Raw genomic sequence first — 227,442 nt, 5'->3', positions numbered from 1 at the left:
TGCTTCCCGCTGCGCATACGCGGCCTGGCGCAGTGGTGCCGGCGTATCCGTGGTCCAGATGGCCGCGCCATTGCCGACCGCATCGGCCAGGTCGACGCGGCCCGCCTGTTCGCCCTCGGCCAGCGCCAGCGCAAAGTAGGCTTCCAGCATCGCCAGCCGCGCCACTTCGTCCTCGCCGCACGCCACCGTGACCGTGCGGTAGAACGGGTCGCCGACCAGGGCGGCGGCCAAGCTGCGGGCGGTGCGGGAGGCTTCGATGTTGGATGGACTGGACATGGGGACTCTTTCTTCTCATTGAAACGCCCGGCATCTTAACGCAAGCGCGCAGGCCTTGCGCCCAGTCAATACTTGCAAGGCTCCACAGGTCTACGCTGAGGTTTTCAGGTGGAATACCCCATGGCCAGGCACCATGTCATCAGCACCACCGCGTGCGACGTGTTCTTCAAGCTCGTGGCGCACCAGAAGAGCAGCCTGGGCGCGCGCTTCGACAGCATGATCGTCACCTTCAGCGCCGGTGGCCAGCCCGTGCTGGGCGCCACCCTGCGCAACGCGACAAGCGGCTGCGAACTGCACCGCCTGGCCGGCCAGCCCGACGAATGCTGGTGCTGCGGTTATGACGAGCAGCTGGAATTCGTCTCGCAAGCCGACGTGCCGCTGGCGCACGCCGACTACCGGCTCACCTTGAGCAATGGCGAAACGTGGACGGGGACGACGGATGCCAGGGGACGCACGGGGCGCGTGGCCAGCAAGCAGGAAGCGCAAATCACCCAGGCCGAATTCCTGCCGCACGCGGATAAATCGCCATGCTGCGCCGCCGCGCAAAAACACGCTGCGCCAACCGTCAAGGTCGTCCAGTTGGAAGGCATCAAGACGACCGACAAGGATGTCGGTTCGTCCGTGAAACAGGTCAAAGTGAAGGACAAGGTTCGCCCGCTGACCAAGGGCGAGATCGACATGGCGTGGATGCTGTTCCAGGATGCGATCGACTACGACAAGGTCAAGGTGCATGGGGAGCCGTATCTATGGTTTGGCTTGCAGCCCAAAAATGTGGCCATGACACCGGATGGGGAGATGTATTTTCATGAGTCGGAATTCCGAAAGGACTTCTCAAAGGAGAAACCAAGGCCAAAAAAACTGGTTCATGCATGAAATGGTGCATGTTTGGCAGCATCAATTGAATTATCCAGTAGCGATACGGGGACTTGTCAGGCTAGGTTTGGATTACAAGTATGTGCTACTTCCGAAGAAAAAATTATCAGACTACAACATGGAAGCCCAGGGTGATCTGCTCGCCGACTATCACACATTGAAGTACTTAAAAGATCCAGACGCAATGCGTCAACCTAAATATCAACACTCACTAAAACTTTATGAAGAGGTACTACATGAGTTTTTTAAAGATAGGAAAAGCAAGGCAAATCTGCCTGGCCGTAATGCTGAGCATGAGCCTTTGTTTGACATACCATGACGCTTTCGGCATGTCCCGCATGGCATACGCGGAAGTACAGCTAAAAAATGGCACTCCCTGTTTCTCTATTTCTGAAAAGGAAGAAGCGCGTAACGGGGTTCCGCAGATTAGTGCGGTCGTACTGACAGATGTATCCGTCAAGCCAGCAGTCAAAGTATGGTCTTTTCTTTTACCGGGCGCAGCGACTATTCCTGTGCATGCCAAGTTCTGTCTTCTGTATGGAGTTGCACCAGCAACAGCAGAGGTCAAACCACCCAAAGCCCCGCCACTGAAAACGGGGCGCATGTATGACGTCTTTCTGAACGGTGGGCCAGCCGATCCATCGGACCCTACTCGCGGTTACGTGGGGAAATTTTGCTTAATCACCAGCATCTCCGGGGAGCGAAAAATTCTCCGTATCGACAGCGATAGCCAAGCCTGGATAGATGAAATCTGTCCAGAACATTCGCTCATCAGATAGTGCGAGGGTCGCCATGCCATATCGTCACACGCTGCTATTCCTGCTTGCCACCCTGACGGCTATCGATGCCTCGGCGTGGTCGCGCATCGCTGATGCCCTCATTCACTCTGTCAACGGCATGCCCTGCTTCTCCATTACAAAAAAAGAAGAGGCACGCAATGGCCTGCCATTTCTTGGCGCACTCATGGTTTCTGACATGTCCGTGCAACCGGTAAAGGAAGTATGGGGGTTCTCCCTACCGCCAGACATGCCCTTATCCATCCGTGCCAGCACATGCATCCGCTACGGAAACGTGCCTACCGGTGCGACGGGCATACGCGCTGGAAAGCTGATACCCGGACATTTCTATAGCGTATTCCTGAATGGCCGCCCCAAAGATCCATCCGATCCAACCTATGGCTATCAAGGAAAATTCTGCGTGAAAGCTACGGCTGCTGGCGGTCAGCAAGTCATTCCTATTAGCAGCGACATGCAGGAGTGGCGCACTGAAATCTGTCCATCCCATCTATCACACCCATAATTCGACGTTATTTATCTTCCTCCCCCCGCTTCGCCGGCGCCCTGAACCACTGCTCCGGCGGTACCACATGCGACTCTTTCGGGTCATCGATGTAGTGCGGCGAGGTGATCTGCACGTCGAATTCGTTGAAGACGTCGATGATGTTCTGGTGCAAGCGGTTCAGTACTTCGGCACGCTGGCGGGGGACTTCGGCGCTGGCGTAGGCGACGAGGCGGTATTGCACATAATAATCCTGCAGGGCCAGCTGCATCACGTACGGTTTTGGCGTGGTCGACAGTTCCGGCGTGCGCGAGGCGGCCAGTTCCAGCATGGCGTGCACTTGCCGCCATGGCGTGGCGTAGCCGATGGTGACGGTGGCGTCGAGCACGAAACCGCCGCCGGGCTGGGCGCGCGAATAGTTCTTTGTCGTTTGCGACATCACCCACGCGTTCGGCAAGGCGACCTCTTCGCCCAGGCCCGTGCGCAGGCGCGTCTCGAACATGCCCACGTCGACCACGGTACCCTCGCTGTCGCCCACGCGCACATATTCGCCCTTGCGCAGGGCGCGCGTGTACATCAGGATCAGGCCGCTGGCGCCCTGGCCCACGATGCTCGACGCGCCGATCGACACCATCAGCCCCACCAGCACGGACAGGCCCTGGAAGGCGGCCGTGTGCGAGCCGGGCAGATACGGGTACGCCATGGCCAGCGCGAACAGCCAGATCACCACGCTGGCGATGCGGCGCGTGGGCAGGGCCGTGTCCTTGTCCAGCCAGCCGATTTGCAATTCTCCGCTTTCCACGCGCTTGAACAGCGAGGCGGCCGTGGCGGCGATCAGGCGCGCGATGGCGAAGATGACGCAGACCAGCACCAGTCCCGGCAAGGCGCCGATGATGGCGTGGAAGACATCGGCGGCCACGTCGAACAGATAACCGCTCAGGCTTTCGCCCCAGGAACGCGTGTAGGGCAGGCGGCCCAGCACGAAGGCGGCCCACAGATAAGTGGCCATCAGACGCAAGCCCCACAGCACGGCGCTCAGCAGTTGATAGGCGAAGGCGATGTAGTGCTCCGCGTCGAGCACGCGCACGTTTTTCAGGCGCACGTCGCGCAGGCGCGAGGCCAGCAGGATGCCGCTGCGGCGCTTGGCCCAGCGGTAAAAGCGCGTCAAGCCCAGCCACACCAACCAGAACACGAGGGTGGCGGCAGCGCACACGGCGGCGGCGATCGCCAGGTAGCGCCAGCTGCTCTGCTCGCGATAGTCGAGTACGGCCTTGCTCAACTCGCCGGCCGCCGTTTTCGCCACGCTTTCTGTCGTGTCCCCGGCCAACTGGTTGACGTCGCCGGGCACGACGACGAACAGTTGCACGCCATCGAGCAGCACTTGCGAGCCTTCGGGAATCATGCGCGTGCTCGTCTGCAGGGGGCCATTCTTCGCCAGCACGCCTTCCAGGCGGCGCTGCGCGCCAACGGCGCGTTCATCGGGCGGCTAGCCGGCCAGCGCGGCGCGGAAGACAAATACCTTGCGGTTGGCAAACATCAGCGGCGCCGTCCTGGCCGCAAGCTGCGACGGCGCCACGGCGGACGCGGCCTCCGCAACGAGCGCGGGCACGCCCTCGTCCGCATGGGCTGCGGGCAGCAAAAACATGGTCAACAGGCATAACAGGCGGAGCAACGCGGACATGGCAGAAAAGAAAGAGTGACAAGGAGCAGCCATCATGCCATGTAATCCTGGAAACTCAAGCGCCGCAACTACCGTTCAGCTCGCATCATGAAAAATGATGCCCAGGGTATGGCGCAAGCCCGAACGCAAACGCGACACGCCGTGGCGCATGTTCACGCGGTAACTGCCGCGCGTGCCGTTGACGGGACGCTGCGCGACGGGAAAGAGGACGGCGTCGCCCTGCGCCAGCGGCACGACCTCGGCGCGCGACTGCATGCGCGGGCGCTGCTCCGTCAGCACGAACTCGCCGCCCGTGAAATCGTCTTGCGGGCGCGACAACAGCACGGCCAGTTGCAGCGGAAACACGTGCTCGCCATACAGGTCCTGATGCAGGCAGTTGTAGTCACCCTCGCGGTAGCGCAACAGCAGGGGCGTGGGCCGGTTTTGCCCGGCAGCATGGCAGCGCGCGAGGAAATCGGCGTGGCTGGACGGAAAGCGGCTAGCGAGGCCCATGGCGGCGTGCCAGCGGTTGGCGATGACCGCCAAGGGGGAATACAAGCCCATGCGCAACGCGGCCACCAGGTCAGGCAGCGGATGGGCGAAATACTGGTATTCGCCCTGTCCAAAGCCATGGCGCTGCATCACCACCTTGCTGCGAAAGCGCGACGCATCGTCATACTGCGCCGCCAGCGCCACGCAGGCGTCCGCATTCAGCAAGCCCGGCACGACGGCGCAGCCGTATTGATTGAGATCATCCTCGATCTGCTGCCAATCCAGCGCCCTCATCGTTCGCCCTCGCGTTCCAGCAGCGCCTGCTTGCGTTCCACGCCCCAGCGGTAGCCGGACAGCGCGCCATCGTTTCGCACTACCCTGTGGCAGGGAATGGCGACGGCCAGCGCGTTCGCCGCGCAGGCGCCGGCCACGGCGCGCGCGCCTTGCGGGGCGCCGATGCGCCGCGCCAGCTCGGCATAGCTGACCGTGCTGCCGGCGGGAATCTCGCGCAAAGCTTGCCACACGCGCTGCTGGAACACCGTGCCACGCACGTCGAGCGGCAAATCCAGGCCGATAGCTGGCGCCTCGACCAGGCCGACGACTTGCGCCACCGTCTGTTCATAGTCTGCTTCCGCACCGCGCAGCTCGGCTTGCGGAAAACGGTCCTGCAAGTCGCGCAGCAGCACTTCCGGGTCGTCATCGATCAGAATCGCGCAAATGCCCTTGTCCGTGCTGGCCACGAGAATGGCGCCCAGCGAGCAGGCGCCGATGGCAAAGCGGATCACGGCGCCGCTGCCGCCGGCGCGAAAGGCGCCCGGCGTCATGCCCAGCAAGCCCGGCGTGGCGGCATACAGGCGGCCGCTGGAATTGAAGCCGGCCGCATATAGCGTTTCCGTGACGTTGCCCGCGCCCTGCAAGCCGGCCTTCAGGCGCTCGCCGCGCCGCGCCGCCGCGTACGCTTTCGGCGTGATGCCCGTGTGCGCCTTGAAGACGCGGTGAAAGTGAAAGCGGCTCATGCCGGCGGCCCTGGCAAGGCTGTCCAGGTCAGGCAGCTCGTCGCTGGCGTCGATCAAACGGCAGATGTCGGCCACGATGGCCGCCTGGCGCTGGGCCAGAGGCGGCAGGTGCGGCTTGCAGCGCAGGCAGGGACGAAAGCCGGCCGCTTCCGCCTGCTCGCAACTGGCGTGGAAAGCCACGTTGCGGCGCAAGGCGGGACGCGCGGCGCAGGATGGCCGGCAATACACGCCCGTCGTGCGCACCGAATAGTAAAAGACGCCGTCAGCGTCGGGCGCGCGCCGCTGCAGGGCATCCCAGCGTTCATCGTCGGTCAGGTAAGCGTGTTCCATGGCGAACTCCGTACAAGTCAATAACAAGTCACCAGCATAGCCAGCGCCCATGCGCACCACACTCCGGCGCTTGCTTTTGAATTCAAAAAGGCTGGCGGCAGGCATCGTGCTCGGTGCTAAAATCGGCCATCGCGCCTCCAGCCGGCGGCGCGCCCTGCCCGTGCCCCGGAGAAACCGCATTGGACGACCACACTACACAAGAAAATACGCCCATTTTCCAGCGCATCAAGGATTTTCTGCTGGCCGGCATCGCCGCCGGACGCTGGAAGGAAGGCGACGTGATTCCCTCCGAGCAAGCATTGGTAAAGCAATTCGGCGTCTCGCGCATGACGGTCAACCGTGCCGTGCGCGAACTGACCAGCGAGCAAGTGTTGACGCGACGCCAGGGTTCCGGCACCTACGTGGCGCAGCAAAAATACCAGGCGACCTTGTTGGAAATCAAGAGTATCGCCGATGAAGTGCGGGCGCGCGGACATATCCACCGCAGCAGCCTGCAATTGCTGGAACGTACCAAGGCCTCCGACTTGCTGGCCAAGCAATTCGGCCTGCCGCCGGAACACCCGCTGTTTCATTCGCTGATCGTGCATTTTGAAAACGGCGTGCCGATCCAGGTGGAAGACCGCTGGGTCAATCCCGAATGCGCGCCCGACTACATGACGCAGGATTTTTCCAGCATCACGCCGAACGAATACCTGATGGCCGCCGCGCCCCTGCAAGGCGCCACCTACAGCATCGAAGCGCTGTCGGCGCCGCGCGACATCGCCGAAATGCTGGCCATCGACACCAAACAGCCTTGCCTGGTGCTGCGCCGCCAGACGCGCTCGGGCGGCAAGATCGCCTCGATCGCCACCATGTGGCATCCCGGACACCGCTATCAGTTCGCCGGCAGCTTTACCTAAGAACACCTGGAAAAACCTACTGCGCGTCGCGCTTTGCGGCCTGTGATGCTCGCTGTGCTTCAGCACAGCTGCGCGTCTCGGCCACAAATCGCTGCCGCTCGCTACGGTTTTATCAGGTGTTCTACAGATCGCTGGATTCCGTAGCACGATTTCGCGCAAACTTTCTCACGAATTCTCACTAAATCGCGAAAAAAACAGCCATTTCGGGGCGAAAAAAATCCCGTTTTGGCCGTTTCTGAACTTAAATACTCCGAGTAAATATTCGATGCTATAGTTGCCGCCAGAAAGCGCCGCAGGCGTTTATTTGAGCGCGCCTCATGTACTGCCAGCCTAGTCCAATCACGCCCCAGAAAGGGATGCATTTGTCGTATTGCAGCCATACGAGTTTCGGCGCACCACGCCCACGGCGCCCTGCGCTGCGCCGGCTCGCGCGTACGATGCTGGCGGCAGGCATGGTGCTTTCGCTACCGGTGCAGGCGGCGGCGCACGGCATGGCGCCGGCATTGCTGTGGCCGTATGCTGCCGCCAGCGCCACCGCCCTGGCGGGACTGGCTTGCTGGCAAGCCTGGCGCTTGCGCCAGCAGTTGCACCGCCAACCCCAACCCGCGCAGGCCCAGGCCGAACAGGATGCCGTGCAAGCCTTGCGCGGCGCCACCATGGCCGGCTGGACCTGGCGGCGCCAGTCCGACCGGCTGCAGTTCGCGCCCCAGTACCAGGACGTCCTGGGCGACAAGCATGCCAGGCTCGACCATGCACTGGCCGACTGGCTGGCCGAAGTCCACCGCGACGACCGCGCGCGCCTGAGCCTTGCATTTCGCCAGCATCTGGAGGGCCAGACACCCGGCACCTTCAATTGCGAATTCCGTTTGCGCCACAGCGACGGCCACTGGCGCTGGCTGCTGGCGCGCGGTGCCGTCCTGTCGCGCGCCTCGGATGGCGCCGCCACGCAGGCCAGCGGCATCGTCTGCGATATCAGCGAACGCAAGCAGGACGAGCAATCGCGCATGCGCTCGATGCTGGAAGCGGCGCCCGAAGCCATGCTGGTGGCCGACGTCGAGGGCAAGGTGCATTACGCCAACCAGATCGGCGCGCGCTGTTTCGGCTATCCGCTGGCCGAATTGACGGGCATGTCGCTGGAGCAATTGGTACCGGAAAGCACGACCAGCCACTCCGTGAGCGATCCGCAAGGGCGGCACAGCCTGCCAGGCCGGGTAATGATGGCGCGCCGCCGCGACGGCACGCACTTCCCCGCCAAGGTCAGCCTGTCGCCGCTGCGCATGGCAGGGCAAGTGTTTTCCATCGTCTCGCTGCGCGACATGACGCAACGGCAACGCGCCGAGGAAGCGCTGCACGCCAGTTCGGAACGCTACCGCCTGATCGTGCAGACGGCCGCCGAAGGCATCTGGATGACGGATGCGAACGGCAAGACCACCTTCGTCAACCCGAAGATGGCGCACATGCTCGGTTACACGGTGCAGGAAATGCTGGGCCGTCCCCTGCTCGATTTCATGGACCGCGACAGCCAGTTGCTGATGCAGCGCCGCCTGGCCAGCCACGGCAGCTTCGCCAGCCAGCCGGACCAGGTCGATTTCCGCTTCTTCCGCAAGGATCAGTCCAGCCTGTGGGGCTTGCTGTCGAGCACCAGCATCCAGTCGGACAACGGCGAACCGGGCGGCACCCTGGCGATGATCACCGACATCACCGAACGGCGCCAGGCGTCGATCGCGCTGTCGAACTCAAGCCAGCGCATGGCCTCCGTGTTCGGCGCCGTGACGAATGGCCTGGTGGTGCAGGACAGCCACGGCCACATCCTGGAAAGCAATGCCGCCGCCGAGCGCATGCTGGCGGCCAGTCCGGCCGGCAACAGCCTGTGGCAAGCCATCCGCGAAGACGGCTCCGCCTTCGACCAGCGCAGCCATCCCGTGCACATCACCCTGTCGACGGGCGAAGCCATGCGCGACGTGCTGATGGGGGTGCAGCAGCCCGACGGCAGCCTGTCGTGGCTATCCGTGAATACCGAGGCCATCCGCGATGAATATGGCAAGGTGGGCATGGTGGTGGCCAGCCTGACGGACATCACGTATCACAAGCGCAGCGAGAGCGCCTTGCGCGAGCTCAATGAACATCTGGAAGAGCGCGTGGCGCAGCGCACGGAGCAGCTGGACCAGGCCAAGCAGGTGGCCGAAGAAGCGAGCCTGGCGAAGGGACAATTCCTGGCCAACATGAGCCATGAAATCCGCACGCCGATGAATGGCGTGATCGGCATGGCCTATCTGGCCCTGAAGACGGACCTGGAGCCGCGCCAGCGCGACTACCTGGAAAAAATCCGCTTTGCCGGCGAACACTTGCTGGGCATCATCGACGATATTCTCGACATCTCGAAAATCGAGGCGGGCAAGCTGGAAATCGAGCACGTCAACTTCAGTTTCGACCACGTCGTGCAAACCCTGATGACGGTGGTGGCGCCGCGCGCCGCCGGCAAGAACCTGGAACTGCTGTTCGAGATCGACCCGCAATTGCCCGCCGTGCTGGTGGGCGACCCGCTGCGCCTGGGGCAAGTGCTGATCAACTACGCCAATAACGCCATCAAGTTCAGCGAACAGGGCAGCATTACCGTGAAAGTGCGCAGGGTGGTGGCGGACGCGAAACACTGCCTGGTGCGCTTTGAAGTGTGCGACCACGGCATCGGCCTGTCGCAGGATGAAATGAGCAAACTCTTCCAGTCCTTCCAGCAAGCCGACACCTCCACCACGCGCGAATATGGCGGCACGGGCCTGGGCCTGGCCATCTGCAAGCAGCTGGCGCAGCTGATGGGCGGCGACGTGGGCGTCGACAGCCGTCCCGGCGCCGGCAGCACCTTCTGGTTCACGGCCAACCTGGGCATTTCCGACCAGGCCGCGCCCGCCATGCTCGACAGCATGGTGCAGACGGCGGCCGCCATGCGCGCCAGCGCCGACGCGGCCCTGGTGATGCGCACGCTCAAGCATGCGCGCATCCTGCTGGTGGAAGACAATACGTTCAACCAGCAAGTGGCGCTGGAATTGCTGGAGGAAGCGGGCGCCTCCGTCTGCCTGGCCAACAATGGCGAAGAAGCGCTCGACCTGCTGCGCCAGACCCAGTTCGACTGCGTGCTGATGGACGTGCAGATGCCGCTGATGGATGGCTTGCAGGCGACGCGCCACATCCGCGCCGACCCGCAGCTGGCGCACCTGCGCGTGCTGGCCATGACGGCCACGGCCACCAGCGAAGACCGCGTGCGCTGCCTGGAGGCGGGCATGGACGATTTCATTTCCAAGCCCATCCAGCCAGCCATGATGTACCAGACCATCGCCAGCTGGCTGCCGGCGCACGAAACGCCGCCGCCACCGGCGCGCAGCCGCGCCGCGCCCGCCTTCAAGACCACCTTGGCAGGCGACCCGCAAGTGATCGACCTGTCCATCCTGGCCAAATTGCTGGGCTACAACCCGGAAAAAGTGCGCAAGTTCGCCTTCAAGTTCCTGCAGACCACGCAGGATGGCTTTGGCGACATCGATGCGGCCCTGGCGCGCGGCGACGTGCACCAGGTGCGCGAACTGGGGCACCGCATCAAGTCGTCGGCGCGCACCGTGGGCGCCCTGGGGCTGGCCGAGCTGTGCCACAACCTGGAAACCCTGGCGCCGGGCGAACCGGACGACGAAGCAGAGCGGGCACGGCACATCGTCACGCGCCTGTGGCCCCTGCTGGAACAGATTACCGAACAAATCATGAATAACACCAGCTTTGCCAATGACGATTAGCTATCGCCAAATTGGGTTGCGGCAAGGTATCGGCATCGACAGCGATGCATATCAACAGAAAGACATGACGATGAACACTGTATCAAACCAAGCAAGCCGGGAACACAACGAAGCAGGCCTGGCGCCATTGCGCGTGCTGCTGCTGGACGACGACGTTTTCATGCTCGACGTGCTCAGCGACATGCTCGAGCAGATGGGCCAGTTCGACATCCGCTGCGAATCGCACAGCGAACAGGCGCTGTCGACCCTGAAGCAACACCAGCCCGACCTGCTGATCTGCGACCTGTCCATGCCTGACATCGACGGCATCGAATTTTTGCGCATGGCGGCGGAAAACGGCTTCCGCGGCGGCGTGGTCCTGTTGTCGGGCCTGCATTCGGCCGTGCGCCTGGCGGCCGAACGTCTGGCCATGGCCAACGGCCTGCATATATTGGGCACCTTCCGCAAGCCGATGGAAAGCGCGGAATTGCAGCTGATGGTGAACTTGCAACTGCAGCACACGGCGCGTCAGGCCAGCGTACAAGCCTGAGCGCGCAGGCCGGACGGGAGGGCGGACACGGCGCTGCAGGCCAGCAGGCATGCGGCTTTGCCGCCCTGCCGGCACGCATGGGGACGATATGCCTCAAGTTTTTCTGCAATAATCGCCACGCTTTGAAAAAATGGGTTATTATTTCAGCCATCCCCGCCTGCATACCTCTGGTCGCACCTTCCAAGACATTGAAGTCGTGCCCATTGTCCCCATCTTCTCACTGCATTCCAGGAAGCATGGATGGCGAACCAGCGTATGGTTAATTCCAGGCATTATTGATCCCACCCTCATTTGAGGAAAATATGAGCGAAAATATCAAACACATTAGCGATGCATCTTTTGAAGCAGACGTCCTGAAATCCGAGTTGCCAGTACTGGTCGACTTCTGGGCAGAATGGTGCGGTCCCTGCAAGGCCATCGCCCCGATCCTGGAAGAAGTGGCCAAGGAATACGCCGGCCGCATCCAGATCGCCAAGATGGACGTGGACGCCAACCAGGCAGTGCCTGCCAAGTTCGGCATCCGCGGCATCCCGACCCTGATCCTGTTCAAGGATGGTGTTGCGGCTGCTCAAAAAGTGGGCGCCATGGCCAAGGGCCAGTTGACCGCTTTCGTCGACAGCAACATTTAATGTATGATAGGCAGCGCTGCGCCCGCAGCGCCGCCTGACTGGAACGTCCGGGAAGCGGCTTTGCCTCATTCGTGCACAGCCTTCCCCAATAATTAATCAACGCCACGCAGTCCCCTCCCCTACCTTTACATCCCGTCTCGGGACACTCAACACATATGCATTTATCCGAACTAAAGGCCCTACACGTATCCGCCCTGCTTGAGATGGCGATCGGTCTTGACATTGACAACGCAGCCCGCTTGCGCAAACAGGAGCTGATGTTCGCTATCCTGAAAAAACGCGCCAAGTCCGGCGAACAGATTTTTGGCGACGGCGCCCTGGAAGTGCTGCCTGACGGCTTCGGCTTCCTGCGCTCGCCCGACGCCAGTTACATGGCGTCCACCGACGACATTTACATCTCCCCTTCGCAAATCCGCCGCTTCAATCTGCACACCGGCGATTCGATCGAAGGCGAGGTACGGACCCCGAAAGATGGCGAACGCTATTTCGCATTGGTCAAAGTCGACAAGGTCAACGGCGAATCGCCGGAGATGTCGAAACACCGCATCCTGTTTGAAAACCTGACGCCGCTGCACCCGAACGAGCCGCTGCGCCTGGAACGTGAAATGAATGGCCAGGAAAACATCACCGGCCGCATCATCGACCTGATCGCCCCGATCGGCAAAGGCCAGCGCGGCTTGCTGGTGGCGTCGCCGAAATCCGGTAAATCCGTGATCCTGCAGCACATCGCGCATGCGATCACGGCCAACCACCCGGACATCACCCTGATCGTGCTGCTGATCGACGAACGTCCGGAAGAAGTTACCGAAATGCAACGCTCCGTGCGCGGCGAAGTCGTCGCCTCGACCTTCGACGAACCGGCCACGCGCCACGTGCAAGTGGCCGAGATGGTGCTGGAAAAAGCCAAGCGCCTGGTCGAAATGAAAAAAGACGTGGTCATCCTGCTCGACTCGATCACCCGTCTGGCACGCGCCTACAACACCGTCATCCCTGCCTCGGGCAAGGTCCTGACCGGTGGTGTCGACGCGAACGCGCTGCAACGTCCAAAACGCTTCTTCGGCGCCGCGCGCAATATCGAAGAAGGCGGCTCGCTGACCATCATCGCCACGGCGCTGATCGAAACGGGTTCGCGCATGGATGACGTGATCTTTGAAGAATTCAAGGGTACCGGCAACATGGAAGTGCATCTGGAACGCCGCCTGGCTGAAAAACGTGTCTACCCGGCAATCAACCTGAACAAATCGGGTACCCGCCGCGAAGAACTGCTGATCAAGCCGAACGAACTGCAAAAAATCTGGATTTTGCGCAAGTTGCTGTATTCGATGGACGAGATCGAGGCGATGGAGTTCATTCTGGACAAGATGAAGGCAACGAAGAACAACGCAGAGTTTTTCGATATGATGAGACGCGGCGGCTGATTTTTGGGGTCAGACCCGACGGGTCTAGGCGACCCCGTCTGACCCCAGCCGTCCGCTGATCATCCCGCAAGGCCGCTCATTGAGCGGCTTTTTTATTGCCTGCGGCCCGAAAGCGCTATATAATCGACGGTTGCATTATTTTAAACCCTGGCAAGTGATCGGCAATCGGGTCAAGAAGCAGGACGACCGACGAAGTGCTGTTTGGCTACCAAACTAGAGAGAAGACCATGAAAGTCGATACCCATCCAGAATACCGCGAAGTTGTTTTCCACGATCTGTCGTGCGATTTCAAATTCGTCACCCGCTCGACCATCCAAACCCGCGAAAAAATCACCCACGACGGTAAAGAATACCCACTGGTGAAGATCGAGGTTTCGGCTGAATCGCACCCATTCTTCACGGGCAAGCACAAAATCGTCGATACCGCTGGTCGCGTCGAGAAGTTCCGTCAGAAGTTCGGTTCGGTTGGTTCGAAAACCGCAGTCGCAGCAGGCTGATTTTTGCCGCTTTGCGGCAAAAAAGGGCAGCTTCGGCTACCAGAGAAAAGGCAGCTACGGCTGCCTTTTTTGTCTTTGGCCGCTTTACTTTATACTCGCGCATACCCGACGCCATTCGTCGCGTCTTGCCACTATTCTGATACCGATTATCGATGAAGCCAGTCCGCCTTCCTGCCGCTGCCACACTCGCGCTGCCACGATGGGCCTTGTTTGCGCTTGGCCTGCTGTACATCCTGCCTGGCCTGATCGGCCGCGAACCGTGGAAGAACGATGATGCCGCCAGTTTCGGCATCATGTGGACCATGGCGCATGGCGGCCTGAACGACTGGCTGTGGCCCAACGTGGCCGGCCTGTCGCTGCCCGATGAAGGCCCGCTGGCCTTCTGGCTGGGCGCCATTTTCATCAAGCTGTTCGGCTGGATCGACGGCGACGTCTTTGGCGCGCGCATGTCGACCATCGGCATCTTCGTCGTCAGCACCCTGTCCGTCTGGTACACCGCTTTCAACCTGGGCCGCCGCAACGACGCCCAGCCTTTGCGCCTGGCCTTCGGCGGCCAGCCCGAGCCGGACGACTTCGGCCGCACCCTGGCCGATGCCGCCGTGCTCATCTACCTGGGTTGCCTGGGCCTGCTGCAGCACAGCCACGACATCACGGCCGAAGCGCTGTACGTGTCCCTGATGGCCTATCTGCTGTACCGCGCCGTGCGCTACATGGAAGGCCCGTCCGTGCGCAATGCGGCCCTGCTGGGCCTGGCGATGGGCGGCCTGACCCTGGCGCGCGGCTGGATCACGCCGGCGGCACTGAGCATCGCCTTGCTGCTGTGCACCATCTTCCTGCGCCTGCCCTTGCTGCGCAGCATACGCCACCTGGCGCTGACCATATTGATCGGCGTCGCGCTGACCCTCGTCTGGCTGCTGCCGGGCGAATGGCTGCAGCCGTACGGCCACTCGCCGCTGCAAGCGTGGATGGAATGGAATTGCCGCCAGTTCAGCGCCCCAAGCCTGAAAAGCGTGCAGTATTTCTTGCGTGTCGGCATCTGGTTCTTCTGGCCCGCGTGGCCGTTCGCCGCCTGGGCCGTGTATGCCTGGCGCCGTCAGCACCACGTGCTGCACATCGTCGTGCCGCTGACCTTTGTTGCCATGCTGGCCATCCTGGGCCTGTGCCATCCCGATCCCGACCCGAGCCAGCTGCTGCCGCTGCTGCCGCCGCTGGCCGTGATGGCCGCGTTCGGCCTGCTGACGATGAAACGGGGCGCCATCAACGCCATCGACTGGTTCTCCGTGATGGTGCTGACCATCTGCGCCCTCGCGCTGTGGCTGTTCTGGTTCGCCATCCTGACGGGCTGGCCGCCAAAACTGTCGCACAATGCCCTGAAACTGATGCCAGGCTTCAAGCCCGAGCTGGACTTGCTGGCCTTTTTCGTGGCCGCCTGCGCCAGCGCAGGCTGGGTGGCGCTGGTGCACTGGCGCATCTCGCGCCAGCCGGCCGTGCTGTGGCGCGCCGTGGTGCTGTCGTCCGGCGGCCTGATCCTGATCTGGGTGCTGATCATGACCTTGTTCCTGCCGCCGCTGAACTACAGCAAGAGCTACGCCAGCGTGGCGCACCAGATTTCCATCCACCTGCCGCCAGGCAGCAAGTGCATCAACAGCAACGTCGGCGCCGCTCAGCGCGCCTCGTTCGCCTACTTCGGCCACTTGCCATTTGCCAAGGTGGGGCAGCAGCAATGCGAGGTGTTCCTGTTGCAAGACAGCATCAAGGTGCCTGACAGCAAGGAGCAGCTGCCCGAGCACCACGGGGCGGACTGGATCAAGCTGTGGGAAGGGCGCCGTCCCACGGATGACGTGGAACGCTTCCGCCTGTACCAGCGCGTCAGGTAACACACGAAAAACCGGGCCTGTCCCGGTTTTTTCTTACCCGCAAAGCAAACTTCGAAAGCGGCAAAAGTGTTGCTTTTAAATATAGTTAATTATATAAATTGAACTAGAATTGTTTTTTAGATTATAATGATGGCTTGCGCGATGGCGGTGTCTTGCTTTCCCGCCCTATTCGTCCCCCCATTCACCATGAGATTGTCCATGAAATTATTTACTGCCCGCACCTTGCCGCTCATCAGCGCCGCCCTGTTCGCCTTCTCCTTCAGCGCCTCGGCCCAGGCGACCGTGATTGACCTCGGCGTCGCCAACGGCTACTCGGCCTTTATCTTCGGCAACATCGGCAGCAGCAACGCCAGTGGCTTCACCAGCGTCGGCGGCAGCCTGGCTGCTGGCGGCAATATCTACCTGGACAGCTACAGCGTCGGCTCGAACAAGAAGCCGGGCAGCGCAGTCAACACCTTGGTCGCAGGTAACAACCTGAACATCGGTAGCGGCACCATCAACGGTACGGGCGTGTATGGCGTGAGCAATGCCAACGGCAGCGTAACGGCGCCATCGTGGTACCCAACGGGCACCTTCAGCAAGGGCAATGCTTCCACCCTGGACTTCGCAGCTGCCCAGCAGCAACTGACGACCCTGTCGGGCGATGTGGCCAAGCTGCAATCGAACGGCACCGTGATCTCGCAATACGGCGGCTTCAAGCTGGTCGGCGATGTCAACGCCGACGTCAACGTCTTCACCATCGCGGCGAACGACCTGCATAACCTGACCCTGGACGTATCGTCGCTGAAAAGTACGGCCAGCATCATCATCAATGGCACAGCCACCAACATCACCATGAGCGGCGGCTTCGACAATTTCGGCAGCTTCGCCGACCGTACGCTGCTCAACTTCGCCAATGCCACCACCACCAACCTGAACAACGTCGGCATCAACGGCAGCATCCTGGCACCGAACAGCGCGTTTTCCGGTTCGGGCAGCATGAACGGCACGTTGATCGCCAATTCGGTCAGCTCGGTCAATTATGGCCATGTCTCGATGAACGGCGCAGGCTTCAACACGGTCAGCGTCTCGGCCGTGCCGGAACCAGGTACCTACGCCATGCTGCTGGCCGGCCTGGGCCTGCTCGCCTTCGTGCGCCGCCGCACGCCAGCGCGCGCACCACAAGTCGCGATGGCTTAAGCTTTACGCTGAATCAATGCAAGACACCGGGCCGCGCGAGCGTCCCGGTGTTTTTTTATGCGCTGGCGAAAAATTTATTCCACGCTCAAGCCCAGATCCGTCGCCACCTGCTTGCGCAACAGGTATTTCTGGATCTTGCCCGTCACCGTCATGGGGAATTCCTCGACGAAACGCACATAGCGGGGAATCTTGTAATAGGCGATCTGCCCATCGCAAAAGGCGCGGATGTCGTCGCTGGTGGCCTGCGTGCCAGGACGCAGGATGATACAGGCGCACAACTCTTCGCCATATTTGGCATCGGGCACGCCCACGCATTGCACGTCGAGCACGCTCGGGTGGCGGTACAGGAATTCCTCGACTTCGCGCGGATAGATGTTTTCGCCGCCGCGTATCACCATGTCTTTCGAGCGGCCGACGATGCTGCAAAAACCGTTGGCGTCGATGACGGCCAGGTCGCCAGTGTGCATCCAGCGCGCCGCATCGATGGCTTCGCTGGTCTTTTCCGGATCGCCCCAGTAGCCCTGCATCACGGAATAGCCGCGCGTGAGCAATTCGCCCTTCTCGCCGCGCGGCACGATGCGCTCTTCCGCATCGATGACTTTCACTTCCAGGTGCGGGTGGACACGGCCGATGGACGACACGCGCATTTCGCGCGGATCCTCGATCGCCGTCTGGAAGCTGACAGGCGACGTTTCCGTCATGCCATACGCAATCGTGATTTCCGCCATGTGCATCAATTCGATGACCCGCGTCATGACTTCCATCGGGCATGGCGAACCGGCCATGATACCGGTGCGCAACTGGGACAGATCGTATTGCTTGAAGTCAGGATGGTCGAGGATGGCGATGAACATGGTCGGCACGCCGTGCAGCCCCGTGCAGCGTTCGGCCTGCACGGTTTCCAGCACGGCTTTCGGATCGAAGCCTTCGCCGGGAAACACCATGGCCGCACCATGCGTGACGCAGGCCAGGTTGCCCAGCACCATGCCGAAGCAGTGGTACAGGGGCACGGGGATGCACAAGCGGTCCTGTTCGGTGAGGCGCATGGCTTCGCCGATGAAGAAACCGTTATTCAGGATATTGTGATGCGTCAAGGTGGCGCCTTTCGGCGCGCCCGTGGTGCCTGACGTGAACTGAATGTTGACGGCGTCGTCAAACTGCAAGCCAGCGCTCACTTCGGCCAGATGCGCCAAGTCGGTATCGGCAATGCCATCCATCAGGGCGTCGAAGTTGTGCATGCCTGGCGTGGCGGCCGCACCCAGGCGGATGACGTGGCGCAATTGCGGCAGGCGCGGCGACTGCAGGGCGCCCGCGCGCGAACGGGCGATTTCCGGCACCACGTCTTGCACGATGGCCAGGTAATCGCTGGACTTGAAGCTGGGCGACAGGATCAGCGCGCTGCATTGCACCTTGTCGAGCACGTATTCGAGTTCCGAGCGCCGGTAGGCGGGGTTGATGTTGACCATGATCAAGCCGGCTTTCGCCGTGGCAAACTGCGTCAGCACCCATTCGGCGCAGTTTTGCGACCAGATGCCGACCCGGTCGCCCGGCTGCAAGCCCAGTTTCAGCAAGCCAGCGGCCAGGCGGTGCACGCGTTGATGGAACTCCAGATACGTCCAGCGCACGTTCTGGTGCGCGACGATCAGGGCGTCGTGCTGGCCGTAGCGGGCGGCGATGCCGTCCAGGTAGGCGCCGATGGTAGCACCGATCAACGGCGTCTCGTGGGCGCCGTGTACATAACTCATTGCTTGCATGCTGTCTCCAGGGTGTGTGGCGCGACGCGCTCTTGTTATCGTCTTCGATGCAGAAAATTATAGCCGCAACCGCCCCCGCCCTGGGTCAGCTTGCTGTAATGTGCAGGCCAGTACACCAGACACTCACGGCACCATGACAGGCACCACGCAGCACCCGCTCGAACAGGGCTTCATCCTGACCCGCCACTGGCGCGACACGCGCGACGGCACGGAAGTCGATTTCTGGCTGGCAACGGATGCCGGTCCCCGCCACGTGCGCCTGCCCGTGCAGACGGCCGTCGCCTTCCTTCCCATGGAGCAACAGGAACAGGCGCAACAGCTGCTGCGCGGCGAGCGCCATGCGGAGCTGCGTCCCCTGTCGCTGTGCGATTTCCACCATCGCCCCGTGCTGGGGCTGTACTGCAAGCAATACCGGCACTTGCTGAAGCTGGAAAAGCAGTTGCGCGCCCACGGCGTCGACGTCTACGAAGCCGACATCCGCCCACCCGAGCGCTACCTGATGGAGCGTTTCATCACGGCGCCGGTGACGTTCAGCGGAGAAACACTGCAGGAAGTGCAGCTGAAACCTGCACCCGGCTATCGCCCCACATTACAACTTGTGTCGCTCGATATCGAGACGACGGCGCATGGCGAGCTGTATTCGCTGGCGCTGGAAGGCTGCGGCCAGCGCCAGGTGTACATGCTGGGGCCGCCAAACGGTGGCGATGACGCCTTGGATTTCGACCTCGAATACTGCGACAGCCGCGCACAGATCCTCGAACGCCTGAATACGTGGATGGAGCGCCACGATCCGGATGCCATCATCGGCTGGAACCTGGTGCAGTTCGACTTGCGCGTGCTCAAGGAACATGCCGAACGCTATCAAGTACCGTTGAAGCTGGGACGCGGCGGCGCCGTGATGGAATGGCGCGAACATGGCGGCAAGCAGGAACACTATTTTGCGGCCGCGGCGGGCCGTCTGATCATCGACGGCATCGAAGCCTTGAAGTCGGCGACGTGGAATTTTTCCTCGTTCAGCCTGGAAAACGTGGCGCAAACCTTGCTGGGCGAAGGCAAGTCCATCGACAATCCCTACCAGCGCATGGCCGAGATCGACCGGCGCTTCCGCGAAGACAAACCCGCGCTGGCCCGCTACAACCTCAAGGATTGCGAACTGGTCACGCGCATCTTCGCCAAGACCGAGCTGCTGACCTTCTTGCTGGAACGGGCCAGCGTGACGGGCCTGGCGGCCGACCGCAGCGGCGGCTCCGTGGCCGCCTTCGAGCACCTGTACTTGCCGCTGATGCACCGGCAAGGCTACGTGGCACCCAACCTGGGCGATATTTCCGGCGAAAACAGCCCCGGCGGCTTCGTCATGGATTCGCAGTCGGGCTTGTACGATTCCGTGCTCGTGCTCGACTATAAAAGCCTGTACCCGTCCATCATCCGCACTTTCCTGATCGACCCAGTCGGGCTTGTGGTGGGCACCAGCGGCGATGAAGCCGATACCGTGCCCGGCTACCGGGGTGCGCAGTTTTCGCGTGTGAAACATTGCCTGCCAGCTATCGTGGAACAGGTGTGGCAAGGGCGCGAGATGGCCAAGCGCGAGCGCAATGCACCGCTGTCGCAAGCGTTAAAAATCATCATGAACGCGTTTTATGGCGTGCTCGGGTCCAGCGGCTGCCGCTTTTTCGATCCGCGCCTGGCCTCGTCGATCACCTTGCGCGGCCACGACATCATGCACTGCACGCGCGAACTGATCACCGAACAGGGGTATCAAGTGATCTATGGCGACACGGATTCCACGTTTGTGTGGCTCAAAACGGCGCATACGGATGAAGAGGCGGGCAAGATCGGCCGCGCCCTGGTGGCGCATGTGAATGCCTGGTGGAATACCTATCTGCGCGAGGAGTTCGGCCTGGAAAATGCGCTGGAGCTGGAATTCGAGACGCATTACCGGCGTTTCCTGATGCCCACCATCCGCGGCTCGGAGGAAGGCAGCAAGAAACGCTACGCGGGCCTGGTGAGCAAGCCCGACGGCAGCGAACAGATGGTCTACAAGGGCCTGGAAACCGTGCGCAGTGACTGGACGCCGCTGGCGCAGCAATTCCAGCAAGCCTTGTATCTGCGCATCTTCCAGCGCGCCGCCTACCAGGACTATGTGCGCGACTACGTGGCGCGCACCGTGCGCGGCGAATTCGATGCCTTGTTGGTCTACCGCAAGCGCTTGCGCCGCCCGCTCGGCGATTACCAGCGCAACGTGCCGCCCCATGTGCGCGCGGCGCGCACGGCCGACGCCTACAATCTGGCGCAGGGCCGGCCGCTGCAATACCAGAACGGCGGCTGGATCAGCTATGTCATCACGGTGGCGGGGCCGGAGCCGCTGGAAACGCAGCGCTCGCCCATCGACTACCACCACTACCTGACGCGCCAGCTGCAACCGGTGGCCGACGCGATCCTGCCCTTCCTGGGCGATGATTTTTCACGGCTTGTATCGGGCCAGCAGGATTTGTTTTAGATCAATTTTGCTGACCAGCATGGCCAAGCTGGGGTAATATCGGCGCCTGCCGGGCCAGTCCGCGGGCGCTGTGCGCCGCGGCAGCGTAAAATACGCCATGGCGAAAGAATAAGAGCTGTTCCAAAGAAGAAGATGCCGCTCCAGACGAGAATCGTTCGCAAGATGATTGTCGCCACTGAAAGGGCGCATAATTTATCACTATGTTGAACCAGCAGGCTGTGCGGTATGCGCCTCCCCTGCTATTTTTTGAATGAATTGATACCATGACCGAGATCACGTCCTTAAGAGACATCCCGCAAAAAAATATCTTCCGCAAGGGCGACACCTTTGTGCTGTTCGGCGAGCTGTTCGGCCGCGGCTATGTGAATGGCTTGCTGGACGAAGCGCGCAAGGCGGGCATGAATATCGTCGGCATGACGGTCGGCCGCCGCGATGAAAACATGGCGCTGCGCCCGCTGAACGCGGAAGAGCTGGCCGAAGCCGAAGCCAACCTGGGCGGCCGCATCATCAATGTGCCGCTGATGGCCGGTTTCGACCTCGACGCGCCAGCCGGCGAACCGACGCCGACGGCCCTGCTGGCCGACATGACCCTGAAAAGCTGGCAGGAAGACAAGCTGGACTGGGCGCAGATCGAACGCTGCCGCGAAGCCGGCATTGCCCGCTTCAGCGCTTCCGTGGCGAAAGCCATGGCCGAGCTGGACAGCCTGATTCCTGACGGCAGCAACGTGTATTTCGCCCACACCATGGCTGGCGGCATTCCGAAAGTCAAAGTCTTCCTGGCCATCGCCAACCGCATCTATAAAGGCCGCGGCGAGCGCTTCATGTCCTCGCGCGCCTTGCTCGACAGCGACCTGGGTAAATTGATCCTGATGAACTTCGACGAAGTCACGGCCAACACCCTGCAGCACCTGATCGACGGCAGCGCCGCCATCCGCGCCCGCATCGAACAAACGGGCGGCCAGGTGCGCTACAGCGCCTACGGCTACCACGGCACCGAGATCTTGATCGACGGCAAGTACCAGTGGCAAACCTACAGCAACTACACCCAGGGCCTGGCCAAGATGCGCCTGGAAAACGTGGCCAAGGCCGCGTGGGACAAGGGCATCAAGGCCACCGTCTTCAATTGCCCGGAAATCCGCACGAACTCGTCCGACATTTTCGTTGGCGTGGAACTGTCGCTGTTCCCCCTGCTCGACGCGCTGAAAAAAGAAGGCGGCGCAGCCTGGGCCGAAGAGCAATGGAAAACCTGCCAGGGCTTGCTGGAAGACGGCGTCTCGCTGCAAGACTTGCTCGACCGTATCGCCGCCTACAACGGCGACGCCACCAGCGTGCAGTTCCGCAACTTCGCCGCCTGGCCGATGGACAACACGCCGGAACTGGCCGACGTCATGATCGGCACCTCGGACGACATCACCAAGCTGCACAAGGACCGCAAGGAACTGATCACCGACCACCTGAGCTCGCTGGTCCTGGAAGGCACGGGCCCGCTGATGTTCCACGCCATGTCGGAACCGCAAGCGCCCGTCGTCTGGCTCAACCACGACATCATCGCGCGCCAGCTGAACTCCGTGCATAACTGAATCGCACGACGCCCGGCAAATGCGCTAAACAGTATGTAAAGCGAAAAACTTGCCGGATCACGATAAATCAGTGATAATGCGTCTCGCGTTGCCGGGATGGCGGAATAGGTAGACGCACGGGACTCAAAATCCCGCGCTGGAAACAGCGTGCCGGTTCGATTCCGGCTCCCGGCACCACCAGACAAATCGAAGAAGTACCGATAAAGCCATTAAATCCAATAAAATCAAGGATTTAGTGGCTTTTTTCTTGTCCGAACACTCCATACACATCCCCCTAAAAGCTGAAAAGCGTTACACCACGATTACGCCTAATGGAACGATCATGGCATCGATCAAACGATGTTCAGGTGGCTGGCGCGCGGAAGTCACCATGCTCGACACCTGCAGATCAGAGACATTCAGGATAAAATCCGCCCTTTTTCAATATCATAAAAATTGAACTTTCAACCTTCGCCAGCTTGATTTGAATCATCTTAAAATAGCTACCATAATTGATTTTCCCACAACAGAATTACTGAAAATATCTTGTCAAGACGTAGGTCTCGCTTAAAACAACTCTCTCCGCTTCTCAATCGCAGCGATGGCAGCCGGTGCTTTCCCTACGACCTGAGCTATCTATGTAATCCTCATGAAATTATTGTGAATTTATGATGCAGAGAACCGGTTGCTGCGCAACGCAGCAGAATGCCAATTATGGCAGTCAGAATCATAATAGTTTATTGTGCTCACCTAGGAACACCTTGACAGGATTCTCTCTTCTCTTATACCTATCTCAGAAATTGCTGAGGTATTATGATGGAGCTTACATATCTCAAGGCAAGAAATGAAATTAGTATCATTGGCAGAGTTATTTTCACTCCATAATTTTGAAACACCAGATTATCAGCGCGGGTACGCGTGGCAAGATCAAAACGTGCTTGAGTTCTGGTCGGATCTGGAATGTATTGCGGGGAACAATCCACGCCATTTCATGGGCACCTTAATTCTTGAGGTTGTCGGAAGTGGAAAAAGCGCACTGGTGGTCGATGGCCAGCAGAGATTGACGACGACGATATTGCTGATTTCAGCGCTCGCCGATGCACTTTGTGCCAGCAAGCTTTCTAGAGAAGCACAACAGGTGCGAACCTGCTTCCTCGGATCCGCCGACCGACCGAAATTCAAGTATGGAAGCACGCATGACGCGTGGCCCTACCTGGCCTTTCACGTTTTCAAAGATCCTGCGTATATCGCGCGTGCGGCGAAATTCGACAGCGCCTATACCCAAAATCTGTCAGGTGCCTTGGAATCCCTTAGAGAGAGAGTTAATAGCCTTTCGCCTGCCGGACTCGTACAACTCCGTGACAAGATAGAAAACAAGCTCCTGTTTAACGTTGTCCAGGTCGACCCTGCGCAGTTCAATATTCACGTCGCCTTTGAGTCGATCAATCATCGGGGCCGCAGCCTGACCCGCCTCGAATTACTGAAAAACCGGCTGATTTACCTGACGACCATGATTCGTAGCCCAAACGTTGATGCCGAGGCCGGTGAACTATACCGAGCAGGGCTGAGGAAGGCTGTCAACTCGACTTGGAGCGATATCTACAATTGGCTTGGGCGCTGCGGCAAGACACCGCTAGATGAAGACGGTTTCCTTCGAAACCATAGCCTTGTATATTTCAAAGCTGACACTTCCGAGGGCGCATGGCTCGAAAATCTGCTTTTCAAGATCCAATTCAGTATCGCCAACGCTACTGGTGGCACACTCACTGGTGAAGAATTAACAAGATATCTAAACAGTATGCGGCTCGCTGCGCTCCTTTGGTCACACATTCGTCGCCCCCGCGATATGCCAGCACAACAGTTGCTTTGGCTGGAGCGAATCGAACATGTTCACCGACCTATATTTGACCCGATTATCCTTGCCGCTTACATGCGCATGGTCGAGGGAAAACACACAGCGATTGATTTACGCAAGACCGAGGGCCAGGACAAGCAGCTTGTAGAATTGTTGATCCAGATCGAACGATTTATTGTGTTGATCTATTTGGTCAGTGGCCGACGCGGCCATACCGGCCGCAAAGATTTCTACCGGCTAGCCCATCTGTTATACAAAGGAACTTTGCGTGACGACGGTGTATCAATGGATATTGCAGAGTCCCTTACTTACGCGGCCCGATACGTGAACGCATGTGTGGACAATTTCGGGCCGTTGATGAACGGCGAATGGACTTATGAAGACGCCGAATTCAACTGGCATGGTTGGATCAATATTGAAGCCTTCGCGATACAAATCAAGCGCGAATTGCAAGCGGGTGACGGCTACTACGGACTTCCACTGACCAAAGTGCTCCTATACGAGTACGAGGATCACTTGCGCAGCACGCACAAAGGGGACCGCAAGGTCAAATGGGAATCGGTCGCCAACGAGACCATCGAACATATTTACCCTCAAGACTCGACGCAGTGGGTGACGTTTAATGAAAAGCTGGGCACACGCAACAAGAAGGGGAAACGCAACAGCTATTGTCATTCGCTGGGGAATCTACTGCTTCTGTCAAGAGCCAAAAACTCTTCGCTTCAGAACAACCCGTATAAAGGCAAACAAGATGACAAAGCGAAGCGACCACGCTTTGCGAACGGGAGCTTCTCTGAGACTGAAGTCGCGAGCACGTACTCGGACTGGCTGCCCTTGCATATCGAAAAGCGAGGTCAAAAGCTGTTACGTTTTTTAGAACAACGATGGAATTTTTCGTTTTCGAAATGGGATATTGACAACCTCAAGCAAATCCTCGTGTTTGACAAGGATTGAACCAGTCCAAAATCCGGTGTTAAGCATCCAGTCAGTGAGTCGCCCCGAATCGCATCAAGTTGACTCACGTCAATTATCTTGGCCGGCCAAGATAATTGACGTTTTCCTTCAGGTTACATTAGACACCTTTTCGCAGCACCAGTGTGCTTCAAAGCATGCTAATAGCCAACAAGGCACTTCTGACTTCAATTTCCCGAATGATTTCTGGAAATATCGCAGCATATAACATGATCGGCACAAGAACCGAATCTTATAATTTCCCCTACAACCGAACAGCAGCAAACCGAGTATCAGCACCGTCATCGCCTTCTCCCCCGTCAATACCCGCTATCGAACACACGCGACATCATGGCCGGCGCCTTCCCCGCAAATCAACGCTCCTCGCGATAATAATCGCAGCCTTCGAACGTGGTGCGCAGCGCCTGCTGCAGCTGGGCGTAGCGCTCGGGCGTCAAGTTGAAGCGCACGTCGATCTGGCCGTCGTCATCCATCTGCATGGCGGCCTCGGCATCCATCTGCACGGATAAACGGTTCGGGTGCAGGATCACGGCGTGCATGTGGCCGTACCAGGCAAATTCCTGGCCGCAGTATTCGATGTAGGGTTCGTCCATGCCCATAGCCACGTCCTGCTCGTCGTATTCCTCGGCGCGCTGCAGCATCAGGTAGACGGGCTCGCCTTTTCCTGCTGGCGCGGCCAGGGTGGTGATCAGGGCGTCGTCTTCATTGATGACGGACAACTCGGTGGCGGTAAATCCTGCGGACATGGCGTGCTTTCAACAAATGGATGGATGACGCCACCATAGCGCAAAAGCGGCGCGGACGACATAGCGCGCGGCGAATAAAGCGTGCCGCCCCGCAAGCCCGTCGCCGCCTATAATTACCGCTCCAAACTATTTTTTACAGGAGACCGCCTTGACCGCAGCATCGCCCTACACCACCCGCCTGGCCATCCCTTCCAGCGCCACCTACCAGCACCTGCGCGTGGCCGCCGGCCTGAGCGCGAAAAGCACGGCGGCGGCGGCCAAGGGCTTGCCGAATTCCCTGTTTGCCGTGCAAATCCTGCATGGCGACGAGGTGGTGGGGATCGGGCGCATCATCGGCGATGGCGGCTGCTTCTTCCAGGTGGTCGATATCGCCGTGCTGCCCGCTCACCAGGGCAAGGGCCTGGGCAAGCTGATCATGCGCGAAATCACGCAATTCATCGAGACGGAGGTGCCGGAGAGCGCATATGTCAGCCTGATCGCCGATGGCCAGGCGCAAGCGCTGTACGCGCAATTCGGTTTCAAGCACACGGCGCCCGCCTCCGTCGGCATGGCGCTGAAGCGCTAGGCGCCCGATGCCTGCCTGGCTGGCATGCAGCATGGCATTCGCGCTACTGTTGAGCGCTGCTGCCTGGCGCGCCGAGCGCCTGCTGCAGCGGCGCGGACGCACGACGCGCTGGCTGTGGCTGGCGGTCATCGCCGCATCCGCCATCTTGCCGCTGGCATGGCTGCCCGGCGTGCTGGCCGCCATACCGGCGGAACAGGCGCAGCTGAAGCTGGGCTGGTTTGTCTTATCCAGCGGCATGCTGCTGCTGTTGGCCCTGCGCAGCGTCTGGCTGCTGTCGCACCAGCGCCGCTGGCAGAAAACATCGTTGCTGGGCACGCCCGTGTACTTGAGCGGCGGCATCGGCCCCTGCGTGGCGGGGCTGCTGCGGCCGCGCATCGTGATGCCCGTGTGGCTGCAACTGATTTCGCCCCAGCAACAGGCGCTGCTGCTGGCGCACGCGCAATGCCGGCTGGCCGCGCGCGATCCGCTGCTGCTGGCCCTGGCGTACGCATTGATTATTCTCATGCCGTGGAACCTGCCCCTGTGGTGGCAATTGCACCGTCTGCGCTTTGCCATCGAGGTCGATTGCGACGCGCGCATGCTGGCGCAGGGCCACGCGCCGCGCGACTATGCCATCGTCCTGCGCCAGCACGGCCAGTATTACTCGGGCCTGACGGGCGCCTCGCCCATCGTGCTGAGCGACCCACGCGCACTGCGCCGGCGCCGCCATCTGATGGCCAGATTTACGCGGAACCGGGCGGCGAACTTGCTATAGTAGCGGCAACGCCGCGCGGCAAGCCCGCGCTCCCGGCTCCCCCCTTCGAAATCAGAGAGATACCATGCTTTACCTGCTTGCCATCGTGATCGTCATCGCCCTGCTGTACTACGTCTTCAGCGGCCGCACGCCCGTCAAACCGCTGCACAAGCCGCTCGTCTCGGTGCGCCAGTACGTGCCGGCGATTCCTGCGGGCGCACCCGCGCATCACTGGCGCGACGAGGGACGCTTTGCATCGGAAGTGGAAAACGAAGCGATGTACCAGCCCGCCATCGCCAAGCTGGCCGGCGAGCACGGTCCCGGCAATGCGGAAGAAAAATGCCTGGCCCTGCTCGTCTGCGACGATGCCAATCCATTCCAGGACAAGGCCATCGCCGTCTTCATCGATGGCCAGCTGGTCGGCTACCTGTCGCACAACGACGCCCTGCGCCTGCGCCGCAACCTGGGCCGCATGGACCTGGTAGGCCAGCTGACCTCGTGCGACGCCGTCATCCGCGGCGGCGGACTGTGGAATGGCAAGCGCCTGTCATATGCCGTGTGGCTGGACTTGCAGCCCTACAATTAAGTTGGCCGGCGCGCGCCGATGACACCGCCCGTCTTACATTGCGGACGATGCTCTTTTCAAAAAAACCACACAATTCCTAGCTGCAACTTCTTTCCTGGAATAGCTGTTTCCAGGGGGAAGGCAAGCCTCGCGCAGCATTTCCCGCCCCTCTTGCTCCATGCACGACAGGGAAAATAATTACAATTAAGATATTTGTTTCCGGAAATCTGGTAAGGTAATCCGCATCGATCACCCGCCGTGGCGGCAGGCGCCCACGCCAGCGCCAAACGCGTCACCTGTTTCCTACGATGATACCTGCCAGCGTCCAGCACCTGTTCCATCTTCCCGCCGACCCGGCCCAGTTGCAGCATGGCCAGCATGCGCCGGGACTCGTGCTGCTGTCGCTCGTGATCGCCATTTTCACGTCGTGGATGGCTTTCCAGATGACGGCGTACAGCCGCGCGCAGGCGAGCATCAGCCGCCGCTTGCACTTGCTGTGCCTGCTCGCCGGCAGCCTAGCGCTGGGCTGCGGCGTGTGGGCCATGCATTTCATCGGCATGCTGGCCTTCGAGCTGGGCACCAGCGTCGCCTACGATCCCGGCCTGACCTTGCTGTCCATCGTGCCCAGCGTGGCGGCCTCATTCGTGGCCCTGGCCACCATCAGCCGGCGCGCCGTCACGGCGCCGCTGCTGCTGCGCAGCGGCTTGCTGGTGGGCCTGGGCATTGGCGCCATGCATTACACGGGCATGCACGCCATGCGCATGGGCCTGTCACTGCGCTACGATCCGCTGCTGTTCGCGCTGTCGCTCGTCGTTGCCGTAGCGCTGGCCACCCTGGCCCTGTGGATACGTTTCGGTCTGCGCGGCTGGAGCAGCCGCGTAGCCTCGTCGCAGCGCACGCTGATCAGCGCCTGCGTCATGGGCTCTGCGATTGCCGGGATGCATTACATGGGCATGCAGGCGGCCCGCTTCGTGGGGACGATTCCCCCAGGCAATGATGCCGATGCCAACCGGCCCATGCTGGTGGTCAGCGTGACCCTGCTGACCATCGCCCTGACGATCCTCGTCGCCTCGGCCGTGGGCATCTTGCGCTACCGCGAACTGTTTCGCCACCTGAACCAGAGCGAACACTGGACCCGTTCGCTGCTGACGAGCACGGTCGACGGCGTCATCACCATCGACCGGCACGGCAACATCGTCGACTTCAACGGCGCTGCCGAGCGCATCCTCGGCTGGAGGTCGGCGGAAATTGTCGGCCGCCATGTCAGCGTGCTGGTCAGCGACGTGCGCCAGTCGGAACAGCACGGCCTGCTGCACTACCTGCGCACGGGCGAAGGCGAGGCGGTCCGCACCAGCGAGGAAATCATCTACCTGCGCAAGGATGGCGCCCCGGTCGCCGTGCAGCGCTCGATGGCCAGCGCACGCCTGGCCGACCAGGATTTATATGTGCTGTTCATTACGGACATCAGCGAACGGCGCGCCATGCTGGCCGCCCTGCGCGAAAGCGAGCAGCAGTTGCGCTCGCTGATCGGCAATATTCCCGGCATCGCCTTTCGCTGCACCACGGCGGAAAACCAGCCCATGCTGTTCATCAGCGATGGCGTGGAAGCCGTCACCGGCTATCCGCCCGCCGATTTTCTCGGCGCGGCGCCGCGCCGCAGCATCACGGGCCTGATCGCCAGCGAAGAGCGCGCCTACGTCATCGACGTCTTCAAGCGCAGCGTCGCCAGCGGCGAGCCCTACCTGCTCGAATACCGCTTGCTGCATGCCGACGGCACGGCGCGCTGGCTGTGGGAGCGGGGCACCGTGGTGCACGATGCGGCAGGCGCCGTGCGCTGGGTCGACGGCGTCATCCTCGACATCAGCGAGCGGCGGCAGATGGAGGAAGACTTGCGCATGGCCAAGGAAAAAGCGGAGCTGGCAGCCGCCACGCGGGCCAGCTTTGTCGCCAACATGAGCCATGAAATCCGCACGCCGATGAATTCCATCCTCGGCTTTACCGATGTGCTGCTCGACTCGCCGCTGGCGCCGGAACAGCGGCGCCACCTCGATACCGTGCGCCAGTCCGGCCGCTCGCTATTGCGCCTGCTCAACGAAGTGCTCGACACGGCCAAGCTGGACAAGGGAGCCGTGGCGCTGGAATTGCGCGACTACAGCCTGCTGGCCCTGGTCGATGAGCTGGCCTCCACGTATGGCATCCATGCACGCGCCAAAGGTTTGCGCATGGAGGTGCAGTACGACCCGCAACTGCCGGCCATGCTGCATGGCGACGAATTGCGCATGCGGCAAGTACTGGGCAACCTGCTCGACAACGCCATCAAGTTCACGCCCGGCGGCGCCGTCAGCCTGACGGCGCGCCGCGACGATGGCCAGCTGCACCTGCTGGTGCAGGACAGCGGCATCGGCATCCCCGCGGAACGGCGCGACGCCATTTTTGATCCGTTCGTGCAGGCCGACGCCTCGACCACGCGGCGCTTTGGCGGCACGGGCCTGGGCACCACCATCAGCCGGCAGCTGGTGACCCTGATGCAGGGGCGCATCTGGGCCGACGCCGCCTTGCCGCATGGCAGCGTGTTCCACATCATGCTGCCCTTGTTGCCGGCACGCCAGGCGGCGCTGCCGGCCAGCGAACGCCGCAGCGTGCGCTTGCCGCCCCTGCGCGTGCTGGCCGCCGACGACGTGCCGCAAAACCTGGAACTGCTGAGCTTGTTATTGGGCAAGCGCGGCCACACGGTAATCACGGCCGGCGATGGCGCGCAAGCCTTGCAGCTGGCGCAACAGGACAACTTCGACGTGCTGCTGCTGGACTTGCAAATGCCGCGCATGGATGGCCTGGCCGCCACGCAAGCCATCCGCGCCGCCGCCCTGCGCGATGGCCGCCCGCGCGTGCCCGTGATCGCCATGACGGCCAGCGTGCTCGATGCGCACCGCAAGGCGGCGCGGGCGGCCGGCATGGACGGTTTTGCCACCAAGCCCGTCGAATGGCAGGCGCTGTCGCAGGAAATCGCCCGCGTGCTGGGCCTGGCGGCGGAACCGGCCGACGATAGCCACGCGCCGGCGCCCGCTGGCGGACGGGTGCTGCACCATGCGGGCGCCCTGCAGCGCTGGGCCGGCAACGACAGCGCCTACCGCGCGGCGCTGGCCCGTTTCGGAGGCGAGCATCCCCGCCTGCCGCCTGCCCTGCTGGCCGCCATCGAGGCGCGCGACCATGCAACGCTCTTGCCTCAGAGTCACAAACTGCGCGGCGTGGCGGCCAACCTCGGCCTGGAGCAACTGGCCGCCAGCCTGGCGGCGCTGGAGCAATGCTGCGCCAGCCCCGGTCCCGCCACGGCACAGCAGCTCGACGAGACGCTGGGCGCCCTGCTGACGCAATGGCCGGCGGCCCTGGCCGCCATCGCCCGGCTGGCGCCGCCTGCCTTACCCGCGACGACAGCAGCGGCATCAGCGGCTGCCATCGACGCGCCCGCCGCCCGGCAAGCGGCCAGTGCACTATTAAGCGCCTTGCGGCGCGGCGAACTCGATGACACAGCGCAAGCACAGTTGCAGCATGCCATGGGCGCGCAAGCGAACGACCTGGTACCGCTGCTGCACGCCATCGACGACTTTGATTTCCCCCTGGCACAGTCGCTGCTGCACGACTTGCTGCACACCTACGCCCCGGAGTCCCCATGAATACATCAGCCCGGCCCGTGATTCTCGTCGTCGACGATGAAGCGGCCAATTTGCAGCTGCTGCGCCAGATCTTGCAGAACGACTACGCGCTGCTGTTCGCCAAGGATGGCGCGCGGGCGTTGGCACTGGCGCAACAGGAGCGCCCGGCCCTGATCCTGCTCGACGTGATGATGCCCGGCATGAGCGGCCACGATGCCTGCCGCCAGCTGAAAGCGGCGCCGCTGACGGCCGCCATCCCCGTCATTTTCGTCACGGCCCTGAACGACATGCGCGATGAACTCAGCGGTTTCGAAGCGGGCGCCGTCGATTACATCACCAAACCGCTCAGCCCCGCCATCGTGCGCGCCCGCGTGCGCACGCACCTGTCGCTGGTGCGCATCGACGAGCTGAAGGAAACGCGGCTGCAGATCGTCCAGCGCCTGGGTCTGGCGGCAGAATACAAGGACAATGAAACAGGCTTGCACGTGATCCGCATGAGCCACTACGCGCGCCTGCTGGGCGTGGCCGCCGGCATGGACGAGGCCGCCGCGGACGACCTGCTGCACGCGGCGCCCATGCACGACGTGGGCAAGATCGGCATTCCCGACCGCATCCTGCAAAAGCCGGGCAAGCTCGACGCCGACGAATGGGCCATCATGCAGACGCACGCGCGCATCGGCGGCGACATCATCGGCGAACATGCCGAAGGCGGCATGCTGGCGCTGGCGCGCGCAATCGCCCTGTCGCACCATGAAAAATGGGATGGCAGCGGTTACCCGAACGGCTTGGCGGGCGAAGCGATCCCCCTGGCCGGGCGCATCATCGCCGTGGCCGACGTCTTCGACGCGCTGACCTCGGTGCGCCCGTACAAGCGCGCCTGGTCAGTACTGGACGCCATGGGCTATCTGCAAGCGCAAAAAAACAGCCATTTCGATGCGCGCCTGGTCGACCTGTTTGTCGAGGAACTGCCCGCCATCGACGCCATCCGGCTGCGCTGGGCAGAGAAAGAGGAACACCACGCGCCGGCTTGAAGAGTGAACTCCCACCACAGCCAGCGTTGTTGCGTCACACAAGCAAGTGCCGGACAGATGGCGCCGGCGCCGATGCAGACCACTGGAAGGGCAAGGAGTTCAATGCCATTATGGCTGGCGGCGGGGCAGACATTTTGATGCACATCAAACAGCTCGCAATTTCCGGGCTGTGGCCTTGCAGATGGCCATGCCCGGGATTTTTTTGACCCATATCAAGCCCAGCAAAAGAAAAGCCCTGGCCAGCACGGCAATGCTGGACTTGCCCCTGTTGCCGTTCTAGCCTTGTTGCCATCCTGACTACCGAGCGACACCATGGCTTACAAATCCATCCTCGTCCACGCCGACCTGTCGCGCCATGCGCCGCAGCGCATCGCCATCGCAGCACGGCTGGCACACGCGCACCAGGCGCACCTGATCGGCGCGGCCATGACGGGCCTGTCGCGCTTTTACCTGGAAAACAACCGCGGCATGCGCGGCGGCGCCGTGGCGGCGCAGATTTCAGCCTTGCATGGGCAGGCGGATCAGGCGCTCGACCAGTTTGAAACGCTGGCGCGCCAGGCTGGCGCCGCCTCGCTGGAGCGGCGCCTGATCGAAGACGATGAAGATGGCGGCATGGCCGTCAGCGCCCGCTACAGCGACTTGACGGTGCTCAGCCAGCACGACGACAGCGAAGCCCTGCCCGGCGCCATGAGCGACCTGGTGCCCTACGTGATGCTGAACGCGGCCCGTCCCGTGCTGATCGTGCCGCGCAGCGGCCAATTCACGCAAGTGGACAACACCGTCGTGGTGGCCTGGGATGGCAGCATGGAAGCGACGCGCGCCATCGGCCACGCCCTGCCCCTCTTGCGCGCGGCGCGCCTGGTGGTGCTGGCCCTGCTGCACCCGCCGGCCGGCCACGCGCAACCGGCGCGCCACCCGGGTGCCGACATCGCCGCCTACCTGAGCCGCCATGGCGTGCCCGTCGAAGTGCGTTCGGCCATCACCACGGGCGACATCGGCGCGGCGCTGCTGGCCATGGCCGCCGAAGTGCATGCGGACTTGCTGGTGATGGGCGGCTACGGCCACGCGCGCTTCCGCGAAATTTTATTGGGCGGCGTGACGGAAACGGTGCTGCGCCAGATGACGGTACCGGTGCTGATGGCGCATTGACGTCAAGCGCGCCATGTTTATTTGCTAAATAGCTATAATTGCCTGATTACTTACCTCAAGGCAATGTACATGAAGCAACAACTGCTCAATTGGAGTAGCACCCTGGCGCCGTTCGGCAGCGACCTGCTGTGGACAGTCCTGCCGTGGATGCTGCTGTATGGCGTGATCGGCTTTGTGCTGGCGGTCGGCATCTGCTACCAGCTGGCCAGAAAATGCCTGCTGGTGCGCCGTCCGCCCGCCTGGCATGTGGCCGCCAAGCTCAGCTATGTGTTGATCCTCGTCGCGCTGCCGCTGCTCGGTGGCGGGTTTGGCGCCGTGCACAGCGTGCACCGCGTGGTCAACCAGGCCCTCGAGCGCGACCTGCAGCCGGTGGTCGAAGCGCAAATGCCGGCGCTGCGCGTCTACCTGGAACAGCAGGTCAGGCTGATCACCCCGGGCCAGGCTATCAGCATGCGCAGCCTGATCGAACCCTTCGTGCAAGACATGTATTACCGGCCTACATCAGGCAGTTACTGGGAACGCAGCAAGGCGCGCTGGATCAATGAATTCATCCTGCGCCGCGGCAGCGTGCTGCTGACGCAGGTGCTGCAGGAACAACTGATCGCCAGGGCAACTGTGCTGGGCGAAGCGCTCAAGGGCGCCGGCTTCCGTGGCCAGGCGACGGGTGAACTGGCCAGTCTGGGTACCGACCTGGCCGTGCGCCTGACCACCGATGTGGCGCGCCAGGCCGACTTCAGCAAACTCGACAAATCAGTGCCGATGATTTTCATCGACGCCGTCAAACGCCAGGCCGGCGCCTATTTCAATTCGCTCAAGATCACGCTGGGCCTGTTCGCGCTGGCGGCGCTGCTGCTGGTGTGGGGCGAGATCATGTTGTACCGCCACTATTACCTGCGCCGCCATCCGGCCACGGCCTTGCCCGTGCCCCCCATGTAAAAAAGCCGCCCCTCCTTGCGGACGGGGCGGCTTTTCATGTGCAGCTAAGGCTTAGACTTTACGCTGAGCCACTGCGTCGACCACGCACAGCGCCGTCATGTTGACGATACGGCGCACGGTGGCCGATGGCGTCAGAATGTGCACGGGCTTGGCGCAGCCGAGCAGGATCGGGCCCACGGCGATGCCGTTGCCTGCCGCCGTCTTCACCAGGTTGTAGGCGATGTTGGCCGACTCGATATTCGGCATGACGAGCAGGTTGGCGTCGTTCTTCAGTGCCGAATTGGGCATCAGTTTTTGACGCAGCTTGCTGTCGAGGGCCGTATCGCCGTGCATTTCGCCGTCGATTTCCAGGTCCGGCGCGCGTTCCTTGACGATGGCCAGGGCGGCGCGCATCTTTTGCGCCGAAGCGCTGTCGCTGGAACCGAAGTTCGAGTGCGACAGCAGGGCCGCGCGCGGCGACAGGCCGAAACGGGTCATCTCTTCGGCAGCCATGATGGTGATCTCGGCCAACTGGTCGGCGTCCGGGTTTTCATTGACGTGCGTGTCGACCATCACCAATTGACGCTCCGGCATGATCAGCACGTTCATGGCCGCATACACATTGCTGCCGGCGCGCTTGCCCAGCACCTGGTCGATGTATTTCAGGTGCAGCTGGGTGGTGCCGAAGGTGCCGCAGATCATGCCGTCGGCGTCGCCCTTGTGGATCATCATCGAGCCGATCAGGGTGTGACGGCGGCGCATTTCCAGCTTCGCGTATTCCTCGGTGACGCCCTTGCGGCTGGTCATGGCGTAGTACGTATTCCAGTAATCGCGATAGCGCTCGTCGAAGTCCGGGTTGATGACGTCGAAGTCGACGCCTTGCTTCAGGCGCAGGCCGAACTTCTGGATGCGCGCTTCGAGCACGGGTGGACGGCCGACCAGGATGGGACGCGCCAGTTTTTCATCGACCACCACTTGCACGGCGCGCAGCACGCGCTCTTCTTCGCCTTCGGCATAGACGATGCGTTTGAGTTCGGCCGGCGTGGATTTGGCCATCAGGAACAGCGGCTTCATGAAGGTGCCGCTGCGGTAGACGAATTGCTGCAGGCTGTCCGCGTACGCTTGCAGATCCTTGATCGGACGCGTGGCGACGCCGGAATCCTCGGCCGCCTTGGCCACCGCTGGCGCGATCTTGATCAGCAAGCGCGGATCGAACGGCATAGGGATCAGGTATTCAGGACCGAACGACAGGTTGCTGATGCCATACGTGGTGGCCACGATATCCGACTGCTCGGCATGCGCCAGGTCGGCGATCGCGTGTACGACGGCGATTTCCATTTCGCGCGTGATCGTCGTGGCGCCGCAATCGAGGGCGCCGCGGAAGATGTACGGGAAGCACAGCACGTTGTTGACCTGGTTCGGATAGTCCGAACGGCCCGTGGCGATGATGGCGTCGCTGCGCACGGCCTTGACTTCTTCCGGCAGGATTTCCGGATTCGGATTGGCCAGCGCCAGGATCAATGGGTTCGGCGCCATCTTGCGCACCATGTCCTGTTTCAGCACGCCGCCGGCGGAGACGCCGAGGAAAATGTCGGCGTCCGGGATGATCTCGGCCAGAGTGCGCAGCGGCGTGTCTTGCGCGAAGCGTTCCTTGTCCGGGTCCATCAGTTCCGTGCGGCCCTTGTAGACGACGCCGGCCAGGTCGGTGACGTAGATATTTTTCAGCGGGAAGCCCAGGTCGACGATCAGGTCCAGGCAGGCCAGCGCCGCGGCGCCCGCGCCCGACACGACCAGCTTGCAGTCCTCGATTTTCTTGCCGACGGCTTTCAGGCCGTTCAGGATGGCCGCGCCGACGATGATGGCGGTGCCGTGCTGGTCGTCATGGAAGACGGGAATCTTCATGCGGTCGCGCAGCTGGCGTTCAATGTAGAAGCACTCGGGCGCCTTGATGTCTTCCAGGTTCACGCCGCCGAAGGTCGGTTCCAGCGAAGCGATGATGTCGACCAGCTTGTCCGGGTCCATCTCGTTGATTTCGATGTCGAAGACGTCGATGCCGGCGAATTTCTTGAACAGCACGCCCTTGCCTTCCATCACCGGCTTGGCGGCCAGCGGACCGATATTGCCCAGTCCCAGCACGGCCGTGCCGTTGGTGATGACGGCCACCAAGTTGCCGCGCGCCGTATATTTATAGGCATTCGCCGGATCGATGACGATTTCTTCGCAAGGTGCCGCCACGCCTGGCGAGTAGGCCAGTGCCAGGTCGCGCTGGTTGGTCAGTTGTTTGGTCGGCGTCACGCTGATTTTGCCGGGGCGCGGGCACTCGTGATACTCGAGTGCGGCCAAGCGCAATTGTTGACGCAATTCTTCTTTTTTATCAGATGACGAATCCATGCTGTGCTGCCTTCCTGTTTGGTCGATCGGGTGTTCCGGATTTTATCAGACCGATTCTTTCAATTAGCTAGGTATTTTCCGCTAGCCACAGTCTGATATCACGAAAACGCATAACCTAGCATTGTAAGGCCGTCCGGCGACACAAACGTCCTGAACAGGAAAAACTATCAAATTTTAGATTTCAATTAGTTTTTGTGATGGATCATCGGAGGCGCGCCATAGCGGCAGCGCTTCGACGGCGCGCTCGATATCGTCCATGTCGTCCGCGCCCAGGGTGTCGTCGAACGGTGCGGACAGGATGCTGCGCATCAGCGCCAGACGCGTCGTCGCTTGCTGCGCATCGATGAAGCGCGTCGTCTCCGCGCAATACTGCGCCCGACGCAGGGCATCGGCGCCGTCATCGTCGCCGTCGGGATAATAATGGCGGCCGATGTGATGCAGCGACTGCAGCAGGAATTCGATCTCGCGCAGGATGCGCAGCGCATCCTCGCCGGACAGCACGATGCGGCGGTTGGCGGGCAGCAGGGACGGTGGCGTGGCGGGATGGTCAGCCATGGCGGCATCTTTCTATCAAGGACAAGCCGACAGCCTACGCGATTTTTGCCGCCGGCGACGCCAGCCGCGCTCCCGGCGCGAAGCGCACGGCGATCAGCAATAACAGCACCACGCCGCCCGCCATCACCATCCACGCCTGGGCCAGGCTGGACGAGTGCTGGCGGATCAGGCCGGCGATGAACGGCATGCTGCTGGCGATGATGTAGCCGCCGCCTTGCACAAAGCCCAGCAGCGCGCCGGCGCCGGCCGGGTCACGCACGTGGTCCATGCTGACGATCAGCGACAAGGGGAACAGCGAACCGATACCGCAGCCCAGCAATATCACGGCAGGAATGGCCAGTTGCACGGGCGCCACGATCAGGCAAGCCAAGCCGCCCAGCACGGCCAGCAATACCGACAATAACAGGATGCGGCGGTCGGGAAAGCGGTGGATGACGCTGGAAATCACCAGTCCCGCCAGCACTTCCACCAGCGTCAGGCCACCGAGCAGCAAGCCGCTGTCGGCCGCGCTCCAGCCCAGTTCCGTATAAAACGGCGGTAGCCAGGCCAGCACCAGGGTGTACGCACCCGTGCCGATGCCAAAGAACACCATCAGCAGCCAGGCACGGCCACTGCCCACGGGTAGGCTGGCGCCCGCGCCGCTAGCCACATCCACGCGCGAAGCGGCCGCGCGGCGCCACAGCAGCCCGGCCGCCACGGCGGGCAGCGCCCACAGGGCCAGCAGCGCTTGCCAGCCCCAGCTTTGCGCCAGCGGTGAAGCGGAGGCGGCGGCAATGGCCGCGCCGCCCATGATGCCCGTCGTATAAAAACCCATCAGCTGGCCGGCCCGCGCGGGGAAATGGCGCTTGATGAAGGCAGGCAGCAGCGCCTGCACCAGCGCGATGCCCAGGCCGCCCAGGGCCGCCGTGGCGATCAGGCCGCCGCTGCCATGCAAGGGCCAGCGCAGCGCGCAGGCGGTGGCGATGATGGCGATGCCGATACCGATGCCACGCGCCACGCCCAGCCGGCGCTGCAGCTGCGCGCCCGCCAGCGCGCACACGCCCATGGCAAAGACGGGCACCGTGGTCAGCAAGCCCGCGTCGGCATTGCTGAGGCCCGTGCTGGCCTGGATACTGTCGAGCAAGGGGCCGATGGCGGCCAGGATGGGCCGCAGGTTCAGGCCCAGCAGGATGATGGCGGCCACCAGCAGGGCCGAGGAAGCGGAAGAAGAAGAAGAAGAAGAAGAAGAAGAAGAAGAAGAAGGGGTAGCGGCAGGTCGTGCGGATGGCATGGGATAGTCCTTGCCTCGCTGGGAGGCACATGGTTTAATGCGTCATCAAATATGACTCGATGAAAAGTATCTTAACATAAAGATAGAAATATATTTTGAGGTCAAGATAAATGGAACCCCGATGACAACGACCCCGCAAGAACACACGCGCGCACAATTTGCCGCCGCACAATGGCAGCGCGAACTGCCGCAGATGGATACCCGTGCCATGCAGCTGGTGGGCCAGCTAGGCACGGTGGCGCAGCTGATGGCGCGCGACTGGCTCAACCCGCTGTTTGCCGAACACGGCTTGCAACCGGGCGAATTCGACGTGCTGGCCACCTTGCGCCGCTCGGGCGCGCCCTACAGCTTGACGCCGACGGCCCTGTACGAAGCGGCCATGCTGTCCTCGGGCGGCATGACCAATCGCATCGACCGGCTGGAAGTGGCCGGCCTGATCGAACGCCAGAAGCACCCGACGGACCGGCGCGGCGTGCTGGTGGCCCTGACACCCAGAGGATTGGAACTGATAGAAAAGCTGGTGTTGCTGCACGTGGAGAACGAGCGCGCCATGCTGTCGGCGCTCGGCGCGGACGAGCAGCGCCAGCTCGACCAGTTGCTGGCCAAGCTGCTGCACGGCATGGCGCAGGCGAAGAAAGGCTAGGAAAGCAGGCGCGCCAGCTCGCGCAGCGCCGCATTGCCGCGCCGGGCCAGGCGCTGCAGTTCGGCAGGGTCACGGCTGTCGTACAGGGCCTGGACATGGCGCGCGGCGGCCGCGCGCAAGTCGATATCACTGTCGCGGCGGTCTGGAACATGGGCGTCGGCCACGTTCCCCTCGACCAGGGTCAGATAGTAATGACGGGGCTTGCCGCGCAAGTTGGCGGAAAACTGCAGCACCAGGCCATTCTCGAACAGCAGGGCGCCGCTGCGGCCCCCCTGCTCGAGCAGCACGCGAAACGCCGGCAAAGGCTGCCGCGCCGCGCGCAGGAAGCCGGCCAGGTGCACCTGATCACCGAGGCCCAGGCCATTCGCGACCAGCTGGCCGCGCTGCAGAAACGCCTTGAACAATACGTGCACGGGCCGGCTGGCGCGGCGGAACAGGCGCTCGTCCTCGTACAGGCACAGCTGGTCGACGTCGCTGACGGGATAGAAGCCGTGCGCCACCAGCTCCTGCGCCTCGAAAGTGCTCAGGCCGACGGCTTGCGGGTCGCGCAACCAGCCATGATCGAGCCAGGATTGCAACAGGATGTGAATATCGGAGATGGGCATGGCAAGCGGATCGGCAGTGGCAAAGGCGCCTATTGTAGGCCAGCCTATAATAGCCGGGCCACACCCTCATTCAACGCACAGACTACGCCATGGCCCCACACGACGCGCTTTCCGAATTCGACCTGATCAAACAATATTTCGTGCGCCAGCGCCCCGGCCGCGCCACCCTGGGCATCGGCGACGATTGCGCGCTGCTCACGCCCGGCGCCGGCAAGCAGATCGCCATCTCCTCGGACATGCTGGTCGAGGACCGGCACTTCTTTGCCGGCGCCAACGCCCGCATGCTCGGTCATAAAAGCCTGGCCGTGAATCTGTCCGACCTGGCCGCCATGGGCGCGCGCCCCGTGGCATTCACGTTGGCTCTGGCGCTGCCGCAAGCCGAACGTGCCTGGCTGGCCGGCTTTGCCGACGGCCTGTTTGCGCTGGCCGACGCGTTTAATTGCGAACTCATCGGCGGCGACACCACCAAGGGGCCTTTGAATATCTGCATCACGGTGTTTGGCGAACTGGCGCCGGGCCAGGCCTTGCGCCGCAGCGCGGCCGTGGCAGGCGACGATATCTGGGTCAGCGGCACCCTGGGCGACGCGCGCCTGGCGCTGGCCGGCTACCGCATGGAACAGGAATTGTCGCCAGCCGACCTGGCCACCGCTGGCGCGCGCATGCATATGCCGACGCCGCGCGTGGCGCTCGGTTGCGCATTGGCGGAGCAAGGCCTCGCGCATGCGGCCATCGACATTTCGGACGGCCTGGTGGGCGACCTCGGTCACATATTGAAAGCGTCGCAGGTGGGTGCCACACTCGACGTCGACGCCCTGCCGGCCGGCCCCGTGCTGGCACGGCAAGACACCGCCCTGCGCCGCCGCTACACGGCCGCCGGCGGCGACGACTATGAACTGTGCTTCACGGCGCCAGCGTCCTCGCGCGACGCCATCGCCGCCCTGGCGGCCAGCTGCGGCACGCCCGCCACGCGCGTGGGCCGCATAGAGGCGGAAAGCGGCTTGCGGCTGGTGGATGCAAAGGGGCAACCGCTGGATCTGGCCTTGAGCTCTTTCGACCACTTCAGCGATTGAGCTAGCGCACCGCCACCCGCGCCAGCCCCGGCTGGTTCACCATCCAGTAGTGCTGGAAGGCCAGGCGGATATTGTCGCGCAGCTGGGTATCATCCCACGGCTTCGTATAGAAACGGTAGATGGCGCCCCGGTTGATCGAGTCGAGCACGGCTTCGAGGCCCGTGTAGCCGGACAGGATGATGCGGATGGTTTCCGGGTACAGCTCTTTTACTTTACTGAGAAATTCCGTGCCGCTCATGCTGGGCATGCGCTGGTCGCAGACGATCACGTGCACCCGGTGCAGGGCCAGCATTTCAAACCCTTCGGCCGGCGTGCTGGCCGTGAGGATCTGGTAGCCCTCGGGACGGAACAGCCGGTGCAATGACGACAGCACGTTGACGTCGTCGTCGACGATGAGCAGGGTTTGCGCCGGCTGGGCGGCCGGGTCGTGGCCGGGCGGCAGGCCGGCGCCGGCGACGATCATCTGCCCCAGTTCCAGCGCCGGCAGGGCGCGGCTGAAATAGAAGCCCTGGATCTCGTCGCAGCGGTTGCGCCGCAGGTATTCCAGCTGCGGGCGCGACTCCACGCCCTCGGCCACCACGCTCAGTTTCAGACTGTGCGCCATGCTGACGATGGCCAGCGCGATGGCCGCGTCGTTCGGGTTGCTGGTGATGTTGCGCACGAAGGCGATGTCGATTTTCAGCTTGTCGATGGGGAAGCGCTGCAGATACGCGAGGCTCGAGTAGCCGGTGCCGAAATCGTCGATGGCCACCTTCACGCCGATTTTCTTCAGTTTGCCCAGTACGACAATGGTGCGCTCGGCATTCGACATCAGCGCCGTTTCCGTCAGTTCCAGTTCCAGCAATTCCGGCGCCACGCCATACTGCGCCAGCGCGCGCGTCACTTCGCCTTCCAGGTCGCCTTCGGCAAACTGGCGGCTCGACACGTTCACGGCCACGTGCACTGGTCCCACTTCGCTGTCGCGCCACTCGGCGATCTGGCGGCAGGCAGCCTGGATCACCCAGGCGCCCACGCGCACGATCAGGCCCGTGTCTTCCAGCACGGGCACGAATTCGGCCGGCGCCACCAGGCCGTAGCCGGGACGGCGCCAGCGCAGCAGCGCTTCCACGCCGCTGATACGCCCCGTGCGCAAATCCACCTTCGGCTGGTAGTACAGGATGAACTGATCGTGTTCGAGCGCATGGCGCAGCGCCAGTTCCAGGTCCAGGCGCGCCAGCACCTGCACGTTCATGCCGGCCGTGAAAAAGCGGTAGCCGTCGCGGCCCGCCTGCTTGGCGCCGCCCATGGCCGTATTCGCGTATTTGATCAGGGTTTCCGGGTCGGTGGCGTCGTCCGGATACATGGCGATACCGATGCTGGCCGTCAGGGTGGCCGCATGGCCGCGCAAATCGAACGGCGCGCGCAAGGCTTCGCGCACCTGGTTGGCGACCGCCACGGCTTCCTGCTGGTTGCGGCTCATGGTCAGAATCAACGCGAATTCGTCGTTGCCCAGGCGCCCCACCGTGTCACGCAGGCGCACGCATTCGACCAGGCGGTTGCTGAACTGGCGCAGCAATTCGTCGCCCAGCGCCGCGCCCAGGGTGTCATTGATGCTTTTAAAACGGTCGAGCGCGATGAACAGCACCACGATGCGCCAGCTTTTCTCTTGCGCCAGTTCGACGGCCTGGGCCAGCGTCTGGTAAAACAGGCTGCGGTTCGGCAGCCCTGTCAAACCATCGTAATGGGCCAGGTGCTTGAGGCGCTCCTGCGCCTGGCGCCGTTCGCTGATGTCGCGCGCCACGGCGATCAGCAGCAGGCCGCCCGCGCCAGGGGTGCCAGGATAGCCGCCCGCCACGGGCGCCTGCGCATACCAGTGCCAGCCCAGTTCCACGGGCACCAGGCTCAGGTCGCGCCGCACCAGTTCGCATTCCGTCACTTCCGTGGCCAGGTGGGCCGGGCCGCCTGGCAGCGCGGCCAGGGGCGGGGCCGGCGGTGACGGCAGCAGGGTGCCGGGCGCCAGCGCCAGCAATTCGGCGCGCGCATAGCCGAGCAAACGGCACGCGCCGTCATTGACGTCGACCAGGGTCATGCCCAGCACGTCGACGAGGAAGATGGCGTCGGTGGTGGCGTCCATGGCGCCGCGAAAGCGCTGCAGTTCCGCCGTGCGCTGGCCCACCGTGCGTTCGAGCAAGGTGTTGTAGTGGCGCGCGGCGCGGTGCAGCAACCGCACTTCGAGCATGTTGCGGATGCGCGTGAGCACTTCAAGCGCGTCAAACGGCTTGCTGATGAAGTCGCGCGCGCCCGCTTCCAGCGCCGCCAGCTTGGCGTCCGGGTCGGCGGCGATCACCAGCACGGGCAGATAGCCTTCCAGTTCCAGCGGGCGCAAGGCATCCATCACGTCGTAGCCGCTCATGCCAGGCATCACCAGGTCGAGGATGATCAGGTCGAACTGCTGGCGCTGGTGCAGGCCGGCCACGGCGTGCGCGTCGAGGGTGCTGCTGATGGCCGTGTAGCCGCCGCTTTGCAGCAAATGCTCGAGCAGGCGCAAATTGACTTCCTGGTCGTCGACGATGAGAATTTTCGCCGCATAGATATCGGCCTGGCTGATCATGGCGCGCCTGTTCCCTTCTGCCGGCGCTGCTGCGCCACGTAGGCCAGGGTGCTGTTGATCGCCTCGGTAAATTCATCGAGGTTGATCGGCTTGGTCAGATAGCGGTAGAAGCCCAGCGCCAGGCTGCGCTCGACGTCGCCCGGCATGGCGTTGGCCGTCAGGGCGATGACGGGAATGTGCGCCGTGCGCGGATCGGCACGCAGCAGTTTCAGCGCGTCCGTGCCGTTCACGTGCGGCAGGTTGATGTCCATCAGGATCAGCTGCGGCAAATGTGTACGCGCCATTTCCACGCCCAGGCGGCCATCCGTGGCCGTCAGCAGCTGCAATTGCGGGCAGTAGCGCACGATTTCCTCGACCAGGGTCAGGTTGGCGGGATTGTCTTCCACGTACAGCAAGGTCACGGGCGCGCTGTGCTCGAGCAGCGCGCCGGCCAGGTCCGGCCGCGGCAAGGCCAGCGTGGCGGGTGCGGGCAAGGCATCGACCACGCGCAGCTCGATCCAGAAGGTGCTGCCCTCGCCTGGCGCGCTGGAGACGCCGATGCTGCCATCCATCAGCTCCACCAGGCGCTTGGTGACCACCAGGCCGATGCCGCTGCCTTCTTCCGTGCCGCCTTCCTGCCCCAGCCGGTTGAAAGGCTGGAACAGCAGCGCCACCTGTTCGCCGTCGAGGCCCACGCCCGTGTCGCGCACGCTGATGCGCACCCGCCCGCCCGCTTGCGGCACGCAATCGATGGCCACCTGCCCCCGCTCGCGGTTGTACTTGAGCGCATTCGACAGCAGGTTCAACAGGATTTGCTTGAGGCGCGTGCGGTCGGCCAGTACGTTCAGGGGGCAGGCATCGGGGAAGGCCATGCCGATGCCGCGCTGGCTGGCCAGCGGCGCGATCATGTCGCGGCATTCCTGCAAGATGGCGTCCAGGCCCACGGGTTCCAGCGACAGGCTGACGGTGCCCGATTCCACCTTGGCCAGGTCGAGGATTTCATTGATCAATGTCAACAAATGGCGCCCCGATTTCAGGATATGCCCGGCGAACTCCTTCTTTTGCTCCAGGGTCGACGGCAGGCGGTCGGAACTGAGGATTTGCGCGAAGCCCAGGATGGCGTTGAGCGGCGTGCGCAATTCATGGCTCATCGAAGACAGGAAGGCCGACTTGGCATAGTTGGCGCTGCGCGCCTCTTCCATTGCCATGGCCAGTTCGCCATTCGTCATTTCCAGCTGCACCGTGCGCTCGTGCACGCGCACTTCCAGCTCCTGGTTCAGGCGCATGACTTCCTGCTGCGCCTGGGTGCGCTGCTCGCCTTCGCGCGCCAGTTCGCCGTTCGAGCGCTCCAGCGCCTGCGTGCGCAGCTCGATCTCGGCCAGCATCTTGTTGAAGGAATCGACCAGTTGCGCCACTTCGTCGACGCTGAGCTTGCGCGCGCGGCGCGAATAGTCGCCCGTTTCAATCACTTCGCGCGCCACGTCGGCGATATCGAGGATCGGTTGCGTGATGACGAAATCAAGCCGGCGCAGCAGCAGCAAGGCCACCAGCAGCGCCAGTACCGTCACGCCCAGGGCGATGGCCAGGTAGTCGGCCGTGCGGCCGGCCAGCTCGTAGTCGGCGCGCAAATACACGGTGCCCAGCAGTTCGCCATTGTCGACGATGGGCTTGAACAGCTCCACCGAACTGCCGGCGATGCTTTCGCCTTCCTTGCCCACCTTCGCCGGCAGCTCGCCCACACGCTCATTCGCGCGGTAGCTGGCGAACAGGCTGCCATCGGCCTTGTACAGGGCGCCGGCCGTCACGCGCGGGCGGATGCGCATCAGGTTGAGGTTTTCCAGCGCCAGGCGCTCGTCGTCGAAGGCCAGCGCGGCCGAACTCATGTGCCCCAGCAGCTCGGCCTGGGTACTGATGTCGGCCACCAGGTTGCGGTGGTAGGCGCGCAAGTCGTAGACGACGATGGTGCCCAGCGAAATGACGAGGGCCACCAGGGTCGTCAGCAAGACCACCGACATCAGCTTGTGGCGGATGGAACGCAGTCTGATCATCTAGGCGCCTCCCGTCTGCACGCGGTAGGCGGCCAGCAGCATGCGCGCGCTGATGCGGATATGCGCCTGCGCCACGGGTTTCAAGGCCACGTCGAAGCGGACCTTGTCTTCGGCCATTACAAAATTGATCATGCTGCCCATCGCGTAGACCTCATCCGAATCGGACACCGTCAACAACGCCAGGCCACGGCTGGCGGCCAGCATCTCCTGCAGCGCCGGTTTCTCCAGCGCGCCCAGGTACAGCACGTGCAGCCCGGCCAGCGTTTCGCCGCGGCGCACTTTTTTCACCTGCACGGCGCGGCCGTTGACGCTATGCCCGGCCACGCTCTGTTCGAGCTGCTCGGCCAGCGCATCGGCGCCCGCCACGCCGATCACCAGCGGAGATTCGGGCCGGGCAAAGCTGCCGTCGGGCCATTCGACAAAGCCGGCAAACTTGTACAGATACGCGGCCTTGACCTGGCGTTCCAGCTCCCCCGGCACCTGTGCCCGCGCATCGGCGCACAGCACGCCAAGAAGCAGCAATAACCAGCCCAAGCGGAGAGAGCGGCGGCCAGCGCCGCGCGCGGGGCGGCGCAGGGGGCCAGGATGACGCCACCAGGTCCAGTTCAGAATTACCATGACAACCGAGTAAAGATATTGCAATCCGAAGGCGCGGCACCATGCCGCTTGCCTGTTCGAGCGATGCGCACCTGGGTGGCGCAGCGACAGAGCGCCTGCCGGCCCGAAGTGGTAGCAAATGTATAAAAGAGTGTACGCATTTTCGCTGTGACCGGGGAAAGTTTCTTTTACCGTTGACCATGCTACAGTCTTGCCACCATTTTCACCGCATGCAGGAGTCATCCATGAGCAACGAACTCGCCTCTCTCTCCACCGCCGTCGGCCTGGCCTTGCAGGCGAAGGGCTGGCTGCTGGCCACGGCGGAATCGTGCACGGGCGGCGGCGTGGCGCAAGCCGTCACGGATATTTCAGGCTCGAGCGCCTGGTTCGAACGGGGCTTCGTCACCTATTCCAACGGGGCCAAGACTGGCATGCTGGGCGTGCCCGCCACGCTGATCGCCGCACACGGCGCCGTCAGCGAGGAAGTGGCCGCTGCCATGGCGCAAGGCACCCTGGCCCACAGCGAAGCCCAGGTGGCCGTCTCGACCACGGGCATCGCCGGTCCCACGGGCGGCGTACCGGGCAAGCCCGTCGGCACCGTCTGTTTCGGCTGGGCCATGGACGGGCGCGCGCAGACGCAGCGGCTGGTGTTTGCGGGCGACCGGCAAGCCGTGCGCGAGCAGGCCGTGGCGCACGCCCTGCGCGAACTGCTGCGCTTTATCCAGTAGCATCGGCGATGCAGGCGCGGTCGCGGCCCGCCTGCTTGGCCGCATACAGGGCGCTGTCGGCGCGCATCAGCAATTCGTGGCGGCCGGCGCCGTGGCGCGGGTATTCCGCGATGCCGGCCGAAAAGGTGCAGCCCGTCAAGCTGTGCGGCGCCTGCTGGATCAGCAACTGGCGGTAGCGCGCGGCGATATCGTCGATCTTGTGCGCCGCGATGAGGCTGTCGGCTTCGCGCAACAGCAGGCAGAATTCCTCGCCGCCATAGCGACACAGCATGTCGCTGCCGCGCAACTGGCCTTCCACCAGGCGCGCGAACTGGATCAGCACTTCATCGCCAAAGTTGTGTCCGTAGGTATCGTTGACGCGCTTGAAAAAATCCAGGTCGATGATGGCGATGGCCACGGGCGCATCCGCATCGGCCTCGTGCAGGATGGCATTGAGACACGTTTCAAAATGGCGGCGGTTGTACAGGCCCGTCAGGTGGTCGCGCATGGCCTGTTCCTTCAGGCTGTCCTGCAGGGAATTGACGTGCAGGATCTGGTGCGCCAGCTCTCGGTTCAGGTGCTCGAGCTTGGCGTTTTCCGTCTCGCGCGCCGCCTGCAGTTCCAGCGCCTTGTCGCGCTCGGCCTTCAGGCTGTGCATTTCCTTTTCCAGGTTGCGCATCAGGCTGCGCGAGGCGCGCGCCGACTTGCTGCTGGCCTCGTAGGCGGCCTGGTATTGCTGCAAATAGCCATACGCGGCCTGCCATTCTCCCAGCTGGGCATTGATATCGGACAAGCCGCGCAAAATCTGCTGCTGGTGAAACGGATTGCGCGTCCAGCTCAGCAGGCTGTGCGCCTGCGTCAGCGAGGCCAGCGCCTGCGCCGTCTGGCCCGCGTGCAGGTCCAGCTTGCCGCGCACCAGCCACGCATGCATCTGCTCTTCCAGGTCCTGGCCCCGGCGCGCATATTCTTCGGCCCGCAGCAGCAATTGCAGGGCGCTCTCGGGCTGGCGCAGCAGGATGGCCGCGTGGGCGGCGATGCAGAACAGGAAGGCGCGCACGGCCAGGTCTTCTTCCGGCCACTCGTAAAACGGCTCCACCAGCGCCAGCGCCTCGGCCGGCTTGCCGGTGGCTAATAAACACATGGCCAGGTTGGCCGAGACGATGGTTTGCTGGTATTTGAGTTTTTGCGTGCCGATGATCTCGAGCGCCTCGACCAGCAGGGGAATCGCGTCCTCATCGTTGCCCAGGTCATGCTGCGACGAGGCCAGGTTCGACAGGCTGTTGACCCGGTGCGCGGGGCTGCCGAAACGCTCGGCAATGTCGAGCGCCAGCAAAAAGTTGCGCGGGCCGTCCTGCGTATCGCCACGGTTCAGGGCATCGACGCCCAGGCGCGCGTACAGCATGAATTTGTGCAAGGAATCGGGTATCTGCGCGGCCTGGCTGCGCGCCTGCAGGAAATGCTGCTCGGCATCGGCAAAATCGCCGCGCCGGCTCGCATACGCGCCCTGCAGGGCAGCCACTTCCATGCCCCCTTCCAGGTCGCCGCTGTGCTGGAAATACGCGCCCAGACGTTCGCACGACGGTTCGGCCTCGCCCGCGTAATACGCCAGCCAGCAATGATTGAGTTCCGCATACGCGCCGCCGCGCGCATACTGTTGCCGTTGCGCCGCCGCCAGCGCCATCTGCGCCAGCCGGCGTGCCTGGCGGCGGTTACCGACCAGGCAAGACAGGGCTTGCTGATTCAGACGGTCAATGTCGGCTTTATCGAGACTGGAGATCGGCACTGCGTCCTCGTTCACACTCTGGGGTGGATTTTTCACACAAAACTTGCTCTGTATCAATGGTATCCTGATTAACATCATAACCAGATTCGCTGTTCCGCATGGCATATTTGCAAAGGATTGTGGTAAAAATGCCAGTCGTGGCCTGGCCGGGCGCCTGCGCCGCTGTCACGGATCTTTGATTGTCACTGACGCAACAACTTGGAGTAGTCGCAATGCAAAACACGGTACATTTCATCCTGCAGGGCAAGGGCGGCATCGGCAAGACCCTCGTCTCGACCCTGCTGGCCCAGTGGATAGGCGGCAAGGATGGCGCGCCTTTGCGCTGCTATGACACCGATCAGGAAAACGCCACGTTCTCGCGCTACAAGGCGATGAACGTCAAGCATGTGCCCGTGATGACGGATGCGCGCAACATCGACCCGAAACGCTTCGACGCGCTGATGATCGATATCCTCGAAGAAGACGGCAACTGCGTGGTCGACAATGGCGCGAACACGTTTTCGCCGCTGATGGGCTACCTGCTGGAAAACGACTGCTTCTCGCTGCTGGAAGAATCGGGCCGCAAGGTCTACATCCACACCATCGTCGGCGGCGGCGATACCCTGCACGACACGGCCACGGGTTTTGTGGCGACAGCCCAATCGACGACCGTGCCGCTGGTGCTGTGGCAAAACGAACACTTCGGCCTGCTGCAATCGGCGTCGGGCAAGCAGTTCGTCGAATCGCAGTCGTATGCCGACAACCGCGCGCGCGTCAAAGGCAGCATCACCTTGAGCCAGCGCAATCCCGACACCTTTGGCGCGGACGTCAAGAAAATGAACACGGCGCGCCTGACGATGCAGGAAGTGCTGCAGAACGACAAGTTCAACATCATGGAAAAGCAGCGCATCAAGGTCGTCTACCGCGACATCTTCGAACAGCTCGACAAGGTGCAGTGGTAGATGGACCAGCACAAACTGCGCAGCCACGTGTTCGACAAGACGGGCATCAAGATCGACGTCGATGACCCGATATTCGCCCTCGTGGCGCTGAACGAAGCCGTGCTGGCGGAAACCGTCGAGCGCCAGCTGGCCCTGCTCGATGCTGCCACGCAGGCGCTGGCGGCCCAGGCGCGCGCGGCGGGCGGCTTGCCTGCGGCCATGCCCCTGCCTGCGCCGGAAGCGCCCCTGTCCGCCCCTTGGTTTTCTCCGCGCGAATGGCGCTTGCTGGGCGCCGCGGCCATCGTCTCTGTCGCCTGCGCGCTGCTGGTGCTGGGCGGCGCGGCCCTGCTGTATAAACTGTAGCACCGACCGTAGTATCGTCGCGCTGCGCCAGCCACGAGCGAGCCGCAGCGTCTTCTCCACCTACCCTGGAAGCATGCATGAAACCGATCAAACTGCTGGCCCTCCCCGCCCTGCTGCTGTCGCTGTACGGCGCCCCCTTGAGCCTGAGCCACGCCGCCGATGCGGCAGTCGCGACGGGCGCGACGTCCGTGCCGCATATCGCCTACGAAAAATACACCTTGCCGAACGGCCTCGACGTGATTCTCGTGGAAGACCATAAATTGCCCGTCACGGCCGTCAATATCTGGTACCACGTGGGTCCCGCGAATGAAGCGCCGGGCCTGACGGGCTTTGCGCATTTGTTTGAGCACATGATGTTTGCCGCCACCAAGCACGTGCCGCGCGGCATGGCCGACCAGTTGCTCGAAGGCGCGGGCGCCACGGATTCGAACGGCAGCACGGATTTCGACCGCACCAATTATTTCGACACGGTGCCGTCGAACCAGCTGGAACTGGCCCTGTGGACGCATTCCGACCGCATGGGCTACCTGCTGGACGTGCTCGACCAGACAGCGCTGACGAACCAGCAAGACGTGGTGCGCAACGAGCGCCGCCAGAGCGTGGAAAATGCGCCCTACGGCATCGTGCAGGAAGCGCTGTACCACCAGCTGTTTCCCAAGACCCACCCGTATTACGCCAGCGTCATCGGTTCGCACGCGGATATCCAGAACGCGAAACTGGCCGACATCAAGGAATTCTTCAGCAAATACTATGGCCCCAACAACGCCAGCCTCGTGATCGCGGGCGATATCGACAAGGCGAAAACCAAGGAGCTGGTGAATAAATATTTCGGCAGCTTCAAGAGCGGCCCGGCCGTGCCGAAACCCGATGTCGTGACGCCGCCCATCACGCAGGAACGCCGCATCGTGGTGCAGGACCGGGTCGAATTGCCGCGCGTCTTCATGGCCTGGCTGACGCCGTCCGCCTACACCAGGGATGACGCGGAACTGTCGATGGCCGCGCACATCCTGGCCGGCGGCAAGTCCAGCCGTTTATACAAATCGCTCGTGTACGACAAGCAGATCGCCCAGGACGTGGGCGCCAGCCAGGGATCGAACGCCCTCACCTCCATCTTCACCATCGACGCGACGGCGCGCCCGGGCCGCCAGCCCGAGGAAATCGAGCAAGCCTTGCAGGCGGAGCTGGAACAATTGCGCGCCAAGGGTCCCACCGAGAAGGAACTGGAACGCGCGCGCAACAGCATCGAGACCACCATGCTGAGCCAGGTGGAAAAAATGGGCGGGCGCGGCGTGGCCAACTTGCTCAACGAATACAACCAATACGTGGGCGACCCCGGCTACCTGGCCAAGGATATCGAGCGCTACCGCCAGGTGACGGCAGCCGGCGTGCAGCGCGCCGTGGACACGTACCTGAAAAACCAGTCGCGCGTCGTCGTCTACGGCGTGCCGGGCAAGCCGGACCTGGGCGCGGAAGTGCCGACGCCGACGCCTGGCAAAGTCAAGCCTGCGCCAGGTACGGCCATCAATGCCGACGAGCCATGGCGCAATGCCGTGCCGAAGGCCGGTCCCGCACCGAAGATTGTTTTACCGCAAGGAAAATCGTTCACCCTGGCGAACGGTTTGACCGTGATCCACCACTACAACGGGGCCGTGCCGCTCGTTTCCAGCCAGCTGGTGATCAAGAGCGGCTCGGGCGCCAATCCGCTGGCGCAGCCGGGCTTGTCGAGCTTTACGGCGCAATTGCTGCAGGAAGGCACGGCCACGCGCACGGCGCCGCAGATCGCCGACGATGTGGCGCAGCTGGGTGCCCTGCTGAGCACAGGCTCCGGCACGGATGCCTCGTTCGCCCAGCTGACGTCGCTCAAAGCCACCTTCCCGCAAGCGCTGGACGTGCTGGCCGACGTGGTGCTGCACCCACAATTCCCGCAAGAAGAAGTCGAGCGCCAGCGTGCCAGCCGCATCGGACAGCTGGCACAGCAGCGCGAAAACGCGGGCGCGGTGGCGGCCCGCGTAGAAGCGGCGGCCCTGTATGGCCCGCAGCATCCGTATGGCTACATCCAGCTGGGCACGGAAGCGGCGCTGAAAGCGGCCAGCCGCGCCGATCTGCAAGGTTTCTGGCAGCAGCATTATCTGCCGAATAATGCGGCGCTGATCGTCTCGGGCGATATCGGCGAAGCGGAACTGAAGGCGCTGGCCGAAGCGAAGTTCGGCAGCTGGAAGCCAGGCACGGTGGCGCCGGCCGTGGCCGCCGCGCCGCAGACGACGAAAGCAAAATTGATCCTGGTCGACAAGCCGGGCGCGCCGCAAACGGCCGTGCGCCTGTCGACCATCGCCGTGCCGCGCGCCACACCCGACTACGCGCCGCTGCAAGTGATGAACGCGGCGCTGGGCGGCTTGTTTACCAGCCGCCTGAACACCAACTTGCGCGAAGAAAAGGGGTATACGTATGGCGTGCGCTCGCAATTCCAGTACCGCAACCAGCCTGGACCGTTCTCGATTGCCGCCAGCGTGCGCACCGATGTGACAGGCCCGGCCGTGTCGGAAACCGTCAGGGAAATCCGCGCCATGATCGCCAAGCCCTTGAGCAACAAGGAATTGGCGAATGCGCGCAACTCGCAAGTGCTGTCCTTGCCCGGCCAGTTCGACACGAACGCCAGCATCAGCGCCAGCATGGCGAACGCGTACATCTACGGCCTGGGCCTCGACTATTACACGACCTTGCCGCAGCGCTTTGCCAGCGTGACGGACAAGCAAGTGCAGCAGGTGGCGAAAAAATACTTGCAGCCGGAAAAGCTGATCGTTATCGGCGTGGGCGACAAGGCGAAGATCGCGCCGCAATTGAGCAAGCTCAAACTGGCGCCCGTGGAATTGCGCGATGCTGAAGGCAACGTGAAGTGATCAGGATTAGCGGCGCTTGAACAGCGCCGCTTTATCCACCAGCGCCGCGATCGTCACGCCCGCCGTGTAGGCGAGCAAGTCGACCCAGCCGAAGGCAGAGCCCAGCACCAGGTGCCCCAGCGGATGCGCGCGCAGCGCGACGAGCCACGGCGCCTGGATCAGCTGGCCGAATTCCACGGCAAAGCAGATCAGCAGAGACCACAAGGCCAGTTGCCACGTGCGCATGCGCGTGGCAACGATGCCCAGCGCAAAGACGATCATCATGGCCCACAGGGCGTCGCCCGGATACTTGCCGAGCGCGGCGGGGACGAATTGGGGATAGGCGCGCGAGGCCAGGCCCAGCGCGATGACAGCCACGGTTGCGCCCACCTGCAGCAGGCGGCGGCGTTCAGGTTTTACCAGGAACATATTTCCATTCAAAGGCACAATACGGGCCGAACCATTGCGGCCCGTCCGATATTGTACTGCGCAGCCGTGTCCGCCTGTAGCCTAATGCATCAGTTCAACTTGACGTTCTGCGCCAGGAAATCGAGAAAGACGCGCACGCGCAACGGCACATGCCCGCCTTGGCCCACGAAGACGGCATGCACTTCCTCGCTGTCACCGGGGTTGAACTCTTCCAGCACGGTCTGCAAACGGCCGGCCGCGATATCGGCGCGCACCTGGAAGGCGGCCAGGCGCGCCAGCCCCAGTCCCGCCAGCGCCAGTTGCCGCAAGGCTTCGCCATCGCTGGCCTGCGCATTGCCAATAACCGGCACGACAACGTCGCCGTCAGGCAGGCGCAGCGGCCAGCCCGAGCGGGCGCGCGCGTAATTGGCGTCGAGCAGATTGTGCGATGCCAGCTCGGCGGGCGTCAGCGGCGTGCCGCGCCGCGCCAGGTAGGCTGGCGCCGCCACGATCGCCATGCGCGTCTGGCCCAGCTTGCGCGCCAGCAGGCTGGAGCTTTTCAGGGGACCGGCCCGCACGGCCACGTCCGTGCGCTGCTCGAGGATATCGACCACTTCATCCGTGAGCACGATGTCGAGCGTCACCTCGGGATAGCGTTCCAGGAACAGGGGCGCCAGCGGCAGCAAAAAATGCTGGCCGAACGGCACGTTCGCATTGACCCGTATTTTGCCGCGCGACACATCCTGCATGCCGGCGCAGCGCTCGGCCTCGTCCAGCGCCGCCAGCACATGCCTGCCCCGTTCGTACAGGCCGCAGCCTTCGGCCGTCAGCTGCAGCTGGCGCGTGGAACGGTTCAGCAGGCGTGCGCCCAGGCGCTCTTCCAGCCGCGCAACGAGCTTGCTGACGGCCGATGGCGTCATGCCGCAGGCGCGCGCGGCGGCGGAAAAACCTCCCAGCTCGACCACGCGCACAAACACTTCCAGCTCGCCGGAACGGTTCACTTCCAGTCTGGCCATTGTGAATTCAACTCATAAATGTTCTTCGATGAGATAGTCTAGTACATAAATGGCTTTGCTTTCATCATGCACACATTCCCCTTGATGAAGCGAGCCGCCATGCAACGATTTCCCCTCCTCCCCGCCGCCCTGCTGAGCCTGGCACTGAGTGTTTCCTCCGCCCATGCGGCCGAACCTCCTCAAGCCTGGCTGGCCAGCTGGACGGCCAGCCCCCAAACCGTGTGGGGCAGCGATTTCCTCTTCCCACCCAACGTGCCCGCCGTGCTGCACGGGCACACCGTGCGCCAGGTGGCGCGCCTCAGCGTGGGCGGCCCGCGCGTGCGCATCGTGCTGTCGAACGCGTATGGCAAGGTGCCGCTGCACATCGGCGCGGCCAGCGTGGCCCTGGCCGCGTCCGGTTCAACCATCAAACCCGGCAGCCTGCGCACGCTGACCTTTGCCGGCCAGCCCTCGGCCAGCGTCGCGCCGGGCGCGCCGCTCGTCAGCGACCCCGTCGAGCTGTCCGTGCCGGACCTGGCGCGGCTGACGGTGAGCATCCATTTGCCACAGGCCAGTCCAACTTCCACGTTTCACTGGGATGGCCGCGAGACGGCGTGGATCGCGCCGCATGACCAGACGCGGGCCGCGCGCATTGATAACGCGCCCGGCGTGCAGACCACCACGGCGCGCCTTTTACTGACGGCCATCCAGGTGGAGGCGACGGCGGCGGGGCAAGCTGTGGCCATCCTCGGCGACTCGATCACCGATGGCGCCAGCGCCAGCCTGGGGATGGATGCGCGCTGGCCCGATTTCCTGGCAGAACGCCTGGCGCCGCACGGCGTGGCCGTGATCAATGCGGGCATTTCCGGTGGGCGACTGTTGTCCGACGGCATGGGAGACAACGCCCTGGCGCGTTTCGAGCGCGACGTGCTGGCGCAGCCTGGCGTGCGCACGGTGATCGTCTTGTTGGGGATCAATGACATCAGCTGGCCCGGCACGGCGTTTGCGCCACGGGAAAAACGGCCAACATTGGAGGAGTTAACGGCCGGCTACGCCCAGCTGGTGGCCCAGGCCCGCAGCCGCGGCGTGCGCGTGATCGCGGCCACCCTGACGCCGTTCGAAGACGCCCTGCCCGGCACGCCCCTGAGCGACTATTATCAGCTTGATAAAGATGCGCTGCGCCAGCAGCTGAACGCGTGGATACGCGCCAGCAGCCTGTTTGACGCCGTACTCGACTTCGACGCCTGGGCGCGCGACCCGGCCCACCCGCTGCGCCTGCTGCCCGCCTACGACTCGGGCGACCACCTGCATCCGGGCGACGCGGGCAACCGCTCGCTGGCGGAAGGGATAGACCTGTCGCTACTGTTTAACAGTAAAGATCAGTCGCCCAGGCCCGCGTACAAAGCCGTGCTCAAGTAGCGTTCGCCAAACGACGGGATGATGGTGACGATGGTCTTGCCCGCGTTTTCCGGACGGCGCGCCACTTGCAGGGCGGCCCACAGGGCGGCACCCGACGAGATGCCGACCAACAAGCCTTCGTCGCTGGCGGCCAGGCGCGCCGTGGCGAACGCATCGTCATTCTTGACGCAGATGATTTCGTCGTAGATGGTCGTGTTGAGGATCTGCGGCACGAAACCGGCGCCGATGCCCTGGATCGGGTGCGGTCCCTTGGTGCCTTTCGACAGCATCGGCGACGCTTCCGGTTCCACGGCAATCACTTGCACGCCGGGCTTGCGCTCCTTCAGCACTTCGCCGATGCCGGTAATCGTGCCCCCCGTGCCCACGCCGGCGACGACGATGTCCACTTGCCCATCCGTATCGCGCCAGATTTCCTCGGCCGTCGTGGCGCGGTGGATGGCGGGATTGGCGGGATTATTGAATTGCTGCAGCATCAGGTAGCGCGGGTCGGCCGCCACCAGTTCCTCGGCCTTGCGGATGGCGCCCAGCATGCCTTCGCTGCCCGGCGTGAGCACCAGCTCGGCGCCATAGGCGCGCAGCAGGATGCGCCGCTCGCGGCTCATGGTGTCGGGCATGACGAGGGTGCAGCGGTAGCCGCGCGCGGCGCACACCATGGCCAGCGCGATGCCCGTGTTGCCGCTGGTGGGCTCGACGATGACGGTATCGGGATGGATTTTGCCGGCGGCCTCGGCCGCAACGATCATGGACAGGCCGATGCGGTCCTTGACGCTGTGCGCGGGATTGTAGAATTCGAGTTTGGCCAGGATGGTGGCCACACTGCCGGCGGCGATGCGGTTGATGCGCACCAGGGGCGTGTTGCCGATCAGTTCAGTGACGTCGTTGGCGATGTTCATGGGAGTCTCCACAGCTATATCAGAAAATCCCAGTCTACCGCTTTTTCACGGCAGCGCACGTGGTGCGCTGCCGAAACTGAACAATTACTTAACGTCCAGCAATTCCACGTCGAAGATCAATGCCGAGTTCGGCGGAATGTCGCCATTGCCTGCGCCGCGCGGACCGTAAGCCAGTTCGCCTGGAATGATCAGGGTGCGCTTGCCGCCCACTTTCATGCCGGCCACGCCCTGATCCCAGCCCTTGATGACCATGCCCTTGCCGAGCGGGAAATCAAACGGGCCACGGCCCACGGAGCTGTCGAATTTCTTGCCGCGCGAATCTTTCGCCAGCGGACGGTACAGCCAGCCCGTGTAGTGCACGGTGACGGCATTGCCGGCGGACGCTTCCTTGCCCGTGCCGACCTTGTTGTCGATCAGGATCAGTTTATCGGCGACAGGGCCGGGGCTCAGCGAGACGGCGGAGGCGGGAACAGGCGCTGGCGCCTGTGCCTGCGCCAGCGACGCGGCGACGGAGCAGATCAGGGCAAACAAAACGGAGCTACGCGTCATGATGTATTCTTTCAGTGAGTTTCGGTGAGATCCCTGCGCCAGCAAACCGGCAGGGAACGCCAATAATAGCAAACCGCCGCAACGATAGGAAAAACTTGTCGCCCGATACCCATTGCCCCCGCCTGTTTTACGCGCTGTGGCCCGATGCGGCCACGCGCGCGGCCCTGGCCGCCTGGCAGGCGCGTCTGGACGGCAAACCTGTGTGCGCGGACAAGCTGCACCTGACCCTGGCCTTCCTGGGCCAGCGCCGGGCCAGCGATCTGCCGGCCCTGCTGGGTATCCTGGAACACATGCCGGCGCGCGCCATGCCCCTGCTGTTCGATCACGCCAGCCATTTTGCGCAGCTGGCGCTGGCCTGGGCCGCCCTGGCGCAGCCGTCGCCCGCCCTGCTGGACTTGCGCGCGGCCTGCATGCAGCGCCTGGCGGAACAGGGACTGGCGCCGCGCTTCGAACACGACCGCTTCACGCCGCACATCACCCTGGCACGCCAGGCGCCGCCACCGGCCATCGGGGACTTCGCGCCCATCGCCTGGCAGGCGGACGAGCTGGTGCTGGTGGAATCGATCAAAAGCAGCGGTGACTACCGCATCTTGGCCAGTAGGAAATTAAGCTAGGCGGCGTCCGGCACGGCGGCTAATTTGTCCTGGCGCAAGCTTTTCAGCGCATGGGCGGCCGCCACCATGCCGAAACTGGCCGTCACCACCACGCTGGAACCGAAGCCGGCGCAGTTCAAGCCCGTGACGCCGGCGGCGGGCGTGCCATCGATGGCGCACGCTTCCGCGCTTTCTGGCGTGCTCAAAGGTTCCATGGAAAACACGGCATCGACGTTGAATTTGTTTTTCACGCCACGCGGGAAACCATATTCAGTACGCAACAGTTTTCGTACCCGCTTGAGCAGCGGTTCCTGTTCCGTTTTCGACAGGTCGCGCACGGCGATCAGGGTCGGGTCCGTCTGGCCGCCCGCGCTGCCGATGGTCAGCATGGGAATGTTGCGCGCGCGGCAATATGCGATCACGGCCGCTTTCGCCTTGGCATTGTCGATGGCGTCGACCAGGTAGTCGAAATCGCGTCCGCCCAGCAACTGCTCCAGATTATCGGGAGTAATAAAATCCTCGATCTGCGTGACCTGGCAAAACGGGTTGATCAGTTCGATGCGTTCGGCCAGGGCCGTGATCTTCGCCTGGCCGATGGTGTCGCTCATGGCCTGGATCTGGCGATTGATGTTCGATTCGGCAACATTATCGAGGTCGATCAGGGTCAGGCGGCCGATGGCGCTGCGCGCCAGCGCTTCGACGATCCAGGAACCGACGCCGCCCACGCCGATCACACACACATGCGCGGCGCGGAAGCGTGCCAACGCGGGGGCGCCGTACAGGCGGGCAATGCCGCCAAAACGCCGCTCAAAATCGATCTCGGTCAAGTCCATGGAAATTTGTTCATTGGTGAAGGTATGCATGGCGCCATTTTAACGGACACTGCGCTGGCGGATATTCTAAAATAGCCGAATTGACACAGCGACAAGCCGCACTGTCGCCACGCCCCCACACCGCCCACCACGAGAACTCGCCATGACCTCTCCCCTGTTCGACTCCGTTCCCGGCTTTGACCAGCCCATCGCCGTGCTCAAGCATTGCCACGACAAGATCCGCAAGCAGCTGACGACCTTGCAAAACCTGCTGGGCCACCTGGCGCAGCACGGCAACACGGCGGACGCGCAGCAGGCGGCCAAGGCGGTGTTGCAATATTTCAATAAAGCCGCCCATTTGCACCATGACGATGAAGAGCAGGACTTGATGCCCATGCTGCAGGCGACCGCCACGGGCGACGATGCCGCTCTGCTGTCCACGCTGGTGCCGGAAATTCTGGCCGACCACCAGCGCATGGACCAGGCCTGGCTGACCCTGCGCCCGGAACTGGACGCCATCGCGGCAGGCACGGGCACGCAACTGGCCGCCGAGGGCGTGGCCTCCTATGTCGCCGCCTACCAGGCCCACATGAGCAAGGAAGAGGGGCACTTGGCGCCGATGGCCAAGCGCCTGTTCAGCGCGCAACAGATGGAGCGGCTGGGCACGGCCATGCAGCGCCGCCGCGGCATCGCGCCCGATGCACCGGAAGTGCCCGCAGCACCGGACGCGGCCGCCGTGCTGGCGGCCATGCGCACCGACTACGTGCAATCGAGCCTGAACGAGACGGACGTGCTGGCCGATCCCATCGCCCAGTTCCAGAAATGGTTTGCCGAGGCCGTCAACGCGCAGGTGATGGAGCCGAACGCCATGGACCTGTCCACCGTCAGCGTCGAAGGCAAACCCAGCTCGCGCATCGTGCTGATCAAGCAGTTCGATGAACGGGGTTTTACCTGGTACACGAATTACCATAGCGACAAGGGCCAGCAGCTCGAACACAATCCAAACGCCGCCCTGCTGTTCTTCTGGCGCGAGCTGGAACGTCAAGTGCGCATCGAGGGCACGGTGGTGAAAACCACGGCGGCCGAGAGCGACGAGTATTTCAATGTGCGCCCTGTGCAAAGCCGCCTGTCGGCGATTGCCTCGCAGCAAAGTGCGCCCATCGACAGCCGGGCCGCACTGGAAAGCAATTACGCGGCCGTGGCCGCCGCCGTCGGCGACGCGCAGCCACCGCGCCCGGACCACTGGGGCGGCTACCGCTTGCAAGCGGAACGCATCGAGTTCTGGCAGGGACGCCGTTCGCGTTTCCACGACCGCATCGTGTTTACCCGCGATGCTGACGGGCAATGGAGCATGCAACGCTTGCAACCCTGAGCAAGCCAGTCAAGGCGGCGCAAAGCAAGCTGGTCAATATAGGTGTAGGCTATGAGGGTAGAAGTTACTAAATGACATTGTTTCTCAATTTGCGGTTGCTACGGCAATCGCTGCATTGGAGGCCATTTTGTTTGTACAAAACCAACTCAAGTCGTGGATCGCCAGCATTCGCAGCAAGACCGCCTTGCCGCTACGCATAGAATTGTGGAACGGCCAGCATGTCGACCTGTCCAGCGAAGCGCCCAGAGTCACCATCCGCCTGCCGACCGTCGCCTCGGCCCGCTATCTGCTGAACCCGTCGCTGGCCAATCTGGGCTCGGCCTATGTGGAAGGCAATATCGAGGTCAAGGGCACGGCGATGGACATGATTGCCATCTGCAATGCCCTGGCCCGCAATACCTTGAAGCCGGAAGGCAAGCTGGCCCGCATCGTGCGCAGCTTTACGCACGACAAGAGCAAGGATGCCGAAGCCATCCGCTACCACTACGACGTGTCGAACGCGTTCTATGAACAGTTTCTCGACCCCGCCCTCGTGTATTCCTGCGCCTATTTCGAACACGGCGATGAAACCCTGGCGCAGGCGCAAGTCAAGAAGATCGACCATATCCTGAAGAAAATCCAGCTGCAACCGGGCCAGACCCTGCTCGACATCGGTTGCGGCTGGGGTGCGCTCGTCATCCGTGCCGCGCAGCAATATGGCGCCCGCTGCGTGGGCGTGACCTTGTCGGAAAACCAGTATGCGCTGGCGCGCGAGCGCGTGGCGGCGGCCGGCCTGTCACACTTGATCGATATTCGCCTGCAAGATTACCGCGACGTCACGGGCCAGTTCGACCGCATCACCAGCGTGGGCATGTTCGAGCACGTGGGCCTGAAACACTTGCCCGACTACTTTTCCATCATCCACAAGCTGCTGGCGCCGGACGGCATGGCGATGAACCACGGCATCACCTCGACCGACCCGGAGAATGGCGAAACGCCGTATGGCGGCGGCGAATTCATCGAAAAATATGTGTTTCCGCACGGCGAGCTGGCGCACATCGGCAATGTCCTGAAAACCATGCAGCAGGGGGGACTGGAAGTGCTGGACGTGGAAAACCTGCGCCGCCACTATGCGCGCACCTGCGCCCTGTGGACGGAAAATTTCGAAGCCAATGCCGAGCAGATCCGTCCACTGGCGGGCGAACGGCGCTTCCGCATCTGGCACGTCTACCTGGCCGGCTGCGCCTATGCCTTCGAGCAAGATTTGATCAGCCTGTACCAGATCGTCTGCGTGAAGGCGGGCCGGCGCTCTTCCACGCTGCCCTGGTCGCGCAACTACATGTATGCGCAGGAGAATACGCAGGAGACAAGGCCGGCGCCCGTGCTTACGCCCTGACAGGCGCGCGGGGCGTTCACTTCAGGCGTCCCGCGTACATGGCGCGGAATTTCTCCACCTTGGGCGCGACGACCAGCGCGCAATAGCCCTGCAAGGGATGCTGCTCGGCATAATTCTGATGGTAATCCTCGGCCGGATAAAAGGTGGCGGCCGGCGCCAGCTGCGTGACGATGGGCGCATCCCACACGCCGGCCATCTCGGCCACGACCTTGCGCGCCACGCTTTCCTGCGCGGCCGACTGGTAATAGATGACGGAACGGTATTGCGTGCCAACATCGTTGCCCTGGCGATTCAAGGTGGTGGGGTCATGCAGCGTAAAAAAGATTTCCAGCAAGTCGTGGTAAGCGATGACGGCGGGATCGAATTCCAGGCGCACCACTTCCGCGTGGCCCGTGTCGCCCGTGCAAACCTGTTCATAGGTGGGGGCGGGCACCTTGCCGCCCGTGTAGCCGGACTCGACGCGCGTCACGCCGCGCACTTCCGCGTACACGGCAGCGAGGCACCAGAAACAGCCACCGCCCAGTACCGCCACTTCCGTCTGTTGATTCATGATGTCCTCCCGCAACGCCTCTGCGACGTATCATTTCACCACTGTAACGTAAAGCGCAACGGCCTGCAGCGCCGCTTGAAACGGCGCGTTAGGCACCGCACATAGGGGCATGCCGGCCACGATTGCACTGGTGCGGCCGATTTTTGGCATAATGTCAGCAAATAGACAGGTCACCCATGAACACACGCTCTCCCCGCGCGCCAGCGCAAGAATTCGATACGACACATTTCCGCCAGGCACTATCACAGTTTGCCACCGGCGTGACGGTCATCACGACGCGCCTGGCCGACGGCAGTTTCCGTGGCTTGACGGCCAGTTCCTTCAATTCCGTCTCGCTGTCGCCGCCCCTGGTGCTGTGGAGCCTCGGTTCCGTGGCGAACAGCATGCCCATTTTCAGCGGCAACTCGCATTACGTCATCAATGTGCTGGGCGCCGACCAGGCGGAACTGGCGACGCGTTTTTCACGCCGCACGCCGAATCCCTTCGACGATGTCGAGTACGAACTGTCGCGCACGGGCCAGCCCATCCTGAAAGGCGCATCGGCCTGGTTCGAATGCCACAACCGCAGCCGCTATCCGGAAGGTGACCACGTCATTTTCGTGGGCGAAGTGGAACAATGCGCGTTTGCCGCGCAGCCGCCCTTGATCTTCCACAATGGGAAGTTCAATACCCCGCCAGCCTGAGCGTGAACGGGACAAAAAAAATCCGCCGAAGCGGATTTTTTGTTTTACAGGGTAAAGTTATACCCGATGCTGATACTCACGGCAACCGGGTCGAGCTTGATGTCCTGCGTCTGCCCCGTCGAGAATTTCGCCTTGGTTTTCAGGTAGGTCTTGACCACGGCCACATCGGCAAACCAGCGCTCGTTGAAGGCCAGGGTGCTGCCGACCACCAGGCTGCCGGTCAGCTTGTTGTCCATGCGGTAGGTCACTGGTTTTCCACCCGGATCCAGCAAGGCCGTCATCTGGCCCGAACCTTTTTCCTTTTGGAAATAAGCATACGTCAAGCCCGCGCCCACGTAGGGGCGGATCATCGCATTGGGCTGGAAGAAACGGTATTGGATGAAGGCCGTCGGCGGCAAGGCTTCCGCCGTCCCCAGCTTGCCCGTGCCCTTGATGGAACCGTCGCCGATCAGGTCATGCTTGTACGGCACGCCCAGGATCATTTCAGCGGAAACATTGTCCGTGATCATGTAGGCAAAGGTAAGGATGGGCTTGGTATCCGACTTGACGTCGGCTTTCGTGCCCGGCAGTGCCGGCGCGGAAATGTCGCCACTGTCCACGTGCGGCGTGATCTTGTTGAGGCCGGCTTTGACCATCCAAGTGCCAGCGCTTTGCGCCGAAGCGCCCGTCGCCATGGCCATCGCGGCGGCTGCAGCCAGCACGCGTACAGCGGTATTCAAACGATTCTTCATCTTGTCTCCTGATTCAGTATGTGCGGAGTGTTCCGCTTTCGAGTCTTGTCGCTACCGGCACCGGCCGCGCCTCCCAGGCACAGCAGGTACGGCCCTCCCTTACAGCCAGCCCCGCACGACCATGTCCTTGGCCACGTAGCGGGCCAGCAACAGGTTATTGAACGGCGTAGGGTGCACATCGTCGGCATACGAGTAATGGCTGACGTCGCCCGCTTTCAGGTTCGTGCCATTGCACACGAGCGAGCTGCTCAGGAAATTCTTCGCCGTGCTCAGGTCGCACGCCGTCTCGCTGACGTTGGTCAAGCCATACGGACCAGGATTGACGCCCTGGTCATGGCTGACGGCAAACACGTCGACCAGCAAGACTTTCGCATTACCGTTCAAGCCGGCGCTCAGTTCGCCGTTGAAGGCGCTGACCATGGCATTGATGAGTGCCTTGGTATTGGCATCCTTGCTCAAGCCCGATGGCGTACCGGCCACGTCCGGCAGGTTGTTGACCACCACATAATTGGCACCCTTGGCGATGATCTGGTCCTTGATCAGCACTACCAGCTCTTTGCCGGCTTGTCCCATGGCGGTGACCAGCAGCGGCCCTTGGGCCGCAGCGAAATCGGCACCGGCCTTGGCGCCGGCGGCATTGCCTGTCACCGTCGCGTCGGCTTGTGCCTTGGCGGCCAGGGCCGGGGCCTGCGTCTGGGCATTCGCATTACCGGCAATCATGGCAGCTTGCACGGCGGCACCGACGATGGTCGTCGACGTGGCGCCAGGCGCCGCACTGGCTGTCTTGATGGCGGCGCCAATGGCAACCACTGCCGTGTTGGGATTGGTGGCGCCGGCCGCCAGGGCCACCGCCAGGTTGGTCGCGAAAGCTTGCGCACCCGCAGCAGCGCCCGCCTTCTTGCCGGCATCCGTCGCGCCCGTTTGCAATTGGCCCAGCAGGAACAGCACGTCGTTACCGCCTGCCATCACGAAAACGGCTTCCGTGCCGCTGAACTTGCCACCTGACACTGCCAGGTGGTTCGCGATCTGCGTCACCACGGGCACGGTCAGGGCGCCCAGCACACCGCCCGCCAATTTGTTGTTCGGACCGACGGGGTTGGTGACGCGCGAACCGCCCATGGCGTAGCCGAAACAGCCGGCATGCTTGACGCGCGGGGCAACCAGGCTCGGTATGCTGCCTTCCAGGCCCGTTTCGGCGGCGCATGGCGCCGGCAAGCCGAATTGCGCGGCCAGGTGCTCGGTCCAGTTCTTGCCCGTCAGTTCAGGATTGATCTTGGTATTGTCACCATTGATGGTGAATTTGCCGCCACCGCTCGCCGCCACGCCGGCGACGGCATACGAACCGACATCGGACAGGCTGTCGCCGAACGACACCTGCGCCGTGTATTTGACTTTCAAGGCTTGATCACCGCCACTGGCGCCGCCGCAACCTGCCAGGACAGCCGCTGCCAGCACGGCCAGCGCGAATTTGGTTTGATGCATTTTGTCTCCTCGGTCTTTTTTCTGGTTTCTAAACGAACGGGCGTGCTATTCGCTACCCAACTAATATGCCATCGTTCCTCAGGCTTGTATAGAAAATATGTTTTAAAAATCAACGAAATAACAACACTGCCAGCGCCCTGTCACGACCGGGCGATCAGCTGAATTATGGAGGATATAAGATGTTTCGTGGCAAGCATCTCTATTGCGCTGCATCAAGAAAAAGCCCCTTGCGGGGCTTTTTATGATGCGGACAGAAACTGCTGCAAGATACCACTTGAGCCGAAGGCGGCGCGCCGCAAACGGTCGTTGACGCCCAGCCACGCGGGGCCGGTGGGCGGTGCTTCGACGAGTATCAGCTCGGCGCCGACCTGGTCCATCGTGCGCAGCGAGGCATACAGCGCATGTGCGTAATTTTCCGGAGTCGCCGCCAGGCGCACGCTGGCGCTGGCCGGTGGCAGGTCCGAGTAATGGATCAGGGCCACGCGGCGCCCGTCATTGAGCAGGCGGTTCAAGGTGGCGCTCACGTCGTCGCTGTGCTGCATCGCAACAGGCGTGTGCGGTGCGTAATGCGATTCCAGGGTGCCCGAGGCGCGCGGCGCGGCCGCATCCGCCACGGCTGGCGCGCGACCGATGACGGCGGCGATCTGTTCGCTGCTGATATGGCCGGGGCGCAAGAGTACTGGACCGTGTGTGGCCAGGCGCGACAGGTCGACGATGGTCGACTCGATACCCACGTCGCTCTGCCCGCCATCGAGGACCTGGCCCAGCAAGCCGCTGGCGAGTTCCGCCGCGAATTCATCGCGCACGTGCTGCGCCGTGGTAGGGCTGACGTTACCAAATTTGTTCGCCGACGGCGCCGCCAGGCCGCCCTTGCCGCCTTTGAAGGTGCGTAGCAATGCGATAGCCACCGGATGCGATGGGCAGCGCAAGCCCACCGTATCCTGGCCGCCGGAGACGGCGTCGGGAATATGCGCGGCGCGCTTGACGATCAGGGTCAGCGGACCGGGCCAGAAGGAGGCCACCAGCTGTTCGGCCTCGACTGGAATGTCGTCGGACCAGTGTGCCAGATCGGCGCCGGGCGCCACATGCACGATCACGGGATGGTCGGAAGGGCGGCCCTTGGCTTCATAGATGCGCGCCACGGCAGCCGGGTTTTCCGCATCGGCGCCCAGGCCATACACCGTTTCCGTCGGGAAAGCGACGAGGCCGCCCGCTTCCAGCACGGCAGCGGCCGCTGCCAGATCTTGTGCAAGTACGCTCACGGCGCGATTCCCAGGATCAGGCAAGCGTCGCGCAGGCGCTGCTGCGCCTGCGGCAAGGTGGCCGCGATGAAGGTCAGGTGGCCCATCTTGCGGCCACGGCGCGGATCATCCTTGCCATACAGATGCAGGCAGGCGCCCGGCAGTGCCAGCACCTGGTCCCACGCCGGTTCGCAGGCCACGTCGCTGTCGTCGGCAAACCAGGCGTCGCCGAGGATATTGAGCATCACGGCCGGCGAATGCTGGCGCACGTCGCCCAACGGCAAGCGCGCCATGGCCCGCACCTGCTGCGCGAACTGGCTGGTGACGCAGGCATCCATCGTGTAATGGCCGCTGTTGTGCGGACGCGGCGCCATTTCATTGACCACCAGGCTGCCATCTTCCAGCACGAAAAATTCGATGCACAGCACGCCGACGTAACCAAGCTCGGCGACCATGGCTTGCGCCGCCCGCTGCGCCTTGGCGGCGCAGTCGTCCGACACGTTCGGACCCGGCACGGTGGTGGTAAACAGCACGCCGTCGCGGTGCACGTTTTCGGCGATCGGATACACGACGGATTCGCCATCCACGCCGCGCGCCGTCAGCACGGACACTTCATACGCCAGCGGCAGCATTTTTTCCAGCAGGCAAGTTACTTCGCCCATTTCCGCGAAAGCGGCGCGCACGTCGTCGCGCGTACGCACGCGGAACTGGCCCTTGCCGTCATAGCCCATGCGCACCGTTTTCAGTATGCCCGGCAGCAAGTCGTCGACTATGGCGTCAATATCGGCCTGCGTGGCGATCACCATGTGCGGCGCCGGCAGCACGCCGGATTTGCTTGCACAGTCGACAAAGAACCGTTTTTCCGCGATGCGGTCCTGCGCCACCGACACGCCGTGGGCGTTGGGGGCAACAAACACGCGTTCGGCCAGGCGCGACAGGCTGTCGGCCGGCACGTTTTCGAATTCCGTGGTGACGGCCAGGCATTGCGCCGCCAGGGCGTCGAGGCCGGCCACATCGCTGTAACCGGCATTGACCAGGCGCTGCGCCACCTGCCCCGCAGGGCAGGCATCGGAAGGTTCCAGTACAGCCACCTGATAACCCATGCCCTGAGCGGCCTGGGCAAACATGCGGCCGAGCTGGCCGCCACCCATCACGCCCAGCCACGCCGGTGGATTGGCGGCGGGCAGCAATGGGGAAGTCAATTTACTATTCATTATTTTTCAAACACATTAGTCAGGCAAGACCATGGCCTTGGCGGCGGCCGTTTGCGTGGTACGGAAGGCTTCCAGGCGGTCGGCCAGCGCGTCGTCATTGGCGGCCAGCAGCGCCACCGCCGTCAGCGCCGCATTCGCCGCGCCCGCTTCACCGATGGCGAAGGTGGCTACCGGCACGCCCTTGGGCATTTGCAGGATGGACAGCATGGAATCTTCGCCACGCAAGTATTTCGACGGCACGGGCACGCCCAGCACGGGCACGATGGTCATCGCCGCCACCATGCCAGGCAGGTGGGCCGCGCCGCCAGCGCCGGCGATGATGGCGCGCAAGCCGCGCGCGCGCGCGCTTTTCGCGTACGCATACATCTCGTCGGGCATGCGGTGCGCGGAAATGACTTGCGCTTCGTATGGCACGCCAAACTGTTTCAGGATGGCAACCGCATTCTGCATCACGTCCCAGTCCGAGGACGAACCCATGATGACGCCGACCAGCGGCTTATTCTGCTCGCTCATCTCAGGCCTTCAGCTTCTCGCCCGTCAGGCGTTCGATGGCTTCAAAGTACTTGGCCTGGGTTTTTTCGATGACATCGGCTGGCAGCGCTGGCGCCGGTGCGGTCTTGCCCCAGGTCAATGTTTCCAGGTAGTCGCGCACGAATTGCTTGTCGAACGATGGCGGCGAGATGCCTGGCTGGTAGGAATCGGCAGGCCAGAAGCGCGACGAGTCGGCCGTCAGCACTTCATCCATCAGATGCATGACGCCATTGTCGTCCAGGCCGAATTCGAACTTGGTGTCGGCGATGATGATGCCGCGCGTGGCCGCGTATTCGGCTGCCGTCTTGTAGAGTTGAATGGCCACGTCGCGCATCTTGGCGGCCAGGTCGGCACCGATGCGTTCTTCCATTTCAGCAAAGCTGATGTTTTCGTCATGCTCGCCCAACTCGGCCTTGGCGGCCGGGGTGAAGATCGGTTGCGGCAATTTTTCCGCCTGTTGCAAGCCCGCTGGCAGCGCGATGCCGCAGATGCTGCCCGTGTCCTGGTAATCTTTCCAGCCCGAACCGATGATGTAGCCGCGCACGACCGCCTCGACCATGATCGGTTTCAAACGCTTGGCCACGACGGCGCGGCCCTTGACTTGCTCCACTTCCTCGGGCGCCACCACGGATTCCGGCGCCACGCCGGTCAGGTGGTTCGGCACGATATGGCCCAGTTTCTCGAACCAGAAGTCACTCATCTGGTTGAGGACCTTGCCCTTGCCGGGGATAGGCTCGTTCATGACGACATCGAAGGCCGACAGGCGGTCCGTGGTGACGATCAAAATCTTGTCGTCGCCAACGGCGTAGTTGTCGCGGACCTTGCCGTGGCCCAGCAATGGCAGGGAGTGGATGGAAGTCTGATAGAGGCTGTTCATAGCGGGGGAATAGTTGGATGAAACGAAACCGGCAGGCAGGGGGTGCCCGCCGGTCGAGAAAATCGGGCACGGAGCATTGCTTCCGGCCCGTTCCAGACAGAATTTTACTTCACAATTTGCGACAGCTCGCCGGCCTTGTAGCGCTCGGCCATCTTTTCCATCGTGATGACCTTGATTTTCGACGCCTGGCCTTCGCAGCCGAAAGCCTGCATGCGCGCGCGCACGATTTGCTCGGCGGCGGTGCGGGCTGGCTTCAGGAAGTCGCGCGGGTCGAATTTCGACGGGTTCTCGAACAGGTATTTGCGGATCGCGGCCGTCATCGCCAGGCGGATGTCGGTGTCGATGTTGATCTTGCGCACGCCGTGACGGATGCCTTCCTGGATTTCCTCGACTGGCACGCCGTAGGTTTCCTTCATGTCGCCGCCGAATTCGCGGATAATGGCCAGCAATTCCTGCGGCACCGACGAAGAACCGTGCATCACCAGATGGGTGTTCGGGATGCGCGCGTGGATTTCCTTGATGCGGTCGATGGCCAGGATGTCGCCCGTTGGCTTGCGCGTGAATTTATACGCGCCGTGCGAGGTGCCGATGGCGATCGCCAGGGCGTCGCACTGGGTGCGCTGCACGAAATCGGCCGCTTGCGCCACGTCCGTCAGCAGTTGCTCGCGGGTCATGGTGCCGTCGGCGCCGTGGCCGTCTTCCTTGTCGCCCTTCATGGTTTCCAGCGAACCGAGCACGCCCAGTTCCGCTTCCACCGTCACGCCGATGGCGTGCGAGAATTTCACCACTTCACGCGACACTTCCACGTTGTATTCGTACGATGCGACCGACTTACCGTCCGCTTCCAGCGAACCGTCCATCATCACGGAAGTAAAACCCGAGCGGATGGCGGCCATGCAGACGGCCGGCGACTGGCCGTGATCCTGGTGCATGACGACAGGAATGTGCGGATACGCTTCGACGGCCGCGTCGATCAGGTGGCGCAGGAATGCTTCACCGGCGTACTTGCGCGCGCCAGCGGACGCTTGCATGATCACCGGCGAGTTCAGCGCATCGGCGGCGGCCATGATGGCTTGCACTTGCTCCAGGTTGTTGACGTTGAAAGCAGGAATGCCATAACCGTTTTCGGCAGCATGGTCCAGCAGTTGACGCATGGATACGAGAGACATGGTAATACTCCAGATAACAATAGAAACCGTTGCGGCGCTTCGCGGTCAATAACCGCGGCGGCGCCTGAATTCTTTACATCAGATCAGCACTGCTTCGAGGTCGCCTACCTTGACAATTTTCAGGGCATTCGTGCCGCCCACCTGACCCATCGGTTCACCCCAGGTAACGACGATCATGTCGCCCTTGCGGACGATACCTTGTTCCACCAGCAAGTCTTCCGCCTGCTTCAGCACTTGCGCGCTGGGGGCGTTCTGCATCAGATGATACGCCCGAACATTGCGGTACAGCGCGGCTTTGCGCAAAGTCGTCACGCTGGGCGTGAGCGCGTAGATCGGCGTGTCGATACTGTGGCGGCTCATCCACAAGGCGGTGGAACCGGATTCCGTCAGCGCCACGATGGCTTTGACGCGCAGGTGATGGGCGGTAAACAGCGCGCCGTAGGCGATCGACTGGTCGATGCGGGTAAACGTGACGTTGAGGAAATCGGCATCGAGCTTGTTGTATTCGGACTGTTCCGCTTCGACGCAGATGGCGGCCATCATTTCCACCGTCTCGATCGGGTACTTGCCCGAGGCCGTCTCGGCCGACGTCATGACGGCATCCGTGCCATCGAGCACGGCATTGGCCACGTCGGACACTTCCGCGCGGGTCGGCACGGCGTTGACAATCATCGATTCCATCATCTGAGTTGCCGTAATGGCAAGCTTGTTCGACGCGCGCGCCATCTTGATCATGCGTTTCTGCAAGGCCGGCACGGCCGCATTACCCACTTCCACGGCCAGGTCGCCGCGCGCCACCATGATGCCGTCGGAGGCGTCGAGAATTTCCTGCAGCGCAGGAATGGCTTCCGCGCGCTCGATCTTGGCGATCATCATCGGCTTGTGGTGGTACGGTTCGCCGGCGATATTGGCCAGCTGGCGCGCCATTTCCATGTCGGTCGCGCATTTCGGGAAGGAAATGGCCAGATAGTCGGCCTGGAAACTCATGGCCGTCTTGATATCTTCCATATCCTTGGCCGTCAGCGCGGGCGCGGACAGGCCGCCGCCCTGGCGGTTGATGCCCTTGTTGTTCGACAACTCGCCGCCGATCTTGACGGTGGTGTGGATTTCGCTGCCGTGGATGCGCTCGACGATCAGCACGATGAGGCCGTCATTCAGCAGCAGCACGTCGCCCTTGTGCAAATCGCGCGGCAAGGCCTTGTAGTCGAGGCCGACGCGCTCCTGGTTGCCCAGTTCGCCGTTTTCGCCCCACTTGGCGTCGAGAATGAAGTGCTCGCCCGCTTCCAGCTCGATGCGCGTGTTTTCAAACTTGCCGACACGAATCTTCGGCCCTTGCATGTCGGCCATGATGGCCACTTCGCGCCCGCACTCGGCGGCCGCCAGGCGCACCAGCGCCGCGCGGTCGATATGGTCTTGCGCCTTGCCGTGGGAAAAATTCAAGCGCACCACGTCGACACCCGCACGTATCATTTTCACCAGGATATCGAAGTCGGTGGAAGCGGGGCCGATTGTTGCTACGATTTTTGTACCGCGTGGCATAGGAGTCCTTGTGCGCGAGCGAAGGTGAGCAAGACCTGGCGGCTGAACCGCCCGGCAAGGTAAAAGCGCAGCGATCAGGCTGCGCTTGGTACTAAACTGCTGACTGCAGCGCCTTAAGCGGCGCGTTGCATCAGGATTTCCACTGCCGGCAGGGTCTTGCCTTCCAGGAATTCCAGGAAAGCGCCGCCACCGGTCGAGATATAGCTGATTTTATCGGTAATGTCGTATTTGGCAATCGCCGCCAGGGTGTCGCCACCGCCGGCAATCGAGAAGGCTTTCGACTCGGCAATGGCCAGCGCCAGGGTCTTGGTGCCGTTGCCGAACTGGTCGAATTCGAACACGCCAACCGGACCGTTCCACACGATGGTGCCGGCGGCGGCGATCTGCTGCGCCAGCAGGGCAGCCGTTTTCGGGCCGATATCGAGGATCATGTCGTCGTCCGCCACGTCGGCCACGTCCTTGACGGTGGCGGCGGCCGTCGGCGAAAACTCCTTGGCGCACACGACGTCAACGGGAATCGGCACTTGCGCGCCGCGCTTGGCCATGATCTCGATGATGGCCTTGGCTTCCTCGACGAGTTCCGCTTCCACCAGCGACTTGCCGACGTTCAAGCCGACGGCCTTCATGAAGGTGTTGGCGATGCCGCCGCCGACGATCAGGTTATCGACCTTGTCGGACAGGGCTTTCAAAATGGTCAGCTTGCTCGATACTTTCGAACCGGCAACGATTGCCAGCAATGGGCGGGCTGGGGCGTGCAAAGCTTTGCCCAGTGCATCGAGTTCGGCAGCCAGCAGCGGGCCGGCGCAGGCGACGGGGGCGAACTTGGCGATGCCGTGCGTGGACGCTTCCGCGCGGTGGGCCGTGCCGAACGCGTCATTGACGTAGATATCGCACAATTTGGCCATTTTTTGCGCCAGCTCATCGCTGTTTTTCTTTTCGCCCTTGTTCACGCGCACGTTTTCCAGCAGGACGACCTGGCCGGCAGCCAGGGATTCCAGGCCGGCGCCATCGACCCAATTTTGTTTCAATGCAACTTCCTGGCCCAGCAGCTCGGACAAACGGGCGGCCACGGGCGCCAGGCTGTCGGCAGGCTTGAACTCGCCTTCCGTCGGACGGCCCAGGTGCGACGTCACCATGACGGCGGCGCCAGCGTCGAGGGCGGCGCGGATGGCCGGCACCGAGGCGCGGATGCGCGTATCTTCGGTGATCTTGCCACTGTCATCTTGCGGGACATTCAGGTCGGCGCGGATAAACACGCGCTTGCCCTGCAGTGCATTTTGGGCGATCAAATCTTGCAGACGGATGAAGTTGAGAACAGCTGACATGGCGATCCAGATGACGAGTGGAAGGAAGTGCGCTATTTTACCGCAATGACCAGACCAAATCCCCGATTTGTCCTGCTTTACTGAAAAACGTGCAACAGTCGCAAGCCCGTGAAAACCAGCATGCCAAACACGATGGTTTGCAGCATATTGCGGCGGATTACAAAAAAGAGCGTGGCGGCAATACCGGATAACAGTTTCAAATTGGATAATTCCAAGTGCACTTGCTGGCCCTCCATCAGCATGTCGGGCGCGATGATGGCGGCCAGCGCGCAGGCCGGCGCATAGCGCAGCATCTCGCCCACGCGGCGCGGAATGGTGATGTGATGGCCGATCAGCCAGAAGGTGCTGCGCGTGGCGGCTGTCGCCACCACCAGCACGGCGATGGCGATCCACACATCGGCCCTGCCCCAGTCTATGCCGTCAAACATGGCGTTTTGTCCATTTTTCTGTCAATTCTTCCACGGCCATGGCGCTGATCATGCCCACTACGACGGCCACCAGCAAACCCAGCTTATACGGCAGGCTGAAGGCCAGCACGGCCACCGTACCGGCCACCAGCACACCGCACAGGGCGGCGCGGCTGAGGATCAGCGGCACCGTCACGCACAGGATCGCCAGGGTACCCGCAAAACCCAGTCCCCACTCGGCCGGCACGACGGCGCCCAGCACGATGCCGATGAAGGAACCGATTTGCCAGGCCAGCCAGTTGGGGTAAATCAAGCCTTTCAGGAAAGGCAGCTTGGCCGGATCCGGCGTTTCGTGCGGGTAGCGCTGCAGGAACAGGCCCACCGTGATGTCGCCGGCTACATAACCGAGCGCAAAGCGCTGGCGCCAGGGCAGATGGGAAAAATGCGGGGCCAGCAGTACGGAAAAGATAACAAAACGCAAATTGACGACGAGGGCCGTGGCAAAGATCACCCACACGGGCGCCTGCGCGGCCAGCAGGGGCAAGGACGCGAGCTGGGCCGAGCCGGCAAAGACAAACAGGGTCATGGCGCCTGCCTGCGCGACCGTCAGGCCGCTTTTCACCATGGCCACGCCCACCACCATGCCCCAGGCGGCGATGCCCAGCAGGGTGGGCGCACCCAGGTTCAGGCCGGCGCGCCAGGCGTCTTTCAGCAGGGCGTCGTCCTTGGCGGCCTGGACGGCGTTCACGCGGCGCTCCGGCCGAGGTAGTGTGGTAACTGCACAACAATGGTGCGCGGGGCGCAAGGGCGCAACGGTAATACCGGCAAGGCAAATCCAGTCAGTGTGGCGCTGCAGCCGCCATATTTCCGCAAAAAACCGCGCCGCAGTCAAAGATGATCGAGCCGACATTTTAGCCATGATTTTTGCTGTCTGCCTGAATCCGTTAAAATCGTGCTTTTGGCAGCAGCCGACTTCCTTCCATACAGCCTCACGGAGCATGACAAGATGACAAAAACCACCCAGCCAGCGGTCGAACTCGACAGTAAAGACTTGCCAGCCCACTGCCCTAACCCGGCCATGCCGCTGTGGTCGTCGCATCCGCGCGTGTTCCTGGAATTCAACAAGGACGGTATCGCCAAGTGCCCGTACTGCGGCACGGCCTACACCCTGAAGGAAGGCGCCAGCGCCGGCCACCATTAACTGCCCAGCGGCGCGCCACCAGCGCGCCGTTTTTATTTGTATCAAGTTATACCGACCAGCCCGGAGTCGTCATGAAACGTCTGAAAGAACTCAATGGCAGCGCCGCGGAAGTCGAAGCGGCGTTCTACGATGCCTTGCACCGCGCCGACCTCGAAGCGCTGATGGCGCTGTGGGCCGACGATGAAGAGATCGTCTGCATCCACCCGGGCGGCGCGCGCCTGATCGGCCACGCCGCCATCCGCGCCTCGTGGGAAACCATCCTGGCGGGCGGCGGCCTGCATATCGTGCCGGCGCAGCTGCACGAAACGCACAATCTGATGAGTTCAGTGCACACGGTCATCGAAGGCGTGACCCAGGAAGAAGGCGGCCCGGCGCACCTGCTGGCCACGAACGTGTACGTGAAAACGCCGCGCGGCTGGCGCATCGTGCTGCACCACGCCTCCATCGCGCCGGGCGGCGCACCGGCCGATGCCACCGGGGCGCAGATCCTGCACTGATGTCTTTGCCTCTTATCTACAACGCCCCCTATACCGCCCCGCTCTGGCTGCCTGGCGGCCACGCGCAGACGATTTATCCGGCCGTGTGCCTTGCCAAGCCGGCCGTGGCCTTCCGCCGCGAACGCTGGCAAGCGCCCGATGGCGACTTCGTCGACGTCGACCTGGTCGATGGCCAACCGGGCCAGCCCTTCGTGGTGCTGTTCCACGGCCTGGAAGGATCGTCGAACAGCCATTACGCGCGCGCCCTGATGGCCGAGGTGGCCGCGCGCGGCTGGTCGGGCGCCGTGCCGCATTTTCGCGGCTGCTCGGGCGAGACCAACCTGGCGCCCCGCTTTTACCATTCGGGCGATGCGCAGGAAGTGGACTGGGTGATGCGCACACTGCGCCCGCGCGCCACGGGCAAGTTTTACGCGGCCGGCGTCTCGCTGGGCGGCAATGCCCTGCTGTGCTGGCTGGGCCAGTCGCAGCACCAGGCCGATTTCGTCGATGCGGCAGCGGCCGTGTCCGCGCCGCTGGACCTGGCACAGGGAGGCAAGGCCCTGTCTTCCGGCGCCAACCGGCTCTACACGCGCATGTTCCTGAACACCTTGAAACCGAAGTGCCTGGCCAAGCTCGAGCAATTTCCCGGCCTGTTCGCGCGCGACGCCATGCTGGCCGCGCGCGACTTGCACGCCTTCGACAATGTTGTCACGGCGCCGCTGCACGGCTACCGCGACGCCGACGATTACTGGCACCGCGCCAGCGCCAAGCACGTCTTGCACGACATCACCGTGCCGACCCTGGTACTGAATGCGCAAAATGATCCTTTCCTGCCCGGGCGCTTCCTGCCGTCCAGCGCCGCGCCGACGGTCACGCTCGAGTATCCGCGCCACGGCGGCCACGTCGGCTTTGCCACCGGCAAGTTGCCGGGAAGCACACGCTGGCTGCCGCAAAGGCTGCTCTCTTTTTTTGAAAACGGCAACATGGCGCCATCGGCACTGCAAAACTGTCACGCTGGCGATGCGCGCACTCACACGGAAAACGCTACACATGGATGAACTCGTCAAACAGGCCCTGGCCAAATGGCCGAACGTGCCCCACTGCTACGGTTGGCTGGGCCTGGACGCGCGCGGCCACTGGCGCATGCGCGACCAGCATGCGCAACAGCAACAACTGCCGGGCGACAAGATCGCCCATGTGGCCCTGTTGAGCTTTATCAACCGCAATTACGACCATGACGAACAGGGCTGCTGGTTTTTCCAGAATGGCCCGCAACGCGTCTACCTGAATCTGGAAGCGACGCCGTATATCGCCCGCAGCGACCCGCAGCACGGTTTTGTCTTGCAGACGGGCGCGCCGCTTGCGATCATCGAAGCAGCGTATCTGTGCGACAACGGCACGCTGATCCTGCGCCATGGCGACATCGTGGCGCAGGTGGATGACCGCGACATGGCCCAGGTGCTGGCGTCGCTGCGCCTCGATGGGCTAGCCTTGAGCGACGAGGCCCTGCTGGCGTGGCTGGAACATGCTCAAGGCAACTTGATGTTATTGCATGCCGGCAAAGAGATTGCCGTGCAACCGCTGGCCTATGCCAGCGTAGCGCAGACCTTCGGCTTCCAGCAGGCGCCGCAAGCCGAATAAAAGTCAGCCCTTCTGGTCCTTGATCTGTTCGCGGCGCTTTTCCTGCAATTCTCGCTCGCGCGCATCGATCACGGCCTGGTCATAAAAGGTCGCGTCCGTCGATTTGCGGGCGATCGTCAGCTGGTCCAGCGCGGCCATGGTGGCGCCCTGCAACACATAGGATTCGGCCAGCGCCATGTGCTGCAAGGTCATCTTGCCCTGGTCCGCATAGGCTTTCGCCAGTAAATCGTAGAGTTCCGGCTCTTCCTTGTAGAGCTGCACCTGCTCGCGCAAATACAGGGTCGATTGCTCCAGCTTGCCGGCAGCCATCAGCGCTTCCGCATACTGGTGGGCAATGCCGCGCGAGAGGGGAAACTGCTGGCGCGCAGCGTCCGCCGCCTTCAGGGCCTGTTGCGCCACTTCCGGCTTCTGCCCCGGCATCAACAGCACTTCCAGCCCCATCGCCGCCAGCAGGGAATTGGGTCCCTGCGTGCCACCCGACGTCAACACATTCGGCCCGACCGGCTGGTGCAGGGCCGCATTGGCCGCATCGAGTTCCTTTTGCGCCTCCGCCGGCTTGCCCTGCTTGACGGCGACAAAGGACAAGCCATAGTGGGCGGCCGTCACCTGGAAACGGCTTTGCTGTTCCAGCTGCGTCTTGAAGATGGCCTTGGCATTCAACAGGCCTTGCACGCTTTCATCCTGCAGCACGCGGGCACGGGCACGGGCCAGGTGGAAACTCAGGCTGTCCGCACGCTGCTTGTAGGGCTGCTCGCGGATGCGCGCCTGGATGTCGGCGATGCGTTCCGTCGTCAGCGGGTGGGTCTGCAGGTAGGCGGGCATCAGGTCGCTGTACGAACGGCTGGCCGCCTGCATGCGGCCGAAGAAGGCCACCATGCCGGTGGTATCAAAACCGGCTTCGCCCATGATCTGGAAACCGATGCGGTCGGCCTCGCGTTCGGCGTCGCGGCCGAAATTGAGCTGACGCTGGATGGCCAGGCCCTGGCCGGCGGCAAACACGCCCATGGCCACGTCACCACCCGCCCGGGAAGCGAGCGCCGCCAGCAGCATGGCGGCCAGCGGCATCAGGGCATCCTGGCGCTGCTGGCCCAGCATGCGGGCGATATGGCGCTGCGCCACGTGGCCGATCTCGTGCGACAGCACGGAAGCCAGTTCCGCCTCCGTTTGCGCTGCCAGCACCAGGGCCGAGTGCACGCCGATGAAGCCGCCAGGCAAGGCAAACGCGTTCAACTGGGGATCGCGCACGGCAAAGAAGAAATAGTCGTAATTCGTTTCTCCGCGCACGCTGGGACGCGCGGCCACGAGGGCGTTGCCGAAGGTATTCAGGTATTCGAGCAAGGGCGCGTCGTCGAGATAATCGCGGTCGCCACGGATGCCGCGCATGATTTCCTCGCCGATCTTGCGCTCCATCGCCGGCGACAGGTCTTCGCGCGACGTATCGCCCAGGTTCGGCAGGTTGGGTGCCGGCGGCACGGCCAGCGGCGTCCAGCCGCCGGCCGGCTTGGCCACCACGCTGGCGGCCGGCGCCGCTGGCGCGGAGGTATAGGTTTGCGCCAGCGCAGAAGGGGCAGCGCAGCACAGCGCGGCCAGCAGGGATGCACGCCATGGCTGGCGCAGCCATGCGGCAGCGGCGTTTTCAAGTACGGTCTGGAGGGGAGTTTTTGAATTCACGGGTGCTATCATACCTTGTTAGCGGCCCCCATTCCCACGCGTGCCGCGCCCCACTCCTCACCTATTTTTGACGCCATGACAACAGCAGACAAGCAAGCCCCCGCCGGGGAACTGACCCATTTCGACGCGACGGGCCAGGCCCATATGGTGGACGTAGGCAGCAAGGAAGACACGCGCCGCAGCGCCGTGGCCGCCGGCACCATCCGCATGCAGCCCGCCACCCTGGCATTGATCATTTCGGGCAATGCAAAAAAAGGCGACGTGCTGGGCATCGCCCGCATCGCCGCCATCATGGGCGCCAAGCGCACCAGCGACCTGATTCCCCTGTGCCACCCGCTGGCCCTCACGCGCGTCACCGTCGATTTTGAAGTGGACGAGGCGGCCAACAGCGTGCACTGCCGCGCCCAAGTCGACACGACGGGCAAGACGGGCGTGGAAATGGAAGCGCTCACCTCCGTGCAGATCGGCTTGCTGACGATCTACGACATGTGCAAGGCCGTCGACCGGGGCATGGTCATGACCAACGTGCGCGTGCTGGAAAAGCATGGCGGCAAATCGGGCGATTGGCACGCCGAGGTGTAATTATTGTGCCTGGCGCGCCAGCCGCTCCTGGAAGCGGCGCAAATCGTACACTAGCCAGGCGCCGCCGGACAGGCACAGCGCGATGATGGCCTTGGACAGCGGCAAGTGGAATTGCTCCTGTCCTGCCAGCGCAAAGCCGGTATGGATCAGGAAGGTGGCCACGCCCAGGCCAGCGCAGCAGCTCGCATAAAAAGGTGCCCGCGCGCTGGACAGCAACACGTGCTTGTAGCCCACCAGCACCAGGGCAATGGCCGCCAGGTTAAACACCAGGAAACCCTGGACGCCGCCCGGCAGATGGAACATCTCCCACTCTTTCCAGTAGGCAGCATCGATTTGATGCAGGATCAGGAACAACATGGTCCAGAAGTAGCTGCGCGGCATAGGATTTACATTCGTCAATATTGATGCAATTTTAAAGCCTGCACCGCGCGGCGCCACGTGCACCTGGCATTTTTCGACGCCAATATGAATTTCATTGATATAAATGCTTTTTCATCAAGAAATCATGCATACTGCGAGTCGACCATATCCAGATGAGCATCGCATGACAAGCAACCAGCCCGCCGCGGAAAACAAGCTCCAGGACTTCGACTTCGAGGCCATGAATCTGCAGGTGGGTGGACGCATCCAGTTCATCACGCATCGCACCATCAAACCCATCCAGCATTTCTCGACCCTGATCGGCTATGTCAAACACGAGTATTTGATCGTCAAGATTCCCATGGAAAACGGCGCGTCCATCGTGCTCAACGAGGGCGATAAGCTGACCATCCGCGTGTTTTCCGGCGTCACCGTCTGCTCGTTTTCCTGCAGCGTGCTGCGTATCTTCAGCCGCCCGCTCAATTATGCCCACCTGAGCTTTCCCGACGCCATCCAGGGCACCAGCCTGCGCACGGCCATGCGCGTGAAAGTGGACATTCCGGCGCAGCTGAGCTACCGCGACGTGGCAGCCGTGCCCGTGTTCATCGTCAACCTCAGCGTTTCGGGCGCGCTGATCGAAGCGCCCAGCATGCTCACGCCGGACGACGAAGGCGTGGCCCTGAGCTTTACCCTGCTGGTGCAGCCGAACAAGCATCAGATGCGCGTCAATACGCGCGCCCGCATCCAGAACGTCAGCGTGGGCAAGCCGTCGAATGGCAATGCCGCCGAGGTGGCGGAAATCTATACGTATGGCGTGCAATTCATCGACCTGGAACCGACCCACTACACCCTGCTGCAAAACCTCACCTATGAAGCGCTGATCGCGGACCGGCAAAAAATCGTCTGACACTGGCGCGGCAGGCGCCGCTCACTGCGTCGCCACCACCTTCGGAATATTGTTCCTGGTAATGGCTTCCTTGGCTGCAGCATTCGTCACGCTGGTGCTGTTAAACCAGCTCAGGCTGCTGGTGCCAATCTGCAACTCCATGTTCACCGTCTGGCCGCCCATGCCGCTGCCCATATCGCCCGCCAGGGTCAGCTCGATATTGCCTTTATCGACCTTGGCACTGGCCACTTCGCGCGTGGCACTGAACACGGGGATGGCGCTGGGTACGGCCTGGGTGGGCGTGCTGCAGGCAGTAGCCAGCCCGCCGTTTTCCTGCACGCACAGGGCCACGGCCGTTTTCAAGGGGGCAGCGGCCGCCAGCACATTGCTGACCTTGGCCCGCATCGTGTAGTCGCCATACTGGGGAATGGCCACGGCCGCCAGGATGCCGGCGATAGCCACCACGATCATCAGTTCTATCAGGGTAAATCCGCTTTGCGCGCGCATCGTATCCTCCCATGGTGCATTGCTCACGCCAGATACGTTGCAAGCGCCATGCCAGCGGCGCGCCCGGGCAGCGGCAGTACACATGGAAAGAAAAGCGACACTTTTGGGCAGGTTCGGACCAGCGCCGTCGCCCCAGGCCGGGAATCGGCCTGTCTTGCGGATAAAAAAAAGGAGCCGAAGCTCCTTTTTTGTACTGCGGTGACCAGGCTGAAATTACAGCATGGCTTTCAGCAGACGCGCCATTTCCGACGGGTTTTTGGTCACGGTGATGCCGCAAGCTTCCATGATTTCCAGCTTGGCTTGTGCCGTATCGGCACCGCCCGAGATCAGCGCGCCGGCGTGGCCCATGCGCTTGCCTGGAGGGGCCGTCACGCCAGCGATGAAGCCAACGACCGGTTTTTTCATGTTGTCTTTGATCCAATAAGCCGCGTTGGCTTCGTCTGGACCACCGATTTCGCCGATCATGATGACCGCGTCGGTATCTGGATCATCATTGAACATCTTCATGATGTCGATGTGCTTCAGACCGTTGATCGGGTCGCCGCCGATGCCGACTGCCGACGATTGGCCCAGGCCCAGTGCGGTCAGCTGACCCACTGCTTCATAGGTCAGGGTACCCGAACGCGACACCACGCCGATACGGCCCTTCTTGTGGATGTGACCTGGCATGATGCCGATCTTGATTTCGTCTGGCGTGATCAGGCCTGGGCAGTTAGGGCCCAGCAGCAAGGTTTTGCTGTTGGCTTTAGCCATGCGGTCTTTCAGAGCCATCATGTCACGCACAGGAATGCCTTCGGTGATGCAAATGGCCAGATCCATTTCAGCTTCGACAGCTTCCCAGATCGCCGCAGCCGCGCCTGCTGGCGGTACGTAGATCACGGAAACGTTGGCGCCGGTTTCTTTTTTCGCTTCGGTCACGTTAGCGAAAATTGGAATGCCTTCGAAATCTTCGCCGGCTTTCTTCGGGTTCACGCCTGCCACGAAGGCAGCTTTGCCGTTCGCGTAGTCGCGGCAACCGCGGGTGTGGAACTGGCCGGTCTTGCCGGTGATCCCTTGGGTAACGACTTTGGTATCTTTATTGATCAGAATGGACATGTTGATTCCTTAATTAAGCTTGACCGGCAGCAGCGGCAACGACGCTCTTGGCTGCATCTTCCATGGTGTCGGCTGCGATGATAGGCAGACCGGAATCGGCCAGCATCTTTTTGCCCAGGTCTTCGTTGGTGCCCTTCATGCGCACGACCAGTGGCACGTTCAGCGAGACGGCTTTCACTGCGGCGATCACGCCTTCAGCGATCACGTCGCAACGCATGATGCCGCCGAAAATGTTCACCAGGATAGCTTTCAGGCCTGGGTTTTTCAGCATGATCTTGAACGCTTCGGTCACTTTTTCTGCCGTGGCGCCGCCGCCGACGTCCAGGAAGTTGGCTGGCTCGCCGCCGAACAGTTTAATCGTGTCCATGGTAGCCATGGCCAGGCCGGCGCCGTTCACCAGGCAACCGATGTTGCCGTCGAGCGAGATGTAGGCCAGGTCGAATTTCGACGCTTCGATTTCAGCTGGATCTTCTTCGTCCAGATCGCGCAGGGCGACGATTTCCGGATGACGGAACAGGGCGTTCGGGTCAAAGTTGAACTTGGCGTCCAGGGCGATGACTTTGCCGCTGCCGGTAACGATCAGCGGGTTGATCTCGGCCAGCGAGCAGTCGGTTTCCCAGTACGCTTTGTACAGGCCTTGCAGGTTGACGCGCGCGTCGGCGATGGAGCCGGCAGGCACGCCGATTTTGGCGGCGATGTCGTCTGCCTGGGCATCGGTCAGGCCTGTGCCCGGATCGATGGTGACGTGGTGGATCTTCTCTGGGTGGCTCTCGGCCACTTCTTCGATGTCCATGCCACCTTCGGACGACGCCATCAGGACGATTTTCTGGGTAACGCGGTCGGTGACCAGCGAAACGTACAGTTCCTGTTTGATGTCGGCGCCTTCTTCCACCAGCAGGCGGTTGACTTTCTGGCCTTCGGCGCTGGTCTGATGCGTGATCAGCTGCATGCCCATGATCTGGTCAGCGTATTCCTTGACCTGTTCGATCGATTTTGCCACTTTCACGCCGCCGCCCTTGCCGCGGCCACCTGCGTGGATCTGTGCCTTGACGACCCACACCGGGCCGCCCAGGGTTTCCGCAGCCTTGACTGCCTCTTCGACGGACATGCACGGGATACCGCGTGGTACCGTCACTCCGTGCTGCCGGAGGATTTCTTTGGCTTGATACTCATGGATTTTCATGCTGGCTTCCCTTCTGATACTGATGTGTAAAAATACGGTTAGTGGTGCAAAAAAAACAGGAAAGCGCCGGGGTCACGCCTTGGCTACCCAGCGCGGGTAATACTGTGCCACCGCCCCGCCATCGGTGCGCAGGGCGTGGCATTTGTCGAGTTGAAACGGCTTTTCATGCGATAAGTCAGCATTCGCACCGTCGCGGGTCGACCAGACATCGCCGGCAAATGCCTGAACCGTCGCAGTCGGCAAGACTTGCGCCAGTTCGGTCAAATGGGTACAGCCAGCGATTCCCGCCAGGCGCTGTTTCAAGTCGCGGCGGAAATTCTTCAATAGATTCAGACCGATCAGCGCCCTGTAAGCGGGGCCGATGGTATCGCAAAAACCGGGATACGGCACGGCATCGGAGGCAGCTTCGGCCTCGACAATGGTCAGTTCGCGATCGACGGTAATGCGTAAATGGAGGTCATGCAGAGGGGCGCCGGCGGGACGGAGGCCGGAAGCCAGGGTCGCGTCATAGCTTTTGATATCGGTGATACGGGCGTCAATATCCCACAGGCCGTCGTCGCGCACATACGCTTGGACGTCGATAACGCGGGAGTGCCGTAGGGCGCGCCGGGATACGGGAGTTGACAGGGGCATAAGACCGATGCCGCTTGCGCGGCCATAATTAGTAAGCAGCCATGTGCCTAAAGCACTCTGTTCGCAGCTTCTACGAACAGCAACCGCACCTGCGGCGCCGCAAAAACCCTAAAAGTGTAGCACACAGGGCGCTAGTTGCGCCGCAACATAATTATTTATTGGTCTGGCCGCCCGCCGCAAATTATCAATGAAAATCGCAAAATGAATGACAAACATTCACAATGCAAATAACCCGGAAGCAGGTAGGCAGGCACCGGCAACCTGGCCGGCGCCGCGCCTCAGTCTGTCACGCCCAGTATGCGCAAAATGGGCAAGTTCCGCGCAGAGAAATGCTGTGCGTGCGCCAGCAGTTCGGCCAGGTTTTCCTCTTCCGTCAACAAGGGCTGCCCGTCCTTCGTCACCAACTGGTTCAAGCGCAGCAACACCGGCCATGTCGCGCGCACCCATTCTTGCGGCGTTGAACAACCTTGCAGTTTCGCCCACAGGAATAGCTGTTGTAAATGCGGTACAGCCACGCCGCTGCCCGTCAGGGGACTGGCGAGAATGTTCAAATCGGTTCTTGCCAGCGCCTGTTCCAGCAGGTGCGCATTCAGGCGCGCCGACTGCGGCCGCGCCACGGCGATGTCAGCCTCGTCCTGGACAGCCAGCACGCTACCCTTGCTGACCAGCACCAGCATGATCTGCAGCAAGGCGGCCAGGTTGGCTTCGCTGCCCGCCAGTTGCTGCTCCAGCTCGCCTATCGTGTAGACGCGATGGTCGGCCATGGCATCGAGCACGGGCGCATACACGCGCTCATCCATATCGGCGTCGCCCAGCACGCCATGCACGCTCAACACCACTTCGTCGCGCGGCACGGCCAGCATCACGCGCACGGCCCGCAAGGCGCTGGCCTGGGCGAGCGGCGTCAGCCTGCGCGCGCCCTTGACCCAGTAATCCTTGCGGAACTGCTCGTTGACGAGGAAGGCGCGTGTCGTCTCGCGGAAGATGGGATCGGGTATCTCGGCCAGGAATTGCTGGTGCTCGGCCGTCAAGTTCAGCATGTCGACCAGAGCGGTATAGGTGGCGGACGCGGCAAACTCGAGCTTGGCCTCACCCAGCATGGCCGCGACGCTGGAAAAGGCCATCGGCTGCCAGTCGGCATTGAAATACTCATGGGCAAGATAATGTCCATCCATCGCCTTGAGCTTGTCGATGCGGTCCGCCAGGAGCGGGTTGGCCTCCAGGAAGCGCGGTTGCGCGGCGATCATCCTGTCGACGAAATCGATGGCGCCAGCGACTCTGGCCAGCACGCCCTGGCCCGGCGCACTCATGACGCGGCTATGTTCGGCCATCAGGTCGCGCATCGGCATCATGGCGGCCCAGCCTGGCTGCGTGTTGTAACTGATGAAGACGACGCCGCCGACTTTCAGCTTGCGCCGCAGGAAGTCGACGATCAGCGCGCGATTGTCCGCCGAGACCCAGCTCCAGATCCCGTGCAGGCAGATAAAGTCGAAATCGGGCAAGTCGTCGCGGCGGCAAAACTGCGCGAACGATTCGTCCGTGAACTGCGCTCCGGCGCCGGCCGCGCTGGCCAGCTCCTGCGCAAAGGCGGCCTGGGAAGGATTGAAATCATTGCCATGCCAGCGCGTGGCGGACGCCGCCGCATGGATGTTGGCGCTGATGCCCTGGCCAAAGCCCAACTCGCAAGCCGTGCCGCTGGCCGGCAAGGCAAGGCCGGCGGCCAGCAGGGGCAACCGCAGGCGCAACGGATTCAATTCTTCGTAATAGCCATAGGTATAGGCGATTTCGGCCATATAGCCGGCATTCCAGTTGCTCATCTTGCATCCTGTCACGATCAGTGGTGCCGCGCGCATCGCACAGCGTTCGAGCGCCAGCATACCCGATCGCGCGGCGTCGCCATACGGGAAACAGATGGCGTTTGAGAGCGCAGTTCATGGCGGCACGACGGGGCCGCCATGGCCAGCCTTATTCCTCGTCGGGGTCCAGCCCCTTCAAGGCCACCTGCACGGCGCGCTGCGAAAAGCCGCGCTGCATCAAAAAACGCATCTGCTTGTTGCGTTGCTCGGCATCTTGCGCTACTTCACCAAATTTGCGGCGCCACACTTCGCAGGCGCGCGCGGTCTCGCCTTCGGCCAGGCCCGCCTTGAGTTCCTGCAGCGCCTCGCCGGCTATGCCATGGCTTTGCAATTCGGCCATGATGCGACTATTCCCGAAGCGGGCCGAGCGGCGGTGGATCAGCGACTCGGAAAAGCGCTCCTGCGACAGCCAGTTGGCTTGCTCCAGGCTGTCGAGCAAGGCTTCCACGTCATCGCCCTCCTGCGCATGGCGCTGCAGCTTGCGCCGCAATTCCATGCGGCTGTGTTCACGCATCGACAGAAAGCGGAGCGCCCTGCCCTTCAGGCTTAGTTGTACTGCGGCCATACACCCACCTTGTCTTTCATTCCACGATCACAGCACCCAAACACAATCGCCGCCCGGCGCAACAGCGCGGGACGGCGATCATGGTCACACCTTGCCAGACACCATCCGCCAGTGCGAATGGTGGCTGACGGCAGCTTACTCGGCAGCCTTGGCTTCTGCCTTGGCAGCCTTGTCGGCGGCTTTATCGGCTTTTTCCGGCTTTTCAGCAGCCAGCGGCGGCAGTTCGCGCACGCCCAGCGAAGCGCGGACCTTGTTTTCGATTTCGCGGGCCAGCGCCGGACGCTCTTGCAGGAAGGCGCGGGCGTTGTCCTTGCCCTGGCCGATGCGTTCGCCGTTGTAGCTATACCACGAACCGGATTTTTCCACGATCTTGGCATCCGAGCCCAGGTCCAGGATTTCGCCTTCGCGCGAGGTGCCGGCGCCATACAGGATGTCGAAGTGCGCTTCCTTGAACGGTGGCGCGATCTTGTTCTTGACGACCTTGACCTTGGTTTCATTGCCGATCACTTCATCGCCGGACTTGATCGAGCCGGTGCGGCGGATATCCAGGCGCACGGAGGCGTAGAATTTCAGCGCATTGCCGCCGGTGGTCGTTTCCGGGCTGCCGAACATCACGCCGATCTTCATGCGGATCTGGTTGATGAAGATGACCAGGGTATTCGTGCGGTTGATCGAACCGGTCAGCTTGCGCAGGGCTTGCGACATCAGGCGTGCTTGCAGGCCTGGCAGGGAGTCGCCCATATCGCCTTCGATCTCGGCGCGTGGCGTCAGTGCGGCCACGGAGTCGATGACGACGAGGTCGACGCTGCCCGAACGCACGAGGGCGTCGCAGATTTCCAGCGCCTGCTCGCCCGTGTCCGGTTGCGAGATCAGCAATTCATGCAGGTTCACGCCCAGCTTTTGCGCGTAACCGACGTCCAGCGCGTGCTCGGCATCGATAAAGGCGCAAGTGCCGCCCAGTTTTTGCATTTCAGCAATGGTTTGCAGGGTCAGGGTGGTTTTACCCGACGATTCCGGACCGTAGATCTCCACCACGCGGCCGCGCGGCAAGCCGCCCACGCCCAGCGCGATATCGAGGCCGAGCGAACCGGTCGACACGACTTGCACTTCTTCGATCGCTGCGCTGGCATCCATGCGCATGACCGAACCTTTGCCAAACTGCTTCTCGATCTGCGCCAGTGCGGCGGCGAGCGCCTTGGCTTTTTCCGATGCGGGTACTACAGCTTTTTTATCGTCCATATGTTCTTTCAGCCGTTCTACAGGTGCGGATTCACGTGACGCATCTACGTGAACCGTGCAGCCTGCGATAGCGCCAGTGGGTTAAATTCTTTACACAGACAGTACTGTATAAAAAAACAGTGATCAATGCAAGCGGAACGTGGATTTGTTTTGAAACAGATCAATACAAGCCTGGTTTCTCACAAAAACTCGCCACCTTGCGGAAAATGAAACACAATACAAACTTCTACCGCCGCAAGCATAGGAAGTGCACCATGCGTATTTTACTTGCCGAAGATGACAGCGTGCTGGCCGATGGCCTGACCCGCTCGCTGCGCCAGTCCGGTTATGCGATCGACTACGTCAAGACGGGCCAGGAGGCCGATACGGCCCTGTCCACCCAGGAATTCGACTTGCTGATCCTCGACCTGGGCCTGCCGAAGATGTCCGGCCTGGAAGTGCTGCGCCGCCTGCGCGCGCGCGCCTCGCTGTTGCCCGTGCTGATACTGACGGCCGCCGATTCCATCGAGCAACGCGTGAATGGCCTCGACCTCGGTGCCGATGATTATATGGCCAAGCCGTTCGCCCTGTCGGAACTGGAGGCAAGAGTGCGCGCCCTGACGCGCCGCGGCGCCGGCGGCGGCGCCGCCATCATCAAGCATGGCCCCCTCAGCTACGACCAGGTGGGGCGCAGCGCCTACATCAACGACCAGATGCTCGACCTGTCGGCGCGCGAACTGGGCTTGCTGGAAATCTTGCTGGGCCGTACCGGCCGCCTCGTCTCGAAAGAGCAGCTGGTCGACCACCTGTGCGAATGGGGCGAAGAAGTGTCGAACAACGCCATCGAAGTGTATGTCCACCGCTTGCGCAAGAAGATCGAAGTGGGCGGCGTGCGCATCGCCACCGTGCGCGGCCTCGGCTATTGCCTGGAAAAATACTCGGAAACGGCGCGCCTGAACGCTGAAGCGGGCGAGTCGGCAAGCCCGGCCAGCGGACCCGCCAGCAAGTGAAGGCGCGCGAGGCGCCAGCGGACGAGCCAGAAGACGACGACTGGTTCGAGCCGCCCACCACGGAACAGGATGACACCATCGAGCATTCGCTGTTCGGCGAAATCCTCGACTGGATGCTGGCGCCCTTGCTGCTGCTGTGGCCGATGAGCATTGCCATTACCTATCTGGTGGCCAAGGGCATCGCCAATCAGCCGTTCGACCATGCGCTGGAAGACAGCGTGACGGTGCTGACGCAGCAGGTCAAGCAGGCCGACGGCGCCATGCTGCGCCGCGTGCCGGAAAAGAACAGCAGTAATAGCGGCCGCGACTTCCTGCGCGGCGACGATATCGACACCCTGTATTACCTGGTAGTGGGTCCGCGCGGCGAATATCTGGACGGCGACCGCGATTTGCCGCCGCCACAGGACGCCGACAAATACCGCAGCGGCATGGTGCTGTTTCGCAACGACACCATCCATGGCACGCCCGTGCGCGTGGCGTTCAGCTATCTCGACATTCCTTCCGGCAATGACGATGAGCCCAGCCGCGCGCTGGTGCAAGTGGCGGAAACCCTGGAAAAACGCGCCCAGCTGGCCAATGAAATCATCAAGGGCGTGATTTTGCCGCAGTTCATCATCCTGCCCGTGATCCTGGCCCTGGTCTGGTTTGCCCTGGCGCGCGGCCTGTCGCCGCTGGCGCAATTGCAGGAACGCATACGCGCCCGGCCGCCCGACGATTTATCGCCCATCGAATCGGGCCAGGTGCCCGAGGAAATCACGCCGCTGGTCGGATCGCTCAACGAGATGCTGGCGCGGCTGTCGCTGTCGATCGACATGCAGAAACGCTTCATCGCCGATGCCGCGCACCAGATGAAGACGCCGCTGGCCGGCATGCGCATGCAATCCGAACTGGCCCTGCGCCAGACCGACCACGACGAGATTCACCGCTCGCTGCTGCAACTGGCGAAAAGTTCGGAAGCGGCCACGCGCCTGGTCAACCAGCTGCTGGCCTTGGCGCGCGCGGAAAACCAGCCGCAGGCGGGCACGGCGTTCGAGCCGATCGAGCTGAGCGAGCTGGCGCGCGGCGTGGTGCAGGACTGGGTGCAAGCCTCGTTTGCCCAGCATATCGACCTGGGTTTCGAGCAGCCCGCGTATTCGATCATGATTTCCGGCAATGCCATGATGCTGCGCGAGCTGCTGAGCAACCTGATCGACAATGCCCTGCGCTACACGCCGGCCGGCGGCAGCGTCACGGTGCGCGTGCGCAGCACCCTGGAACTGGCCATCCTGGAAGTGGAAGATACGGGCCCCGGCATTGCGCCGGCCGAGCGGGCGCACGTGTTCGAACGCTTTTACCGCATTCTCGGCAGCAATGTCGACGGTAGCGGCCTGGGCCTGGCCATCGTGCGCGAAATTGCCCAGCAGCATGGCGCCGAAGTCGATATTTTTAACAATCCGCGCGCGCAGTCGCCAAAGCTGCCGGGCACCCTGCTGCGCCTGAGCATCGCCCTGCTGTTGCCGGACGCGCCAGAAGAGGATGAGGTCACGTATGGATAAGCCGAGCCCAAGCGCTCCCCCGGCGCGGCCGGCGCGCACGCCCGGCCCCGAGCTGCAGGCGCGCCGCGATGTGCACTGGCGCAAGACGCGGCGCCTGACGGCCATCCTGCTGCTGGTCTGGCTGCTGACGGGCTTCCTGACCGTGTTTTATGCGCGCGAACTGTTGCATCTGAATCTGTTCGGCTGGCCGCTGCCCTTTTATATGGCGGCTCAGGGCGCCTCGCTGGTGTACCTGGCCATCATCGCCTTCTATGCCTGGCGCATGCGGCGCCTCGACCAGGCTTTTCATGCCGAGGAGCAGGCATGAGCACCCAGCGCAGCTTCTTTGCCCGCCTGTGCCGCTACTACCTGCTGTTTACGGCCGGTTTCGCCGCCTTCCTGCTGGCTTTGTCGGTGCTGGAACAGGAAGGCATGCCGCGCGCGTGGATCGGCTACCTGTTCATGCTCGTCACCATCACCCTGTACGCCACCATCGGCGTCATCAGCCGCACCTCGAACGTCACCGAATACTATGTGGCGGGGCGCAGGGTACCGGCCATGTTCAACGGCATGGCCACGGCCGCCGACTGGATTTCGGCAGCCAGCTTCATCAGCCTCGCCGGCGGCCTGTATCTGAACGGCTTCGACGGCCTGGCCTTCATCATGGGCTGGACGGGTGGCTATTGCCTGGTCGCACTGCTGATCGCGCCCTATCTGCGCAAGTTCAGCCAGTACACGATTCCCGATTTCCTCGCCGCCCGCTATGGCAGCGGCACCGACAAACGGGGCGCCAGCGTGCGCGTGGTGGCCGTGGCCGCCACCATCATCGTGTCGTTTACGTATGTGGTGGCGCAGATCTACGCCGTCGGCCTGATCGCCTCGCGCTTCACGGGCGTGGATTTTTCCGTCGGCATCTTCCTGGGCCTGGCCAGCATCCTCGTCTGCTCCTTTCTGGGCGGCATGCGCGCCATCACCTGGACGCAGGTGGCGCAGTACATCATCATCCTCGTCGCCTTCCTGATTCCCGCCATATGGCTATCGGTCAAGCATGCGGACAATCCCGTGCCGCAGATCGCCTACGGCAAGGTGCTGCCGCAATTGAGCGCGCGCGAACACGTGCTGGAAACGGATCCGAAAGAAAACGAGGTGCGCGCCATCTTCCACCAGCGCGCCATCAGCTACCAGGCGCGCATAGCCGGCTTGCCCACTTCCTGGGAACAAGGCCATCTGACGGCCCAGCGCCAGCTCGATAGTTTGCGCCAGCGCAATGCCTCGCTGTTCGACATCCGTAACGCGGAGCGCTACCTGATCGCCTATCCGAAGAGTCCGGACGAGGCACGCGTGCTGTGGCAGGCGGCGCAGGCGCAAAATCAGAAACGCGCAGAACCCATCATTCCGCACGCGCAGCCGTTTCCCGCCGCCGACCGGGAGCAGTCCGACATCAAGCGCAACAATTTCCTGGCTCTCGTGTTCTGCATGATGCTGGGCACGGCCGCCCTGCCGCATATCCTCATGCGATCGTACACCACGCCGTCCGTGCACGAAACGCGCGTCTCCGTCTTCTGGACCCTGTTCTTCATCTTGTTGATCTACCTCACGATTCCCGCGCTGGCCGTGCTGGTCAAATACGACATTTACTCGGCGCTCGTGGGCACGCAATATGCGAACCTGCCCACCTGGGTGTCGTACTGGGCCAATGTGGACAAGCTCAGCCCCCTGATCAGCATCGTCGACGTCAACCGCGACGGCATCGTGCAACTGGCGGAAATTTCCATCGATGCCGACGTGCTGGTGCTGGCCACGCCCGAGATCGCCGGCCTGCCCTACGTGATTTCCGGCCTGGTGGCGGCCGGCGGCCTGGCAGCCGCCCTGTCGACGGCGGACGGCTTGCTGCTGGCCATCTCCAACGCCCTGTCGCACGACGTGTATTACAAGGTGGTCGACCCGACCGCCTCGACGCAAAAGCGCGTGACGATTTCAAAATTGCTGCTGCTGGCCGTGGCCTTCATCGCCGCCTATGCGGCCTCGCAAAAGCCGGCGGACATTTTGTCGCTGGTGGGCGTGGCCTTTTCCCTGGCCGCCTCGACCCTGTTCCCGCCGCTGGTGCTGGGCGTGTTCTGGAAACGCGCCAACTACCAGGGCGCGCTGGCCGGCATGCTGACGGGCTTTGGCGTATGCCTGTATTACATGCTGCACACGAGCACCATGCTGGGAGGTAATGCCAGTGGTCAATGGTTTCATATCGCGCCCATCTCCGCCGGCATCTTCGGCGTGCCGGCCGGCCTGGCCGCCGCCATCCTGGTCAGCTGGCTGACGCCGGCGCCGGGACGCCGCAGCACGGGGCTGGTCGAGCATATCCGGGCGCCGGAATAACAACGCAGCAAAGACTGGGTGACGTGCAACAATTCTTCGACAGAACGATCGGAAAAGTCAGCGCCCCGGCAAAAAAGGAGTAGGCTGGAGGGCCGTTCCACTTACGAGGAAATCCTATGCCGTCTGGAAAAATTCTTGTTGCCCAAGGGGGCGGCCCGACCGCCGTCATCAACCAGTCGCTGGTGGGCGTGGTGCTCGAATCGCGGCGCTTTCAACATGTCACGCGCGTGTATGGCGCGCTGCATGGCGTGCGCGGCATCGTCAATGAAGAATTTGTTGATCTGACGCAGGAAACCAGCCACAACCTGGAACTGGTGGCCGCCACGCCGTCCTCGGCCCTCGGTTCCACGCGCGACAAGCCCGACATCGCCTACTGCCAGCAAATCTTCGAAGTGCTGCGCGCACACGAGATCGAACATTTCTTTTATATCGGCGGCAACGACTCGTCCGACACGGTGCGCATCGTCAGCGAGGAAGCACACAAGGCCGGCTATCCGCTGCGCTGCATCCACATCCCGAAAACCATCGACAACGATCTGGTGGGCAGCGACCACACGCCCGGCTTTCCCTCTGCCGCGCGTTTCGTCGCGCAAGCATTCGCCGGCGCCAACCTCGATAACGCGGCCTTGCCCGGCGTCTACGTGGGCGTCGTAATGGGCCGCCACGCGGGCTTTTTGACGGCGGCCTCGGCGCTGGGCAAGAAGTTCCCCGACGATGGCCCGCACCTGATCTACCTGCCCGAGCGCGTCTTCGTGCTGGAGAATTTTCTTGCCGACGTGAAGGCAACCTATGAAAAATACGGTCGCTGCGTGATCGCCGTCTCGGAAGGCATCCACGACGCTTCGGGCGAACCGATCGCCAGCTTGTTGGCCAAACAGGTGGGCAACGAAGTGGAGCGCGATGCACACGGTAACGTGCAATTGTCCGGCACGGGCGCGCTGGCCGACCTGCTGTGCGACGAAATCAAGGCCAAGCTGGGCATCAAGCGCGTGCGCGGCGATACCTTTGGCTATCTGCAGCGCTCCTTCATCGGTTGCGTCTCTGATGTAGATCAACGCGAGGCGCGCGAAGTGGGAGAGAAGGCGGTGCAGTTCGCCATGTGGGGCGAGCGCGACGGTTCCGTCGCCATCAAGCGCACGGGCTTTTATTCCGTCGATTACGAGTTGCTGCCGCTGACCGAGGTGGCGGGCAAGACGCGCACCATGGAAGACGAATTCATCAGCGCCAGCGGCACGGACGTGACCGATGCTTTCAGGTTATATCTGCGCCCGCTGCTGGGTTCGGGCATGCCCGATGCGTTCCGCCTGCGCGCCGCAAAAGTAGCGAAGGTCTTGAAACCTTAGCTGTTTTCCGCCAGCAATAGCGGCCGCAGCTTGACGGCCGCTTCTTTTAACTGCGGCACGTGCTGCAGCAGTTGCTCCACGGACTTGCGCGCCACAGGCGCGTGGCAGGCCACGGCCGCCACGATGCGCCCGTCCGCCGCGCAGATGGGCACGGCCACGGCCACCATGCCGTGCACGAATTCCTCGTCATCGATGCCGATGCCCAGCCGGGCGATGCGCACGATCTCGCGCTCCAGCAGCGCGGGATCCGTGATGCTTTTCGGCGTGCGCGCTTCCAGGCCCAGCATGGCCAGCAATTCGCGCCGCTCCAGCAGGGTCATGTGCGCCAGAAATAATTTTCCGCTCGCCGTGCAATGCATGGGCGCGCGCGAACCCAGCACCAGGTGCAGGCGCAGCGGTTCCTGCGTTTCCACGCGGTCCACGTAGACGATCGCATTGCCCTCGGGAATGGCCAGATTGCAGGTCTCGCCCGTGACGGCCACCAGGCTGCCCAGGATGCTGCGGCTCACGCGGATCAGGGCATTGTTGCGCAGGGTCGCCAGCGCCAGGTTGGTGGACGCCGCGCCGGGCACATAGCCGCGTCCCACGGGCGTGCGCAGCACATAACCATGCTGTTCCAGGGTATCGAGCAGGCGCATCATGCTGGCCTTGGGTACCTGCATGCGCGCGGCCAGCTGCGACAGGGTCAAGGGCTGGCTGGCGCTGGCCAGGTGCTCGATCAGCCGCAGCACGCGCAAGCCCCGCGCCTCGTCGCCATGGCTGGCCGCCGTGCCCCCACCCGCTTGGCTGCCTTCTTCGGCCTCGGCCGGCCGTTTTTGAAACGCATCATGCATGTTCTGTTTCACCTCTCGCGTATGCGGCTGTTTCCGCTTGTCCCGGTGCTGCACGTCTTTTATAAATGGAACCAGACGTTCCAAAAATAACCAATAAAGACCAGTGTATCGCAAAAAATGCCCGTCGAGGCAGCTAGATACCGCAACGCAGGAGACAAGAGCAATGTTGCAAACACACTACGATTACATCGTTGTCGGCGCCGGTTCCGCCGGCTGCGTGCTGGCCAACCGCCTGTCGCATGACAGCAACAACCAGGTATTGCTGCTGGAAGCGGGCGGCAAGGACAACAATCCGTGGATACACGTGCCGGTCGGCTATTTCAAGACCATGCACGACCCCAAGCTGGACTGGTGCTACCGCACGGAAGCGGACGCCGGCATCGCGGGGCGCCAGCTGCAATGGCCACGCGGCAAGGTGCTGGGCGGCTCCAGCTCGCTCAACGGCTTGCTGTACGTGCGGGGCCAGAAGGAAGATTACGACCGCTGGGCCGAGCTGGGCAATGCAGGCTGGAGCTATGCCGAAGTGCTGCCCTATTTCAAGAAATCGGAAGACCAGGAACGGGGCGCCAGCGATTACCACGGCGTCGGCGGTCCATTGAAAGTGTCGGACCTGCGCCTGCGCCGTCCCATCGCGGAACACTTTATTGCCGGCGCCACGGAAAGCGGCATCCCCTTCAATGCCGATTACAACGGCGCCACGCAGGAGGGCGTCGGCTACTTCCAGCAGACAGCCAGCAAGGGCTTGCGCTGGAGCACGGCGAAAGCCTTCCTTCGGCCCGCCCGCAAGCGCGCCAACCTGCGCGTGGAAGTGCGCGCGCAAATCACTCGCGTGCTGTTCGAGGGCAAGCGCGCCGTCGGCATCGAATTCCGGCAGGATGGCCAGCTGCGCCAGGCGCGCGCCAGCGGTGAAGTGATACTCTGCGCGGGCGCCATCGGCTCGCCGCAAATCCTGCAATGTTCGGGCGTGGGCCCGCGCGCCCTGCTCGATGAAGTGGGCGTGCCGCTGGTGCACGACTTGCCCGGCGTGGGACAGAACCTGCAAGACCATCTGCAAATCCGCCTCGTCTTCAAGACGCGATTGAAAACCCTGAACGATGAAGTCAACAGCCTGTGGGGCAAGCTGTGGGTGGCCATGCAATATGTGTTTTCCCGCTCGGGGCCACTCACCCTGGCGGCCAGCCAGGTGACGGTGTTTACCAGGTCGTCGCCCGAGGTGGAGCGGCCCGACATCCAGTTCCACATGCAGCCGCTGAGCGCCGACAAGCCGGGCGAAGGCGCGCATCCGTTTTCCGCGTTTACATCGTCCGTGTGCCAGCTGCGCCCGCACAGCCGCGGCCACGTATCGATCAAGTCCGCCGATCCCTTTGCGTATCCGGGCATCTACCCGAACTACCTGTCCGACCCGCGCGACCAGCAAACGGCGATTGCCGCCCTGCGCGTGGCGAGAAAAATCGCCGCCGCCCCCTCGCTGGCGCCGCACATCATTGCCGAGTTCGTGCCCGGCCCGCAGTTCGAGACGGATGCGCAGCTGCTGGACGCGGCGCGCCGCTTCAGCCAGTCGATCTACCACCCGAGCGGCACCTGCAAGATGGGGCATGACGCCATGGCGGTCGTCGACGACCGCCTGCGCGTGCACGGCCTGCAGCACCTGCGCGTGGTCGACGCGTCGATCATGCCGGAAATCGTCTCGGGCAATACGAACGCGCCCACCATCATGATCGCCGAAAAAGCGGCCGACATGATCCTGGCGGACGCCGTGCGCCTGCCCAAGGCAGCCTGACCCGCCCCTTTTCATCCCATTCCCTGCAAGGAGGATGCCAGCGGCGGGCAGACGGCCCCGCCTCCAATGACTCGGCGACAAGCCAAGCATCAGAAAAAAACACATAATCGATATCGATTGGAGACTAGATATTATGGATAACAATACGAACAATCCGAAAAAGGCCAAAGAGCTACGGAAAGTCGTGATGGCCAGCGTGATCGGCGCCACCATCGAGTGGTATGACTTCTTCCTGTACGGCGTGGTGGCCGGCATCGTGTTCAGCAAGCTGTATTTCCCGGGCGGCGATCCACTCGTCTCGACCATGCTGGCCTACGGTACCTTTGCCGTGGGTTTTCTGTCGCGCCCCATCGGCGGCGTGATCTTCGGCCACTTCGGCGACAAGATCGGCCGCAAGAGCATGCTGGTGATGACCCTGATGATCATGGGCGTCTCCACCTTCCTGATCGGCGTGCTGCCGACGTATGAGCACATCGGCTACTGGGCGCCTGGCCTGCTGCTGTTTCTGCGCGTGCTGCAAGGTATCGGCCTCGGTGGCGAATGGGGCGGCGCCGTGCTGATGGCGTATGAATATGCACCGCCGAAGGAGCGCGGTTTCTACGCCAGCCTGCCGCAGATCGGCCTGGCCATCGGCCTGTGCCTCGCTTCCGGCGTGGTGGCCATCCTCTCCTATAGCTTGAGCGATGCGCAGTTCCTGTCCTGGGGCTGGCGCGTCGCCTTCATCCTGTCGGCCGCCCTCGTCTTCATCGGCATGTGGATACGCTTGAACGTGATGGAAACGCCCGAATTCCAGGCCGTCAAGGAGAAGAACGCGGAGACGCAAATCCCGTTCTTCGACCTGCTGAAACGCTATCCGGGCAACGTCTTGAAGGGCATGGGCGCGCGCTATATCGACGGCGTGTTCTTCAATATCTTCGGCGTGTTTTCCATCACCTATCTGACCAACACCATCAAGATCGACCGCACGGAAGCGCTGATGGGCGTGATGGCGTCGGCCGTCGTGATGTGCTTTTGCATCCCCTTCTTCGGCCGCCTGTCGGACCGCATCGGCCGTACCAAGGTGTTTTTCTGGGGTTCGCTGATCACGGGCGTATCGTCGATTCCCGCCTTCTGGATCATGCTTAACCACGCCGACAATCCCTTGCTGCTGTGGTGTTCCGTGATCATCCCGCTGGGCGTGCTGTATTCGGCCGTGTACGGCCCGGAAGCGGCCCTGTTCTGCGACCTGTTCGACGCCAAGGTACGCTACACGGGCATCTCCTTCGTGTACCAGTTCTCCGGCATCTTCGCCAGCGGCCTGACGCCCATCATCGCCACCTACCTGCTCAAGACTGGCAATGGCGAGCCATGGCACATCGTCGGCTACATCCTGTTCGCCTCCCTCGTCTCGGCCGTCAGCGTGGCCATGATCGGGAAAGGAGGCCCGCAACCGGATGGCCGCATGAAGACGGCGCACGCAAGGTAAGACCTGCGGACGTAAAAAAGGCAGGCCTCTCGCGAGTGCCTGCCTTGTTTGTTCAAGCTACAGCTTAGATAACAACTGTCTGATGCTCATCGCCCACGCGGGCGCGGATGGTGCCGATGCGCGAAACGGTTTCGCCGGCCGCTTGCAGCTGGGCGATGGCGGCGTCCGCGTTTTCCTGCGAGACGATGACGGTCATGCCGATGCCGCAGTTGAAGACGCGGTGCATTTCGGCGTCAGCCACGCCGCCGTGCTGTTGCAGCCACGTGAACAGTGGCGGCATGGTCCATGCCTTCGAGTCCAGCTCGGCCACCAGGCCAGGCTGCAGCACGCGCGGGATGTTTTCCACCAGGCCGCCACCGGTGATGTGCACCATGCCTTTGACTTCCATCGCATCCATCAGCGCCAGCAGCGGCTTGACGTAGATGCGCGTCGGCTGCATCAGCACGTCGGCGAGTTTACGGCCGTGGAAGTCGCCTTCCAGGTCTGGTTTTGCCACTTCGATGATCTTGCGCACCAGCGAGTAACCGTTCGAGTGCACGCCCGACGAGGCCAGGCCCAGCACCACGTCGCCCGGGGCGATCTTGGTGCCGTCGATGATTTTCGATTTTTCCACGGCGCCGACGGCAAAACCTGCCAGGTCGTATTCGCCGGCCGGGTACATGCTCGGCATTTCCGCCGTTTCGCCGCCGATCAGCGCGCAACCGGCTTGTTCGCAACCCTGGGCGATGCCCTTGATGACGTCGGTGGCGATGGCCACGTCCAGCTTGCCGCAAGCGAAGTAGTCGAGGAAGAACAGGGGCTCGGCGCCTTGCACCAGGATGTCGTTGACGCTCATGGCGACCAGGTCGATGCCGACCGTGTCATGGCGGTTCAGTTCGAACGCCAGGCGCAATTTGGTGCCGACGCCATCGGTACCCGAGACCAGCACCGGTTCCTTGTACTTCTTGCTGATTTCAAACATGGCGCCAAAACCGCCCAGGCCGCCCATCACGCCTTCGCGCAGGGTGCGCTTGGCAAACGGCTTGATTGCTTCGACTAAAGCGTCGCCTGCGTCGATATCGACGCCAGCGTCACGGTAGGAAAGGGAAACATTAGAAGTCTGGTTCATGGTGTGGTGGCAGCGGAGGCGGTAAAATAGAAGGCGGATACCCGCCGGCACGCGCGCGCAAGCATGTTTTTCAACATCGTGCGGCAGGACGCCAGCGGGTGAATTCGGTCGATCAAGTCGCTATTTTATCAAACTGCCCCGCCATTTCGTAATTAACTGCCTTTTTTTAACGCAACAGCACAAACTACATGCCATTCGCCATCACCGCCGAACAGAAGCAAACAGCATTTTGGATCGCGGTCTGGCTGGCATTCTTGCTGCTGCTCGTCAGCCTCGGTCCCATCCTGACGCCCTTCCTGGCCGCCGCCATCCTCGCCTACGTGCTCAATCCCGGCGTGGACCGATTGCAGCGCCTGCATTACAAGCGTTTTTATGTACCCCGTCCGCTGGCCGTGCTGGTCGTCGTAGTGTTGTTTTTCCTCGCCATTACGGCGCTCGTGCTAATCGTCGTGCCCGTGTTGCAGAAGGAAATCCCCTTGTTGCAGGCGCAAATCCCCCAATTTCTCAGCAAGGCGAACGAGTTCCTGGCGCCGAAACTGCGCGATCTGGGCATCCGCGTGCGCCTCGATGGCACGGGCATCAAACGCATGTTGAGCCAGCAGATGGCCACCAGCGGCGATGAAATCTGGAGCACGGTACTCGCCTCGGCCCGCATCGGCGGCACGGCCGTGCTGGGCTGGCTGGCCACCGTGGTGCTGATTCCCGTGGTGCTGTTCTATCTGTTGCTGGACTGGCATCCGATGCTGGCGCGCATCGCCGGCGCCGTACCGCGCCGCTGGGTCGGCCGCACGGTGGGCATGGCGCAGGAAGTCGACACCCTGCTGGCGCAATACCTGCGCGGCCAGTTGCTCGTCATGCTGGTGCTGGCCACCTATTACTCGGCGGCGCTGGCCATCGCCGGTTTTGAAGTCGCATTGCCTGTGGGCATCATCACGGGCTTGCTGGTGTTCATTCCCTACCTGGGCTTCGGCCTGGGGCTGATGCTGGCGCTGATCGCCGCCCTGCTGCAGTTTGCCGACTGGAGCGGCGTGATCGCCGTGGCCGTCATCTACGGCTGCGGCCAGGTCATCGAAGGCTTTTTCCTCACGCCCCGCCTGGTGGGCGAGCGCATCGGCCTGAACCCGCTGGCCGTGATCTTCGCCTTATTGGCTTTCGGACAATTGTTCGGTTTCGTCGGCGTTTTGCTCGCTTTACCCGCTTCTGCCGTGCTGATGGTCGCTTTTAAGCATCTAAGACGCCACTACCTCTCCAGCAGCTTCTATAATACCTAGTAAAAGCGGATATCATATCAACCTAGCAATACCACGATGCACATGCAGTAATGAAAAACAGGACAAGGCGTACGCCATGAAACAACTGGTGCTCGATTTAGGCACAGACCAGGCGCACAGCCTCGATACCTTCGAGGTGGGACAGAATGCCGAAGTGGCGCAGCTGATGCGCCAGTTCGCCGCGCGCACGTCGCGCGAACATTTCGCCTACTTGTGGGGCGAACTGGCCGCCGGCAAGAGCCACCTGCTCAAGGCCCTGGCCAGCACCGAGCGCGCGCGCTATATTTCGCCATTCTCGATCGAGTCCGAATTCGTGTATTCGCCCGACGTCGACCTGTACCTGCTCGACGACTGCGAAAAACTGTCGCCGCTGGCGCAGATCGACGCCTTTGCCCTGTTCAATGAAATCCGCGCCAACAAGGCCTATATGGTGTGCAGCGGCGCCGTGCCGCCCGCCGTGCTGCCCGTGCGCGAAGACTTGCGCACGCGCATGGGCTGGGGCCTGATCTATCAGATCCACGGCTTGACCGACGATGAAAAAATCGCCGCCCTGACCCAGGCGGCCACCACCCGCGGCTTGACCTTGTCGCCCGGCGTGTTACCCTATCTGCTGTCCCATTTCCGGCGCGACATGCGTTCGCTGTCGACGATGCTGGACTCTCTCGACCTCTACTCCCTTGAAACCCAACGCCCGATCACCTTGCCATTGTTGCGCGAGTTGTTGCAGGCGGAAGCGAAAGAATGATGAATCTGGCCCTGTTTGACCTCGACCACACCCTGCTGCCCATCGACTCGGATCATGAGTGGGGCGAATTCCTGGTACGCATCGGTGCCGTGGACGCCGCCGAATTCACCCGCCGCAACGACGAATTTTTCGCGCAATACCAGGCCGGCACGCTCGATCCGGTGGAATACCTGGAATTTTCCCTCGGCACCCTGGCGCAATTCCCGCGCGAACGCCTGGAAGCGCTGCACAAGCAATTCATGGCCGAAGTGGTCTTGCCGGCCATCCGCCCCGAAGTCGTAGCCCTGCTGAAACAGCACCAGGACGCGGGCGACCTGCTGGCCATCGTCACGGCGACCAACCATTTCATCACCAAACCCATCGCCGATGCGCTGGGCGTCGAGCACTTGCTGGCCGCCATGCCCGAGTATGACGACGCAGGCAATGTCACGGGCAAGCTGGTCGGTACGCCTACCCTGGGCGCGGGCAAGCTGACCCACACCCATGCCTGGCTGGAAAAGATGGGCAAGGAACTGGGGCAGTTCGAGCGCAGCTATTTTTACAGCGATTCGCATAACGACATTCCCTTGCTGTCGGTCGTGACCCACCCTGTCGCGACCAATCCCAACACCGCTTTGAGCGCACACGCATCCCTCCACGGCTGGCCATCACTCCACTTATTCAATGATTAAAAAATTCATCCGCAAGATCCTCGGCGTTAAAAAAGAGGCAGCGCGCGACACCACGGCACCCATCGTGCTCGGTCCTGCGCAACACGGAATCGACCCGAAACTGGTGTCGTCGAATGCCATCCGCGTCACCAGCAGCCTGCAGGAAGCGGGCTTCGAGGCCTTTGTCGTCGGCGGCGCCGTGCGCGACCTGCTGCTAGGCGTGAAACCGAAAGACTTCGACATCGCCACCAACGCCACGCCGGAACAGGTCAAGCGCTTGTTCCGCCGCGCCTTCATCATCGGCAAGCGCTTCCAGATCGTGCACGTGATGTTCGGCCAGGATTTGCTGGAAGTGACGACCTTCCGCGGCGCCGGCGCCGACTCCGCGCCCAAGGATGAACATGGCCGCGTCCTGCGCGACAACACCTTCGGCTTGCAGCACGAAGACGCGCTGCGCCGCGACTTCACCATCAACGCCATGTACTACAACCCGGCCACGCAGGAAGTGCTCGATTACCACGGCGGTGTGGAAGACATCCGCGCCAAGACCTTGCGCATGATCGGCAAACCGGAAGAGCGCTACCGCGAAGACCCCGTGCGCATGCTGCGCGTGGTGCGCTTCGCCGCCAAGCTGAAATTCACCATCGAGCCGCACACGGCCGCGCCGATTCCCATCATGGCCCCGCTGATCAACAACGTGCCGGCGCCGCGCGTGTTCGACGAGATGCTGAAACTGCTGATGAGCGGCCACGCGCTGGCTTGCCTGCAGCAGTTGCGCAAGGAAGGCTTGCATCACGGCCTGCTGCCGCTGCTCGACGTGGTGCTGGAGCAGCCACTGGGCGCGAAATTCGTCACCCTGGCGCTGGACGCCACGGACCAGCGCATCGCCGCCGGCAAGACCGTCTCGCCGGGCTTCCTGTTTGCCTCGCTGCTGTGGCACCAGGTGCTGGAAAAATGGACGGCCTACCGCGCCGCCGGCGAATCGACGATTCCCGCGCTGCACCTGGCGGCCGACGACGTGCTCGATTCGCAGACGGAAAAACTGGCCTTGCAGCGCAAGATCGGTTCCGACATGCGCGACATCTGGTCGATGCAGCCGCGCTTCGAGCGCCGGGTCGGCAAGGCACCGTACAAACTGCTCGAGCACCTGCGCTTCCGCGCCGGCTACGACTTCCTGCTGCTGCGCTGCGCCTCGGGCGAGATCGACATGGACATCGGCGAATGGTGGACGGCCTTTTATGAAGGCGACGAGGAAACGCGCGAAGCGCTGCTCGTCAGCGCGAATGCCGCACCGGGCGCCGTCAAGAAGAAGCGCCCGCCACGCCGCAGCACGCGCAGCAAGACGGGCACGGGCGGTTCGACCACCGGCAGCAGCAGCGAGGAATGATGGACGCACCTGCGCTGGTCACCGCTTACATCGGCATCGGGGCCAACCTGGGCGACGCGCGCGCGAATGTGCACGATGCGCTGGCGCGCCTGGCGCGCCTGCCCGGCGCGTCCCTGGTGGACGCCTCGGCCAGCTACCGCACGGCGCCCATCGATTCCAGCGGTGACGACTACATCAACGCCGTGGCGCGCATCAGCACCACCCTGCCGGCAGAGGAATTGCTGCAGGCCCTGCACGCCATCGAGGCGGCGCACGGGCGCGAACGGCCCTACCGCAACGCCCCGCGCACCCTGGACCTGGACTTGCTGCTGTACGGCGAGGAACGGATCGCCAGCGCCACCCTGACGGTGCCGCATCCGCGCATCACCGAGCGCGCCTTCGTGCTGGTGCCGCTGCTGGCCCTGGCGCCCGCCATCGTCGTGCCCGGACTCGGGCCGGCGCAGGACTACCTGCCGGGCGTGGCCGACCAGGCCATCAGCAAGCTCTGAGCCACGGCGCCAGACATACACTACAATGCCGTCCCTGCAGCACGCCGCATAAAGTACTACACTAGCGGCGTCGCAATCGCATCACCCCCTTTCACTCTAGAGAATACCTATGTCCGCTTATTTGCAAGGAACAGATCTGGCCGCAAAAGACAAGGCCGCCACACCGGCGCCGGCGCCATCCAAGCCTGTCGCCAACAAGGCCGTGACCATCCACACGCTGGCCACGCTGCGCGCCGCCGGCGAAAAAATCACCATGCTGACCTGCTATGACGCCAGCTTCGCGTCCCTGATGGACCGTTGCGGCGTGGAGATCCTGCTGATCGGCGATTCGCTCGGCATGGTCTGCAATGGCCACAATTCCACCCTGCCCGTCACCGTGGCCGAACTGGCTTATCACACGGCTTCCGTGGCGCGCGGCAGCAAGTCGGCCATGATCGTTGCCGACCTGCCGTTTGGCGCGTACGGCACGCCCGAGACAGCCTATGCCAACGCCGTCATCCTGATGCAGGCTGGCGCGCACATGATCAAGATCGAAGGCGGCGCCTGGCTGGCCGAGACGGTCCGTTTCCTTTCCGAGCGCGGCATTCCCATCTGCGCCCACATCGGCCTGACGCCGCAATTCGTGCACCAGCTGGGCGGCTATAAAGTGCAGGGCAAGAGCACGGAAAGCGCGGCGGAGCTGAAGAACGACGCGCTGGTGCTGCAAAACGCGGGCGCCGCCATCGTGTTGATGGAAGCCATGCCGACGCAACTGGGCAAGGAAGTGACCGACATGCTGACGATCCCCACCATCGGCATCGGCGCAGGTCCCGACTGCTCGGGCCAGGTGCTCGTCATGCACGACATGCTGGGCGTCTTCCCAGGCCGCAAGGCGCGTTTCGTGCGCAACTTCATGGAAGGCGCGGCCAGCATCGACGACGCCGTCACCGGCTACGTCAAAGCAGTCAAGGATGGCAGCTTCCCGGCGCTGGAACACTGCTTCTGACACACGGCTTCTGATTGCTGCTATTCAGATGATATCGCCTCGGTAACTGCCGGGGCGATTTTCTTGGCGCGTAGCGTTTCTGTCCGTACAAACGCCACCTCCAGTCCAAAAAACTGCCCTATCCGGTTCAGTGACTGGATGGTCGGATTACCCTTGCCGCTCTCGATTTCCTTGATGGTTTTCAGGCTGACCCCTCGGTGTTCCGCAAATTGCGCCTGCGTCAGGCGCGAGATGGCGCGCATCTCCTTCACCGCATGCTGGAGCGTGACTTCACCGCGCGCGATGGCGTCGTAGAGCACCGCCCTGCGCTGCCTGAGCTGTTCCTTGTCGATATGGGTGCGCGCCATCTCAGTGCTCCCCCAGCGCGCTCAATTGTTCGATCTGTGTGGCGATGTGAGGCCTGAGAAAGGCGACGATATCGTCATCCACGCCTGCTTGCAGCATGTGCCGCTCCAGCTCGACGAGTCGTTGGCCGAAGCGGTAAAGTTCAAGCTGGATGTGATTGCGCTCCACGTCGGCAATATCCATGGCGGCCAGAATGGCAGGCCATGCATGCAGCTCTTTTTTACCGATCGGATGGTACCAGCGCGCTGCCCGCGCAATGCCTGCCGGGTCCAGATACATGGGCGCGAAATCAAACAAGGGCGTGAGACGCACGTTGGCACCGATCTTTTGAACGGCGGTATTGCGTGCGTGGTTATCGGTATTGCGCATGGCCAGGTTCAATATGTCGCGCTTGAGGAATTCAACGGTCTCGGTGGTCTTGTCGCTGACGACGGCGCGCAATGCCTGCAACAGCTCGAACTGGCTGGGCGAAGCTTCAAATCCCACGATGCCGGCTAACGAAGCCGCACTTTCCTGATGCAGGCGAAGTACCTTGCCATCCCGGACTATCCGGTCAAAGCGTGGAATGAACAGGGTATCTTCCTGGTAGCGAAGCTCGCCAGCCGTGCGCAAGCCCATCGCGCTCGCCACGCGCATGTAGGCCGCTTCATTTCTCAGCACCTTGTCATCGCTCGGGGTCTTGCCCCGCGCCCGCTTGACGATAAAATGCGCTGCCGCGAGCTCGTCGGCCAATGCGCCATCCGCATGCCACATTCCGTCATGGTCCGTCGTCAGCAAATATTTCGGCGCCGCGCCCTGGACACCGAGGCTACCTGCTGCCAGCATGCTGTGTACCAGCATGCGTTCGTGAAATACCTCGCCGCGGCCAATGATGTCTTCCAATGACAACCCGTGCATGGGTGTGTCGGTCTCGTGGCGGGCAAGATGCTGTTCATAGTATTGCACTGCCTCGGCAACGCGGACACACCCGATGGGATTGAAGGCGCCGGCGCACATCAACGGAAAATCGGCGGCAGGACCATCCGCCAGTTGCAGCTGCCCCAGCAGATACGCACGCCCGCTCCCCTGGGGGATCAGGTCAAACACAAAGGCTGGCCATTGCGCCAGCTTCTGCATATCTGCCGTGACGGGAAAGCGCAGCGATACGGGTTCGACTTTTTTCTCGAAGGCATAATCGAGGTCGTATTCAAACAGCGTGGCAGTACGGGGGTTGCCGCCGGCGGGTTTGAGCAGGGTAAGCAATGCACAATCTTTCCATACTTCCTCATGAAAGATTTGAAAATGACACTCCATACCGCCCCCAAAATAGTCCCTATAACGCCTAATTTAGCATATTTTTGCCAATAATTAGATCATATAGGAGCTAATTATCGCGATAATCGACGCACACTAGCCCACCTGTATCCACGTCGTCTTCAGCTCCGTGTACTTGTCCAGTGCGTGCAGCGACTTGTCACGCCCGTTGCCCGACTGCTTGTAGCCGCCGAACGGCACGGTGATGTCGTCGCCGTCGTACTGGTTGACGTGCACGGTGCCGGCACGCAGGGCGCGCGCCGTCTGGATGGCCTTGGTGATGTCGGATGTCCATACGGCCGCCTGCAAGCCGTACGGCGTGGCGTTGGCCTGTTGCACCGCTTCGGCGATATCCGTAAAGCCCAGCACGGACAAGACAGGCCCGAATATCTCTTCGCGGGCGATCGTCATGCTCGCATCCACGCCGAAGATGGTCGGCTGCACATAGTAGCCACCCGTCTCCGCGCGCACGGCCTCGCCGCCACCGAGCAACTGGGCGCCTTCGCTCTTGCCGGCCGCGATATAGCCCATCACCGTTTGCATCTGCGTGGCGTCGACGATGGCGCCCATGACGGTGGCTTCGTCGAGCGGGTCGCCAGGCTGGAAACGGGGCAGCATGGCCAACGCCTTGGCCAGGAATTCTTCCTTGATCGATGCTTCCACGAACAGGCGCGAAGGCGCGTTGCAGCTTTCGCCCTGGTTGAAAAAGATGGAGCCGACGGCGGCGGCCACGGCCTTGTCCAGGTCCAGGCAATCGGCGCAGACGATGTTGGCGGATTTGCCGCCCAGTTCCGTCCACGCCCGTTTCAAATTCGACTGGCCCGCCATCTGCACGATCAACTTGCCCGTGCGCGTGGAACCCGTAAAGCCGATGCAATCGATATCCATGTGCAGCGCCAGCGCGGCGCCCGCCTCGTTGCCGTAACCGGGCAGCACGTTGAAGACGCCCGCCGGCACACCCGCTTCCAGCGCGATATCGGCCAGCCGCAAGGCCGTCAGCGGGGATTTTTCGGAGGGTTTGAGGATCACGCTGTTGCCGGCCGCGAGGGCCGGCGCGATCTTCCAGGCGGCCATGATCATCGGGTAGTTCCACGGCACGATGGCGGCGACGACGCCCACCGGTTCGCGCGTGATCAGGGCCAGGCTGTTGGCGGGCGTCGGTGCGATTTCATCGTAGATTTTATCGATCGCCTCGCCATACCAGCGCAGGCAGTTGGCCGTGGCGCCCACGTCCACGCTCTGGCTGTACTTGATCGGCTTGCCCATGTCCAGGGTTTCCAGCAGGGCCAGTTCGGGACCGTATTTCTGTACCAGGTCGGCAAACTTGATCAATATCCGCTTGCGCTGCGCGGGCGACTTGCCTGCCCAGCGGCGGTCGTCAAAGGCGGCGCGGGCGGCTTGCACGGCCGCATCCACGTCGGCGCCATCGCAGCGCGCCACTTGCCCCAGCAAGCGCCCGTCGATGGGCGACAGATTGTCGAAGGTCTGGCCTGACCTGGCCCCTACCCGTTCGCCATTGATGAAGGCGCGTCCATCGATCGTGAGCGCTGCGGCCCGTGCATGCCAGCTGGTGTTTTCCGTCATGGTCGTCTCCTGTGTCAGTGTAAGAGCAGCTTACTCCTGGTCCGCCAAATACGCCGCAGACAGTTGCTTGCGGCGTCTGCGGTCAGCGCGCGCCAGCATCACGGCATACGCGATCACGGCGAGCGTCACGACGAGGATCGTCAGCGCGGCAATCGCATTGACGCGCGGGTCGAGCCCCAGGCGCGCGCGCGAAAAGATCACCAGCGGCATCGTCGTCGATCCGGGGCCGGACAGGAAAGCCGAGAGCACCACGTCATCGAGCGACAAAGTAAATGTCAGCAGCCAGGCCGAGGCCAGCGCCTGCGTGATGTTCGGCAGGGTCACGAGGAAGAACACCTGGTGCGCGCGGCAGCCCAGGTCCATCGCCGCTTCGGCCAGGGACTTGCTCATTTCCTGCAGGCGCGATTGCACCACCACGGCCGCATACGCCATGCCCAGCAAGGTGTGGCCGAGCCAGATCGTCAGCACGCCACGCTCGGGAAAACCGAAGACCTTTTGCATGGACACGAGCATCAGCAGCAGAGACAGGCCGATGATCACTTCCGGCATCACCAAAGGCGCGCTGACCATGGCGGAAAACACGGTGCGGCCACGGAAGCGCTGGTAGCTGGTCAAGGCAAAGGCAGCGAACGTGCCGAGGATGACGGACGAGGTGGCCGACAGGAAGGCGATCTTCAGCGACAGGCCGAAGCCCGAGATGATCTCCGTATCGCTCATCAACTCGCTGTACCAGCGCAGCGAGAAGCCGCTCCACACCATATCCTGGCGCGAGCTGTTGAACGAGAAGACGATCAGCACGATGATAGGCAGATAGAGGAACAGATAGCCGAGCGACAGCCAGCCGCGGCCGAACCAGCGCTGCAGGAAATTACGTCCGTTCATGTGCGCTCCTCCGCGTCCTGGTCCGTTTTGTATTTGTTAAAAATCGCCATCGGCACGAGGATCAGCAAGACCACCAGCACCGTCACCGACGAAGCCATGGCCCAGTCGTTATTGGTGAAATATTCATCCCACAGCACGCGGCCGATCATCAGGGTTTCCGGGCCGCCCAGCAGCTCGGGAATCACATATTCGCCCACGGACGGAATGAAGACCAGCATGGCGCCGGCGATGATGCCCGATTTCGACAGGGGCACCGTGATGCGCCAGAACGCCTGCAAAGGCGTGGCGCCCAGGTCGGCCGCCGCTTCCAGGAAACGCATGTCCATTTTCACCAGGTTCGCATACAGGGGCAAAATCATGAACGGCAGGTAGGCGTACACCATGCCAACCACCAGCGAAAACGAAGTGTTCATCATGTGCAGCGGCTCGCTCACGATGCCCAGCGCGATCAGCAGGTCGTTGAGCAAGCCGTGGTTGGCCAGGATGCCCTTCCACGCATACACGCGCAGCAGGAACGAGGTCCAGAACGGCAGCATCACCAGCATCATCAGCACGGGACGGATGGACGGTTTGGCACGCGCCATGAAGTAGGCGAACGGATAGCCGATGAACAGACAGATGGCCGTGGTGATGGCCGCGTATTTGAGTGAGCTCAGGTAGGTGAGCAGATACAGTTCATCGGCGGCGATGAACAGGTAATTGGCGATTTTCACCTTCAGCACGACGATGCCGTCGACATACGACAGCAAGCCGCCGAACGGGCTGCCCGCCGTGTCCATGTCGGACAGGCTGATACGCAGCACGATCAGAAACGGTACCAAAAAGGCGGCAGTGAGGAACAGCGACGGCACGGCGATGACGGCGTTGCGGCCAGTGAGCCAGCGTAAGGTCACCAGGTTGCGCAGCATTTGCAGAATGGACGTCATGGTGGCCTCAGCTGGTCAGCACGACGATGTCGGCGCCATCCCACCACAGCCACACGCGCTGCTCGCGTTCGAGGCGCGCGGCGTCGTGGCGGGCCGCGTTGGTGCGCGAGACTTTCACCACCGTGCCGCTGTCGAGGCGCACGTGATAGCTGGTTTCATTGCCAAAATACGCCATGGCGACGATCACGCCCTGGGCGCAGTTGTAGCCGTGTTCCTTTGGTGACGCGCGCTCGTCCAGGGCAGGTGGCGCGATCTGGATGCCGATTTTTTCGGGGCGCACGGCCACCGAGACATCCATGCCCAGGTTGCCCGTGATGCCGTGCGAAACATAGTGCTCGCCGTCGGGCGTGGCGATCACCACGTGATCGGCTTCGTCCTGCGTGATGCGGCCATCGAACAGGTTGACGCTGCCGATGAAGTCGGCCACGAAACGGCAGTTCGGCGTTTCGTAGATTTCACCGGGCGCGCCCACCTGCAGGATGCGCCCTTCGCTCATGACGGCGATACGCGTGGCCATGCTCATGGCTTCATCCTGGTCGTGCGTGACCATCACGCAGGTGACGCCCACCTGCTCGATGATATTCACCAGTTCCATCTGCGTGCGCTCGCGCAGTTTCTTGTCCAGCGCGCCCAGCGGCTCGTCGAGCAGCAGCAATTGCGGCCGCTTGGCCAGGCTGCGCGCCAGCGCCACGCGCTGCTGCTGCCCGCCCGACAGCTGATGCGGCTTGCGCTTCGCGTACTGGCCCAGCTGCACCAGCGCCAGCATCTGCTCGACCCGTGCCGCCACTTCCGCCTTCGGCAAGCCATCACGGCGCAGGCCGAAGGCGATGTTGTCCCACACGGACAGGTGCGGGAACAGCGCGTACGACTGGAACATCATGTTGATGGGGCGCTGGTGTGGCGGCACATCGACGATGCTGTTGCCCGCCAGAGCGATGCGCCCCGACGTCGGCGTCTCGAAACCGGCCAGCATGCGCAGCAGGGTCGACTTGCCGCAACCTGAACTGCCCAGCAGCGCGAATATCTCGCCCTTGTTGATCGTCACGGAAATATCATTGACGGCGCGCACGCCATCGAATTCCTTGACCAGTTGATCAATCAGCAAGAAAGGCGCTGGGGCGTCGCTGGCCGACGCGGCTGGTGTTGCTATCGTCATGTGGGTGCTTTGGGTAAGTGGGTGTCAAAATGAAAAACTGGCCGCTACAATGAGCGGCCAGGATGGAAGTTTAGCGGAACTGCCGCCATTGCGGTCCAAAAAATGCGCGGATGGCGGCAAAATGGGGAAAAAACCTACACCCAGCCCTTCGCTTTCACGTCCGCGTACGTCTTGTCCAGGCACAGGCGTATCAAGCCCACCATTTCATCGATCTGCGCGCGCGTCATGACCAGCGGCGGGGCGACGATCATGCGCTCGCCCACGGCGCGCATGATGACGCCATTGTCGAACATGTGGCCGCGGCAGATCATGCCCACGCCCTGGTCCTCGTCGAACAGCTCATTCTCGTGCACGGTGGCGCCCTTCCTGCGCACCAGGTTCAGGCCCGCGACCAGGCCGCAGCTGTCCGCATAGCCGACCAGCGGATGTTCAGCCAGGCTGGCGAAGCACTGATGCAGGTAAGGCCCCGTATCCTCGGCCACCTTGGCCACCAGTTGCTCGTCCTCGATGATGCGGATGTTTTCCAGCGCCGCCGCGCAGGCCACGGGGTGGCCCGAATACGTGAAGCCGTGCGTGAATTCGCCACCCTGCTCGATCAGCACTTTGGCCACCCTGTCGCCCACCAGCACGCCGCCCAGCGGCACATAGCCGGACGTGACACCCTTGGCAAAGGTGATCAGGTCGGGCTTGATGCCGAACAGTTCGGAACCGAACCAGCGCCCCAGGCGGCCGAAGCCGCAGATGACTTCATCGGCGATGAGCAAAATGCCGTACTTGTCGCAGATGCGCTGGATTTCGGGCCAATACGTCGATGGCGGGATGATGACGCCACCGGCGCCCTGCACCGGTTCGCCGATGAAGGCAGCCACCTTGTCGGCGCCGATTTCCAGGATTTTCTCTTCCAGCCAGCCAGCCGCCTTCAAGCCGAAGGCATCGGGTGTCAAGCCATGGCCCGACTCCAGGTAATTGGGCTGGCCGATATGCGCGATGCCCGGTATCGGCATGCCGCCCTGCGCATGCATGCCATCCATGCCGCCCAAGGACGCTCCCGCTACCGTGCTGCCGTGATAGGCATTGTGGCGGCTGATGATGGTGTGGCGCTCCTTGTAGCCAAGGATGTCCCAGTAGCGACGCACCATGCGCAAATTCGTGTCGTTGCCTTCGGAGCCGGAACTGGTGAAGAAGACGTGCTGGAACTGCGGCGGCGAGATTTTCGCCAGCTTGGCGGCCAGCTGCGCGGCCGGCACGTTCGTCGTGCCAAAGAAGCTGTTATAGAAGGGCAGCGTCTCCATCTGCCGGTACACGGCTTGCGAGATCGACGTGCGGCCATAGCCCACGTTGACGCACCACAGGCCGGACATGCCATCGACGATTTTCTTGCCCTGGCTATCCCACAGGTAGACGCCATCACCGCGCACGATCACGCGCGCGCCCTTGCTTGCCAGATCCTTAAAATCGGTGAATGGATGCAGGTAGTGGGCCGAGTCCATCTGCTGGATGGCGGCCGTGTCATACACCTGCGGCGCCGCGTTTTTCTGCGCGACGGAAGAGACAAAAGCGGCGCTTGGCACCAGCGGATTGTTTGTTGTACTCATGCTGTTCCTTTCCTAGACATGCAACAGTAAATGTTCGCGCTCCCACGGACTGATGACGGTCATGAACTCCTGATGTTCCAGATCCTTGATGGCCGCATACACGTCGATGAAGCGCTCGCCCAGCACCGTGCGCAGCTTGTCTTCCGCGCGCAGCAGCTGCAGGGCCTCCGGCAAGCCTTGCGGCAGTTCGAACTTCATGTCATAGGCACTGCCCACCATCATCGGCGTCGCTTCCAGCTGCTCCGTCATGCCCAGGTAGCCGCAGGCCAGGGTGACGGCCAGGGCCAGGTAGGGATTGGCGTCGGCGCCGATAATGCGGTTTTCCACGCGCCGATCCTGCACGCCCGATTCGGGCACGCGGAATCCCACCGTGCGGTTGTCCAGGCCCCACTGGATATTGATGGGCGCCGCCGTGTGGCGCACGATGCGGCGGTAGGAATTCACGTACGGCGCGACGATGGCCATGGCCGACGGCATGTAGCGCTGCAAGCCCGCGATGTAATGCTTGAAGATGGGCGCGGCCGAACCGTCCTCGTTGCTGAAGATGTTCAGGCCCGTCTTCGCATCGACGACGCTCTGGTGCACGTGCATGGCGGAACCCGGTTCGCCCGCCATCGGCTTGGCCATGAAGGTGGCGTACATATCGTGTTTCAGGGCCGCTTCGCGCAGGGTGCGCTTGAAGAAAAACACCTTGTCGGCCAGGCCCAATGGGTCGCCGTGCAGGAAGTTGATTTCCATCTGCCCTGCGCCGATTTCATGGATCAGCGTGTCGACGTCAAGGTTCATCAATTCGCAGTAATCGTAGATATCCTCGAACAGGGGATCGAACTCGTTGACGGCGTCGATACTGTACACCTGGCGGCTCGTCTCGGCCCGGCCGCTGCGGCCGATGGGCGGCTTCAAGGGCAAGTCCGGGTCCGTGTTTTTCGCCGTCAGGTAGAACTCCAGTTCCGGCGCCACCACGGGTTTCCAGCCCTTGTCCGCATACAGTTTCAGCACGCGCCGCAGCACGGATCTTGGAGCGAAATCGACCAGCGCGCCGTCGGAAAAATAACAGTCGTGGATGACTTGCGCGGTGGGGTCCGTGGCCCACGGCACCATGGTGATGGTGGTGGGATCGGCCTTCAAGATCATGTCGCGGTCGGTACTGGAAATGGCGCGGTCGTAGCCGCCATCGTCGACCGGGTAATTGCCCGTCACCGTCATGCCCAGTACCGCTTCCGGGATGCGCATGCCGCGTTCCTGGGTGAATTTCCCGCGCGGCAGGATCTTCCCGCGCGCCACGCCCGTCAAGTCGGGGACCAGGCATTCGATTTCCGTGACGCGCTTTTCATTGAGCCACAAATCCATATCCGTATAGGTGAAATTTTCGCGTATTGCCATGTTTCCCTCTCGCTGGTCTTGATCAAACGCCATGTACTGCGGGCGGCGCGCCTGTCATTTATTCTTTCTTTTTGTGCTGCTGTTCCTGGTAATCGCGGCAAGCCTGGCCAAAGGCATCGAACAGCCGCATCGACTGCGGATTGTCTTCCACCTGCCATTCCGGGTGCCATTGAACGGCCAGCGTAAAACCGGCGGCGCTGGCTACTGTGTACGCTTCCACCAGGCCGTCGTCGGCCAGGGCTTCCACCAGCAAGCCATCGGCCAGCCGCGCCACGCCCTGGCCATGCAGGGAATTGACCATCATCTCGCTCTCGCCGCCCAGCAATCGTGAAAGCCGGCCATCGGGCATCAGCTTGATACGGTGCGCTGGTGCATACTGGCGCGCCAGCGGGTCGAGCACATTCTCCCGGTGATCCTGCATCTCCGGCACCGCGTGCACGGCCTGGTGCAGGCTGCCGCCCAGCGCCACATTGACTTCCTGGAAGCCGCGGCAGATGGCCAGCAAGGGCAGTTGGCGTGCCAGCGCGGCGCGGATCAGGGGTAAGGTGGTGGCGTCGCGCGCGGGGTCTTGCGGCAGATCGGGATGCAGGATGTCTTCGCCATACAGGCGCGCGTCGACGTTCGAGGCGGAACCGGTCAGCATGACGCCATCGGCGACGTGCAGTGCCGCTTCCAGGTCCGCATCCGCGCCCAGTGCGGGCAGCAGCAGCGGCATGCAGCCGGCGCCGCGCAGCACGGCATGCAGGTATTTGTCCTGCGCCATGTGCCAGGCGTGGCTGCCAAGCTGGCGCTGGCAGGCGGGAACGAGAACGATGGGACGGCGCATGGAGCTACCTCGCTGGCGTGACGATCCAATGACAGCGCCATGACAGCGCTGCCGCTCGCTTCACTGTACAGCAGAGCCGGCAGGGGCGGCCACACCGATGGACGTGGCCAGCGGCGGTACACATCGCCTACACTACGGCTTTGCAATATTGCCTCTATTAAAATCATCATATGCCGGTCCGCCGCCAAACACCAGCGCCACCGGCAAAGTCTCCTTACTTTCCCATGCATCCACACCGCTTTACAGCCTTTTCAAGTACCTTTTTCACTCTGCGGGGGCAGCCATGAAGCACATGCCGTGGCGCGACTTCTTCGCCCTCGTGGTGAGCATCGGCGTGGTCGGCCTGGGTCTGGGTGCCACCATGCCGCTCACCGCATTGACCTTGCACCAGCGCGGGGTGGGCACGGACATCATCGGCATGATCACGGCCGTCAGCGCCCTCGGCATCCTGGCCGCCTCGCCGTTCGTCTCGCGCTGGGTGGGGCGCTTCGGCGCGCGCGCCACCATGCTGGGCGCCGTGTGGGTAGCCTCGCTGGCGACGATTGCCATGCAGTTCACCGACCACCTGCTGGCGTGGAGCGTGCTGCGTTTCCTGTTCGGCGGCGCCATGGGCGTGCTGTTTACCATCGGCGAAGCGTGGGTGAACCGCCTGGCGCCCGATAATTCGCGGGGACGCGTGGTGGCCATGTACACCACCAGTTTTACGTTTTTCCAGCTGATCGGCCCCGCCCTCGTGGCGCTGTTCAATGACAAGATCAGCTGGAGCTTCGCCGCCTGCGGCCTGCTGTTCTTGCTGGCCGTGCCGGGATTGATGCTGATCTCGAACAGCGGCCCGGAAAAGGAACCGGAAGAACATGGCGTGAAGTGGACCTTGATCCTGCCGCGCATGCCGATGATACTGCTCGGTGCCGCCTTCTTCGCCCTGTTCGACACCCTGGCATTGAGCTTGCTGCCCCTGTACGCGATGGAGCACGGCATCGGCACGGACCTGGCCCTGCTGTCGGCCACCGTGGTGCTGGTGGGCGACACGGGCCTGCAATTCGCGCTGGGATGGATGGCCGACCGCTTCGGCCGCGCCAAAGTCCACGCGGCATGCGGCGTGGCCGTCTGCCTGCTGCTGCCGCTGCTGCCGTTTGCCGTCGGCACGCCGTGGCTGTGGTGGACCTTGCTGCTGTTGCTGGGCGCGGCGGCGGGCGGCATCTACATGCTGGCGCTGGTGGCCTGCGGCGAACGTTTCACGGGGCTGTCGCTGACCAGCGCCAGCGCCATCGTCAACGCCACCTGGGGCGTCACCAGCGGCGGCGGACCACTGCTGACGGGCGTTCTGATGCAATCGGTGGGCGTGAACGCCCTGCCGGCCGTGATGTGGGTATGCGCCGCCATTTTCGTGGGCAGCGCCGTGTGGGAACGCAGGAAGGGGATCGTCTAGCGTTTTTTACTTACTCTCCAGCCGCAGCCGCAGTTCCTCGGCCACCGGGTAATCTGGATACGCCTGCCGGAACGCCGTCCACTCCTCGTGCGCCAAGCTGCCTTCGCCGGCCTTCAGCAACGCGTCGATCTTCACCAGCCACACGGAAGCGTCGAGCCTGGCCGGCGGCGGCAACGGGGCGGAACGGGCCGCGACGGGCGCGGGCATGGCCAGCGCGCGCTGCACCGGTGCCTGGCGCTTCATGCTGGCCTCGGCCTGCATGGCAGCTTGCTGCTCCATCGCCTCCCGCATTGCCGGAGGCGGTGGCGGGGCCGGTGGCGCTGGCGCAGGTACGGGTACTGACACGGGTGCTGGCGCCGGCTCGGCTGGCGCCGGCGGCCTCGGTGCCGCCTTGGCCATGGCACGCGGTGCCGGCGGTGGCGGCACAGACACAGTCCCGGATGCAGCGGCCGGTGCGGCTTCCTGCATCACCTCCTGCGTGACCGGCTCCCCTACCACGGGAAATTGCGCCGGCTTCGAGCCGAACCAGTCCACGCCGATCAGGTTCACCGTCAACAGCACGGCCGCCGCCAGTCCCAGCGGAACGCGCCAGCGCTGCAGGTAGTCCGGTGATTTTTTGGTCGGCAAGGTGCGCAGCACGCCATCGGCGCTGTCGTTGGCGGCAACGGGTTTTGCCAAGACCTTTTCGGCGTCGGCCAGAATGGCCGCATCGAGCACACTGGATGGCGCCGGCTGCGGCAGGCTGGCCAGCAGCGCGTTCAATTCCTCGTCATTCGGTGCGTCGTTCGGTTCCTCATTATCTTGATCGTGCGTATTCATGCCTGTCCTCCCGCGCCAGCGGCGCTGTCCAAGCCCGCGCGCAATTTCTTCATGGCGTAGCGCAGCCGGCTCTTGACGGTTTCCGCTTCCGCCCCCGTCACCACGGCGATCTCGAGGATGCTCATGCCACTGAACTGCTGCAGCACCAGCGCTTCCTTTTGCTCGGCCGGCAGCGCGGCGATAGCCGCATGCAGCAGCGCATGCTGCTGCTTCTGCTCCAGCGATTGCGGCGGCGATGCGCCCCCGTCCGCCAGTTCGCCCACGTCATCGTGTTCCTGTCCTTCGCGCTGACGCAGTAGGTCGATCAGGCGGTTGCGCGCGATCTGGTACAGATAGGTGCGGAACGCCGCCTGCGGCTGGTAACCGGCACGCGCCACATGCAGGCTGGCCCACGCATCCTGCACGATCTCGTCGACCCACGCGCGGCGCGGCGCACGCCAGGCCACGAAGCGGTACAGGCCCTGGCTATGGCGCCGGTACAATTCGCGAAACGACGGCAGGTCGCCGGCGCTGTAGCGCAGCATCAGGTCTTCATCCGTCGCGGTCAGTAAAGTGTCGGGCATACGGACCAGTGTAGCCGAACTACGCGGCAGCGACAATTTCCCTGCCCCTTCAGCGTGCGGCAGGCGCATAACTGACGCGGCGTACTTCGCGGATCTGTCCATCCCTGAGCGCCCCTTCCACCAATTCATAGCCAAGCAGGGCGAAGACCCGGCCCTGCAGGAACAGGGGCCGCGCATTGCCATACCAGTCCACGCAGGAAGCGCGGCAGCCGTCGTCCGGCGCTTGGCCCGGCCGCGCCGCCAGCGCGCCCAGCTCCGTCAACTGCAAACCGCTGTTGCGCAGATACAGGACGGAGGCGGCTGACTTGTTGAGGCCAGGCCGCTCGTCCGCGCCCAGAATGGGCAGGCCGATCATGCCCTCACCCGCCGCTTGCGGCTTGTAGAAAAAGCCGTGGCTGCGCGACTCTCCCTGCGCCGCGTCGGCGCGGATATAGCGCGTGGCGATCGTCGCCTGCGCGCCCAGGCGGATGCTACTGAAGTGCAGATCCTTGCCTTGCGCGCCGATCACCACAGCGTCATCGCCCAGCGCTTCGATGCGCTCCACGCCATGCGGCAGGGACAAGGCTTGCACGCTGCCCGCATCGGCCCAGCGCATGGCATACAGCGGCTGGCGTGGCCAGGCCTGGTCGGCCTTGCGACGTCCGGCATTTCCCGGATTGCCGTACAACAGGTACGCACCCACATAGCGGTTCTGCAAGCCGTAGCCGCCACCACCGGGCAGCGCCTTGTAGCTGCTGGCCGGCGCACTGTCGCGGCCATCGGAAAATGTGGCCAATGGCACGCGCAGCAAGGCCATGTCGCCCCGCCCACGCGCGCCATCCCACATGGCGTCGCCCTGGCCTTCGGCGCGCAGCAGCACGTTCAGGTGGCCGTCAGGGCTTTCGAGGAATGAGAACTGATCGACGGGCGCGCCGGCCACCTTCAGTGCGCTGGGCGCGCTGCCGTCGAGGGGAATGCGGAACACGCCCGAGTCGCTGCCGCGGCGCGTCGTCCACACGAAAACGGATTCGCCCGACACATAAAACACGCGGCCTTGGGGCCCCATCACGGCGGTCGCTTCGCAGCGCATGTCGCGCTGCGCCAGGTCGCACACGGTGACCGTGTGCAGGGTCAGGCCGAAGCCCGTTTCCGGTTCTTCATCGGTGCGGTAGATGCGCGTGGCAGGGGCAATGCGCTTGAAGTCGGATGGTACGGCGTCAGGACGCCAGCGGCGCAGCGCGGGAAAGCCGCCGAACGGGTCGCCCCGGCGCAAGTTCAGCGACAGGGGCGAATAGAACACCAGTTTGCTGCCGACCAGGCGGCTCGCGTAATTGCGCGACGAATAATAATCGTTGGAGCGCAAGTGATACGTGGAGCGGTAGGCCAGCTTGCCGTCGGCGTTGACGTCGAACAGGCCGATCTCCGTGCCGCCGCGGCTGTAACTGTAGCCGATCACCACGACCGTGTCGCCATCGATCAGCATTTCGTCATACCAGCTGCCCGACGGGTCGCTGCCCGGCGCGAACGCGTCGAGCGAGGACACGGGCTGCAGGGCATTGCCCCCCACCTGCACGGTAAACAGCTTGCCGCGCCGGAGCATCACCAGGTGCTTGCCATGCAGCTTGACGATGCCGCCTTCGTCCACGCCCGCCGTCTGCACATTGGTGACGGATTCCGCCGCTTCTGCCGATGCTGCCGGCGCGGCCTTCGCCACCATCGGCGCGGGAGGTGCCGGCGGCGCCGACATGGACTGCGCCGTGGCGCGCTGCAGTTTCTGCTGTTCCCTTTGCAGTACCGCCTGGCGCGCCTGCAACTGCTGCAGATAGCTGCTCAAGGCCTGCTCGCTGGCGAACGGCGCCAGGGTCTTGCGCGGTGCCGTGCCGGCGGCGTGGCTGCCTGCCGACAGCAGCAGGGACAGTATCAATGTGATCTTAAGGGCGCTGGACATCGCTTCTTCTCCGGTTTGGCTGGGTTGTCCAACATGAAACGCAGCGGCGCGGAGAAAGGGGTTAAATGCGCATAAAAATATTCAGGAAGCTGCCGTCTTACTCGAACCCGCGTATGCGGTCGCCATTGAAATTCGGCAGGCGCCACTCGAAGTGCAAAGCCAGGAAACGGAACAGGAAGCCGGCGCCGATGGATGCCAGCTGCGCCACCGAGCTGTCGACCTTGAAGTACAGCAGGCCCACGTACAGGCTGCCCGTAAACAGGGCCACGGTGGCATATACTTCACGCTGCAGCACGAGCGGAATCTGATTGCACAGGATATCGCGCAGCAGGCCGCCGAAGACGCCCGTGATCATCCCCGCCAGCACGACGATGGCCGGATGCATCTTGGCCGACATGGCGATGTCGCAGCCGATCACGCAAAACGCCACCAGGCCCAGACCATCGACCAGCAGGAAGACGGCGCGCAGATGGTGCAGATAGCGCGCGACAAAAGCCGTGACGACGGCCGCGCCGATAGTAAACAGCAGGTACTCGGGATGCGCGATCCAGCCCAGCGGGTAGTGCCCCAGCAGCACGTCGCGCACGGTGCCGCCGCCGAGCGCCGTGACGGTGCCGATCATGCAAATGCCGAACAAGTCCATGCCGCGCCGCATGCCCATGATGGCGCCGGACATCGCTTCGGCGACAATCGCCACCAGGTAAATCGTATATAACAGCATGCTCTTACTCTTCCGAAAATGATTTGAGAATTTGTTCGCGTTCGCGCGCTTCGTTCAAGGTGCGCGCTTCGTTCGTGCCCGTGCTGGAGCCGCCATCGCCAGCGTCACCGTGCGCCATGCGCGTGTCCGCACCGCCGCTGCCGCAACTGACGCTGCTGTGGATAAAGGCAAAGTTATCCTGCAGGCAGTCGCCGGCCAGGTATTCGGCATACACGTAGTCGCCATCGAGCAGGGCCAGGCCAGGCGGTTCCGCCAGCACCTGTTCGCGCCGGCCCTGCACGGCCACCTGCATGTAGTCGCGCCAGACGGGCAGCGCCAACGTCCCCCCGGTGGCGTTACCCAGGCTTTTCGGCTGGTCGTAGCCGAGCCACACGACGGAGACGAGGCCCGAGGAATAGCCAGCGAACCAGGCGTCATATGCATTGTTCGAGGTGCCCGTCTTGCCGGCCGCGTCGCCGCGCCCCAGCGCCAGCGCGCCGCGGCCCGTGCCGCTCTTGACGACGTCGCGCAGCATGCTGTCCATGACATAGGCGTTGCGCGTGGAGATAACTTGCGTGCCCCGTGCCGGCTCGCCCTTGGCGTGTGGCGCCGCATCGCTGAACAGCACTTCTCCGCTGCGGCTGCGCACTTCCTTGATCAGTTTTGGCGGCATCTGCATGCCGCCATTGGCAAACACGGCATACGATTGCGCCAGCTGCAGCGGCGTGACGGCGCCCGCGCCCAGCGCCAGCGGCAGGGAGACAGGATTGCGCGCACCCTCGAAGCCGAAGCGCGTGGCGTAGTGCTGCACGTAGCCAGGGCCGGCCGCCTGCATCAGACTGACGGCCACGAGGTTTTTCGAGCGCACGAGGCCGCGCCGCACGCTGATGAAGCCTTCATAATTGTTGCCGTAATTGCGCGGACGCCACGGCTGCGCACCCGTTTCCTGCGGCAGCAGCAAGCGCTGCGTGTCGTCCACGGCCGTGCCGGGAAAATATCCCTTTTCCAGCGCCGCCGAATACACGAAAGGCTTGAAGCTGGAACCGGGCTGGCGGTAGGCCTGCATGGCATGGTTGTAGTGGTTGCGGTAAAAATCGAAGCCGCCCGCCATGGCGACGATTTCGCCGCTGTGCGCCTCGACGGAGATAAGCGCGCCTTCCATCTCGGGCAGCTGGCTGACCAGCCAGCCCTTTTTCGCCGCGTCGCGCACCACGCGGATCACGCTGCCCGCGACGATGGCGCGCTTGCCATCCCACTGCAGCTTGCCGCCCAGGCGCGCATCCGAGGCCGTCAGCACGATCTCGTCGCCATTGCGCAGCTGCGCCGTCAGCTGGCGCTTGCCGGCGGTATCGACCTTGCGCACCAGCGCGGCGCGCAATTCTCCGCTATCCGGATAGGGGGCCAGCTGGCGCGCCACGCTGTCTTCGGAGGCGGCCAGGCGCGCTTCCGGGCCACGGTAGCCGCGCCGTGCCTGCGCATTCAAGAGCCCATCGCGCAGCGACTTGTCGGCCGCGATTTGCGGCGCCATGCGGATGGTCGTCGTCACGTCCAGGCCCATGCTGTAAGCGCCTTCGGGATAGCTTTGCAGGATCAGTTGACGCGCTTCCTCGACCGCATACGCGGCCGCGTGCACGGAGCTGTTGCGGTCCTTGTTCAGCGCCAGTTTTTCCGCCACGGCGGCCGTGTATTCGGCCGGCGTGATGTAGCCGAGTTCGCGCATGCGCTGCAGGATGTAATGCTGGCGCACGGTGGCGCGCTGCGGATTGGCGACCGGGTTGTAGGCCGACGGCGCCTTCGGCAAGCCGGCCAGCATGGCCGCTTCCGCGATGCTGACGTCCGCCAGCGGCTTGTCGAAATAAATGTTCGAGGCAGCGGAAAAACCGTAGGAGCGCTCGCCCAGGTAAATCTGGTTCATGTACAGTTCCAGCAGCTTGTCCTTGCCGTAGTGCTGTTCCAGCTTGTAGGCGAGCAGCATCTCCGTCAGCTTGCGCTGCACGGTTTTTTCGCGCGACAGGAAAAAGTCGCGCGCCACCTGCATGGTGATGGTGCTGGCGCCCTGCGCATGGTGGCCCGTGACGACGTTGGCCAGTGTGGCCCGCGTCAGACCATAAAAATCGACGGCGCCGTGTTCGTAGAAACGCGCATCCTCGATGGCCAGCAAGGCCTGGCGCATGCGCAGCGGGATGTCTTTCAAAGGCAGGAATTCGCGGCGCTCTTCGCCGTATTCGGCCAGCAGCTCGCCTTCGCTGGAGAAAATGCGCAGCGGCAGCGCGGGCTTGTACTGGGCCAGGTGCTCGACGGCGGGCAAATCCTGCCACGCCTGGCGCAGCCACCAGCCGCCCGCCAGGGCGGCGGCCATGCCCAGGCCTAGGGTCAATCCCAGGCCGAATTTCACATTGCGCGCCAGCTTGGACTGGGGCTTGCGGGTGGTGCTGTCGTTCGCTTGTGCTTCCATGGTGGTATTCCTTGCTGCCAGGAGGCCGCGCGCTGGCGCACGGCACTCCATCAAAGAGGCATTGTGCACTGCAACACACCCATCCTTATGAAAAGTAAGTATTATTTAGTATTGATAAATTTTTCTTATGTTAGGCAGTGGCCATGGATTTCAATCCCAAGCATACGGAAGCGTTTCGCGCCGTCGTCGAAACGGGCAGCTTCGAGCAGGCGGCGCTGCGGCTGCACCTGACGTCGCCCGCCATTTCACAGCGGGTGCGGGCGCTGGAAAGCCAGCTGGGCAATGCGCTGATCGTGCGCAGCCGTCCCGCGCGCGCCACGCGCATGGGCCAGCGGCTGATGCAGTACCTGAAACGCGCCAAGCTGCTGGAAGCGGACTTGCAGGCGGAACTGGCGGTGCAGCAGGATGCCCCGCTGACCCTGGTGCTCGCGCTGAATGCGGACTCGATGGGAACCTGGTTCTTCCCGGCCCTGTCGGAAGTGCTGATACGCGAGCGCGTGCTGCTGGACCTGACCGTGGAAGACCAGGACCACACGTATACCTTGCTGGAGACGGGCATGGCCATCGGCTGCATCAGCACGGAAGCCAAGCCCATGCGCGGCTGCACGGCCGAACCGCTGGGCGTGATGCGCTACTGGCTGGTGGCCACGCCCGCGTTCCGCCAGCAGTGGTTTGCGCACGGCCTGACGCGCAAGGCGGCGCGCACGGCGCCCGTCGTCGCCTACACGCGCAAGGACACCTTGCAATCGTCGTTCCTGCAGGAAGCACTGGGGCTGCCCGAAGGGGCTTACCCCTGCCATTACGTGCCGGGCGCCACCTCGCACTTCAATGCCATCCGCTATGGCCTCGGCTACGGCATGGTGCCCGAACTGTTATTGAAGGCGAACACGGATGGTGAACTGGTGGAAATGCTCACACCCAAGACCCCGGCCGACGTGGCCCTGTACTGGCACACGTGGAAAGTGCAATCGCCGCGCATGGAGCAGCTGTCGCGGCAAATCATCGCGGCGGCACGCAGCATGCTGAAATAGTTGTCGTGAGAACTAGCGCTGCATGCCCCAGCGTTTCAGCGTGACGCGCTCCAGGCTGCGAAAGCCAAGGTTTTCCACGATTAAACCGATGACGATGACGGCCGCCAGGCCGGCGAACACCTTGTCCGTGTACAGCTCGTTACGGTTCTGGAAGATGTACCAGCCCAGGCCGCCCTGCCCCGACGTCGTGCCAAACACCAGCTCGGCCGCGATCAGGGTGCGCCAGGCGAATGCCCAGCCTATCTTCAAGCCGGAGACGATGGAGGGCAAGGCGCCCGGCACGAGAATGTGCAGCACCAGGCGCAAGCCGTTCAAGCCGTAATTGCGGCCCGCCATGCGCAGGGTCTCGGGCACGCCCTGGAAGCCCGCATACGTGTTCAGGGCCAGCGGCCACATCACGGAATGGACGATGACGAAGATCAGGCTGGCGCTTCCCAGGCCGAACCACAGCAGGGCCAGCGGCAGCAAGGCGATGGCCGGCAAGGGATTCAACATGGCCGTCAGGGTTTCCAGCAGGTCGCGCCCGATGCGGCTGGACACGGCCAGCAGGGTCAGCACGAAGGCGGCCAGCACGCCCACCGCATAGCCTTGCAGCAACACCACCAGGGACGCAGCCGTGCGCGTGAGCAATTCCCCGCTGGCGATGCCGCCGATAAATGCCTGCGCCGTCTGCAGAAAACTGGGCAACAATAAATCGTTCTGCGTCCAGCGCGCCGCCCCTTCCCACAGCAAGGCCAGGCTGAGCAAAATGAAAGCCTTGCGCCACAGCGCGTGCTGGCTCAGACGCTGCCAGCGCGACAGCGGCTGCTCGACGGTGACGCCGGCCGGCGGCGGCGCCGCGTAGACGAATTCCTGGCGGATAGGCGGCTCCAGCAGCGCGCTCATACGGCCTCCCGGTGGACAGGCTCTGCTTGCGCGACGGGAGCGACTTCCTCATCGAACAGCAAACCATGGATGCGGCTGCTGGCGGCCTGGAATTCCGCGCTGCCCGCGCTGTGCAAGCCGAATTGATGACTGTTGAGTTCGGCCCGTACCCGGCCCGGATGGGGCGACAGCAGCAGGATGCGGTTGCCCACGACCAAAGCTTCCTCGATCGAATGCGTAACGAACACAAGGGTAAAGCGCAGCTCTTCCCACAGACGGCTCAGCTCTTCCTGCATCTTGCGCCGCGTCAGTGCATCGAGGGCGGCAAACGGCTCGTCCATCAGCAGCACTTCCGGCTGCATGGCCAAGGCACGGGCGATGGCTACCCGCTGCTTCATGCCGCCCGACAAGGTATGCGGATGGGCATCTTCAAAGCCGGCCAGGCCCACCTTGGCGATCCAGTGATGGGCGCGCTCGCGAGCCGCCTGCTTGTCCAGCCGCTTGCTGGCCAGCAAGGGGAACATGACGTTTTCCAGAACAGTCTTCCATGGCGGCAACTGATCGAATTCCTGGAACACGACGACACGGTCCGGCCCCGGTTTATGGATGGGCTGGCCCTGCATGGCGATGCTGCCCGCGCGCGGCGCGATGAAACCGGCCACGGCCTTCAGCAAGGACGACTTGCCGCAGCCGGATGGCCCCAGCAGCACGAAACGGTCGCCCCGGAACACGTCGAAACTGACGTCGTGCGTGGCGCGCACGGTACGCTGCTCGGTGCGGTATTCCAGGCTGACATGTTTGACGCTGAGCAAGGGCTGCAAGGCAACCGGAGGACGTACCAGGTGAAAAGCGGGTGCGTTCATGTCAGCCTCCTTGCGTGATGGCAGGATCGTCAAAGAAGTAGTCGCGCCAGCTGTCTGGCAAGTTGCGGATGGCGCTCACGCGGTGCAGGAATTGCGCCAGGCCATAGGTGTTTTGCGGTGCGATCTTGAATTGCACTTGCGGGTTGGCAAAGATTTTCAACAGCAGATTGCGGTCCACCTTGCTTTTATTCACCTTGATGTAGATGTCGGCCGCGCCTTGCGGATTGCTGCTCGCATACTGCGCCGCTTCCGCCAGGGCGGCGATGAAGGCACGGTAGGTTTTCGGATTGTCCTTGCGATACTTTTCCGTCGCATACAGCAGAGTCGACGAGCTGGGTCCGCCCTGCACGTCGTACGAGTTCAGGATGATGTGGGCGTTCGGGTTTTGCGCCAGTTCCTGTTCCTGGAACGGCGAATTGCCGAAGTGGCCTGTCAACTCCGTGCCGCCGGCGATGATGGCGGCCGCCGCGTCCGGGTGCGGCAAGGTTTGCGTGATTTTATCGAGGCGGGCGAATTCCTTGTCGCCCCACTGTTTCGCCACGGCCATTTGCAGGATGCGCGCCTGCACGGAAACGGAAACGGCAGGCAAGGCGATGCGATCCTTGTCCGTCAGGTCCGCCAGGGTTTTCACCTTGGGATTATTGCTGACCAAATAGTAGGGGAAGTTGCCCAGCGAGGCCACGCCGCGCACGTTCTGCCGGCCTTTGGTGCGATCCCAGATGGTCAGCAACGGCCCCAGCCCAGCCCCCGCGATATCGATATTGCCCGATAACAAAGCGTCATTGATGGCCGGCCCGCCGGACAGGGTGATCCACTCGACTTTGACATCGACGCCCTGCTGCTTGCCATGCTTTTCAATCAGCTTTTGTTCCTGCGCAATATTGAGCAGCAAGAAGGTGATGCCATGCTGGCCCGCGATGCGGATCTGACCTTCTGCCCGGGCCATGGGCATGGCCATACACAGCACGGCGATGGCGGCAAGCAGGCGGCGGGAAAAACTAACGATCGGCAACATGGACACTCCTTGGGTCAGGCTTACAGGAAAAAATCAGTAGGGCGCATCGCCTTCGATGGTAGTGCGGTAGAGTTTGCGGCGCTGCTCGGGCGGGCACCCCGTCGCCAGATGCATCAGGGAACGGTTGTCCCAGAACACCAGGTCGTATGGCTGCCAGCGGTGCACATACAGGTGCTCCGGGCGCACGCTGTGGGCAAACAGTTCGTCGAGCAGGGCGCGGCTTTCGTCGTCGGGCAAGCCGACGATACGCGTGGTGAAATGTTCGCTGACAAACAGGGCGCGGCGTCCCGTTTCCGGGTGCACGCGCACCACCGGATGGCTGACGGGTGTGACTTCATCGATCTGCGCCTGCGTCAGGGCAGGACGCCATGGGTTGCGGCGGCGCAATTCCTCATACTGGCTCAGATAGCTGTGCTCGGCACGGGCGCCGCGTACGGCATGGCGCAGCGCGGCCGGCAAGCTTTCCCACGCCAGGTGCATATTCGCAAACACGGTATCGCCACCGTCCTGCGGCAACTCTTGCGCATGCAGCATGGAACCGAGGCTGGGCACTTCCTTGTACGACAGGTCAGAATGCCAGAAATGGCCGGCGTCGCCCAGGCCGATGGGCTGGCCATCCTCGACGATGTTCGAGATGATCAGCACTTCCGGCTGCGTAGGCAGCTGAAACTGGCGCAGCACGTGGATTTGCAGCGGGCCGAAGCGGCGGCTGAAATCAACTTGCTGCCGCGCCGTGATGCGCTGGTCGCGGAACACCAGCACGTGATGGTCGAGGTGGGCATGGTGCAGGCGCTGGAAGTCGCCCAGTGAGAGCGGCTGCGCCAGGTCCAGCCCCAGCACTTGCGCGCCCAGGGGCGCATCGAATGTCTCGATACGGAAATGGCTGGTGGACTGCACGGGTTTCAGGACGGCCGACATGGGAACTCGACTAGAGTCAGGGGAAGTCCACTGTATGTCGGCCAGCCTTGCTTGCAAACGAAGCATTTACTATATGGATATGCGCGGCGCGTTGCGCCAGGTTGCCACACAGGCTGCCACGCAATGGCGCAACTGCGCCGGCTTTGCCGGGGAACGGAGCTGGCACGAAACTTGCTTATCTACCAAGCTTCAACCATCGTCCAGGAAAGCCATGCCCACCTATGCCCTGCTGCTCGCCTTGCTGTTCCCTGCTGTCGTCCACGCGCAAAATAGCGAAGGTGAAAGTGATCTCAGCTACAAAGCCTATGTGCACAGCGACAAGCGCATCAAGTGTTTGTACGGCTACGCGGCCGACAAGACGGGCGACCATGCGGCCGCCGTCGCCATCTTTGAAGATTGCATCCGGCGCTGGAACGATGTGTATTCGATGATTTGGCTGGCCCAGCTGTATGAAACGGGCATCGGCGTGCCTAAAGACCTGGAGCAGGCGACGGCGCTGATGCAGCGCGGTGCGCATACGAATGACGACGCGGCCTATGCGCGGCTGGCGCGCTACCACTATGGTGTGGCGCTGGCCGAAGGCCGGGGCACGCCGCAAGACATTCCCCAAGCCAGAACCTGGCTGCGCCAGGCGGCGCAGGAGGGCGTGCGGGAGGCGGCCGATTACCTGGGCCGCCTGGACAATGCGGCGCCGTAAGCACGGCGCCAGCATCGTTTACGCTATTGCTTCGTAGCGGGCCAGGCGGGTCGCCATGCGCGGCGCCAGCTCGTGGCCAGCCGTGACGGTCACTTCCAGGTCGTTCAGCAAGCCATCTTTCAAGCCATAGACCCAGCCATGGACGCTGAGTTCCTGGCCCCGTTCCCACGCATCTTGCACGACAGTGGTCTGGCACACGTTCAAAACTTGTTCGACGACGTTCAGTTCGCACAGGCGGTCGCCGCGCTGGCGGCTGGTCAGCACGTCGCCCAGGTAGCGTTCGTGCTTCTGGCCCACGTCCTGCACGTGGCGCAGCCAGTTGTCGACCAGGCCGATGCGCGTGCCCGTCATGGCGGCATGCACGCCCTTGCAGCCGTAATGGCCGACGATGATGACATGTTTGACTTTCAGCACGTCCACGGCAAATTGCAGGACGGACAGGCAATTGAGGTCGGAATGCACGACCACATTGGCGATGTTACGGTGCACAAACACGTCGCCAGGCGCCATGCCCAGCAGTTCGTTGGCGGGCACGCGGCTGTCGGAGCAGCCGATCCACAGGTATTCGGGCGACGTTTGCGCTTCCAGGTTCTTGAAGAAGTTCGGGTCTTTCGCCACCATCGAGTCGGCCCAGCGGCGGTTACGCTGCAGCAGTTCCGCCAGGGCCGGGCCATTTTTCTGTTCGGTCATATCGCTCCCATTGTGTACGTACGACTGAATTGGCGGCAGATCGCGCCCATAGGCCGGCGATGCGCGCACATTGTTCAGTCGTGATGAAAAAAACGCCGGGATGTTGAAGCATCCCGGCGCATGGTATTACGTGTGCTTACTCAAAAAAATCCTTGACCTTGTCTTTCCAGGTCTTGCTTTGCGGACTGTGCTTGGCACCGCCCTCGGTCGTCGACTTTTCAAAGTCGCGCAGCAGGTCTTTCTGTTTTTCCGTCAGTTTCACGGGCGTTTCGATGGCCACGTGGCAGAACAGGTCGCCCGCGTAACCGGAGCGCACACCCTTGATGCCCTTGCCTTTCAGGCGGAAGGTTTTACCCGACTGGGTGCCTTCCGGGATCGTGAACGACACTTTGCCGTTCAGGGTAGGTACTTCGATTTCGCCGCCCAGGGCCGCCTTGGTGAACGAGATCGGCATTTCGCAATGCAGGTCGTCGCCTTCGCGCTGGAACACGGCGTGCGGCTTGATGTGGATTTCCACATACAGGTCGCCCGACGGACCGCCATTCGTGCCCGGTTCGCCGTTGCCGGACGAACGGATACGCATGCCGTTGTCGATACCGACTGGAATTTTTACTTCCAGGGTCTTGTTGCGCTTGATGCGACCGGCGCCGCCGCACGGCGTGCACGGGTCGGTGATGACCTTGCCGCTGCCATGGCATTTCGGGCAGGTTTGCTGGATGCTGAAGAAACCTTGCTGCATGCGCACCTGACCGTGACCACCGCAGGTACCGCAGGTGGTTGGCGAGGTGCCTGGCTTGGCGCCGCTGCCGTGGCAAGTGTCGCACTTGTCCCAGCTCGGCACGCGGATGGTCGTGTCGAAGCCGTGAGCAGCTTGCTCCAGTGTAATTTCCAGGTTGTAGCGCAAGTCGGCGCCACGGTACACCTGTGGCCCCGCATTGCGGCTGCGTCCACCGCCACCGCCAAAGATGTCGCCGAAGATATCGCCGAAGCTGTCGGCAAAGCCGCCAGCACCGCCGCCGAAGCCGCCACCGCCGCCCATGTTCGGGTCCACGCCAGCGTGACCATAACGGTCATACGCATCGCGCTTTTCCGGATTGGTCAGCATCTCGTAGGCTTCTTTGACTTCCTTAAACTTTTCTTCCGATTCCTTGCTATCCGGATTACGGTCCGGATGGTATTTCATCGCCAGTTTACGGTAAGACTTTTTGATCTCTTCTTCCGAAGCATTTTTTGCGACACCGAGTGTCTCGTAAAAATCACGCTTTGCCATGTTGTCGGCACCTTGCAGTCTATCTACTGATGTAAAAATTACACGAAAAAGCCGAGTCGAGTGCTGCACTGGGCAACGACTCGGCTCGGCCGGTCTTCGCGGCTAATCCCGCGATGTAGCGTTCAGCCCGGCTGCCCCCAGTTCATGGGAGCGCAAGACATTACTTGCTGTCTTTGACTTCTTTGAAGTCAGCGTCAACAACGTCGTCTTGCTTGGCGCCTGCGTCCGATGCGCCAGCAGCTTGCTGTGCACCTTCCGCGCCGCCGGCAGCTTGCTGCGCTTGCATGTCGGCATACATTTTTTCCCCCAGTTTCTGCGATGCGCTCGACAGTGCTTCCACCTTGGCGTCGATCTCAGCCTTGTCGCCCGCCTTGATGCTTGCTTCCAGGTCGGTGATCGCCGCTTCGATCTTCTCTTTCTCGCCCGCATCCAGCTTGTCGCCGTATTCGGTCAAGGATTTCCGGGTCGAGTGTACCAGAGCATCGGCCTGGTTGCGCGACTCGGCCAATTCTTTGACCTTCTTGTCTTCTTCCGCGTTCAACTCGGCGTCTTTCACCATCTTCTGGATTTCAGCCTCGGTCAAGCCGGAATTGGCCTTGATCGTGATCTTGTTTTCCTTGCCGGTGGCCTTGTCTTTCGCGCCGACATGCAAGATGCCGTTGGCGTCGATGTCGAAGGTCACTTCGATCTGTGGCGTACCGCGCGATGCTGGCGGGATGCCTTCCAGATTGAATTCGCCCAGACCCTTGTTGCCGGCGGCGATTTCGCGCTCACCCTGGAAGACCTTGATGGTCACCGCAGGCTGGTTGTCGTCGGCCGTCGAGAAGACCTGGCTAAACTTGGTCGGAATCGTCGTGTTTTTGTGAATCATCTTGGTCATCACGCCGCCCAGGGTTTCGATACCCAGGGACAGAGGGGTGACGTCCAGCAACAGCAAGTCCTTGCGTTCGCCCGACAGGACCGAACCTTGAATCGCTGCGCCCACGGCGACGGCTTCGTCCGGGTTCACATCCTTGCGTGGATCCTTGCCGAAGAATTCCTTCACTTTTTCCTGCACCTTCGGCATACGCGTCATACCGCCGACCAGGATGATGTCATCGATGTCCGACACTTTCACGCCAGCATCTTTGATAGCGATGCGGCACGGTTCCATCGTGGCCGTGATCAGCTCTTCCACCAGGGATTCCAGCTTGGCGCGGGTCATCTTCAGGTTCAAGTGGACCGGTGCGCCATTCGCCATGGCGATGTACGGCTCGTTGATCTCGGTTTGTTGCGACGACGACAATTCGATCTTCGCGCGCTCGGCCGAAGCCTTGATGCGCTGCAGAGCGATCGGATCTTTTTTCAGGTCGATGCCGTTGATCTTCTTGAACTCGTCGATGATGTAATCGATGACGCGCTGGTCGAAGTCTTCGCCGCCCAGGAAGGTGTCGCCGTTGGTCGACAGCACTTCAAATTGTTTCTCGCCATCAACATCCGCGATTTCGATGATCGACACGTCGAACGTACCGCCACCCAAGTCATACACGGCGATTTTACGGTCGCCTTTTTCGGTCTTGTCCAGGCCGAACGCCAGCGCTGCCGCGGTTGGCTCGTTGATGATGCGCTTGACGTCCAGGCCAGCGATACGGCCGGCATCCTTGGTAGCTTGACGCTGCGAGTCGTTGAAGTACGCAGGCACGGTGATGACGGCTTCGGTGACTTCTTCACCGAGGTAGTCTTCTGCCGTTTTCTTCATCTTGCGCAGCACTTCAGCCGAAATTTGCGGCGGCGCCAGTTTTTTGTCGCGTACGCCGATCCATGCATCGCCGTTGTCGGCTTTCATGATCTGGTACGGCATCAGTGCGATGTCTTTTTGGACTTCTTTTTCGTCGAACTTGCGACCGATCAGACGCTTGACTGCGTACAGCGTGTTTTTCGGATTGGTCACGGCCTGGCGTTTCGCTGGCGCGCCGACGAGAATTTCGCCATCTTCTTGATAAGCAATAATCGACGGCGTCGTGCGTGCGCCTTCAGCGTTTTCGATTACCTTTGGTTGACCGTTTTCCATGATGGAAACGCAGGAATTCGTGGTTCCCAGATCGATACCGATAATTCTACCCATGATTTATTTCCTTTTATTTGCTAGATTTCAGATGGTTCTTATATGTGGCAAAGCGGCATGGTTTCAAGGCTTGCTTGATGCCGCACTCTGATTATTTTGCTTGCGCGGTCGTTACAATGGCTGGACGCAGCAGGCGGTCCGCAATCATATAGCCCTTTTGCAGGACTGACACGATGGTATTGGCTTCCTGCTCCGCTGGCACCACGGCAACAGCCTGGTGTTTCATCGGATCGAGCTTTTCACCCTGCACTGGCAGCACTTCCACCAGGCGGTTGCGCTCGAACGCGGCGTTCAGTTGCTTCAAGGTCATCTCGACGCCTTCTTTCAGCGATTCGATGGTCGGTGCTTCCACCGTCAGCGCCGTTTCCAGGCTGTCTTTCACCGGCACCATGGCTTCGGCAAAGCTTTCCACTGCGAATTTGTGCGCTTTAGCAACATCTTCCTGCGCGCGGCGGCGGATATTTTCGCCATCAGCCTTGGCGCGCATGAAGGCATCGTGCATCTCTGCAAGACGCGCTTCGGTACTCGCCAGCTGCTCTTCCAAAGTAGGCTCTGCGGGAGTCGATGGGGCAGTCGCCGCGGCGTCCGCTTGCGGATTAGGTACAGCTTGGTTTTCCTGATCTTGCATCTGAAAAGCTCCTACAATCAATGACTTAAATGAGTTAGTCTAACTATCTTTACAACACTAACGGGCAGATGGGGCTATATCCTATTGTTTCAAGGGGTATGCATGGCAAAACCAGAATTACATCGGTCCATGTTACAGCGTATTACAAAACGCTATCCATTTTGACCAGCGATCCGTGCGCACATCCCTTGATTTCCTGGCTTCCCACGACAAAGCGGGCATTCTACCAGCCCCGCCACGGCCATCGCCACTGGCGGTGTTGCTATTTGGAAAACTCCTTGACCGCGCCAGACGTGACAAAGCCGCGCAAGCGCGGCTTTTAATTGTCAAAAATCATTATCTTTAATGCGGCGCGCCCAGGGCCAGGGCCGCCGTGCGCGCCTGTTCGCCCGCCTTCTTGTCCGCCTCACGCTGCGCCGCCGTCTTCATCGTCGGCCAGCCAATCATGTGCTGCTCCGCAATTTCTGCCAAGCCCGCGATCCAGGCTGGCGTTTCGTTAAGACAAGCGATGTAGTGAAACTGCTGGCCGCCGGCCGTCTCGAAATCATGCTTGGCTTCCATGGCGATCTCCTCCAGCGTTTCCAGGCAATCGCTGGTAAAGCCAGGACACAGCAGGTCGACGCGCTTGACGCCCTGTTGCGCCAGCGCCACCAGAGTGGGCGCCGTGTACGGCTGCAGCCATTCGGCCTTGCCAAAGCGCGACTGGAAGGTCACCACGTATTGCTCTTTAGTTAATTTCAACCTTTCCGCCAGCAGGCGCGCCGTTTTCAGGCATTGGCAATGATAGGGGTCGCCGAGCAGCAAGGTACGCTTGGGGACGCCATGAAAGCTCATCACCAGTTTTTCGGGACGGCCATGCGCTTCCCAATGGTTCAGCACGGAGTCGCGCAAGGCGTCGATATACGTGTCGTGCTCGTGATATTGCTTAATGAAACGCAATTCCGGCACATTGCGCACGGTGGCGTAATGGGCAAACACGGCATCGTAGATGGAACCCGTCGTCGTGCCCGAGTATTGCGGATAGGCAGGCAGGATGGCGATGCGCTCGCAGCCTTCGCTTTTCAGCTTGGCCAGCACGTCGGGCAAGGAAGGCGAACCGTAGCGCATGGCCATGGCCACGGTCACGCCGTCGTGGCCCCGCTCGGCCAGCGCGCCGGCCAGCAACTTGGCCTGCTTTTGCGTGTGCACTTTCAAGGGCGAGCCTTCGCGTGTCCAGATCGACGCGTATTTCTTGGCCGACTGGCCGGAACGGAAGGGCAAAATGATCAGGTTCAAGATGAACCACCAGACGATGCGGGGAATCTCCACCACGCGCGGATCCGACAAAAATTGCTTCAGATAACGCCGCACGGCCGACGACGACGGCGCATCGGGCGTGCCCAGGTTAACCAGCACCACGGCGCTGCGGTCGATACTGCCATGCGTGTACGGAGGTTCTGTTTGAAATGACATGAAGGCTCTTCGAAGGCGTTGGATGGATTAGCCAGTTATTATAGTTGCATTGAGTTAATAGCGAAGTGCTGGGGTCAGACCCTCAATGCCGCTAACGTCAAGCTCAGCGCTAACGCATCCGGGGTCTGACCCCGGATTTAAGCCTGCGTTTAAATTGCCAGCAGTTCACGCGCATGCTTGCGCGTGGTGGCCGTGATTTCCAGGCCGCCCAGCATGCGCGCCACTTCTTCCACCCTGGCCTTGGCATCGAGCATGTCGATGCGCGAGGCCGTCTTGCCATTGTCCAGGGTGCTTTTTGCCACCTGGAAATGTTGATTCGCCTGGCTGGCCACTTGCGGCAAGTGGGTCACGCACAGTACTTGCCGTCCCTGCCCCAGGCGTTTCAGCAAGCGCCCCACCACTTCCGCGACGGCGCCGCCGATGCCGCTGTCGACCTCGTCGAAGATCAGGGTCGGCGTGGTGGTGGCATGCGAGGTGATGACGGAAATGGCCAGCGCGATGCGCGCCAGTTCGCCGCCGGACGCCACCTTGGCCAGGGAGCGGGGCGCCGTGCCCGCATGGCCAGCGACGAGGAATTCCACTTGCTCGAGGCCGTGGGCGGCCGGTTCGCACGGGTGCAGGGCGATTTCAAAACTGCCTCCCGTCATGCTCAGCTCCTGCATGGCGCGCGTGACGGCTTGCCCCAGCTCCAGGGCGGCGGCGCGGCGCGTGTCTGATAACCGCTCGGCCACGGCGCGGTATTCCGCCTCGATCTTCGCTTCCTGGCGCAGCAAGCCTTCGATGTCGGAAGCGTCCGCCAGATGCTGCAGCTTTTCCGACAGCTTCGCGTGTTCCTCCGGCAATTCTTCGGGCGTGACGCGGAATTTGCGGGCCGTGCTGTGCATGGCTTCCATGCGCGCGTCGAGCTGGTGCAGGCGCTCCGGATCCAGCTCGACCCGGTCCAGATAATTGTTCAGCGCGTACACGGATTCCTGCAATTGAATGCGCGACGATTCGATCAGGTCGACGATGGGCTGCAATTCCGCATCGACGGAAACCAGCTTGCCCAGCTTCTGGTTCAGGGCCGACAGTTGCGACACGATCGGGTGGTCTTCCGATTCGGAAATGAGGGACAGGGCTTCCTGTGCCCCTTCCAGCAGGCTGGCCGCGTGCGACAGGCGGCTGTGCTCGTTCGTGATGTCCGTCCATTCACCGGGTTTGGCGGCCAGTTTTTCCAGTTCGCCCACTTGCCATTCCAGGCGTTCGCGCTCGTACAGCACGTTGGCGGCGTTGGTTTCGAATTCTTCTCTCTGGCGCACGAGGGCGCGCCAGCGCTTGTGCAGGGCCGCCACTTGCCGCGCATCCTGTTCCGCGCCCGCTTCGCGCGCCGTCGCCTGGCCGTCGAGCAAGGCGCGCTGCGCCTCGCTTTTCAGCAAGGACTGGTGCGCATGCTGGCCGTGGATATCGACCAGCATGTCGCCCAGCTCGCGCAGCTGCGCGGCCGTGGCGGGGATGCCGTTGATGTACGCCTTCGAGCGGCCCGCATTGTCGATCACGCGGCGCAGCAGGGCGCCGCCATCGTCGTTGGCGAATTCATTGGCCACCAGCCAGGCTTGCGCCACTTCGCTGACGGAAAAATCGGCCGTGATATCGGCCTTGGCCGCCCCTTCGCGCACCACGCTGGCGTCGCCGCGCCCGCCCAGCGCCAGGGTCAGCGCATCGATGAGGATGGACTTGCCGGCGCCCGTCTCGCCCGTCAGCACGCTGAAGCCGGCGGAAAATTCCAGTTCAATGGTATCGACAATGACAAAATCGCGAATGGACAGTGTATGGAGCATGGCTTCTGTGGTTAGGCGGCGCACCGCGGGTTAGCGTGGAGAAAAATGTTAGCTGAGCTTGCCCTCGCCCGACGGGTACTCATTCCAGTGCAATTTTTCACGCAGGGTGTTGTAGTAACTCCACCCTTCCGGATGCAGGAAGGTAATCGTATGCGGCGAACGGCGGATGAGGATGCGGTCTTGCTGCACCAGGCTGGCAAAGGTCTGCATGTCGAAATTGACGCTGATATCGCGCCCGCGCACGATTTCCACGACGATCTGGCTCGAGTCGGGCAAGACGATGGGGCGGTTCGACAGCGCGTGCGGGGCGATCGGCACGAGCACGATGCCGCCCAGGGTCGGATGCAGCAAGGGGCCGCCGGCCGACAGCGAATACGCGGTCGAGCCCGTGGGCGTGGATATGATCAAGCCATCGGAACGCTGGTTGTACATGAAGTGGCCGTCGACCTCGACGCGCAATTCAGCCATGCCGGCGCCGCCGCCGCGCGAAACGACGACATCGTTGACGGCCATGCCCACGTGTATCGATACACCATCGCGCAGCACGCTGCCTTCGAGCAAGGTGCGGCGTTCAGCCTTGAAGCGGCCGCCGAGAATTTGCGCCAGCACGGGCAGCATGCGCTCGAGCGGGATATCGGTCATGAAACCTAATCGCCCTTGATTGATACCGATCAAGGGGACGTCGAATGGCGCCAGCTGGCGCGCAATGCCCAGCATGGTGCCGTCGCCGCCCATGACGATGGCGCAATCGGCGGCGGCGCCGATCTCGGCCGGCGACATGGCGCGCACGCCGGGAAACGCCAGGTTCAGATGCGCGGCCGTCTCGGCCTCGAAGACCACCGTGTGGCCCAGCACTTGCAGGAAATCGACGATGCTTTTGACGGGCTCGGCAATGCCATCCGTATTCTGGCGCACGACCAGGGCGATGGTCTTGGCGCCCAGGTTGAAGCGTTCGCCCGGGGCTGGCTGTTCGGCGCGCTGTTCGGCGGGTGTATCGACGGGCATAAGAGTCTCGGTAGTGAATTCGGTGGCAAACCGCCCCAGGCTGTCGCATCGCACGCCGGCTTCGCATGATACTGTATATATGCACAGTATAGTGCGGCTGCCGTGTGCCCGCAAGGGGCGTTCTTGGTGTTGCACGCAGTGTAGCGCAGAAAAAGAATCGTCCATGCGTGCGCCAGCGCTCCCTGCCTGGACAAATCCGCTTGCAGGCGGCCTGCCGCGGCGGGACACTGGTTTCACTTTACTGTCAGGAGGCCATATGGTTACCCAGCATAGCGAGCGCAAGATCAATACCGAGGAAAAAGTCAAAAATGACGGCGTCGACCGCCTGCCGCACGAGCGCGACGAATCGCCCGACGCGCAAAACGTGCGCCCGCGCAAGATCATGCAACAGGCGGCCAGCGACCTGGAACAGGGCCTGGTCGACACGGACCGCCGCGCCCAGCCCGGCGTGGAAAAGGTCAAGCCGGCCGCGCCGCAACAGGCGCGCCCTGACGCGCAGCTGGAACCAAAGAAGGCGCGCTGAATCGAACTGTCAGGCACCGCGACTTTGCCGGCGACGCGCCGGGCGCAATGTCATCTGGCGCGTGACGCCGGCGCCGTGAGCAGCCAAGCCCTGCACCACGCATGCGCCCCCTGTGTGACACAACGAACGGAAGGGCAAGGGTGGCACGCGCATGATGGACGCTCGAACCACGCAAGGAGTACATCATGAAAAAAACAGGATCAGCCGTCTGGAGTGGCGGCCTTAAAGATGGCAAAGGGTTTATTTCCACCCAAAGCGGCGCGCTCGACAATGTAGCCTATGGTTTCAACACGCGTTTCGAGGACGGTCCCGGCAGCAATCCGGAAGAACTGATCGGCGCGGCTCATGCGGCCTGCTTCACCATGGCCCTGTCCGGCCAACTGGGCGAGGTCGGCCTGCGCGCCACGGCCCTGAAAACCACGGCCGACGTCAGCCTGGAGAAAATCGATGGCAGCTATGCCATCACGGCCGTGCACCTGACCCTCGTGGCCACCATTCCCGGCGCCACGGAAGAAGCCTTCCAGGACGCGGCCCTGCGCGCCAAGCTCGGTTGCCCCGTGTCCAAATTGCTGGCCACGGAAATCACTCTGGATGCCCATCTGGAGTAATCATGTCACCGTCCGCCGCCCCTGTTGCAGCGGGCGGCAGGGGCGGTCTCGGCAAGAAAGCCGTAAAACGCATAAAATCCTGCCATTCCCCTATCATCATCAAGGATTTACGATGCGTATTTTGCACACCATGTTACGGGTCGGCGACCTGCAGCGATCCATCGATTTTTACACCAAGGTCCTGGGCATGACGCTGCTGCGCACCAGCGACAATCCGGAATACCAGTACACCCTGGCCTTCGTCGGCTATGGCTCGAATCCCGACCACGCGGAATTGGAACTGACGTATAACTATGGCACCACCAGCTACGAGCTGGGCACGGCGTATGGCCACATCGCCATTTCGGCCGACGACATCGTCGCCGCATGCGACGCGGCGCGCGCGAATGGCGGCAACGTCACGCGCGAACCGGGTCCCGTGAAAGGCGGCAACACGGTCATCGCCTTCATCACCGATCCGGATGGCTACAAGATCGAATTGATCGAGCGCAAGTTCGACGGCCAGGGCGGCGGCCTGTAATACCTCAGCCTGGTTCGGCGGCCTGTGCAATGGCCGCGCGCAGCCAGGCAATCCCCGCATCGCCGTCCGTGCGGCGATGCCGTATCGCTTCAAACGCAAACGGCGCGATGGCAAACGGCGCAGCGTACTGCGCCAGCCCCTGCGCGGCACTGCCCTGCAAGGCGCGCCGCGCCACCGTCAGGATCAAGTCCGTCCCCCTAACGACATCCGGTGCCACCGTCCAGTACGGCACACGCACGGCGATGCGGCGCGCCTGGCCCAGCTGGGCCAGAGCCGCATCGACTTCGGCCGCCATGCCGCCCTCGCTGGACGCCACCAGCACATGGGGGCGCGCCAGATAGGTTTCCAGGCTCAACGTTTCACCGGACGCCAGGCTGGCCGGGTCGAGCGCACACACGAACGTTTCCTCGAATAAGGTTTCCCTATGTAACTGCTCGGGCAATTGCGGGAACACGCCCAGCGCCAGGTCGATCTCGCCATCCTGCACGCCAGCGATCACGGCCGGGCGGCTGGCATAGCTGATGGCCAGGTCGATGCCGGGCGCTTCCACGCGCAAGCGGCGCAACAAACGGGGCAAGATCAGCGCCGCGCCGTAATCCGACATGGCCAGGCGAAACACGCGCTGCGCCGTGGCCGCCTCGAAGACGGCGCCGCCCAGCACGGAACGCACGCTTTGCAGCGCTTCGGCCAGCGGCCGTGCCAGCTCCAGGGCGCGCGCCGTCGGCTGGAAACCGCCCTTGCCGCGCAGCAGCAGCGGATCGTCGAGCAGATGGCGCAAGCGGGCCAGCGCATGGCTGACGGCAGGCTGGCTCATATGCAAGCGCTCCGCCGCGCGCGACAAATGGCGCTCGCTGAGCAGCGCTTCCAGGATCACCAGCAAGTTCAAATCGACAGCGCGCAGATTATTCATTTGGTGCATAGTTGGATGACAAACTACGAATTGGATTTAATCATGACAGCATAATACGATGATTCCATCAACTCAAAGTGATGGAGTCACACATGCATGGATGGATCACCGTATTTGCCCCGCTGGCCATGCTGGCCGGCGCCGTCGTCCCCTTCCAGGCGGGCGCGAATGCCGCGCTGGGCCGCAATCTGGGCCACCCGCTGTGGGCCACGCTCGCCTCGCTGGCCGTCAGCGCCGTGCTCGCCTCACTGGTGATGCTGGTCTGGCGGGTACCGGCGCCCGATGTCGGTCTCGCCATGCGGGGACCGGGCTGGTCCTGGCTGGGTGGCGCGGCCGGCGTGTTTTACATTACGGCCGCGCTGATGCTGGCGCCGCGCATGGGTTCCGGCCCCTTCATGGCGGCCGTCATCGGCGGGCAAATGCTGGCCGCGCTGGCCATCGACCGCTACGGCTTGCTGGGCTTTGCCGTCAAACATATTTCTCCGCTGCATTGGGCCGGTGCGGGACTGGTGGTGGCGGGCGTGATTCTGACGCAATTGGCCAATACACGCACCGTGTGAAAACACGTCAAGACGAAAAAAAACCAGCGCCGTTGCCGGGGCTGGTTTTCATTCAGGGCAAGACCGCGCTTACTTGTCGAGCAAGGCGTTGACGGGCATCAAATCCGTTTCCTTCAGGGTGCCAGCGGCCGCCTTCAGGCGCAAGCCGTTCATGATGGTGTCGTAGCGGGCTTTCGACAAGTCTTTTTGCGTCGAGAACAATTGTTTCTGCGCATTCAAGACGTCGATATTGATGCGTACGCCCACTTGATAGCCGAGCTGGTTCGACTCCAGTGCCGACTTGCTCGACACTTCCGCCGCTTCCAGCGCCTTGACTTGCGCCAGCCCGCTGTTGACGCCGAGGAAAGCCTGGCGCGCGCCTTGCGAGGCCGTGCGGCGTGCCGTTTCCAGGTCATTGCGGGCCTTGTTTTCCAGCGCGATCGATTCGCGCACCTTGCTGGTGACGGCAAAGCCGCTGAAGATCGGGATGCTCCACTGCACGCCGATGGCATTGTTGTTATTGCCGTTGCCGTTGCCGCCACCCGAGGAATAGGTATGGCCCGTGTTGGCGATCAGGTCCAGGGTCGGGTAGTGGCCGGCGCGGTTGCGGCCGATGTCGCGCTTGGCCGATTCCACATTGAACTGGGCCGTGACGACGCTGTAATTCTGCTCTTCGGCCGATGACACCCACGGCTCGACGGCGGCCGGTTCCGGCGCGCTGATGACGACGCCCGCGCGCATCGGCGCCAGGGTGGTCGGCGCTTCGCCGATGATGGTTTGCAAGGCGCTGCGCTTGTTGGCCAGGTCATTGATGGCGGCAAATTCCTGCGCCACCACCAGATCGTAGGCCGCCTGCGCTTCGTGCGTGTCGGTAATCGTTTGCGTGCCGACTTCGAAGTTGCGCTTGGCCGATGCCAGCTGCTCCGTCGTGGCGACCTTTTGCGCCTGCGTGGCGCCCAGGTTGTCCTGCGCGCTCAGCACGTCGAAATACGCCTGCGCCACGCGGGTGATCAGATCTTGCTGGACTTGTGCAAATTGCGCTTCCGCAATCGCTTGCGCCAGCTTGCTTTGCTGATAGGTTTCCCAACGGTCCCAGCGGAACAGCGGCTGCGTCAGGGTCAGGTTGTAGCTATTCGTACGCATGTTCACGGACGGCGAGGTGATCTTGTTGCCGCCATTGTTCTGGACGATCTGCTCGGTATTGCCGCGCGTGTTCGTTCCCGACGCGGCAACTTGCGGCAGCAAGCCGGCCAGCCCCTGCGGAACCCGCTCCATCCCGGCCGACAGGGCCGCACGCGCGCTGGCATACTGCGCGTCATTGGCCAGCGCCTGCTGGTACACCTGGATGAGATCGGCCGCCTGCGCTTGCAGCGAGTATGTCATCGAGACAAAGGCGCTGGTCATCAGCACGGCGATAAGGGGTTTCCGCATTGCATTTCTCCGTTGGAGTCGTCAAAAGTTGATGGAATCAAAAATCTGCTACCGCTTGCCCTGCGCCCGCCGGGTGAGCGGGGTACAGGCCTCCGCAGGCATGCAGGAAAACATGCCTGGGTGCATCTACTGCAAAATAACTTAGTATGTAGGCATTGCGCTGTCGACTTGCAGCGCCCAGGCATGCACGCCGCCCGTCAAATTACTGATCTTGCCAAAACCATTGCGCTCCAGGAAGGCCGCCACTTGCATGCTGCGCATGCCGTGATGGCAAATGCAAACGATCTCGGCGTCTTCATCGAGGTCATCGATGCGCGCAGGAATCGAATTCATCTGCATCAGGGTGGCCCCGTCGAGGTGGCACAGGTCGAACTCCCACTGTTCCCGCACATCCAGCAACAGCGGACGCGGGCGGGAAGGGTCAGCCAGCCAGGCGGCCAGCTGCGGTGCACTCAAATGCTCCATCGAATCGGTCGCCTCAGAACTGGAAATGCGACGGTGCCACGGCTTGCAGCGGCGTGACATTGGTTTCAAACAGCTTGCGCGTGTCGTAAGCCTTGTCCGAGCTGCGCGTGATCAAATGCGCCGACATGATCGGCGCTTCGCCGATGATGGCCAGGATGCGGCCGCCGACTTTCACTTGTTGCAACAGTGCTTCCGGCAACACGGCCAGGGCGCCGGACACGACGATCACGTCGTACGGTGCGCCCTTGCTCCAGCCTTGCGCGCCGTCGCCCAGTTCCACGGTGACGTTCGTCACGCCGTTGGCGGCCAGGGTCTGCTCGGCCAGGGTTTTCAATTGGGGAACGATTTCCACGCTCGTCACATGACGTGCCTTGTGCGCCAGCAAAGCGGCCATGTAGCCGCTGCCGGTGCCGATTTCCAGCACATTTTCATGCTTTTTGACGGCTACGTCTTGCAAAATGCGCGCTTCCAGCTTCGGCGTCAACATGCATTCGCCGCCGCCCAGTGGAATTTCGGTATCGACGAAGGCCAGGTTTTTATAGGCGGCCGGCACGAAATCTTCACGCTTGACCACGTTCAACAGCTCCAATACGTCGATATCCAGTACGTCCCATGGACGGATCTGCTGTTCGATCATATTGAAGCGGGCTTGTTCGATATTCATCTTTGGACTCGGTAAGTGAAGTAATAATCCGCCATTTTATCGTTGAACTGGCTGAAAGCACATGTTAACCATAAAGGCGGGGAATGGAGGAAATTTGCGACGATCTGCAGATTTGGGGGGGCGAACCTTGGAAAGGGGCAACTGAACGGTAGAGGCAAGCTCCGCATGTCAACTTTTCCCGGGCGCCTCCACCTGCAGACTGCGCAAACTCATGTCGATAAAGGCATCCATGTAGGCGATCGGATCGATGTTCTTGACCTCGCACGGCAGGAAGGAGTGCGTCCACATCATCAGCATGGTGACGGGCGCGCTGAGGATGGTGCTGACCAGCACGGGATCGACCTGGCGGAATTCGCCGCGCTGCATGCCCCGCTCGAGCAGGCTGACGATCAACCCATTGCCGCGCGTGACGACTTCTTCGTTGTAAAACTGCGCCAGTTCCGGGAAATTGTTCGCTTCGGCCAGCATCAGCTTGGTCAAACCGGCCAGCTTGGTAGCGCCGAACTCTTCCCACCATTGCATCATCACCTTGCGCAACAACTCGGCGCTGCTGCTGTCCGAGGCGGCCATGCTGTCTTCCGCCTCGCCGATCGACTGCACGATATTGTCGCGCACCACGGCCTTGAACAGCTCTTGCTTGTTCTCAAAGTACAGGTACAGCGTGCCTTTCGACACGCCGGCCCGCTTGGCCACATCCTCCAGGCGCGTCGATGCGAAGCCCCGTTCGACAAACAGGTCGAGGGCGGCGGCGAGCAATTCCTGCGGGCGGGCATCCTTGCGCCGCTCCCAGCGGGGCTTGGTATCAATCGGGGCTTGCATGTGTCTTTCCAAGTAACTTACTTTTGAGTCATTAATGGTAGACCGGTCTGCCGTCAAGGTCAAGCGCGGGGCATCGCCCGGCATCCCGAACACAGGCATTGTACCCTCCGTGCCGGCGTTGGCGGCACCGCCCTCTGGCACCGGACCTGTGGCGCCGGGTGAACCAGAATGCGTTTCAGGCCCCGTTTTGCGCAGTTCATCGCATTTCCACTCAGCAAGCGTGTCGGATTTGCTACCTTGCTATCGACAGCACGGCAGCCGCAGCGCGGCAGCCGGCTTTTTTCTTGTCCTGAACTAAGCAAGTACGCATAAATTCTTGGTACTTACTTAAAACAATCATAAAGGAAACACCATGCGTACCTTGCTGGCCCTGTGCTGTGCCGTTGCTCTTGGCGGTTGCGCCATCGTCATCAACCCCAACGATGGCGAAGTGCGCTATGCCGATTCAAGCGGCAATGCCATCCAGGGCAACGGACAGGTGAGCCGCGACGTGCGCCAGGTCAGCAACATCAGCGCGCTCGACATCGACAACATGAAGCGCATCGACATCAAGATCGACGTGCGCGTCGGCCCGACGGCATCGCTGGTGATCGAAGCGGACAGCAATCTGCAGCCGCAGATCCACAGCGACGTGAGCGGCAATACCCTGCGCCTCTGGAGCGATACGAACATTCGCAGCAGCAATGGCATCCACGTCATCTATACGACGCCGCAATTGAAGAAAATCAATATCTCCGGCTCGGGCCGCCTGGTGGTCAGCGGCCTCAATGGCGACGATTTCAGCCTGGAGCAGCGCGGATCGATGAAGAGCGAACTGTCAGGCACGGTGGGACGCTTCGACGTGGCCAACAATGGCTCGGGCAGCATCAATGCGGCGGCCCTCTCCAGCGGCAACACGGACGCGGTGCAGAACGGTTCAGGCAACATCCAGTTGGGCAGCGTGCGCGGCGAGCGCATCAACGTGGCCGTCAACGGCTCGGGCAGCATCAGCGCCAACGGCGTTGTGCAGCGCCTCGACGCCAACGTGAATGGCTCGGGCGATGTCAACCTGGCGGCCCTGCGCAGCGATGTTGCCTATCTGGCGAGCAACGGTTCCGGTGACATCGACGTCACCGTCGAGAATGAAGTCAACGCCCGCGCCAGCGGTTCCGGCCGCATCACCGTGCATGGCGACCCGGCCCGCCGCACTTTGTCGGGCAGGCGCGTCAGCATCGTGCGCTAAACGCGCCCTGGCGACGCATGGGAGCCGGCTTGCTATACTGTCGGCTCCTCACCTGTTCGCCTGAAATCCCATGTCACCATCTGCCACCCTGGCATGCCGTCCCTCGTGCGGCGCCTGCTGCACCGCACCGTCCATCACCAGCCCGATTCCCGGCATGCCGGAGGGAAAACCGGCGGGCGTGCGCTGCGTGCAGCTGGCCGATGACAACCGTTGCAATATCTTTGGCCAGCCGGCACGGCCCGCGTTTTGCGGCGGCTTGCAGCCATCGGCAGAGATGTGCGGCGACAGCCGCGAACACGCGGTGCACTGGCTGGCCGAGCTGGAACGGCTGACGGCGCCCTGAACGGCGCGATGACGGCTGACAGATAACTGTTGACCGAATTTGCACGTTTGCGTATATTTATGCACATTCATGCACGTTTATAAGCTCACCATGTCCGCCACCCTGCTCCTCAAACAACGCCACGCGCTGATCCAGCAACAATTGCATGCCGATGGACGCGTACTGGCGCTGGACCTGGCACGCCAGCTTGATGTTTCCGAAGATACGATACGGCGCGATTTGCGCGAAATGGCCGCTGCCGGCCTGTGCCAGCGCGTGTATGGCGGTGCCCTGCCGCTGGCGCCGGACGGCGGCACCTTGAGCCAGCGCAAACAGGAGGCGCCGGAACGCAAGGCGCGCCTGGCGCAGGCGGCCGCGTCCCTCGTGCGCGCGGGCCAGGTGCTGTTTCTCGATGCGGGTTCGACCAACCTGGCCATCGCCAGCGCACTGCCAGAGTTAGCGCTCACTGTCATCACCAATGCGCCGGCCATTGCCATGACCCTGATGGAACGTCCGGAAATCGAACTGATCATGGCTGGCGGCCGGGTCGACCGCCGCGCCGGCGCCAGCCTGGGGCCGCAGGCGCTGCGCACCGTCGAGCGCATGCATCCCGACCTGTGTTTCCTCGGCGCTTGCGGCGCCGATGCGGACGCGGGCGTGACGGCGTTCAACTACGATGAAGCCGAGTTCAAGCGCAGCATTGCCGGCGCCAGCAAGGCGGTGGTGGTGGCCGTCACCAGCGACAAGCTGGGCACGGCCGCACCGTTCGGCGTGCTGGCCACGGGCTTGCTGCAGCACCTGGTGCTGGAAGCCGATGCCGACCCTGTCCACATCGCCGCCTTTGAACGGCTGGGCGTGCAAGTGTTGCGCGCCCGCGCCTGATTTTATCCACCCCGACTCTTGAAAAGCTCCCCCATGCATCTCACCGGCACCCTGCAACAACGCGCCACGCGCCTGGTCTTCTTCGCTGCCGGCCTCGGCATGGCCGCCTGGGCACCTCTGGTCCCCTACGCCAAGTCGCGCCTGGGCCTCGATGAAGCGACTCTCGGCATTTTGCTGCTGTGCCTGGGCGCCGGCTCGCTGTGCGCGATGCCGTTTACGGGCATGCTCACGGCACGCTTCGGCTGCCGCAAGGTCATTGCCGGCGCCGGCCTGCTGCTGACCGCCATCCTGCCCGGCCTGGCGCTGGCCGCCACGCCGCTGCAACTGGGCCTGGTGCTGCTGGTGTTCGGCGCGGCCATGGGCACCTTCGACGTGGCCATCAATATCCAGGCCGTGATCATCGAAAAAGCCAACGGCGGCGCCATGATGTCGGGCTTTCATGCGCTGTTCAGCGTGGGCGGCTTCGCCGGCGCGGCCTGCATGGCCCTGCTGCTGTGGCTGGGCCTGACGCCGGCCTGGTCCTGCGTGGTGGTGATGCTGCTGCTGTGCGGCGTGCTGGGCGCAGCGCAAGGCCATCTGCTGCCGACGGCCTCCGCCTCCGGCGAAAAGACACCGCTGTTCGTCATGCCGCACGGCGCCGTCATTTTCATTGGCCTGTTGTGCTTTATCGTCTTCCTGGCTGAAGGCGCCATCCTCGACTGGAGCGCCCTGTTCCTCACCACCACGCGCGGCGTGGAAGAAGCCAAGGGCGGCCTCGGCTACGCCGCCTTCGCCATCGCGATGACGGTGGGCCGTTTTACGGGTGACAAGGTGGTCAGCCGCTTTGGCGGCAAGCGTGTGCTTACTTTCGGCGGCTTGTGCGCCGCCGCAGGCTTCTTCCTGGCCGTCCTGGCGCCGCACGCCAGCCTGGCCATGCTCGGCTTCGTGCTGATCGGCCTGGGCGCGGCGAACATCGTGCCCATCCTGTTCACGGCGGCGGGCAACCAGCATGCCATGCCAGCCAGCCTGGCGGTGGCGGCCATCACCACCATCGGCTACGCGGGCATCCTGGCGGGCCCGGCCGTGATAGGTTTCGTGGCCCACGCCACCAGCCTGAATATCGCTTTCGCCATGCTGGGCGCCGCCTTGCTACTGGTGGCGGCCAGCGCGCGCCTGGTGACGCCAGCAAAACAGGCTTCCTGAAGCCTCCCCTCGCCTGGCGGCCAGCGGCAAAAAACCGCTGTCCGCCAGCGCCCAAATCGGCTAGCCGGGCCTGCGGCATGGTAAGCTTCGACCCCGCGCACATTGCTGGCGCCACGCGGTCACCCCATCCTGTCACTTATACCCGTACTTATACCCTTTTATACATCTATGGATCTCATTCTTGCGTTAAAAGCCATCATCATGGGGCTGGTCGAAGGTTTTACCGAATTCTTGCCGATTTCTTCCACGGGTCACCTGATCCTGGCCGGCAGCCTGCTCGACTTTACCAAGGATGTCTCGAAAGAGGTCATGGATGTCTTCGAGATCGCCATCCAGGCCGGCGCCATCCTGGCCGTGTGCTGGGAATACCGCCAGCGCATCGGCAGCGTGCTGACCACCTTCGGCAGCGAAGCCAAATCGCGCAAATTCGTGCTGAACGTGGCCATCGCCTTCCTGCCCCTGGCCATCATCGGCCTGGCCATCGGCAAGATGATCAAGCATGCGCTGTTCAAGCCGGTACCGGTGGCCATGGCCTTCATCATCGGCGGCATCGTGATTTTGCTGGTGGAACGCCGCGCGCGCACCAATCCCGTCACCGTGCGCGTCAACTCGGTCGATGAAATGACGCCGTTCGACGCCCTGAAAGTGGGCTGCGCGCAGGCGTTCGCGCTGATCCCCGGCACCAGCCGCTCCGGCTCGACCATCATCGGCGGCATGCTGCTGGGCCTGTCGCGCAAGACGGCCACCGAATTCTCGTTCTTCCTGGCCATCCCGACCCTGCTGGCGGCCACCTTCTACTCGCTGTACAAAGCGCGCGACATCCTGTCGGCCACCGACGTGCCCCTGTTCGGCCTGGGCACCGTGGCCGCCTTCATCTCCGCCTTCCTGTGCGTGCGCTGGCTGCTGCGCTATATCAGCTCGCACGACTTCACGTTTTTTGCCTGGTACCGCATTGTGTTCGGCTTGCTGGTGTTGGCCAGCGCCCACTACGGCTGGGTTGTTTGGGCAGAATAAGGCACTATGAATCAAGATCTTAACCAGCGCGCGCTGCACCTGCTGCAAACCGTCTTCGGCTACCCGGCCTTCCGCGGCCAGCAAGCCGACATCGTCGACCACGTCAGCCACGGCGGCGACGCGCTGGTGCTGATGCCCACGGGCGGCGGCAAGTCGCTGTGCTACCAGATTCCCGCGCTGCTGCGCGATGGCGTCGGCGTCGTCGTCTCGCCATTGATCGCGCTGATGCAGGACCAGGTGGACGCGCTGGAGGAAGTCGGCGTGCGCGCCGCCTTCCTCAATTCCACGCAAACCTACGAAGAAGCGAGCCGCATCGAACGCCTGGTGCGCACGGGCGGCATCGACGTCGTCTACGTGGCGCCAGAGCGCCTGATGACGCAGCGTTGCCTGGACCTGTTCCAGGCCTCGAAGATCTCCCTGTTCGCCATCGACGAGGCGCACTGCGTGGCCCAATGGGGTCACGACTTCCGTCCCGAATACATCAAGCTGTCGGTGCTGCACGAGCAGTTTCCCGACGTGCCACGCATCGCGCTCACGGCCACGGCCGACCCGCAGACACGCGCCGAAATCGCCCTGCGTCTGCAGCTGGAAGACGCGCGCCAGTTCGTCTCGTCCTTCGACCGCCCGAACATCCGCTACCAGATCGTGGAAAAGGCAAATGGCCGCAAGCAGCTGCTCGACTTCATCAACACGGAACACACGGGCGACTGCGGCATCGTGTACTGCCTGTCGCGCAAAAAGGTCGAAGAGACGGCGGAATTTCTGAACCAGAGCGGCATCCGCGCCCTGCCGTATCACGCCGGCATGGAGTACGCCAAGCGCAGCGCCAACCAGGCGCGCTTCCTGCGCGAAGAAAACATCGTCATGGTCGCCACCATCGCCTTCGGCATGGGTATCGACAAGCCCGACGTGCGCTTCGTCGCCCACCTGGATCTGCCGAAAAGCATCGAGGGCTATTACCAGGAAACGGGGCGCGCGGGCCGCGACGGCATGGCCGCCAACGCCTGGATGGCCTACGGCTTGCAGGACGTGGTGCTGCAGCGGCGCATGATCGATGAATCGGAAGCGGACGACACCTTCAAGCGCGTGCTGAGCGTGAAACTCGACGCCATGCTGGGCCTGTGCGAAACGCTCAGCTGCCGCCGCATGCGATTGCTCGAATACTTCGGCGAACCGGCTTCGCCGTGCGGCAATTGCGACACCTGTCTGGTGCCGCCTGTATCGTTCGACGGCACGGTGCCCGTGCAAAAACTGCTGTCGGCCATCTACCGCGTCGACCAGCGCTTTGCCGGCGGTCACGTGATCGACGTGCTGCGCGGCGTGGAATCGGAACGCATCAAGACCTGGCACCACGATTCCCTGTCCGTCTTCGGCATCGGCTCGGACCTGGGCGAGGCGGAATGGAAAGCTATCCTGCGCCAGGCCATCGCCCTGGGCCTCGTCTCGGTCGACCATGAACAATACAGCTCGCTGAAACTGACGGACGCCTCGCGCCCCGTGCTCAAGGGCGGCCAGAAAGTGCAGCTGCGCCAGTACCAGAAACCGGTGAAAACCAGCAAGCGCAGCACCAGCGTGGCGAAGGGCTATGTCGAGACGGATCTGTCCATCAGCGAGCAGGCGATCTTCGACAAGCTGCGCTGGTGGCGCGTCGAGACGGCGCGCACGCACAACGTGCCGGCGTACGTGATTTTTGTCGACGCCACCCTGCGCGAAATCGCCAAGGCCAAACCTACCTCGCTGGAGCAGATGCGCGGCGTGAGCGGCGTGGGCGAGAAAAAACTGGCCTCGTACGGCGACGAAATCGTCGCCATGATCCTGGAGATGATTTGATGGAAGATTTGATGGAAGCACTCTCGTCCGACCTGATTTATCAGGCCGTGAAAATCCTCGGCGCCCAGCCTGACGCCGAAGATGCGGTGGAAGCGCAAATACGCGCCCTGGTGCAGGACGACCTCACCGTGCGCCGCCTGGCCGACGTGGTGCCGGAAGCCTTCGGCCTGGTGCTGGCGTCGCACCTTCCCGGCGCCGAAAACATGACCCTGCCCGATACCTTCTGCGCGCAGGACGACGACGGCGAATGGGTGGAGTTTCCCCTGCGCCGCGAGCCGATCTTTGTCGTCGCCGCGGACATCGCCCAGCATACCTTCCACAACGGTCCCCGCGCGCTGATACAAAACCTGGCCAACCGCAGCTCCCTGCTGGCGGCCATCAACAAGGGCTTGAATGCGGGCGGCTCGCTCGATGGCACGACCCTGGGCCCGCCGTCCTTCTTCGGCCTGCCCGCTGCGCTGTACCAGCCGGCGGCATCGCCCGAGACACCCTGACCACTTCACCTTGCCCCTGCCCTTGATAACGGAACGCTGCCGCGATGGAAACCAAATGGCTGGAAGACTTCATCTCGCTCGCTGAAACGCATAATTTCAGCCGTTCCGCGGCCCTGCGCCACGTCACCCAGCCGGCCTTCTCGCGGCGCATCCAGTCGCTGGAAAACTGGCTCGGCATCGACCTGGTCGACCGCACCTCATACCCCACGCGCTTGACGCCAGCCGGCGCCGTGTTCTACGAGCAGGCACTGGAAATGCTGGGGCAGATCAATGGCGTGCGCGCCCTGTTGCGCGGCAAGCGCGCGGCCACGCAAACAAGCGTCGATTTCGCCGTGCCGCATACCCTGTCGCTGACCTTCATGCCGAAATGGCTGACGGCGCTGGAAGAAGGTTTTGCGCCGATCAACAGCCGTTTGATGGCCCTGAACGTGCACGACGCCGTGCTGCAGCTGGTCGATGGCGGCTGCGACCTGCTGCTGTGCTATCACCATCCACGCCAGCCGGTGCAGCTCGATCCGGGCCGCTACGACATGCTGGTGATGGGCCGCGAAACCCTGCGCGCGTATGCGCGCTGCGGCCAGGACAAGGTGCCCGACTTCGTCCTGCCCGGCAGCGCCAAGGAGCCGCTGCCCTTCCTCTCCTACACCAGCAATGCCTACCTGGGACGCATGGTGGAACTGCTGGTGGCCGACGCCAAGGCACCGCTGTTCCTGGAAACCTGCTATGAAACGGACATGGCCGAAGGCCTCAAAATGATGGCGCTGGAGGGACGCGGCATCGCCTTCCTGCCCGAATCAGCCGTCATGCGCGACGTCAAATACAAGCATCTGGCACGCGCCGACGGCGGTGCACCAGGTTGGGAAATCGAGCTGGAAATCCGCTTGTACCGCGAGCGCCCGTCCAGCCTGCGCCCTGGCAAGCAGATCGTCGAAAGCCTGTGGCAGTACCTGGTGCAGGCGCAGGAAAACGCCGCGCGCAGCGGAAAAAAACGCCGGCGCGCGGCTGTCACCACAAGTCCCTCCTGACCTCTAACTATGCAATAAATGCATAACCGGATGCGCACAAAGCATTGGCCGGGGCATGAGGCTATCGCCTACGATGCGGTTCCGCTGCGCGCAGCTGCATCTCGGCTGTGCCTCTAACGTATTCGTATTGTCAGGAGCTTATCAAGCATGACCAGCAAGCACGCACTTCCTTCCTACCTCAATCCTGAAGACCTGGGCCCATGGGGCGTCTACCTCGAGCAGATCGACCGCGTTACGCCGTACCTGGGCAACCTGTCGCGCTGGGTGGAAACGCTGAAGCGTCCAAAGCGCATCCTGACGGTCGACGTGCCTATCGAGCGCGATGACGGCACCATTGCCCACTACGAAGGCTACCGCGTGCAGCACAATCTGTCGCGCGGCCCGGGCAAGGGCGGCGTGCGCTTCCACCAGGACGTGACCTTGTCGGAAGTAATGGCCCTGTCAGCCTGGATGACGGTCAAGAATGCAGCCGTCAACGTGCCATACGGCGGCGCCAAGGGCGGTATCCGTGTCGATCCGAAAACCCTGTCGCGCAACGAACTGCAACGCCTGACCCGCCGCTACACGAGCGAGATCAGCATGATCATCGGACCGAACAAGGATATCCCGGCGCCGGACGTCAACACGAATGAACAAGTCATGGCGTGGATGATGGACAGCTACGCCATGATCGGCGGCAATATGTCGACCGGCGTGGTGACGGGTAAACCAATCTCGCTGGGCGGCAGCCTGGGCCGCCGCGATGCGACGGGCCGCGGCGTGTTCGTCGTCGGTTGCGATGCGGCCGCCAAGGTCGGCATGTCGCTCGAAGGCGCGAAAGTCATCGTGCAAGGTTTCGGCAACGTGGGCGGCGTCGCTGCCCGCATGTTCGCTGAAGCCGGCTCGAAAGTGGTCGCGGTACAAGACCACAAGACCACCGTCGTGCACGCCGGCGGCCTGAACATCCCGCAATTGCTGGCACACGTGGCCGAAGTGGGCAGCGTCGAAGGCTTCCCTGGCGCCGAGGCATTCGTGCCACGCGAAGATTTCTGGGGCATCGATTGCGACATCCTGATCCCGGCCGCGCTGGAACAGCAAATCACGGCTGAACGCGCACAAGTCATCCGCGCCAAGATCATCCTGGAAGGCGCCAATGGCCCGACCCTGCCGGCAGCGGACGACATCCTGACCGACCGCGGCGTGCTGATCGTGCCGGACGTTCTGGCCAATGCCGGCGGCGTGACCGTCAGCTACTTCGAGTGGGCGCAGAACTTCTCAAGCTTCTTCTGGACGGAAGAAGAAATCAACAGCCGCCTGACCCGCATCATGCGCGAAGCGTTCGATTCGGTATGGCAAGTGTCGCAAGAGAAGAAAGTGTCGATGCGTACCGCGACCTTCATCCTGGCATGCACCCGCGTGCTGCAGGCTCGCGAAGTGCGCGGCCTGTATCCATAATGGCTACCTGAGAAAATGCCTGGGGCGTTGTTGCTTCGCCTAGCCCCAGACATTTTTCAGGCGCCATTGGTTTGCTGGCGCCCTATAAAAAATCCCGCCACACTTGCATGTGAGCGGGATTTTTTATAGGTGCTCGCTTTGCGTCAAGCTGCGTAACCTTGCGGATTCTGGTGCTGCCAGCGCCAGTGGTCGCGGCACATGTCGTCGATGTTTTTCTGCGCTTGCCAGCCCAGCAATTGCTTCGCCTTGTCGGCCGAAGCGTAACAGCTGGCGATGTCGCCGGGGCGGCGCGGCACGATGTCATACGGCACCTTGCGGCCGCTGGCCGCTTCGAAGGCGCGTACGGTGTCGAGCACGCTGTAGCCGTGGCCCGTGCCCAGGTTGACGGTAAAGCCGCCCTCGGTGGCAAACAGGCGGTTCAGCGCGGCCACATGACCCAGCGCCAGGTCGACCACGTGGATGTAGTCGCGCACCCCCGTGCCATCCGGCGTAGCGTAGTCATCGCCAAAGACGGCCAGGCGTTCGCGGCGACCCACGGCCACCTGGGCGATGAAGGGCATCAGGTTGTTCGGGATGCCGGCCGGATCTTCGCCGATCAAGCCGCTGGCATGCGCGCCGACGGGATTAAAGTAGCGCAGCACGCCGACTTGCCATTGCGCATCGGCATGCACGAGATCGGCCAGTATCTGCTCGACCATCAGCTTCGACCGGCCATAGGGATTGGTCACGGACAGGCGCGACGATTCCAGGATCGGCAAGGCTTCCGGATCGCCATACACGGTGGCCGACGAGCTGAAGACAAAACGCTGCACCTTCGCCGCCGCCAGCACTTCCAGCAGCGCCACAGTGCCCGACACATTGTTGTCCATATACATCAGCGGCTGCGCCACGGATTCCCCCACCGCCTTCAATCCCGCGAAATGGATCACGGCATCGATGGCGTGCTCGCGCAAGACGGCGGCCATGGCCACGCGGTCGCGCACGTCCGCTTCGTAGAAGGGTACGCTTTTACCGGCAATGCGCTCCACGCGCGCCATCGCTTCGCGCGCGCTGTTGCACAAATTATCCACTGCGACCACATCAAAGCCGGCAGCGAGCAATTCCACACAGGTATGCGAACCGATGAAACCGGATGCGCCCGTCACGAGTATTTTCTTGGACATAATATCAACCAATGCAAAAAAGATAAGACTACCGTAATTCACCCGCCTTGCCTAGCCAGCGCACGCTAGCGCACGCATTAAAAAAGCCTGCGGCGTCGCCGCGGCAGGCTTGTTCTCGTGCAAACGGCACAGGTGGGCAAACCGCCAGGTTATTTCTTGATGAACACCAGATCCCACACGCCATGGCCCAGCTTCAAGCCACGGTTTTCAAACTTGGTCAGCGGACGATACGCCGGTTGCGGCGCGTAGCCCTCAGCGCTATTGCGCAGTTGCGGCTCGGCGCCCAGCACGTCCAGCATTTGCACCGCGTAATCTTCCCAATCGGTGGCGCAATGCAGATAGCCGCCCGGCGCCAGGCGATCGGTCAACTGCTTGACGAACGGCGACTGGATCAGGCGGCGCTTGTTATGGCGCGCCTTGTGCCATGGATCGGGGAAGAAAACGTGGATACCGGCCAGCGAATTGGCGGGAATCATGTGCGTCAGTACTTCCACCGCATCGTGCTGCAGCAGGCGCAGATTCGTCAGCGACTCTTCGCCGATCAGCTTCAACAGGCTGCCGACACCGGGCGTATGCACTTCGACGCCGATGAAATCCTTCTCCGGCATGGCCTTGGCGATATGCGCGGTCGTCGCGCCCATGCCAAAGCCGATTTCCAGGATCACGGGCGCCTTGCGGCCAAACACCTGCTCGAAATCCATCGATTCCTTGGCGAAAGGCAGCAGGAACTGCGGCCCCAGGGTCTCGAGCGCGCGCGCCTGCGCCACGGAAAGCCGTCCCGCGCGGGTCACGAAACTGCGGATGCGGTGTTCGGTCGGATCGTACATCATCGGCCGCGCCGGGCCGTTTGCTGGGGTATCAGAAGACATGGGAATGGAGAAATAAGTGGCCGCGCCGCATCAAGCCAGGCGCCAGCGAAAAATGGAGCGGGTGAAGGGAATCGAACCCTCGTCGTAAGCTTGGGAAGCTCGACAAGGAACTCAACAACCATGCGGGCTTGCGGCCCGTTTCTGCTCCGCAAAGGTGACATTATAGCAGCCGCAGAAGCGGCCATCCATGCGGTGTATTTTGCGCTTGTGGAGCAAACTATTCTGGCAAACGGTACGGACCCACGGACTGCATCGCTGATTTAACTGATAGTGCCGGACGCGCGCCGCAGTGAGCGCAGCGGTGTAATGCGAATAGTTAGTTTTCATGCGATTTTCACAGAGAATATGAAAACCGTACCTACACAACTACCTACACTCAGACATCGATACAAGATATCTTGCGTACCCGTCCCAAAACGCAATGGCACCACGCTGGAATATACATGGGTGCAATAGCAGCAGGGCGCCATCGATCAATACGCTGGCCAACTTTCGGCAATGCTCAAACGGAAGAAGCGTAATCGCGCAAGCAGCGACACACGCCAAAGAAAATCCATGGGCACCTAAAAGAATTGGGGTTCCAGGGATCTTACGACAGGGTTACAGCGTTCGCGAGGACATGGAGGGAGGGTCAGATCGACCGGATCAATTCCGCTCGCAAACCAACATTATTTACCCTTGGATTGGGAGTCTGCTTTTTCCCGTCCCAACAAGACACCGAGAGTAAACACAATACCGCCAGCAAACCACATTAAGGCGAAGATTGCAACTCGTCCCATCCAACCTATAAAGCCAGTCGCTACACCGTCAGCAGACAGCGCCATAAGCACGGCAAGTATGCCCGATGACACCGTTGCAAATTTGCTTGCGTTGCAGTCATTTAAGACTTTCATTTTAGTAAGCAGGAACCCCAAAACAAACCCTATAACACCAACGATGAGAAGCCAGCCAGCCCCGAACTCTTCGTATCCATCTCGCATATCCCCCCCCTGTGATCGTTTGCGCACCGAATTGATCCACTCCGTTTTCCCCTCCCGCCATTGTCTGGCGAACGCCGCGACGTGGACGCGAGGATCAGGTCCGCCATTCAGACACGGGCTGATGCGTTGGAGATCCTGGAAGCGGGCTCCCCATTATGCGACACCAGAAAGTAGTATCAGGCAAGCGTGCTACATCGTAGTGGCTGCCCCATGATGGAACCTTCGATGGCAGTTGGGACAAAGTGCAACAGTGTTCTCTATCGAATCATCACCACCGGCAGCTAGCCGCACCTTATGATGAACTTCCAGGTATGGTGTACCATCTTTGGCGCGCATGAAAGGCGCTTCAGCCAGACATGATTCGCATCGTCCACCAGCTCGTAGTAACCTTTCGGCGACAACATCCGGATTTCTGACAAAGACTGTTGACTGAACAACGATTGAAGTGGGTTTCCTTCCTGCATTTGCGAGACGTCGCAATCGATCTCTTGACGAACCACGCAAAGATCGTTCGACAGCAACGGCGAACTCACCTTCAACCTCAACAATAGTCTTGGGTCTTTGCATAAGCGCATCGAAATAATTAGCGACCTCTCGCATTAAGTGCATCCGGGTCTTGTAGTGATTTTCATAGTACGCTATATGACCTCGCAGAGCAGTAATGGCATTTACCTTACAATGCTCATCATTCTCTGCGAAAATCTGCTCCATGAAGTAACGCATCGCTGACGCACTCATAGCCCGATAAAACACCCTGCCTTCTAACAAGCACTTGTAGTCAACTATGAAATCATTTGCCGTGGTGTCGTTTAGGCCGTGTTCCGAAGAAAGAACTTTCCCTCCATAAGTCGCCTTCATATGACCATCAAACACTTTTTTTGCTACTTGGTAAGCTGCTGACACCTGTTCCTCCGTAATCTTCATCATTTCCCTCCCGATATACCGAGCTGTAATGACCTGAGATATAAGTGAAACGCAGTAGGCCATCTCTAATATTCTGCGATAGGCAACGAACACGTACTTGCTTTTTTAACAAAACCCAATCTGCGCTTCATTTTGCCTTTGCTCTGGGCGGAAGTGGATCAGCTACAGCCACCAGGCGTTCTGCTGGATATTGCTGGAACAAATCCGCTTCACTCACAAGTGAGCCATCGAGCCAGCCTTGATACTGGCCCGGGTCGAGGATCATTACCATCCGCTTTTCATCATCCGGTTTGTGGAAACGCTGCATGAGCGGGTATCCATCGGCGTTTATCGTCAGCATCGAGAACGACAGCAGCAAGTCTTGCGGCCGGAATTCCCATATCCCGGCAATGGCGGCCGGCATACCATCGGCGCGCTCGATGCGCCAGCGCACAGGCTTTCCAGTCTCGTAGCAGGGTTCAAAGAAGTTATCGGCAGGGATAATGCAGAACTGTTTGCGTTTCCAGGCATTGCGGAAGGACGGCTTCTGCGCCACAGTTTCGGTACGGGCGTTGTACGTTTGGCGCGCGAGCTTCATATCGGCCCAATGCGGGACCATGCCGAAGCATGCCGGCGCCACTTCCAGGTCACCGGGCACGTCGTGCGACGCGCGAATGATCGGCGCCATGTAGCCTGGCCAGGCTTCCGGCGGCAGATCAAATTGAGGGGAGCGGACAGCGAAATGCTGTTCGATTTGATCGCTACGGCTGGGGGTATAGTCGGCGCACATGCAATTTATTCTACCTGCCTTCCGGCATTGGCGGCGGCTCCGTCCCGACAAAACACAGCCAGGACTGCGCATAGTCGCAAAATTGCATATCTTTTTTGCTGCGCTCAAACCCTGACAGCACCATGCGCCCATCCCGATACCAGAGCAAATTCACATCGAACAGTGTGTCAACGTATTTGCCGCTCTCTCCATAAGTGAAGCGGGCCAGCCTTACCAGACGGTGCAAGCCCTGATCTGTCGTTTCAACGACTTCCAACGTTCCGGGCCGTGCTGAGTTGTAGCGATCATTTAGCCGTCGCTTGGGCACCTCCACGCCAGCAAGGCGCATCTTTAACATTTTAACAATCATTGTGACACCCAAGTAAAATACTGTACATACATACAGTACATCAAGAGTTCTTGAGGCCGCAATACCCGGCAATGATGCAAGAGCGTGAAGATGAATGATGCTCAGAATGCAGACGCCAATACATGGGCCAGAACCGCGCCAGGACGCGGCGCGGCGCGAAAACAACACCGTTCCCACGTCGCAACACCACCCGCATGAAAAAGCGCTCAAAGTGCGTCAAAATGCGTCAAATCGCACGTCCCCTCTTCGCCCCGCCGCGCCAGTCCTCATGCGCTTTCGGCCATGGCGCAAATTTGAGTCAAAAGACCCCTATATAGCGGGCAGGTGTGGAGGGGGGACAACTGCGCGCGCCGGGCCGAAATGGGCTTTTTTATTGCCCCAATGGCAACATCATTCGTCGGGACGTGAAAAAGCCGCCTCATGGGCGGCTTGTGCGGTGGCTGGGGCGTTCCGGCGCGGCGGGGCTGTCGCGGCCCCGCGCCGCCGGCTAGCGCGGTGCGACGATCATCCTGGGCGGCCGGCGCGGGCCTTGGCCGCCTGCTCCTTGTCGTAGTCGTCGCGGCAGTCCACATCGCAGAACAGCAGTGCGGGCGCGAGCGCCTCGTCGCAGTAGTGGCAGCGGCCGTAGGCCACCAGGCCCGGCCGGCGCCGCACAGCGGCCAGGCCGCGCGCCACCTCGGCAAAGATGATCTTGTCGGTGTTGTCGATGTGGTCGCTCATGCCGCGCCCTCCCCGCCCGTGGCCAGGTCATACGGGGCGAAGCGCACCACTTCCACGCCGGCCCACTCGTTGATCGCCATAAACTGCGCCTGCAGCGGCACCAGCTCGTTGCGCGCGAAGACGCGCGCGGCAGGCTCGACGGCTCCGAAGCCACCGGCATTGTTCGGCAGGATGCCCATCAGCTGGGGCGGCACGCGGTGCGCGGCCAGTTGGTCGTCGCGCGTCACGCTCTTGATGTTGAAAAACTCGTCCTTGGCGGCCACGTCCGACACCGGCAGGATCTGGATACCGTCCTTCTTGCCGTTCGGCGCGTACATGAACAGGTTGCGGAAGTTGCCCGGCCCCTTGCTGTCGCGCATGGCCTGGCGCAGATTGTCCACGTCCTGCGTGTTGGCGGCGGCATCCGTCATGTAGAACACAAAGCCGGCATGCGAGCCGTTCTTGTAGTACTTGCGACGGAACAGGGTCGCCGCCTCGTTGAGCCAGGCCGATTGCAATGCGCTCAGGTATTGCGGCACGCCGTACAACTCCTGGTTCACGTCCGGTTCCATCAGGTGGAACACGCGGCCCTTGTCGAACTGGTGCACGGCCTGGTAGCCGTTGACGAAAAAATAGGTATCCAGATCGACGCCGCGCCGCATGTACTTGGCCAGGGCATGCTGGTACGCCAGCGCCTTGCCGCTGCGGCTGGGGCGGTCTTCCAGGTAGGCATTGCCAAAGGTCAAATAGTCCAGGGCCATGCGCTTGAAGCCATCGCACGACAGGTACTTCGTCGGCATCAAGGTGGACGTCAGCACGTTGGCCTTGAAGTGAATGGCGCTGCTGTGATGCACGCCGGCATTGAACGACTTGGCCAGGCCCGCCAGGTTGACGGGCGGCTCATACCAGTGGCCGTTCTTCCAGCATTCGAAGCAGTCGAGAATATCGGCGTGCTCGAGCACGGGCGTCGGGTCGCCGAAAGAAAACGCCTCGATGCCGGCGGCGGCCGGCGCCGTGGCCGCTGGTGGCGGCGCGGGCTGGGCCTGCCGGCCGCGCGCGCGCATGTGTCGTGCTTTACTCAAGAATAAATCTCCATGAAAGAGTGGTGGTTGTCGGTGGTGCCTTCGAAGGGCTCGTGATCGAGGGCGTGCATGCAGGCCCACGCCAGATCGGCGTGGCCGGTTTCATCGCTGCGGCCGGCGACATAGGTCACGTGCCGCCCGCTGGGGGTAAGGGTTTTGTGGATGGCCATGAAGGACTGCGCGATGTCGTTCCAGCCGGCGTCAAACTCCAGCCGCCCCTTGCTGATGATGTTTTTGGCCTTCAAGACCATGCGCGTTTTGACTTCGGGCGAGTAGTTCAGGGCCGTCACGGCCGGGAAGAAGCCCCGCACGATCGGCAGCACGCCGATGCCCATGCCAGTCGTGTCGATACCGATGTATTCGACGTTGTAACGCTGCGTCATCTGACGGATGGAGTCGGCGTGATCCTCAAAGCTCTGCCCGCGCCACTGGTGGCGCTCCAGGATGCGGAACTTGCCGCCGGCCGTCATGGGCGGCGCCAGCACGACGCAGCCGGCGCTGTCGCCGTTCAAGGCCGGGTCGTAGCCGATCCACACGGGCCGGTTGCCGAACGGGCGCAGGCCCAGCAAGGGCTTGTAGTCGTCCCATTCGACCCAGGAATCGACCATGCAGCGCTGCATCTCGGCCAGCGGGAACACCGAGGCCGAGTCGTCGATAAAGTTGCACATCAGCAGGTTGTCGAACTGGTCCGGGCTGTATTCGAAGTTGCGCAGCTCATCGATGTCGAACAGGTTGCAGCCGCCGCGCTCGGCGTCCAGGATGGTGACGATCTGGCGCCAGATTTTGTCCTCACCCGTAAAGCCCGACGACAAGCGGCCATGGCTCACGTCGATATTCACCTGGTCGGCCTTGGCGCGGCGCTTGTTGAACAGCTCACCCGTCCAGAAGGGGTAAGCCTGGTGCGTGGTCGAGGATGGCGTGGAGAAATAGGTCTTGCGCCATTTCTTGTGAATGGCCATGCCCGAGGCCACCTTGTTCAACTCCTGGAAATTCTGTGTCCAGAAGAATTCATCGAAGTAGAAATTGCCGTGGTAGCCCTGCGCAGTGCGCGCGTTCGTGCCAAGGAAATACAGGTGCGCGCCGTTCGGCAACACGATGGGGTCGCCCGTCAGCTCGATGCCGGCGGCCTCGCGCGCGAATTGCACGATGTATTGCTTGAAGACGTGCGCCTGGCTTTTTGAGGCGGACAGGAAGATCTGATTGCGCCCCGTGGCCATCGCGTCGGCCAGCGCCTCGCGGGCGAAATACCAGGTAGCGCCGATCTGGCGGCTCTTGAGGATGGCGCGCGTGCGCTGGTCGCCATTGCGATACCAGACCTTTTGATAATCGAAGAGCGAATCCTGGAAGGCGTCGAGCAGCTGAATTTTTTGTTCTTCGCTGAAGTCGTTGCGCGTCGGCTTCTTCTTCGGCCCGGCATTGCGGTTCGCCAGATTGGGATTGAGATCGACCTCGTTGCCGCCCGGCTGCTCATAGCGACGCACGCGCGCCGCCTGCACGATAGCGCGCATCAGCAGATCGATTTCCTTGTAGTCGCTTCCGCTCTTGACCTCTTTTTCGATCAGTTTCACCAGACGCAGCTCGGCCGCTGCTTCCACGTGCTCGATGGCCTGCGCCTTGTCCCATTCGTCGCGCAGCTTCCAGCTATTGATGGTGCTGCGCTTGAGTCCCAGGTGGCGGGCGATGGACGAAATGCGCCAGCCCTTCCAATAGAGGGCGCGCGCAGCGCGGCGTGGCTCGGATTCGGGCACGGCCAGTTCGGCGATTTTTTCTTCAGGGGTTTGATGGATTCCTAACATGCCGCCAGCGTAGGCCGCGCGCGCGCGGAGCGGGGAAAGGCAAAAGTCGCTATGGCCCATAGCAACCCGCAGCGCATTGAATCGCAGGGCCAAGACGTTGACCATGGCGTTATCCGATCAACCGAGATACGCCACCATGCCTAAATCCCAATTCTTCCGCGTCGCCACCGAAGGCGCCACCACGGACGGCCGCAACATCGACCGCGCCACCATCGAGCAGATCGCCGCCACCTACAACCCGAAAACCTACGGCGCGCGCATCTGGCTCGAACACATTCGCGGCATCCTGCCCGACAGCCAATTTAAAGCCTACGGCGACGTGATCGCGGTGAAGGCCGAAGAGGTCGACACCGACGGCGGCAAGAAACTGGCCCTGTTCGCGCAGATCGAACCCACGCCGGAACTGGTGGCCATCAACAAGGCAAAACAGAAGCTGTACACCAGCCTGGAAATCCAGCCCGACTTTGCCGACTCGGCGCAGCCCTACCTGGTCGGCCTGGGCGTGACCGACAGCCCGGCCAGCCTGGGTACCGATGCACTGAAATTTTCCGCAAGCCGCAAGCAACAAAGCGCCAACCTGTTCACCTCCGCCGTCGAGGTGACGCTGGAATTCGACGAGCCACAGGGCATCAAGCTGGCCGATGCCGTGAAAAACCTGCTGTCGCGCTTCTCCCATAAATCCGGCGCCGACGCCGCGCAGTTCGCCGACATCAGCGAAGCCGTGCAGGCGCTGGCCGGCCACGTCGTCACCGCCAACGACAACTATGCCGCCGCCATCAAGCGCCTCGATGCTGCGGAAAAGGCGCAGAAAGCGACCGAGGACGAACTGGCCGCCTTCAAGGCGCAGATGGATGAAGCGCCCGGCAACGGCCCGCGCCGCCCGGCCGCGACCGGCAACGACGGCGCCGTGCAGACCGAGTTTTAAGCGCCCGCGCCATTCCACCACACCCCATTCAACAACGGAGCACCGAACCATGAAAAAGCAAACGCGCCAGGTCTTTGGCCAATATGAAACCCGCCTGGGCCAACTGAACGACACCGACAACGTGGCCAAGACCTTCAGCGTCACGCCCAGCGTGCAGCAAAAGCTGGAAAACAAGATGCAGGAATCGAGCGAGTTTCTGTCGAAAGTGAACATCATCGGCGTGGGCGAGCAGGAAGGCGAAAAGCTGGGCCTGGGCGTCTCTGGCCCGATTGCCAGCCGCACCAACACCAAGGACAAGGAACGCGAAACGCGCGACCTGTCCACCATGGACAGCACCAAATACCGCTGCGAGCAAACCAACTTCGACACGCATCTGAGCTATGCCAAGCTGGACGCCTGGGCCAAGTTCCAGGACTTTCAATCGCGCGTGGCCAATGCCATCCTCACGCGCCAGGCGCTGGATCGCATCGTCATCGGTTTCAATGGCGTGAAAGTCATGGCCACCACCGACCTGGCCGCCAATCCGCTGCTGCAGGACGTCAATAAAGGCTGGCTGCAGCACCTGCGAGAGCAGGCGCCCGAGCGCGTGCTGGGCCTGGTGGCCGTTGGCATGCCGGGCAAGGTCATCATCGGCGATGTGGACGGCGCCGACTATGCCAACCTGGACGCGGCCGTGGCGGACGCCGTCAACCTGCTGGACCCGTGGTATCAGGAAGACACCAATCTGGTGGCCATCGTCGGGCGCAAGCTGCTGAACGACAAGTATTTTCCATTGGTCAACACCAAGCAGGCGCCCACGGAAACGCTGGCGGCGGACATCATCATCAGCCAGAAACGCATCGGCGGCTTGCCGGCGGCGCGCGTGCCCTACTTCCCGGACAACGCGATCCTCATCACGCGCTTCGACAATCTGTCGATTTATTTTCAGGACGGTGCGCGCCGCCGCCGCGTGGTGGACGAGCCCAAGCGCGACCGCATCGAGAATTACGAGTCGTCCAACGACGCCTACGTGATCGAAGACTTGGGCCTGGCCGCGCTGGTGGAAAACATCGAGCTGAAAGACAAGTGATGAGCAACCAATCCCCCGCCCTGCGCCACCGCGCGCGCATGCTGGCCGAGCGCACGGCCGGCGCCGCCGCGCCGCAGGGCGTCACCACCGGCACGGCCTACGAGCTGATGCTCTACAAGCTGTCCGACGACCGCCGGCGCCTGAAAGCCATTCAGTCGGTCGAACGCAAGATCGAGGTCAAGGCCACCTTGCTGCCCGACTATGCACAGTGGATTGACGGCGTGCTGGCCGGCGGCAAGGGCGCCCAGGATGACGTCTTCGCCACGCTGCTGGTGTGGCACATCGACACGGGCGAGTATGAGCGCGCCCTGGTCATGGCTGAATACGCGCTGGCGCACAAGTTCACCCTGCCCGATACCTACAGCCGCGACATCGCCACCCTGATGCTCGACGAGTTCGCCGAGGGCTATTTGCACGGCAAGCTGGCCGCCGATCCGCAGCACGCGGCCCAGGTGCTGGGCCAGGTGGAACAGTTGACGGCCGCCAGCGACGCGCCCGACCAGGCGCGCGCCAAGCTGCACAAGGCCATTGGCCTGGCCATGATCGCGGTGCTGGACCAGGCCGACGATACGGACATCGCCCCGGCGCTGGTGGCGCAGGCGGAAACGGCCATGGGCCAGCTGAAGCGCGCCCGCGCTCTGTCGGAATCGTGCGGCGTCAAGAAAGATATGGAACGGCTGGAACGGCGCATCAAGCGCGCGGCCGGTTCCACGTAAAGAGCATCCCCCGCAGCACGGCGGCACGGGGGGATTCTGGCCAACGCATTGGCAACAATCTCGGCCTGATGAACCCCGTCCACCGCCCCATTTTGAAAGCGCCCCGTATGTCCTTCATGGCCCTGCCCCCGTCCATCCCGCCCGGCGCCACGCCCGCGCCGCCAGCGCCTGCCCCTGGCGTCATCGAGAACGACGGCTGGTTTCCCGATATTGCCCTCGCCGATATGCGCGACGCCATGCGCCTGGACGGCACCGTCACCGACGCGCGCCTGGTGCAAGCCGTGGTCGATGCCATCCTGCAGGTCAACCGCGAGCTGGCCGACTGGCAAGGCAAGCAGGCCGCTGCCGATATTGCAGCCCTGGTGGACGTGCCGGCCACGCGCATCAACCGCGAATCGCGTCTGCTGGCGCAGTACCGGCGCGCCGTCTACAGCACGGCGAAAGCGGATCTGATCGAGCGTTACCGCGATTACGACAGCACGGCCACGTCCGTCAGCGACAAGAAAAGCATGGAGTGGCTGGACGAGGCGCCCGGCGCGCAGCGGCGCAATGCGCAATGGGCCATCGCCGATATGGTCGGGCGCACGCACCTCACCGTCGAGCTGATCTGATGCAGGTGCGCACGCAGCAGCACGACACGGTAGACGCCCTGGTGTGGCGCTACCTGGGCGACGGTGCGGGATACGTCGAGCACACCCTGGAAATGAATCCCGCGCTGGCGCGCCACGGCGCCGTGCTGCCAGCCGGTCTGGTCGTCACCCTGCCCGAGCCGGCGCCCAGCGCGACCCAAGCTGCGGACATCGTGCAGCTTTGGGACTGATCCTGGCATTCACCCTTTTATCCATCATGAAAAATCTATTACCCCTCTCACCGGAGAATCAAGCAATGTCCGCAGAATCGTTTGGTGGTTTCGCCACCCTGGTCAAACTGTACGGCTTCAAGGCGGCGCTGGGCATGGTCGGCGCGGCCATGCTGTACATCGTGCTACCACCGCTGAACAGCGATGGCACCTTCAACAAGGGCGAATTCGTCGCCCGCCTGGCATGCGCGGGCGTGTTCTCTTGCCTGCTGGGCGGCACCGTGTACCAGTTGCTGTGCGCCCAGCTCCCTGCCATCGGCGCCATGGTCAATGCTTCCGCCATCGACTTGATCGTCGGCGCGCCCGGCTGGTGGGTATCGCGCGCCGTGGCCCTGTGGTTCCAGCGCCGCAGCGACAAGGACATCGCCGAGTTGGTCAAAGACGCGAAGGAACACTGATGGCCAACACGGAAAATCCCCTGATCGCGCGCACCATCGACGCCATCCTGCGCGCCGAAGGCGGCTATGTGAACGACCCGCAAGACAAAGGCGGCGAAACCAACTTCGGCATCACCGTGGCCGTGGCGCGCGCCAACGGCTACGCGGGGCCGATGCGCGATCTGCCCGTGGCCCTGGCGCACGCCATCTACACGACGCGCTACATCACGGAACCGAAGTTCGACCAAGTGCTGGCCCTGCATGCCGGCATCGGCGCCGAAGTGATCGACACGGGCGTGAACATGGGGCCGCCCCGCGCCGCCGAGTTCCTGCAGCGCTGGCTGAACGGTTTCAATGACACGGGCGCCCGCTACGCCGCCCTGTTCGTCGACGGCCGCCTGGGTGCGCAGTCGTTGGGCGCTCTTGAGTCCTTCCTGAAATGGCGCGGCCAGGACGGCGCCGCCGTGCTGCTGCGCGCCCTGAACGGCCTGCAGGCGGCGCGCTACCTGGAAATCACCGAAGCCAACAAGACCCAGCGCCGTTTTCTGTTCGGCTGGATCAAGGAACGGGTGACCATGTGACCGCAACCACCTGGCGCCCGCTGGCCGCCGTTCTCCTGTGCGGCACCATCGCGGGCTGGACGGCGCAGGGCTGGCGCAAGGACGCCAGCATCGCCGCGCTGCAGCGGACGGCGGCTATCCAAGCAGCCACCGCCGCCAAGCAACTGGCCCAGGCCACCGCCCGCGTGCTCACGCTGGAGCGTGCCGCCGGCGCCGCCCTGGCGCAGCGCGCCGACCACCTCACCCAGGAGCAAATCCATGCGAAAACTGAACGCGACCGTTTCAATGCTGACGTGCGCAGCGGCGCTGTGCGCCTGTCAATCCCCGTCGCCAGCGGCCAGTGCGCCGCCACTGCAGATTCCACCGCTGCCGCAGGCCATCGGCATGAAACGCGCGCCGAACTTGACGCAGCGACTGCGGCAGCTCTTGACGCCATTGCCGGCGATGGCGACGACGCCACCCGCCAGCTGAACGCCTGTATCGACGCTTACAACACCGTGCGGAACACCTACCATGTACAAACCGAATAGCCTGCGCCAGCACTTGGCCGCCGCCATCCCCGACCTGCAGCGCGATCCCGACCGCCTGCTGGTCTTCGCTGACGAGGGCAACGTGGTGGCCGCCGCCACCGCCTCGCTGTCCTTCGAATACCGCTTCAAGCTCAACCTGATCGTCACCGATTACGCGGCCGACGCCGACGCCATCATGGTGGCCCTGATCGCCTGGCTGAAAGTCCACCAGCTCGACCTGATGGCCAACGAAGAAACCCGCAAGCACGGTATCGCCTTCGAGGTGGACTTCAACAACCACGAAACGGTCGACATTTCCATCAAGCTGGATCTGACCGAGCGCGTGGCCGTCAAGACAGGCGAGGCGGGCCGCCTGGACATCCAGCACCTGGCCGAGATACAGCACATGCCGGCCTACGCGGACGAGTTCTGGAAGCTGTATGACGGCGATACCCTGCTGGCCGAATGGCGCACGCCCGAGGCCACGCCATGAGCGACGACCTGCAGGCGCTGGAAGCCTGGGCCGGCGCCCTGCTGGCTAAACTGCAGCCGGCACAGCGCCGCGCCATCAATCACAAGGTGGCCATCGACTTGCGCCGCAGCCAGGCGCAGCGCATCAAGGCACAGCAGGGGCCTGATGGCGCCGCGTATCCAGCGCGCAAGCGGCGCAAGGAATTCAAGGGGAAGAACGGGCGCATCAAGCGGCAGAAGGCGGCGATGTTCGCCAAGATTCGTACCGCCAAACACTTGAAAGTGAAGGCGACCGGCGACCAGATCGAAGTCGGCTTCTTTGGCTGGGTGGCGCGCGTGGCGCATGTGCATCAGTTTGGCAGGCAAGACCGCGTTTCAAAAAAAGGAAACGCATACAAGTATCCGAAGCGGCCGCTGCTTGGATTGAACGACTTAGATCAAACGTCGATTCGTGAAGCGCTTCTACGTTGGCTTTCAGCAAAGTAAGAAAAACAACATCTCTCAAGGGCAAGTTGAATTCGACTGTTGCTTGCCAAGTCAGCAATCCGTTACACTCAAGAAACATAACATAAAACAACTAGGAATATGGTCTTCTTTTCTTAGTCAAAAAAAACCACTTTAATGTAAAAAGATTGGAAACTCGCTTGGATACTACAATTAAAATTCGAAAGCTACGCCACATCCAATCCCTTGATTTTAAAATCCCGCGTCCTGGAGTTTGGCTCTTGACCGGTGAAAATGGAACCGGAAAAACATCTCTTTTGGGTTGCTTGAGACGTGTAGGATTTTCCAATGCATTTCCGCATCACTTTCCAGCCTCTCGAAAATCTGATCAACTAGACTCTTCGGATGGTGCTTCAATCCAATATGAAACACCAGAAGGCACAGTTACGTATTCCTATCGAACTGAACGTTGGGCGCCAAGTCCAAAAGAAGGCAGTCATTATTTGAAATCCATTGGCTTCCCTGATGTTGTTTATATAGCTGCCAATGCTGATCGAATTGAACCAAATAAAGATGACTTCTCTCCCAGGCGAGTGAAAGCGGCAAAAGCGCCCATTATCACAGCAGCGAATCAAATATTTTGCACCAAAAAATTCAATGCATTAAAAACAATTAATGTAAGGAAAGGAATTGGAAGTGAAGCATTTTTACTTGAACTGCCGGTGCCAGAAAAACAGAAAAAACAATACTTTTCCGAGAAGAACTTAAGCCTAGGAGAATTATGCATATTAAAATTGCTTCGAATTCTTTCAGATATACCAAAAGGATCAATGGTTCTAATAGATGAACTAGAACTGGCTTTACATCCAACCGCACAAACCGAGCTTCTAAAATATTTACACCAGATAGCCGACCAAAAAAGCCTAACGGTAATTGTTTCAACTCATTCTTCAACGTTAATAAAACAAGCCGAACGAAAACAGATACTCCTCCTGCAGACACAAGATGATGGAAGCATAATTTGCACAGCGAATTGCTACCCCTCATTCATTTTGGGAGCTATTGCCTACCAGGAAGAGTCCGCATCGGACGTCGTAATTTACGTCGAGGATGAGGCTGCCAGAACAATTGTAGAACAACTATCCCAACGATTTATTGCTGATCAATTCAAGCAAGATGCACTACTACCTAGCGTGAACGCTATTGCTGTCGGAGGTATCGCAAACGTTGTTAGGTTTTTTGTAAGGCAAAAACCATTACTACCATCAATTACGCGCGCATACGTTATGTTGGACGCTGATGCAGAGGAGACATTAGACAACTCTCAGGTTGAAGAAATTATAAGAATATATCGAGAGCAACGACAGTATATTTCATTTTTGCCTGTCACTCCCGAAGTAGGATTAGCATCATATTTAAACTCACATCGAGCAAATATTCTTTCAGCAATTAGAAAGCATTTTTCACTCAATACTTTATCACTTAGAGCAAACGATGTAGGGGCGATGCCGGATGCTAATGCTCCAAAATATCGAGATCTATGCAAAACTATTGTGAGTGGGGTTTCAGATCACTTGGCCAATCAATTGCCAAATTCCTCAAGTACAGAAGTAAAGCAAACTTTATTTAAGTTACTTGCAGAACATTTATATGCCGATAATCGACCAAAAATAATGCAACTGCTCGGCCCAATTATTCGCGGATAAAAACTGCATCATTGAAGTGCTTTTCTCTTAGTTACTAACTGCTATATCAACCCGCCCCCGCGTGCATCCGCACGCGGACTTCGGCAACATGCACTGCATGAACGCCGACCTGTCCGACCTCCTCCGCTTGCTGCAAAACCTGATCCGCCTGGGCACCATTGCCGAGGTTAGCGGGGCCAAGGCGCGCGTGCGGCTCGGGCCGACACTCACCACCGAATGGCTGAACTGGGCCACGCCGCGCGCCGGCAGCACGCGCACCTGGTCGGCACCTACCGTGGGCGAACAGGTAATTGTCTTTTCCCCTGGCGGCGACCTGACACGCGGCATCATCGTGCCGGCGCTGTACTCGCAAGAATTTGACGCGCCCGAATCGAGCGACACTGTCCATACCACGCATTACCCGGACGGCGCCGTGGTGCAGTACGACCATGCGGCCCACGCCCTGACGGCGACGCTGCCCGGCGGTACCGCCACCATCACCGCCGACAAGGTGACATCGAACGCACCCAGCACCATCTGCACGGGCGACTTGACCGTCATGAAAAACCTGATCGTCAAGCAATCCACCACCGTGGAAGGCGCTACCACTTTAAATGGCGGCGTGAACGCCAAGGCCGGCGCCGCCGGCGGCGTGGCCATGGCCGTGAAAGGGACGATCAAGGCCAGCGAGGACGTGCTGGCCGGCGCCATCAGCCTGGCCAAGCATACGCACGGCGGCGTCAGGGCCGGCGGCGACCAGTCGGGCGGGCCGCAAGCATGATGGGCATGCACGCCATCACCGGGCGCAGCCTGACGGGCCTGGGGCACCTGCGCCAGTCCGTGACCGACATTCTCACCACGCCCATCGGCTCGCGCATCCGGCGCCGCCGCTATGGCTCCGAAGTGCCCGAGCTGATCGACCAGCCCCTGAACAGCGCGACGCAGTTGCGCATCTATGCTGCCACCGCCTTTGCCCTGCGCCGCTGGGAACCCCGCCTGCAGCTGGCCAGCGTACAGCTCACGCGCGACACGGACGGCGCCATCGCCCTGCTGCTCGATGGCACGGCCAATGGCCAGGGCATCACCCTATCCGTACCCGTCAAGCAAGGGGGCGTCGTATGAGCACGCCCATCGATCTGACCCAATTGCCGGCACCCAGCGTGGTCGAAGTGCTGGACTTCGAAACCATACTGGCCGGCCGCAAGGTGCACCTGGTGAGCCTGCTGCCGGAAGCCGAGCGCGCGGCCATCACGGCCCTGTTGGAGCTGGAGTCGGAGCCGACCACCAAGCTGCTGGAAGAGAACAGCTATCAGGAAACCATCCTGCGCAACCGAGTCAACGAAGCGGGCAAGGCCGTCATGCTGGCGTTTGCCCTGGACGGCGACCTGGACCAGCTGGGCGCCAACGTCAACGTGGCGCGCCTGGTCATCACGCCGGCCAATCCCAACGCCCTGCCGCCCGTGGCCGCCGTCATGGAAGACAACGACGCCTACCGGCTGCGCATCCAGGAAGCGCCGGACGGCCTGTCCGTGGCCGGCCCGAAGGCGTCGTATGAATTCCACGCGCGCAGCAGTGACGGCCGCGTCAAGGACGCGAGCGCCACCAGCCCCGCGCCGGCCAGCGTCACCGTCACGGTGCTGGCCAACAACGACACAGGCATCGCCGACGCCGAACTTTTGAGCACCGTGGCACGCGCGCTCAACGCCGAGGACGTGCGCCCCCTGGGCGACCGCCTGACGGTGCAAGCCGCCCAGGTCATCGACTACCAGATCGAGGCCACCTTGTTTATCGGCGTCGGCCCGGAAGTGCCGATTCTGCTGGACGCCGCGCGCGCCAACGCCGTGCGCGTGTCGCAGCCGCGCCGCCCGCTGGGGCACAGCATCTACCGGTCCGCCTGCAGCGCCGCCGTCCACGTCGAAGGCGTGCGCAAGGTCGTCTTGACCAGCCCGGCGGCGGACATCGAACTGAACGCCACCCAGGCCGCGCGCTGCACGGCCATCAAGCTCAATGTCGTGGTGCGCGATGAATAAGCTCGTGGCCACCCTGCCGCCCAACACCACGGCGCTGGAGCGCGCCATTGCCGTGGCTTGCGCCGAGCTGGTCAACGTGCCCGTGCCGCTGCGCGACCTGTGGAACGCCGACCGCTGCCCGGTCAACTTGCTGCCATTTCTGGCCTGGGCTTGTTCCGTCGACCGCTGGGACGACGCCTGGCCCGAATCGATCAAGCGCGGCGCCATCAAGGCGGCCTATTTCATCCACAAGCACAAGGGCACGATTGCCGCCGTGCGCCGCGTGGTGGAGTCCCTGGGCTATTTGATCCGCATTACCGAATGGTGGCAAACCACGCCGCCGGGCGTGCCGGGCACCTTCCGCCTCGATGTCGGCGTGCTCGATACCGGCATCACGGACGCCATGTTTCAGGAAATGGAACGCCTGATTGCCGACGCCAAGCCCGTCAGCCGTCACATGACGGGCCTGGCCATTTATCTGGAAAGTCGCGGCAGCATCTACGCGGGCGCCTGCGCCTACTACGGCGACGCCATGACCGTGTATCCCTGGATCGCGGAAACCATCGAAGTGCGCGGCACGCTGTTGCAGGCCGGCGCATCCCATACCATCGACACCCTGACCATCTATCCATGAGCACATACTTTGCCATCCTGACCGAAATGGGCGAGGCCAAGCTGGCCAACGCCATCGCCCTGGGCCAAACCCTGAAACTGAAAAGCCTGGCCGTGGGCGACGGCAACGGCAATTTGCCCATGCCATCGCGCGCGCAAAAGGCGCTGGTGCACGAGGTGCGCCGCGCGGGCCTGAACCAGCTGACCATCGACCCGGCCAACACCAGCCAGATCATCGTCGAACAAGTCTTGCCCGAGGACGTGGGCGGCTGGTGGATACGTGAAATCGGTATTTACGACGAAGCCGGTGACCTGTGCGCGGTGGCCAACTGCCCGCCCAGCTACAAGCCCCTGATGATGGAAGGCAGCGGGCGCACGCAAGTGGTGCGCATCGTGCTGATCGTCGCCAGCACGGCCGCCATCGAGCTGAAAATCGACCCGTCCGTCGTGCTGGCCACGCGCCAGTATGCCGATCAGCAGGATATCGAAGTGCGCGCCTATGCCGACAAGCAACTGGCCCTGCACCTGGCTGCGCTGGACCCGCATCCCCAGTACAGCAGGAAGGAAGTGGCGACATTGGAAAAGTTCGACGCATCGAAAAAACTGGTCAATGCTGCTTTTGTACAGCAGGAACAGGGCAATATCGTGGCATCCGGCGCAGTATCGGCGTCGCGCAGCTTGACCGGCGAGGACATCGGCAAATGCCTGTATTTTTCTGCCGACAATGTGATGTTCACGCTTCCCAAGCCGAGCGACCTGGGCATCACGACCAATTCCGGCCGCTGTATTCACTTCTTCGGCCTGGCCGGAAAAGTGGGGCGACTTGCACCCGGCCCCGGCGCCTCGCTCAATGCCGATGTGTCCGGCGTGACTGGCATGGACATCAAATCCGGCCAGTACATCACCCTTGCCGCCATTGCCGACAGCGTATGGCAAGTCATCAACACGACTGCAGAAATGTGGCGTAACGCCGATTTCCTCACGTCCATTGCCAGCGCAGGCGTGAGTTCCTGCCAGGCATCGCCCGGCGGCATCATGTGCCAGACAGGAACCTTTGTCGCCAGTAAAACCGGCTACAGCATGCTGACATTCCCAACGGCATTCCCTAACGGGCTGCTGTCCATTCAAGCCAACGTCATCCACGGTTCCCTGGGTGCCGGTTCCGTCAACTTCAACATGGATGCGAAAACGCGCAGCGGCGTGCCGGTGGCGGTAGTCAATTCCAGCGCCAGTGATTACCTGGCCTACCCCATCACCTATACCGCACGCGGCTATTAACAAAAGGATGCCCCCATGGATATGCTTGCCCCCGACAACCTCGATGCCGTTTTCTACTCCCTGCAAACGGCAGGCTTCTACCCCGAACGCCTGCGCGCGGCCTATGACGCCGCCGGCTCATGGCCCGCTGACGCCGTGCTGATTCCTGCCGAGCGGCTTGCCAGCATACAGGCGGCGGTGGCCGAAGGCGCCACCGTCTCGCTCGATTCCCATGGCCAGTGGATCGTGACGGCACGCGCGCCCACGCCGTATGTGCAATTGGCCGCCGCCTACCTCAACGCGGTGCGCGCGGCGCGTGAAGCCGTCTTGAACCGCCTGGCCGGTATCGGCTTCGCGGCGATGATGAACGGCGAAACGGACATCGTGGAAGGCGCCATTGATGCGCGCCAAGCGCTGCTCGACATCACCATCTGCCCGTCAGTCGTCGCCGCGCAGGATATGCAAGCGCTGCAAGCGGCCATCAAGGGCGAATACGACCGCATCGCCGCCAGCTTGCCGGGCGAGGCCCGCCGCGCCTTCGACGACGCCGGCATCGCCCTCGTGCCACCCATTGCCCAGTAACGCCCCATTCACCTACTCACCAGGAGAGCCACATGGCCACCGACTACCACCATGGCGTGCGCGTCATTGAAATCAACGAGGGTTCGCGCCCCATCCGCACCGTCTCCACGGCCGTGCTGGGCCTGATCGCCACGGCCGACGACGCCGACCCGGCCGCTTTCCCGCTCGACACACCTGTGCTCGTCACCAACGTGCTGGCCGCCATGGGCAAGGCCGGCAAGACCGGCACCTTGTACCGCAGCCTGGCGGCGATTGCCGCACAGACCAAACCGCTGACGGTCGTGGTGCGCGTGGCCGAAGGCGAAACCGAAGCGGAAACCACCAGCAACACCGTGGGCGGCGTCTCGCCCGACGGCAAGTACCTGGGCGCCCAGGCGCTACTGGCCGCGCAAAGCAAGCTGGGCGTGAAACCGCGCATCCTGGGCGCGCCGGGCCTGGACACCCAGGCAGTCACCAATGCCCTGGCCAGCGTGGCACAGCGCCTGCGCGGCTTCGTCTACGCATCCGCCTATGGCTGCGCCACGGTCACGGCAGCCACCACCTATCGCGGCCAGTTCGGCCAGCGCGAAGTCATGATGATCTGGCCGGACTTCGTAAACTGGAATACGGCCGCCGACGAGGAGGCCAGCATTTCCGCCGTGGCCTACGCCATGGGCCTGCGCGCCAAGATCGACGAGGAAACGGGCTGGCACAAGACGCTGTCCAACGTCGTCGTCAACGGCCCCACCGGCATCAGCAAGGACGTGTTTTTCGACCTGCAAGACCCGGCTACCGACGCCGGCGTGCTCAACGCCAAGGAAGTGACCACCCTGATTAACATGGGCGGTTACCGCTTCTGGGGTTCGCGCACCTGCGAGGAACCGGGCGGCTTCTTCTATTTCGAAAGCTACACGCGCACGGCCCAGGTGCTGGCCGACACCATCGCCGAAGCGCACTTCGCCTATGTCGATGTGCCCCTGCATCCCTCCCTGGTACGCGACCTGCTGGAAAGCATCAATGCCAAGTTCCGCGACTTGAAACTGCAGGGCTACATCATCGACGGCCACGCCTGGTATGACGAGCAGTACAACGACAAGACAGGCTTGAAAGACGGCAAGCTGGCCATCGACTACGACTACACGCCCGTGCCGCCGCTGGAAAACCTGCGCTTCCAGCAACGCATTACCGACCGCTACCTGGCCGACTTCGCCTCGCGCATCGCCGCTTAACCGACCCCGTGCCCGCCGTGTGCGGGCGCAACTGACCACTGGAGAACGCTATGGGCATGCCCCACAAACTCAAGCAATTCAACGTATTTCAAAACGGCGTGCTGTTCATGGGCATGGTGCCCGAAGTCACCTTGCCGAAACTCAGCCGCAAGATGGAAGAGTACCGCGCCGGCGGCATGAGCGGCCCCGTCTCCGTGGACTTCGGCAACGAGGCACTGTCGCTGGAATGGAGCGGCGGCGGCCTGATCGCCGAAGCCTTGAAGCAGTATGGCGCGCATGCGCACGGTGCCGTGATGCTGCGCTTTGCCGGTGCTTACCAGAACGACGAGGACGGCAACGTGGCAGCCGTCGAGGTTGTCGTGCGCGGCCGCTACAAGGAAATCGACATGGGCGGCGCCAAGATGGGCGACGACACCACCCATAAATACACAATGGCTTGCAGCTACTACAAGCTGATGATCGACGGCGCCACGGTCATCGAACTGGACTTCATGAGCGGCATCGAGAACATCGGCGGCGTCGATACCAATGCGGCCATCCGCAAGGCCAGCGGCCTGTAATCCCCTTTTTAGTCACCACCCACACACAAGGACAACACCATGAACACCGAAAACAACAATCAAGCCGTCATCGAACTGGACGAGCCGATCAAGCGCGGCGACACCTTCATCACCTCGCTGACCGTGCGCAAGCCCAAGGCGGGCGCGCTGCGCGGCATTTCCCTGATCGAGCTGGCCAACCTGAACGTGTCGGCCCTGCAGATCGTGCTGCCGCGCATCACTGAACCGACCTTGACCACGCACGACATCGCCAACATGGACCCGGCCGACCTGCTGGCCGTGGGCGCCGAGGTTGCCGGTTTTTTGGCGAGCAAAGCAGATCGCCTTTCGGTATCCCCGGCGAAGTAGAAGACGCCATGGCCGACATTGCCGGCGTCTTTCACTGGACGCCGGCAGCGATGGACGGCTTTACGATTGATGAACTGATGGCCTGGCGCGAACGCGCCCGGCAACGAAGCGGAGCGGAATAGATGGCTGGTCGGGATTTGAAGTTACAGGTAGTGTTTGCAGCGCTGGACAAAATCACCGGCCCGCTGAAAAAAATCATGAGCGGCTCCAGCGACACGGCCAAGGCGCTGAAGGCCACAAGCGACCGCTTGCGCGATCTGAACACCCAGCAGAGAAACCTGGGGAAATTCCGCGAACTGCATAGCGGCATTCGAACAACGGGGATTGAGCTGAAAGAAGCTCAAAAAAAAGTAAAAGAGCTGGCCGCAAGCATAAAACAGACCGAGTCTCCTACACGCGCCATGACGCGTGATTTGAAGGCGGCGACGAAGGTCACGCAGGCCTTGACGCTGAAAGGCCGAGAACAGAGCCAGCAATTCCGCGTCCTGCGCACCAGCCTGAAAGACGCAGGCATCGACACGCGCCAGTTGGGCAAGGCGCAGGAATGGCTAAAAAACAGTATCCAGTTGACGAACGTTGAACTGGCCTCGCAACAAAAGCGCCTGGCCGCGTCCGCCGCCAAGCAGCAGCGCGTCACCAACGCCACCCAGCATGCCGACAAGCTGCGCAACAAGGCGGGCAACCTGGCCATGGCTGGCGCAGGCGCGACCGCCACGGGCGCCGTGCTGGGCGCGCCCGTCATCAAGGGGCTGAACGAGGCCAAGCACTATCAGACAGAGGTGGGCAGGGTCAACGCCCTGGGCTTGGGCGACAAGGTATCAGCCGAGGCCGTCGCCTTCGCCCGCAACATGAAGACCTACGGCACCAGCCAGCTCGACAACCTGCAACTGATGCGCGACGGCATGAGTGCCTTTGCCGACGTGCATCACGCGGAAATGGTCGCCCCTACCCTGGCGAAGATGAAGTTTGCCAATCACGCCTTCTTTGGCGAGGCCGAAGGCGCCGACAACGAACGCAAGTTCATGGACATGCTCAAGGTCATCGAGCTGCGCGGCGGCCTGGAAAGCAAGGAAAAGTTTGAAGCCCAGGCCAATATCGTGCAGCAAGTCATCACCGCCACGGGCGGGCGCGTCGGTCCGAACGAATGGCTGAACATGATTAAAACCGGCGGCATCGCGGCCAAGGGCTTGAAGGATGACGCCTTTTACTACCAGATGGAACCGCTGGTGCAGGAAATGAGCGGCAACCGCGTCGGCACGTCCCTGATGAGCGCCTACCAGAACTTGTATCAGGGCCGCACGACGAAGCGCTCGGCCAAGAAACTGGAAGAATTTGGCTTGATTGGCGACAAAAGCAAGGTCACGCATGATAAAGCGGGACAACTTTCCTTCCTAAATCCCGGCGCGCTGCTGGGCGCCGAGCTGTTCCGCGAAAACCAGTTCGAATGGCTGGAAAAGGTGCTGTTGCCGCAACTGGCCAAGAAGGGCATCACGGAAAAGAAACACGTGCTCGATGCCATCGGCAGCATCTTTTCCAACCGCACCGCGTCGAACCTGTACTCGCAGATGTATTTGCAGCGCGTGCAAATCCACAAGAACGAAAAGCTCAACCGTGGCGCCGCCGATATTGGTCAACTGGACAAGCTGGGCCGCGACTCGGCCGCCGGCAAGGAACTGGAAGCGCAGTCCAAGCTGGCCAACTTGAAGCTCACCATGGGCGAGAAAATCCTGCCGCTGTACGCGCAGGGGCTGGAGATGGCGATTACCGCCGTGCAGCGCCTGAACGGCTTCATGGAACGCAACCCGACCGTGGCCAAGATCATGATTACCGCCTTTGCCGTGCTGGCCGGCCTGCTGCTGGTACTCGGCCCGCTGATGCTGGGCATTGCCGCCATGATCGGCCCGTATGCCATGCTGCACGTCATGTTCGCCAAGATGGGCGTGACCGGCGGCGTGCTCACGCCCATCTTGCGCAACCTGGGCGGCGCCTTCATGTGGGCGGGCCGCGCCATGCTGTGGCTGGGCCGCGCTCTTCTGATGAACCCGATTGGCATTGCCGTTACGGTCATCGCCGGCGCCGCCTTCCTGATCTACAAATACTGGGAGCCGATCAAGGCTTTCTTCGGTGGCCTGTGGTCGGACGTCAAGGTGGCGTTTGCCGGCGGCTTTACCGGCATCAACAGCCTGATCGCCGACTGGTCACCGCTGGGCCTGTTCTATCGCGCCTTCGCCGGCGTGCTGGGTTGGTTCGGCGTTGCGCTGCCGGCCAGGTTCACCGACTTTGCGGCCGACATCCGGGGCCGCCTCGCCAAGGGACTGGCGCCGCTGGCCGGCTTCTTTACCGGCATCTGGTCGCAGATCAAAACCGCCTTTGCCGGCGGCATTGGCGGCGTCAGCGCGCTGATCGCCAACTGGACACCGCTCGCCCTGTTCTATCGCGCCTTCGCGGGCGTGCTGGGCTGGTTCGGCATCGCGCTGCCCGCCAAGTTCACCGACTTCGGCGCCAGCATCCTGCAGCGCATCACGGCGTCCTGGGAGCCTATCGCCGCCTACTTCGCCGGCATCTGGTCGCGCCTGCGCACCGTCTGCGCCGGCGGCATAGGCAGCATCACCGCCCTGATTATCAACTGGTCGCCGGTCGGCGTGTTCTATCAGGCCTTCGCAGGCGTCTTGAGCTGGTTCGGCATCAAGCTGCCGGCCCAGTTCACCGAGTTCGGCGCCAACATCCTGCGCGGCCTGGTCAACGGCATCACCGGGTCCATGGGCGCCGTCAAGGACGCCATCAGCAATGCCGGTTCCAGCACTATTGCCTGGTTCAAAGAAAAGCTGGGCATCCACAGCCCGAGCCGCGTGTTTGCCCAACTCGGCGACTACACCATGCAAGGCCTGGCAGTGGGCCTGGACCGCAGCGAAGGCGCGCCCATTGCCAAGGTATCGGGCCTGGCGCAGCGCCTGACACAGCTGGGCGCCGGCATCGCCATCGGCACGGCCACCGCCCTGCCCGCCAGCGCCTTTGACACGCGCGCCCCACTGTCCCAGGGCGGCTTCGGCGCCGGCATGACGATTCAGGGCGACAAGATCGAAATCACCTTCCACGTGCAGGCCGGCACCGATCCCCAGGCCATCGCGCGCGCGGTGAGCGTAGCGCTCGATCAGCGCGACCGCGAAAAGGCGGCGCGCATCCGCTCGTCCCTGCGCGACCACGATTAAGAAAGAAACACCACCATGATGATGATTTTAGGAATGTTCGTTTTCAGCCTGCCGACCCTGGCGTATCACGAGCTGCAGCGGCAAACGGAATGGAAGCACGCCAGCACGGCCCGCGTGGGCCTGCGCGATGCGCACCAGTACGTAGGGCCAGGCGACGACACCATCACCCTGTCGGGCTGGGTGGCGCCGGAACTGACCGGCTCCCTGTACTCGCTCGATGCGCTGCGCATGATGGCCGACACAGGCAAATCGTGGATTCTGATCCAGGGCACGGGTCGCATTCTCGGCTCGTACCGCATCACCAGCATGACGGAGGGGCGTACCATCCTCGACGGCAGCGGCGGCGCGCGCCGCGTCGAGTTCTCGATTGCGCTCAAGCGCGACGACGACGGCGTGCTGGCCATGGTCGGCCTGGGCGACATCGGAGACCTGAAAAACATGCTCAGCATCGACAGCATGACCAGCAGCATTGCCGGCGCGGCCAAGAATGCCGTGGGCAGCGTGGTCGGCAATGTGGTCGGCGGCATCACGTCGAAATACGGCGGCGTGGTCAGCGAAATGAAAGACAAGATCGGCGGCAGCATCGGCGGCGCCATCGGCAGCGCGGCGGACAAATTCAAATGAGCGAGCATATCCCCGCCTTCAAGGTCAGCATCGAGGACAATGATTTGACGGCCATCGTTTCACCGCGGCTAATCAATCTGACCTTGACCCTGTGCCGTGGCGACGAGAGCGACCAGCTCGACATTTCCCTGAACGACAGCGATGGCAAGCTGGCCTTGCCGCCGCGCGGCGCGCAGATCGCCCTGGCGCTGGGCTGGCAAGCATCCGGCCTGGTGGACATGGGCAAGTTCACCGTCGACGAGGTAGAGCACAGCGGCGCGCCCGACACCATCACCCTGCGCGCCAGGTCGGCCAACCTGATCGACACCTTCAAGCAGCAACAGGAACACAGCTTTCACAAGACCACCCTGGGCGCCATCATCGAGGCGATTGCCTTCCGCAACGAGCTGGCGTCGGGCGTCTCAGCGCGCCTGCGCGACACGGCCATCGAGCACATCGACCAGACCCACGAGAGCGATGCGGCCTTCCTGCGCCGGCTGGGCAGGAAATACGACGCGGTGGCCACCGTCAAGAATGACACGCTGCTGTTCATCCCCATCAATCAGAGCCGCACCGCCAGCGGCAAGGCGCTGCCCGTCATCCCCATCACGCGCGCCCTGGGCGACGGCCACCGCTACCACAGCGCCGAAAGCGACGCCTACACGGGCGTGCGCGCCTTCTGGCACGACGAGCGCTACGCGCGCCGCCGTAGCGTCGTGGCCGGCGTGCCCGGCAACAGCAAGCGCCTGCGCACCACCTTTGCCAACGAAACCGACGCGCGTGCGGCGGCCATGGCCGAATGGCAGCGCATCCTGCGCGGCCTGGCCACCTTTGAAATGAGCCTGGCCCTGGGCAACCCGGCCGTGTTCCCGCAATCGCCCGTGACGGTAAATGGCTTCAAGCCCGAGATCGACGCCACCGACTGGCTATCGGTCAAGGTCACCCACAGCTTGGGCGGCAACGGCTTTACCACGCGCGTGGAGTTTGAAACGAAGACGGAAGCGGTCGAGGCCGAACGCGAGGACGAGAAAGACCCGGACAAAGGCATCACAGGCGTGGTGGCCAAGTGGAAGGACGTGGCGGCGAAGAAGAAAAAGGCGGGACAGGAGCAGGCCGGAGCCACGGGCACGCTGAAGACGCTGGAGCATGTTTACAAGAGCAAGCAAGCCGCCAAGCGGGCGGCGCTACATGCGTGGCGGCACATTGAAGAAGTACGGGACATCATCCGCGAGAATAGCGAAGAACCTTTGGCATCCAGCCCCAGTTAGGACTGGACATTTAGGAAGGTCTGCGTGAATTTCCTTGAAAACAATCTGCAAGACATGGGTCGGTTACCGTGATGGCCAAGCGTATGCGATCAATCTCTTTGTGAAATTCCGACATCGTTTGAATTCCATTAATAGGAATTTTACTTCGTACCTGTGAGTAATACTTCAATTTTGCTTTCTCATAAATGCAGTTGTGTTGGCAAATGGCCGTAGCAATGGCGTATACAGCACATTCCCCTAATAGTATGGATTCTGCATATTCCGAGGAAACAAGGTTGTTTTCATATAGAGATTCGACTATTGTAAGTGAGCCATCTTTCTGCCTAAATGGGTGTGCAAGTACAGTCGAACGGAGTGTTCTGATGCCTTTCCATTGACTGATCCGTTTAATGGCAGGGGAGGCAGATCGAAGCGTTTTTCTTACACTTTCATCGCATCCAAGTCCTGAGAAACGTCGCCACTCTTCAAGAAACGACGAAACTAATATTAGCAAATGGCTAGTTACCGTGAATTTCAGCTCATCATCGAGAGGATAGCGCTTTACCGTTCTCAAAGCTGGTTCCAACTGGTTCTTCAAGCCTGCAAAAACGAGCAATGATTCTTGTAAATTGGTAAGTTCCATAGTATATGCTTCTAGCCCTTTGATCTAACCTGATATGCTAAGTAGTTCGCGATATCATCCGCGAAAATAGTGAGGAACCTTTGAGACCTACGCAATCGGTAACCGGTGCAGTTCCGTCGTGAAGATGCATCATTTACGTCCGATCAGCAACTACGTTCACCGATAGTAGGCATTGCCAATTTTAGTAAAGGCCGGTGTAGCGGCGAAGAATACTCAAGAATTAAGCTGTAGGTACCCTACAGGGGAAGTGGCAAAGCATAACTAATGCCCCTACTTAGCCCCGATAGGTGTGAACACCCGTTTGGATTCCACTGACGTCGTAAATTCAGGGGTAGAGTAAATATATCGACTTTCGGAACCTTGTCTTTGATACAAAAGGACCTGTCCGCCAGAACTTGCAATTACTGTCGCCATTCCGGTAAATTCCTTTGTCACGATCGTATGCGCCTTTTGATCTCGCAATAAACTTGCACGCATATCACCAATAAAAAACGCCACGATAATAAGCGCTGCGGTGGTTGTAACAAACGCTGCAGATGCTACGCGTCCAGACCGCGCGCGACGCGTTTTAATTTTTTTGATGAAAATTCTTGGATTTGGTTGAAGAAAGAATCCTGATCGTACAAGTCCTGACAGGATAATCAATACTATAGCTACGAGGAGTCCTGCCGCCGAAATCCAAGTGATCTTGAATTCCACGTATATTCCCAACACTATCAACAGAAACGCCATCGCCTGAAAAACAATCCAAATAATACCCTCCCACTTGATGGTCTGGCTATGTGACCGAACGAAAAGGCGCTGACGCGACAAATCCATTTTTACACGGAGTCCGCGTTCTAGCCGGTCGTTTACCACTATGAAAGGAAGGATCACGAGCTGCAAAATCGAAGTTACTACCCGTGCAACTACCGCACAAAAAAATACATAAAACAGAAAAGTCGCAGTCACGCCCTTGGCGAGCGACATTCCTGCTACTGCTACGATCTGTAGTGGAACCTCCATCAAAAAACCAGCGTAGTGCGCTAGAGATAAAGATACGATTGCCATTACTCCGCCAAGCATCGATGTTTTGTGACGCCACACCTCAAGGAGCAAGCTTCGACCTGGCGGTGATACAAACTGCATGGGAGAATTATTCATTTAAAGCCAAAATGACAACATTCCTACATCAATAAGAAAAACCACTTATAGCGATCACATCGCCATCGTATCAAGCCGCTCATTCTGGTTTCAGTTTTCCGGAATTCGCTTTTTAAAATCAGATTCCGAGATAATCTCAATCATCATCGAATCAGCTTTGCTTAGTTGTACACGGCCAGCAAGTGGTCCTGTAATCAAAATATCCAACGAACTGCTAAATCCGGTGCGTACCTGCCAACCTGCCGCCCTCGCCATCGACTCCAATTCGCAGCGTTTGACATCGCGAAAGCCTGCAAAATATGCCGCTGTCTGCCATTGCTTTCGATTGGGCTTAGTCGAATAATTTTTGACACCACTAGGGCGATGGGCGGCACCATCAGTAACGACCCTGTTGTTGGGAAGGAGGCGCATTGCACTCGCCCACCTCCCGATACGTTGAACTTCTCCTGTCCTTAGCGAAGTCACCTTGCCACGAATACGCCGCAAAGAAAAAGTTCTTTTTCCCTGCCTTGCATGGCAAAAACCTTCTAAATAATCCGCATCAACTGCCCACACTGAGACTTTCCGAGTTACATATCCCAAACCGTCTCGCCTCGGATACAAAAACTGAATTTCATCGACATCTCCTGCTACGCCTCGTGGCCCTCTCTTCGACTTTTTCTTTGGGCGTGATGAAACTTGAGCAGGTTGCACCTCAACTGCGACTTGCTTGATTTGTGGAATATTCTCATTAGCCGAAGGAACTTTTTGCGGAGCCGCAATCTGCTCGGTTAGGCATGCCGGCGTTCTCACCTTCGCGCTTGATATGCATAGTTGAATATTTTGCCAAATGGAGACGCCCGGCTCGCCCGCTTCAAGCGCTCGCTTCCGAGGATTCCAGCTGCTGAAAATTATGCAGACGAAACAAGCAGCAATTACAATAAGCATAAGAAGGTAAATCATTTGCAGACTATTTTTCCTTTTTTCGTCCGCTGCCGGCAACATTAAAAGTCTGTGGCCCAATGATGTTCCCCACGAAATTTTGCCCAATCGTGCCGTGGGTCTCGACGTGTGGAGCATTCCCTGCGGAAGATGCCGGGGGCGTTGGCAGGCGCATGCCGCCAATCATTCCAAGAACACCAGCTCGCCCGCGCGCATCCAGGTTCCGGAAACCAGAAACTAGTTCACTTTCATCCGGACTGAGCACCGCAGCTGAAACGCTGCCAGTCATCACATACCAAACGTCTACGCCAATTTCTAATAGCGCACATAGGTAGACAGCATCCGGAGATCGCTCATCTTTTTCATACGATATTTGAGCACGTTTTTTGACCCCGCCAACCGCTGCGAAGTCGTCTTGATTCATGCCCAAACGTTGACGCTCTTGCTTTAATCTTTCACCAAACATGCTCATACTCACATCTTTTTGTTGACTAGTGCGCTTTTGGACACTATAGTTACGCCATCCTGTAGCGATTACACATCATAACATTATGAAAAACGTATCCAATGCCAGGCGTACTGCCAAAGGCATCACCTCAAAACCACTTGGCCTCCGCCTTACGTCTGATGAGGTAGCCGAAGTCGAGGGCTACGCAGAGAAACTTGACCGGTCCCGCGCTTGGTTCCTCCGCTTCCTGATCCTGCGCGGCCTGGCTGACTACAAGCGCGAAATCGCTTCCCAATCCACCCATTAAGGACAACGTCATGTACCCCGATGCAAAACGTATCCGCAGCCACAAAGTCATGCTGCGCCTGGACGATTATGAGCACCAGCTCGTTTCCTCGATCGCCAACTACCAGGGTGAAGAAATAGCAGTACTGGTGCGCCAAATCGTCATGCGTGAAGCGCTTGCCGCCATTGCTGCAGACGACATCGACAGCGTACCGCGTCGCAGCGCCTAAACCGAGTCCCTGAATAGTAACTTTTGAGTAACTGAAAAGCTGCCGAACATGCCCGATCACGAAATTCATATCAATGACGAAGAACTTGCAGCGCTGGAACTCGTGCGTCAACGGCAAGGGCTGGCAAGTATCGAGCAAGCGGCTGAATGGCTCGTCAAGTCGCGCTTACGCAAGCAGTCTAAAAACATGACGGGTCGCGGTCGCGCCCTGTACCAAGTGGAAAGAAAGCTGAAATGAGAGTCATCGGCCTGCCCTGCCCGCATTGTGAATACACCGTCCGCGCCGTCAAGAGCCGCACGATGTCCGCCATGTTCAAGGAAATCACCTACATGTGCCAGAACCCCGAATGCGGGCACTCCTTCGTGGCAGGCCTGGAAGTACTGCGCACCCTCTCGCTGTCCGCCATGCCCAAGCCAGATATCCGCATCCCGATGTCACAGCATGCGCGCACGGCGGCCACCAGCCAGCTGGCCCTTGACCTGACGGCGGGCTGCTGATGACTATCCCGATCCTCGCGCCGCCGTAGGCCAGCCGCCGTAACTCCCCTCTTTTGTTGTGCCCTGCAGCGCTCCCTTTTGAGCGTGCGGGATTCGTTCAACCTGAAATAAGGAAAACCAATGGAAAACACGCTGCACGCCACCAGTCATGCCAACAAATCCATGGCATCAAGCACGATCCGCCCGACCTTGCAAAATTGTATTGTCCCCATGGCGCCAACGTGTTTTCTGCTGCAAGCCAGCGCTGGCATCGGCATCGCGGCGCTGACCGCCCACATCCATGAGATTGCCAAGACCTATCACGCCTACGGCGCTGCCAATCTGACCTTCATTGTCAGCGATGCGCAGGCACTGGAGCGTGCCGGCTTTTTCGCGCCAGCCAAGCAACGCGCCCTGGTCGGCAAGCTGCCCATCGAGGTGAACTACATTTTCGCCAATGAAGCGGGTTCCCGGCACTGCAGTGGCACATCGCACACGCTCCCGTACTGGGCAGAACATTTTCTCAAGGCAGGAGCACGCTGATGCTGCACGTGGCCAAAACCTGCGGCATCTGGCTGCTGTCGCTCCTGATCGTCATTGCCCCCGGCGTGCTGCGGGCCATCGGCGCCATCAAGGACTGAAGCATGCCGGCGTCCCTTATCGACAATCACCTGTCCTTCCAGCCTGCCGCCGAGATTCTGGCCGCGCGCGACAAGGATATGCCGACGCCACCAGGCGCCGGGCATGCGCTGGCCGCTATCGCCGAAGCCAAGGCCCAGCTACGCAGCATCAAGCCGCGCAACCTGGCGCCCTTCATGGCCCAGGCGTGGGGATTGTCGCCGCGTGGCGCCCGCCGTTCCGTGCTGATCGCCGCCGGCATGGACGCCGACCGCTGGGAATCGCCCATCCATTCATTTACAGAGGAAGAGCGCATCGAGTTGCGCGCCGCCACCTCTGCCGCTATCCGTGTGTACGAAAGACTGTTGAATGCAATCTAAACAAATCCTGCTGCCTGCCCCGCAGCGCCACGAAGCCTTTTTACGCTCCGCGCAGTTCGCGCCCGAGCTGGCCCGCATCCCCTACAAATGGCGCAACCGCGTCATCACGGCAGCCCTGGAAAAAATGGTCTGGTCATCCTGGTACAAAGTCTATGAATCTATCGCCACGAGCTTTGTGCGCGAGTTTGCGGAGCAGTACGTGCCCGCCGGCGTCGACCTGTCGCAAAGCGACGCCGACATCGTGGCCACCGCCGAACGTGCGGCGGCCGGCGTGACCAAAATGCTGTGGATGGCCGTGTCCGACACGCACGCCCTGCAGATCATGGAAGACGAATGCGCCTCGTATGGCATCGAGCTGCCCGAGTTCGACGCGCTGACCGACACCATCGCCCGCCTGGTGGACGCCCGCTGGTGGCGCCGCCAACTGCGCAAGCGCGTCAAGCGCGCCTTTGAAGCGGGCAATATCCGCCTGGGCTATGTGAACTATCGCGGCGAACCCTACGCCAGCAATGACGCCGTGCTGTCGCGCCTGGCGCAGAACCGCCGCAACGCGGCAGCGCTGGCCGCCACACTGGTGCAGAACGAGAACGGCCAGCAATTCAGCATCGCCGAGCTGGCCGAGAAAACGACTGCGAATAAAGCCATCCGGCGCGGCGAGCTGATGTTGCGCATCAATGGCTTTGAACAGATCGCCCGCGAGTGCGGCGACCAGGGCATTTTCATCACCTGGACGTGCCCATCGCGCTTCCACGCCATGCAGCACAGCGGCAAGCCAAACGACAAGTTCGACGGCTCGACGCCGCGCGAAGCCAATGCCTACCTGGGCAAGATGACGTCGCTGTGCCGCTCCGCGCTGGCGCGCCGTGGCATCGGCCTGTACGGCTTTCGCATCGCCGAACCGCATCACGACGGCTGCCCGCATTGGCATCTGCTGCTGTTCGTGCGCCCGACCGCGAAATACAAGACGGCCCACCTGCAGGACGTGGCCGGCCGCGCCATCCGCATCATGAAGCGCTACGCCTGGCGCGTGGACCGTGGCGAACCGGGCGCCTTCGCACGCCGCCTGGACGTGAAACGCATCGACTGGGCCAAGGGCAGCGCCGCCGGCTACATCGCCAAGTACGTGGCCAAGAACATCGACGGCGTGGCCGAGCACAAGACCAAGGAAGGCTATGTCGTCACGCCCGACACCGAAGGCGATGTCGAGCTGACGCCATCGGCGCGCGTCGAGTCCTGGGCCGCGTGCTGGGGCATCCGTCAATTCCAGCAATGGGGCGGCGCGCCTGTCACCGTGTGGCGCGAACTGCGCCGCATCGAGGAAAGCATGCTCAACGAAGCACCGGCCGCCATGCGCCGTGCCTGGGACGCCGTACAAAAGATCGACGGCGAAAAGCGCGCCTGCTGGGCCGAATACCTGCGCGCCCAGGGCGGCGCCCTGGTGCCGCGCAAGGAACTGGTCGTCACGCTGGCCAAGGACGAAAAGACCGTCATCGGCCGCTACGGCGAAACGCTGCGCACCACGCCCTACGGCGTTCGCTGCAGCGACCTGATTGGCGTGGTCTTCAAGTCCGTGCGCCATACGTGGACGCCGGTGCAGGCCACAGGCGGGCGCGGGGTGGCTGTTGGGGTTGCCGTTCCTCGGACTCGTGTAAATAACTGTACGCACCCCGACCGCCCTGCCCCGCCGGATCGCAGCCCCGACATCGTACGGGTGATCTGTGATGAAGAGCGAACCGCGATTTGGGCTTGTGCAGCACACAACAATCTATGCCCATTCCCCCGGATCCCGGGCGACCAAGAAAAGATCGATTTGCTTTTCGAAGTGGCGAGGCTAAACGCCTGCCCCTACCCGCGCGTGATCGTCACCGATTCGTCTTCCACAAGAGGAAATGCCACATGAGTACCTTTTCCGTGACCGTTCGCACGCAAACCGAACGCTTTGAATATGCCGCGATTGCCGCTTCCAGCGGCGACGCGATCCAGGCCGCCCTCGACCACTTCGGCGTGTGCGGCGTTACCGCCAAACTGAAAGGAGCATCGCAATGCTGACCACCCTGACCAATTCACCGCGGCAAATCGCCCTGGGCGACCGCGTGACATTCGATACCGATGAAGGCTACCAGGCCGGCACCGTCAACGACCTGCGCCGCGACGTGGGCAACGGCGAGCTGCATGCGTGGGTGGAGCTGGATCACCAGTGGGCGGGCATGTTTCGGGCCGTGCCGCTGGCGGCAATCTTGCCCGCATTGAGTTAGGGATACGGTATGGCGGACCGCATCGCGACGAATGCCACCTTCCTGTCGATGGACGATATTTGCGCCCTGACCGGCCGGAAGATGAAAACGAAGCAAATTGAGGCACTGCGGAAGATGGGCCTCCCCTTTTGGGTCAATGCCATCGGGCGGCCGGTTGTCGCGGTCGCTGCAGTTGAGGGGCGCAAGGAAGCGCCACGGGAAAAAACATGGGTAATGCCAAGGATCAATAAAAATGGGCCGACGAAACACACGTAATTTGAACATGCCGCCGTGCATGCATCCGCGCACTCAGCGCAGCGGCAAGGTGTACTACTACATGTACACCAAGGACAAGCCGCGTAAGGAAATTCCACTTGGACCCGACTTCATTCTGGCACTTAGGAAGTATGCCGAGCTAAACATCGTGGTTGAGCCAACCGCCGGCGCGACGTTTTCCGATGTGCAAAAGCGCTATCTGGTCGAGGCCGTGCCAAAGCTGGCCATCAGCTCAGCCCGCATGTATCGATCAGACATCAAACATCTGCTGGCCGCCTTTCATGAGGCGCCACTGGACCAAATCAAGCCGATGCACATTCGGCAGTTTCTTGATGACCATGCGGACAAGCCGACCACAGCGAACCGATGCAAACGCGTATTTTCCACCATGTGGAACCATGCACGGGGCTGGGGCTATACAGACCTGCCAAACCCATGCGAGGGCATCCAGGGCCATTCTTTGGCAAAGCGAACCGTCTACATTACCGACGAGGTATTTGCCGCAGTGCGCAAGCACGCAAGTGCGCCTTTACTCGATGCGATGGACTTGGCCTACTTAACTGGCCAGCGCCCCGCCGATGCGTTGCGCATGACTGAGCATGACATCGTCGACGGCTACTTGATCATCACGCAGCAAAAGACCAAGCAGCCGCTGCGCATCACGATTTCAGGCGAGCTGGCCAAGCTGGTGGAACGCATCCGGGCGCGCAAGGGAACGCACAATGTCGTGACAGGTGCCCTACTGACCAATATGCATGGCAAGCGCCTGACGGCGCCGGCACTGCGCAGCCAGTTCAACGCGGCGAAAAAGCAGGCGGCTGTACACGCCCCCGAACTGGCGCAGGACATCATGGAATTTTGGTTTTACGACCTGCGAGCCAAGGCGGCCGATGATACTTCGGATGACCGCGGCGACCAGGCCGCCAGTGACCTTCTGGGACATGACAGCGTGAAGACGACCCAGCGACACTACCTTCGACGAGGCAAGATTGTGGCCCCAACGAAGTAGGTTTAAGATAGCGGCCCTTGGGTGGTAGCAGTTCCACACCATGCATCAGCTATATTTGATGGGCGACTGTCCAAGGTGGCATGTCGCCAACATCGTGCCGCATATTTTCGCTTTAATTCAAGGCGTAATCGCCCTTTAAACAGCGCAAATTCACGACGCTATTTCCTTCCAGTATTTTGCCTCAGCGTGCTATTGCACGAGCATTTGCTTTCCTCTGAAGGAGAGCGTTTAATTTCAGCAATTTGGCTCTGGAGTTGCTTGATGTGATTCGACTGTGCCTCAAGAAATCCTTGCGCACGACCGATGCTTTGAACATTGGCCCTCTGCTCATCTCTGAGTTGATCAACGTCTTTAGAACCTAAGTAGTAGTTGATCATGGCCAACAAGAAACCACTCAATCCAACCGTCAAAACATACCCAGCGATCTTTCCAGCAGCAGAATTTAGGCGCGGTCTGTGAGATTTGGCGTTAATGATGAGAGGCCTGTGGAACTTGAGCCAACCAATGCGCATGCGGTCAAAAAATGTCGCTCTAGAATCAACGTTTGTACATTCCATGTAGGATATGAATGCATTCCAGTGGCGTGTGACAGTCTTTTTAGAATTCAAACTTGCTGGATTCTGGATAGTTTCATACAGGATGAAATCCTCGACCTGTTTTTGGTTCTCCGTCGTAGCAGGATAGAGTGTGCAGATGACAGAGCCAGAATCAGTTCGCTCATACCGCAAACAGGCTCCTCGTTCGGTGATAAACGTTGTGCGCGGGGCAGGAAATCCGGTACCGTTCGTGCCATAGACGGTGACCTGATCAATCGGCCTCGCCCCAAAAAATACTTCCACCAGACGTTTGTCGACGCCCCCCATTGCGCCACCTTTAATGGCATAGAATGAGTACTTGTCGGCGAGATGGGGTGCCCGCTTATCGGCCTGTAAAAGCTCATTGAATACGGCATTGGCATTGTCAGCAAAAATATCGAACTGCTTGTTGGCTTCTTGGCGTGTCACAACGGACTCTCTTTTTGATTGTTTTTAATGCAATTTCAAGTTGTACGGCCTGTATGTGCGTGACTATGAAGCAATTGCAATGCAGGGTGGATACTGATCGTCCGGTTACACAAAAAAAATCAGACGAAGCAGTTTAGCGCATCAGCTTAGGTCTGTGGCAGGCATCGGAACCCTCGCAAGGGAAACGTATTTGTAGGCTTAACTTTTCCAGGAAAAATTGTCCGATCAAAGCCAAAACTAGGGCATCTAATCCAATTTTGTGGAGCGGTTTAGCTTTGTGGAGCGGCGAAAACAGATTTTCCGCCATTTTTGACTGGAGCGGGTGAAGGGAATCGAACCCTCGTCGTAAGCTTGGGAAGCTTCTGCTCTACCATTGAGCTACACCCGCGAAGCCTGCATTTTACGCCGAATGGAACGCGGCGGGCAAATCTTCGCGGTGGCGGGGGGTTACTTCAGGCTGCCGAATACCTTGCCTATGATCTTGCTGCCGTAGGCGAGCGGATTGCTGCGGATGGCTTTTTCTTCCTCGCCGATCATCAGGTACAGGCCGTCAAGCGCACGGTCCGTGACATAGCCTTCCACCGTCGATTGCTGCTGCGGCACCAGTCCCGTCTTGCCGATCTGGCTCATGGTGCTGTTGTACTTGCTGGCCAGGCCGGAACGGTCGGTCACGGATTTCACGATGGGCAGGAATTTGACGGCCAGGGGTGCCGAGGTCTTCTGACGGAAGAAATCCGTCACAGAGGTATCGCCACCGGACAGGATATTTTTCGCATCGCTCACGCTCATCGACTTGACGGCGTCGAGCAGCAAGGGCTTGGCCATGGGCACCGCCGACTCGGCGGCACGGTTCATCGAGACCACCAGGTCGTCCAGCTGCTGGCCGCGGCCCGTCATTTTCAGCAAGGGCTTGGCTTGCTCCAGGATGCCGGGAAGCTTGATCTTGACCTTGTCGTTATTGAGGAAACCATTTTCGATGCCCAACTTGGCAACGGCGGCGGCCGATCCGGCTTCCAGCGCCGCTTTCAAGCCATTGCTCGCATCCTGGTTGCTGAGGGCTGCGAGCGGGTTGGCGGCGCCCGCCATGGACGAGCACAGCGCCAGCGCGCACAACAGGGCGGTGGGGCGGGCGGGGAAAGAGGTCAGGTGCATAGTCATCCTTTGTTTGAAAGCCGGGGGTTCTTGAACCCTCAGCATAGCAAAATCGCAGCGATGCCAGCATTTTTTGTCGCAGCAGGAACAGCAGCGCATGCCGGCGCGAGGTGACGTAGCGTGGAAAAACTGCCGCATCCACGCCTGCGCGCGACACTGGCGATGCAGTGGCAGGGAAAAGCGGGTCAGGCGGCCAGCGCTTCCAGCCGCTGGCGCACCAGGATCAAGTCCGTCTCGCGCATGCGCGCCGCCGTCTGGCGCAGGGATTTTTCCGCGCCGGCTACGCCGGCCGCCTGCGCCATCGACAGCCAGATGTACGCCTGCTGCAAATCGAGCGGGCCGCCCTGGCCGCTGGCGGCCATCAGGCCCAGATTGAACTGCGCCCGCGCATGGCCCTGGCGCGCGGCCAGCGCATACCAGTCCCAGGCGGCGGCATAGTCCTGCGGCACGTCCTGGCCGTTGTCATGCCGCAAGCCCAGTGCGAACTGGGCCAGGCTGTGACCCTGCGCGGCGGCGCGGCAATAACAGGCGCAGGCCTGCTGGCTGTCGGGCGCGGGACCGTCGTCGCGGTCATGCAAGACACCTTGCATGTATTGCGCCGGCGCGTAGTCCTGCTCGGCGGCACGGCGGTACCACTCCAGCGCCAGCGACAAGTCCTGCGGCACGCCCTGGCCATGTTCATAACGCAGGCCCAGGTCGAACTGCGCCCGCACATGTCCCTGGTCGGCCGCCTTGCGGTACCAGAAGATGGCTTCCTGCGCATCGGCAGGCGTGCCCTGTCCATGCTCATGCAACAGTCCCAGCTGGTACTGCGCGGCGGGAAAGCCCTGCTCGGCGGCCTGACGGTAAAACGCTTGCGCCTGCGCGTAATCGTGGGCGCCATGTTCATGGTGCAGGCCCAGGTTGTGCTGGGCCGCCGCATGCCCCTGGCCGGCCGCCTTCACGTACCACTCGAGCGCCGCCTGTTTATCGCAGGGCACGCCCTGGCCGTTGTCGTAGATCAGGCCAAGGTTGAACTGCGAACTGGCATGCCCCTGCTCGGCCGCGCGCCGGTACCAGGTGATCGCCTGCCTGCTGTCCTGCGGCAGCACGTCGCCATTTTCATGGCGCAGCGCCAGATTGAACTGGGCCGGTGCATAGCCCTGCTCGGCCGCCTTGCGCATCCAGGCAGTCGCTTGCTGGCGGTCCTGGCGCACGCCCTGGCCATTGTCGTAGCGCAGGCCCAGGTTGAACTGCGCGCGCGCATAACCCTGCTCTGCGGCCTTGCGGTACCAGGCGATGGCTTGCACGAAGTCCTGCGGCACGCCTTTGCCATTGTCATACATCATCCCCAGATTATTCTGCGCGCCCGCGTCGCCCTGTTCTGCCGCCCGGCTGAACCACAGCATGGCTTGTCCGCTATCTTGCGCGAGCCCTTGGCCCTTGGCATACAGCCAGCCCAGGTTGTATTGCGCCGCCGCGTAACCCTGCTCGGCCGCCTGCTGGTACCAGTGCGCCGCCTGCGCAAAATCCTGCGCCACGCCCTGCCCCTTCTGGCACATCACGCCCAGGTTGTATTGCGCATGTTCGAGCCCCTGCGCGGCGGCCAGGCCATACCAGTGCAGCGCCAGCGCATAGCTTTGCTCGATACCCTGGCCATTGAAATGCATGAAGCCCAGGCTGTGCTGGGCGTTCGCATTACCCTTTTCGGCCAGGCCTTTCAGGCGCAGATAGTCAGCTGTGTAATGAGCAGCCGTGGAATGAGCGGCCGTGGAGCGGGGATCGGCAAGCGGCACGGTCAAGCCTCGATGGCCAGCGTCTGGGGCACCGCGGGGGCGGCATCGGCGATCAGGCGGTTCTGCTCCTGCAGCACGCCGATGAAACTGCCCAGCGAAATGGGCCGGTGGTACAGATAGCCCTGCATCGTGGTGCAGCCCTTGTCCTGCAGGTAGCGCGCCTGGCCTTCCGTTTCCACGCCCTCGGCGATCAGGTGCAGGCCCAGTCCGCGCGCGATCGAGATGATGGCCAGGATGACGGGATAGTGTCCGTGTTCGTCGTGGATTTCCTTCACAAACGACTGGTCGATCTTGATCGTGTGGATGGGGAAGCGGTGCAAATACGATAGCGAGGAATAGCCGGTGCCGAAATCGTCGATGGCGACCGACACGCCCAGCTGGCACAGCTTGTTCAACTGCTCGATCGCATACTGCGGATTGCGGATGCAGATGTTTTCCGTGATCTCCACTTCGATCTTTTCCGGCGCGATGCCATAGCGCGTCAGCGCGCCGCGCATCTTCTCGAAAAAGTCGCCCCGGTCCAGGTATTGCGGCGACAGATTGAGCGACAGGCGCACGGCTTCGCCGCCGGCCGCATTCCACTGCACCAGGTCGCGGCACAGGGCACCCAGCATCCAGTCCGAGATCGGCAGCATCAAGCCGTTTTCCTCGGCGAACGGCAAAAATTCGCCGGCCGTCAGCAAGCCCCGCTGCGGGTGGTTCCAGCGCATCAGGCCTTCGGCGCCGACGATGCGGCCCGTCATGACATCCACCTGCGGCTGGTAATACATCTCCAGCTGGTTCAGTTCCAGCGCCTTGCGCAGGCTTTGTTCGAGCGCGATCTTCTGGTGCGACACGTCGAGCATGGACTCATGATAAAAACTGTGGCCATTCTTGCCAAGCGCCTTGACCTGGTACATGGCAATGTCGGCGTGGCGCAGCAGCTCGTCGATGGTCTCGCCGTCGCCCGGATAGATGGCGATGCCGATGGAGGCCGAAATATGCACCTGGTTGCCATCGAGGTCGAAGGGCTGGTGCAGGCATTCGAGGAACTTGTCGGCGATCAGGCGTGCATCCTGGCGGTCGCGCAGTTCCGGCAGCACGATGGTGAATTCATCGCCGCCCTGGCGCGCCAGCGTATCGCCGCGGCGCAGGCAATCCTTCAGGCGCAGCGCCACCTGCTGCAGCAACTCGTCGCCCTTCACGTGGCCCAGGGTATCGTTGACCAGCTTGAAGCGATCGAGATCGATGAACATCACGGCCAGTTCCGTCAGCTTGCGCCGCGCCTGGATCACGGCCAGCCCCAGGCGGTCCTTGAACAGCATGCGGTTCGGCAGGTCCGTCAGAATGTCGTGATAGGCCTGGTACGAGATGACTTCCTCGGCGCGCTTGCGGTCGGTGATGTCGCGCGCCACGCCGTAGGTGCCGAAGTATTCCTGCTTCCGGGCTTCGTGATCGTGCATGCCGATCGAATTGAGCGGAACCGTCATCAAGGTGTTGTTGAAGGTACGGTCGCTGCCGCTGCCGCTATGGCACTTCAGGCGCAATTCCACATTGCGCGAGGCACGCTCGTCGATGCGGCGCTCATTGAAGGCATAGCGCGCCCGCTCCTGGTCTTCATCGTGCACGAGGATGGAATAATGGCTGCCGATCAGCTCTTCGCGGCTAAAGCCCAGCAACTGGTGCACACGGTCGTTGATGAAGGTGATGCGGCCTTCATGGTTCAGGGTATAGATGATGTCGGGCGAGCTGTCGACCAGGTAACGGTACATCTTTTCCGAGTTTTCCAGCTGCAGCGCGATGCGCTCGTTTTCCAGCGCCAGCTTGCGCTTTTGCAGCGCGTTCTCCACCGTCTTGAGCAGCTCCTCGCGGCTGTACGGCTTGCGCAGATAATCGTAGGCGCCACGCTTCAGGGCGCCGATGGCCGCCTCGATGCCGACGTCGCCGCTCATGACGATCACGTCGCCCTCGATGCCGCGCCGGTTGATGTGGTCCATGATTTCATGGCCGCTCATGTCGGGCAGGCGCAAGTCCAGCAGGATCAGGTCGAAGCGCAGTTTCGACAACTGCGCCAGCGCCTCGCTGCCGCAGGTCGCCGTGTACAGCTGGTAACCGCGGTCCTTCAGCAATTCGTGGAGGGAGGCGAGCAAACGGGGCTCGTCGTCGACCAGCAGGATGCGCGGGCTGTTTTCCAGGTCAAACGGAATGGCGGAGGAGTTCATGGACGTTACGAAGACAAGGCGGTATTGCCGGGCGCGGGCAGCGCGGTTGCAGCGCTCGCCGGCACGGGAATGGGCAGTAGAATTTCAAACGAGGTGCCGGTCTTGCTGCTGCGGCAGCCGATCACGCCATGCAGGCGCGTGACCAGGTCATGCACGATGGACAAGCCCAGGCCGTGATGCGCCCCTTGCTTGCTGCTGCGCACAGGGGAAAACAGATTGGCCAGCACTTCCGGCGCCAGGCCGGCGCCATTGTCGCTGACGCACAGTTCCAGGTACAGGCGGCGGTCGCGGTTGACGTGGCCACGGTTCGCCACTTCGATGCGTCCGCCATCAGGCAAGGCTTCGACGGCGTTTTTCAGCAGGTTGAGCAGGATTTGCTTGAGCATGTCGGCATCGGCCTCCACCTCGCATGGCGCATCCTGCATGCGCGTGACCACTTCGATCTTCGACGGCAGGAAGTCGGTGGCGCGGAACAATCGCAGCACGTCGTCGACCACGCGCGCGCAATCGGTCACGCCGCTGGCCGGCACCGGCTGCAGATCGGCCAGGCCGCTGATCAACTGGCCGACGCGATCGATTTCCTCGTTCAGGATAGCCATCTCGCCGATGACCGGCTCCTGCTTCTCCAGCTTGTGATCGAGCACGCTCAGGTAATTCTTGATGATGGACAGCGGGTTATTCACCTCATGCACGACGCGGCGCGACGCGGCGCGGTATTCCTCGGCCACGTGATCGAGCTGGCGCCGTGCCAGGCTGCGCGCGCTGATGGCCGTTTCCAGCGCCGTGGCGGCCTGGTTGGCATAGGCGCGCAGGAAACCCTCGCGCTTCTGGCAAGAAGGAATCTGCCACGCGGCCACGCCGCCAATCAGCACGCCAAGGCTGCGCTGGCCCGCCGCCAGCGGCACGCAGACCAGGCTGTCGGTGCCGAGAATGCGGAACAGCTGCTCCTCGACGATGCCCAGCGCCGGCATGTCGCGTTTCAGGAACGCCAGCTGGCACTCCAGCGCCGAGGCGGCCAGGGGGCCACCCTTGGCCAGCGGGATCGAGAAGCCGGCCAGGCGATGCTGATGTTCGCCTGCCGCCACGCCCACCAGCGCATGGCCGGTCGGGTTTTGCAGCAGGATGACGGCGGTGTCGAAATCGAACAGGATGCGCGCCGAGCGCGTGATGGCTTCGAGCAGGCTGCTCTCGCCCTGTTGCCGGGCGAAGGTCTGGCCCACTTCGGACACCAGCACCATGTTGCGCACTTCATCGGACAGGCGCTGCTGCACCGGATCGACGGCTGGCGGCGCATACGCGGGCGGCGTGGCGATATCGTCCGCGCCGGCCAGGTCGATGCCCAGGTGCTGCGCGGCCTGCGCCACCTGGCGCGCGACGCTGCCGGCCAGGTCTTGCAGCACCTCGGCGTCCAGCGCGCACAGGCTTGCCGCCTGCGCAATGGACTCGGCCTCGTCCGCATCGTCGGCATGGCAGCACAGCAGGTGCGCCAGGCGCACGATGCGGATCAGGGGATGGCTCGCTTCCAGGCGCGCCAGCGGTTCATGGTGATACAGCACGCTGTCGGCCAGGAAGGAATCGAGATGCCAGCGCTCGATCAGCCAGGCGCCCGCTTCGGCATGCGTGATCTGCAAGGTGCGCTGCTCCACCGCGCACAGGGCGGCATCGTCGCGCGCCGTGAAATTGAATGCGTATTCCTTCGGCGCCGTGGCCAGCAAGGCCAGACGGCCCACATTGTGCAGCAAGCCGGCCAGATACGCTTCCTCGACGTGCGGATACGCCATGGCCTTGGCCAGCGCGCGCGCCATGACGGCGGCCGACAGCGAACTTTTCCAGAAGGCGCGCAAATCCGTGCTGCCGGAATGGGGGAAGCTGTTGAAGGTCTGGAAGACGGATTCGCTGATGACCAGGGTCTTGATCATGTCCGTGCCCAGCGACACGAGCGATTGCTCCAGGCTGACGACCTTGCTCTGGCGATGGTAGGCCGAGCTGTTGGCCACGCCGAGGATCTTGCTGGTCATGCCCGCATCCTTGGCGATCAGCGCGGCCAGCTCCGGCATGCCGGCATCGTCGGCCTGCAGGTGGGCGATCAGCTTGATGAGGATCTGCGGCATGGCCGGCAGGCGGGCAATCAGCAGGCGATTGCGAATATCTTGATCAGATTGATGCATCGTATCAGGCATTGCCGGTTCGAAAAGGATGAGCGCTTAGCAGCGAAGCGCGGCCACGTTCAGAGGAATCCTCCACTCCTGTAACCAAAAAAACTATTGCCTGAGAGGATGCCGGGAAAGAAGTCATCTTATCATAAGCGCCGGATATTACTTGCAATATAGAAAATTAAGTTGAAATAAATCTAGCGTTCTGCAGTGGAAACTTATGCCTTGAAGGAACCCAGCAAACGGTGGCGGAAGCGCCGCGATATCAGCCACAGGGCCAGCGCCAGGCCCGTAAACGCCAGCTGGCCCGATGCCAGCCACAGCACGGAGCCGGACAGCAGCGGCGAGATCACGCCGGCCACCACGGCGCCCAGCAAGGTGCTGGCAAACGACTGGCAGGAAGCGACCGTGCCGCGGATATGCGGGAACAGGTCGAGCGCCAGCAGGGTCGCGCCCGGCCCCACCAGCGACATGCCGAAGGTGTAGAAGAACAGGGGCAGCACCGACCAGGGCAACGATGGCGGCAGGAACAGGTGATACACGACGTTGACGCTGGCGGCGCACAGCAGGAAGGCAAAGCCGATGCCAATCTGGCGCGCGAACGTGATTCTGCCGGCGATGCGGTTGGCCGCAGCGGCACCCATGAAGATGCCGCTCACGCAGGGAATGAACAGCCAGGCGAATTGCGATGGCCCCAGGCCCAGCTGCTTGGGCAGCATTTCCGGCGCGGCCGTGATGAACAGGAACAGGCCCGCGAAATTGAGGGCAACGATGCCGGCCTTGATGTGGAACAGGGGCGAGCGCAGGATCTGGCCATAGCTCGACGCGAGGAAGCGGGGATTGAACGGCTGGCGCTTTTCCATCGGCAGGGTTTCTGGCAGGCGCCAGTAGCAGAACGCCAGCAGCACCACTGTGTAAAAGGCGAGGAACAGGAAGATCGAGCGCCAGTCAAACCAGATGACGATCCAGCCACCGAGAATCGGCGCCACGGCCGGGGCGATGGAAAAGATCATCGTCACCAGCGACAGCAGCCGCGCCGCCGCCGCATCGGCGTACAGGTCGCGGATGATGGCGCGGCTGATCACCACGCCGGCGCCGGCCGACACGCCCTGCATGATGCGGAAGAACCACAGGTAGTGCACCGTGTGCGCCGATGCGCAGCCGAGCGAGCCGATGGCAAACATCAGCAGCGACACGAGAATGACGTTGCGCCGGCCAAAAGTATCCGAGATGGCGCCATGCCACAGCACCATGCCGGCAAAGGCCAGCATGTAGAACGTCAGCGACTGCTGCACTTCCAGCGGCGACGCCTGCAGCGAACCCTGGATCGCGCCAAACGCGGGCAGATAGGTGTCGATCGACAGGGGACCCAGCATCGACAGCCCGGCCAGCATCATGGCCAGCGCACCGCGGCTCAGCGGCGCCATGTGGCTCGGCGTGGGAGGCGGAACGGGGGTGACCGGGTCGGGCGGCACATCGGCCGGAGGGGTGGGAAACATGGCGGATCCAAAGTGGCGCGCGGACCGGTTGCGGTCCGCGCGCGGGGTTACTGCGGGGGTCTTGCGGTGAACGCTTACTGCTGTGGTTTCGGCTTCGCCTCTTCACGGCGGTTGTATCCGGCCACCATATCGAAGCGGAACAAGCGGCATTCCAGCGCGCCGTTGAAGAATGGCGTCTTGCGCGCTTCCTTCAGACGCAGCAGCTTGGGCAAGCCCAGGTCGGCCGTGAACAGGAACACGGTCCAGCCGGCGAAACGCTGCTTCAGGGTCGTGCCCATGGCCGAATAGAAGGACGTCGACAGTTCATCTTCCGGGATGGTGCTGTCGCCGCGCACGCCGATACGCTCGCCATACGGCGGGTTGGTCAGCATGATGCCCGGCACGTCGCTTGGCGGCTTGACTTCCTGCGCCTCGATCTGTTTCAGGGGCACGTCGAAACGCACGCCGGCGCAGCGCAGGTTATGGCGCGTCATGGCGACCATGTCACCCGAGATGTCGCTGCCGAAAATGGTCGGTTCGGCCGGCAGCGGATTGACCTTGATGGCGTTTTTCATGGCATTCCACGGTGCCGGATCGAAGTCGTGGAAGTTTTCAAACGCGAACTGGCGCGAGGCACCTGGCGGAATCCCCTGCAGCATCTGCGCCGCTTCGGCCAGGATGGTGCCGGAACCGCACATCGGGTCGAACAGCACCATGCCAGGCTTCCAGCCCGACACGCGCAGCAGGCCGGCGGCCAGGTTTTCGCGCAGCGGCGCGTCGCCCGTCTCTTCGCGCCAGCCGCGCTTGAACAGGGCTTCGCCCGAGGTGTCGAGGTAGACCGTGAAGGTGTGCGCGTCGAGGAAGCCGACGATGCGCATGTCCGGCGTCTTGGTATTGACCGAAGGACGCTCGTTGAACTGGTCGCGGAAGCGGTCACAGATCGCATCCTTGATTTTCAGGGTCGTGAATTCCAGGCTGCGCAGCGGCGATTTGACGGCCGTGACGTCGACGCGGATCGTGTGGTGCACGCCGAACCAGTCTTCCCAGGATTGCGCCAGGGTCAGGTCATAGATATCGTTTTCCGTCTTGTAGCCGGAATGGGCCATGCGCATCAGCACGCGCGAAGCGATGCGCGAATGCAGGTTGATACGGTAGGAGTCCAGCAGGTCGCCCGAGCAATGTACGCCGCCCGGCACCTGGTTGTGGACCTTCATGGTCGAACTATCCTGGGCGATCTCGCCCAGTTCCTCGGCCAGCGCCGCTTCCATGCCGCGCGGGCATGGGCAAAAATATGAAGCCATGGTTGGTGTACCCTTATTCCATTGTGTTGAACGCCCGCTAAATTACAGGCGCTGCTTACTACGTTAAAAAATACTACGTTTAGAAAACTGCTTTTGCCTGACTACCCTGCCAGCGCCCGCTCGACAAAATCGAGGCGATCCTGGCCCCAGTACCCGTCGCCATCAACGATGTACCACGGCGAGCCAAAGACGCTGGCGGCGGTAGCTGCCTCCGTATTGGCATCGTATTCCGCCTGCACGCTGGCCGTTTCCGACGTTTTCAGCAGCTGGCGGCCATCAAACCCGGCGTCCAGCGCGATCTGCACCAGGGTTTCCTCGTCGCCGATATTGCGCTCTTCGGCCCACAGGCCGCGCATGATGGCGTGCGCCAGATTCAGCGATGCTTCCACGCCGTGCGCCAGGCGCGTGGCGATGATCAGCTTGGCCGAGGCTTCCGGCGACACGGGAAAGAACTTCGGCTGCAGGGTCAAAGGCACCTGCAGAAAAGCCGACCAGCGCGCCAGTTCGGCCAGGCGGTACGCCTGGCGCTGCGGTGCGCGCTTGGCCAGCGGCAAGCCGCCCGACACACTGAAGACCTTGCCCAGGTCGAAGGGACGCACGTCAATCTGTGCGCCCGTCTTCGCGGCGATGGCCATCAGGCGCGCATGTCCCAGATAGGTCCATGGCGAGTGGGGGGCGAAGAAATACTGCACGACTTTGCTCTGGCTTGCACTCATCTCGACTCCCTTAGAAAGGCTTGACCACGACCAGCACGACGACGGCCAGCAGCATCACCACCGGCACTTCATTAAACCAGCGGAACCAAGTGTGGCTGCGCTTGTTGAGACCTTTTTCAAACTTGCGCAGGATGGAACCGCAGGCGTGGTGATAGCCGAGCAGCAGCACCACGAACGTCAGCTTGGCATGCATCCAGCCCGGCATCTTCATGCGGCCTTCGCCCCCGCCATACAGCATCCACATCAACGCCAGCCCCAGCACCATGGCCGGCAGCGCCAGCAGCGACATGAAGCGGTACAGCTTGCGCGCCATCAGCAGCAGGCGCTCGGTGGCGACCGTTTCCGTCTCCATCGCCAGGTTCACGAAGATGCGCGGCAAGTAAAACAGGCCGGCGAACCAGGACATGACGAAGATGATGTGGAAGGCTTTGGTCCAGAGAAAGAGCATGGGGTTTCCAGTGTCGGAGGTGGAGAAAAACGAGAGCACGGGCCGCCTCGTGGGCAGCCCGCGAAAGAGACTATTTGCGCACTTCGCCGTGGCCAAAGACCACGTACTTGAGCGAAGTCAGGCCTTCTAGTCCCACGGGACCGCGCGCATGCAGCTTGTCGTTCGAGATGCCGATTTCGGCGCCCAGGCCATATTCAAAACCGTCGGCGAAACGCGTCGACGCGTTCACCATCACCGAGGCGGAATCGACTTCGCGCAGGAAGCGCAGCGCATCGCTGTAGTCTTCCGTGATGATCGATTCCGTGTGCTTCGATGAATACTGGTTGATGTGGTCCATCGCTTCGTCGATGCCGTCGACCACCTTCACCGACAGGATGGCCGCCAGGTATTCGGTGGACCAGTCTTCCTCGGTGGCGGGCACCAGGTGCGGATACGCAGCGGCGGCCAGGATCGCATGGCTTTCCGGATCGGCGCGCAGTTCCACCTGCTTGGTCAAATACAGTTCAGCCAGCTGCGGCAGCACGGTAGCGGCGATGGCGCGCGACACCAGCAAAGTTTCCATGGTGTTGCAGGTGCCGTAGCGGTGGCACTTCGCGTTGAAGCCGATATCGATCGCCTTCCTGATATCGGCCTTGGCGTCGATATACACGTGGCAGATGCCGTCGAGGTGCTTGATCATCGGCACGGTGGCCTCGGCCATCAGGCGCGCGATCAGGCCCTTGCCGCCGCGCGGCACGATGACGTCGACGAATTGCGGCATGGTGATGAGGGCGCCGACGGCGGCACGGTCCGTGGTGTCGATGACTTGCACGGCATCGGCCGGCAGGCCTGCTCCCTGCAAGCCCTCCGCCACCAGCTTGGCCAGCGCGCGGTTGCAGTGTATCGCTTCCGAGCCGCCGCGCAAGATCGTCGCGTTGCCGCTCTTGATGCACAGGCCGGCCGCGTCCACCGTCACGTTCGGACGCGCTTCATAGATGATGCCGATGACGCCCAGCGGCACGCGCATCTGGCCCACCTGGATACCCGTCGGGCGGAACTTCATGTTCGAGATTTCGCCGATCGGATCGGCCAGCGAGACGATCTGCGTCAAGCCTTCGACCATGGTGGCAATGGCGGCGTCGGACAGGGTCAGGCGGTCGAGCATGGCCGGCGCCAGACCGGCGGCAGCAGCCGCATCGAGATCGCGCTGGTTCGCCGCGCGCAGCAGGTCGGCATCGCGCACGATGGCGGCGGCGATCAGGCTCAAGGCGCGGTTGCGCGTGGCGCTGTCGGCACGCGCCATGGCGCGCGAGGCGGCGCGCGCGCGCGTGCCCACGTCCTGCATATATTCTGAGATGTCCATGCTCGTATCCATAAAAGTTAACCCTTGGCGATCTTCAGGCCCAGCTGCAGCATGGCGTCCCAGGCGTCGCCCGCGTAGCCCTTGGCGCGCAAGCCCTTGATCATCTTGTCCACCTGCGCCGCCTGCTGCAGCGCCGCCTCCAGCACGGGCAGCGAAATGCGCCGCAGGGCCGGTTCCATCATCCGCTCGCGCGGACCCCAGATGCGGTATTCCTTCAGCAGCGCGCCCAATGGACGCCCTTGCGCCATGCCGGCCTTCAATTTTAACAGCGTGCGGATTTCCTCGGAGACGGCCCACAAGACCAGCGGCAGCGCCTCGCCCTCGCCCTTCAAGCCTTCGAGCATGCGCACCAGGCGCGCCGGGTCGCCAGCCAGCATGGCTTCGGACAGCTTGAAGACATCATAGCGGGCCACGTTCAGCACCGCGTCCTGCACTTGTTCGTACGTCAGCTTGCCCGCGGCATGCAGCAGGCCCAGTTTCTGGATTTCCTGGTGCGCCGCCAGCAAATTGCCTTCCACCCGTTCGGCGATGAAGTCGATGCTGGCCCGTTCGGCGCTTTGCCCCTGCGCCGCCAGGCGCTGCGATATCCAGGCCGGCAACTGCGCCCGTTCCACGTTCGGAATGTCGATATACACGGCCGCCTGCTGCAGGCTGGCGACCCAGGCCGCCTTCTGCGTGGCCCAGTCCAGCTTGGGCAAGGTGATCAGGGTCAGATTGTCGGGGCTGAGGTTTTTCGCGTAGCTTTGCAGCGCCGCGCCGCCATCCTTGCCCGGCTTGCCGGTGGGGATGCGCAGCTCGATCAGTTTTTTATCGCCGAACAGCGACAGCTCCTGGTTCGCCGCCAGCAGCTCGCCCCACTTGAAGCTGCGCTCCACCGTCAGCACGTCGCGCTCGGAGTAACCCTGCGCGCGCGCCGCGCGGCGGATCTTGTCGGCCGCTTCCAGCGCCAGCAAGTGTTCGTCGCTGGTGATCACATACAGCTGCGCCAGCGGCTTGGCCACATGCCCATCGAGCGCGTCTATCCGCAATTGCATGGCGTCCCCGTTACTGCTGCGGGGCTGCCGGCGCGACCGGCGTCACGGGCGCCACTGGCGCCACCGACATGGCCGGCAGCACCGGCTTGATGGCGGCCAGACGGCGCATGATCTGCTGCACCAGGTCGTTGCGCATGTCGCGGTACAGCGCCGCTTCTTCCGTTTCCTTGGCCAGTACCTGCGATTCGTCGAAGGTAATCGGACGCACCAGGCTGATGGTCGTCGGTGCCAGCAACTGGTTGCCGGCCTTGTCCACCACGCGGAAATTGATCGAATAGCCAAGTTGGTACTCTTGCACGCGGCCATTTTTGTTCAGCGACAAAATGGTCTTGGTACGATTCCTCTCCGGGTCGTTGAGCACTTCAAGGACGGCGTCGGCGCCATCCTTGGTACTCACCACCTCCGTGCTGCCAATGGCGCGGATATAGCGCTTCAGGCCGATCGCCAGCGGCGACGTGTCGGGCAAGCCGATGTACATCGTCGCGAACGGCAGCATGAAACTGCCGTTCGAACCGCGCAAATGAAAGCCGCAGGCCGACAGCAAAACAGTCAGGCCCAATGCCAGCACGGCACGGCGGCCCAACAGCGATACTTGAGAGGAAGTCGTCATGATTACACCACGATGCTGATTAACTTGCCTGGCACGACGATGATCTTCTTCGGCGTGGTCTCGACGTACTTCTGCACACTTTCGCACGCCAGCGCAGCCGCTTCGATGCTGGCCTTGTCCGCATCCTTGGACACCGTGATCGAGCCGCGCAGCTTGCCGTTCACCTGGATCATCATCTCGATCTCGGACTGTTCCAATGCAGCCGGATCGACTTGCGGCCAGGCGACGTTGAGCAAGTCGCCGTGCACGCCAGCGTAGCCCAGTTCCTGCCACAGCACGTGGGTGATGTGCGGCGCGACAGGGTTCAACAGACGCAGGAAGATGGAGAAGCCTTCGGCGATCAGCGCCTTCGACTGCGCGCTGTCGTCCAGCTTGGCCGATTCCAGCGTGTTGAGCATCTTCATGCAGGCCGACACCACGGTGTTGTACTGGATGCGCTTCAAGTCGTAATCGGCTTGCTGCAGCAGCTTGTGCAATTCGCGGCGCAGGTTTTTCTGCGCGTCGCCCGTGGCCGGTGCGGCGCCGCCAGCCAGTGCTGCCTGGATCGTTGTCGACTGGGCGTAACCGAAGTTCCACACGCGGCGCAGGAAGCGGTTCGCGCCTTCGACGCCGCTGCCCGACCATTCCAGCGTCTGTTCCGGCGGCGAGGCGAACATGGTGAACAAGCGGGCCGTGTCGGCGCCGTACTGCTCGATCTGCGCTTGCGGGTCGATGCCGTTGTTCTTCGACTTCGACATTTTTTCCGTGCCGCCGATTTCCACCGGCTGGCCGTCGGCCACCAGGGCGGCGCTTTGCGGACGGCCCTTGTCATCGAGCGACAGGCGCACGTCGTCCGGGTTGAACCAGGTGGTCTTGCCCACCGCGTCCTTGCGGAAATACGTTTCGTTGAGCACCATGCCTTGCGTCAGCAGGTTGACGAACGGCTCGTCGAACTTGACCAGGCCGAAGTCGCGCATGATCTTGGTCCAGAAGCGCGCGTACAGCAAGTGCATGACGGCGTGTTCAATGCCGCCGATGTACTGGTCCATCGGCATCCAGTAATCGTTGCGCGCGTCGACCATGGCGTCGTTCGAACCTGGCGAGGTATAGCGCATGTAGTACCACGACGAATCGACGAAAGTATCCATGGTGTCCGTCTCGCGGCGCGCCGGCTTGCCGCACTGCGGGCAGTCGCACTGCAGGAAGGCTTCGTATTTGTTCAGCGGGTTGCCCGTGCCGTCCGGCACGCAGTCTTCCGGCAGCACCACCGGCAGATCTTTTTCCGGCACCGGCACCACGCCGCAATCGGCGCAGTGAATCATCGGGATCGGCGTGCCCCAGTAGCGCTGACGCGAAATGCCCCAGTCGCGCAGGCGGAAGGTGGTTTTCTTTTCGCCCAGGCCCAGTTCAGCCAGGTCGGCGGCCACCGCATCGACGGCGGACGCGAAATGCAGGCCGTCGTATTTGCCGGAAGCGACGCAGACGCCATCCTTGCTGCCATACGATTCTTGCCACGCATCGGTGGAGAATTCCTGGCCCTTGACTTCGATGACTTGCTTGATCGGCAGGTCATATTTCTTGGCAAAGCCGAAATCGCGTTCGTCATGCGCCGGCACGCCCATCACGGCGCCATCGCCGTAGGTGATCAGCACGTAGTTGCCGACCCACACTTCCACTTGCGCGCCCGTCAGCGGATGGGTGACGAACAGGCCCGTCGGCATGCCCTTCTTCTCCATCGTTGCCATGTCCGCTTCGATCACGGAACCGAGCTTGCATTCGGCGTTGAAGGCGGCCAGCGCAGGATTCGTTTGCGCGGCGTGGATGGCCAGCGGGTGCTCGGCGGCCACGGCGCAGAAGGTCACGCCCATGACGGTGTCCGGACGGGTGGTAAACACATACAGCTTGCCGTCGCCGATCAGGCTGCCTTCGGCGTCCGCGATGGTGTGCGGGAAGGCGAAGCGTACGCCCGTCGACTTGCCGATCCAGTTGGTCTGCATGATGCGCACGCGCTCGGGCCAGCCCGGCAGCTTGTCATCCACATACGCCAGCAATTCTTCCGCGTAATCGGTGATGCGCGCGTAGTACATGGGGATTTCGCGCTTTTCGATCAGCGCGCCCGAACGCCAGCCGCGGCCATCGACGACTTGTTCGTTGGCCAGCACGGTCTGGTCGATCGGATCCCAGTTCACGGTACCGGTTTTCTTGTAGATGATGCCTTTTTCCAGCATCTTGAGGAACATCCACTGGTTCCATTTGTAGTATTCGGGCTTGCAGGCGGTCATTTCGCGCGACCAGTCGATGGCCAGGCCCATCGATTCCATCTGCTGCTTCATGTGGGCGATGTTCGAATACGTCCATTGGGCGGGCGGCACGTTGTTGGCCATAGCCGCGTTTTCCGCCGGCATGCCGAACGCATCCCAGCCCATCGGCATGAGCACGTTGTAGCCGTTCATGCGCAGGTAGCGGTACATCACGTCATTGATCGTATAGTTGCGCACGTGACCCATGTGCAGCTTGCCCGAAGGGTAAGGCAGCATCGAGCAGGCAAAATACTTGCCTTTTGGGAAACGCGGGTCGTGTTCGACGGCTTTATAGGCGTCGATCGCCTTCCAGTGCGATTGGGCGGCTTGTTCGACGTCGGCGGGACTATATTTATCTTGCATGATGATGTGCGACCAGCGTGGCCCGGCCAATAGTGGATATGAACCGAGCATTATACTGGTTGTCGCCGCCCGATAGCGCGGCACGCTGGCGGCCCGGGTTCGCATATTTTGGCCGGCGCGCAATTATGCTGTGTAATATATACACAATCTTGTTCTTTGCATCAAAGCCGGCCATGATCGTCTACCAGGAATATCCGCCCATCCCCGCCCTGCGGCCCTGGCTCGATTGCGTCTGGACCTGCCGCGTGCAGACGGGCGCCATGCCCCAGACGCACCAGGTCTTGCCCGACAATTGCATCGACATCCTGTGCCAGGACCAGCAGGACGCCAGCTTTGCCGTGGGCATGATGACGGCGCCGATTGCCGTCGTCAGCCAGGGTCTCGTGCAAACGGTGGCGGCCCGCTTCAAGCCGGGCGCGGCCGCCCGCTTCTTCCAGCTGCCCTTGTGCGAACTCAGCGATGGCCGCACGGGCTTGCAGCAGCTGTGGGGCCGCGAACTGGCGGCGCGCCTCGGTGACGCCCTGTGGAGCGAACCCTTGTCCAATGCGCAAAGAGTTTCTATTTTGCAAGAGTATCTATTGCTGCGCCTGCGCACCGCGCCGCCACGGCGTCAGGCGGGCGCGGCCGAGCATGCCATCGCCGCCATCGAAGCGGCAGCGGGGCAAGTGCGCGTGGATGGCCTGGCGCGCCAGCTGGGCGTGTCACGCCAGCACCTGGCGCTGCAATTTCGCCAGCAAGTCGGCATCAGCCCGAAGCTGTTTGCCCGCATCTGCCGCTTTCGCGCGGCCAGCCAGGGGTTGACAAGCATCGCGGGAGAGCCGGACTGGGCGCAAGTGGCCTTGCAATATGGTTATTTCGACCAGTCGCACCTGATCCACGACTTCCAGGATTTCGCCCGCAGTTCGCCCGAGGCGTGGTTCATGCGCCGCCAGCATTGAGACCTTCCATTTTTACAATCGCGCGCCGCACGCCGATGGCATGATGGCGCCATTCTTCATTCACCAGGAGCAGAACATGATCAAGGGTTTACGCACCGTCACCTATCCCGTCCCCGACCTGGACAAGGCCAAAGCCTGGTACAGCCAGGTATTTGGTACCGCGCCGTATTTCGACCAGCCGTTCTATGTCGGTTTTAATATCGGCGGCTTCGAGCTGGGCTTGCTGCCAGATGGCCAGCCTGGCGCGCAGGGCAGTGTGACGTACTGGGGCGTGGACGGCATCGAGCAGGAAGTCGAGCGCATCGTTGCGCTGGGCGGCACCCTGCACCACCCGATCACGGACGTGGGCGACGGCATCCGCACGGTGGAATTGCTCGACCCGTTCGGCAACCAGATCGGCCTGATCGACAATCCCCATTTCGATACCAGCAAAGTCGTTTAGGCGGCTGCGCCCTGCAGCCATGCGCGAAATTGCTGCAGGGCCGTCTTTTCATGTGCCGTTTCGGGCGTGATCAGGTAATACGCGCGCTGGCCGCGCAATGGGCGCTCGCATGCGATCTGCAATTCGCCACGCGCCAGTTCCGCCTCGACCAGCATGCGTGGCAGCAAGACCACGCCCTGCCCTTGCACGGCCGCCATGGCCAGCATGGAAAACAGTTCATAGCGGGCGCCATAGTGCGCCCCATCGCGTCCTTCTCCCTCGACCTGCATGGCGTCAAACCACTGGCGCCAGGCGCCTGGGCGCGTACTTTGCTGCAACAAGGTCAGTTCCAGTAAATCCTGCGGCTGCCACTCGCTGCGCGCCGCCAGCAGGCGCGGGCTGGCGACGGGCACGATTTCCTCATGCATGAGCAAGGTGGCGCGCGTGCCGGGCCAGCGCGCCAGCTGCTCGGGCGTGCCCGCATACAGCGCGCCGTCGTATTCCGTATCGGCAAACATGAACGGTTTTGTGTAGGCGTCGATATGCACGACGATGTCCGGGTGCAAGCCCGCCAGCGACGACAGCCGCGGCATCAGCCAGCGCGTGGCAAACGTGGGAACGGAAGCGAGCTGCAAGGCGCCGCCGCCGCCCTGGCGCGCCATGGTGTCGAGCGTGTCGCGCTCCAGGCCATCGAGGCGGGCGGCGATCTGCCGCGCATACGCGGCGCCGGCGCTGGTCAGCAGCACGCCATGGCGCGTGCGCTGGAACAGTTGCACGCCAAGAAAGCTTTCCAGAGATGAAATCTGGCGCGACACGGCGCTTTGCGTCAGCGACAATTCGCGCGCCGCATGTGTGTAGCTCTGGTGCCGCGCAGCCGCCTCGAAGCAGTTCAAGGCTTGCAGCATGGGAATTTTGCGTGACATGGAGGTATCCGGCCGGTAAAAGACCCCTAGTATGCCGCAAGATATGCGTAGCACGCATGTCTGGGTGCGAAAAAATCGTTTGCGCAAGGCTAGGCAAAAACCTACCATGAGCCATATTCAATCTTGCGCCGATCACCGGCGCTCACCTGCGAGGCCTGTGATGAGCAAAACCGTATTCGACTGGAATTCCCCCCTGCTGCTGGAAGAACAACTGACGGGCGACGAACGCGCCGTGCTGGAAGCGGCCCGCGACTATTGCCAGGGCAGCCTGGTGCCAAGGGTCCTCGAATCGTTCCGCCATGGCCGCACGGACGCGGCCATCTTCCGCGAAATGGGCGAGCTGGGCTTGCTGGGCACCACCATACCCGAAGAATACGGCGGCGCCGGGCTGAACTATGTTTGCTACGGCCTGGCCGCACGCGAAGTCGAGCGCGTCGATTCGGGCTACCGCTCGATGATGAGCGTGCAATCCTCCTTGGTGATGGTGCCGATCAACGCTTTCGGCAACGAAGAAACCAAGCAAAAATACCTGCCGAAACTGGCGACGGGCGAATTCATCGGCTGCTTCGGCCTGACGGAACCGAACCACGGCTCCGATCCTGGCAGCATGGTCACGCGCGCGCGCAAAGTGCCGGGCGGCTATAGCTTGTCGGGCGCCAAGATGTGGATCACCAACAGCCCGATTGCCGACGTGTTCGTCGTCTGGGCCAAGGACGATGAAGGCGCGATCCGCGGCTTCGTGCTGGAAAAAGGCTGGAAAGGCCTGTCGGCGCCGGAAATCCACGGCAAGGTCGGCTTGCGCACCAGCATCACCGGTGAAATCGTCATGGATGAAGTATTTTGCCCGGAAGAAAACGCCTTCCCCGACGTGCGCGGCCTGAAAGGCCCGTTCACTTGCCTGAACAGCGCCCGTTACGGCATCGCCTGGGGCGCGCTGGGCGCGGCCGAAGACTGCTACCTGAAGGCTCGCCAGTACACGATGGACCGCCAGCAATTCGGCCGCCCATTGGCCGCGAACCAGCTGGTGCAAAAGAAACTGGCCGACATGCTGACGGAAATCACCATGGGCTTGCAAGGCTGCTTGCGCCTGGGCCGCATGAAGGATGAAGGTTCGCCCGCCGTGGAAATCACCTCGATCATGAAACGCAACAGCTGCGGCAAGGCTCTCGATATTGCCCGCGTGGCGCGCGACATGATGGGCGGCAACGGCATTTCCGACGAGTTCGGCGTCATCCGCCACCTGGTCAACCTGGAAGTGGTCAACACCTATGAAGGCACGCACGATGTGCACGCGCTGATCATCGGCCGCGCCATCACCGGCATCGCCGCCTTCAACTAATGGATGCCTTGGCTTCCATCCTGCGGCCCGCGCCGCTGGTCGGCTTGCGCGTGCTCGACCTGTCGCGCGTGCTGGCCGGCCCCTGGGCCGGGCAAATGCTGGCGGACCTCGGTGCCGACGTCGTCAAGGTTGAACAGCCGGGCCGCGGCGACGACACGCGCTCCTGGGGCCCGCCCTACCTGAAAAACGAGGACGGCCGTGATACTGCCGAGGCCGCCTATTTCCAGTGCGCCAACCGCAACAAGCGCTCGCTATGCATCGACCTGGCTGCTCCCGAAGGCCAGGCGCTGGTGCGCCAGCTGGCGGCCGAATCAGATGTCTTGCTGGAAAATTTCAAGCTCGATGGCTTGAAGCAATACGGCCTCGATGCGGCCAGCTTGCTGGCACTCAACCCGCGCCTCGTGTATTGCTCGATCACCGGCTTTGGCCAGGATGGACCGTACGCGGCGCGCGCCGGCTATGACTTTTTGATCCAGGGCATGGGCGGCCTGATGAGCATCACGGGCGTGCCCGATGGCCAGCCGGGCGCCGGGCCGCAAAAAGTGGGCGTGGCGCAGACGGATATCCTGACGGGCCTGTACGCCACCATCGCCGTGCAGGCTGCGCTGGCCGAACGGGAACGCTCGGGACTGGGCCAGCACATCGACCTGGCCTTGCTCGACGTGCAAGTAGCGGCGCTGGGCAACCAGGCAGCCAACTACCTGTGCGGGGGAAAAGTGCCGCAGCGCATGGGCAATGCGCATCCGAACATTGTCCCATATCAAGACTTTCCCACGGCCGATGGCGACATGATTCTGGCGATCGGCAACGATGGGCAGTTCTCCCGCTTTTGCGCCGTCGCCGGCCATCCGGAATGGGCGCAGGATGAACGCTTCGCCACCAATCCGCAGCGCGTGGCGCACCGGGCGATCTTGATCCCCTTGATGCGCCAGACCACGGTCATGCGCACGACGGCCGAGTGGATCAGCGCCTTCGAGGCGCAAGCCGTGCCGTGCGGTCCCGTCAACCGCATCGACCAGGTCTTTGCCGACCCGCAAGTGGTGGCGCGTGGCTTGAAAGTGGAGATGCCGCATCCGACGGCGGGCACGGTGGCGCTGGTGGCCAATCCCGTGCGCCTCTCAAGTTCGCCAGTGCAATACCGGCTGCCGCCGCCGCTGCTGGGCCAGCATACGCAGGAAGTGCTGCAGCAATGGCTGGGGTTGGACAGTGGAGAGATTGACGGCTTGCGCGAGCGCAAGATCGTCTAAAGAAAAACGCCGGCCAGTTGTAAAACTGTCCGGCGTTTTTTTATCTTCAGCGTTACTTCAGCGTCAATTTCAGCGCCGGTTTTTCGCCATAATCTTCATAGCGTTCATTGATGCCGGCGATACAGAACGTGATTTCTTCCAGTAAATCAGGCACTTGCGCTTTCATTGCCTCCGCGTCTTGCACGACGATGTCCAGCAGTTCATTCGGCTTCAGACGGAACTTGCTCATGCCGTCCTCGTCGCGCAGATAGCTGAGGCAATCGACCCAGGCATCCATGCTGTTGCCGTAGAACTCGGGGAAACCGAAGGCTTGCACGCATTGCGCGTGGAAGCTCGCTGCGTCGGTGATATCTTTTCCATTCAGGATGGCAGTGGCCATGATCTTCCTCAGTTCTTCAGCGACAGCACATCCTGCATGTCGAACAGGCCGGTAGGCTTGTCGGCCAGGAAACGCGCGGCGCGCAGGGCGCCGTGGGCGTAGGTGACGCGGCTGCTCGACTTGTGGCTGATCTCGATACGCTCGCCGATACCGGCAAACAACACCGTATGGTCGCCGACGATATCGCCACCGCGGATGGTGGCAAAGCCGATGGTCGACGGGTCGCGTTCGCCCGTCACGCCTTCGCGGCCGTACACGGCGCATTCCTTCAAGTCGCGGCCCAGGGCGCCGGCCACCACTTCACCCATTTGCAGGGCCGTGCCCGATGGCGCATCGACCTTGTGGCGGTGATGGGCTTCGATGATCTCGATATCGTAGCCTTCGGACAGGCTTTTCGCGGCCAGTTCCAGCAGCTTCATGGTGACATTCACGCCCACGCTCATGTTCGGTGCGAACATGATGGCCGTCTTTTCGGCGGCGGCGGCAATCGCAGCCTTGCCCGCGTCATCGAAACCGGTGGTGCCGATGATCATCTTGATGCCGTGCTCGGCGCAATACGCGAGGTGCTGCAAAGTGCCTTCTGGACGCGTGAAGTCGATCAGGTAATCGGCGCCAGCCAGGCCGCTGGCCAAGTCGGATTCGATCAGCACGCCGGCAGGCTTGCCGAGAAAGGCGGCGGCATCCTGGCCGACGGAAGGCGAACCAGCGCGGTCGAGCGCGCCGGCCAGCACGGCGTCGGGTGCATTGCTGACCGCTTCGATCAGGATATGGCCCATGCGGCCGCTGGCGCCAGCGATGGCAATTTTCAGTTCAGTCATTTTATTCTCTTACAACAACTTATTTGGTGGGTTCGGCAGCAGGTGCAGGTGCAGGCTCAGCGGCAGGCACCGTTGCAGGTGCTGGCGCAACGTCAGGCTTGCTCACAGGAATGGCAGGAGCGGCATCGGCTGGTACCGGCACGGCGCTTGGCGCCACGGGCGATGGCACGGCGGCGGCAGGCACGTCGGCCTTGGCGACCTTGGCGAATGGCGACGGGCCGGCGATGCGGTCGATGTATTCTTTCTCCGTCGGCAAGTTGCCGCCTTCGAAACGTTCAACCTTGCCATCCTTGCCGAAATACACAACCACGCGGCTGGTGGTGGTTTCGCCACTGCCCCGGGCCAGGCGGAATGGATAATCCCAGCGGTCGGCATGGAAGATGTCGGTCAGCAACGAGGTGCCGAGGACGAAACGCACCTGGTCGCGCGTCATGCCCACTTTCAACTGGGCCAGCATCTCTTCGGAGACAAAGTTGCCTTGCTGAATGTCAGGACGATACGGCGAGAAAAACCACATGAATTTTTGCAGCGGCGTGACGGTCGTCGTCTGCGCGCCCCGCTCGGGCACGACTTCCTTGCCTTCTTTCAACGTGATGGCCGGCTTTTCACCCAGGATGCCGCGGCTGGCACAGCCAGACAGCGTCAACGCGACACAGACCATGCCTGCCACGACTGGTGCTCGAAATGAAATACGGTGCCAGAGAGATGGCAATACAGCCGGTGTTACGCGCATAAATGACCTCAATTTGATGAACAAAACGCCAGGAGTGGCCGGCCTGCCAAAAAAATGCATATTTTGGCACTCCCCGCTAAAACGCTATATGATAAAGCACCTGACCCACATACGAGCAACAAACATGAGTAACAATCCTAGTGATCTCAAGGCAAGCGGCCTGAAAGCCACCCTGCCACGGCTGAAGATACTCGATATCTTCCAGAGTAGCCCGGTACGCCACCTGACCGCGGAAGACGTCTACAAGATTCTGCTGGCCGACAATATGGATGTCGGTTTAGCAACTGTCTACCGCGTTCTGACGCAATTCGAACAGGCCGGCTTGCTCAATCGCAACCATTTTGAAACCGGCAAGGCAATTTTCGAGCTCAACGAAGGCTCCCACCACGACCACCTGGTGTGTCTCGACTGTGGCCGGGTCGAAGAATTCTTCGACGAAGACATCGAAATCCGCCAGCAAAAAGTGGCCGAAGAGCGCGGCTTCAAGATCGCCGAACACGCTTTGGCCATCTACGGCAACTGCATCAAGGTAGCCTGCCCGCACAAAACAGCCTGACGTCTGCCGGCCGTTCCCGCAAGGGGCCGGCCGGCGCTGTACGGCTAACGATCAGTGATGGCTGAGCGCACTGGACAGTAATTTGGCCGTAATATCGACGATCGGGATGACGCGCTCGTAAGCCATGCGCGTCGGTCCGATCACTCCCAACGTTCCCACGATCTTGCCGTTGACTTCATACGGCGCCGTCACCACGCTCATCTCATCCATCGGCACCAGGTTCGATTCGCCGCCGATAAAAATCTGCACACCCGTCGCCTTGCTCGATACGTCGAGCAGCTGCATCAAGCCCGTCTTTTGCTCGAACATGTCGAACATCTGACGCAGCGAATGCATATTCGATGACAGATCGCTCACGCTGAGCAAGTTACGCTCGCCGGAAATCACCATGTCGTCGCTATGGTCGGCCATCGCTTCACTGCCCGCCTCCACGGCCGCCTGCATCAGGCTGCCCATGTCGTCGCGCAACTGGCGCAATTCGCCCTGCAGGCGCACGCGCACGGCATCGAAGGACAGGCCGCCATAATTCTGGTTGATGTAATTGGCCGATTGCACCAGTTGCGCCGGCGTATAGTCGGCTTCCGTCAGCAATAAACGGTTCTGCACGTCGCCGCCCGGAGCGACGATGACGAGCAGGATGCGCTTTTCGGACAGGCGCAGGAATTCGATTTGCTGGAATACGGATTCGCGGCGCGGACTGAGCACGACGCCGGCAAACTGCGACAGCGACGACAGCATCTGCGCCGCGTTGGCGATGGTTTTTTGCGGTTGCGGCGTCTGCAGGCGCATGCGCGATTCCACCATATGCTCGTCCAGGTGCCGGACCGTCAGCAAGGTGTCGACAAAGATGCGGTAGCCCCGCGGCGTGGGGATGCGTCCGGCCGAGGTGTGCGGACTGGACACATAACCGAGCTCTTCCAGGTCGGCCATGATATTGCGGATCGTGGCCGGCGACAGGTCGAGGCCGGAAATTTTCGACAAGGCGCGCGAACCGACCGGCAGGCCGTCGGCGATATATCGCTCGACCAGGGCTTTCAGCAGTGTTTGGGCACGTGTATCGAGTTGCATGGTGTTTTATTTAGGCAAGTATTTCTTAGCAAGTATTTTTTAGGCAAGCGGCAACGAAAGCGGCCGAACGTGCAGCAACAGCGCCTATTATGCACGTTCGCCCGGCCCGCGGCGATCAATCTTCCAATTGCTGCTGCAGCCATCGCAGCAACTCGTCAAAGTTGGCGCAGATGGCGTCGGGCTGCACGCCGGCGGCCAGATGGGCATCGCTGCCCTTGCGGTTCATCCACACGGCACGCATGCCCGCCCCCTGCGCTCCCGTCACGTCGAAATACAGATCGTCGCCGACATACACGGCTTCATGGGGCGCCACGTCCAGCGCGGCGCAAGCGGCCAGGAAGATGCTGGCGTCGGGCTTGGCCACGCCAAAGTCGCTGGCGGCGATCGATACCTTGAAATGCTGCGCCAGGCCGATAATGTCAAGGTCCGCATTGCCGTTCGAGATTGAGCCGACCAGCATGCGCTGGCGCATCCAGACCAGGCCAGGCAAGACATCGTCATACGGCTGGACGCGGTTGCGCGCGGCCATGAATTGCAGGATAGCCCCGTCGACCAGGGCGGGATCCTCGCCGGCCGCCTCGAAGGCGGCCAGCAGGCCCGCGCGGCGCAACTCGATCAGGTTGCCATGGAAATGCGGTTGTTCATTGAGCATGGCCAGACGGTGCTGGCGCAGCAGCTCGATGGAAAACTGCTGCGCCACCTTGGGTGCATGCGTGGCCAGCCAGTCGTGCAGCAGGGTTTCGGCGGCGGCAATCACGGGCGCGATGGGCCACAAGGTATCGTCGAGGTCGAAGAGGATGGCCTTGGGCGGCACGGCGGGTTTTACAGGAGCAAGGGACATGGGACTCACAATGGGATGCTGCGTCACAGTGCGCAGGGTATAGCTATTGTCGCACCGATCGCCGCCGCCGGCATGGCTGCGCCCCCGTGAAATGGGGCCGGGCCAGCGCTTCCCGGCGAAAAATTGTTACAGGGTGATACAAGGCAAGATCATCCAGCTTGCCAGATAGACTAAAATAGGCGCCATTCCAATGCGGCGCCAGCGTCCGCGTTGCGCTACCCAACCTAATTCGTTTTGGAGACTGTATGAAAAATTTGTACCTGCGCTCGATGCTGGCGGCGGCTTGCGCCGCCACACTGGCAGCCTGCGGCGGCAGCGGCGGCAACCTGTATCTGCAAGTCCAAGTCGTCGGCCTGGCCAAGGATGGCCTGATTCTCTTGAATGACGGGGAACGCTTGCCCGTTACGGTGGGCCAGACCAACGTTGTTTTCACCAAGCTGGTCAAGACCGATGACCGCTACGACATCACCATTGCGCAACAGCCCAAGGGCGCCGTTTGCACGCTGACCAATGGTGTCGGCAAGGCATCGAGCTACTCCGTGAACATGGCATCCGTGACCTGCAAGACCAACACCTATCCGCTGAGCGGCACGGTCACGGGCCTGGCCGCGGATGGCTTGCGCCTGGTGATGGGCTCCATCAACACCTCCCTGCTGCTTGGCGCAACCGGCTACGAATTCAGCGTTGCTGACGGCGCCGCGTACGGCATTTCCATACTGACGCAGCCAACGGGCCAGAAGTGCCGCTTCCAGGGTTCCAGCAGCGCCGACGGCAGCGATACGGTCGGCACGATGGGATCTGCCGCCACGACCGCAGCCACACTCGACTGCAAGCCGCAGTAATCCTTGCGATCCGTCACCTATTTTTGGAGAAATACATGAAGTTATCCTGCTTGCGCCCACTCGCCGCACTGCTGCTGACCTTGGGACTGGCCGCTTGCGGCGGCAAGGCCTCGTATGAGGTCAGCGGCACGATCTCAGGCTTGAACAATGAAGGGCTGATCCTGGTCAATGGCGGCGATCCCCTGCCGGTTCCTGCGGGGAAAACAGGGTTTACCTTTGCCAAGCGCATCGACTATGGCACCGACTACAACATCACTGTGCAAACCCAGCCTGCCCACATGACTTGCAGCATCAGCGGTGGTTCCGGTTCGGCAGGCCATTACATCAACATCAGCGCCGCTGTTTCTTGTTTTCAAAACACGTATACCTTGGGCGGCACGGTTTCCGGCCTGACGGTGGACGGCCTGGTACTGATTAACGGTAGTGCAACAACAACGGTGGCCAAGGACGCCACGACCTTTACCATGGGCTCTGTCGCCTATGGCGACACCTATGGCGTCAGCGTCTCCGTTCAGCCTAAGGGTCTGCAGTGCGTCGTACAGCCAGGGACCGAAAAAGGCACCATGGGCGAAGCGAACGTGACGACGGTGAAGATCGCCTGCAATCCGGCCTAAGCTGCAGGAACGGTAGCCGCTGCGCGGCTACCAGGAAGAGATATCATGGAAATATATAGTTGATATTCAAAAGATAAATTGGAGTTATATGTGGCGATGCAGCATAATGCATCTGTCTCCTCCAACTCTTCCAAGAATTGGATTTAGCCCGCTTTTACCAGCGGGCTTTTTTTTGCCCAAAATTCCTCACGCGGGCTTATTCAAGCCCGGCTGCAGCATCTGCACGATGCTGGAGAAATCCTGCTGCGCATAACCGGCTTGCGCATGCATCTGGTACAACTGGCGCACCAGGCCGCCCAAGGGCGTGGGCGCGTTCGCCGACAAGGCCGACTGCTGTGCCAGGCCCAGATCCTTCAGCATCAGCGCCGTGCCGAAGCCGCCCGTGTAATTGCGCGACGCGGGCGTGCCGTCCATGACACCGGGCCACGGGTTGTACACTTCCAGGGTCCAGTTGCGGCCCGAACTCTTGGCCATGATGTCGGACAGCACTTTCGGATCCAGGCCATGCGCCACGCCCAGGTTCAGCGCCTCGGCCGTCCCCGCCATCAAGATCCCCAGCAGCATGTTGTTGCAAATCTTCGCCACCTGGCCCGCGCCCGCCTCGCCCGCATGGAAGATGTTCTTGCCCATCTTTTCCAGCAAAGGCCGCGCCTGCTGCAAGGCCGCTACACTACCGCCAACGATGAAAGTCAGGGTGCCGGCCGCCGCGCCCGCCGTGCCGCCCGAGACGGGCGCATCGATCATGGCAAAGCCGCGCTCGCTGGCCGCCTGCGCCACTTGCCGCGCCACATCGGCGGCGATGGTGCTGCAATCGATGAACAGGGCGCCAGGCTTGGCCGAATCGAGCACGCCGCCGGCCGCCAGGTACAGTTCCTGCACGTGCTTGTTGGCTGGCAACATGGTGATGACGGCGTCGGCCGTCTGCACGGCCGCGCTGGCGGACGCAGCCGCCGTGGCGCCCGCCTCGACCAGGGACGCCACTGCCGCCGGCGCCAGGTCGAACACGGACACGTGGAAGCCGGCGGCCACCAGGTTGCGGGCCATCGGTGCGCCCATGTTGCCCAAGCCGATGAAAGCGATATGTTGCATGATAAAAATCTCCTGTTGTTCTTTTAATGCAGGTCGCGCAAAGGATGGCTATCCCATGGCGCCGCGAAATATTCATTGAGATACGTCTCGCTGACCTCGGCCAGGCTGGCCGGCTGCCATTGCGGCGCGTTGTCCTTGTCGATCAGCAAGGCGCGCACGCCTTCCCGGAAATCGGCGTGGGCACAGCATTGCACGGCCACGATCAATTCAAGCTGGAACACTTGCGCGAGGCTCATGTGGCGAGTGCGTTCGCGCATGGCCCACACCAGGGCCGCCGAGCCGGGCGCGCCCTTGTCGAGCGAGTGGGCCGCCTTTTGCAGCCAGGCCGACTCGCCGTCATACGCGGCAATGGCGGCCACCACTTCAGGCAAGGTAGGCGCTTGCGTCAAGGCGGCGATGGCGTCGAAGTTGGCGCGCACTTCCGAGACGGGCAGCATGGACACCGGGGCCGAGAAACCACGCAGCAGGCGGTCCAGCTGCTCGCTGTTCGCCTGCGGGCTGGCTTGCCATTGCGCCAGCGCCAGCGCGTCGAGCACCATGGCGCGTTCTTCCTGGCGCAGGAAATAGTCGCCCAGACCGGTGAACAGGGCGTCGGCCGCGTTCATCGGCGCCCCCGTCAGCCCCAGGAACAGGCCGCTGCGTCCCGGCATGCGGCCCAGGAACCAGCTGCCGCCCACGTCCGGGAACAGGCCGATCGTGATTTCCGGCATGGCGATACGCGTGCTTTCCGTCACGACACGGTGGCTGGCGCCCGCCATCAGGCCCAGGCCGCCGCCCATGACGATGCCGCCGCCCCACACCAGCAGCGGTTTCACGTACGTATGGATGCGGTGGTCGAGCCGGTATTCCTCGGTAAAGAAGGCCAGCGCCTGCGGGTTCGGCACGACGCCCGGCTGCTCGACGATGGCCGTGCGCAGGCTGCGCACGTCGCCACCGGCGCAAAAGGCCTTGTCGGTTGACGATTGCAGCACGACGCAGGCGATGGCAGCGTCACTGGCCCAGCGCACGAGGGCGCCATCGATGGCGCGGATCATCTCCAGGGTCAGGGCATGCAAGGACTTTGGCGCGTCCAGGGTGATGACGCCCAGCTTCATGCCGCCAGGACAGTCGCGTTCCTCGATCTTCACGGTTTCAAGCAAAGTCTCAACCATTCTTCCACTCCGCCGGACGTTTTTCCAGGAACGCTTGCACGCCTTCTTTCTGGTCTTGCGTATCGAACAGACCGAGGAACAGGGTGCGCTCGTCTGGCAGGGAATTGACCAGCGGATGGCTGCGCGCGCCCTGGATCAGGGTCTTGCACGCCGTCACGCTGCTGGGGCTCTGGCGCGCCACCTTGGCGGCCAGGGCCAGTGCCGTGGCGGCAGCCTTGCCGGTTGGCACGACTTCCTCGACGAGGCCGATGGCCAGGGCCTTGGCCGCATCGACGCGTTCGCCACATAAAATCATGCGCTTGGCCCAGCCTTCGCCCACCAGCCATGGCAGGTGCTGCGTGCCGCCCGCGCACGGCAGCAAGCCGACGGACGCTTCCGGCAAGGCCATCTGCGCATGTTCCTCGGCAATACGGATATCGCAAGCCAGCGCGCATTCGAGCCCGCCACCCATGGCATAGCCATTGATGGCGGCGATGCTGACGCCGCGAAACGCGGACAGCGCCTCAAACGCTTCTCCAAAGGCGGCGGCCATATTGAAAGCCATGTCCTTGTCGCCATCGGCAAACACTTTCAGGTCAGCGCCAGCCGAGAAGAACTTGGCGCCGCCGCCCGTGATCACCAGCGCATACACGTCCGGGTCGGCATTCAGGTCGGCCACCAGCTGCGTCAGCGCGTTCAGGCTGGCCAGGGTCCACGTGTGGGCGGGCGGGTTGTCGAGAGTCACCAGGGCCGTGTGGCCATGGCGTTCCAGCAGTAAATTTGTATACACTTTGGTCATCGCAAGTTCTCCGTGGCGCCATCTTTCAAAATCGCTCGCGCGACGATCAGGCGCATGATTTCATTCGTTCCTTCCAGTATCTGGTGCACCCGCGTGTCGCGCACGTGGCGCTCGAGCGGATACTCGCGGATGTAGCCATAGCCGCCATGCAATTGCAGCGCATCGTTGGCCACATTAAAACCCACATCCGTGGCGAAACGCTTTGCCATGGCGCAATACGCCGTGGCGTCCGGGCTTTCCTGGTCCAGTTTCCAGGCCGCCAGGCGCACCATCTGGCGCGCCGCCACCAGTTCCGTCAGCATGTCGGCCAGCTTGAATTGCAGGGCCTGGAACTGCGCCAGTTCGCGGCCGAACTGCGTGCGCTCCTTCATGTACACCTGTGCCCGCGTGAGGGCAGCCTGCGCCGTGCCCACCGAGCACACGGCGATATTGATGCGCCCGCCATCGATGCCCTTCATGGCAATGGCAAAACCTTCGCCTTCCGCGCCCAGCAAGTTGCCAACCGGCACTTTCACCTGGTCAAAGCTGATGATGCGCGTGGGCTGGCTGTTCCAGCCCATCTTTTCTTCTTTCTTGCCATACACGATGCCAGGCAAGTTGGCCGGCACGGCAAACGCGGAAATGCCGGCCGCGCCCTCGCCGCCCGTGCGTGCCATGACGATCAGCATGTCCGTCTGGCCCGCGCCGGAAATGAAGGCTTTCGTACCGTCGAGTACATAAAAGTCGCCATCCCTGACGGCCTTGGTGCGCAGCGATGCCGCGTCGGAACCCGATTGCGGTTCCGTCAGGCAATAACTGGCCAGCTTCTGGCCTGCGGCCAGGGCCGGCACCCATTCGTCGCACAGGGCTTCCTGCCCCCAGCGCGACAGCATCCAGGTGGCCATGTTGTGGATCGTGATGTAGGCCGTAGTCGAGGTGCAGCCACCGGCCAGCTCCTCGAAGACGATGGCCGCGTCCTGGCGGCTCAAGCCGAGGCCGCCCCAGCGCTGCGGCGTGTACAGGCCGCAAAAGCCCATCTCACCCGCCTTGGCAATCGTTTCCACTGGGAAAATCGATTCCGCATCCCAATGCGCCGCGTGCGGCGCCAGTTCGCCTTCGGCAAACGCGCGCGCTGCCTGCTGGAACTCGCGCTGCTCGTCGCTCAGTTCAAAGTCCATGGTCCGGCTCCTTACTTGAGGCTGATGGTGGTGTTGACCTTGCCCACCGAGGCCGCGTCCGTGAACCAGCGCTGGGTAATCGTCTGCGTCTGCGTGTAGAACAGCACGACTTGCTTGCCGAACGGACCCAAATCGCCCAGCTTGGAGCCGCGCGAACCCGTAAAGCTGAACAGGGGAACGGGCACGGGAATGGGCACGTTGATGCCGACTTGTCCCACGTCGATTTCTTCCTGGAAATAGCGCGCGGCCGCGCCGCTTTGCGTGAACAGGGCCGTGCCATTGCCATTCGGATTCGCGTTGACCAGCGCAATCGCTTCATCGAGGGTATCGACTTCGACGACGATCAGCACGGGGCCAAAGATTTCCTGGTCATACACTGCCATGCCAGGTTTCACGCCAGACAGAATCGTCGGTCCGACAAAGTTGCCGTTCGGATAGCCATCGACCTTCACGTCGCGGCCATCGAGGGTCAGCACGGCGCCCTGTTCGATGCCCTTGGCGACCAGGCTGTGCACGCGCTCTTTTGCCGCGCAAGAAATCACGGGACCCAGGTCAGGATTGTCCTTGCCCGCGCCGACCGTCAAGGTTTGCGCCTTGGCGGACAATTCCGGCAGCCAGTCGCGCGCTTCGCCCACCAGCACGGCGACGGAGGCGGCCATGCAACGCTGGCCGGCGGCGCCGAAGCCTGCGCCCAGCAACTGGTTCAGGGTCTGTTCTTTATTGGCATCCGGCAGCACGACGGCGTGGTTCTTGGCACCCATCATGCATTGCGCGCGCTTGCCGTTCAGGCTGGCGCGCTGGTACACATGCGTGCCCACCTTGCTCGATCCCACGAACGAGATCGCCTTGATGTCCGGGTGGTCGCACAGGGCATTGACGACGTCTTCGCCGCCGTGAATGACATTCAGCACGCCGGCCGGGATGCCCGCCTGCAAGGCCAGGCGCACGAGTTTTTCCGTCACGAGCGGGTCTTGCTCCGATGGTTTCAGCACGAAAGTGTTGCCGCAGGCAATCGCCATCGGGAACATCCACAACGGGATCATGGCGGGGAAATTGAACGGGGTAATGCCGGCGCACACACCCAGCGGCTGCATCACGCTGTAGGTATCGACGCCGCCGGCCACGTTTTGCGCGTATTCGCCCATTTGCAGGGTGCCGATGTTGGCGGCATGTTCGACCACTTCCAGGCCGCGGAAGACGTCGCCTTCCGCGTCGAGCAGGGTCTTGCCCTGTTCCATCGTCAGAGTGGCGGCCAGGTCGGCCATGTTTTCGCGGATCAGCTGCTGGAGTTTGAGGAAGATGCGGGCGCGCGCGCCGATCGGCGTCTTGCGCCATGTCTTGAAGGCGCGCTGGGCCGAGGCGATGGCCGCGTTGACTTCGTCCGGCGTCGCGAACGGTACCTTGGCCAATACTTCCTGCGTGGCCGGGTTGACGACATCGCGCCAGACGGTGGTGCGGGATTCAACCCATTCGCCATTGATCAATAAAGGAACGGTCGGAATTGTAGTCTGCGTGGTCACTCGGTGTCTCCTTGTGTGGGTAGTGGTCTGTTTGCATTATTCGCATAATACGGGCCGCAAACAAGGCGTGAAAATGCGAGATAATGCAAAGCTGAATCTGTTAATCTGCAAATGTTGTAAATTTGCAGATTCCACAAACCGGGGAAGGAGAGCGCGATGGCAAAGGTTTTCATGGGCGTACGCCTGCAGCGCCTGCGCGAGGAACGGCGCATGACGCAGGTGGCGCTGGCCAAGACCCTGGGCATTTCACCCAGCTATCTGAACCAGATGGAGCGCAACCAGCGCCCGCTGACGGTGCCGATCTTGTTGCGCATCGGCACCGTGCTGGGGGTCGATCCGCAAATCTTTTCCGAGCACGACAGCGCCAGCCTCGTGGCCGACGTGCGCGACGTGTTCGGCGAATTGCCGGACGCGCCACCCACCTCGATGGCGGAATTGAAAATGCTGGTGGAAAACATGCCGGAACTGGCACGCTCGATTTTGCTGCTGCAGCGGCGCTACCGCGTCATGGCGGAGCGGGCCGATACCCTGGCCGCGCGCCTCGACGATGGCAGCCGCGGCGCCAGCTCGGCGGCCCCGTCCACGGATGAGGAAGTGCGCGAATACCTGAACCGGCGGCAAAACTACATCGATGAGCTGGACCGGGCGGCGGAACTGGTGGCGGGTGAACTTGACCCATCCTTGCGCACGCTCGACGCGCTGCAAAGCCGCTTGCTGGAGCGCCACAGCATCCGGGTGCAACTGTCCGATGGCGACGCGGGCATGGTGCGCAAGCACCGCTACGATGCCCAGCAACAGATATTGTGGTTGCCCGACACCCTGACGGGCGGCCAGCGCGCCTTCCAGATGGCGGCGCAAATCAGCCTGCTCGAACATAGCGACCTGATCGACGCCCTCGTGCTGGCGGCGGGATTGTCCGGCGCGGCCGCGCAAACGAGCGCGCGCCTGGCATTTTCCAATTATTTTGCTGGCGCCCTCTTGATGCCGTACCAGCGCTTCCTGCAGGCGGCGGAAACGCGCGCCTACGATATCGAGCGCCTGGCGCACCAGTTCGGCGTGGGGTTCGAAGCCGTGTGCCACCGTTTGAGCACCATGCAGCGCCCCGAGGCAGCGGGACTGCCCTTCTTCTTCGTGCGCGTCGACCGCGCGGGCAACGTCTCGAAGCGCCAGTCGGCCACGGACTTTCACTTTTCAAGAGTGGGCGGCACGTGTCCGCTGTGGATCGTGTACGACGCCTTCAGCCATCCGGGCCAGGTGCTCACGCAGGTGGCCAGCATGCCGGACGGCTGCACATATTTATGGATCGCGCGCCAGGTCAGCACGGCCTCGCCGGGCTTCCGAGCACCGGGCAAGACGTTTGCCGTGGCGCTGGGCTGCGATATCTCGCAGGCGCACCGATTGATTTATTCGAAGGGACTCGATTTGCACGACCCCAGCAGCGCCACGCCGATCGGCACGGGCTGCAAGGTGTGCGAACGCCAAAGCTGCCCGCAGCGGGCGTTTCCGTCACTGCTGGCCCCACCACCGGCGTCGGCCTGATTTACTCGACGACCCTGGCGCGCAGTAGGTCGAACTCGCGCGTAAATTCCGCGCGCCAGTCGCTCCGCGTGCTCTCGTCTATCCAGGCCGCATCCAGGCCATTCAACATGAAGCCGCGCATGTCATCGAGGCCGAAGCCGAATTCGCGCATCATCATCCAGGCGCCCGTCGGCGTCACATGGTGCAGGGTCGGGTCGTCCGTGTTCGGATGCAGTTTCAGGCCCAGCTTGGCCATGCCGCGGATCGGGTGATCGAGGGCCCAGCGCTCGGGCGCCAGCGTGCGCAGGTAATACGAATTGGTCGGCACCACGGTAAACACGAGGCCGCGCTCCACACAGCGCTGCGCCAGCTCCGGGTTGTCGACAATCGTGTAGCCATGGTCGACCCGGTCCACCTGCAGTTGCTCGATGGCCGTCTCCACGTTCATCCACGGCATGCCGAATTCGCCCGCATGCGCCGTGCATTTGAATCCGGCTGCGCGCGCGGCGCGGTAGGCTTCGATGAACAGTTCGGGCGGACGGTCGTTTTCACGGTAGTCGATGCCGATGCCGATGACTTCCGGCGCGCGGTGCGCCTTCATCCATTCCACCATTTGCACGGCTTCGGCGGGAGCCGCTTCGCGGTCAATGCTGGGGATCAAGCGGCCGATCACGCCAAAGTCGCGCTGCGCGTCGCGGATGGCGGCCACGATGGCGTCTTGCGCTGCGTCATAGCGGATGCCCGACACGCGCACGGTGCCGGTGGGGTTCCAGAAGAACTCCGCGTAGCGCACGCCGTGGCCATGCACGTCTTCCAGGTATTCGTAGGCGAGGCAGTACAGGTCCGTCGGCGAGACGATCAGGTGCGCGTCGAGCGCGCGCAGCACGCGCAGCACGCCGACGGGCTTGTCGCCGCGCGTGTAAAACGCGTCGATTTCCTCTGGAGTGACGACATTGCCCGTCTTGGCGGCCAGCACGCGGAAAGTCGCCTGGCGCACCGTGCCAAACAGGTGGCAATGCAGCTCCACTTTCGGCATGGCGCGTAAAAACTGTTCGATGCTCAGGGGTGAATTAGACATGAAGCTCGTTTCGTAGTGAAGTGGGTCAGACGAGAATGGCGGCCAGGCGGCGCATCAGGCGCTCGATGGCGGCCGGACCGTCGACCAGCATCGCCACTTGCGTGTTGATGGCGGCGCAGCGCGGCACGCGGAATTCGCACACCGTCATGCCGCGCGTCAGTTCGCCCGTCAATTCGATGGCCACGTGAGCCGGCTGGAACTGGAACAGCTGCGGCGCTTCCAGGTACAAGGCCACCACCGGGTCGTACATGGGCATCGGCACGGAACCGTCGCTGCTGCGGATGCGCACATACGCTTCCAGGTAGCCGGCCAGACGCTGCGCGCGCGGCGTGCCGATGGCGCGCAGGCGTTCCACTTCCAGTTTAGTGACCAGCAGCTGACGGCACAGGTTCAAGCCGAACATGCGCAGCGGGATGCCGGCCTGGAAAACCTGGGCGGCCGCTTCCGGGTCCGCATAGATATTGAATTCGGCCGCCGCCGTATGGTTGCCCTGGTCGGTCGAGCCGCCCATCAAAATGATTTCGACGATTTTTTCCGCGATATCGGGCGCCTTGGCCAGCGCGGTTGCGATATTGGTCATCGGCGCAATCGCCATGATGGTGATCTGGCCAGGATACTTGCGCACGGCGGCGATCAGCGCGTCGACGGCGTGGCCGGGAGCATCCGTGGCGGCGCCCGGCGGCAGGATCTCGCCCGTGGTCGGCATGCCGCTGTCGCCGAGGATGCGCTGCGCCGTTTCGATGACGCCGGCCAGCGGTTCTTCGCAGCCCCGGTAGATCGGCACCGTCAAGCCATCATGGGCCTTGATGCGCAAGGCATTGTCGTAGGTGATGTCGACGGGCGCATTGCCCGCCACCACGCTCACGCCCAGCCACTCGATGTCGGGATTACTGCCCAACAGCAACATCGTCAGCCAGTCGTCGAAACCGGGATCGGTGTCGAGCCAGATCTTTTTCAAGGCTTGGGTCATGATACTTTCCATTAAGAAATTACGCGCCCAGCCACAGGGCGCTGTCGGACGGCAGCACGAACGACACGGCCGTGCCTTCGCGCCAGGTGGCGCCGCCGGCTGCGCAAATGCCCTTGACCTGGCCCAGCGGCGTTTGCAGCAGGTATTCGACGGTGTCGCCGAGGAAGCCACGCGCCAGCACGGTGCCTGGATATTGCCCCGCCGCGTCGTCGGCCGCGCACACGCGCACCTTGTCCGGACGCCAGCCCAGCACCGTGGTGCCGGCAGCGACGGGCGACGTGTACGGCAAGCTGGCGCCCGCGTGGTGCAGCGCGCCGTCGCGGTAGTCGAACAGGTTTTCAAAACCCATGAAGTTGGCGACAAAACGCGTCGACGGCGTATTGAAGACGGCTTCCGGCGCGGCCAGCTGCTCGATGCGCCCGCCGTTCATGACGACGATGCGATCGGACAGGGCCAGCGCTTCTTCCTGGTCATGCGTCACGTACAGCATGGTGATGCCCAGCTCGCGCTGGATGCGGCGCAGTTCCGCGCGCATCTGCACGCGCAGCTTGGCGTCCAGGTTCGACAGCGGTTCATCAAGCAGCAGCAGGGCCGGCTCGACGACGATGGCGCGCGCCAGCGCCACGCGCTGCTGCTGGCCGCCGGACATCTGCGCCGGCAGGCGCGTTTCAAAACCCGTCAGGCCGACGGCCGCGATCACGGCTTCCACCTTGGTTTTCAGCAAAGCTGGCGCGACCTTGCGCAGACGCAAACCAAAAGCGATGTTGTCGTATACATTCAAGTGCGGGAACAGCGCATACGACTGGAACACCATGCCGATATTGCGTTTGTTC

224 protein-coding genes and 2 tRNA genes (2 of these 226 running past the window's edge) are annotated in these 227,442 nt (G+C 62.1%); 112 read left to right on the top strand and 114 right to left on the bottom strand.

Annotated features, from left to right (window positions below):
- On the bottom strand, positions 1-276 hold the start of the coding sequence (locus SJI03_RS01620) for a GNAT family N-acetyltransferase (protein WP_322426039.1). It extends 339 nt beyond the left edge of the window; the window shows 276 of its 615 coding nt (coding positions 1-276); its start codon is at positions 274-276; the stop codon falls past the left edge of the window.
- A 120-nt stretch (positions 277-396) separates the two neighbouring features.
- On the opposite strand from SJI03_RS01620, the gene SJI03_RS01615 reads away from it, so the two are divergent.
- The 4 genes from SJI03_RS01615 to SJI03_RS01600 are packed head-to-tail and all read left to right on the top strand — an operon-like array spanning position 397 to position 2,448.
- Positions 397-1,149 carry a hypothetical protein gene (locus tag SJI03_RS01615; RefSeq protein WP_322426038.1) on the top strand — a complete coding sequence of 251 codons (753 nt, stop codon included), beginning with the start codon at positions 397-399 and terminating at the stop codon, positions 1,147-1,149.
- Positions 1,142-1,468 (top strand): hypothetical protein, encoded by a 327-nt coding sequence (locus SJI03_RS01610; RefSeq protein WP_322426037.1) that lies wholly within the window; start codon positions 1,142-1,144, stop codon positions 1,466-1,468. Before SJI03_RS01615 ends, SJI03_RS01610 begins: the two co-directional genes overlap by 8 nt.
- A gap of 10 nt (positions 1,469-1,478) precedes the next feature.
- Complete coding sequence (locus tag SJI03_RS01605; RefSeq protein WP_322426036.1) at positions 1,479-1,928, top strand: hypothetical protein; 450 nt, start codon at positions 1,479-1,481, stop codon at positions 1,926-1,928.
- Between the two features lie 13 nt (positions 1,929-1,941).
- Positions 1,942-2,448, top strand: a complete 507-nt coding sequence (locus SJI03_RS01600; RefSeq protein WP_158301072.1) for a hypothetical protein — start codon at positions 1,942-1,944, stop codon at positions 2,446-2,448.
- Positions 2,449-2,455: 7 nt separating this feature from the next.
- Here the strand turns inward: SJI03_RS01600 and SJI03_RS01595 are convergent, their stop codons facing one another.
- The 4 genes from SJI03_RS01595 to ada all read right to left on the bottom strand — a co-directional run bounded on the left by SJI03_RS01595 (position 2,456) and on the right by ada (position 5,925).
- Positions 2,456-3,868 carry a mechanosensitive ion channel family protein gene (locus tag SJI03_RS01595; protein ID WP_322426035.1) on the bottom strand — a complete coding sequence of 471 codons (1,413 nt, stop codon included), beginning with the start codon at positions 3,866-3,868 and terminating at the stop codon, positions 2,456-2,458.
- A gap of 45 nt (positions 3,869-3,913) precedes the next feature.
- Complete coding sequence (locus SJI03_RS01590) at positions 3,914-4,108, bottom strand: hypothetical protein (RefSeq protein WP_322426034.1); 195 nt, start codon at positions 4,106-4,108, stop codon at positions 3,914-3,916.
- A 75-nt stretch (positions 4,109-4,183) separates the two neighbouring features.
- Positions 4,184-4,873: a 2OG-Fe(II) oxygenase gene (locus tag SJI03_RS01585; RefSeq protein ID WP_322426033.1), complete on the bottom strand. Its 690-nt coding sequence runs from the start codon at positions 4,871-4,873 to the stop codon at positions 4,184-4,186.
- The gene (ada, locus tag SJI03_RS01580) at positions 4,870-5,925 is read right to left on the bottom strand and encodes a bifunctional DNA-binding transcriptional regulator/O6-methylguanine-DNA methyltransferase Ada (protein WP_322426032.1); all 1,056 of its coding nucleotides are present in this window, start codon (positions 5,923-5,925) and stop codon (positions 4,870-4,872) included. Before ada ends, SJI03_RS01585 begins: the two co-directional genes overlap by 4 nt.
- Positions 5,926-6,104: 179 nt before the next feature.
- Between ada and hutC the strand changes: the two genes are divergently transcribed.
- The 8 genes from hutC to SJI03_RS01540 all read left to right on the top strand — a co-directional run bounded on the left by hutC (position 6,105) and on the right by SJI03_RS01540 (position 16,729).
- On the top strand, positions 6,105-6,824 hold the full coding sequence (gene hutC, locus SJI03_RS01575) for a histidine utilization repressor (RefSeq protein WP_077408630.1): 720 nt from the start codon (positions 6,105-6,107) through the stop codon (positions 6,822-6,824).
- Between the two features lie 452 nt (positions 6,825-7,276).
- Positions 7,277-10,600 (top strand): PAS domain S-box protein, encoded by a 3,324-nt coding sequence (locus tag SJI03_RS01570; protein ID WP_322426031.1) that lies wholly within the window; start codon positions 7,277-7,279, stop codon positions 10,598-10,600.
- A gap of 70 nt (positions 10,601-10,670) precedes the next feature.
- Positions 10,671-11,129, top strand: coding sequence for a response regulator (locus SJI03_RS01565; protein WP_099376684.1), 459 nt, complete (start codon positions 10,671-10,673; stop codon positions 11,127-11,129).
- A gap of 302 nt (positions 11,130-11,431) precedes the next feature.
- A complete protein-coding gene (gene trxA / locus SJI03_RS01560) occupies positions 11,432-11,758 on the top strand; it encodes a thioredoxin TrxA (RefSeq protein WP_034780502.1) in 327 nt (108 codons plus the stop codon).
- A 155-nt stretch (positions 11,759-11,913) separates the two neighbouring features.
- Entirely contained in the window at positions 11,914-13,176 is a 1,263-nt protein-coding gene (gene rho / locus SJI03_RS01555) for a transcription termination factor Rho (RefSeq protein ID WP_034746249.1), read from the top strand.
- Positions 13,177-13,403: 227 nt separating this feature from the next.
- Complete coding sequence (locus SJI03_RS01550) at positions 13,404-13,673, top strand: type B 50S ribosomal protein L31 (protein WP_034746247.1); 270 nt, start codon at positions 13,404-13,406, stop codon at positions 13,671-13,673.
- Positions 13,674-13,825: 152 nt separating this feature from the next.
- Positions 13,826-15,550 carry a glycosyltransferase gene (locus SJI03_RS01545; RefSeq protein ID WP_322426030.1) on the top strand — a complete coding sequence of 575 codons (1,725 nt, stop codon included), beginning with the start codon at positions 13,826-13,828 and terminating at the stop codon, positions 15,548-15,550.
- 198 nt (positions 15,551-15,748) lie between these two features.
- Positions 15,749-16,729, top strand: coding sequence for a choice-of-anchor A family protein (locus SJI03_RS01540; RefSeq protein WP_099376416.1), 981 nt, complete (start codon positions 15,749-15,751; stop codon positions 16,727-16,729).
- 74 nt (positions 16,730-16,803) lie between these two features.
- Here the strand turns inward: SJI03_RS01540 and SJI03_RS01535 are convergent, their stop codons facing one another.
- A complete protein-coding gene (locus SJI03_RS01535; RefSeq protein WP_322426029.1) occupies positions 16,804-18,483 on the bottom strand; it encodes an AMP-binding protein in 1,680 nt (559 codons plus the stop codon).
- 133 nt (positions 18,484-18,616) lie between these two features.
- Between SJI03_RS01535 and SJI03_RS01530 the strand changes: the two genes are divergently transcribed.
- The 4 genes from SJI03_RS01530 to SJI03_RS01515 all read left to right on the top strand — a co-directional run bounded on the left by SJI03_RS01530 (position 18,617) and on the right by SJI03_RS01515 (position 25,348).
- Positions 18,617-20,980, top strand: a complete 2,364-nt coding sequence (locus tag SJI03_RS01530) for a DNA polymerase II (protein ID WP_322426028.1) — start codon at positions 18,617-18,619, stop codon at positions 20,978-20,980.
- Between the two features lie 263 nt (positions 20,981-21,243).
- Complete coding sequence (locus tag SJI03_RS01525; protein ID WP_322426027.1) at positions 21,244-22,560, top strand: enoyl ACP reductase FabMG family protein; 1,317 nt, start codon at positions 21,244-21,246, stop codon at positions 22,558-22,560.
- 90 nt (positions 22,561-22,650) lie between these two features.
- Positions 22,651-22,737: transfer RNA gene (locus SJI03_RS01520), tRNA-Leu, on the top strand.
- A 646-nt stretch (positions 22,738-23,383) separates the two neighbouring features.
- A complete protein-coding gene (locus SJI03_RS01515) occupies positions 23,384-25,348 on the top strand; it encodes a DUF262 domain-containing HNH endonuclease family protein (protein ID WP_322426026.1) in 1,965 nt (654 codons plus the stop codon).
- A gap of 371 nt (positions 25,349-25,719) precedes the next feature.
- Here the strand turns inward: SJI03_RS01515 and SJI03_RS01510 are convergent, their stop codons facing one another.
- Positions 25,720-26,112: an Imm10 family immunity protein gene (locus SJI03_RS01510; protein WP_099376409.1), complete on the bottom strand. Its 393-nt coding sequence runs from the start codon at positions 26,110-26,112 to the stop codon at positions 25,720-25,722.
- 148 nt (positions 26,113-26,260) lie between these two features.
- Here SJI03_RS01510 and SJI03_RS01505 point away from each other — a divergent pair, with 148 nt between their 5' ends.
- From SJI03_RS01505 to SJI03_RS01475, 7 genes are all read left to right on the top strand, one after another.
- A complete protein-coding gene (locus tag SJI03_RS01505; protein ID WP_322426025.1) occupies positions 26,261-26,677 on the top strand; it encodes a GNAT family N-acetyltransferase in 417 nt (138 codons plus the stop codon).
- Between the two features lie 31 nt (positions 26,678-26,708).
- A complete protein-coding gene (locus SJI03_RS01500) occupies positions 26,709-27,431 on the top strand; it encodes a M56 family metallopeptidase (RefSeq protein ID WP_322426024.1) in 723 nt (240 codons plus the stop codon).
- A gap of 64 nt (positions 27,432-27,495) precedes the next feature.
- Positions 27,496-27,996, top strand: a complete 501-nt coding sequence (locus tag SJI03_RS01495; RefSeq protein ID WP_099376407.1) for a hypothetical protein — start codon at positions 27,496-27,498, stop codon at positions 27,994-27,996.
- A gap of 287 nt (positions 27,997-28,283) precedes the next feature.
- Complete coding sequence (locus SJI03_RS01490; protein WP_322426023.1) at positions 28,284-31,646, top strand: MHYT domain-containing protein; 3,363 nt, start codon at positions 28,284-28,286, stop codon at positions 31,644-31,646.
- Positions 31,643-32,656 carry a response regulator gene (locus tag SJI03_RS01485; RefSeq protein WP_322426022.1) on the top strand — a complete coding sequence of 338 codons (1,014 nt, stop codon included), beginning with the start codon at positions 31,643-31,645 and terminating at the stop codon, positions 32,654-32,656. Before SJI03_RS01490 ends, SJI03_RS01485 begins: the two co-directional genes overlap by 4 nt.
- A 312-nt stretch (positions 32,657-32,968) precedes the next feature.
- On the top strand, positions 32,969-33,805 hold the full coding sequence (locus SJI03_RS01480; protein ID WP_322426021.1) for a universal stress protein: 837 nt from the start codon (positions 32,969-32,971) through the stop codon (positions 33,803-33,805).
- 69 nt (positions 33,806-33,874) lie between these two features.
- Entirely contained in the window at positions 33,875-34,741 is an 867-nt protein-coding gene (locus tag SJI03_RS01475) for a hypothetical protein (protein ID WP_322426020.1), read from the top strand.
- 51 nt (positions 34,742-34,792) lie between these two features.
- Here the strand turns inward: SJI03_RS01475 and SJI03_RS01470 are convergent, their stop codons facing one another.
- From SJI03_RS01470 to SJI03_RS01460, 3 genes are all read right to left on the bottom strand, one after another.
- Positions 34,793-37,111, bottom strand: coding sequence for an NADP-dependent malic enzyme (locus tag SJI03_RS01470; RefSeq protein WP_099376402.1), 2,319 nt, complete (start codon positions 37,109-37,111; stop codon positions 34,793-34,795).
- Between the two features lie 174 nt (positions 37,112-37,285).
- Positions 37,286-37,666: a hypothetical protein gene (locus tag SJI03_RS01465; protein ID WP_199534210.1), complete on the bottom strand. Its 381-nt coding sequence runs from the start codon at positions 37,664-37,666 to the stop codon at positions 37,286-37,288.
- A 34-nt stretch (positions 37,667-37,700) separates the two neighbouring features.
- A complete protein-coding gene (locus SJI03_RS01460; protein WP_322426019.1) occupies positions 37,701-38,936 on the bottom strand; it encodes an MFS transporter in 1,236 nt (411 codons plus the stop codon).
- A gap of 121 nt (positions 38,937-39,057) precedes the next feature.
- Here SJI03_RS01460 and SJI03_RS01455 point away from each other — a divergent pair, with 121 nt between their 5' ends.
- Complete coding sequence (locus SJI03_RS01455) at positions 39,058-39,579, top strand: MarR family transcriptional regulator (protein WP_322426018.1); 522 nt, start codon at positions 39,058-39,060, stop codon at positions 39,577-39,579.
- On the opposite strand, the gene SJI03_RS01450 is transcribed toward SJI03_RS01455, so the two are convergent.
- The gene (locus tag SJI03_RS01450; protein ID WP_322426017.1) at positions 39,576-40,184 is read right to left on the bottom strand and encodes a hypothetical protein; all 609 of its coding nucleotides are present in this window, start codon (positions 40,182-40,184) and stop codon (positions 39,576-39,578) included. The genes SJI03_RS01455 and SJI03_RS01450 overlap by 4 nt on opposite strands.
- An 89-nt stretch (positions 40,185-40,273) precedes the next feature.
- Between SJI03_RS01450 and thiL the strand changes: the two genes are divergently transcribed.
- The gene (thiL, locus tag SJI03_RS01445; protein WP_322426016.1) at positions 40,274-41,254 is read left to right on the top strand and encodes a thiamine-phosphate kinase; all 981 of its coding nucleotides are present in this window, start codon (positions 40,274-40,276) and stop codon (positions 41,252-41,254) included.
- 1 nt (position 41,255) lies between these two features.
- Here the strand turns inward: thiL and SJI03_RS01440 are convergent, their stop codons facing one another.
- Genes SJI03_RS01440 through SJI03_RS01430 form a run of 3 tightly spaced genes read right to left on the bottom strand, consistent with a single transcriptional unit; the run spans position 41,256 to position 46,489 of the window.
- Positions 41,256-43,844, bottom strand: a complete 2,589-nt coding sequence (locus SJI03_RS01440) for an EAL domain-containing protein (protein WP_322426015.1) — start codon at positions 43,842-43,844, stop codon at positions 41,256-41,258.
- The gene (locus tag SJI03_RS01435) at positions 43,841-45,871 is read right to left on the bottom strand and encodes an ATP-binding protein (protein WP_322426014.1); all 2,031 of its coding nucleotides are present in this window, start codon (positions 45,869-45,871) and stop codon (positions 43,841-43,843) included. The genes SJI03_RS01440 and SJI03_RS01435 overlap by 4 nt, the downstream gene beginning before the upstream one ends.
- Positions 45,872-46,489 (bottom strand): YfiR family protein, encoded by a 618-nt coding sequence (locus SJI03_RS01430; RefSeq protein WP_158301069.1) that lies wholly within the window; start codon positions 46,487-46,489, stop codon positions 45,872-45,874.
- A 224-nt stretch (positions 46,490-46,713) separates the two neighbouring features.
- On the opposite strand from SJI03_RS01430, the gene SJI03_RS01425 reads away from it, so the two are divergent.
- Positions 46,714-47,196, top strand: a complete 483-nt coding sequence (locus SJI03_RS01425; protein WP_322426013.1) for a CinA family protein — start codon at positions 46,714-46,716, stop codon at positions 47,194-47,196.
- On the opposite strand, the gene SJI03_RS01420 is transcribed toward SJI03_RS01425, so the two are convergent.
- Positions 47,186-48,958: a diguanylate cyclase gene (locus tag SJI03_RS01420; RefSeq protein ID WP_322426012.1), complete on the bottom strand. Its 1,773-nt coding sequence runs from the start codon at positions 48,956-48,958 to the stop codon at positions 47,186-47,188. The genes SJI03_RS01425 and SJI03_RS01420 overlap by 11 nt on opposite strands.
- Positions 48,959-49,170: 212 nt before the next feature.
- Here SJI03_RS01420 and SJI03_RS01415 point away from each other — a divergent pair, with 212 nt between their 5' ends.
- The 3 genes from SJI03_RS01415 to SJI03_RS01405 all read left to right on the top strand — a co-directional run bounded on the left by SJI03_RS01415 (position 49,171) and on the right by SJI03_RS01405 (position 53,138).
- Positions 49,171-49,899 carry a hypothetical protein gene (locus SJI03_RS01415; protein WP_322426011.1) on the top strand — a complete coding sequence of 243 codons (729 nt, stop codon included), beginning with the start codon at positions 49,171-49,173 and terminating at the stop codon, positions 49,897-49,899.
- Positions 49,900-50,241: a hypothetical protein gene (locus tag SJI03_RS01410; protein WP_322426010.1), complete on the top strand. Its 342-nt coding sequence runs from the start codon at positions 49,900-49,902 to the stop codon at positions 50,239-50,241.
- Positions 50,242-50,318: 77 nt separating this feature from the next.
- Complete coding sequence (locus tag SJI03_RS01405; RefSeq protein ID WP_322426009.1) at positions 50,319-53,138, top strand: pitrilysin family protein; 2,820 nt, start codon at positions 50,319-50,321, stop codon at positions 53,136-53,138.
- 6 nt (positions 53,139-53,144) lie between these two features.
- On the opposite strand, the gene SJI03_RS01400 is transcribed toward SJI03_RS01405, so the two are convergent.
- Positions 53,145-53,546 (bottom strand): DUF2809 domain-containing protein, encoded by a 402-nt coding sequence (locus tag SJI03_RS01400; protein ID WP_099376391.1) that lies wholly within the window; start codon positions 53,544-53,546, stop codon positions 53,145-53,147.
- Positions 53,547-53,635: 89 nt separating this feature from the next.
- Entirely contained in the window at positions 53,636-54,541 is a 906-nt protein-coding gene (locus SJI03_RS01395) for a LysR family transcriptional regulator (protein WP_099376390.1), read from the bottom strand.
- Positions 54,542-54,640: 99 nt separating this feature from the next.
- On the opposite strand from SJI03_RS01395, the gene SJI03_RS01390 reads away from it, so the two are divergent.
- Positions 54,641-55,939, top strand: coding sequence for an SGNH/GDSL hydrolase family protein (locus SJI03_RS01390; protein ID WP_322426008.1), 1,299 nt, complete (start codon positions 54,641-54,643; stop codon positions 55,937-55,939).
- Here the strand turns inward: SJI03_RS01390 and cysK are convergent.
- Complete coding sequence (cysK, locus tag SJI03_RS01385; RefSeq protein ID WP_099376388.1) at positions 55,900-56,832, bottom strand: cysteine synthase A; 933 nt, start codon at positions 56,830-56,832, stop codon at positions 55,900-55,902. The genes SJI03_RS01390 and cysK overlap by 40 nt on opposite strands.
- An 84-nt stretch (positions 56,833-56,916) precedes the next feature.
- Positions 56,917-57,381 (bottom strand): FKBP-type peptidyl-prolyl cis-trans isomerase, encoded by a 465-nt coding sequence (locus SJI03_RS01380; protein WP_035822462.1) that lies wholly within the window; start codon positions 57,379-57,381, stop codon positions 56,917-56,919.
- A gap of 95 nt (positions 57,382-57,476) precedes the next feature.
- Between SJI03_RS01380 and thpR the strand changes: the two genes are divergently transcribed.
- Positions 57,477-57,995, top strand: a complete 519-nt coding sequence (gene thpR, locus SJI03_RS01375) for an RNA 2',3'-cyclic phosphodiesterase (protein WP_322426007.1) — start codon at positions 57,477-57,479, stop codon at positions 57,993-57,995.
- Here thpR and tcdA read toward each other — a convergent pair.
- Positions 57,992-58,837, bottom strand: a complete 846-nt coding sequence (gene tcdA, locus SJI03_RS01370) for a tRNA cyclic N6-threonylcarbamoyladenosine(37) synthase TcdA (protein ID WP_322426006.1) — start codon at positions 58,835-58,837, stop codon at positions 57,992-57,994. The genes thpR and tcdA overlap by 4 nt on opposite strands.
- Before the next feature lie 112 nt (positions 58,838-58,949).
- Here tcdA and pdxH point away from each other — a divergent pair, with 112 nt between their 5' ends.
- Together pdxH and SJI03_RS01360 are read left to right on the top strand one after the other, a co-directional pair.
- The gene (gene pdxH / locus SJI03_RS01365) at positions 58,950-60,158 is read left to right on the top strand and encodes a pyridoxamine 5'-phosphate oxidase (protein ID WP_322426005.1); all 1,209 of its coding nucleotides are present in this window, start codon (positions 58,950-58,952) and stop codon (positions 60,156-60,158) included.
- A 127-nt stretch (positions 60,159-60,285) separates the two neighbouring features.
- Complete coding sequence (locus SJI03_RS01360) at positions 60,286-61,533, top strand: cyclopropane-fatty-acyl-phospholipid synthase family protein (protein WP_322426004.1); 1,248 nt, start codon at positions 60,286-60,288, stop codon at positions 61,531-61,533.
- Between the two features lie 16 nt (positions 61,534-61,549).
- On the opposite strand, the gene msrA is transcribed toward SJI03_RS01360, so the two are convergent.
- Entirely contained in the window at positions 61,550-62,083 is a 534-nt protein-coding gene (gene msrA, locus SJI03_RS01355; protein WP_322426003.1) for a peptide-methionine (S)-S-oxide reductase MsrA, read from the bottom strand.
- A gap of 176 nt (positions 62,084-62,259) precedes the next feature.
- On the opposite strand from msrA, the gene SJI03_RS01350 reads away from it, so the two are divergent.
- Entirely contained in the window at positions 62,260-62,766 is a 507-nt protein-coding gene (locus SJI03_RS01350) for a flavin reductase family protein (RefSeq protein WP_077408668.1), read from the top strand.
- Between the two features lie 44 nt (positions 62,767-62,810).
- On the opposite strand, the gene SJI03_RS01345 is transcribed toward SJI03_RS01350, so the two are convergent.
- From SJI03_RS01345 to SJI03_RS01295, 11 genes are all read right to left on the bottom strand, one after another.
- Positions 62,811-63,497 (bottom strand): OmpW/AlkL family protein, encoded by a 687-nt coding sequence (locus tag SJI03_RS01345; protein ID WP_199534208.1) that lies wholly within the window; start codon positions 63,495-63,497, stop codon positions 62,811-62,813.
- Positions 63,498-63,596: 99 nt separating this feature from the next.
- The gene (locus SJI03_RS01340) at positions 63,597-64,979 is read right to left on the bottom strand and encodes an esterase (RefSeq protein ID WP_322426002.1); all 1,383 of its coding nucleotides are present in this window, start codon (positions 64,977-64,979) and stop codon (positions 63,597-63,599) included.
- 239 nt (positions 64,980-65,218) lie between these two features.
- Entirely contained in the window at positions 65,219-66,241 is a 1,023-nt protein-coding gene (locus SJI03_RS01335) for an L-threonylcarbamoyladenylate synthase (protein ID WP_322426001.1), read from the bottom strand.
- Positions 66,238-67,434, bottom strand: a complete 1,197-nt coding sequence (locus SJI03_RS01330) for a 5-(carboxyamino)imidazole ribonucleotide synthase (RefSeq protein WP_322426000.1) — start codon at positions 67,432-67,434, stop codon at positions 66,238-66,240. The genes SJI03_RS01335 and SJI03_RS01330 overlap by 4 nt, the downstream gene beginning before the upstream one ends.
- Positions 67,435-67,449: 15 nt before the next feature.
- Positions 67,450-67,947: a 5-(carboxyamino)imidazole ribonucleotide mutase gene (gene purE, locus SJI03_RS01325; protein ID WP_099376381.1), complete on the bottom strand. Its 498-nt coding sequence runs from the start codon at positions 67,945-67,947 to the stop codon at positions 67,450-67,452.
- Position 67,948: 1 nt separating this feature from the next.
- The gene (locus SJI03_RS01320; RefSeq protein ID WP_099376380.1) at positions 67,949-68,842 is read right to left on the bottom strand and encodes a phosphoribosylaminoimidazolesuccinocarboxamide synthase; all 894 of its coding nucleotides are present in this window, start codon (positions 68,840-68,842) and stop codon (positions 67,949-67,951) included.
- 104 nt (positions 68,843-68,946) lie between these two features.
- Positions 68,947-70,011 (bottom strand): class II fructose-bisphosphate aldolase, encoded by a 1,065-nt coding sequence (gene fba, locus SJI03_RS01315; protein WP_010401625.1) that lies wholly within the window; start codon positions 70,009-70,011, stop codon positions 68,947-68,949.
- Positions 70,012-70,089: 78 nt separating this feature from the next.
- Positions 70,090-71,550: a pyruvate kinase gene (gene pyk, locus SJI03_RS01310; protein ID WP_099376379.1), complete on the bottom strand. Its 1,461-nt coding sequence runs from the start codon at positions 71,548-71,550 to the stop codon at positions 70,090-70,092.
- A 113-nt stretch (positions 71,551-71,663) separates the two neighbouring features.
- A complete protein-coding gene (locus tag SJI03_RS01305) occupies positions 71,664-72,875 on the bottom strand; it encodes a phosphoglycerate kinase (RefSeq protein WP_322425999.1) in 1,212 nt (403 codons plus the stop codon).
- Positions 72,876-72,952: 77 nt separating this feature from the next.
- Entirely contained in the window at positions 72,953-73,303 is a 351-nt protein-coding gene (locus SJI03_RS01300) for an AzlD domain-containing protein (protein WP_034780613.1), read from the bottom strand.
- Positions 73,296-74,030: an AzlC family ABC transporter permease gene (locus SJI03_RS01295; RefSeq protein WP_322425998.1), complete on the bottom strand. Its 735-nt coding sequence runs from the start codon at positions 74,028-74,030 to the stop codon at positions 73,296-73,298. The genes SJI03_RS01300 and SJI03_RS01295 overlap by 8 nt, the downstream gene beginning before the upstream one ends.
- Positions 74,031-74,288: 258 nt before the next feature.
- On the opposite strand from SJI03_RS01295, the gene SJI03_RS01290 reads away from it, so the two are divergent.
- From SJI03_RS01290 to SJI03_RS01275, 4 genes are all read left to right on the top strand, one after another.
- Positions 74,289-74,483 (top strand): zinc-finger domain-containing protein, encoded by a 195-nt coding sequence (locus SJI03_RS01290; protein ID WP_034780619.1) that lies wholly within the window; start codon positions 74,289-74,291, stop codon positions 74,481-74,483.
- 71 nt (positions 74,484-74,554) lie between these two features.
- Entirely contained in the window at positions 74,555-74,980 is a 426-nt protein-coding gene (locus tag SJI03_RS01285; protein ID WP_034780622.1) for a YybH family protein, read from the top strand.
- Entirely contained in the window at positions 74,980-76,017 is a 1,038-nt protein-coding gene (locus SJI03_RS01280) for a YheT family hydrolase (RefSeq protein WP_322425997.1), read from the top strand. The genes SJI03_RS01285 and SJI03_RS01280 overlap by 1 nt, the downstream gene beginning before the upstream one ends.
- Positions 76,010-76,600, top strand: coding sequence for a DUF2946 family protein (locus SJI03_RS01275; protein WP_322425996.1), 591 nt, complete (start codon positions 76,010-76,012; stop codon positions 76,598-76,600). Before SJI03_RS01280 ends, SJI03_RS01275 begins: the two co-directional genes overlap by 8 nt.
- 3 nt (positions 76,601-76,603) lie before the next feature.
- Here SJI03_RS01275 and SJI03_RS01270 read toward each other — a convergent pair whose 3' ends face one another.
- Positions 76,604-78,157, bottom strand: coding sequence for a M48 family metalloprotease (locus SJI03_RS01270; RefSeq protein ID WP_416208720.1), 1,554 nt, complete (start codon positions 78,155-78,157; stop codon positions 76,604-76,606).
- A 189-nt stretch (positions 78,158-78,346) separates the two neighbouring features.
- Here SJI03_RS01270 and moaC point away from each other — a divergent pair, with 189 nt between their 5' ends.
- The gene (gene moaC / locus SJI03_RS01265; RefSeq protein WP_034746095.1) at positions 78,347-78,853 is read left to right on the top strand and encodes a cyclic pyranopterin monophosphate synthase MoaC; all 507 of its coding nucleotides are present in this window, start codon (positions 78,347-78,349) and stop codon (positions 78,851-78,853) included.
- Here the strand turns inward: moaC and SJI03_RS01260 are convergent, their stop codons facing one another.
- Positions 78,854-79,234, bottom strand: a complete 381-nt coding sequence (locus SJI03_RS01260) for a DUF6713 family protein (RefSeq protein ID WP_322425995.1) — start codon at positions 79,232-79,234, stop codon at positions 78,854-78,856.
- A gap of 163 nt (positions 79,235-79,397) precedes the next feature.
- Between SJI03_RS01260 and SJI03_RS01255 the strand changes: the two genes are divergently transcribed.
- A complete protein-coding gene (locus SJI03_RS01255; protein ID WP_322425994.1) occupies positions 79,398-80,120 on the top strand; it encodes a flagellar brake protein in 723 nt (240 codons plus the stop codon).
- Positions 80,121-80,141: 21 nt separating this feature from the next.
- On the opposite strand, the gene SJI03_RS01250 is transcribed toward SJI03_RS01255, so the two are convergent.
- The 7 genes from SJI03_RS01250 to recA all read right to left on the bottom strand — a co-directional run bounded on the left by SJI03_RS01250 (position 80,142) and on the right by recA (position 87,177).
- Entirely contained in the window at positions 80,142-80,606 is a 465-nt protein-coding gene (locus SJI03_RS01250; protein WP_322425993.1) for a pilin, read from the bottom strand.
- Between the two features lie 213 nt (positions 80,607-80,819).
- A complete protein-coding gene (sucD, locus tag SJI03_RS01245; protein WP_034746085.1) occupies positions 80,820-81,701 on the bottom strand; it encodes a succinate--CoA ligase subunit alpha in 882 nt (293 codons plus the stop codon).
- A 13-nt stretch (positions 81,702-81,714) separates the two neighbouring features.
- Positions 81,715-82,884, bottom strand: coding sequence for an ADP-forming succinate--CoA ligase subunit beta (sucC, locus tag SJI03_RS01240; RefSeq protein WP_034746081.1), 1,170 nt, complete (start codon positions 82,882-82,884; stop codon positions 81,715-81,717).
- A gap of 72 nt (positions 82,885-82,956) precedes the next feature.
- The gene (locus SJI03_RS01235; protein WP_322425991.1) at positions 82,957-83,517 is read right to left on the bottom strand and encodes a DUF2889 domain-containing protein; all 561 of its coding nucleotides are present in this window, start codon (positions 83,515-83,517) and stop codon (positions 82,957-82,959) included.
- Between the two features lie 278 nt (positions 83,518-83,795).
- Positions 83,796-85,334, bottom strand: coding sequence for a class I SAM-dependent methyltransferase (locus tag SJI03_RS01230; protein WP_322425990.1), 1,539 nt, complete (start codon positions 85,332-85,334; stop codon positions 83,796-83,798).
- 148 nt (positions 85,335-85,482) lie between these two features.
- Positions 85,483-85,938: a recombination regulator RecX gene (gene recX / locus SJI03_RS01225; RefSeq protein ID WP_099376372.1), complete on the bottom strand. Its 456-nt coding sequence runs from the start codon at positions 85,936-85,938 to the stop codon at positions 85,483-85,485.
- A 135-nt stretch (positions 85,939-86,073) separates the two neighbouring features.
- Positions 86,074-87,177, bottom strand: coding sequence for a recombinase RecA (recA, locus tag SJI03_RS01220; RefSeq protein WP_099376371.1), 1,104 nt, complete (start codon positions 87,175-87,177; stop codon positions 86,074-86,076).
- 254 nt (positions 87,178-87,431) lie between these two features.
- On the opposite strand from recA, the gene SJI03_RS01215 reads away from it, so the two are divergent.
- From SJI03_RS01215 to SJI03_RS01195, 5 genes are all read left to right on the top strand, one after another.
- Positions 87,432-88,166 (top strand): response regulator transcription factor, encoded by a 735-nt coding sequence (locus SJI03_RS01215; protein ID WP_322425989.1) that lies wholly within the window; start codon positions 87,432-87,434, stop codon positions 88,164-88,166.
- Positions 88,163-89,701: a sensor histidine kinase gene (locus SJI03_RS01210; RefSeq protein ID WP_322425988.1), complete on the top strand. Its 1,539-nt coding sequence runs from the start codon at positions 88,163-88,165 to the stop codon at positions 89,699-89,701. Before SJI03_RS01215 ends, SJI03_RS01210 begins: the two co-directional genes overlap by 4 nt.
- Positions 89,694-90,008: a DUF4212 domain-containing protein gene (locus SJI03_RS01205; protein WP_322425987.1), complete on the top strand. Its 315-nt coding sequence runs from the start codon at positions 89,694-89,696 to the stop codon at positions 90,006-90,008. The genes SJI03_RS01210 and SJI03_RS01205 overlap by 8 nt, the downstream gene beginning before the upstream one ends.
- On the top strand, positions 90,005-92,053 hold the full coding sequence (locus SJI03_RS01200; protein WP_322425986.1) for a sodium:solute symporter family protein: 2,049 nt from the start codon (positions 90,005-90,007) through the stop codon (positions 92,051-92,053). Before SJI03_RS01205 ends, SJI03_RS01200 begins: the two co-directional genes overlap by 4 nt.
- A gap of 116 nt (positions 92,054-92,169) precedes the next feature.
- The gene (locus SJI03_RS01195) at positions 92,170-93,396 is read left to right on the top strand and encodes a 6-phosphofructokinase (protein WP_322425985.1); all 1,227 of its coding nucleotides are present in this window, start codon (positions 92,170-92,172) and stop codon (positions 93,394-93,396) included.
- On the opposite strand, the gene SJI03_RS01190 is transcribed toward SJI03_RS01195, so the two are convergent.
- A complete protein-coding gene (locus SJI03_RS01190) occupies positions 93,393-94,229 on the bottom strand; it encodes an IclR family transcriptional regulator (RefSeq protein ID WP_322425984.1) in 837 nt (278 codons plus the stop codon). The two genes, SJI03_RS01195 and SJI03_RS01190, sit on opposite strands and share 4 nt — an antisense overlap.
- Positions 94,230-94,392: 163 nt before the next feature.
- Between SJI03_RS01190 and SJI03_RS01185 the strand changes: the two genes are divergently transcribed.
- On the top strand, positions 94,393-96,009 hold the full coding sequence (locus SJI03_RS01185) for a choline dehydrogenase (protein ID WP_322425983.1): 1,617 nt from the start codon (positions 94,393-94,395) through the stop codon (positions 96,007-96,009).
- 133 nt (positions 96,010-96,142) lie between these two features.
- Complete coding sequence (locus SJI03_RS01180) at positions 96,143-97,474, top strand: MFS transporter (RefSeq protein ID WP_322425982.1); 1,332 nt, start codon at positions 96,143-96,145, stop codon at positions 97,472-97,474.
- Between the two features lie 64 nt (positions 97,475-97,538).
- Here the strand turns inward: SJI03_RS01180 and purM are convergent, their stop codons facing one another.
- Positions 97,539-98,582: a phosphoribosylformylglycinamidine cyclo-ligase gene (gene purM / locus SJI03_RS01175; protein WP_092796783.1), complete on the bottom strand. Its 1,044-nt coding sequence runs from the start codon at positions 98,580-98,582 to the stop codon at positions 97,539-97,541.
- A gap of 188 nt (positions 98,583-98,770) precedes the next feature.
- Between purM and SJI03_RS01170 the strand changes: the two genes are divergently transcribed.
- From SJI03_RS01170 to panB, 6 genes are all read left to right on the top strand, one after another.
- The gene (locus SJI03_RS01170) at positions 98,771-99,853 is read left to right on the top strand and encodes an AI-2E family transporter (RefSeq protein WP_322425981.1); all 1,083 of its coding nucleotides are present in this window, start codon (positions 98,771-98,773) and stop codon (positions 99,851-99,853) included.
- A gap of 76 nt (positions 99,854-99,929) precedes the next feature.
- Positions 99,930-100,598 carry a DnaA regulatory inactivator Hda gene (hda, locus tag SJI03_RS01165; RefSeq protein ID WP_034788687.1) on the top strand — a complete coding sequence of 223 codons (669 nt, stop codon included), beginning with the start codon at positions 99,930-99,932 and terminating at the stop codon, positions 100,596-100,598.
- On the top strand, positions 100,598-101,269 hold the full coding sequence (locus tag SJI03_RS01160; protein WP_322426421.1) for an HAD family hydrolase: 672 nt from the start codon (positions 100,598-100,600) through the stop codon (positions 101,267-101,269). Before hda ends, SJI03_RS01160 begins: the two co-directional genes overlap by 1 nt.
- Positions 101,262-102,635 (top strand): polynucleotide adenylyltransferase PcnB, encoded by a 1,374-nt coding sequence (gene pcnB, locus SJI03_RS01155; RefSeq protein ID WP_322425980.1) that lies wholly within the window; start codon positions 101,262-101,264, stop codon positions 102,633-102,635. Before SJI03_RS01160 ends, pcnB begins: the two co-directional genes overlap by 8 nt.
- Positions 102,635-103,123 (top strand): 2-amino-4-hydroxy-6-hydroxymethyldihydropteridine diphosphokinase, encoded by a 489-nt coding sequence (gene folK, locus SJI03_RS01150; protein WP_322426420.1) that lies wholly within the window; start codon positions 102,635-102,637, stop codon positions 103,121-103,123. Before pcnB ends, folK begins: the two co-directional genes overlap by 1 nt.
- A 109-nt stretch (positions 103,124-103,232) precedes the next feature.
- Positions 103,233-104,108, top strand: a complete 876-nt coding sequence (gene panB / locus SJI03_RS01145; protein ID WP_322425979.1) for a 3-methyl-2-oxobutanoate hydroxymethyltransferase — start codon at positions 103,233-103,235, stop codon at positions 104,106-104,108.
- A 20-nt stretch (positions 104,109-104,128) separates the two neighbouring features.
- Here the strand turns inward: panB and SJI03_RS01140 are convergent, their stop codons facing one another.
- The 9 genes from SJI03_RS01140 to SJI03_RS01100 all read right to left on the bottom strand — a co-directional run bounded on the left by SJI03_RS01140 (position 104,129) and on the right by SJI03_RS01100 (position 114,098).
- Positions 104,129-104,455, bottom strand: a complete 327-nt coding sequence (locus SJI03_RS01140) for a helix-turn-helix transcriptional regulator (protein WP_322425978.1) — start codon at positions 104,453-104,455, stop codon at positions 104,129-104,131.
- Position 104,456: 1 nt separating this feature from the next.
- On the bottom strand, positions 104,457-105,695 hold the full coding sequence (locus SJI03_RS01135; RefSeq protein WP_322425977.1) for a type II toxin-antitoxin system HipA family toxin: 1,239 nt from the start codon (positions 105,693-105,695) through the stop codon (positions 104,457-104,459).
- Between the two features lie 147 nt (positions 105,696-105,842).
- Complete coding sequence (locus tag SJI03_RS01130) at positions 105,843-107,330, bottom strand: aldehyde dehydrogenase (RefSeq protein WP_322425976.1); 1,488 nt, start codon at positions 107,328-107,330, stop codon at positions 105,843-105,845.
- 30 nt (positions 107,331-107,360) lie between these two features.
- Positions 107,361-108,212, bottom strand: a complete 852-nt coding sequence (locus SJI03_RS01125) for an ABC transporter permease (RefSeq protein ID WP_322425975.1) — start codon at positions 108,210-108,212, stop codon at positions 107,361-107,363.
- Positions 108,209-109,138: an ABC transporter permease subunit gene (locus SJI03_RS01120; protein WP_219308314.1), complete on the bottom strand. Its 930-nt coding sequence runs from the start codon at positions 109,136-109,138 to the stop codon at positions 108,209-108,211. The genes SJI03_RS01125 and SJI03_RS01120 overlap by 4 nt, the downstream gene beginning before the upstream one ends.
- Positions 109,139-109,145: 7 nt before the next feature.
- Positions 109,146-110,294, bottom strand: coding sequence for an ABC transporter ATP-binding protein (locus SJI03_RS01115; RefSeq protein WP_322425974.1), 1,149 nt, complete (start codon positions 110,292-110,294; stop codon positions 109,146-109,148).
- A gap of 134 nt (positions 110,295-110,428) precedes the next feature.
- Positions 110,429-111,889 carry an aspartate aminotransferase family protein gene (locus SJI03_RS01110; protein ID WP_322425973.1) on the bottom strand — a complete coding sequence of 487 codons (1,461 nt, stop codon included), beginning with the start codon at positions 111,887-111,889 and terminating at the stop codon, positions 110,429-110,431.
- Positions 111,890-111,901: 12 nt separating this feature from the next.
- Positions 111,902-113,272, bottom strand: a complete 1,371-nt coding sequence (locus tag SJI03_RS01105; RefSeq protein ID WP_099376355.1) for a glutamine synthetase family protein — start codon at positions 113,270-113,272, stop codon at positions 111,902-111,904.
- 58 nt (positions 113,273-113,330) lie between these two features.
- Positions 113,331-114,098 (bottom strand): gamma-glutamyl-gamma-aminobutyrate hydrolase family protein, encoded by a 768-nt coding sequence (locus tag SJI03_RS01100; protein WP_322425972.1) that lies wholly within the window; start codon positions 114,096-114,098, stop codon positions 113,331-113,333.
- Positions 114,099-114,381: 283 nt separating this feature from the next.
- On the opposite strand from SJI03_RS01100, the gene SJI03_RS01095 reads away from it, so the two are divergent.
- Positions 114,382-115,527 carry an MFS transporter gene (locus SJI03_RS01095; protein WP_099376353.1) on the top strand — a complete coding sequence of 382 codons (1,146 nt, stop codon included), beginning with the start codon at positions 114,382-114,384 and terminating at the stop codon, positions 115,525-115,527.
- A gap of 6 nt (positions 115,528-115,533) precedes the next feature.
- Here the strand turns inward: SJI03_RS01095 and SJI03_RS01090 are convergent, their stop codons facing one another.
- From SJI03_RS01090 to SJI03_RS01070, 5 genes are all read right to left on the bottom strand, one after another.
- Positions 115,534-116,346, bottom strand: coding sequence for a hypothetical protein (locus SJI03_RS01090; RefSeq protein ID WP_099376352.1), 813 nt, complete (start codon positions 116,344-116,346; stop codon positions 115,534-115,536).
- Positions 116,343-116,909: a sigma-70 family RNA polymerase sigma factor gene (locus SJI03_RS01085; protein ID WP_233515980.1), complete on the bottom strand. Its 567-nt coding sequence runs from the start codon at positions 116,907-116,909 to the stop codon at positions 116,343-116,345. Before SJI03_RS01085 ends, SJI03_RS01090 begins: the two co-directional genes overlap by 4 nt.
- Positions 116,910-116,958: 49 nt before the next feature.
- On the bottom strand, positions 116,959-118,836 hold the full coding sequence (locus SJI03_RS01080) for a beta-propeller domain-containing protein (RefSeq protein ID WP_322425971.1): 1,878 nt from the start codon (positions 118,834-118,836) through the stop codon (positions 116,959-116,961).
- Between the two features lie 97 nt (positions 118,837-118,933).
- Positions 118,934-119,557, bottom strand: a complete 624-nt coding sequence (locus tag SJI03_RS01075; RefSeq protein WP_099376350.1) for a trimeric intracellular cation channel family protein — start codon at positions 119,555-119,557, stop codon at positions 118,934-118,936.
- A 4-nt stretch (positions 119,558-119,561) separates the two neighbouring features.
- A complete protein-coding gene (locus SJI03_RS01070; RefSeq protein WP_322425970.1) occupies positions 119,562-121,991 on the bottom strand; it encodes a PBP1A family penicillin-binding protein in 2,430 nt (809 codons plus the stop codon).
- A 137-nt stretch (positions 121,992-122,128) separates the two neighbouring features.
- Between SJI03_RS01070 and SJI03_RS01065 the strand changes: the two genes are divergently transcribed.
- Positions 122,129-123,022 carry an HTH-type transcriptional regulator ArgP gene (locus SJI03_RS01065; protein WP_322425969.1) on the top strand — a complete coding sequence of 298 codons (894 nt, stop codon included), beginning with the start codon at positions 122,129-122,131 and terminating at the stop codon, positions 123,020-123,022.
- 12 nt (positions 123,023-123,034) lie between these two features.
- Here SJI03_RS01065 and SJI03_RS01060 read toward each other — a convergent pair whose 3' ends face one another.
- Genes SJI03_RS01060 through SJI03_RS01045 form a run of 4 tightly spaced genes read right to left on the bottom strand, consistent with a single transcriptional unit; the run spans position 123,035 to position 126,682 of the window.
- On the bottom strand, positions 123,035-123,907 hold the full coding sequence (locus SJI03_RS01060; protein WP_322425968.1) for an ABC transporter permease: 873 nt from the start codon (positions 123,905-123,907) through the stop codon (positions 123,035-123,037).
- A complete protein-coding gene (locus SJI03_RS01055) occupies positions 123,904-124,749 on the bottom strand; it encodes an ABC transporter ATP-binding protein (RefSeq protein WP_099376347.1) in 846 nt (281 codons plus the stop codon). Before SJI03_RS01055 ends, SJI03_RS01060 begins: the two co-directional genes overlap by 4 nt.
- A 1-nt stretch (position 124,750) precedes the next feature.
- Positions 124,751-125,764, bottom strand: a complete 1,014-nt coding sequence (locus tag SJI03_RS01050) for an ABC transporter substrate-binding protein (protein WP_416208688.1) — start codon at positions 125,762-125,764, stop codon at positions 124,751-124,753.
- Positions 125,765-125,797: 33 nt separating this feature from the next.
- Positions 125,798-126,682 carry a TauD/TfdA family dioxygenase gene (locus SJI03_RS01045; protein ID WP_322425967.1) on the bottom strand — a complete coding sequence of 295 codons (885 nt, stop codon included), beginning with the start codon at positions 126,680-126,682 and terminating at the stop codon, positions 125,798-125,800.
- A gap of 211 nt (positions 126,683-126,893) precedes the next feature.
- Here SJI03_RS01045 and SJI03_RS01040 point away from each other — a divergent pair, with 211 nt between their 5' ends.
- On the top strand, positions 126,894-127,379 hold the full coding sequence (locus tag SJI03_RS01040) for a sel1 repeat family protein (RefSeq protein WP_322425966.1): 486 nt from the start codon (positions 126,894-126,896) through the stop codon (positions 127,377-127,379).
- Positions 127,380-127,397: 18 nt separating this feature from the next.
- Here SJI03_RS01040 and can read toward each other — a convergent pair whose 3' ends face one another.
- From can to SJI03_RS01005, 7 genes are all read right to left on the bottom strand, one after another.
- Positions 127,398-128,069, bottom strand: a complete 672-nt coding sequence (gene can / locus SJI03_RS01035; RefSeq protein WP_035822585.1) for a carbonate dehydratase — start codon at positions 128,067-128,069, stop codon at positions 127,398-127,400.
- A gap of 136 nt (positions 128,070-128,205) precedes the next feature.
- Complete coding sequence (dnaJ, locus tag SJI03_RS01030) at positions 128,206-129,339, bottom strand: molecular chaperone DnaJ (protein ID WP_034745985.1); 1,134 nt, start codon at positions 129,337-129,339, stop codon at positions 128,206-128,208.
- 160 nt (positions 129,340-129,499) lie between these two features.
- The gene (dnaK, locus tag SJI03_RS01025; RefSeq protein WP_034745982.1) at positions 129,500-131,443 is read right to left on the bottom strand and encodes a molecular chaperone DnaK; all 1,944 of its coding nucleotides are present in this window, start codon (positions 131,441-131,443) and stop codon (positions 129,500-129,502) included.
- Positions 131,444-131,534: 91 nt separating this feature from the next.
- Entirely contained in the window at positions 131,535-132,071 is a 537-nt protein-coding gene (gene grpE, locus SJI03_RS01020; RefSeq protein WP_034788734.1) for a nucleotide exchange factor GrpE, read from the bottom strand.
- 342 nt (positions 132,072-132,413) lie between these two features.
- A complete protein-coding gene (gene hemH / locus SJI03_RS01015) occupies positions 132,414-133,523 on the bottom strand; it encodes a ferrochelatase (RefSeq protein WP_322425965.1) in 1,110 nt (369 codons plus the stop codon).
- Positions 133,524-133,672: 149 nt separating this feature from the next.
- Complete coding sequence (gene recN / locus SJI03_RS01010; RefSeq protein WP_322425964.1) at positions 133,673-135,340, bottom strand: DNA repair protein RecN; 1,668 nt, start codon at positions 135,338-135,340, stop codon at positions 133,673-133,675.
- A 48-nt stretch (positions 135,341-135,388) separates the two neighbouring features.
- Positions 135,389-136,345 carry an NAD kinase gene (locus SJI03_RS01005; protein WP_322425963.1) on the bottom strand — a complete coding sequence of 319 codons (957 nt, stop codon included), beginning with the start codon at positions 136,343-136,345 and terminating at the stop codon, positions 135,389-135,391.
- A 256-nt stretch (positions 136,346-136,601) separates the two neighbouring features.
- Between SJI03_RS01005 and SJI03_RS01000 the strand changes: the two genes are divergently transcribed.
- The 3 genes from SJI03_RS01000 to gloA all read left to right on the top strand — a co-directional run bounded on the left by SJI03_RS01000 (position 136,602) and on the right by gloA (position 137,996).
- Positions 136,602-136,868 carry a hypothetical protein gene (locus SJI03_RS01000; RefSeq protein ID WP_322425962.1) on the top strand — a complete coding sequence of 89 codons (267 nt, stop codon included), beginning with the start codon at positions 136,602-136,604 and terminating at the stop codon, positions 136,866-136,868.
- Positions 136,869-137,053: 185 nt separating this feature from the next.
- Positions 137,054-137,476 (top strand): OsmC family protein, encoded by a 423-nt coding sequence (locus SJI03_RS00995; protein ID WP_099376340.1) that lies wholly within the window; start codon positions 137,054-137,056, stop codon positions 137,474-137,476.
- A gap of 112 nt (positions 137,477-137,588) precedes the next feature.
- Positions 137,589-137,996: a lactoylglutathione lyase gene (gene gloA / locus SJI03_RS00990; protein WP_071653386.1), complete on the top strand. Its 408-nt coding sequence runs from the start codon at positions 137,589-137,591 to the stop codon at positions 137,994-137,996.
- Positions 137,997-138,000: 4 nt separating this feature from the next.
- Here the strand turns inward: gloA and SJI03_RS00985 are convergent, their stop codons facing one another.
- Positions 138,001-138,906 (bottom strand): LysR substrate-binding domain-containing protein, encoded by a 906-nt coding sequence (locus tag SJI03_RS00985; RefSeq protein WP_322425961.1) that lies wholly within the window; start codon positions 138,904-138,906, stop codon positions 138,001-138,003.
- A gap of 92 nt (positions 138,907-138,998) precedes the next feature.
- Here SJI03_RS00985 and SJI03_RS00980 point away from each other — a divergent pair, with 92 nt between their 5' ends.
- On the top strand, positions 138,999-139,466 hold the full coding sequence (locus tag SJI03_RS00980; RefSeq protein WP_099376338.1) for a DMT family transporter: 468 nt from the start codon (positions 138,999-139,001) through the stop codon (positions 139,464-139,466).
- A 69-nt stretch (positions 139,467-139,535) separates the two neighbouring features.
- Here SJI03_RS00980 and SJI03_RS00975 read toward each other — a convergent pair whose 3' ends face one another.
- The 4 genes from SJI03_RS00975 to SJI03_RS00960 form a co-directional block, all read right to left on the bottom strand.
- Positions 139,536-140,876, bottom strand: a complete 1,341-nt coding sequence (locus SJI03_RS00975; protein WP_099376337.1) for a TolC family outer membrane protein — start codon at positions 140,874-140,876, stop codon at positions 139,536-139,538.
- A gap of 141 nt (positions 140,877-141,017) precedes the next feature.
- Positions 141,018-141,341 (bottom strand): rhodanese-like domain-containing protein, encoded by a 324-nt coding sequence (locus tag SJI03_RS00970; RefSeq protein WP_035822603.1) that lies wholly within the window; start codon positions 141,339-141,341, stop codon positions 141,018-141,020.
- 13 nt (positions 141,342-141,354) lie between these two features.
- Positions 141,355-142,005, bottom strand: a complete 651-nt coding sequence (locus tag SJI03_RS00965; protein WP_034788761.1) for a protein-L-isoaspartate O-methyltransferase family protein — start codon at positions 142,003-142,005, stop codon at positions 141,355-141,357.
- Between the two features lie 168 nt (positions 142,006-142,173).
- Positions 142,174-142,824: a TetR/AcrR family transcriptional regulator gene (locus SJI03_RS00960; RefSeq protein ID WP_034788763.1), complete on the bottom strand. Its 651-nt coding sequence runs from the start codon at positions 142,822-142,824 to the stop codon at positions 142,174-142,176.
- 352 nt (positions 142,825-143,176) lie between these two features.
- Here SJI03_RS00960 and SJI03_RS00955 point away from each other — a divergent pair, with 352 nt between their 5' ends.
- The 9 genes from SJI03_RS00955 to SJI03_RS00915 all read left to right on the top strand — a co-directional run bounded on the left by SJI03_RS00955 (position 143,177) and on the right by SJI03_RS00915 (position 152,229).
- Positions 143,177-144,046, top strand: a complete 870-nt coding sequence (locus SJI03_RS00955) for a head GIN domain-containing protein (protein ID WP_322425960.1) — start codon at positions 143,177-143,179, stop codon at positions 144,044-144,046.
- Positions 144,047-144,116: 70 nt separating this feature from the next.
- Positions 144,117-144,389, top strand: coding sequence for a YkgJ family cysteine cluster protein (locus tag SJI03_RS00950; RefSeq protein WP_322425959.1), 273 nt, complete (start codon positions 144,117-144,119; stop codon positions 144,387-144,389).
- Positions 144,390-144,458: 69 nt separating this feature from the next.
- Complete coding sequence (locus SJI03_RS00945) at positions 144,459-145,250, top strand: DeoR/GlpR family DNA-binding transcription regulator (protein WP_322425958.1); 792 nt, start codon at positions 144,459-144,461, stop codon at positions 145,248-145,250.
- Between the two features lie 33 nt (positions 145,251-145,283).
- Positions 145,284-146,432, top strand: a complete 1,149-nt coding sequence (locus tag SJI03_RS00940; RefSeq protein ID WP_322425957.1) for an MFS transporter — start codon at positions 145,284-145,286, stop codon at positions 146,430-146,432.
- A gap of 168 nt (positions 146,433-146,600) precedes the next feature.
- On the top strand, positions 146,601-147,446 hold the full coding sequence (locus tag SJI03_RS00935) for an undecaprenyl-diphosphate phosphatase (protein WP_086137850.1): 846 nt from the start codon (positions 146,601-146,603) through the stop codon (positions 147,444-147,446).
- A 6-nt stretch (positions 147,447-147,452) separates the two neighbouring features.
- Positions 147,453-149,276 carry a DNA helicase RecQ gene (recQ, locus tag SJI03_RS00930; protein WP_322425956.1) on the top strand — a complete coding sequence of 608 codons (1,824 nt, stop codon included), beginning with the start codon at positions 147,453-147,455 and terminating at the stop codon, positions 149,274-149,276.
- Positions 149,276-149,770, top strand: a complete 495-nt coding sequence (locus SJI03_RS00925) for a hypothetical protein (RefSeq protein WP_322425955.1) — start codon at positions 149,276-149,278, stop codon at positions 149,768-149,770. The genes recQ and SJI03_RS00925 overlap by 1 nt, the downstream gene beginning before the upstream one ends.
- Positions 149,771-149,814: 44 nt before the next feature.
- Complete coding sequence (locus SJI03_RS00920) at positions 149,815-150,795, top strand: LysR family transcriptional regulator (RefSeq protein WP_322425954.1); 981 nt, start codon at positions 149,815-149,817, stop codon at positions 150,793-150,795.
- A 147-nt stretch (positions 150,796-150,942) separates the two neighbouring features.
- A complete protein-coding gene (locus SJI03_RS00915; protein WP_035822630.1) occupies positions 150,943-152,229 on the top strand; it encodes a Glu/Leu/Phe/Val family dehydrogenase in 1,287 nt (428 codons plus the stop codon).
- A 143-nt stretch (positions 152,230-152,372) separates the two neighbouring features.
- Here the strand turns inward: SJI03_RS00915 and galE are convergent, their stop codons facing one another.
- From galE to SJI03_RS00870, 9 genes are all read right to left on the bottom strand, one after another.
- A complete protein-coding gene (gene galE, locus SJI03_RS00910; RefSeq protein WP_322425953.1) occupies positions 152,373-153,392 on the bottom strand; it encodes a UDP-glucose 4-epimerase GalE in 1,020 nt (339 codons plus the stop codon).
- A gap of 149 nt (positions 153,393-153,541) precedes the next feature.
- Positions 153,542-154,222, bottom strand: a complete 681-nt coding sequence (trmB, locus tag SJI03_RS00905; protein WP_225242755.1) for a tRNA (guanosine(46)-N7)-methyltransferase TrmB — start codon at positions 154,220-154,222, stop codon at positions 153,542-153,544.
- Between the two features lie 707 nt (positions 154,223-154,929).
- Entirely contained in the window at positions 154,930-155,241 is a 312-nt protein-coding gene (locus SJI03_RS00900) for a hypothetical protein (RefSeq protein WP_322425952.1), read from the bottom strand.
- A 189-nt stretch (positions 155,242-155,430) separates the two neighbouring features.
- Positions 155,431-156,168, bottom strand: coding sequence for an HNH endonuclease signature motif containing protein (locus SJI03_RS00895; RefSeq protein WP_322425951.1), 738 nt, complete (start codon positions 156,166-156,168; stop codon positions 155,431-155,433).
- Positions 156,169-156,292: 124 nt separating this feature from the next.
- On the bottom strand, positions 156,293-156,934 hold the full coding sequence (locus tag SJI03_RS00890; RefSeq protein WP_035820845.1) for an SOS response-associated peptidase: 642 nt from the start codon (positions 156,932-156,934) through the stop codon (positions 156,293-156,295).
- Between the two features lie 10 nt (positions 156,935-156,944).
- Positions 156,945-157,460 (bottom strand): hypothetical protein, encoded by a 516-nt coding sequence (locus tag SJI03_RS00885; RefSeq protein WP_322425950.1) that lies wholly within the window; start codon positions 157,458-157,460, stop codon positions 156,945-156,947.
- Between the two features lie 327 nt (positions 157,461-157,787).
- Complete coding sequence (locus SJI03_RS00880; protein ID WP_322425949.1) at positions 157,788-158,003, bottom strand: hypothetical protein; 216 nt, start codon at positions 158,001-158,003, stop codon at positions 157,788-157,790.
- Positions 158,000-159,046, bottom strand: a complete 1,047-nt coding sequence (locus SJI03_RS00875; protein WP_322426419.1) for a phage portal protein — start codon at positions 159,044-159,046, stop codon at positions 158,000-158,002. The genes SJI03_RS00880 and SJI03_RS00875 overlap by 4 nt, the downstream gene beginning before the upstream one ends.
- A 14-nt stretch (positions 159,047-159,060) precedes the next feature.
- Positions 159,061-160,860, bottom strand: coding sequence for a terminase ATPase subunit family protein (locus SJI03_RS00870; RefSeq protein WP_322425948.1), 1,800 nt, complete (start codon positions 160,858-160,860; stop codon positions 159,061-159,063).
- Between the two features lie 136 nt (positions 160,861-160,996).
- Here SJI03_RS00870 and SJI03_RS00865 point away from each other — a divergent pair, with 136 nt between their 5' ends.
- The 24 genes from SJI03_RS00865 to SJI03_RS00750 all read left to right on the top strand — a co-directional run bounded on the left by SJI03_RS00865 (position 160,997) and on the right by SJI03_RS00750 (position 180,131).
- Positions 160,997-161,785 (top strand): GPO family capsid scaffolding protein, encoded by a 789-nt coding sequence (locus SJI03_RS00865; RefSeq protein WP_322425947.1) that lies wholly within the window; start codon positions 160,997-160,999, stop codon positions 161,783-161,785.
- 49 nt (positions 161,786-161,834) lie between these two features.
- The gene (locus SJI03_RS00860; protein ID WP_322425946.1) at positions 161,835-162,854 is read left to right on the top strand and encodes a phage major capsid protein, P2 family; all 1,020 of its coding nucleotides are present in this window, start codon (positions 161,835-161,837) and stop codon (positions 162,852-162,854) included.
- Complete coding sequence (gpM, locus tag SJI03_RS00855) at positions 162,854-163,570, top strand: phage terminase small subunit (protein WP_322425945.1); 717 nt, start codon at positions 162,854-162,856, stop codon at positions 163,568-163,570. Before SJI03_RS00860 ends, gpM begins: the two co-directional genes overlap by 1 nt.
- Positions 163,571-163,677: 107 nt before the next feature.
- A complete protein-coding gene (locus SJI03_RS00850; RefSeq protein ID WP_416208687.1) occupies positions 163,678-164,181 on the top strand; it encodes a head completion/stabilization protein in 504 nt (167 codons plus the stop codon).
- The gene (locus SJI03_RS00845) at positions 164,181-164,390 is read left to right on the top strand and encodes a tail protein X (protein ID WP_322425944.1); all 210 of its coding nucleotides are present in this window, start codon (positions 164,181-164,183) and stop codon (positions 164,388-164,390) included. Before SJI03_RS00850 ends, SJI03_RS00845 begins: the two co-directional genes overlap by 1 nt.
- Before the next feature lie 65 nt (positions 164,391-164,455).
- On the top strand, positions 164,456-164,827 hold the full coding sequence (locus SJI03_RS00840; RefSeq protein ID WP_035820867.1) for a hypothetical protein: 372 nt from the start codon (positions 164,456-164,458) through the stop codon (positions 164,825-164,827).
- Positions 164,827-165,387 carry a glycoside hydrolase family 108 protein gene (locus SJI03_RS00835; RefSeq protein ID WP_322425943.1) on the top strand — a complete coding sequence of 187 codons (561 nt, stop codon included), beginning with the start codon at positions 164,827-164,829 and terminating at the stop codon, positions 165,385-165,387. The genes SJI03_RS00840 and SJI03_RS00835 overlap by 1 nt, the downstream gene beginning before the upstream one ends.
- Positions 165,384-165,896, top strand: a complete 513-nt coding sequence (locus SJI03_RS00830; RefSeq protein WP_322425942.1) for a lysis system i-spanin subunit Rz — start codon at positions 165,384-165,386, stop codon at positions 165,894-165,896. The genes SJI03_RS00835 and SJI03_RS00830 overlap by 4 nt, the downstream gene beginning before the upstream one ends.
- Positions 165,880-166,368, top strand: a complete 489-nt coding sequence (locus SJI03_RS00825; RefSeq protein ID WP_322425941.1) for a phage tail protein — start codon at positions 165,880-165,882, stop codon at positions 166,366-166,368. Before SJI03_RS00830 ends, SJI03_RS00825 begins: the two co-directional genes overlap by 17 nt.
- Positions 166,365-166,832: a phage virion morphogenesis protein gene (locus SJI03_RS00820; protein ID WP_322425940.1), complete on the top strand. Its 468-nt coding sequence runs from the start codon at positions 166,365-166,367 to the stop codon at positions 166,830-166,832. The genes SJI03_RS00825 and SJI03_RS00820 overlap by 4 nt, the downstream gene beginning before the upstream one ends.
- Before the next feature lie 158 nt (positions 166,833-166,990).
- Complete coding sequence (locus SJI03_RS00815) at positions 166,991-168,496, top strand: ATP-dependent nuclease (RefSeq protein WP_322425939.1); 1,506 nt, start codon at positions 166,991-166,993, stop codon at positions 168,494-168,496.
- Between the two features lie 88 nt (positions 168,497-168,584).
- Positions 168,585-169,256, top strand: coding sequence for a phage baseplate assembly protein V (locus SJI03_RS00810; RefSeq protein WP_322425938.1), 672 nt, complete (start codon positions 168,585-168,587; stop codon positions 169,254-169,256).
- Positions 169,257-169,261: 5 nt separating this feature from the next.
- Positions 169,262-169,597 (top strand): GPW/gp25 family protein, encoded by a 336-nt coding sequence (locus SJI03_RS00805; RefSeq protein WP_416208685.1) that lies wholly within the window; start codon positions 169,262-169,264, stop codon positions 169,595-169,597.
- On the top strand, positions 169,594-170,505 hold the full coding sequence (locus SJI03_RS00800; protein WP_322425936.1) for a baseplate assembly protein: 912 nt from the start codon (positions 169,594-169,596) through the stop codon (positions 170,503-170,505). The genes SJI03_RS00805 and SJI03_RS00800 overlap by 4 nt, the downstream gene beginning before the upstream one ends.
- Positions 170,498-171,118, top strand: a complete 621-nt coding sequence (locus tag SJI03_RS00795; protein ID WP_322425935.1) for a phage tail protein I — start codon at positions 170,498-170,500, stop codon at positions 171,116-171,118. Before SJI03_RS00800 ends, SJI03_RS00795 begins: the two co-directional genes overlap by 8 nt.
- On the top strand, positions 171,115-172,374 hold the full coding sequence (locus SJI03_RS00790) for a phage tail protein (RefSeq protein ID WP_322425934.1): 1,260 nt from the start codon (positions 171,115-171,117) through the stop codon (positions 172,372-172,374). Before SJI03_RS00795 ends, SJI03_RS00790 begins: the two co-directional genes overlap by 4 nt.
- A 15-nt stretch (positions 172,375-172,389) precedes the next feature.
- Positions 172,390-172,935 carry a hypothetical protein gene (locus SJI03_RS00785; protein WP_322425933.1) on the top strand — a complete coding sequence of 182 codons (546 nt, stop codon included), beginning with the start codon at positions 172,390-172,392 and terminating at the stop codon, positions 172,933-172,935.
- Positions 172,936-172,967: 32 nt separating this feature from the next.
- Positions 172,968-174,143, top strand: a complete 1,176-nt coding sequence (locus SJI03_RS00780) for a phage tail sheath protein (RefSeq protein WP_322425932.1) — start codon at positions 172,968-172,970, stop codon at positions 174,141-174,143.
- Between the two features lie 50 nt (positions 174,144-174,193).
- Entirely contained in the window at positions 174,194-174,703 is a 510-nt protein-coding gene (locus SJI03_RS00775; RefSeq protein WP_071325087.1) for a phage major tail tube protein, read from the top strand.
- A gap of 39 nt (positions 174,704-174,742) precedes the next feature.
- Positions 174,743-175,051 (top strand): phage tail assembly protein, encoded by a 309-nt coding sequence (locus SJI03_RS00770; RefSeq protein WP_322425931.1) that lies wholly within the window; start codon positions 174,743-174,745, stop codon positions 175,049-175,051.
- 8 nt (positions 175,052-175,059) lie between these two features.
- The gene (locus SJI03_RS00765; protein ID WP_071650284.1) at positions 175,060-175,173 is read left to right on the top strand and encodes a GpE family phage tail protein; all 114 of its coding nucleotides are present in this window, start codon (positions 175,060-175,062) and stop codon (positions 175,171-175,173) included.
- Positions 175,174-175,248: 75 nt separating this feature from the next.
- On the top strand, positions 175,249-178,260 hold the full coding sequence (locus SJI03_RS00760; RefSeq protein WP_322425930.1) for a phage tail protein: 3,012 nt from the start codon (positions 175,249-175,251) through the stop codon (positions 178,258-178,260).
- A 15-nt stretch (positions 178,261-178,275) separates the two neighbouring features.
- A complete protein-coding gene (locus tag SJI03_RS00755) occupies positions 178,276-178,884 on the top strand; it encodes a phage tail protein (RefSeq protein WP_322425929.1) in 609 nt (202 codons plus the stop codon).
- Positions 178,881-180,131, top strand: a complete 1,251-nt coding sequence (locus tag SJI03_RS00750) for a phage late control D family protein (protein WP_322425928.1) — start codon at positions 178,881-178,883, stop codon at positions 180,129-180,131. Before SJI03_RS00755 ends, SJI03_RS00750 begins: the two co-directional genes overlap by 4 nt.
- 10 nt (positions 180,132-180,141) lie before the next feature.
- Here the strand turns inward: SJI03_RS00750 and SJI03_RS00745 are convergent, their stop codons facing one another.
- The 4 genes from SJI03_RS00745 to SJI03_RS00730 form a co-directional block, all read right to left on the bottom strand.
- Entirely contained in the window at positions 180,142-180,753 is a 612-nt protein-coding gene (locus tag SJI03_RS00745) for a hypothetical protein (protein WP_322425927.1), read from the bottom strand.
- 270 nt (positions 180,754-181,023) lie between these two features.
- The gene (locus SJI03_RS00740) at positions 181,024-181,896 is read right to left on the bottom strand and encodes a hypothetical protein (protein ID WP_322425926.1); all 873 of its coding nucleotides are present in this window, start codon (positions 181,894-181,896) and stop codon (positions 181,024-181,026) included.
- 90 nt (positions 181,897-181,986) lie between these two features.
- A complete protein-coding gene (locus SJI03_RS00735; RefSeq protein ID WP_322425925.1) occupies positions 181,987-182,838 on the bottom strand; it encodes a BRCT domain-containing protein in 852 nt (283 codons plus the stop codon).
- Between the two features lie 7 nt (positions 182,839-182,845).
- On the bottom strand, positions 182,846-183,289 hold the full coding sequence (locus SJI03_RS00730; protein WP_322425924.1) for a helix-turn-helix transcriptional regulator: 444 nt from the start codon (positions 183,287-183,289) through the stop codon (positions 182,846-182,848).
- A gap of 79 nt (positions 183,290-183,368) precedes the next feature.
- On the opposite strand from SJI03_RS00730, the gene SJI03_RS00725 reads away from it, so the two are divergent.
- From SJI03_RS00725 to SJI03_RS00680, 11 genes are all read left to right on the top strand, one after another.
- A complete protein-coding gene (locus SJI03_RS00725; protein ID WP_322425923.1) occupies positions 183,369-183,572 on the top strand; it encodes a hypothetical protein in 204 nt (67 codons plus the stop codon).
- A 10-nt stretch (positions 183,573-183,582) separates the two neighbouring features.
- Positions 183,583-183,780 (top strand): hypothetical protein, encoded by a 198-nt coding sequence (locus tag SJI03_RS00720; RefSeq protein WP_322425922.1) that lies wholly within the window; start codon positions 183,583-183,585, stop codon positions 183,778-183,780.
- Between the two features lie 48 nt (positions 183,781-183,828).
- On the top strand, positions 183,829-184,017 hold the full coding sequence (locus tag SJI03_RS00715) for a hypothetical protein (RefSeq protein ID WP_322425921.1): 189 nt from the start codon (positions 183,829-183,831) through the stop codon (positions 184,015-184,017).
- Entirely contained in the window at positions 184,014-184,277 is a 264-nt protein-coding gene (locus tag SJI03_RS00710) for an ogr/Delta-like zinc finger family protein (RefSeq protein WP_070300963.1), read from the top strand. Before SJI03_RS00715 ends, SJI03_RS00710 begins: the two co-directional genes overlap by 4 nt.
- Positions 184,278-184,397: 120 nt before the next feature.
- Entirely contained in the window at positions 184,398-184,799 is a 402-nt protein-coding gene (locus tag SJI03_RS00705) for a hypothetical protein (protein WP_322425920.1), read from the top strand.
- A gap of 101 nt (positions 184,800-184,900) precedes the next feature.
- Positions 184,901-185,254 carry a hypothetical protein gene (locus SJI03_RS00700; RefSeq protein ID WP_034745810.1) on the top strand — a complete coding sequence of 118 codons (354 nt, stop codon included), beginning with the start codon at positions 184,901-184,903 and terminating at the stop codon, positions 185,252-185,254.
- Positions 185,244-187,154 (top strand): replication endonuclease, encoded by a 1,911-nt coding sequence (locus SJI03_RS00695; protein WP_416208684.1) that lies wholly within the window; start codon positions 185,244-185,246, stop codon positions 187,152-187,154. The genes SJI03_RS00700 and SJI03_RS00695 overlap by 11 nt, the downstream gene beginning before the upstream one ends.
- The gene (locus tag SJI03_RS28915) at positions 187,151-187,303 is read left to right on the top strand and encodes a hypothetical protein (protein WP_416208683.1); all 153 of its coding nucleotides are present in this window, start codon (positions 187,151-187,153) and stop codon (positions 187,301-187,303) included. The genes SJI03_RS00695 and SJI03_RS28915 overlap by 4 nt, the downstream gene beginning before the upstream one ends.
- A complete protein-coding gene (locus SJI03_RS00690) occupies positions 187,297-187,509 on the top strand; it encodes a hypothetical protein (RefSeq protein ID WP_322425919.1) in 213 nt (70 codons plus the stop codon). Before SJI03_RS28915 ends, SJI03_RS00690 begins: the two co-directional genes overlap by 7 nt.
- Positions 187,510-187,518: 9 nt before the next feature.
- Complete coding sequence (locus tag SJI03_RS00685; protein ID WP_128089133.1) at positions 187,519-187,764, top strand: DUF4224 domain-containing protein; 246 nt, start codon at positions 187,519-187,521, stop codon at positions 187,762-187,764.
- A 19-nt stretch (positions 187,765-187,783) separates the two neighbouring features.
- The gene (locus SJI03_RS00680) at positions 187,784-188,773 is read left to right on the top strand and encodes a tyrosine-type recombinase/integrase (protein ID WP_322425918.1); all 990 of its coding nucleotides are present in this window, start codon (positions 187,784-187,786) and stop codon (positions 188,771-188,773) included.
- A gap of 158 nt (positions 188,774-188,931) precedes the next feature.
- Here the strand turns inward: SJI03_RS00680 and SJI03_RS00675 are convergent, their stop codons facing one another.
- From SJI03_RS00675 to leuS, 14 genes are all read right to left on the bottom strand, one after another.
- Positions 188,932-189,777 carry a hypothetical protein gene (locus SJI03_RS00675; RefSeq protein WP_322425917.1) on the bottom strand — a complete coding sequence of 282 codons (846 nt, stop codon included), beginning with the start codon at positions 189,775-189,777 and terminating at the stop codon, positions 188,932-188,934.
- Positions 189,778-190,091: 314 nt separating this feature from the next.
- A tRNA-Gly gene (locus SJI03_RS00670) sits at positions 190,092-190,165 on the bottom strand.
- A 59-nt stretch (positions 190,166-190,224) separates the two neighbouring features.
- On the bottom strand, positions 190,225-190,929 hold the full coding sequence (locus SJI03_RS00665; RefSeq protein ID WP_322425916.1) for a DUF4197 domain-containing protein: 705 nt from the start codon (positions 190,927-190,929) through the stop codon (positions 190,225-190,227).
- A 185-nt stretch (positions 190,930-191,114) separates the two neighbouring features.
- Positions 191,115-192,704: a tetratricopeptide repeat protein gene (locus SJI03_RS00660; protein WP_322425915.1), complete on the bottom strand. Its 1,590-nt coding sequence runs from the start codon at positions 192,702-192,704 to the stop codon at positions 191,115-191,117.
- Between the two features lie 2 nt (positions 192,705-192,706).
- Entirely contained in the window at positions 192,707-194,905 is a 2,199-nt protein-coding gene (locus tag SJI03_RS00655) for an EAL domain-containing protein (RefSeq protein WP_099376296.1), read from the bottom strand.
- Between the two features lie 5 nt (positions 194,906-194,910).
- Positions 194,911-197,073, bottom strand: coding sequence for an HDOD domain-containing protein (locus tag SJI03_RS00650; RefSeq protein ID WP_322425914.1), 2,163 nt, complete (start codon positions 197,071-197,073; stop codon positions 194,911-194,913).
- A 203-nt stretch (positions 197,074-197,276) separates the two neighbouring features.
- Positions 197,277-198,557 (bottom strand): multidrug effflux MFS transporter, encoded by a 1,281-nt coding sequence (locus tag SJI03_RS00645; RefSeq protein ID WP_199534204.1) that lies wholly within the window; start codon positions 198,555-198,557, stop codon positions 197,277-197,279.
- A gap of 74 nt (positions 198,558-198,631) precedes the next feature.
- The gene (locus tag SJI03_RS00640) at positions 198,632-199,837 is read right to left on the bottom strand and encodes a THUMP domain-containing class I SAM-dependent RNA methyltransferase (RefSeq protein WP_374106359.1); all 1,206 of its coding nucleotides are present in this window, start codon (positions 199,835-199,837) and stop codon (positions 198,632-198,634) included.
- A 101-nt stretch (positions 199,838-199,938) separates the two neighbouring features.
- Positions 199,939-200,553: a 2-hydroxychromene-2-carboxylate isomerase gene (locus SJI03_RS00635; RefSeq protein WP_322425913.1), complete on the bottom strand. Its 615-nt coding sequence runs from the start codon at positions 200,551-200,553 to the stop codon at positions 199,939-199,941.
- Between the two features lie 10 nt (positions 200,554-200,563).
- On the bottom strand, positions 200,564-201,001 hold the full coding sequence (locus tag SJI03_RS00630; RefSeq protein ID WP_034745744.1) for a CopD family protein: 438 nt from the start codon (positions 200,999-201,001) through the stop codon (positions 200,564-200,566).
- Positions 201,002-201,071: 70 nt separating this feature from the next.
- Positions 201,072-202,343, bottom strand: coding sequence for a glutamate-5-semialdehyde dehydrogenase (locus SJI03_RS00625; RefSeq protein ID WP_322425912.1), 1,272 nt, complete (start codon positions 202,341-202,343; stop codon positions 201,072-201,074).
- 17 nt (positions 202,344-202,360) lie between these two features.
- Entirely contained in the window at positions 202,361-203,377 is a 1,017-nt protein-coding gene (gene holA, locus SJI03_RS00620) for a DNA polymerase III subunit delta (RefSeq protein WP_099403942.1), read from the bottom strand.
- A 10-nt stretch (positions 203,378-203,387) separates the two neighbouring features.
- Positions 203,388-203,987 (bottom strand): LPS assembly lipoprotein LptE, encoded by a 600-nt coding sequence (lptE, locus tag SJI03_RS00615; RefSeq protein WP_322425911.1) that lies wholly within the window; start codon positions 203,985-203,987, stop codon positions 203,388-203,390.
- Positions 203,988-203,989: 2 nt separating this feature from the next.
- Entirely contained in the window at positions 203,990-206,629 is a 2,640-nt protein-coding gene (gene leuS, locus SJI03_RS00610) for a leucine--tRNA ligase (protein WP_322425910.1), read from the bottom strand.
- A 149-nt stretch (positions 206,630-206,778) separates the two neighbouring features.
- On the opposite strand from leuS, the gene SJI03_RS00605 reads away from it, so the two are divergent.
- Positions 206,779-207,567, top strand: coding sequence for a helix-turn-helix domain-containing protein (locus SJI03_RS00605; protein WP_322425909.1), 789 nt, complete (start codon positions 206,779-206,781; stop codon positions 207,565-207,567).
- Positions 207,568-207,643: 76 nt separating this feature from the next.
- Positions 207,644-208,009 (top strand): VOC family protein, encoded by a 366-nt coding sequence (locus SJI03_RS00600; protein WP_322425908.1) that lies wholly within the window; start codon positions 207,644-207,646, stop codon positions 208,007-208,009.
- Here SJI03_RS00600 and SJI03_RS00595 read toward each other — a convergent pair.
- Positions 208,006-208,911, bottom strand: coding sequence for a LysR substrate-binding domain-containing protein (locus SJI03_RS00595; protein ID WP_322425907.1), 906 nt, complete (start codon positions 208,909-208,911; stop codon positions 208,006-208,008). The genes SJI03_RS00600 and SJI03_RS00595 overlap by 4 nt on opposite strands.
- Positions 208,912-209,071: 160 nt before the next feature.
- Between SJI03_RS00595 and SJI03_RS00590 the strand changes: the two genes are divergently transcribed.
- Both SJI03_RS00590 and SJI03_RS00585 read left to right on the top strand, forming a co-directional pair.
- Positions 209,072-210,250 carry an acyl-CoA dehydrogenase gene (locus tag SJI03_RS00590; RefSeq protein ID WP_035822683.1) on the top strand — a complete coding sequence of 393 codons (1,179 nt, stop codon included), beginning with the start codon at positions 209,072-209,074 and terminating at the stop codon, positions 210,248-210,250.
- Positions 210,250-211,497 carry a CaiB/BaiF CoA-transferase family protein gene (locus SJI03_RS00585; RefSeq protein WP_322425906.1) on the top strand — a complete coding sequence of 416 codons (1,248 nt, stop codon included), beginning with the start codon at positions 210,250-210,252 and terminating at the stop codon, positions 211,495-211,497. Before SJI03_RS00590 ends, SJI03_RS00585 begins: the two co-directional genes overlap by 1 nt.
- Before the next feature lie 52 nt (positions 211,498-211,549).
- Here the strand turns inward: SJI03_RS00585 and SJI03_RS00580 are convergent, their stop codons facing one another.
- The 3 genes from SJI03_RS00580 to SJI03_RS00570 are packed head-to-tail and all read right to left on the bottom strand — an operon-like array spanning position 211,550 to position 213,355.
- Positions 211,550-211,876, bottom strand: coding sequence for a barstar family protein (locus SJI03_RS00580; RefSeq protein WP_322425905.1), 327 nt, complete (start codon positions 211,874-211,876; stop codon positions 211,550-211,552).
- An 8-nt stretch (positions 211,877-211,884) separates the two neighbouring features.
- The gene (gene dapB, locus SJI03_RS00575) at positions 211,885-212,694 is read right to left on the bottom strand and encodes a 4-hydroxy-tetrahydrodipicolinate reductase (protein WP_322425904.1); all 810 of its coding nucleotides are present in this window, start codon (positions 212,692-212,694) and stop codon (positions 211,885-211,887) included.
- Positions 212,695-212,713: 19 nt separating this feature from the next.
- Positions 212,714-213,355 (bottom strand): outer membrane protein assembly factor BamE, encoded by a 642-nt coding sequence (locus SJI03_RS00570; protein WP_416208719.1) that lies wholly within the window; start codon positions 213,353-213,355, stop codon positions 212,714-212,716.
- Positions 213,356-213,551: 196 nt separating this feature from the next.
- Between SJI03_RS00570 and fur the strand changes: the two genes are divergently transcribed.
- Entirely contained in the window at positions 213,552-213,983 is a 432-nt protein-coding gene (gene fur, locus SJI03_RS00565) for a ferric iron uptake transcriptional regulator (protein WP_099376283.1), read from the top strand.
- A 51-nt stretch (positions 213,984-214,034) separates the two neighbouring features.
- On the opposite strand, the gene hrcA is transcribed toward fur, so the two are convergent.
- Together hrcA and SJI03_RS00555 are read right to left on the bottom strand one after the other, a co-directional pair.
- Positions 214,035-215,051: a heat-inducible transcriptional repressor HrcA gene (gene hrcA / locus SJI03_RS00560; protein ID WP_035822689.1), complete on the bottom strand. Its 1,017-nt coding sequence runs from the start codon at positions 215,049-215,051 to the stop codon at positions 214,035-214,037.
- 115 nt (positions 215,052-215,166) lie between these two features.
- Positions 215,167-215,892, bottom strand: coding sequence for an HAD family hydrolase (locus SJI03_RS00555; protein WP_322425902.1), 726 nt, complete (start codon positions 215,890-215,892; stop codon positions 215,167-215,169).
- A 245-nt stretch (positions 215,893-216,137) separates the two neighbouring features.
- Between SJI03_RS00555 and SJI03_RS00550 the strand changes: the two genes are divergently transcribed.
- Together SJI03_RS00550 and SJI03_RS00545 are read left to right on the top strand one after the other, a co-directional pair.
- Positions 216,138-216,734 (top strand): hypothetical protein, encoded by a 597-nt coding sequence (locus SJI03_RS00550; RefSeq protein ID WP_322425901.1) that lies wholly within the window; start codon positions 216,138-216,140, stop codon positions 216,732-216,734.
- Positions 216,735-216,769: 35 nt separating this feature from the next.
- On the top strand, positions 216,770-217,348 hold the full coding sequence (locus SJI03_RS00545; RefSeq protein WP_322425900.1) for a hypothetical protein: 579 nt from the start codon (positions 216,770-216,772) through the stop codon (positions 217,346-217,348).
- 186 nt (positions 217,349-217,534) lie between these two features.
- Here the strand turns inward: SJI03_RS00545 and mmsB are convergent, their stop codons facing one another.
- From mmsB to SJI03_RS00520, 5 genes are read right to left on the bottom strand one after another with little or no spacing between them, the layout of a single operon-like run.
- Positions 217,535-218,437, bottom strand: a complete 903-nt coding sequence (gene mmsB, locus SJI03_RS00540) for a 3-hydroxyisobutyrate dehydrogenase (RefSeq protein ID WP_099376279.1) — start codon at positions 218,435-218,437, stop codon at positions 217,535-217,537.
- A gap of 23 nt (positions 218,438-218,460) precedes the next feature.
- A complete protein-coding gene (locus SJI03_RS00535; protein WP_322425899.1) occupies positions 218,461-219,588 on the bottom strand; it encodes an enoyl-CoA hydratase/isomerase family protein in 1,128 nt (375 codons plus the stop codon).
- A complete protein-coding gene (locus tag SJI03_RS00530; RefSeq protein ID WP_099376277.1) occupies positions 219,581-220,366 on the bottom strand; it encodes an enoyl-CoA hydratase in 786 nt (261 codons plus the stop codon). The genes SJI03_RS00535 and SJI03_RS00530 overlap by 8 nt, the downstream gene beginning before the upstream one ends.
- A complete protein-coding gene (locus tag SJI03_RS00525) occupies positions 220,363-221,523 on the bottom strand; it encodes an acyl-CoA dehydrogenase family protein (RefSeq protein WP_322425898.1) in 1,161 nt (386 codons plus the stop codon). The genes SJI03_RS00530 and SJI03_RS00525 overlap by 4 nt, the downstream gene beginning before the upstream one ends.
- An 11-nt stretch (positions 221,524-221,534) precedes the next feature.
- Positions 221,535-223,043, bottom strand: coding sequence for a CoA-acylating methylmalonate-semialdehyde dehydrogenase (locus SJI03_RS00520; RefSeq protein WP_099376275.1), 1,509 nt, complete (start codon positions 223,041-223,043; stop codon positions 221,535-221,537).
- 156 nt (positions 223,044-223,199) lie between these two features.
- On the opposite strand from SJI03_RS00520, the gene SJI03_RS00515 reads away from it, so the two are divergent.
- Positions 223,200-224,582, top strand: a complete 1,383-nt coding sequence (locus tag SJI03_RS00515; RefSeq protein WP_322425897.1) for a short-chain fatty acyl-CoA regulator family protein — start codon at positions 223,200-223,202, stop codon at positions 224,580-224,582.
- Between the two features lies 1 nt (position 224,583).
- Here the strand turns inward: SJI03_RS00515 and SJI03_RS00510 are convergent, their stop codons facing one another.
- The 3 genes in view from SJI03_RS00510 to SJI03_RS00500 are tightly spaced (at most 25 nt apart) and all read right to left on the bottom strand, a layout consistent with a single transcriptional unit that may run on beyond the window.
- On the bottom strand, positions 224,584-225,639 hold the full coding sequence (locus SJI03_RS00510) for an adenosine deaminase (protein ID WP_322425896.1): 1,056 nt from the start codon (positions 225,637-225,639) through the stop codon (positions 224,584-224,586).
- Between the two features lie 25 nt (positions 225,640-225,664).
- A complete protein-coding gene (locus SJI03_RS00505) occupies positions 225,665-226,609 on the bottom strand; it encodes a nucleoside hydrolase (RefSeq protein WP_322425895.1) in 945 nt (314 codons plus the stop codon).
- 19 nt (positions 226,610-226,628) lie between these two features.
- Positions 226,629-227,442, bottom strand: partial view of an ABC transporter ATP-binding protein gene (locus SJI03_RS00500; RefSeq protein ID WP_322425894.1) — the 3' portion only. Its footprint extends 218 nt past the window's final position; 814 of the gene's 1,032 nt are visible here — the last part of the coding sequence; the start codon falls outside the window, past its right edge — the gene reads right to left on this strand; it ends in the stop codon at positions 226,629-226,631.

It is taken from the genome of Janthinobacterium sp. GMG1, assembly GCF_034427795.1.
Lineage (GTDB): Bacteria > Pseudomonadota > Gammaproteobacteria > Burkholderiales > Burkholderiaceae_D > Janthinobacterium.
The sequence above is the reverse complement of the archived record's forward strand: the minus strand, read 5'-3'. Positions and strand labels throughout refer to the sequence as shown.

Bases quoted from the DNA above. Each gene is read 5' to 3' on its own strand.
- SJI03_RS00770 (WP_322425931.1), top strand. From the start codon at position 174,743: ATGAACACCGAAAACAACAATCAAGCCGTCATCGAACTGGACGAGCCG.
- SJI03_RS01215 (WP_322425989.1), top strand. From the start codon at position 87,432: ATGCGTATTTTACTTGCCGAAGATGACAGCGTGCTGGCCGATGGCCTG.
- SJI03_RS00750 (WP_322425928.1), top strand. From the start codon at position 178,881: ATGAGCGAGCATATCCCCGCCTTCAAGGTCAGCATCGAGGACAATGAT.
- SJI03_RS01540 (WP_099376416.1), top strand. From the start codon at position 15,749: ATGAAATTATTTACTGCCCGCACCTTGCCGCTCATCAGCGCCGCCCTG.
- SJI03_RS00555 (WP_322425902.1), bottom strand. From the start codon at position 215,892: ATGTCCCTTGCTCCTGTAAAACCCGCCGTGCCGCCCAAGGCCATCCTC.
- SJI03_RS01460 (WP_322426019.1), bottom strand. From the start codon at position 38,936: ATGCCATCCGCACGACCTGCCGCTACCCCTTCTTCTTCTTCTTCTTCT.
- SJI03_RS01105 (WP_099376355.1), bottom strand. From the start codon at position 113,272: ATGGCAATACGCGAAAATTTCACCTATACGGATATGGATTTGTGGCTC.
- cysK (WP_099376388.1), bottom strand. From the start codon at position 56,832: ATGAACATCGCCAACGACGTCACTGAACTGATCGGCAACACGCCCCTG.
- SJI03_RS01455 (WP_322426018.1), top strand. From the start codon at position 39,058: ATGACAACGACCCCGCAAGAACACACGCGCGCACAATTTGCCGCCGCA.
- SJI03_RS01395 (WP_099376390.1), bottom strand. From the start codon at position 54,541: ATGGCCAGACTGGAAGTGAACCGTTCCGGCGAGCTGGAAGTGTTTGTG.
- SJI03_RS01550 (WP_034746247.1), top strand. From the start codon at position 13,404: ATGAAAGTCGATACCCATCCAGAATACCGCGAAGTTGTTTTCCACGAT.
- SJI03_RS00980 (WP_099376338.1), top strand. From the start codon at position 138,999: ATGCATGGATGGATCACCGTATTTGCCCCGCTGGCCATGCTGGCCGGC.
- trmB (WP_225242755.1), bottom strand. From the start codon at position 154,222: ATGATGTACGATCCGACCGAACACCGCATCCGCAGTTTCGTGACCCGC.
- galE (WP_322425953.1), bottom strand. From the start codon at position 153,392: ATGTCCAAGAAAATACTCGTGACGGGCGCATCCGGTTTCATCGGTTCG.
- leuS (WP_322425910.1), bottom strand. From the start codon at position 206,629: ATGCAAGATAAATATAGTCCCGCCGACGTCGAACAAGCCGCCCAATCG.
- SJI03_RS01570 (WP_322426031.1), top strand. From the start codon at position 7,277: ATGGTGCTTTCGCTACCGGTGCAGGCGGCGGCGCACGGCATGGCGCCG.
- SJI03_RS01115 (WP_322425974.1), bottom strand. From the start codon at position 110,294: ATGACGATAGCAACACCAGCCGCGTCGGCCAGCGACGCCCCAGCGCCT.
- pcnB (WP_322425980.1), top strand. From the start codon at position 101,262: ATGATTAAAAAATTCATCCGCAAGATCCTCGGCGTTAAAAAAGAGGCA.
- SJI03_RS00955 (WP_322425960.1), top strand. From the start codon at position 143,177: ATGCGTACCTTGCTGGCCCTGTGCTGTGCCGTTGCTCTTGGCGGTTGC.
- SJI03_RS01250 (WP_322425993.1), bottom strand. From the start codon at position 80,606: ATGCGCGCGCAAAGCGGATTTACCCTGATAGAACTGATGATCGTGGTG.
- SJI03_RS00795 (WP_322425935.1), top strand. From the start codon at position 170,498: ATGAATAAGCTCGTGGCCACCCTGCCGCCCAACACCACGGCGCTGGAG.
- SJI03_RS00515 (WP_322425897.1), top strand. From the start codon at position 223,200: ATGGCAAAGGTTTTCATGGGCGTACGCCTGCAGCGCCTGCGCGAGGAA.
- SJI03_RS01610 (WP_322426037.1), top strand. From the start codon at position 1,142: ATGCATGAAATGGTGCATGTTTGGCAGCATCAATTGAATTATCCAGTA.
- SJI03_RS00705 (WP_322425920.1), top strand. From the start codon at position 184,398: ATGGAAAACACGCTGCACGCCACCAGTCATGCCAACAAATCCATGGCA.
- SJI03_RS01475 (WP_322426020.1), top strand. From the start codon at position 33,875: ATGAAGCAACAACTGCTCAATTGGAGTAGCACCCTGGCGCCGTTCGGC.
- SJI03_RS00790 (WP_322425934.1), top strand. From the start codon at position 171,115: ATGAGCACATACTTTGCCATCCTGACCGAAATGGGCGAGGCCAAGCTG.
- gloA (WP_071653386.1), top strand. From the start codon at position 137,589: ATGCGTATTTTGCACACCATGTTACGGGTCGGCGACCTGCAGCGATCC.
- SJI03_RS00530 (WP_099376277.1), bottom strand. From the start codon at position 220,366: ATGACCAAAGTGTATACAAATTTACTGCTGGAACGCCATGGCCACACG.
- SJI03_RS01000 (WP_322425962.1), top strand. From the start codon at position 136,602: ATGGTTACCCAGCATAGCGAGCGCAAGATCAATACCGAGGAAAAAGTC.
- SJI03_RS01110 (WP_322425973.1), bottom strand. From the start codon at position 111,889: ATGAGTACAACAAACAATCCGCTGGTGCCAAGCGCCGCTTTTGTCTCT.
- SJI03_RS00715 (WP_322425921.1), top strand. From the start codon at position 183,829: ATGCCCGATCACGAAATTCATATCAATGACGAAGAACTTGCAGCGCTG.
- SJI03_RS01380 (WP_035822462.1), bottom strand. From the start codon at position 57,381: ATGACGCGTAGCTCCGTTTTGTTTGCCCTGATCTGCTCCGTCGCCGCG.
- lptE (WP_322425911.1), bottom strand. From the start codon at position 203,987: ATGACGACTTCCTCTCAAGTATCGCTGTTGGGCCGCCGTGCCGTGCTG.
- SJI03_RS01615 (WP_322426038.1), top strand. From the start codon at position 397: ATGGCCAGGCACCATGTCATCAGCACCACCGCGTGCGACGTGTTCTTC.
- SJI03_RS00880 (WP_322425949.1), bottom strand. From the start codon at position 158,003: ATGAGCGACCACATCGACAACACCGACAAGATCATCTTTGCCGAGGTG.
- SJI03_RS01345 (WP_199534208.1), bottom strand. From the start codon at position 63,497: ATGAAGAATCGTTTGAATACCGCTGTACGCGTGCTGGCTGCAGCCGCC.
- SJI03_RS01070 (WP_322425970.1), bottom strand. From the start codon at position 121,991: ATGGAAGCACAAGCGAACGACAGCACCACCCGCAAGCCCCAGTCCAAG.
- SJI03_RS01495 (WP_099376407.1), top strand. From the start codon at position 27,496: ATGCTTTACCTGCTTGCCATCGTGATCGTCATCGCCCTGCTGTACTAC.
- SJI03_RS01400 (WP_099376391.1), bottom strand. From the start codon at position 53,546: ATGTTCCTGGTAAAACCTGAACGCCGCCGCCTGCTGCAGGTGGGCGCA.
- SJI03_RS00755 (WP_322425929.1), top strand. From the start codon at position 178,276: ATGATGATGATTTTAGGAATGTTCGTTTTCAGCCTGCCGACCCTGGCG.
- SJI03_RS00725 (WP_322425923.1), top strand. From the start codon at position 183,369: ATGAAAAACGTATCCAATGCCAGGCGTACTGCCAAAGGCATCACCTCA.
- SJI03_RS01465 (WP_199534210.1), bottom strand. From the start codon at position 37,666: ATGGCTGACCATCCCGCCACGCCACCGTCCCTGCTGCCCGCCAACCGC.
- SJI03_RS00525 (WP_322425898.1), bottom strand. From the start codon at position 221,523: ATGGACTTTGAACTGAGCGACGAGCAGCGCGAGTTCCAGCAGGCAGCG.
- SJI03_RS01075 (WP_099376350.1), bottom strand. From the start codon at position 119,557: ATGCTGTTATATACGATTTACCTGGTGGCGATTGTCGCCGAAGCGATG.
- SJI03_RS00650 (WP_322425914.1), bottom strand. From the start codon at position 197,073: ATGCATCAATCTGATCAAGATATTCGCAATCGCCTGCTGATTGCCCGC.
- SJI03_RS00740 (WP_322425926.1), bottom strand. From the start codon at position 181,896: ATGAATAATTCTCCCATGCAGTTTGTATCACCGCCAGGTCGAAGCTTG.
- SJI03_RS01120 (WP_219308314.1), bottom strand. From the start codon at position 109,138: ATGACGTCCATTCTGCAAATGCTGCGCAACCTGGTGACCTTACGCTGG.
- SJI03_RS01005 (WP_322425963.1), bottom strand. From the start codon at position 136,345: ATGCCCGTCGATACACCCGCCGAACAGCGCGCCGAACAGCCAGCCCCG.
- SJI03_RS01100 (WP_322425972.1), bottom strand. From the start codon at position 114,098: ATGCGCCGTCCCATCGTTCTCGTTCCCGCCTGCCAGCGCCAGCTTGGC.
- SJI03_RS01170 (WP_322425981.1), top strand. From the start codon at position 98,771: ATGCCATTCGCCATCACCGCCGAACAGAAGCAAACAGCATTTTGGATC.
- SJI03_RS00630 (WP_034745744.1), bottom strand. From the start codon at position 201,001: ATGCTCTTTCTCTGGACCAAAGCCTTCCACATCATCTTCGTCATGTCC.
- SJI03_RS00965 (WP_034788761.1), bottom strand. From the start codon at position 142,005: ATGAATATCGAACAAGCCCGCTTCAATATGATCGAACAGCAGATCCGT.
- hrcA (WP_035822689.1), bottom strand. From the start codon at position 215,051: ATGCAACTCGATACACGTGCCCAAACACTGCTGAAAGCCCTGGTCGAG.
- SJI03_RS00690 (WP_322425919.1), top strand. From the start codon at position 187,297: ATGCTGACCACCCTGACCAATTCACCGCGGCAAATCGCCCTGGGCGAC.
- SJI03_RS00765 (WP_071650284.1), top strand. From the start codon at position 175,060: ATGGCCGACATTGCCGGCGTCTTTCACTGGACGCCGGCAGCGATGGAC.
- thiL (WP_322426016.1), top strand. From the start codon at position 40,274: ATGGCCCCACACGACGCGCTTTCCGAATTCGACCTGATCAAACAATAT.
- SJI03_RS00785 (WP_322425933.1), top strand. From the start codon at position 172,390: ATGGATATGCTTGCCCCCGACAACCTCGATGCCGTTTTCTACTCCCTG.
- SJI03_RS01280 (WP_322425997.1), top strand. From the start codon at position 74,980: ATGTCTTTGCCTCTTATCTACAACGCCCCCTATACCGCCCCGCTCTGG.
- SJI03_RS01320 (WP_099376380.1), bottom strand. From the start codon at position 68,842: ATGAACAGCCTCTATCAGACTTCCATCCACTCCCTGCCATTGCTGGGC.
- SJI03_RS01060 (WP_322425968.1), bottom strand. From the start codon at position 123,907: ATGAGCGCGCTGCTGGAGCCGCCTATCCGCCAGGAATTCGTCTACGCG.
- SJI03_RS00895 (WP_322425951.1), bottom strand. From the start codon at position 156,168: ATGATGAAGATTACGGAGGAACAGGTGTCAGCAGCTTACCAAGTAGCA.
- SJI03_RS00700 (WP_034745810.1), top strand. From the start codon at position 184,901: ATGCCGGCGTCCCTTATCGACAATCACCTGTCCTTCCAGCCTGCCGCC.
- SJI03_RS00655 (WP_099376296.1), bottom strand. From the start codon at position 194,905: ATGAACTCCTCCGCCATTCCGTTTGACCTGGAAAACAGCCCGCGCATC.
- SJI03_RS01300 (WP_034780613.1), bottom strand. From the start codon at position 73,303: ATGTTTGACGGCATAGACTGGGGCAGGGCCGATGTGTGGATCGCCATC.
- grpE (WP_034788734.1), bottom strand. From the start codon at position 132,071: ATGCAAGATCAGGAAAACCAAGCTGTACCTAATCCGCAAGCGGACGCC.
- SJI03_RS01545 (WP_322426030.1), top strand. From the start codon at position 13,826: ATGAAGCCAGTCCGCCTTCCTGCCGCTGCCACACTCGCGCTGCCACGA.
- SJI03_RS00680 (WP_322425918.1), top strand. From the start codon at position 187,784: ATGCATCCGCGCACTCAGCGCAGCGGCAAGGTGTACTACTACATGTAC.
- SJI03_RS01600 (WP_158301072.1), top strand. From the start codon at position 1,942: ATGCCATATCGTCACACGCTGCTATTCCTGCTTGCCACCCTGACGGCT.
- SJI03_RS01330 (WP_322426000.1), bottom strand. From the start codon at position 67,434: ATGAATAGTAAATTGACTTCCCCATTGCTGCCCGCCGCCAATCCACCG.
- SJI03_RS00730 (WP_322425924.1), bottom strand. From the start codon at position 183,289: ATGAGCATGTTTGGTGAAAGATTAAAGCAAGAGCGTCAACGTTTGGGC.
- SJI03_RS00840 (WP_035820867.1), top strand. From the start codon at position 164,456: ATGTCCGCAGAATCGTTTGGTGGTTTCGCCACCCTGGTCAAACTGTAC.
- SJI03_RS01470 (WP_099376402.1), bottom strand. From the start codon at position 37,111: ATGGATTCGTCATCTGATAAAAAAGAAGAATTGCGTCAACAATTGCGC.
- hemH (WP_322425965.1), bottom strand. From the start codon at position 133,523: ATGTCATTTCAAACAGAACCTCCGTACACGCATGGCAGTATCGACCGC.
- trxA (WP_034780502.1), top strand. From the start codon at position 11,432: ATGAGCGAAAATATCAAACACATTAGCGATGCATCTTTTGAAGCAGAC.
- SJI03_RS00890 (WP_035820845.1), bottom strand. From the start codon at position 156,934: ATGTGCGCCGACTATACCCCCAGCCGTAGCGATCAAATCGAACAGCAT.
- purE (WP_099376381.1), bottom strand. From the start codon at position 67,947: ATGAGCGAGCAGAATAAGCCGCTGGTCGGCGTCATCATGGGTTCGTCC.
- SJI03_RS00510 (WP_322425896.1), bottom strand. From the start codon at position 225,639: ATGTCTAATTCACCCCTGAGCATCGAACAGTTTTTACGCGCCATGCCG.
- SJI03_RS00590 (WP_035822683.1), top strand. From the start codon at position 209,072: ATGAGCAAAACCGTATTCGACTGGAATTCCCCCCTGCTGCTGGAAGAA.
- SJI03_RS00775 (WP_071325087.1), top strand. From the start codon at position 174,194: ATGGGCATGCCCCACAAACTCAAGCAATTCAACGTATTTCAAAACGGC.
- SJI03_RS00935 (WP_086137850.1), top strand. From the start codon at position 146,601: ATGGATCTCATTCTTGCGTTAAAAGCCATCATCATGGGGCTGGTCGAA.
- SJI03_RS00860 (WP_322425946.1), top strand. From the start codon at position 161,835: ATGAAAAAGCAAACGCGCCAGGTCTTTGGCCAATATGAAACCCGCCTG.
- SJI03_RS00845 (WP_322425944.1), top strand. From the start codon at position 164,181: ATGCAGGTGCGCACGCAGCAGCACGACACGGTAGACGCCCTGGTGTGG.
- SJI03_RS00915 (WP_035822630.1), top strand. From the start codon at position 150,943: ATGACCAGCAAGCACGCACTTCCTTCCTACCTCAATCCTGAAGACCTG.
- recN (WP_322425964.1), bottom strand. From the start codon at position 135,340: ATGCTCCATACACTGTCCATTCGCGATTTTGTCATTGTCGATACCATT.
- SJI03_RS01200 (WP_322425986.1), top strand. From the start codon at position 90,005: ATGAGCACCCAGCGCAGCTTCTTTGCCCGCCTGTGCCGCTACTACCTG.
- SJI03_RS01590 (WP_322426034.1), bottom strand. From the start codon at position 4,108: ATGTCCGCGTTGCTCCGCCTGTTATGCCTGTTGACCATGTTTTTGCTG.
- purM (WP_092796783.1), bottom strand. From the start codon at position 98,582: ATGAACCAGACTTCTAATGTTTCCCTTTCCTACCGTGACGCTGGCGTC.
- SJI03_RS01480 (WP_322426021.1), top strand. From the start codon at position 32,969: ATGGCTTACAAATCCATCCTCGTCCACGCCGACCTGTCGCGCCATGCG.
- SJI03_RS28915 (WP_416208683.1), top strand. From the start codon at position 187,151: ATGAGTACCTTTTCCGTGACCGTTCGCACGCAAACCGAACGCTTTGAA.
- SJI03_RS01405 (WP_322426009.1), top strand. From the start codon at position 50,319: ATGAAACCGATCAAACTGCTGGCCCTCCCCGCCCTGCTGCTGTCGCTG.
- SJI03_RS01205 (WP_322425987.1), top strand. From the start codon at position 89,694: ATGGATAAGCCGAGCCCAAGCGCTCCCCCGGCGCGGCCGGCGCGCACG.
- SJI03_RS00920 (WP_322425954.1), top strand. From the start codon at position 149,815: ATGGAAACCAAATGGCTGGAAGACTTCATCTCGCTCGCTGAAACGCAT.
- tcdA (WP_322426006.1), bottom strand. From the start codon at position 58,837: ATGCATACCTTCACCAATGAACAAATTTCCATGGACTTGACCGAGATC.
- SJI03_RS01440 (WP_322426015.1), bottom strand. From the start codon at position 43,844: ATGATCAGCCAGGCCGATATCTATGCGGCGAAAATTCTCATCGTCGAC.
- SJI03_RS00945 (WP_322425958.1), top strand. From the start codon at position 144,459: ATGCACGTTTATAAGCTCACCATGTCCGCCACCCTGCTCCTCAAACAA.
- SJI03_RS00665 (WP_322425916.1), bottom strand. From the start codon at position 190,929: ATGCACCTGACCTCTTTCCCCGCCCGCCCCACCGCCCTGTTGTGCGCG.
- SJI03_RS01055 (WP_099376347.1), bottom strand. From the start codon at position 124,749: ATGAACGCACCCGCTTTTCACCTGGTACGTCCTCCGGTTGCCTTGCAG.
- SJI03_RS00835 (WP_322425943.1), top strand. From the start codon at position 164,827: ATGGCCAACACGGAAAATCCCCTGATCGCGCGCACCATCGACGCCATC.
- SJI03_RS01410 (WP_322426010.1), top strand. From the start codon at position 49,900: ATGGACCAGCACAAACTGCGCAGCCACGTGTTCGACAAGACGGGCATC.
- SJI03_RS01230 (WP_322425990.1), bottom strand. From the start codon at position 85,334: ATGAGCAACTGGAATGCCGGCTATATGGCCGAAATCGCCTATACCTAT.
- SJI03_RS01190 (WP_322425984.1), bottom strand. From the start codon at position 94,229: ATGCATGATGCGTTTCAAAAACGGCCGGCCGAGGCCGAAGAAGGCAGC.
- gpM (WP_322425945.1), top strand. From the start codon at position 162,854: ATGAGCAACCAATCCCCCGCCCTGCGCCACCGCGCGCGCATGCTGGCC.
- SJI03_RS01085 (WP_233515980.1), bottom strand. From the start codon at position 116,909: ATGCCCGACACTTTACTGACCGCGACGGATGAAGACCTGATGCTGCGC.
- SJI03_RS01125 (WP_322425975.1), bottom strand. From the start codon at position 108,212: ATGAACGGACGTAATTTCCTGCAGCGCTGGTTCGGCCGCGGCTGGCTG.
- SJI03_RS01565 (WP_099376684.1), top strand. From the start codon at position 10,671: ATGAACACTGTATCAAACCAAGCAAGCCGGGAACACAACGAAGCAGGC.
- SJI03_RS00760 (WP_322425930.1), top strand. From the start codon at position 175,249: ATGAGCGGCTCCAGCGACACGGCCAAGGCGCTGAAGGCCACAAGCGAC.
- SJI03_RS00595 (WP_322425907.1), bottom strand. From the start codon at position 208,911: ATGTCACGCAAAATTCCCATGCTGCAAGCCTTGAACTGCTTCGAGGCG.
- mmsB (WP_099376279.1), bottom strand. From the start codon at position 218,437: ATGCAACATATCGCTTTCATCGGCTTGGGCAACATGGGCGCACCGATG.
- SJI03_RS00635 (WP_322425913.1), bottom strand. From the start codon at position 200,553: ATGAGTGCAAGCCAGAGCAAAGTCGTGCAGTATTTCTTCGCCCCCCAC.
- SJI03_RS00720 (WP_322425922.1), top strand. From the start codon at position 183,583: ATGTACCCCGATGCAAAACGTATCCGCAGCCACAAAGTCATGCTGCGC.
- SJI03_RS00820 (WP_322425940.1), top strand. From the start codon at position 166,365: ATGAGCGACGACCTGCAGGCGCTGGAAGCCTGGGCCGGCGCCCTGCTG.
- SJI03_RS00600 (WP_322425908.1), top strand. From the start codon at position 207,644: ATGATCAAGGGTTTACGCACCGTCACCTATCCCGTCCCCGACCTGGAC.
- SJI03_RS00710 (WP_070300963.1), top strand. From the start codon at position 184,014: ATGAGAGTCATCGGCCTGCCCTGCCCGCATTGTGAATACACCGTCCGC.
- SJI03_RS00695 (WP_416208684.1), top strand. From the start codon at position 185,244: ATGCAATCTAAACAAATCCTGCTGCCTGCCCCGCAGCGCCACGAAGCC.
- SJI03_RS00645 (WP_199534204.1), bottom strand. From the start codon at position 198,557: ATGTTTCCCACCCCTCCGGCCGATGTGCCGCCCGACCCGGTCACCCCC.
- dnaK (WP_034745982.1), bottom strand. From the start codon at position 131,443: ATGGGTAGAATTATCGGTATCGATCTGGGAACCACGAATTCCTGCGTT.
- SJI03_RS01490 (WP_322426023.1), top strand. From the start codon at position 28,284: ATGATACCTGCCAGCGTCCAGCACCTGTTCCATCTTCCCGCCGACCCG.
- recX (WP_099376372.1), bottom strand. From the start codon at position 85,938: ATGGCCGCAGTACAACTAAGCCTGAAGGGCAGGGCGCTCCGCTTTCTG.
- SJI03_RS01515 (WP_322426026.1), top strand. From the start codon at position 23,384: ATGAAATTAGTATCATTGGCAGAGTTATTTTCACTCCATAATTTTGAA.
- pdxH (WP_322426005.1), top strand. From the start codon at position 58,950: ATGACCTCTCCCCTGTTCGACTCCGTTCCCGGCTTTGACCAGCCCATC.
- dapB (WP_322425904.1), bottom strand. From the start codon at position 212,694: ATGACTGAACTGAAAATTGCCATCGCTGGCGCCAGCGGCCGCATGGGC.
- SJI03_RS00975 (WP_099376337.1), bottom strand. From the start codon at position 140,876: ATGCGGAAACCCCTTATCGCCGTGCTGATGACCAGCGCCTTTGTCTCG.
- hda (WP_034788687.1), top strand. From the start codon at position 99,930: ATGAAACAACTGGTGCTCGATTTAGGCACAGACCAGGCGCACAGCCTC.
- moaC (WP_034746095.1), top strand. From the start codon at position 78,347: ATGACAACAGCAGACAAGCAAGCCCCCGCCGGGGAACTGACCCATTTC.
- SJI03_RS00580 (WP_322425905.1), bottom strand. From the start codon at position 211,876: ATGGCCACTGCCATCCTGAATGGAAAAGATATCACCGACGCAGCGAGC.
- SJI03_RS01305 (WP_322425999.1), bottom strand. From the start codon at position 72,875: ATGTCAGCTGTTCTCAACTTCATCCGTCTGCAAGATTTGATCGCCCAA.
- can (WP_035822585.1), bottom strand. From the start codon at position 128,069: ATGACCGAACAGAAAAATGGCCCGGCCCTGGCGGAACTGCTGCAGCGT.
- SJI03_RS00640 (WP_374106359.1), bottom strand. From the start codon at position 199,837: ATGGCTTCATATTTTTGCCCATGCCCGCGCGGCATGGAAGCGGCGCTG.
- SJI03_RS00850 (WP_416208687.1), top strand. From the start codon at position 163,678: ATGTCCTTCATGGCCCTGCCCCCGTCCATCCCGCCCGGCGCCACGCCC.
- SJI03_RS01040 (WP_322425966.1), top strand. From the start codon at position 126,894: ATGCCCACCTATGCCCTGCTGCTCGCCTTGCTGTTCCCTGCTGTCGTC.
- SJI03_RS01050 (WP_416208688.1), bottom strand. From the start codon at position 125,764: ATGTTGCCGATCGTTAGTTTTTCCCGCCGCCTGCTTGCCGCCATCGCC.
- SJI03_RS01430 (WP_158301069.1), bottom strand. From the start codon at position 46,489: ATGGTAATTCTGAACTGGACCTGGTGGCGTCATCCTGGCCCCCTGCGC.
- msrA (WP_322426003.1), bottom strand. From the start codon at position 62,083: ATGAATCAACAGACGGAAGTGGCGGTACTGGGCGGTGGCTGTTTCTGG.
- SJI03_RS00825 (WP_322425941.1), top strand. From the start codon at position 165,880: ATGTACAAACCGAATAGCCTGCGCCAGCACTTGGCCGCCGCCATCCCC.
- ada (WP_322426032.1), bottom strand. From the start codon at position 5,925: ATGGAACACGCTTACCTGACCGACGATGAACGCTGGGATGCCCTGCAG.
- SJI03_RS01525 (WP_322426027.1), top strand. From the start codon at position 21,244: ATGACCGAGATCACGTCCTTAAGAGACATCCCGCAAAAAAATATCTTC.
- SJI03_RS01530 (WP_322426028.1), top strand. From the start codon at position 18,617: ATGACAGGCACCACGCAGCACCCGCTCGAACAGGGCTTCATCCTGACC.
- SJI03_RS01450 (WP_322426017.1), bottom strand. From the start codon at position 40,184: ATGCCCATCTCCGATATTCACATCCTGTTGCAATCCTGGCTCGATCAT.
- SJI03_RS00925 (WP_322425955.1), top strand. From the start codon at position 149,276: ATGGAAGATTTGATGGAAGCACTCTCGTCCGACCTGATTTATCAGGCC.
- SJI03_RS01585 (WP_322426033.1), bottom strand. From the start codon at position 4,873: ATGAGGGCGCTGGATTGGCAGCAGATCGAGGATGATCTCAATCAATAC.
- SJI03_RS00985 (WP_322425961.1), bottom strand. From the start codon at position 138,906: ATGAATAATCTGCGCGCTGTCGATTTGAACTTGCTGGTGATCCTGGAA.
- SJI03_RS00745 (WP_322425927.1), bottom strand. From the start codon at position 180,753: ATGGAACTTACCAATTTACAAGAATCATTGCTCGTTTTTGCAGGCTTG.
- recQ (WP_322425956.1), top strand. From the start codon at position 147,453: ATGAATCAAGATCTTAACCAGCGCGCGCTGCACCTGCTGCAAACCGTC.
- SJI03_RS01290 (WP_034780619.1), top strand. From the start codon at position 74,289: ATGACAAAAACCACCCAGCCAGCGGTCGAACTCGACAGTAAAGACTTG.
- SJI03_RS00625 (WP_322425912.1), bottom strand. From the start codon at position 202,343: ATGGACATCTCAGAATATATGCAGGACGTGGGCACGCGCGCGCGCGCC.
- SJI03_RS01095 (WP_099376353.1), top strand. From the start codon at position 114,382: ATGAAGCACATGCCGTGGCGCGACTTCTTCGCCCTCGTGGTGAGCATC.
- SJI03_RS01510 (WP_099376409.1), bottom strand. From the start codon at position 26,112: ATGTCCGCAGGATTTACCGCCACCGAGTTGTCCGTCATCAATGAAGAC.
- SJI03_RS00535 (WP_322425899.1), bottom strand. From the start codon at position 219,588: ATGGTTGAGACTTTGCTTGAAACCGTGAAGATCGAGGAACGCGACTGT.
- rho (WP_034746249.1), top strand. From the start codon at position 11,914: ATGCATTTATCCGAACTAAAGGCCCTACACGTATCCGCCCTGCTTGAG.
- SJI03_RS00685 (WP_128089133.1), top strand. From the start codon at position 187,519: ATGGCGGACCGCATCGCGACGAATGCCACCTTCCTGTCGATGGACGAT.
- SJI03_RS00870 (WP_322425948.1), bottom strand. From the start codon at position 160,860: ATGTTAGGAATCCATCAAACCCCTGAAGAAAAAATCGCCGAACTGGCC.
- SJI03_RS00865 (WP_322425947.1), top strand. From the start codon at position 160,997: ATGCCTAAATCCCAATTCTTCCGCGTCGCCACCGAAGGCGCCACCACG.
- SJI03_RS01275 (WP_322425996.1), top strand. From the start codon at position 76,010: ATGGATGAACTCGTCAAACAGGCCCTGGCCAAATGGCCGAACGTGCCC.
- panB (WP_322425979.1), top strand. From the start codon at position 103,233: ATGTCCGCTTATTTGCAAGGAACAGATCTGGCCGCAAAAGACAAGGCC.
- dnaJ (WP_034745985.1), bottom strand. From the start codon at position 129,339: ATGGCAAAGCGTGATTTTTACGAGACACTCGGTGTCGCAAAAAATGCT.
- folK (WP_322426420.1), top strand. From the start codon at position 102,635: ATGGACGCACCTGCGCTGGTCACCGCTTACATCGGCATCGGGGCCAAC.
- sucC (WP_034746081.1), bottom strand. From the start codon at position 82,884: ATGAAAATCCATGAGTATCAAGCCAAAGAAATCCTCCGGCAGCACGGA.
- SJI03_RS00570 (WP_416208719.1), bottom strand. From the start codon at position 213,355: ATGGTCTGTGTCGCGTTGACGCTGTCTGGCTGTGCCAGCCGCGGCATC.
- SJI03_RS01485 (WP_322426022.1), top strand. From the start codon at position 31,643: ATGAATACATCAGCCCGGCCCGTGATTCTCGTCGTCGACGATGAAGCG.
- SJI03_RS00995 (WP_099376340.1), top strand. From the start codon at position 137,054: ATGAAAAAAACAGGATCAGCCGTCTGGAGTGGCGGCCTTAAAGATGGC.
- SJI03_RS00780 (WP_322425932.1), top strand. From the start codon at position 172,968: ATGGCCACCGACTACCACCATGGCGTGCGCGTCATTGAAATCAACGAG.
- SJI03_RS01080 (WP_322425971.1), bottom strand. From the start codon at position 118,836: ATGTCCAGCGCCCTTAAGATCACATTGATACTGTCCCTGCTGCTGTCG.
- fba (WP_010401625.1), bottom strand. From the start codon at position 70,011: ATGTCTCTCGTATCCATGCGTCAACTGCTGGACCATGCTGCCGAAAAC.
- SJI03_RS01235 (WP_322425991.1), bottom strand. From the start codon at position 83,517: ATGCCCCTGTCAACTCCCGTATCCCGGCGCGCCCTACGGCACTCCCGC.
- SJI03_RS00735 (WP_322425925.1), bottom strand. From the start codon at position 182,838: ATGATTTACCTTCTTATGCTTATTGTAATTGCTGCTTGTTTCGTCTGC.
- SJI03_RS00940 (WP_322425957.1), top strand. From the start codon at position 145,284: ATGCATCTCACCGGCACCCTGCAACAACGCGCCACGCGCCTGGTCTTC.
- SJI03_RS00800 (WP_322425936.1), top strand. From the start codon at position 169,594: ATGAGCACGCCCATCGATCTGACCCAATTGCCGGCACCCAGCGTGGTC.
- SJI03_RS01130 (WP_322425976.1), bottom strand. From the start codon at position 107,330: ATGACGGAAAACACCAGCTGGCATGCACGGGCCGCAGCGCTCACGATC.
- SJI03_RS01195 (WP_322425985.1), top strand. From the start codon at position 92,170: ATGCCGTCTGGAAAAATTCTTGTTGCCCAAGGGGGCGGCCCGACCGCC.
- fur (WP_099376283.1), top strand. From the start codon at position 213,552: ATGAGTAACAATCCTAGTGATCTCAAGGCAAGCGGCCTGAAAGCCACC.
- SJI03_RS00585 (WP_322425906.1), top strand. From the start codon at position 210,250: ATGGATGCCTTGGCTTCCATCCTGCGGCCCGCGCCGCTGGTCGGCTTG.
- SJI03_RS01045 (WP_322425967.1), bottom strand. From the start codon at position 126,682: ATGTCGGCCGTCCTGAAACCCGTGCAGTCCACCAGCCATTTCCGTATC.
- SJI03_RS01435 (WP_322426014.1), bottom strand. From the start codon at position 45,871: ATGATCAGACTGCGTTCCATCCGCCACAAGCTGATGTCGGTGGTCTTG.
- sucD (WP_034746085.1), bottom strand. From the start codon at position 81,701: ATGTCCATTCTGATCAATAAAGATACCAAAGTCGTTACCCAAGGGATC.
- holA (WP_099403942.1), bottom strand. From the start codon at position 203,377: ATGCAATTGCGGATAGACGCGCTCGATGGGCATGTGGCCAAGCCGCTG.
- SJI03_RS01605 (WP_322426036.1), top strand. From the start codon at position 1,479: ATGTCCCGCATGGCATACGCGGAAGTACAGCTAAAAAATGGCACTCCC.
- SJI03_RS00545 (WP_322425900.1), top strand. From the start codon at position 216,770: ATGAAGTTATCCTGCTTGCGCCCACTCGCCGCACTGCTGCTGACCTTG.
- SJI03_RS01425 (WP_322426013.1), top strand. From the start codon at position 46,714: ATGAGCAACGAACTCGCCTCTCTCTCCACCGCCGTCGGCCTGGCCTTG.
- SJI03_RS00550 (WP_322425901.1), top strand. From the start codon at position 216,138: ATGAAAAATTTGTACCTGCGCTCGATGCTGGCGGCGGCTTGCGCCGCC.
- SJI03_RS01255 (WP_322425994.1), top strand. From the start codon at position 79,398: ATGACAAGCAACCAGCCCGCCGCGGAAAACAAGCTCCAGGACTTCGAC.
- SJI03_RS01415 (WP_322426011.1), top strand. From the start codon at position 49,171: ATGCAAAACACGGTACATTTCATCCTGCAGGGCAAGGGCGGCATCGGC.
- SJI03_RS01160 (WP_322426421.1), top strand. From the start codon at position 100,598: ATGAATCTGGCCCTGTTTGACCTCGACCACACCCTGCTGCCCATCGAC.
- SJI03_RS00805 (WP_416208685.1), top strand. From the start codon at position 169,262: ATGCACGCCATCACCGGGCGCAGCCTGACGGGCCTGGGGCACCTGCGC.
- pyk (WP_099376379.1), bottom strand. From the start codon at position 71,550: ATGCCACGCGGTACAAAAATCGTAGCAACAATCGGCCCCGCTTCCACC.
- SJI03_RS01390 (WP_322426008.1), top strand. From the start codon at position 54,641: ATGCAACGATTTCCCCTCCTCCCCGCCGCCCTGCTGAGCCTGGCACTG.
- SJI03_RS01090 (WP_099376352.1), bottom strand. From the start codon at position 116,346: ATGAATACGCACGATCAAGATAATGAGGAACCGAACGACGCACCGAAT.
- SJI03_RS00950 (WP_322425959.1), top strand. From the start codon at position 144,117: ATGTCACCATCTGCCACCCTGGCATGCCGTCCCTCGTGCGGCGCCTGC.
- SJI03_RS00505 (WP_322425895.1), bottom strand. From the start codon at position 226,609: ATGACCCAAGCCTTGAAAAAGATCTGGCTCGACACCGATCCCGGTTTC.
- SJI03_RS01140 (WP_322425978.1), bottom strand. From the start codon at position 104,455: ATGGCGCGCACCCATATCGACAAGGAACAGCTCAGGCAGCGCAGGGCG.
- SJI03_RS00900 (WP_322425952.1), bottom strand. From the start codon at position 155,241: ATGCGAGATGGATACGAAGAGTTCGGGGCTGGCTGGCTTCTCATCGTT.
- SJI03_RS01285 (WP_034780622.1), top strand. From the start codon at position 74,555: ATGAAACGTCTGAAAGAACTCAATGGCAGCGCCGCGGAAGTCGAAGCG.
- SJI03_RS00970 (WP_035822603.1), bottom strand. From the start codon at position 141,341: ATGGAGCATTTGAGTGCACCGCAGCTGGCCGCCTGGCTGGCTGACCCT.
- SJI03_RS01185 (WP_322425983.1), top strand. From the start codon at position 94,393: ATGTTGCAAACACACTACGATTACATCGTTGTCGGCGCCGGTTCCGCC.
- SJI03_RS00960 (WP_034788763.1), bottom strand. From the start codon at position 142,824: ATGCAAGCCCCGATTGATACCAAGCCCCGCTGGGAGCGGCGCAAGGAT.
- SJI03_RS00875 (WP_322426419.1), bottom strand. From the start codon at position 159,046: ATGCGCGCGCGCGGCCGGCAGGCCCAGCCCGCGCCGCCACCAGCGGCC.
- SJI03_RS01180 (WP_322425982.1), top strand. From the start codon at position 96,143: ATGGATAACAATACGAACAATCCGAAAAAGGCCAAAGAGCTACGGAAA.
- SJI03_RS01260 (WP_322425995.1), bottom strand. From the start codon at position 79,234: ATGCCGCGCAGCTACTTCTGGACCATGTTGTTCCTGATCCTGCATCAA.
- recA (WP_099376371.1), bottom strand. From the start codon at position 87,177: ATGGACGATAAAAAAGCTGTAGTACCCGCATCGGAAAAAGCCAAGGCG.
- SJI03_RS01350 (WP_077408668.1), top strand. From the start codon at position 62,260: ATGAACACACGCTCTCCCCGCGCGCCAGCGCAAGAATTCGATACGACA.
- SJI03_RS01340 (WP_322426002.1), bottom strand. From the start codon at position 64,979: ATGCATCAAACCAAATTCGCGCTGGCCGTGCTGGCAGCGGCTGTCCTG.
- SJI03_RS01500 (WP_322426024.1), top strand. From the start codon at position 26,709: ATGGCATTCGCGCTACTGTTGAGCGCTGCTGCCTGGCGCGCCGAGCGC.
- SJI03_RS01535 (WP_322426029.1), bottom strand. From the start codon at position 18,483: ATGCAAGCAATGAGTTATGTACACGGCGCCCACGAGACGCCGTTGATC.
- SJI03_RS00810 (WP_322425938.1), top strand. From the start codon at position 168,585: ATGCACTGCATGAACGCCGACCTGTCCGACCTCCTCCGCTTGCTGCAA.